Source organism: Pseudomonas protegens (assembly GCF_003363755.1).
Classification (GTDB): Bacteria; Pseudomonadota; Gammaproteobacteria; order Pseudomonadales; family Pseudomonadaceae; genus Aquipseudomonas; species Aquipseudomonas danubii.
Genome location: NZ_CP031396.1, coordinates 5,456,369 through 5,686,325, shown reverse-complemented (window position 1 = coordinate 5,686,325; position 229,957 = coordinate 5,456,369). Strand labels below are relative to the sequence as shown.

At 61.2% G+C, this 229,957-nt stretch carries 205 protein-coding genes, 7 tRNA genes, 1 other RNA gene and 5 pseudogenes (2 of these 218 cut by a window edge); 85 read left to right on the top strand and 133 right to left on the bottom strand.

Annotation, left to right across the window (positions count from 1 at the left end; genetic code table 11):
* A protein-coding gene (gene fadB / locus DWF74_RS25800; RefSeq protein ID WP_102863780.1) for a fatty acid oxidation complex subunit alpha FadB crosses the window boundary here: on the bottom strand, positions 1-1,062 show its 5' end (the start). The gene continues 1,086 nt to the left of window position 1, outside the view; only the first 1,062 of its 2,148 coding nucleotides appear in the window; the start codon lies at positions 1,060-1,062; its stop codon lies beyond the left edge, outside the window.
* Positions 1,063-1,617: 555 nt separating this feature from the next.
* Positions 1,618-2,055, bottom strand: a complete 438-nt coding sequence (locus DWF74_RS25790) for a hypothetical protein (RefSeq protein WP_110596934.1) — start codon at positions 2,053-2,055, stop codon at positions 1,618-1,620.
* A 101-nt stretch (positions 2,056-2,156) separates the two neighbouring features.
* Between DWF74_RS25790 and DWF74_RS25785 the strand changes: the two genes are divergently transcribed.
* Positions 2,157-2,594 (top strand): universal stress protein, encoded by a 438-nt coding sequence (locus tag DWF74_RS25785; protein WP_047302975.1) that lies wholly within the window; start codon positions 2,157-2,159, stop codon positions 2,592-2,594.
* 87 nt (positions 2,595-2,681) lie between these two features.
* Here the strand turns inward: DWF74_RS25785 and DWF74_RS25780 are convergent, their stop codons facing one another.
* Positions 2,682-4,601 carry an ATP-binding cassette domain-containing protein gene (locus DWF74_RS25780; protein ID WP_102863783.1) on the bottom strand — a complete coding sequence of 640 codons (1,920 nt, stop codon included), beginning with the start codon at positions 4,599-4,601 and terminating at the stop codon, positions 2,682-2,684.
* 213 nt (positions 4,602-4,814) lie between these two features.
* Between DWF74_RS25780 and DWF74_RS25775 the strand changes: the two genes are divergently transcribed.
* Positions 4,815-6,743 carry a transglycosylase SLT domain-containing protein gene (locus tag DWF74_RS25775; RefSeq protein ID WP_110596935.1) on the top strand — a complete coding sequence of 643 codons (1,929 nt, stop codon included), beginning with the start codon at positions 4,815-4,817 and terminating at the stop codon, positions 6,741-6,743.
* 135 nt (positions 6,744-6,878) lie between these two features.
* Here the strand turns inward: DWF74_RS25775 and DWF74_RS25770 are convergent, their stop codons facing one another.
* A complete protein-coding gene (locus DWF74_RS25770; protein WP_162884122.1) occupies positions 6,879-8,657 on the bottom strand; it encodes an ABC transporter transmembrane domain-containing protein in 1,779 nt (592 codons plus the stop codon).
* Between the two features lie 259 nt (positions 8,658-8,916).
* On the opposite strand from DWF74_RS25770, the gene DWF74_RS25765 reads away from it, so the two are divergent.
* Positions 8,917-9,096: a PA1571 family protein gene (locus DWF74_RS25765; RefSeq protein WP_102863786.1), complete on the top strand. Its 180-nt coding sequence runs from the start codon at positions 8,917-8,919 to the stop codon at positions 9,094-9,096.
* Positions 9,097-9,171: 75 nt separating this feature from the next.
* On the opposite strand, the gene pdxB is transcribed toward DWF74_RS25765, so the two are convergent.
* Positions 9,172-10,314, bottom strand: coding sequence for a 4-phosphoerythronate dehydrogenase PdxB (gene pdxB, locus DWF74_RS25760; protein WP_115582488.1), 1,143 nt, complete (start codon positions 10,312-10,314; stop codon positions 9,172-9,174).
* A gap of 188 nt (positions 10,315-10,502) precedes the next feature.
* On the opposite strand from pdxB, the gene DWF74_RS25755 reads away from it, so the two are divergent.
* A complete protein-coding gene (locus DWF74_RS25755) occupies positions 10,503-11,912 on the top strand; it encodes an MATE family efflux transporter (protein WP_115581955.1) in 1,410 nt (469 codons plus the stop codon).
* Here DWF74_RS25755 and tusA read toward each other — a convergent pair.
* Positions 11,909-12,160: a sulfurtransferase TusA gene (gene tusA, locus DWF74_RS25750; RefSeq protein ID WP_047302965.1), complete on the bottom strand. Its 252-nt coding sequence runs from the start codon at positions 12,158-12,160 to the stop codon at positions 11,909-11,911. The two genes, DWF74_RS25755 and tusA, sit on opposite strands and share 4 nt — an antisense overlap.
* Before the next feature lie 153 nt (positions 12,161-12,313).
* Positions 12,314-13,387, bottom strand: a complete 1,074-nt coding sequence (rlmM, locus tag DWF74_RS25745) for a 23S rRNA (cytidine(2498)-2'-O)-methyltransferase RlmM (protein WP_102863789.1) — start codon at positions 13,385-13,387, stop codon at positions 12,314-12,316.
* Positions 13,388-13,595: 208 nt separating this feature from the next.
* On the opposite strand from rlmM, the gene acnA reads away from it, so the two are divergent.
* Positions 13,596-16,337, top strand: a complete 2,742-nt coding sequence (acnA, locus tag DWF74_RS25740; protein WP_110596938.1) for an aconitate hydratase AcnA — start codon at positions 13,596-13,598, stop codon at positions 16,335-16,337.
* On the opposite strand, the gene DWF74_RS30500 is transcribed toward acnA, so the two are convergent.
* Positions 16,307-16,507 carry a hypothetical protein gene (locus DWF74_RS30500; protein WP_162884121.1) on the bottom strand — a complete coding sequence of 67 codons (201 nt, stop codon included), beginning with the start codon at positions 16,505-16,507 and terminating at the stop codon, positions 16,307-16,309. The genes acnA and DWF74_RS30500 overlap by 31 nt on opposite strands.
* Before the next feature lie 9 nt (positions 16,508-16,516).
* On the opposite strand from DWF74_RS30500, the gene DWF74_RS25735 reads away from it, so the two are divergent.
* Both DWF74_RS25735 and DWF74_RS25730 read left to right on the top strand, forming a co-directional pair.
* Positions 16,517-17,308, top strand: a complete 792-nt coding sequence (locus DWF74_RS25735) for a CPBP family intramembrane glutamic endopeptidase (protein WP_115581954.1) — start codon at positions 16,517-16,519, stop codon at positions 17,306-17,308.
* Between the two features lie 218 nt (positions 17,309-17,526).
* Complete coding sequence (locus DWF74_RS25730) at positions 17,527-19,092, top strand: methyl-accepting chemotaxis protein (RefSeq protein ID WP_102863792.1); 1,566 nt, start codon at positions 17,527-17,529, stop codon at positions 19,090-19,092.
* A 167-nt stretch (positions 19,093-19,259) separates the two neighbouring features.
* Here the strand turns inward: DWF74_RS25730 and DWF74_RS25725 are convergent, their stop codons facing one another.
* Complete coding sequence (locus DWF74_RS25725) at positions 19,260-19,955, bottom strand: alpha/beta family hydrolase (protein WP_115581953.1); 696 nt, start codon at positions 19,953-19,955, stop codon at positions 19,260-19,262.
* A gap of 99 nt (positions 19,956-20,054) precedes the next feature.
* Between DWF74_RS25725 and ccoN (DWF74_RS25720) the strand changes: the two genes are divergently transcribed.
* The 14 genes from ccoN (DWF74_RS25720) (at position 20,055) to hemN (ending at position 34,362) form a co-directional block, all read left to right on the top strand.
* Positions 20,055-21,479 (top strand): cytochrome-c oxidase, cbb3-type subunit I, encoded by a 1,425-nt coding sequence (gene ccoN, locus DWF74_RS25720; protein ID WP_110596940.1) that lies wholly within the window; start codon positions 20,055-20,057, stop codon positions 21,477-21,479.
* Positions 21,480-21,489: 10 nt separating this feature from the next.
* Positions 21,490-22,098 (top strand): cytochrome-c oxidase, cbb3-type subunit II, encoded by a 609-nt coding sequence (gene ccoO, locus DWF74_RS25715; protein WP_102863795.1) that lies wholly within the window; start codon positions 21,490-21,492, stop codon positions 22,096-22,098.
* A gap of 3 nt (positions 22,099-22,101) precedes the next feature.
* Positions 22,102-22,332 carry a cbb3-type cytochrome oxidase subunit 3 gene (locus DWF74_RS25710; RefSeq protein WP_016967269.1) on the top strand — a complete coding sequence of 77 codons (231 nt, stop codon included), beginning with the start codon at positions 22,102-22,104 and terminating at the stop codon, positions 22,330-22,332.
* Complete coding sequence (gene ccoP / locus DWF74_RS25705; RefSeq protein ID WP_102863796.1) at positions 22,329-23,276, top strand: cytochrome-c oxidase, cbb3-type subunit III; 948 nt, start codon at positions 22,329-22,331, stop codon at positions 23,274-23,276. Before DWF74_RS25710 ends, ccoP (DWF74_RS25705) begins: the two co-directional genes overlap by 4 nt.
* A gap of 496 nt (positions 23,277-23,772) precedes the next feature.
* Positions 23,773-25,215, top strand: a complete 1,443-nt coding sequence (gene ccoN / locus DWF74_RS25700; protein ID WP_102863797.1) for a cytochrome-c oxidase, cbb3-type subunit I — start codon at positions 23,773-23,775, stop codon at positions 25,213-25,215.
* Positions 25,215-25,823 (top strand): cytochrome-c oxidase, cbb3-type subunit II, encoded by a 609-nt coding sequence (ccoO, locus tag DWF74_RS25695; protein WP_102863798.1) that lies wholly within the window; start codon positions 25,215-25,217, stop codon positions 25,821-25,823. Before ccoN (DWF74_RS25700) ends, ccoO (DWF74_RS25695) begins: the two co-directional genes overlap by 1 nt.
* A 5-nt stretch (positions 25,824-25,828) precedes the next feature.
* Complete coding sequence (locus tag DWF74_RS25690) at positions 25,829-26,014, top strand: CcoQ/FixQ family Cbb3-type cytochrome c oxidase assembly chaperone (RefSeq protein ID WP_011060239.1); 186 nt, start codon at positions 25,829-25,831, stop codon at positions 26,012-26,014.
* Positions 26,011-26,988, top strand: a complete 978-nt coding sequence (gene ccoP, locus DWF74_RS25685; RefSeq protein ID WP_102863799.1) for a cytochrome-c oxidase, cbb3-type subunit III — start codon at positions 26,011-26,013, stop codon at positions 26,986-26,988. The genes DWF74_RS25690 and ccoP (DWF74_RS25685) overlap by 4 nt, the downstream gene beginning before the upstream one ends.
* Positions 26,989-27,381: 393 nt before the next feature.
* A complete protein-coding gene (ccoG, locus tag DWF74_RS25680) occupies positions 27,382-28,797 on the top strand; it encodes a cytochrome c oxidase accessory protein CcoG (RefSeq protein WP_102863800.1) in 1,416 nt (471 codons plus the stop codon).
* 18 nt (positions 28,798-28,815) lie between these two features.
* Positions 28,816-29,352 (top strand): FixH family protein, encoded by a 537-nt coding sequence (locus tag DWF74_RS25675; RefSeq protein WP_102863801.1) that lies wholly within the window; start codon positions 28,816-28,818, stop codon positions 29,350-29,352.
* Positions 29,353-29,452: 100 nt separating this feature from the next.
* Complete coding sequence (locus DWF74_RS25670; RefSeq protein WP_110596942.1) at positions 29,453-31,903, top strand: heavy metal translocating P-type ATPase; 2,451 nt, start codon at positions 29,453-29,455, stop codon at positions 31,901-31,903.
* 21 nt (positions 31,904-31,924) lie between these two features.
* Positions 31,925-32,155: a cbb3-type cytochrome oxidase assembly protein CcoS gene (gene ccoS, locus DWF74_RS25665; protein WP_102863803.1), complete on the top strand. Its 231-nt coding sequence runs from the start codon at positions 31,925-31,927 to the stop codon at positions 32,153-32,155.
* Complete coding sequence (locus DWF74_RS25660; protein ID WP_102863804.1) at positions 32,148-32,831, top strand: sulfite exporter TauE/SafE family protein; 684 nt, start codon at positions 32,148-32,150, stop codon at positions 32,829-32,831. The genes ccoS and DWF74_RS25660 overlap by 8 nt, the downstream gene beginning before the upstream one ends.
* 148 nt (positions 32,832-32,979) lie before the next feature.
* The gene (gene hemN, locus DWF74_RS25655; RefSeq protein WP_115581952.1) at positions 32,980-34,362 is read left to right on the top strand and encodes an oxygen-independent coproporphyrinogen III oxidase; all 1,383 of its coding nucleotides are present in this window, start codon (positions 32,980-32,982) and stop codon (positions 34,360-34,362) included.
* On the opposite strand, the gene DWF74_RS25650 is transcribed toward hemN, so the two are convergent.
* Positions 34,359-34,838 carry a hypothetical protein gene (locus DWF74_RS25650; RefSeq protein WP_102863806.1) on the bottom strand — a complete coding sequence of 160 codons (480 nt, stop codon included), beginning with the start codon at positions 34,836-34,838 and terminating at the stop codon, positions 34,359-34,361. The two genes, hemN and DWF74_RS25650, sit on opposite strands and share 4 nt — an antisense overlap.
* 153 nt (positions 34,839-34,991) lie before the next feature.
* Between DWF74_RS25650 and fnr the strand changes: the two genes are divergently transcribed.
* Both fnr and DWF74_RS25640 read left to right on the top strand, forming a co-directional pair.
* Positions 34,992-35,726, top strand: a complete 735-nt coding sequence (gene fnr, locus DWF74_RS25645) for a fumarate/nitrate reduction transcriptional regulator Fnr (RefSeq protein WP_102863807.1) — start codon at positions 34,992-34,994, stop codon at positions 35,724-35,726.
* 81 nt (positions 35,727-35,807) lie between these two features.
* Positions 35,808-36,356 (top strand): adenine phosphoribosyltransferase, encoded by a 549-nt coding sequence (locus DWF74_RS25640; RefSeq protein ID WP_102863808.1) that lies wholly within the window; start codon positions 35,808-35,810, stop codon positions 36,354-36,356.
* A gap of 33 nt (positions 36,357-36,389) precedes the next feature.
* Here the strand turns inward: DWF74_RS25640 and DWF74_RS25635 are convergent, their stop codons facing one another.
* From DWF74_RS25635 to dnaX, 5 genes are all read right to left on the bottom strand, one after another.
* Entirely contained in the window at positions 36,390-37,538 is a 1,149-nt protein-coding gene (locus DWF74_RS25635; protein WP_110652564.1) for an acyl-CoA dehydrogenase family protein, read from the bottom strand.
* Positions 37,539-37,640: 102 nt separating this feature from the next.
* Entirely contained in the window at positions 37,641-38,243 is a 603-nt protein-coding gene (gene recR / locus DWF74_RS25630) for a recombination mediator RecR (protein ID WP_102863810.1), read from the bottom strand.
* Positions 38,244-38,300: 57 nt separating this feature from the next.
* Entirely contained in the window at positions 38,301-39,344 is a 1,044-nt protein-coding gene (locus tag DWF74_RS25625) for an NADP-dependent oxidoreductase (RefSeq protein WP_115581951.1), read from the bottom strand.
* 208 nt (positions 39,345-39,552) lie between these two features.
* Complete coding sequence (locus DWF74_RS25620; protein WP_015634779.1) at positions 39,553-39,891, bottom strand: YbaB/EbfC family nucleoid-associated protein; 339 nt, start codon at positions 39,889-39,891, stop codon at positions 39,553-39,555.
* Between the two features lie 66 nt (positions 39,892-39,957).
* Positions 39,958-42,069 (bottom strand): DNA polymerase III subunit gamma/tau, encoded by a 2,112-nt coding sequence (dnaX, locus tag DWF74_RS25615; RefSeq protein WP_115581950.1) that lies wholly within the window; start codon positions 42,067-42,069, stop codon positions 39,958-39,960.
* Positions 42,070-42,208: 139 nt separating this feature from the next.
* Here dnaX and DWF74_RS25610 point away from each other — a divergent pair, with 139 nt between their 5' ends.
* Positions 42,209-42,979 (top strand): substrate-binding periplasmic protein, encoded by a 771-nt coding sequence (locus tag DWF74_RS25610; RefSeq protein ID WP_102863813.1) that lies wholly within the window; start codon positions 42,209-42,211, stop codon positions 42,977-42,979.
* On the opposite strand, the gene DWF74_RS25605 is transcribed toward DWF74_RS25610, so the two are convergent.
* Together DWF74_RS25605 and DWF74_RS25600 are read right to left on the bottom strand one after the other, a co-directional pair.
* Positions 42,952-44,670, bottom strand: a complete 1,719-nt coding sequence (locus tag DWF74_RS25605; protein ID WP_102863814.1) for a putative bifunctional diguanylate cyclase/phosphodiesterase — start codon at positions 44,668-44,670, stop codon at positions 42,952-42,954. The genes DWF74_RS25610 and DWF74_RS25605 overlap by 28 nt on opposite strands.
* Positions 44,671-44,688: 18 nt before the next feature.
* Positions 44,689-46,254 (bottom strand): methyl-accepting chemotaxis protein, encoded by a 1,566-nt coding sequence (locus DWF74_RS25600; protein WP_115581949.1) that lies wholly within the window; start codon positions 46,252-46,254, stop codon positions 44,689-44,691.
* Between the two features lie 445 nt (positions 46,255-46,699).
* On the opposite strand from DWF74_RS25600, the gene DWF74_RS25595 reads away from it, so the two are divergent.
* The 3 genes from DWF74_RS25595 (at position 46,700) to DWF74_RS25585 (ending at position 48,562) form a co-directional block, all read left to right on the top strand.
* On the top strand, positions 46,700-47,014 hold the full coding sequence (locus DWF74_RS25595) for a helix-turn-helix domain-containing protein (protein ID WP_011060220.1): 315 nt from the start codon (positions 46,700-46,702) through the stop codon (positions 47,012-47,014).
* A gap of 146 nt (positions 47,015-47,160) precedes the next feature.
* Complete coding sequence (locus tag DWF74_RS25590) at positions 47,161-47,532, top strand: VOC family protein (protein WP_115581948.1); 372 nt, start codon at positions 47,161-47,163, stop codon at positions 47,530-47,532.
* A gap of 136 nt (positions 47,533-47,668) precedes the next feature.
* The gene (locus DWF74_RS25585) at positions 47,669-48,562 is read left to right on the top strand and encodes a DUF2167 domain-containing protein (RefSeq protein WP_102863817.1); all 894 of its coding nucleotides are present in this window, start codon (positions 47,669-47,671) and stop codon (positions 48,560-48,562) included.
* Positions 48,563-48,606: 44 nt separating this feature from the next.
* On the opposite strand, the gene DWF74_RS25580 is transcribed toward DWF74_RS25585, so the two are convergent.
* Entirely contained in the window at positions 48,607-49,533 is a 927-nt protein-coding gene (locus DWF74_RS25580; protein WP_115581947.1) for a DMT family transporter, read from the bottom strand.
* Positions 49,534-49,633: 100 nt separating this feature from the next.
* Here DWF74_RS25580 and DWF74_RS25575 point away from each other — a divergent pair, with 100 nt between their 5' ends.
* The 3 genes from DWF74_RS25575 to DWF74_RS25565 all read left to right on the top strand — a co-directional run bounded on the left by DWF74_RS25575 (position 49,634) and on the right by DWF74_RS25565 (position 51,995).
* Positions 49,634-50,500, top strand: a complete 867-nt coding sequence (locus DWF74_RS25575) for a LysR family transcriptional regulator (protein WP_115581946.1) — start codon at positions 49,634-49,636, stop codon at positions 50,498-50,500.
* 119 nt (positions 50,501-50,619) lie between these two features.
* Positions 50,620-51,171 carry a kinase inhibitor gene (locus DWF74_RS25570; protein ID WP_102863820.1) on the top strand — a complete coding sequence of 184 codons (552 nt, stop codon included), beginning with the start codon at positions 50,620-50,622 and terminating at the stop codon, positions 51,169-51,171.
* A gap of 5 nt (positions 51,172-51,176) precedes the next feature.
* On the top strand, positions 51,177-51,995 hold the full coding sequence (locus DWF74_RS25565; RefSeq protein ID WP_102863821.1) for a helix-turn-helix transcriptional regulator: 819 nt from the start codon (positions 51,177-51,179) through the stop codon (positions 51,993-51,995).
* A gap of 10 nt (positions 51,996-52,005) precedes the next feature.
* Here DWF74_RS25565 and DWF74_RS25560 read toward each other — a convergent pair whose 3' ends face one another.
* The 7 genes from DWF74_RS25560 to DWF74_RS25530 form a co-directional block, all read right to left on the bottom strand.
* Entirely contained in the window at positions 52,006-52,509 is a 504-nt protein-coding gene (locus DWF74_RS25560; protein ID WP_102863822.1) for a GrpB family protein, read from the bottom strand.
* A gap of 201 nt (positions 52,510-52,710) precedes the next feature.
* Positions 52,711-52,807, bottom strand: an RNA gene (gene ffs, locus DWF74_RS25555) — signal recognition particle sRNA small type.
* A gap of 162 nt (positions 52,808-52,969) precedes the next feature.
* A complete protein-coding gene (locus tag DWF74_RS25550; RefSeq protein WP_115581945.1) occupies positions 52,970-54,136 on the bottom strand; it encodes a zinc-binding metallopeptidase family protein in 1,167 nt (388 codons plus the stop codon).
* 118 nt (positions 54,137-54,254) lie between these two features.
* The gene (gene ligA / locus DWF74_RS25545) at positions 54,255-56,627 is read right to left on the bottom strand and encodes an NAD-dependent DNA ligase LigA (protein WP_115581944.1); all 2,373 of its coding nucleotides are present in this window, start codon (positions 56,625-56,627) and stop codon (positions 54,255-54,257) included.
* A gap of 124 nt (positions 56,628-56,751) precedes the next feature.
* Positions 56,752-57,606 (bottom strand): cell division protein ZipA, encoded by an 855-nt coding sequence (zipA, locus tag DWF74_RS25540; protein WP_102863825.1) that lies wholly within the window; start codon positions 57,604-57,606, stop codon positions 56,752-56,754.
* 257 nt (positions 57,607-57,863) lie between these two features.
* A complete protein-coding gene (smc, locus tag DWF74_RS25535; RefSeq protein ID WP_115581943.1) occupies positions 57,864-61,352 on the bottom strand; it encodes a chromosome segregation protein SMC in 3,489 nt (1,162 codons plus the stop codon).
* Between the two features lie 2 nt (positions 61,353-61,354).
* Complete coding sequence (locus DWF74_RS25530; protein ID WP_115581942.1) at positions 61,355-62,014, bottom strand: GntR family transcriptional regulator; 660 nt, start codon at positions 62,012-62,014, stop codon at positions 61,355-61,357.
* A gap of 266 nt (positions 62,015-62,280) precedes the next feature.
* Here DWF74_RS25530 and xdhA point away from each other — a divergent pair, with 266 nt between their 5' ends.
* From xdhA to guaD, 4 genes are all read left to right on the top strand, one after another.
* Positions 62,281-63,735 carry a xanthine dehydrogenase small subunit gene (xdhA, locus tag DWF74_RS25525; RefSeq protein ID WP_102863828.1) on the top strand — a complete coding sequence of 485 codons (1,455 nt, stop codon included), beginning with the start codon at positions 62,281-62,283 and terminating at the stop codon, positions 63,733-63,735.
* Positions 63,728-66,127 carry a xanthine dehydrogenase molybdopterin binding subunit gene (gene xdhB, locus DWF74_RS25520; protein WP_115581941.1) on the top strand — a complete coding sequence of 800 codons (2,400 nt, stop codon included), beginning with the start codon at positions 63,728-63,730 and terminating at the stop codon, positions 66,125-66,127. The genes xdhA and xdhB overlap by 8 nt, the downstream gene beginning before the upstream one ends.
* A gap of 96 nt (positions 66,128-66,223) precedes the next feature.
* Positions 66,224-67,060, top strand: a complete 837-nt coding sequence (gene xdhC, locus DWF74_RS25515) for a xanthine dehydrogenase accessory protein XdhC (protein WP_115581940.1) — start codon at positions 66,224-66,226, stop codon at positions 67,058-67,060.
* 29 nt (positions 67,061-67,089) lie between these two features.
* Positions 67,090-68,394 (top strand): guanine deaminase, encoded by a 1,305-nt coding sequence (guaD, locus tag DWF74_RS25510; RefSeq protein WP_102863830.1) that lies wholly within the window; start codon positions 67,090-67,092, stop codon positions 68,392-68,394.
* An 83-nt stretch (positions 68,395-68,477) separates the two neighbouring features.
* On the opposite strand, the gene DWF74_RS25505 is transcribed toward guaD, so the two are convergent.
* The 3 genes from DWF74_RS25505 to DWF74_RS25495 all read right to left on the bottom strand — a co-directional run bounded on the left by DWF74_RS25505 (position 68,478) and on the right by DWF74_RS25495 (position 71,362).
* Positions 68,478-69,311: a nucleoside-binding protein gene (locus DWF74_RS25505; protein WP_102878982.1), complete on the bottom strand. Its 834-nt coding sequence runs from the start codon at positions 69,309-69,311 to the stop codon at positions 68,478-68,480.
* A 148-nt stretch (positions 69,312-69,459) separates the two neighbouring features.
* Positions 69,460-70,410, bottom strand: coding sequence for a LysR family transcriptional regulator (locus DWF74_RS25500; protein ID WP_102863832.1), 951 nt, complete (start codon positions 70,408-70,410; stop codon positions 69,460-69,462).
* A gap of 187 nt (positions 70,411-70,597) precedes the next feature.
* Complete coding sequence (locus DWF74_RS25495; RefSeq protein WP_025128787.1) at positions 70,598-71,362, bottom strand: GntR family transcriptional regulator; 765 nt, start codon at positions 71,360-71,362, stop codon at positions 70,598-70,600.
* Positions 71,363-71,680: 318 nt separating this feature from the next.
* On the opposite strand from DWF74_RS25495, the gene DWF74_RS25490 reads away from it, so the two are divergent.
* Positions 71,681-72,871: a benzoate/H(+) symporter BenE family transporter gene (locus DWF74_RS25490; RefSeq protein WP_102863833.1), complete on the top strand. Its 1,191-nt coding sequence runs from the start codon at positions 71,681-71,683 to the stop codon at positions 72,869-72,871.
* A gap of 193 nt (positions 72,872-73,064) precedes the next feature.
* Here the strand turns inward: DWF74_RS25490 and DWF74_RS25485 are convergent, their stop codons facing one another.
* Positions 73,065-73,409 carry a YggL family protein gene (locus DWF74_RS25485; RefSeq protein ID WP_102863834.1) on the bottom strand — a complete coding sequence of 115 codons (345 nt, stop codon included), beginning with the start codon at positions 73,407-73,409 and terminating at the stop codon, positions 73,065-73,067.
* 234 nt (positions 73,410-73,643) lie between these two features.
* Here DWF74_RS25485 and dacB point away from each other — a divergent pair, with 234 nt between their 5' ends.
* Complete coding sequence (gene dacB, locus DWF74_RS25480; protein ID WP_102863835.1) at positions 73,644-75,104, top strand: D-alanyl-D-alanine carboxypeptidase/D-alanyl-D-alanine endopeptidase; 1,461 nt, start codon at positions 73,644-73,646, stop codon at positions 75,102-75,104.
* A 45-nt stretch (positions 75,105-75,149) separates the two neighbouring features.
* Here the strand turns inward: dacB and DWF74_RS25475 are convergent, their stop codons facing one another.
* Both DWF74_RS25475 and rlmKL read right to left on the bottom strand, forming a co-directional pair.
* Entirely contained in the window at positions 75,150-77,549 is a 2,400-nt protein-coding gene (locus DWF74_RS25475; RefSeq protein WP_115581939.1) for a sensor domain-containing diguanylate cyclase, read from the bottom strand.
* Between the two features lie 136 nt (positions 77,550-77,685).
* Entirely contained in the window at positions 77,686-79,950 is a 2,265-nt protein-coding gene (rlmKL, locus tag DWF74_RS25470; RefSeq protein ID WP_102863837.1) for a bifunctional 23S rRNA (guanine(2069)-N(7))-methyltransferase RlmK/23S rRNA (guanine(2445)-N(2))-methyltransferase RlmL, read from the bottom strand.
* A gap of 546 nt (positions 79,951-80,496) precedes the next feature.
* Here rlmKL and rmf point away from each other — a divergent pair.
* Complete coding sequence (gene rmf, locus DWF74_RS25460) at positions 80,497-80,712, top strand: ribosome modulation factor (protein ID WP_016965693.1); 216 nt, start codon at positions 80,497-80,499, stop codon at positions 80,710-80,712.
* Positions 80,713-80,843: 131 nt separating this feature from the next.
* On the opposite strand, the gene DWF74_RS25455 is transcribed toward rmf, so the two are convergent.
* Complete coding sequence (locus DWF74_RS25455; protein WP_102863838.1) at positions 80,844-81,866, bottom strand: quinone-dependent dihydroorotate dehydrogenase; 1,023 nt, start codon at positions 81,864-81,866, stop codon at positions 80,844-80,846.
* 229 nt (positions 81,867-82,095) lie between these two features.
* On the opposite strand from DWF74_RS25455, the gene DWF74_RS25450 reads away from it, so the two are divergent.
* The 8 genes from DWF74_RS25450 to cobA all read left to right on the top strand — a co-directional run bounded on the left by DWF74_RS25450 (position 82,096) and on the right by cobA (position 93,889).
* Positions 82,096-83,307, top strand: coding sequence for a CmpA/NrtA family ABC transporter substrate-binding protein (locus DWF74_RS25450; protein WP_115581938.1), 1,212 nt, complete (start codon positions 82,096-82,098; stop codon positions 83,305-83,307).
* 15 nt (positions 83,308-83,322) lie between these two features.
* Positions 83,323-83,898, top strand: a complete 576-nt coding sequence (locus DWF74_RS25445) for an ANTAR domain-containing response regulator (RefSeq protein WP_102863840.1) — start codon at positions 83,323-83,325, stop codon at positions 83,896-83,898.
* Between the two features lie 342 nt (positions 83,899-84,240).
* On the top strand, positions 84,241-85,452 hold the full coding sequence (locus tag DWF74_RS25440; protein WP_102878976.1) for a nitrate/nitrite transporter: 1,212 nt from the start codon (positions 84,241-84,243) through the stop codon (positions 85,450-85,452).
* 7 nt (positions 85,453-85,459) lie between these two features.
* Positions 85,460-87,130: a bifunctional protein-serine/threonine kinase/phosphatase gene (locus DWF74_RS25435; protein WP_115581937.1), complete on the top strand. Its 1,671-nt coding sequence runs from the start codon at positions 85,460-85,462 to the stop codon at positions 87,128-87,130.
* A 521-nt stretch (positions 87,131-87,651) separates the two neighbouring features.
* Positions 87,652-90,105, top strand: a complete 2,454-nt coding sequence (gene nirB / locus DWF74_RS25430) for a nitrite reductase large subunit NirB (RefSeq protein WP_115581936.1) — start codon at positions 87,652-87,654, stop codon at positions 90,103-90,105.
* Complete coding sequence (nirD, locus tag DWF74_RS25425; protein ID WP_102863844.1) at positions 90,102-90,419, top strand: nitrite reductase small subunit NirD; 318 nt, start codon at positions 90,102-90,104, stop codon at positions 90,417-90,419. The genes nirB and nirD overlap by 4 nt, the downstream gene beginning before the upstream one ends.
* The gene (locus DWF74_RS25420) at positions 90,419-93,139 is read left to right on the top strand and encodes a nitrate reductase (RefSeq protein ID WP_115581935.1); all 2,721 of its coding nucleotides are present in this window, start codon (positions 90,419-90,421) and stop codon (positions 93,137-93,139) included. Before nirD ends, DWF74_RS25420 begins: the two co-directional genes overlap by 1 nt.
* Before the next feature lie 9 nt (positions 93,140-93,148).
* Positions 93,149-93,889, top strand: a complete 741-nt coding sequence (gene cobA, locus DWF74_RS25415) for a uroporphyrinogen-III C-methyltransferase (RefSeq protein ID WP_115581934.1) — start codon at positions 93,149-93,151, stop codon at positions 93,887-93,889.
* A 77-nt stretch (positions 93,890-93,966) separates the two neighbouring features.
* Here the strand turns inward: cobA and DWF74_RS25410 are convergent, their stop codons facing one another.
* From DWF74_RS25410 to ppsA, 8 genes are all read right to left on the bottom strand, one after another.
* A complete protein-coding gene (locus DWF74_RS25410) occupies positions 93,967-94,944 on the bottom strand; it encodes an OmpA family protein (protein WP_025128772.1) in 978 nt (325 codons plus the stop codon).
* Positions 94,945-95,051: 107 nt separating this feature from the next.
* On the bottom strand, positions 95,052-95,642 hold the full coding sequence (gene sigX / locus DWF74_RS25405; protein ID WP_011060195.1) for an RNA polymerase sigma factor SigX: 591 nt from the start codon (positions 95,640-95,642) through the stop codon (positions 95,052-95,054).
* Positions 95,643-95,729: 87 nt separating this feature from the next.
* Positions 95,730-96,554, bottom strand: a complete 825-nt coding sequence (locus DWF74_RS25400) for a mechanosensitive ion channel family protein (protein WP_016964357.1) — start codon at positions 96,552-96,554, stop codon at positions 95,730-95,732.
* 2 nt (positions 96,555-96,556) lie between these two features.
* Positions 96,557-96,802 (bottom strand): hypothetical protein, encoded by a 246-nt coding sequence (locus DWF74_RS25395; protein WP_011060193.1) that lies wholly within the window; start codon positions 96,800-96,802, stop codon positions 96,557-96,559.
* A gap of 63 nt (positions 96,803-96,865) precedes the next feature.
* The gene (locus DWF74_RS25390; RefSeq protein WP_102863847.1) at positions 96,866-97,861 is read right to left on the bottom strand and encodes a zinc transporter ZntB; all 996 of its coding nucleotides are present in this window, start codon (positions 97,859-97,861) and stop codon (positions 96,866-96,868) included.
* 25 nt (positions 97,862-97,886) lie between these two features.
* Entirely contained in the window at positions 97,887-98,378 is a 492-nt protein-coding gene (gene rraA, locus DWF74_RS25385) for a ribonuclease E activity regulator RraA (RefSeq protein ID WP_102863848.1), read from the bottom strand.
* Between the two features lie 254 nt (positions 98,379-98,632).
* On the bottom strand, positions 98,633-99,622 hold the full coding sequence (locus tag DWF74_RS25380; protein WP_102878971.1) for an alpha/beta fold hydrolase: 990 nt from the start codon (positions 99,620-99,622) through the stop codon (positions 98,633-98,635).
* 102 nt (positions 99,623-99,724) lie between these two features.
* Positions 99,725-102,100: a phosphoenolpyruvate synthase gene (gene ppsA, locus DWF74_RS25375; RefSeq protein WP_102863850.1), complete on the bottom strand. Its 2,376-nt coding sequence runs from the start codon at positions 102,098-102,100 to the stop codon at positions 99,725-99,727.
* Between the two features lie 174 nt (positions 102,101-102,274).
* Here ppsA and ppsR point away from each other — a divergent pair, with 174 nt between their 5' ends.
* On the top strand, positions 102,275-103,093 hold the full coding sequence (gene ppsR, locus DWF74_RS25370; RefSeq protein WP_102863851.1) for a posphoenolpyruvate synthetase regulatory kinase/phosphorylase PpsR: 819 nt from the start codon (positions 102,275-102,277) through the stop codon (positions 103,091-103,093).
* A gap of 73 nt (positions 103,094-103,166) precedes the next feature.
* Here ppsR and DWF74_RS25365 read toward each other — a convergent pair whose 3' ends face one another.
* A complete protein-coding gene (locus DWF74_RS25365) occupies positions 103,167-104,591 on the bottom strand; it encodes a PLP-dependent aminotransferase family protein (RefSeq protein WP_115582487.1) in 1,425 nt (474 codons plus the stop codon).
* Between the two features lie 93 nt (positions 104,592-104,684).
* Between DWF74_RS25365 and DWF74_RS25360 the strand changes: the two genes are divergently transcribed.
* Complete coding sequence (locus DWF74_RS25360) at positions 104,685-105,638, top strand: DMT family transporter (RefSeq protein WP_115581933.1); 954 nt, start codon at positions 104,685-104,687, stop codon at positions 105,636-105,638.
* Between the two features lie 124 nt (positions 105,639-105,762).
* Here DWF74_RS25360 and prpD read toward each other — a convergent pair whose 3' ends face one another.
* The 6 genes from prpD to DWF74_RS25330 all read right to left on the bottom strand — a co-directional run bounded on the left by prpD (position 105,763) and on the right by DWF74_RS25330 (position 114,269).
* Positions 105,763-107,247 carry a 2-methylcitrate dehydratase gene (gene prpD, locus DWF74_RS25355; RefSeq protein ID WP_115581932.1) on the bottom strand — a complete coding sequence of 495 codons (1,485 nt, stop codon included), beginning with the start codon at positions 107,245-107,247 and terminating at the stop codon, positions 105,763-105,765.
* Positions 107,248-107,410: 163 nt separating this feature from the next.
* Positions 107,411-108,601, bottom strand: a complete 1,191-nt coding sequence (gene prpF / locus DWF74_RS25350) for a 2-methylaconitate cis-trans isomerase PrpF (protein WP_115581931.1) — start codon at positions 108,599-108,601, stop codon at positions 107,411-107,413.
* A 61-nt stretch (positions 108,602-108,662) separates the two neighbouring features.
* Complete coding sequence (acnD, locus tag DWF74_RS25345) at positions 108,663-111,257, bottom strand: Fe/S-dependent 2-methylisocitrate dehydratase AcnD (RefSeq protein ID WP_102863855.1); 2,595 nt, start codon at positions 111,255-111,257, stop codon at positions 108,663-108,665.
* Between the two features lie 202 nt (positions 111,258-111,459).
* Complete coding sequence (gene prpC, locus DWF74_RS25340) at positions 111,460-112,587, bottom strand: bifunctional 2-methylcitrate synthase/citrate synthase (protein WP_115581930.1); 1,128 nt, start codon at positions 112,585-112,587, stop codon at positions 111,460-111,462.
* Positions 112,588-112,656: 69 nt separating this feature from the next.
* Complete coding sequence (prpB, locus tag DWF74_RS25335) at positions 112,657-113,550, bottom strand: methylisocitrate lyase (RefSeq protein WP_102863857.1); 894 nt, start codon at positions 113,548-113,550, stop codon at positions 112,657-112,659.
* Positions 113,547-114,269 carry a GntR family transcriptional regulator gene (locus DWF74_RS25330; protein ID WP_102863858.1) on the bottom strand — a complete coding sequence of 241 codons (723 nt, stop codon included), beginning with the start codon at positions 114,267-114,269 and terminating at the stop codon, positions 113,547-113,549. The genes prpB and DWF74_RS25330 overlap by 4 nt, the downstream gene beginning before the upstream one ends.
* Positions 114,270-114,536: 267 nt before the next feature.
* Here DWF74_RS25330 and DWF74_RS25325 point away from each other — a divergent pair, with 267 nt between their 5' ends.
* The 4 genes from DWF74_RS25325 (at position 114,537) to pabB (ending at position 119,104) form a co-directional block, all read left to right on the top strand.
* A complete protein-coding gene (locus DWF74_RS25325) occupies positions 114,537-115,073 on the top strand; it encodes an ATP-dependent zinc protease family protein (RefSeq protein WP_102863859.1) in 537 nt (178 codons plus the stop codon).
* Between the two features lie 5 nt (positions 115,074-115,078).
* Positions 115,079-116,611: an inactive transglutaminase family protein gene (locus DWF74_RS25320; RefSeq protein WP_102863860.1), complete on the top strand. Its 1,533-nt coding sequence runs from the start codon at positions 115,079-115,081 to the stop codon at positions 116,609-116,611.
* The gene (locus DWF74_RS25315; protein ID WP_102863861.1) at positions 116,611-117,597 is read left to right on the top strand and encodes an alpha-L-glutamate ligase-like protein; all 987 of its coding nucleotides are present in this window, start codon (positions 116,611-116,613) and stop codon (positions 117,595-117,597) included. The genes DWF74_RS25320 and DWF74_RS25315 overlap by 1 nt, the downstream gene beginning before the upstream one ends.
* Positions 117,598-117,760: 163 nt before the next feature.
* A complete protein-coding gene (gene pabB / locus DWF74_RS25310) occupies positions 117,761-119,104 on the top strand; it encodes an aminodeoxychorismate synthase component I (RefSeq protein WP_102864105.1) in 1,344 nt (447 codons plus the stop codon).
* A gap of 114 nt (positions 119,105-119,218) precedes the next feature.
* Here pabB and thrH read toward each other — a convergent pair whose 3' ends face one another.
* The gene (thrH, locus tag DWF74_RS25305) at positions 119,219-119,836 is read right to left on the bottom strand and encodes a bifunctional phosphoserine phosphatase/homoserine phosphotransferase ThrH (RefSeq protein ID WP_102863862.1); all 618 of its coding nucleotides are present in this window, start codon (positions 119,834-119,836) and stop codon (positions 119,219-119,221) included.
* Between the two features lie 175 nt (positions 119,837-120,011).
* On the opposite strand from thrH, the gene DWF74_RS25300 reads away from it, so the two are divergent.
* From DWF74_RS25300 to DWF74_RS25290, 3 genes are all read left to right on the top strand, one after another.
* Complete coding sequence (locus tag DWF74_RS25300; protein WP_115581929.1) at positions 120,012-120,746, top strand: phosphoadenylyl-sulfate reductase; 735 nt, start codon at positions 120,012-120,014, stop codon at positions 120,744-120,746.
* A gap of 526 nt (positions 120,747-121,272) precedes the next feature.
* Positions 121,273-122,820, top strand: coding sequence for an NCS1 family nucleobase:cation symporter-1 (locus tag DWF74_RS25295; RefSeq protein ID WP_115581928.1), 1,548 nt, complete (start codon positions 121,273-121,275; stop codon positions 122,818-122,820).
* Positions 122,821-122,875: 55 nt separating this feature from the next.
* A complete protein-coding gene (locus DWF74_RS25290; RefSeq protein WP_102863865.1) occupies positions 122,876-123,604 on the top strand; it encodes an aspartate/glutamate racemase family protein in 729 nt (242 codons plus the stop codon).
* A gap of 36 nt (positions 123,605-123,640) precedes the next feature.
* On the opposite strand, the gene DWF74_RS25285 is transcribed toward DWF74_RS25290, so the two are convergent.
* On the bottom strand, positions 123,641-124,564 hold the full coding sequence (locus DWF74_RS25285; RefSeq protein WP_102863866.1) for a LysR family transcriptional regulator: 924 nt from the start codon (positions 124,562-124,564) through the stop codon (positions 123,641-123,643).
* Positions 124,565-124,690: 126 nt separating this feature from the next.
* Here DWF74_RS25285 and DWF74_RS25280 point away from each other — a divergent pair, with 126 nt between their 5' ends.
* Positions 124,691-125,437, top strand: coding sequence for a 3-oxoacyl-ACP reductase family protein (locus tag DWF74_RS25280; protein WP_102863867.1), 747 nt, complete (start codon positions 124,691-124,693; stop codon positions 125,435-125,437).
* Between the two features lie 133 nt (positions 125,438-125,570).
* On the opposite strand, the gene DWF74_RS25275 is transcribed toward DWF74_RS25280, so the two are convergent.
* The 4 genes from DWF74_RS25275 to DWF74_RS25265 all read right to left on the bottom strand — a co-directional run bounded on the left by DWF74_RS25275 (position 125,571) and on the right by DWF74_RS25265 (position 127,925).
* Positions 125,571-126,266 (bottom strand): HAD-IA family hydrolase, encoded by a 696-nt coding sequence (locus DWF74_RS25275; RefSeq protein ID WP_115581927.1) that lies wholly within the window; start codon positions 126,264-126,266, stop codon positions 125,571-125,573.
* 159 nt (positions 126,267-126,425) lie between these two features.
* Complete coding sequence (locus DWF74_RS30495; RefSeq protein ID WP_162884120.1) at positions 126,426-126,587, bottom strand: hypothetical protein; 162 nt, start codon at positions 126,585-126,587, stop codon at positions 126,426-126,428.
* A gap of 110 nt (positions 126,588-126,697) precedes the next feature.
* Entirely contained in the window at positions 126,698-127,063 is a 366-nt protein-coding gene (locus DWF74_RS25270) for a glycine zipper domain-containing protein (RefSeq protein WP_115581926.1), read from the bottom strand.
* A gap of 397 nt (positions 127,064-127,460) precedes the next feature.
* On the bottom strand, positions 127,461-127,925 hold the full coding sequence (locus DWF74_RS25265; RefSeq protein ID WP_243433774.1) for a hypothetical protein: 465 nt from the start codon (positions 127,923-127,925) through the stop codon (positions 127,461-127,463).
* A 1,185-nt stretch (positions 127,926-129,110) separates the two neighbouring features.
* On the opposite strand from DWF74_RS25265, the gene DWF74_RS25255 reads away from it, so the two are divergent.
* Complete coding sequence (locus DWF74_RS25255; protein WP_102863872.1) at positions 129,111-129,380, top strand: hypothetical protein; 270 nt, start codon at positions 129,111-129,113, stop codon at positions 129,378-129,380.
* A gap of 438 nt (positions 129,381-129,818) precedes the next feature.
* On the opposite strand, the gene DWF74_RS25250 is transcribed toward DWF74_RS25255, so the two are convergent.
* Positions 129,819-129,908 (bottom strand) — tRNA-Ser (locus DWF74_RS25250).
* Positions 129,909-130,227: 319 nt separating this feature from the next.
* Between DWF74_RS25250 and DWF74_RS25245 the strand changes: the two genes are divergently transcribed.
* The 3 genes from DWF74_RS25245 to DWF74_RS25235 all read left to right on the top strand — a co-directional run bounded on the left by DWF74_RS25245 (position 130,228) and on the right by DWF74_RS25235 (position 132,982).
* A complete protein-coding gene (locus DWF74_RS25245; RefSeq protein WP_102878956.1) occupies positions 130,228-130,917 on the top strand; it encodes a crotonase/enoyl-CoA hydratase family protein in 690 nt (229 codons plus the stop codon).
* 212 nt (positions 130,918-131,129) lie between these two features.
* Positions 131,130-131,852 carry a lysophospholipid acyltransferase family protein gene (locus DWF74_RS25240; RefSeq protein ID WP_115581925.1) on the top strand — a complete coding sequence of 241 codons (723 nt, stop codon included), beginning with the start codon at positions 131,130-131,132 and terminating at the stop codon, positions 131,850-131,852.
* A gap of 158 nt (positions 131,853-132,010) precedes the next feature.
* Positions 132,011-132,982, top strand: coding sequence for a magnesium and cobalt transport protein CorA (locus DWF74_RS25235; protein ID WP_102863875.1), 972 nt, complete (start codon positions 132,011-132,013; stop codon positions 132,980-132,982).
* A 41-nt stretch (positions 132,983-133,023) separates the two neighbouring features.
* Here DWF74_RS25235 and DWF74_RS25230 read toward each other — a convergent pair whose 3' ends face one another.
* From DWF74_RS25230 to DWF74_RS25220, 3 genes are all read right to left on the bottom strand, one after another.
* A complete protein-coding gene (locus tag DWF74_RS25230; protein ID WP_102863876.1) occupies positions 133,024-133,746 on the bottom strand; it encodes an amidotransferase in 723 nt (240 codons plus the stop codon).
* Positions 133,747-133,851: 105 nt separating this feature from the next.
* Positions 133,852-135,996 carry a 3-hydroxyacyl-CoA dehydrogenase NAD-binding domain-containing protein gene (locus DWF74_RS25225; protein ID WP_115581924.1) on the bottom strand — a complete coding sequence of 715 codons (2,145 nt, stop codon included), beginning with the start codon at positions 135,994-135,996 and terminating at the stop codon, positions 133,852-133,854.
* A gap of 25 nt (positions 135,997-136,021) precedes the next feature.
* On the bottom strand, positions 136,022-137,227 hold the full coding sequence (locus tag DWF74_RS25220) for an acetyl-CoA C-acetyltransferase (protein WP_115581923.1): 1,206 nt from the start codon (positions 137,225-137,227) through the stop codon (positions 136,022-136,024).
* 855 nt (positions 137,228-138,082) lie between these two features.
* On the opposite strand from DWF74_RS25220, the gene DWF74_RS25210 reads away from it, so the two are divergent.
* Positions 138,083-138,889: a c-type cytochrome gene (locus DWF74_RS25210; RefSeq protein WP_115581922.1), complete on the top strand. Its 807-nt coding sequence runs from the start codon at positions 138,083-138,085 to the stop codon at positions 138,887-138,889.
* An 82-nt stretch (positions 138,890-138,971) separates the two neighbouring features.
* Here the strand turns inward: DWF74_RS25210 and DWF74_RS30715 are convergent.
* The 15 genes and pseudogenes from DWF74_RS30715 to DWF74_RS25135 all read right to left on the bottom strand — a co-directional run.
* Positions 138,972-139,248 (bottom strand): annotated as a pseudogene (locus tag DWF74_RS30715) (transglutaminase N-terminal domain-containing protein); the annotation flags it as partial.
* Positions 139,245-140,195: an alpha-E domain-containing protein gene (locus DWF74_RS25200; protein ID WP_115581921.1), complete on the bottom strand. Its 951-nt coding sequence runs from the start codon at positions 140,193-140,195 to the stop codon at positions 139,245-139,247. The gene DWF74_RS25200 and the pseudogene DWF74_RS30715, both read right to left, overlap by 4 nt.
* 11 nt (positions 140,196-140,206) lie before the next feature.
* Positions 140,207-140,356, bottom strand: a pseudogene (locus tag DWF74_RS25195) (circularly permuted type 2 ATP-grasp protein); the annotation flags it as partial.
* Between the two features lie 343 nt (positions 140,357-140,699).
* The gene (locus tag DWF74_RS25190) at positions 140,700-141,041 is read right to left on the bottom strand and encodes a ribonuclease E inhibitor RraB (protein ID WP_115581920.1); all 342 of its coding nucleotides are present in this window, start codon (positions 141,039-141,041) and stop codon (positions 140,700-140,702) included.
* Positions 141,042-141,255: 214 nt separating this feature from the next.
* A complete protein-coding gene (locus DWF74_RS25185) occupies positions 141,256-141,489 on the bottom strand; it encodes a hypothetical protein (protein WP_115581919.1) in 234 nt (77 codons plus the stop codon).
* Positions 141,490-141,634: 145 nt separating this feature from the next.
* Positions 141,635-142,243, bottom strand: a complete 609-nt coding sequence (locus DWF74_RS25180; RefSeq protein ID WP_102863884.1) for an START domain-containing protein — start codon at positions 142,241-142,243, stop codon at positions 141,635-141,637.
* Between the two features lie 38 nt (positions 142,244-142,281).
* Entirely contained in the window at positions 142,282-142,536 is a 255-nt protein-coding gene (locus DWF74_RS25175) for a YkgJ family cysteine cluster protein (protein WP_102863885.1), read from the bottom strand.
* Positions 142,537-142,705: 169 nt separating this feature from the next.
* Positions 142,706-143,209 carry a translation initiation factor 2 gene (locus DWF74_RS25170; protein WP_102863886.1) on the bottom strand — a complete coding sequence of 168 codons (504 nt, stop codon included), beginning with the start codon at positions 143,207-143,209 and terminating at the stop codon, positions 142,706-142,708.
* A 76-nt stretch (positions 143,210-143,285) separates the two neighbouring features.
* Positions 143,286-144,725: a PLP-dependent aminotransferase family protein gene (locus DWF74_RS25165; protein WP_102863887.1), complete on the bottom strand. Its 1,440-nt coding sequence runs from the start codon at positions 144,723-144,725 to the stop codon at positions 143,286-143,288.
* A 205-nt stretch (positions 144,726-144,930) separates the two neighbouring features.
* A complete protein-coding gene (locus DWF74_RS25160) occupies positions 144,931-145,743 on the bottom strand; it encodes an OmpA family protein (protein ID WP_102863888.1) in 813 nt (270 codons plus the stop codon).
* On the bottom strand, positions 145,740-146,096 hold the full coding sequence (locus DWF74_RS25155) for a DUF4398 domain-containing protein (RefSeq protein ID WP_102863889.1): 357 nt from the start codon (positions 146,094-146,096) through the stop codon (positions 145,740-145,742). Before DWF74_RS25155 ends, DWF74_RS25160 begins: the two co-directional genes overlap by 4 nt.
* 9 nt (positions 146,097-146,105) lie before the next feature.
* Positions 146,106-146,930, bottom strand: coding sequence for a substrate-binding periplasmic protein (locus tag DWF74_RS25150; RefSeq protein ID WP_115581918.1), 825 nt, complete (start codon positions 146,928-146,930; stop codon positions 146,106-146,108).
* 80 nt (positions 146,931-147,010) lie between these two features.
* Positions 147,011-147,940, bottom strand: coding sequence for an electron transfer flavoprotein subunit alpha/FixB family protein (locus tag DWF74_RS25145; protein ID WP_025128724.1), 930 nt, complete (start codon positions 147,938-147,940; stop codon positions 147,011-147,013).
* A gap of 2 nt (positions 147,941-147,942) precedes the next feature.
* On the bottom strand, positions 147,943-148,692 hold the full coding sequence (locus DWF74_RS25140; RefSeq protein WP_115581917.1) for an electron transfer flavoprotein subunit beta/FixA family protein: 750 nt from the start codon (positions 148,690-148,692) through the stop codon (positions 147,943-147,945).
* Between the two features lie 257 nt (positions 148,693-148,949).
* Positions 148,950-149,141, bottom strand: a complete 192-nt coding sequence (locus DWF74_RS25135) for a hypothetical protein (RefSeq protein ID WP_102863892.1) — start codon at positions 149,139-149,141, stop codon at positions 148,950-148,952.
* Between the two features lie 99 nt (positions 149,142-149,240).
* Between DWF74_RS25135 and DWF74_RS25130 the strand changes: the two genes are divergently transcribed.
* Entirely contained in the window at positions 149,241-150,905 is a 1,665-nt protein-coding gene (locus tag DWF74_RS25130; RefSeq protein ID WP_102863893.1) for an electron transfer flavoprotein-ubiquinone oxidoreductase, read from the top strand.
* Positions 150,906-151,068: 163 nt separating this feature from the next.
* Here the strand turns inward: DWF74_RS25130 and DWF74_RS25125 are convergent, their stop codons facing one another.
* The gene (locus tag DWF74_RS25125; RefSeq protein WP_115581916.1) at positions 151,069-151,965 is read right to left on the bottom strand and encodes an AraC family transcriptional regulator; all 897 of its coding nucleotides are present in this window, start codon (positions 151,963-151,965) and stop codon (positions 151,069-151,071) included.
* A 180-nt stretch (positions 151,966-152,145) separates the two neighbouring features.
* Here DWF74_RS25125 and DWF74_RS25120 point away from each other — a divergent pair, with 180 nt between their 5' ends.
* The gene (locus DWF74_RS25120) at positions 152,146-153,198 is read left to right on the top strand and encodes an NAD(P)-dependent alcohol dehydrogenase (RefSeq protein ID WP_115581915.1); all 1,053 of its coding nucleotides are present in this window, start codon (positions 152,146-152,148) and stop codon (positions 153,196-153,198) included.
* 114 nt (positions 153,199-153,312) lie between these two features.
* On the opposite strand, the gene DWF74_RS25115 is transcribed toward DWF74_RS25120, so the two are convergent.
* On the bottom strand, positions 153,313-153,792 hold the full coding sequence (locus DWF74_RS25115; RefSeq protein WP_102863896.1) for a GNAT family N-acetyltransferase: 480 nt from the start codon (positions 153,790-153,792) through the stop codon (positions 153,313-153,315).
* Positions 153,793-153,996: 204 nt separating this feature from the next.
* Between DWF74_RS25115 and DWF74_RS25110 the strand changes: the two genes are divergently transcribed.
* Together DWF74_RS25110 and DWF74_RS25105 are read left to right on the top strand one after the other, a co-directional pair.
* On the top strand, positions 153,997-155,214 hold the full coding sequence (locus tag DWF74_RS25110) for an MFS transporter (protein WP_240321962.1): 1,218 nt from the start codon (positions 153,997-153,999) through the stop codon (positions 155,212-155,214).
* Positions 155,215-155,297: 83 nt separating this feature from the next.
* Positions 155,298-155,624, top strand: coding sequence for a hypothetical protein (locus DWF74_RS25105; protein WP_102863898.1), 327 nt, complete (start codon positions 155,298-155,300; stop codon positions 155,622-155,624).
* A 53-nt stretch (positions 155,625-155,677) separates the two neighbouring features.
* Here DWF74_RS25105 and DWF74_RS25100 read toward each other — a convergent pair whose 3' ends face one another.
* From DWF74_RS25100 to DWF74_RS25050, 11 genes and pseudogenes are all read right to left on the bottom strand, one after another.
* Positions 155,678-156,595 carry a PfkB family carbohydrate kinase gene (locus DWF74_RS25100; RefSeq protein WP_102863899.1) on the bottom strand — a complete coding sequence of 306 codons (918 nt, stop codon included), beginning with the start codon at positions 156,593-156,595 and terminating at the stop codon, positions 155,678-155,680.
* Positions 156,588-158,054: a purine-cytosine permease family protein gene (locus tag DWF74_RS25095; protein WP_102863900.1), complete on the bottom strand. Its 1,467-nt coding sequence runs from the start codon at positions 158,052-158,054 to the stop codon at positions 156,588-156,590. Before DWF74_RS25095 ends, DWF74_RS25100 begins: the two co-directional genes overlap by 8 nt.
* Positions 158,055-158,177: 123 nt before the next feature.
* Positions 158,178-159,176 (bottom strand): ADP-ribosylglycohydrolase family protein, encoded by a 999-nt coding sequence (locus DWF74_RS25090; protein ID WP_115581914.1) that lies wholly within the window; start codon positions 159,174-159,176, stop codon positions 158,178-158,180.
* Positions 159,173-159,886: a GntR family transcriptional regulator gene (locus tag DWF74_RS25085; protein WP_102864106.1), complete on the bottom strand. Its 714-nt coding sequence runs from the start codon at positions 159,884-159,886 to the stop codon at positions 159,173-159,175. The genes DWF74_RS25090 and DWF74_RS25085 overlap by 4 nt, the downstream gene beginning before the upstream one ends.
* Before the next feature lie 70 nt (positions 159,887-159,956).
* Entirely contained in the window at positions 159,957-160,520 is a 564-nt protein-coding gene (locus DWF74_RS25080) for a DUF1285 domain-containing protein (RefSeq protein ID WP_102863902.1), read from the bottom strand.
* An 18-nt stretch (positions 160,521-160,538) separates the two neighbouring features.
* The gene (locus DWF74_RS25075; RefSeq protein WP_102863903.1) at positions 160,539-161,141 is read right to left on the bottom strand and encodes a DUF4823 domain-containing protein; all 603 of its coding nucleotides are present in this window, start codon (positions 161,139-161,141) and stop codon (positions 160,539-160,541) included.
* Between the two features lie 100 nt (positions 161,142-161,241).
* Positions 161,242-162,210 (bottom strand): GTP 3',8-cyclase MoaA, encoded by a 969-nt coding sequence (locus tag DWF74_RS25070; RefSeq protein ID WP_115581913.1) that lies wholly within the window; start codon positions 162,208-162,210, stop codon positions 161,242-161,244.
* 138 nt (positions 162,211-162,348) lie between these two features.
* Positions 162,349-162,987 (bottom strand): TetR/AcrR family transcriptional regulator, encoded by a 639-nt coding sequence (locus DWF74_RS25065; RefSeq protein ID WP_011060125.1) that lies wholly within the window; start codon positions 162,985-162,987, stop codon positions 162,349-162,351.
* An 802-nt stretch (positions 162,988-163,789) separates the two neighbouring features.
* A complete protein-coding gene (locus DWF74_RS25060) occupies positions 163,790-164,581 on the bottom strand; it encodes a TatD family hydrolase (protein ID WP_102863905.1) in 792 nt (263 codons plus the stop codon).
* Positions 164,582-164,665: 84 nt separating this feature from the next.
* Entirely contained in the window at positions 164,666-165,652 is a 987-nt protein-coding gene (locus tag DWF74_RS25055; RefSeq protein WP_115581912.1) for a DNA polymerase III subunit delta', read from the bottom strand.
* Positions 165,645-166,001, bottom strand: a pseudogene (locus DWF74_RS25050) (dTMP kinase); the annotation flags it as partial. The pseudogene DWF74_RS25050 and the gene DWF74_RS25055, both read right to left, overlap by 8 nt.
* Before the next feature lie 97 nt (positions 166,002-166,098).
* Between DWF74_RS25050 and DWF74_RS25045 the strand changes: the two are divergent.
* From DWF74_RS25045 to DWF74_RS25030, 4 genes are read left to right on the top strand one after another with little or no spacing between them, the layout of a single operon-like run.
* Complete coding sequence (locus DWF74_RS25045) at positions 166,099-166,965, top strand: deoxynucleotide monophosphate kinase (RefSeq protein ID WP_240321961.1); 867 nt, start codon at positions 166,099-166,101, stop codon at positions 166,963-166,965.
* Positions 166,965-168,812, top strand: coding sequence for a tyrosine-type recombinase/integrase (locus tag DWF74_RS25040; RefSeq protein ID WP_115581911.1), 1,848 nt, complete (start codon positions 166,965-166,967; stop codon positions 168,810-168,812). The genes DWF74_RS25045 and DWF74_RS25040 overlap by 1 nt, the downstream gene beginning before the upstream one ends.
* Entirely contained in the window at positions 168,805-169,878 is a 1,074-nt protein-coding gene (locus DWF74_RS25035) for a hypothetical protein (protein WP_115581910.1), read from the top strand. The genes DWF74_RS25040 and DWF74_RS25035 overlap by 8 nt, the downstream gene beginning before the upstream one ends.
* A gap of 2 nt (positions 169,879-169,880) precedes the next feature.
* Positions 169,881-171,254: a site-specific integrase gene (locus tag DWF74_RS25030; RefSeq protein WP_205413465.1), complete on the top strand. Its 1,374-nt coding sequence runs from the start codon at positions 169,881-169,883 to the stop codon at positions 171,252-171,254.
* Positions 171,255-171,580: 326 nt separating this feature from the next.
* Here the strand turns inward: DWF74_RS25030 and DWF74_RS30490 are convergent, their stop codons facing one another.
* Positions 171,581-172,084, bottom strand: a complete 504-nt coding sequence (locus DWF74_RS30490) for a hypothetical protein (RefSeq protein WP_162884119.1) — start codon at positions 172,082-172,084, stop codon at positions 171,581-171,583.
* Between the two features lie 693 nt (positions 172,085-172,777).
* On the opposite strand from DWF74_RS30490, the gene DWF74_RS25020 reads away from it, so the two are divergent.
* The 6 genes from DWF74_RS25020 (at position 172,778) to DWF74_RS24995 (ending at position 177,714) form a co-directional block, all read left to right on the top strand.
* The gene (locus DWF74_RS25020; protein ID WP_115581908.1) at positions 172,778-173,836 is read left to right on the top strand and encodes a hypothetical protein; all 1,059 of its coding nucleotides are present in this window, start codon (positions 172,778-172,780) and stop codon (positions 173,834-173,836) included.
* Positions 173,837-173,990: 154 nt separating this feature from the next.
* A complete protein-coding gene (locus DWF74_RS25015) occupies positions 173,991-174,170 on the top strand; it encodes a DUF3606 domain-containing protein (RefSeq protein ID WP_115581907.1) in 180 nt (59 codons plus the stop codon).
* A 45-nt stretch (positions 174,171-174,215) separates the two neighbouring features.
* A complete protein-coding gene (locus DWF74_RS25010) occupies positions 174,216-174,812 on the top strand; it encodes a hypothetical protein (RefSeq protein WP_115581906.1) in 597 nt (198 codons plus the stop codon).
* Complete coding sequence (locus DWF74_RS25005; RefSeq protein ID WP_115581905.1) at positions 174,776-175,393, top strand: pentapeptide repeat-containing protein; 618 nt, start codon at positions 174,776-174,778, stop codon at positions 175,391-175,393. Before DWF74_RS25010 ends, DWF74_RS25005 begins: the two co-directional genes overlap by 37 nt.
* Before the next feature lie 120 nt (positions 175,394-175,513).
* A complete protein-coding gene (locus DWF74_RS25000) occupies positions 175,514-175,708 on the top strand; it encodes a hypothetical protein (protein WP_115581904.1) in 195 nt (64 codons plus the stop codon).
* A gap of 557 nt (positions 175,709-176,265) precedes the next feature.
* Complete coding sequence (locus DWF74_RS24995; RefSeq protein WP_115582485.1) at positions 176,266-177,714, top strand: alpha/beta hydrolase; 1,449 nt, start codon at positions 176,266-176,268, stop codon at positions 177,712-177,714.
* Positions 177,715-178,562: 848 nt separating this feature from the next.
* Here DWF74_RS24995 and tmk read toward each other — a convergent pair.
* The 10 genes and pseudogenes from tmk to DWF74_RS24945 all read right to left on the bottom strand — a co-directional run.
* Positions 178,563-178,871: pseudogene (gene tmk, locus DWF74_RS24990) on the bottom strand (dTMP kinase); the annotation flags it as partial.
* 19 nt (positions 178,872-178,890) lie between these two features.
* Complete coding sequence (gene mltG, locus DWF74_RS24985; protein WP_115581903.1) at positions 178,891-180,066, bottom strand: endolytic transglycosylase MltG; 1,176 nt, start codon at positions 180,064-180,066, stop codon at positions 178,891-178,893.
* 3 nt (positions 180,067-180,069) lie between these two features.
* A complete protein-coding gene (gene pabC / locus DWF74_RS24980) occupies positions 180,070-180,885 on the bottom strand; it encodes an aminodeoxychorismate lyase (protein ID WP_115581902.1) in 816 nt (271 codons plus the stop codon).
* A complete protein-coding gene (gene fabF / locus DWF74_RS24975; RefSeq protein ID WP_102863910.1) occupies positions 180,885-182,129 on the bottom strand; it encodes a beta-ketoacyl-ACP synthase II in 1,245 nt (414 codons plus the stop codon). The genes pabC and fabF overlap by 1 nt, the downstream gene beginning before the upstream one ends.
* 110 nt (positions 182,130-182,239) lie before the next feature.
* The gene (acpP, locus tag DWF74_RS24970) at positions 182,240-182,476 is read right to left on the bottom strand and encodes an acyl carrier protein (protein ID WP_003175607.1); all 237 of its coding nucleotides are present in this window, start codon (positions 182,474-182,476) and stop codon (positions 182,240-182,242) included.
* Positions 182,477-182,672: 196 nt separating this feature from the next.
* A complete protein-coding gene (gene fabG, locus DWF74_RS24965) occupies positions 182,673-183,413 on the bottom strand; it encodes a 3-oxoacyl-ACP reductase FabG (RefSeq protein WP_011060118.1) in 741 nt (246 codons plus the stop codon).
* Between the two features lie 16 nt (positions 183,414-183,429).
* Positions 183,430-184,368 carry an ACP S-malonyltransferase gene (gene fabD / locus DWF74_RS24960; RefSeq protein ID WP_102863911.1) on the bottom strand — a complete coding sequence of 313 codons (939 nt, stop codon included), beginning with the start codon at positions 184,366-184,368 and terminating at the stop codon, positions 183,430-183,432.
* Between the two features lie 126 nt (positions 184,369-184,494).
* Positions 184,495-185,505, bottom strand: a complete 1,011-nt coding sequence (gene plsX, locus DWF74_RS24955; RefSeq protein WP_102863912.1) for a phosphate acyltransferase PlsX — start codon at positions 185,503-185,505, stop codon at positions 184,495-184,497.
* A 3-nt stretch (positions 185,506-185,508) separates the two neighbouring features.
* Positions 185,509-185,691 carry a 50S ribosomal protein L32 gene (gene rpmF / locus DWF74_RS24950; RefSeq protein ID WP_003179396.1) on the bottom strand — a complete coding sequence of 61 codons (183 nt, stop codon included), beginning with the start codon at positions 185,689-185,691 and terminating at the stop codon, positions 185,509-185,511.
* Between the two features lie 13 nt (positions 185,692-185,704).
* Complete coding sequence (locus DWF74_RS24945) at positions 185,705-186,232, bottom strand: YceD family protein (RefSeq protein ID WP_011060115.1); 528 nt, start codon at positions 186,230-186,232, stop codon at positions 185,705-185,707.
* Positions 186,233-186,337: 105 nt separating this feature from the next.
* On the opposite strand from DWF74_RS24945, the gene DWF74_RS24940 reads away from it, so the two are divergent.
* Positions 186,338-186,916: a Maf family protein gene (locus DWF74_RS24940; RefSeq protein WP_115581901.1), complete on the top strand. Its 579-nt coding sequence runs from the start codon at positions 186,338-186,340 to the stop codon at positions 186,914-186,916.
* 49 nt (positions 186,917-186,965) lie between these two features.
* Here the strand turns inward: DWF74_RS24940 and sppA are convergent, their stop codons facing one another.
* The 3 genes from sppA to rluC are packed head-to-tail and all read right to left on the bottom strand — an operon-like array spanning position 186,966 to position 189,585.
* A complete protein-coding gene (gene sppA / locus DWF74_RS24935; protein WP_115581900.1) occupies positions 186,966-187,955 on the bottom strand; it encodes a signal peptide peptidase SppA in 990 nt (329 codons plus the stop codon).
* Positions 187,956-187,976: 21 nt separating this feature from the next.
* Positions 187,977-188,639, bottom strand: coding sequence for an HAD-IA family hydrolase (locus DWF74_RS24930; RefSeq protein ID WP_102863915.1), 663 nt, complete (start codon positions 188,637-188,639; stop codon positions 187,977-187,979).
* A complete protein-coding gene (gene rluC, locus DWF74_RS24925; RefSeq protein ID WP_102863916.1) occupies positions 188,629-189,585 on the bottom strand; it encodes a 23S rRNA pseudouridine(955/2504/2580) synthase RluC in 957 nt (318 codons plus the stop codon). Before rluC ends, DWF74_RS24930 begins: the two co-directional genes overlap by 11 nt.
* Positions 189,586-190,300: 715 nt before the next feature.
* On the opposite strand from rluC, the gene rne reads away from it, so the two are divergent.
* Positions 190,301-193,540: a ribonuclease E gene (rne, locus tag DWF74_RS24920; protein ID WP_115581899.1), complete on the top strand. Its 3,240-nt coding sequence runs from the start codon at positions 190,301-190,303 to the stop codon at positions 193,538-193,540.
* A 62-nt stretch (positions 193,541-193,602) separates the two neighbouring features.
* On the opposite strand, the gene DWF74_RS24915 is transcribed toward rne, so the two are convergent.
* From DWF74_RS24915 to DWF74_RS24860, 12 genes are all read right to left on the bottom strand, one after another.
* Positions 193,603-194,199 (bottom strand): nucleotidyltransferase family protein, encoded by a 597-nt coding sequence (locus DWF74_RS24915; protein ID WP_115581898.1) that lies wholly within the window; start codon positions 194,197-194,199, stop codon positions 193,603-193,605.
* A complete protein-coding gene (locus tag DWF74_RS24910) occupies positions 194,196-195,191 on the bottom strand; it encodes an XdhC family protein (RefSeq protein WP_115581897.1) in 996 nt (331 codons plus the stop codon). Before DWF74_RS24910 ends, DWF74_RS24915 begins: the two co-directional genes overlap by 4 nt.
* A complete protein-coding gene (locus DWF74_RS24905; RefSeq protein WP_115581896.1) occupies positions 195,191-197,506 on the bottom strand; it encodes a xanthine dehydrogenase family protein molybdopterin-binding subunit in 2,316 nt (771 codons plus the stop codon). The genes DWF74_RS24910 and DWF74_RS24905 overlap by 1 nt, the downstream gene beginning before the upstream one ends.
* Positions 197,503-197,973 carry a (2Fe-2S)-binding protein gene (locus DWF74_RS24900; protein WP_102863921.1) on the bottom strand — a complete coding sequence of 157 codons (471 nt, stop codon included), beginning with the start codon at positions 197,971-197,973 and terminating at the stop codon, positions 197,503-197,505. Before DWF74_RS24900 ends, DWF74_RS24905 begins: the two co-directional genes overlap by 4 nt.
* 251 nt (positions 197,974-198,224) lie before the next feature.
* Positions 198,225-199,244, bottom strand: coding sequence for a UDP-N-acetylmuramate dehydrogenase (gene murB, locus DWF74_RS24895; RefSeq protein WP_115581895.1), 1,020 nt, complete (start codon positions 199,242-199,244; stop codon positions 198,225-198,227).
* Positions 199,241-199,705, bottom strand: coding sequence for a low molecular weight protein-tyrosine-phosphatase (locus DWF74_RS24890; protein WP_102863923.1), 465 nt, complete (start codon positions 199,703-199,705; stop codon positions 199,241-199,243). The genes murB and DWF74_RS24890 overlap by 4 nt, the downstream gene beginning before the upstream one ends.
* Positions 199,705-200,469, bottom strand: a complete 765-nt coding sequence (gene kdsB, locus DWF74_RS24885) for a 3-deoxy-manno-octulosonate cytidylyltransferase (RefSeq protein ID WP_102863924.1) — start codon at positions 200,467-200,469, stop codon at positions 199,705-199,707. Before kdsB ends, DWF74_RS24890 begins: the two co-directional genes overlap by 1 nt.
* Positions 200,466-200,651: a Trm112 family protein gene (locus DWF74_RS24880; RefSeq protein ID WP_011060103.1), complete on the bottom strand. Its 186-nt coding sequence runs from the start codon at positions 200,649-200,651 to the stop codon at positions 200,466-200,468. The genes kdsB and DWF74_RS24880 overlap by 4 nt, the downstream gene beginning before the upstream one ends.
* A 23-nt stretch (positions 200,652-200,674) precedes the next feature.
* Positions 200,675-201,685 (bottom strand): tetraacyldisaccharide 4'-kinase, encoded by a 1,011-nt coding sequence (gene lpxK, locus DWF74_RS24875; protein ID WP_115581894.1) that lies wholly within the window; start codon positions 201,683-201,685, stop codon positions 200,675-200,677.
* Positions 201,685-202,113, bottom strand: coding sequence for an ExbD/TolR family protein (locus DWF74_RS24870; protein WP_102863926.1), 429 nt, complete (start codon positions 202,111-202,113; stop codon positions 201,685-201,687). Before DWF74_RS24870 ends, lpxK begins: the two co-directional genes overlap by 1 nt.
* Positions 202,110-202,745 carry a MotA/TolQ/ExbB proton channel family protein gene (locus DWF74_RS24865; RefSeq protein WP_162884118.1) on the bottom strand — a complete coding sequence of 212 codons (636 nt, stop codon included), beginning with the start codon at positions 202,743-202,745 and terminating at the stop codon, positions 202,110-202,112. Before DWF74_RS24865 ends, DWF74_RS24870 begins: the two co-directional genes overlap by 4 nt.
* Positions 202,746-202,847: 102 nt before the next feature.
* Complete coding sequence (locus DWF74_RS24860) at positions 202,848-205,079, bottom strand: DNA internalization-related competence protein ComEC/Rec2 (RefSeq protein ID WP_115581893.1); 2,232 nt, start codon at positions 205,077-205,079, stop codon at positions 202,848-202,850.
* A 139-nt stretch (positions 205,080-205,218) separates the two neighbouring features.
* Between DWF74_RS24860 and DWF74_RS24855 the strand changes: the two genes are divergently transcribed.
* Positions 205,219-205,734 (top strand): DUF2062 domain-containing protein, encoded by a 516-nt coding sequence (locus DWF74_RS24855; protein ID WP_102863929.1) that lies wholly within the window; start codon positions 205,219-205,221, stop codon positions 205,732-205,734.
* A gap of 53 nt (positions 205,735-205,787) precedes the next feature.
* Here DWF74_RS24855 and DWF74_RS24850 read toward each other — a convergent pair whose 3' ends face one another.
* The 4 genes from DWF74_RS24850 to DWF74_RS24835 all read right to left on the bottom strand — a co-directional run bounded on the left by DWF74_RS24850 (position 205,788) and on the right by DWF74_RS24835 (position 208,954).
* A complete protein-coding gene (locus tag DWF74_RS24850; protein WP_102863930.1) occupies positions 205,788-206,567 on the bottom strand; it encodes an ABC transporter permease in 780 nt (259 codons plus the stop codon).
* Positions 206,564-207,496 (bottom strand): ABC transporter ATP-binding protein, encoded by a 933-nt coding sequence (locus DWF74_RS24845; RefSeq protein ID WP_102863931.1) that lies wholly within the window; start codon positions 207,494-207,496, stop codon positions 206,564-206,566. The genes DWF74_RS24850 and DWF74_RS24845 overlap by 4 nt, the downstream gene beginning before the upstream one ends.
* Before the next feature lie 132 nt (positions 207,497-207,628).
* Positions 207,629-208,252, bottom strand: coding sequence for a glutathione S-transferase (locus DWF74_RS24840; protein WP_102863932.1), 624 nt, complete (start codon positions 208,250-208,252; stop codon positions 207,629-207,631).
* 42 nt (positions 208,253-208,294) lie between these two features.
* Complete coding sequence (locus DWF74_RS24835) at positions 208,295-208,954, bottom strand: transglutaminase-like domain-containing protein (protein ID WP_115581892.1); 660 nt, start codon at positions 208,952-208,954, stop codon at positions 208,295-208,297.
* 228 nt (positions 208,955-209,182) lie between these two features.
* Between DWF74_RS24835 and DWF74_RS24830 the strand changes: the two genes are divergently transcribed.
* Complete coding sequence (locus DWF74_RS24830; RefSeq protein WP_115581891.1) at positions 209,183-211,630, top strand: acyl-CoA dehydrogenase; 2,448 nt, start codon at positions 209,183-209,185, stop codon at positions 211,628-211,630.
* A gap of 85 nt (positions 211,631-211,715) precedes the next feature.
* A complete protein-coding gene (locus tag DWF74_RS24825; RefSeq protein WP_016968255.1) occupies positions 211,716-212,123 on the top strand; it encodes a PA2817 family protein in 408 nt (135 codons plus the stop codon).
* Positions 212,124-212,284: 161 nt separating this feature from the next.
* Here the strand turns inward: DWF74_RS24825 and DWF74_RS24820 are convergent, their stop codons facing one another.
* Entirely contained in the window at positions 212,285-213,238 is a 954-nt protein-coding gene (locus DWF74_RS24820) for a LysR family transcriptional regulator (RefSeq protein WP_102863935.1), read from the bottom strand.
* An 89-nt stretch (positions 213,239-213,327) separates the two neighbouring features.
* Here DWF74_RS24820 and DWF74_RS24815 point away from each other — a divergent pair, with 89 nt between their 5' ends.
* Both DWF74_RS24815 and DWF74_RS24810 read left to right on the top strand, forming a co-directional pair.
* Complete coding sequence (locus DWF74_RS24815; protein WP_115581890.1) at positions 213,328-213,954, top strand: alanyl-tRNA editing protein; 627 nt, start codon at positions 213,328-213,330, stop codon at positions 213,952-213,954.
* 43 nt (positions 213,955-213,997) lie between these two features.
* Complete coding sequence (locus tag DWF74_RS24810; RefSeq protein WP_115581889.1) at positions 213,998-214,630, top strand: LysE family translocator; 633 nt, start codon at positions 213,998-214,000, stop codon at positions 214,628-214,630.
* A gap of 124 nt (positions 214,631-214,754) precedes the next feature.
* Here DWF74_RS24810 and DWF74_RS24805 read toward each other — a convergent pair.
* The 6 genes from DWF74_RS24805 to DWF74_RS24780 all read right to left on the bottom strand — a co-directional run bounded on the left by DWF74_RS24805 (position 214,755) and on the right by DWF74_RS24780 (position 215,426).
* Positions 214,755-214,830: transfer RNA gene (locus tag DWF74_RS24805), tRNA-Gly, on the bottom strand.
* Positions 214,831-214,833: 3 nt separating this feature from the next.
* A tRNA-Glu gene (locus DWF74_RS24800) sits at positions 214,834-214,909 on the bottom strand.
* Positions 214,910-215,013: 104 nt separating this feature from the next.
* Positions 215,014-215,089 (bottom strand) — tRNA-Gly (locus DWF74_RS24795).
* Positions 215,090-215,092: 3 nt separating this feature from the next.
* A tRNA-Glu gene (locus tag DWF74_RS24790) sits at positions 215,093-215,168 on the bottom strand.
* A 104-nt stretch (positions 215,169-215,272) separates the two neighbouring features.
* A tRNA-Gly gene (locus tag DWF74_RS24785) sits at positions 215,273-215,348 on the bottom strand.
* 2 nt (positions 215,349-215,350) lie between these two features.
* A tRNA-Glu gene (locus DWF74_RS24780) sits at positions 215,351-215,426 on the bottom strand.
* A gap of 379 nt (positions 215,427-215,805) precedes the next feature.
* On the opposite strand from DWF74_RS24780, the gene DWF74_RS24775 reads away from it, so the two are divergent.
* Positions 215,806-216,564, top strand: coding sequence for a hypothetical protein (locus DWF74_RS24775; RefSeq protein WP_180988587.1), 759 nt, complete (start codon positions 215,806-215,808; stop codon positions 216,562-216,564).
* A 69-nt stretch (positions 216,565-216,633) separates the two neighbouring features.
* On the opposite strand, the gene DWF74_RS31100 is transcribed toward DWF74_RS24775, so the two are convergent.
* From DWF74_RS31100 to DWF74_RS24765, 3 genes and pseudogenes are all read right to left on the bottom strand, one after another.
* Positions 216,634-217,338, bottom strand: a complete 705-nt coding sequence (locus tag DWF74_RS31100; protein ID WP_394304652.1) for a methyl-accepting chemotaxis protein — start codon at positions 217,336-217,338, stop codon at positions 216,634-216,636.
* A 204-nt stretch (positions 217,339-217,542) separates the two neighbouring features.
* Positions 217,543-217,596 (bottom strand): annotated as a pseudogene (locus DWF74_RS31095) (hypothetical protein); the annotation flags it as partial.
* Positions 217,597-218,801: 1,205 nt separating this feature from the next.
* Positions 218,802-219,563, bottom strand: a complete 762-nt coding sequence (locus DWF74_RS24765; protein ID WP_102863940.1) for an SDR family oxidoreductase — start codon at positions 219,561-219,563, stop codon at positions 218,802-218,804.
* Positions 219,564-219,800: 237 nt separating this feature from the next.
* Here DWF74_RS24765 and DWF74_RS24760 point away from each other — a divergent pair, with 237 nt between their 5' ends.
* Positions 219,801-220,805, top strand: a complete 1,005-nt coding sequence (locus tag DWF74_RS24760; RefSeq protein WP_110595188.1) for an NADP-dependent oxidoreductase — start codon at positions 219,801-219,803, stop codon at positions 220,803-220,805.
* A 42-nt stretch (positions 220,806-220,847) separates the two neighbouring features.
* On the opposite strand, the gene pyrF is transcribed toward DWF74_RS24760, so the two are convergent.
* On the bottom strand, positions 220,848-221,549 hold the full coding sequence (gene pyrF / locus DWF74_RS24755; protein ID WP_162884117.1) for an orotidine-5'-phosphate decarboxylase: 702 nt from the start codon (positions 221,547-221,549) through the stop codon (positions 220,848-220,850).
* 316 nt (positions 221,550-221,865) lie between these two features.
* Here pyrF and DWF74_RS24750 point away from each other — a divergent pair, with 316 nt between their 5' ends.
* Entirely contained in the window at positions 221,866-222,627 is a 762-nt protein-coding gene (locus DWF74_RS24750) for a response regulator (protein WP_102863942.1), read from the top strand.
* Positions 222,627-223,679, top strand: a complete 1,053-nt coding sequence (locus DWF74_RS24745) for a sensor histidine kinase (protein ID WP_102863943.1) — start codon at positions 222,627-222,629, stop codon at positions 223,677-223,679. The genes DWF74_RS24750 and DWF74_RS24745 overlap by 1 nt, the downstream gene beginning before the upstream one ends.
* Positions 223,680-223,875: 196 nt before the next feature.
* Here the strand turns inward: DWF74_RS24745 and DWF74_RS24740 are convergent, their stop codons facing one another.
* The 7 genes from DWF74_RS24740 to DWF74_RS24710 form a co-directional block, all read right to left on the bottom strand.
* Positions 223,876-224,928 (bottom strand): AI-2E family transporter, encoded by a 1,053-nt coding sequence (locus DWF74_RS24740; RefSeq protein ID WP_102863944.1) that lies wholly within the window; start codon positions 224,926-224,928, stop codon positions 223,876-223,878.
* Positions 224,929-224,997: 69 nt separating this feature from the next.
* Positions 224,998-225,801: a DUF4892 domain-containing protein gene (locus DWF74_RS24735; RefSeq protein ID WP_205413464.1), complete on the bottom strand. Its 804-nt coding sequence runs from the start codon at positions 225,799-225,801 to the stop codon at positions 224,998-225,000.
* 8 nt (positions 225,802-225,809) lie between these two features.
* The gene (locus tag DWF74_RS24730; RefSeq protein ID WP_102878906.1) at positions 225,810-226,469 is read right to left on the bottom strand and encodes a glutathione S-transferase family protein; all 660 of its coding nucleotides are present in this window, start codon (positions 226,467-226,469) and stop codon (positions 225,810-225,812) included.
* Between the two features lie 50 nt (positions 226,470-226,519).
* Positions 226,520-227,374 (bottom strand): alpha/beta hydrolase, encoded by an 855-nt coding sequence (locus tag DWF74_RS24725; protein ID WP_102863947.1) that lies wholly within the window; start codon positions 227,372-227,374, stop codon positions 226,520-226,522.
* Complete coding sequence (locus tag DWF74_RS24720; protein WP_102863948.1) at positions 227,371-228,177, bottom strand: alpha/beta fold hydrolase; 807 nt, start codon at positions 228,175-228,177, stop codon at positions 227,371-227,373. Before DWF74_RS24720 ends, DWF74_RS24725 begins: the two co-directional genes overlap by 4 nt.
* Positions 228,178-228,291: 114 nt before the next feature.
* Positions 228,292-228,735, bottom strand: coding sequence for a hotdog fold thioesterase (locus DWF74_RS24715; RefSeq protein WP_102863949.1), 444 nt, complete (start codon positions 228,733-228,735; stop codon positions 228,292-228,294).
* Between the two features lie 33 nt (positions 228,736-228,768).
* Positions 228,769-229,957, bottom strand: partial view of an AMP-binding protein gene (locus DWF74_RS24710; protein ID WP_115581886.1) — the 3' portion only. Its footprint extends 479 nt past the window's final position; the window shows 1,189 of its 1,668 coding nt (coding positions 480-1,668); its start codon lies off the right edge, out of view; it ends in the stop codon at positions 228,769-228,771.

The following is a 229,957-nucleotide window of genomic DNA, read 5'->3' as shown; positions in this document are numbered from 1 at the left end:
CAAACCCTGCTCGATACCGTGTTCGTTGATGTCCTTCATCAGGATCGGCGTGCCTTTAGAGGCCGACTGGTAGGCAATGCCACCGCCCATGATGCCGGCGCCGAGTACTGCGGCCTGCTTCACGTCCTTGGCGATCTCATCGTAGGCCTTGGCCTTTTTCTTCAGTTCCTGATCATTCAGGAACAGACCGATCAGGCTTTGTGCGGCAGAGGTCTTGGCCAGTTTGACGAAGCCGGCGGCTTCCACTTCCAGAGCCTTGTCGCGGCCGAAGTTGGCGGCCTTCTGGATGGTCTTGATCGCTTCAACAGGCGCCGGGTAGTTCGGGCCTGCCTGACCGGCAACGAAACCTTTGGCGGTTTCGAAAGCCATCATCTGCTCGATGGCGTTGAGCTTGAGTTTTTCCAGCTTCGGCTGACGCTTGGCCTTGTAGTCGAACTCGCCGGAAATAGCGCGCTTAACCAGGGCCAGAGCGGCGTCCTTGAGTTTATCGGGAGCAACCACAGCATCGACGGCACCGACTTTCAGCGCGTCTTCAGCACGGTTTTCCTTGCCGGCGGCAATCCACTCGATGGCGTTGTCGGCACCGATGATGCGCGGCAGACGCACGGTACCGCCGAAGCCCGGGTAGATGCCCAGCTTGACTTCCGGCAGGCCGATCTTGGCGCTGGCCGCCATGACGCGGTAGTCCGCCGCCAGGCACATTTCCAGGCCGCCGCCCAGGGCGATGCCATTGATCGCGGCAACGGTCGGCACGTTGAGGTCTTCGAAATCGCTGAAGATCTTGTTGGCTTCGAGGTTACCTGCCACCAGCTCGGCATCCGGCAGCTTGAAGTTATCGACAAACTCGGTGATGTCGGCGCCGACGATGAATACGTCCTTGCCACTGCTGACGATCACGCCCTTGATCGAAGCATCTGCCTTGATGGTGTCAACAGCCTGACGCAATTCATTCAGGGTTAGACGGTTGAACTTGTTGACGGACTCACCCTTGAGGTCGAAATTCAATTCGACGATGCCACTTTCAAGAGCCTTAACCGTGATGGCTTTACCTTCGTAAATCATCAACTGATCTCCACGATATGGAAGCTGAACAGTACACGTCGGACGCTGACTTCTAGCTTGGCACTAACGTCACCGTCGATGCTAACGCCAATCCGCCAGGCACACCCGCCAACGCGATAGTCGGGATTCTGTATAGAGCCGCCTGAGATACAAACGCTCATTTCATACGCCCGTTTGATTTGGGTACGCCACATTCAGGGAAAATCCGGCAATTGTCAATCGTACAAAACGCTGTTTGAAACGCGACTTTGCGGTCACTTCACTGCTCCCCAGATGATCAACACACCCCTGCATTCATCGCCATTCATAGGATCAATATTTAGAAAAATCGCCCTAAATCGTCAGCCCACAGGGAACGATAGCGACTAAGCTGGAGATATATCTGAAGAAAAGGTCAGAAAGTTTTATCAAATAGGGGCACAGCCCAGACAGCAAGAAGCCACCCCAGGGTGGCTCAAACGAGATTACCGGCCTGCCTGGCCATCCCGCCCGATGCTGAGTCGGGCTTTTTATTGCCAAACGCCCACGATTGCCGCGGGCGCCCTCCCCATGACTTCAGGCCAAGGCCTTGAGCACCGAGGCGATATCCTGCAAGACACTGGCCTCGCCGCGCTCGCTCCAGTACAGGGCGATCAGTTGCTTGTCCGCTTCAACCTTGAAGACCCCTGGCGGCAAGGTCTGCAGATGCTGGAGCAGCGACTCATCGACACAGGGTTCACGCCACTGGTTGACCCAGCTACCAGGGGCTATCTGCCAGTAACTCCAGCAAGCCGATTGTGCGCTGCGCCTCGGCCGGTGGTATTGCGGGCAAGGATTGGGCGGCTCCTGCCCCAACCAGTGCGGCCATTCCTGGGGCGCCAGTTGCATGGCCAACCCCATGCGCCGCGCCTCCAGGCGTAGGGCGATCAAGCCGCTCTGGCGGCGCGAGGGCCGCAGCCACGCCAACGGGCTCAGAACCACCGCAAGGATTGACACCACTATCCAGACCGTCATATCAGTACTCTCGATTTTTAGATGAGCGGGGCCTGGGTGGAACCAACCCGCTTGAAACCAGCCATACTTGAAGCTATTGCAATCCTCAGGAGGAGCGCCTCATGTCCTACCACCATATTCTGGTCGCCGTAGATTTAACCGAAGAGTGCGATCCTGTTATCCACCGTGCTCGCGAGCTGTCGGTGAGCAATGGAGCCAAGCTGTCCCTGGTGCACATCGTCGAACCCATGGCCATGGCCTTCGGCGGTGACGTGCCCATGGATCTTTCGCAGCTGCAGCAGCAACAGTTCGATCAGGCCAGGGAACGCCTGGACCGGCTGATCCACAAGTACCCGGAGCTGACCAAGGAATACAGTCACCTGACCTATGGACAACCGCGCCAGGAAATACATCACCTGGCCAAGGAACAGGAATGCGATCTGATTGTGGTGGGCAGCCACGGCCGTCATGGCCTGGCCCTGCTGCTGGGCTCCACCGCCAATGACGTCCTGCACGGCGCACCGTGTGACGTGTTGGCTGTGCACCTGGCCAAACGCTAAGCCCTCACCCGACAGTTACCAGACCGGTCACTGCTCCGAAAAAAAGCCCGACGCTAAAGTCGGGCTTTTTTATCAAACACCGGTCACTCAGGCATCCAGCTCGGCCCAGCGCTCGACCATCTGCTCCAGCTCGGCATTCAACTGCTCCAGCCGGGCAATGACCGCAGCGGTTTCAGCCGCCGGACGCTGATAGAAACCGGCATCAGCCATCTCCGCCTCGACCCCGGCAATCTGTTGCTCCATGGCATCGATCTGCCCCGGCAGCGCCTCAAGCTCACGCTGCAATTTGTAGCTGAGCTTCTTCTTCGCCGGAGCCTCTTGCACGGGGGCTGGCGCTGCGGCTTGCACCGGCGCAACCACGGCGGAATTCAGTTCGGCCTTGCCGGACTTGTTCTCGGTAACCCCCAGCAGCCGCGGCGAGCCACCCTGGCGCAACCAGTCCTGATAACCGCCAACGTACTCGCGAACCTTGCCTTCGCCTTCAAAGACCAGGGTGCTGGTCACCACGTTGTCGAGGAAGGCCCGGTCGTGGCTGACCATCAGCACGGTGCCCTGGAAGGTCAGCAACACTTCTTCCAGCAGCTCGAGGGTTTCCACATCGAGGTCGTTGGTCGGCTCGTCGAGCACCAGCAGGTTGGCCGGTTTGCTGAACAACTTGGCCAGCAACAGACGGGCACGCTCACCGCCGGACAGGGCCTTGACTGGCGTACGGGCACGTTGCGGACTGAACAGGAAATCACCGAGGTAGCTGAGCACGTGACGGCTCTGGCCATCGATCTCGATGAAGTCGCGACCCTCGGCAACGTTGTCGATCACGGTCTTTTCCAGGTCCAACTGGTGGCGCAACTGGTCGAAGTAGGCCACGTCGATCCGCGTGCCCTCTTCCACCTTGCCGCTGCTCGGCACCAGACCGCCGAGCATCAGCTTGAGCAAAGTGGTCTTGCCGGTGCCGTTGGCGCCCAGAAGGCCAATGCGATCGCCGCGCTGCAGGACCATGGAGAAGTCCTTGACCAGGAACGGGCCGTCCGGGTGAGCGAAGCTGACATTCTCCAGCACCATTACCTGCTTGCCAGACTTGTCGGCGGTTTCCAGCTGAATGTTGGCCTTGCCGGTACGCTCGCGACGCTCACTGCGCTCCACGCGCAGCGCCTTGAGCGCACGCACGCGGCCTTCGTTACGGGTACGCCGGGCCTTGATGCCCTGGCGAATCCACACTTCTTCCTGGGCCAGGCGCTTGTCGAACAGCGCGTTGGCGGTTTCTTCCGCCGCCAGCATGGCTTCCTTGTGCACCAGGAAACTGGCGTAGTCGCCGTTCCAATCGATCAGGCCGCCACGATCCAGTTCGAGGATGCGGGTGGCCAGGTTCTGCAGGAAGGAACGGTCGTGGGTAATAAAGAGGACCGCGCCCTGGAAATCCTTCAGCGCCTCTTCCAGCCAGGCAATGGCGCCGATGTCCAGGTGGTTGGTCGGCTCGTCGAGGAGCAGCAGATCCGGCTCGGATACCAGGGCCTGCGCCAACAGCACGCGACGCCGCCAGCCACCGGACAACTCGGCGAGGGTCTTGTCGGCCGGCAGTTGCAGGCGGCTCAGAGTGCTGTCCACCAGTTGCTGCAGGCGCCAGCCGTCACGGGCTTCGAGGTCGTGCTGGACGTGCATCAGTTTTTCCAGATCGGCGTCGGTGACAATGTTCTGGCTCAGGTGGTGGTACTGGGCCAGCAGCTCGCCGACACCGTCCAGGCCCTGGGCAACCACGTCGAACACGGTCCGCTCGTCGGCCACAGGCAGTTCCTGAGGCAATTCGCCGATCTTCAGACCGGGTGCGCGCCATACGGAGCCGTCGTCGGGCTTCTGATCGCCCTTGACCAGCTTCATCATGCTGGATTTGCCAGTACCGTTACGGCCGATGATGCACACCCGCTCACCACGGGCGATCTGCCAGGACACCTTGTCCAACAACGGCATGGCGCCGAAAGCAAGGGACACATCGCTGAATTTGAGCAGGGTCATGTTCTTCTCCAAAAACCGGGCGCGCATTCTACCTGACTTGCGCCCTCAGAAGGCCCGCTATTTCGCCACCGGCAACCCCGAAGGCACTTTTGTTGCCAACTGATGCCAAGGGCTCGGCAAAGCTTTCACCGGTTGCTGGCAAAAGGCTAAGCTAGTGAACAATCAGTGTTGGCCTTGTCGGCACTTGTCATGATTTCTCTGCCCGGATGTCTCATGCGCAGTCGCCTTTTCAGCCTTTTATCCTGTCTGCTTCTTTCCGCCACTGCCGTCCAATCCGCCCAGGCGGCGGACCTGACCCAGCAACGCCGGTATTACGACGAGGCCAAACGCGCTCTGGCCAAGGGCGATTCAGGCCCTTATTTCCGTTATGCCGATGCCCTGCGCGACTACCCACTGGAACCGTACCTGGCCTATGACGAACTTACGGCCCGCCTGAAGAGCGCCAGCAACGCCGAGATCGAGAAATTCCTCGCCGAACATGGCGACCTGCCTCAAGCCAACTGGATGAAACTGCGCTGGTTGCGCTGGCTGGCGGAACGCGGCGACTGGGCCACCTTCACCCGGTACTACGACCCGAAACTCAACTTCACCGAACTGGACTGCCTCAATGGCCAGTACCAACTGGGCCACAACCTCAAGGCGCAGGGCTACGCCGCTACCGAAAAGCTCTGGCTGACCGGCAAATCCCAACCGGCCGCCTGTGACGCGCTGTTCGCCCAATGGGCCGCTGAAGGCCAACTGACCGAGCAGAAGCGCTGGCAGCGGGCCAAGCTGGCGGCCGAAGCCCGCAACTACCCCCTGGCCAACAGCCTGGTCAAGAGCATGACCACCCTCGCGCCCCAGGGCCGTCTGCTGGTGGACGTGGCGCAAAAGCCGGAGCTGCTGAGCCAGCCCTCGCGCTTCCAGCCCGCCGATGAGGCGATGTCCGACGTGGTCGGCCTCGGCTTGCGCCGACTGGCTCGCCAGGACCCGGACAAGGCCATGGCCCTGCTGGACGGCTATGCCAGCAGCATGCACTTCTCACGTGACGAAAAAGTGGCCATTGCCCGCGAAATCGGCCTGACCCTGGCCCGGCGCTTCGACAGCCGCGCCCTGGACGTCATGACCAAGTACGACCCAGAGCTGCGGGACAACACCGTCTCCGAATGGCGCCTGCGCCTGCTGCTGCGTCTGGCGCGCTGGGAAGATGCCTACCAGTTGACCCGCAAGCTGCCTCAGGACCTGGCCAGCACCAACCGCTGGCGCTACTGGCAGGCGCGCAGCCTGGAACTGGCCCAGCCGAAGAATCCCCAGGCCCTGGCGCTGTTCAAAGGCCTGGCCCGGGAGCGTGACTTCTACGGATTCCTCGCCGCGGATCACGCCAAGGCCCCTTATCAGTTGAACAACCAGCCGCTGATGCTGAGCCAGGCAGTCATCAACAAAGTGCGCAACACTCCAGGCGTGCGTCGCGCCCTGGAATTCCATGCCCGGGGCCAGATCGTCGATGGACGCCGTGAGTGGTACCACGTCAGCCGGCACTTCAACCGTGACGAAATGGTGGCCCAGGCCAGGCTGGCCTACGACCTGAAATGGTACTTCCCGGCCATTCGCACCATCAGCCAGGCCCAGTACTGGGATGACCTGGACATCCGCTTCCCCATGGCTCACCGCGACACCCTGGTGCGCGAAGCCAAGGTCCGCGGCCTGCATTCCAGCTGGGTGTTCGCCATCACCCGCCAGGAAAGCGCCTTCATGGACGATGCCCGTTCCCACGTGGGCGCCAGCGGCCTGATGCAACTGATGCCTGGTACCGCCAAGGAAACCGCGCGCAAGTTCAGCATTCCCCTGGCCTCTCCCCAGCAAGTGCTGGACCCGGACAAGAACATCCAATTGGGCGCGGCGTACCTGAGCCAGGTCCACAGCCAGTTCAACGGCAACCGGGTATTGGCATCTGCTGCCTATAACGCGGGTCCTGGACGGGTGCGGCAATGGCTCAAGGGTGCCGACCACCTGAGTTTCGACGTGTGGGTGGAAAGCATTCCCTTCGACGAAACCCGCCAGTATGTGCAGAACGTGCTGTCCTACTCGGTGATCTACGGCCAGAAGCTCAACTCACCGCAGCCGCTGGTGGACTGGCATGAGCGCTACTTCGACGATCAGTGAGGCCAGCCTTCTACAAGCCCGCAGCGATGCGGGCTTTTTATTGGGCGGCCACCCATTGCGGGAGCTGGCATGCCGGCAAAGAGGCCTTCGGACTCAGCACCAGCTTGATGGCCGCTTTCGCCGGCAAGCCGGCTCCTACGCAGATGCCTGAGGGCCGTCGTTGAATTGCAGGGCCGCCAATCGCGCATAGAGCGGACTGTTGGCGATCAGTTGCTGATGAGTACCTACCGCCACCAGCCTGCCCTGATCCATGACCGCAATCCGGTCGGCATTCTTCACCGTGGCCAGGCGATGGGCGATCACCAGGGTGGTGCGGTTCTTCATCAGACTGGGCAAGGCTTGCTGAATCAGATGCTCACTCTGCGCATCCAGGGCGCTGGTGGCCTCATCCAGCAACAGGATCGGCGCATCCACTAACAGCGCTCGAGCAATTGCCAGGCGTTGCCGCTGTCCGCCAGAAAGTCCCAGTCCGCCATCCCCCAGGTGAGTCTGATAACCCTCTGGCATCTGCTCGATGAACTCGTGGGCATAGGCGATCTTCGCCGCCTCCTGGACCTGGGCCAGGGTGGCACCAGGATTGCCATAGCGGATGTTCTCTTCGATGCTGCCGTAGAACAGCGCCGGGCTTTGCGACACCAGGGCAAAACAGCGCCGCAGATCCAGCGGATCGAGCTGGGTCAGGGGCACCCCATCCAGCAATATCCGCCCCTGCTGCGGGTCGTAGAAACGCAGCAGCAGATCGTATAGGGTGGATTTGCCTGCCCCCGACGGCCCGACCAACGCCAGGGTTTCTCCGGCCTGAACCTTCAGGCTAAGGCCATCGACGGCGTAGCGGTCCGGCCTTGACGGATAGGAAAAGCTCAGGCCGTCCAACTCCAGATCGCCCTGCACACGTGCCGGCAAACTCACCAGACCGCTACTGGGCGCCTGGATAATGTTCTCCGCCCGCAGCAGTTCGGCGATCCGCTCCGCAGCTCCGGCAGCGCGCTGCAGTTCGCCAATGACCTCACTCAAGGTGCCAAAGGCGCTACCGACAATCAGGCTGTAGAACACGAAAGCCGCCAGCTCACCGCCGGAAATACGCCCGGCGATCACATCCATGCCTCCTACCCAGAGCATCACCCCCACCGCGCCCAAGACCAGGACGATCACCAGAGTGATCAGCCAGGCGCGCTGGACAATACGCTTGCGCGCGGTATCGAAAGCCTGCTCCACCGTCACGGCAAAGCGCTGCTCGTCCTGGGCCTGGTGGTTGTAGGCCTGGACCGTCTTGATCTGCCCCAGCGTCTCGGACACATAGCTGCCGACATCGGCGATCCGGTCCTGACTCAAGCGCGACAGGCTGCGCACCCGGCGGCCGAAAATCAGGATCGGCACCAGCACCAGCGGCAAGGCCACCACCACGATGCTGGTGAGCTTGGGGTTGGTGACGAACAGCAGGACGATCCCTCCCAACACCATCAGGGCATTCCGCAGGAACAACGACAGCGAAGAACCGATCACCGACTGCAGCAAGGTGGTGTCCGCCGTGAGCCGCGACTGGATCTCCGAACTGCGATTGTTCTCGTAGAAGCCGGGATGCAGGTAGATCAGGTGATTGAACACCTGACGCCGGATGTCCGCCACGCAGCGCTCGCCGATCCAGGACACCAGATAGAAACGCACGAACGTGCCTATCGCCAGGGCCAGGACCAACAGCAGGAACAGGCCAATGGACTGGTTCAGCAAATGCGGGGACTGGGTCATGAACCCCTGGTCCACCAACAGGCGAATCCCCTGCCCCATGGACAAGGTGATGCCCGCAGTAACAATCAATGCCAACAGGGCGCCGAGCGCCTGCCAACGGTAGGGAGCGATAAAACGGCTGGCCAGATGCAACGCCCGGCGGTGACGAGAAGAGAGCATGCAGTTCATCCATTGACGCACCGGCGACTGACCCGTTGCAGCGGCGGCAACGAGAGGAATTCGCAGGAACTTTGCTAAATCACAATGAGTCAGGTTGATTATGACCGCTGACACTAGCGCCTAGAGATTATCGGTCTAATCCGTGGCTGGCACTCCCCGGGCATTTCTGTTGGAGTGAAGTCGCCGGGCCAGCCCTTGCGGCGGTCTGTAACAGCTTGGTCACCCGGCCATTCTAGAGTAAGCACACAACCTGATGAGGAGACAGGCCATGTCCTTGCAACACAGCAGCAATGACAAGATTCAAGTAATCCGTACCCAGCCGAACCAGTCTCTGGGGTGTGCCATCATCGACGCCCAGGGTCGTGAAGTACCTATTACTGAAGAAATGATCCAGAACGCCTGCCGCGAACTGGAAAAGCGACTGGTCAAGCCTGCTCGGCAAGATTGACACTCAGCCTCATGTCCTCTTGACCCGGCCAGACAGCCGGGTTTTTTATGCCCGTGCAATACTGCTTGAACGGGTTCAGACTTCGCTGGCGCCCAGGGCCCGAACGATCTGGCTCAGGGCTGGCGAATCACCCTGAATCCGCACCTGCAGCCCGTCAATCTCGCGACGCTCCGGATAATGCTTGCGCAGGCCGTCGAAGGCGCTGCGTTGCTGGGCGACATCATCCGCCAGGCTACGGCGAAAATCCGCATCATCACGGCGCGGGTCATACACCGCCCGGCAGATCATCGCCAGGGCCCAGGCCGGATCGGCATTGGCATTCAGGCTGACTAGCGGCACCCAGGGCGCCGGCAGCAAGGTGGCCAGGCTGACCTGTTCGGCCTGACCAAGGAAGCGGCAGTAGGCCTGGTAGATCTGCGCCGTGCCACGCTGCTTGCCATCCAGGCTGTAGCCGGCGATATGGGGCGTGGCCAGCACGCACAGGTCCGCCAGCTCGCGATCCACTGTCGGCTCCTCTTCCCAGACATCCAGCACCGCCTGCAAATCCTCACGCTGCAGCAACACTTCACGCAGTGCCTGGTTATCCACCACCGGGCCACGGGCTGCATTGATCAGCCAGGTACCTTGCTTGAGCTGGTTCAAGCGCTGGCGATCCAGCAGGTGCCAGGTGGCATGCTCGCCATGCCGAGTCAGTGGCGTGTGCAGGCTGATGACGTCGCAACGCTCGATCAATTGCTCCAGGCTGACGTAGTCGCCGCCTTCCGCTGCCTGTCGCTGCGGGTCACAGACCAGGACTTGCCAACCCAGACCGCGCAGGACCTTGATCAGGCGTCCGCCGACTTCACCAGCCCCCACCACGCCGTAACAGCGTTGAGCCAGGTCCGCCCCTTCGATCTCGGCCAGGGTCAACAGGCTGCCCAGTACATAATCCACCACGCCACGGGCATTGCAGCCCGGCGCACTGGACCAACTGATACCCGCCTGCTGGAAGTAATCCAGGTCCAGATGATCGGTGCCGATGGTGCAGGTGCCGACAAACCGCACCGGACTGCCTTCCAGCAATTGGCGATCGACTTGAGTCACCGAGCGCACCAGCAACACATCCGCCTGCTCCACGGTCGCCCGATCAATGGCACGCCCGGGGAAACGCCGGATCTCGCCGAAGCCGGCAAAGAACTCTTCGATCAGGGGAATATTTTCGTCGGCAACAATCAACATGGCTGGCTCCTCGTGCGGAGCCGCAGTGTAGGCGTAGATGACAGGCCGAGCCAGCGCGGCTTGAGGTCGAGCGCTCATTTCCCCGCGGCCGGCCATTACAAATCCACAACACTGGATTTTTTCCTGACCAGAGTGTCAACGCGTAGACTGTCGCGTCCCGCGCAACACGCCTATGGACGCTACGCCCCGTGAATTCCGTAACCGACACCCCCATCACCCCAGCCACCAGCCGCCCTGCACGGGTTGGCCGCGAATTGCACGACCTGCTGCGACTGGCCCTGCCCATCATGATTGCCCAGGTGGCCACCACCGCCATGGGCTTTGTCGATGCCGTCATGGCCGGTCGGGTCAGTCCGCGGGATCTCGCGGCCGTAGCCCTGGGCAACTCAATCTGGATTCCAGTGTTCCTGCTGATGACCGGCACCCTGCTGGCCACCACACCCAAAGTGGCCCAGCGCTTTGGTGCCGGCAAGCTGCACGAGATCAGTCCAGTGGTGCGCCAGGCCCTGTGGCTGGCGGTAGTGACGGGCCTCTCGGCCACGCTGATATTGATCAGCGCCGAACCGATACTGCACCTGATGAAGGTTGATCCGGAACTGATCAAGCCCTGCATGGGTTATCTGCACGGCATCGCCAGCGGCCTGCCGGCTGTAGCGCTGTACTACGTGCTGCGCTGCTTGAGCGACGGCCTGGGCCGCACAGTGCCGAGCATGGTCATCGGGCTTTGTGGCCTGGCCCTCAACATCCCCATCAACTACATCTTCATTTATGGCCACTTCGGTGTGCCGGCCATGGGCGGCGTCGGCTGTGGCTGGGCCACGGCGATCGTGATGTGGGCCATGATGCTGGGCATGGCCGGCTGGGTTCACTGGGCACCGGCCTATCGCAAGATCCAGCTGTTCAGCCGGTTCGACTGGCCACAATGGGCGGTGATCAAGCGCCTGGTGAGTGTCGGCCTGCCCATCGGCATCGCGGTGTTCGCCGAGTCGAGCATCTTCGCGGTCATCGCCCTGTTGATCGGCAGCCTGGGTGCCACGGTAGTGGCCGGACACCAGATTGCCCTCAACGTCAGCGCCCTGATGTTCATGATCCCCTACTCCCTGGCCATGGCCGTAACGGTGCGGGTCGGCCAGTCTCTGGGCCGTCAGCAACCGCGCGACGCACGCTTCAGCGCCGGAGTCGGCATGGGCGCGGCACTGGCCTACGCCTGCCTGTCGGCAAGCCTGATGTACCTGCTGCGTGAACCCATCGCCTCGATCTACACCAACGACCCGATGGTGATCCAGGTAGCCTCGATGCTCATCGTGTACTCGGCATTGTTCCAGTTTTCCGATGGCATTCAGGTCACCGCCGCTGGCGCGCTGCGCGGCTATCAGGACACTCGGGTGACCATGATCCTGACCCTGTTCGCTTACTGGGGGATTGGTTTGCCGGTGGGCTACGCCCTGGGCCTGACCGATTGGTTCGGAGCGGCCCGGGGCCCGAGCGGTCTGTGGGAGGGGTTGATTGCCGGCTTGACCTGCGCCGCGCTGATGCTGTTGATCCGCCTGACACGCAGTGCGCGCAAGCAGATCCGCATCGGCCGTTCGGCGGGTTAATCGAGCTTCTTGCGAATCCAGTAGAGGTAGGTGCCGGCCTCTTCCTGCTGCGCCACCAGTTCGTGGTCGAGGAACACGCAGAACTTGGGAATGTCGCGGCGGGTGGAAGGGTCGGTGGCGATCACCTTCAGCAGCCCGCCTGCGGGCAGGTCGCGAATGTGCTGGTGCAGCATCATCACCGGCTCGGGGCAATTAAGGCCGGTGGCGTCGAGGGTGCCGTCAACCGGCGTATCGATGATTTGACTCATGGTTCACTCCTGAAACAGGCGGCCATTGTCGCGCAATGGTGCCATCGGGTCATCAGTTGCGGGCTCCTGCGGGCGTCGCCACAACACCCCACGCCCAGGAGCCTGCTTATGTAGAAGCGGGCTCCTGCGGGGCATCCGACGCTATGACGAGGGCTACGCCGATTTGGGCTTTTTCACATCCAGGCGCCGCAGATGGCAGGTCACTTCCTCGCGGTCGTGATACAGCTGCTTGCAGCCAATCGCCACCCGAATTCCCCGCGCCTTGAAGCCCTCTTCAATCCGCTCCAGCAAACGCTTCACTTCGGCATAACGCTGCTTCATCGGCAGCTTCAGGTTGACCACGGCCTCGCGGCAATGGCCCTCGCCGATCCAGGTTTCCAGAAGTGCGGCGTTGCGCGCCGGCTTCTCGACGATGTCGCAGACCATCCAGTCCACCGGCTGTCGCGGCTTGAAGGTAAAGCCGTCCGCCATCAGGTGTTGCACCAGGCCAGTGTCCATCAGGCTTTCAGCCATAGGGCCGTTATCGACGGCGGTCACCAGCATGCCGCGATTGACCAACTGCCAGGTCCAGCCTCCTGGCGCCGCACCCAGATCGACCCCGGTCATGTCGCTGTGCAAACGCTCATCCCACTGATCCCGGGGGATGAAGTGGTGCCAGGCCTCTTCCAGTTTCAGGGTCGAACGGCTTGGCGCTTCCCGGGGGAACTTCAAGCGTGGAATGCCCATCGGCCACATGGCCGAGTTGCCGGCATCCGCCAGGCCGACAAAGACTTCACGCCCACTCTTGAAGGTCAACAGCAAGCGCGGCTTGGCGGCATCCTCCACCAGCTTGCCGGCAGCGCTCAGGGCCTTGCGCAGCGGACCTTCGAACTTTTTGCAGAAGTTCGACAGTTCCTTGCCGTCATTGGTATCCACCACCTCCAGCCACAGGCTGCCGCACTGGGGAAAGCCGGCCAGGTAGGCCAGGATCACGCTGATGCGGTCGGTTTCCGGCAATTCGATGAAGCCGCCGCGGGCCCACTGCCGTGGGAAGATCAGTTCGGCAAAGCGCAGCCCCTGCATCAGGCGCTGGGCGCCATCGTCCTCGGTGCAGATGAACTCGGCGCAGGCAGTGCTGGGCTTGGCCTTGGCGTAGCCGGCGACATTCAGCCGAGCCGCGTGGTCGGCGATCTCGGAGCAGACTTCGCCCTCGAAACCGGGCCGGCAATGGATAAACAGGGTGTTCATTGAATCTCCTGGGCAAATGGCGACGAATCGATGCGCAAACCTGCCCTGTAGCAAAGCCTGTCACGAAAACCGGCGCATCATAACCGAGTTCGGAACCTTGGACTGACCCCAGGAGTCCAGTGATTAGCTATAAGCCCCAAACAGAGCTAGGTTAACCCTCTGTCCGTATCACAGGCCCGTAGCCGTGCGGGCCACAAGGAGTCATTCAATGCCATCCCTCGATAGCCTGAAAACCCTTAAAACCCTAAAAGTCGACGACAAGACTTATCACTATTTCAGCCTGCCGGACGCCGCCAAGAGCCTGGGCGATATCGACGCCCTGCCCATGTCGCTGAAAGTCCTGCTGGAAAACCTGCTGCGCTGGGAAGACGACAAGACCGTCACCGGCGCCGACCTCAAGGCCCTCGCCGCCTGGCTCAAGGAGCGTCGCTCCGACCGGGAGATCCAATACCGACCCGCTCGCGTCCTGATGCAGGACTTTACCGGTGTGCCCGCCGTGGTCGACCTGGCCGCCATGCGCGCTGCCATGGCCAAGGCCGGTGGCGATCCACAACGGATCAACCCGCTGTCCCCGGTGGATCTGGTGATCGACCACTCGGTGATGGTGGACAAGTTCGCCAGCAGTAGCGCCTTCGAACAGAACGTCGACATCGAGATGCAGCGCAACGGCGAACGCTATGCCTTCCTGCGCTGGGGCCAGAGCGCCTTCGACAACTTCAGCGTGGTGCCGCCGGGCACAGGCATCTGTCACCAGGTCAATCTGGAATACCTGGGGCGCACGGTCTGGACCAAGGACGAGGATGGCCGCACCTACGCCTTCCCCGACACCCTGGTGGGCACCGACTCCCACACCACCATGATCAACGGCCTCGGCGTGCTGGGCTGGGGCGTGGGCGGGATCGAGGCAGAAGCGGCGATGCTCGGCCAGCCGGTGTCGATGCTGATTCCGGAAGTCATCGGCTTCAAACTCACCGGCAAGCTCAAGGAAGGCATCACCGCCACCGATCTGGTGCTGACGGTGACCCAGATGCTGCGCAAGAAGGGCGTAGTGGGCAAGTTCGTCGAGTTCTATGGCGATGGCCTGGCCGACCTGCCCCTGGCAGACCGCGCCACCATTGCCAACATGGCCCCGGAATATGGCGCCACCTGCGGCTTCTTCCCAGTGGACGACATCACCCTGGATTACCTGCGCCTGTCCGGGCGCCCTGCCGAGTTGGTGAAACTGGTGGAGGCCTATAGCAAGGCCCAGGGCCTGTGGCGCCTGCCGGGCAAGGAGCCGGTGTTCACCGACAGCCTGGCCTTGGACATGGGCACCGTGGAGGCCAGTCTCGCCGGCCCCAAACGGCCACAAGACCGGGTTGCGCTGCCCAATGTGGCCCAAGCCTTTACTGACTTCCTCGACCTGCAGTTCAAGCCCACCAGCAAGGAAGAAGGTCGCCTGGAAAGCGAGGGCGGCGGCGGTGTCGCCGTGGGCAATGCCGACCTGGTGGGCGAAGCCGACTACCAGGACGCAGGCCAGACCTATCGCCTGAAAAACGGCGCGGTGGTGATCGCCGCCATCACCTCCTGCACCAACACCTCCAACCCTAGCGTGATGATGGCGGCAGGCCTGGTGGCCAAGAAAGCCGTGGAAAAGGGCCTGCAGCGCAAACCCTGGGTCAAGAGTTCGCTGGCTCCAGGCTCCAAGGTGGTGACTGACTACTATAAAGCCGCCGGACTTACGCCTTACCTGGACCAACTGGGCTTCGATCTGGTGGGCTATGGCTGCACCACCTGCATCGGCAACTCAGGTCCGCTACAGGAACCGATCGAGAAAGCCATCCAGCAAGCCGACCTTACCGTGGCTTCGGTGCTGTCGGGCAACCGCAACTTCGAAGGCCGGGTGCATCCCCTGGTCAAAACCAACTGGCTGGCTTCCCCGCCCCTGGTGGTGGCCTATGCCCTGGCCGGCACGGTACGTATCGACATCAGCAGCGAACCGCTGGGTCAAGGTAAGGATGGCCAGCCGGTGTACCTGCGGGACATCTGGCCCAGCAGCCAGGAAATCGCCGAGGCCGTGGCCCAGGTCAACACACGGATGTTCCACAAGGAATACGCCGAGGTGTTTGCCGGTGACGCCCAATGGCAAGCCATTGAAGTGCCACAGGCGGCCACTTATGTCTGGCAGGACGACTCGACCTATATCCAGCACCCTCCCTTCTTCGACGACATTGCCGGCCCCCTGCCGGAAATCAAGGACGTCAACGGTGCACGGGTGCTGGCGCTGCTGGGGGACTCGGTGACCACCGACCACATCTCTCCCGCCGGCAACATCAAGGCCGACAGCCCGGCCGGCCGCTACCTGCGGGACAAGGGCGTGGAACCGCGGGACTTCAACTCCTACGGCTCGCGTCGGGGCAATCACCAAGTGATGATGCGCGGCACCTTCGCCAACATCCGCATCCGCAACGAAATGCTCGGCGGCGAAGAAGGCGGCAATACGCTCTACATCCCCAGCGGCGAGAAAATGCCGATCTACGACGCGGCCATGAAATATCAGGCCTCGGGCACGCCGCTGGTGGTCATCGCCGGTCAGGAATACGGCACCGGCTCCAGCCGTGACTGGGCCGCCAAGGGCACCAACCTGCTGGGGGTCAAGGCGGTGATCGCCGAAAGCTTCGAGCGCATCCATCGCTCCAATCTGGTGGGCATGGGGGTCTTGCCCTTGCAGTTCAAGCTCGACCAGAACCGCAAGAGCCTGAAACTCACCGGCAAGGAGACCCTGGACATCCTCGGCCTGAGCGACGTGGAACTGACCCCGCGGATGAACCTGCCCCTGGTGATCACCCGTGAGGATGGCAGCCAGGAGAAAATCGAGGTGCTGTGCCGCATCGATACGCTGAACGAAGTCGAGTACTTCAAGTCCGGAGGGATCCTGCACTACGTGTTGCGCCAACTGATTGCATCCTGATCCACCACGAAATAAAACACCGCCTCAGGGCGGTGTTTTTCGTCGGTCTGTCGAACAAAACTCAGCTGGTTATACTTGCCGCCCGCCAAAGCTGACTCACCGGTCGCAATGGCGACTACAGATCCGCCGCTGAACAACGTTTCTGCAATACCTCTTTCTTTTTGCAACAAGGATTCCACATGACCGCTTTGCCATGGATGTATCTGGCACTCCTTTCTATCGGCTACGCACTGGCCCTGAGCTACGGGCAACTGGGGCTGCTGGCCGCCCTCTCGATCTTCCTGCTGCTCTGCGCCGGATTTGCCGTACGCCAGAAACGCAGCCGCATCGGCCAATACCTGGGCCACGGCCTGTTCGTGGTGCTCGCCCTGGCTCTGGCCATGCACTGGCTGCCAGGCTTCTACAACGGCCGGGCCATCGACCCGCAGCGCTTTACCGACGACGCCGTGCCCTTCTCCATGTACCTGAATCAGGACAAACCGCTGATCGGCTTCTGGCTGCTCTTGGTCTGCCCCTGGATCGTCGGTCGGCGCTCACTACGTCTGTCGCTCTACGCAACGGTTCTGGCCCTGACGTTGTGCGCAATCGCCGCATTGGGCGGAGCATTGCTGCTGGGAATCATCAGTTGGGCGCCGAAATGGCCGGATCAGGCCTGGTTGTGGGTGCTGAACAATCTGCTGCTGGTCACCCTGGTGGAGGAAGCGCTGTTCCGGGGTTACATCCAGGGCGGCCTGAGCCGTAAATTCAAGGCCCTTCCCTATGGTGAGAACCTGGCACTGCTGTGTGCGGCCCTGTTATTTGGCCTGGTACACCTGGGTGCTGGCTGGCAATGGACCCTACTGGCGACCATCGCCGGGGTCGGCTACGGTCTGGCCTATCGCTTTGGGGGCCTGGGTGCGGCGATTGCCACGCACTTCGGTCTCAATCTGCTGCATTTCGGCCTGTTCAGCTATCCGATGCTCGCCGGGTAACCCAGCGAAAAGTTGCCCAAACCAGTACTTCAGGACAATTGACTATCAAGGAAGAAGATCAATGATTAACGCCTCGCCAACGCCATCGGAACCTCGGTGGCGCATTTTGCAAGCGACAGCTTCTGCCTAATGAGACCCAGCGCCGATTATTGAAAAATAATTTCAATAATCGGCTGAAGCGGCCGACAACCCATCAAAGCCTTGCGGATTGAAAAACCATGCGTAATAACCAGCCTGTCACTCAGCGCGAACGTACCTTCCCGGCTCAACAACGGTTGATTTCCACCACCGACGCCAAAGGCGTGATCACCTACTGCAACGATGCCTTTGTCGAGATCAGTGGGTTCTCCCGTGAAGAACTGGTTCGCGCGCCGCACAACCTGGTCCGTCACCCTGATGTCCCAGCGGCAGTGTTCGCGCACATGTGGGGCACCTTGAAACAAGGCTTGCCATGGATGGGCATCGTCAAGAACCGCTGCAAGACCGGCGACCACTACTGGGTCAACGCCTATGTGACTCCGGTGTTCGAAGGCAACCAGGTGGTGGGTTACGAATCGGTACGGGTCAAGCCCACCGCCGAACAAGTCCGCCGCGCCGAAGCGCTTTACCAGCGTATCAACTCCGGCAAGTCGGCCATTCCCAAGCGTGACAAGTGGCTACCGGTGCTGCAGGACTGGCTGCCCTTCATTCTGGTCAGCCAACTGAGCTTCATGATCGGCGCCTGGCTCAACTCCCATTGGGGCTTTGCCCTGGCTGCGGCGCTCTCGGTGCCGCTGGGCCTGCTGGGCCTGAGCTGGCAGCAACGCGGCCTCAAGCGCCTGTTGCGCCTGGCCGAGCAGACCACCTCCGACCCGCTGATCGCCCAGATGTACACCGACAGCCGCGGCGCCCAGGCACGCCTGGAAATGTCGATCCTGAGCCAGGAAGCGCGCCTGAAGACCTGCCTGACCCGCCTGCAAGATACCGCCGAGCACCTCAACGAGCAGGCTCGCCAGTCCGACACCCTGGCCCACAACAGCTCCAGCGGCCTGGAACGTCAGCGGGTAGAGACCGAGCAGGTGGCCACCGCGGTCAACCAGATGGCCGCCACCACCCAGGAAGTGGCCAGCCACGTGCAACGCACCGCCGACGCCACCCAGGAAGCCAATCGCCTCACCGGTCGTGGCCGGGACATCGCCGGGGAAACCCGTGAAGCCATCCAGCGCCTGTCGGTGGTGGTGGGCGAAACCGGCCTGACCGTGACCCAGCTGGCCAAGGACAGCGACGAGATCGGCGGTGTAGTGGATGTGATCAAGGGCATCGCCGACCAGACCAACCTGCTGGCCTTGAACGCGGCCATCGAAGCGGCACGCGCCGGGGAAATGGGCCGCGGCTTTGCCGTGGTCGCCGATGAAGTGCGCCAGTTGGCCCAGCGCACCAGCGAGTCCACCGGGCAGATCCACACCCTGATCGCCAAGCTGCAACAAACCGCCGCCACCGCCGTGCAAACCATGGACGCCGGTCACCGTCAGGCCGAAGAAGGCGTGGCGCGAGTGCTGGAAGCCGACCAGGCGCTGGTGGGCATCAGTGAAGCGGTGGCCAACATCACCGACATGACCACCCAGATCGCTGCCGCCACCGAAGAGCAAAGCTCGGTGGCCGAAGAGATCAGCCGCAACATCAGCACCATCGCGCAACTGGCGGACCAGACTTCGGAGCAGGCCCAGCACTCGGCCGAACTCAGCGAAGCCCTGACCCGCACCGCCCACACCCAGTACTCGCTGGTGGAGCGTTTCAACCGCTAAGCCCCCGGGCCGGCGACAAAAAAACCGCAAGCACCGGCTTGCGGTTTTTTTATGCCTGCGAACTCGCCCAACAGCCGCAGGAGCGAGCTTGCTCGCGACAGATCTACGCCGCGATACCAATTCGAGGGCCGGGTGAGCGCTTCGCGAGCAAGCTCGCACCTACAGGATCAGGCCAGTGTTTGCAGGAACGCAGCGACCTTGGTCGCCGCAGACTCCAGGTGCTGCTCATGGGTGCAACCGGAGGCCTTCAGGGGCTTGAGATCGTGATCAGCGGCCGTCAGCCAATACAGCTCGATACTCGGTGCCAGTGAGTAGGCTTCGACCGCCTGGCGATTGCCCAGGGCGTCACGCTCGCCCTGCACGATCAGGCTCGGCGTCGCCAACTCGGCCAAGTGCGCCACCCGCGGCTTCTCAGGCTTGCCGGTGGCATAGAAGGGATAGCCCAGGCACACCAGGGCATCGGCAGCCAATTCATCGGCCAGCAAACTGGCCATGCGTCCGCCCATGGACTTGCCGCCCACCGCCAGAACCCCAGTGACATAAGGTCGCACCAAGGCATGCACCTCGCGCCAGCACTCCAGGAGTTTGGGTGCCGGGTTGGGCGGGCGCTTGCCGCCATCCAGGCGCCGCTGGGCCATGTAGGGAAACTCGAAGCGCAAGACGTTCACCCCATGCCCGGCAAGGCGTACAGCGATGTCGTTCATGAAGCCGCTGTCCATCGGCGCGCCGGCACCATGGGCCAGGATCAGGGTCGGAGCCTGCAACGGGCTGGCAACAGCGGCGACCTCCCATAACCAGCCCCGTTTCCGCACGCACTGCGCCCATTGATCCCCGTCAATACTGGCCTTGTGCTCATTGCTCATGCTTGCCTCGCTTTTAGTCTGCCTATAACTCCAGACGAAGTGAGCGCGCCTTGCCGTGCGCAGTCGCTTTCACTTCAGCTGAACCGTGGATGGGGAACCATGAACACTTCTATCAGTACCGCCTACAACTACAAGGTGGTCCGCCAATTCGCCATTATGACGGTGGTGTGGGGCATCGTCGGCATGGGGCTCGGGGTTTTTCTCGCTGCCCAGTTGGTCTGGCCTGAACTCAACTTCGACCTACCGTGGACCAGCTTCGGCCGTCTACGTCCGTTGCACACCAACGCGGTGATCTTCGCCTTTGGCGGCTGCGCACTGTTTGCCAGCTCGTTCTACTCGGTGCAACGCACCTGTCAGACTCAGTTGTTCGCGCCGAAAATCGCCGCGTTCTGCTTCTGGGGCTGGCAGCTGGTCATCCTCTTGGCGGCTATCAGCCTGCCACTGGGCTACACCAGCTCCAAGGAATACGCCGAACTGGAATGGCCGATCGATATCCTGATCACCATTGTCTGGGTGGCCTACGCCATTGTGTTCTTCGGCACCGTGATGCAGCGCAAGACCAAACACATCTATGTGGGTAACTGGTTCTTCGGCTCCTTCATCATCACCGTGGCCATCCTGCACATCGTCAACAACCTGGAACTGCCGGTCAGCTTCACCAAGTCCTACTCGGTGTATGCCGGTGCGACCGATGCAATGGTGCAGTGGTGGTACGGTCACAACGCCGTGGGCTTCTTCCTGACCGCAGGCTTCCTGGGGATGATGTACTACTTCGTACCCAAGCAGGCCGAGCGTCCGGTGTATTCCTATCGCTTGTCCATCGTGCACTTCTGGGCACTGATCACCCTGTACATCTGGGCCGGTCCGCACCACCTGCACTACACCGCACTGCCGGACTGGGCTCAGTCCCTGGGGATGGTGATGTCCCTGGTACTGCTGGCGCCAAGCTGGGGCGGCATGATCAACGGGATGATGACTCTCTCGGGTGCCTGGCATAAGTTGCGCAGCGACCCGATCCTGCGCTTCTTGGTGGTGTCCCTGGCGTTCTACGGCATGTCGACCTTCGAAGGTCCGATGATGGCGATCAAGACCGTCAACGCCCTGTCCCACTACACCGACTGGACCATCGGCCACGTTCACGCCGGCGCTCTGGGCTGGGTGGCGATGATCTCCATCGGCGCGCTGTACCACCTGATCCCGAAAGTCTTCGGTCGCGAGCAGATGTACAGCGTCGGCCTGATCAACACCCACTTCTGGCTGGCCACCATCGGTACCGTGCTCTACATCGCCTCGATGTGGGTCAACGGTATCGCCCAGGGCCTGATGTGGCGTGCAGTCAACGAAGACGGCACCCTCACCTACTCCTTCGTCGAAACCCTGGTGGCCAGCCACCCAGGCTTCATCGTGCGACTGGTCGGTGGTGCGATCTTCCTCAGCGGCATGTTCCTGATGGCCTACAACACCTGGCGCACCGTGCGTGCCGCCGTGCCAGCCGAAGTCAACGCCGCTGCGCAGATGGCCTGAGGAGTCCGCCATGAAACACGAAACGATTGAAAAAAACGTCGGCCTGCTGATGCTGCTGATGGTCTTCGCGGTGAGCATCGGCGGTCTGACCCAGATCGTCCCGCTGTTCTTCCAGGACGTCACCAACAAGCCGGTGGAAGGCATGAAGCCCTACACCGCCCTGCAACTGGAAGGCCGCGACATCTACATCCGCGAAGGCTGCGTACAGTGCCATTCGCAGATGATCCGTCCGTTCCGCGCTGAAACCGAACGTTACGGTCACTACTCGGTGGCTGGTGAAAGCGTCTGGGACCACCCGTTCCTGTGGGGCTCCAAGCGTACCGGTCCGGACCTGGCCCGTGTCGGCGGCCGCTACTCCGATGACTGGCACCGTGCGCACTTGTACAACCCGCGCAACGTTGTGCCCGAGTCGAAGATGCCGGCCTACCCGTGGCTGGTGACAGCAGCGGTGGACAGCAGCCATACCGAAACCAAGCTCAAGGTCATGCGCACCCTCGGCGTGCCCTATACCGACGACGACATCGCCGGGGCCACCGCCTCGCTCAAGGGCAAGACCGAGATGGACGCCCTGGTGTCCTACCTGCAAGTGCTTGGCACTGCGATCAAGAGCAAGAGGTGAGCCATGGGTTTTGAACTCGATAGCGGCATGATCCGCGGGCTCGGGACCCTGGTGGTGATGATCGCCTTCGTCGGTCTGTCGATCTGGGTGTTCAACTCAAAACGCAATCCCGAGTTTGCCCAGGCACGCCTGCTGCCCTTCGCCGACGACCCGATGCCGGGTGCGGCACCGGCCGGCAATACAACTGATGACGCTCAACCTCAAGAGCCTGCAACAAGGAGCATTCGGCCATGACCACCTTCTGGAGTACGTGGATCTGCGTACTGACCATCGGCAGCCTGATCGGCCTGACCTGGCTGCTGGTCGGCACCCGCAAGGGTGAAACCAAGGGCAGCGTGGACCAGACCATGGGCCACGCGTTCGATGGCATCGAGGAGTACGACAACCCCCTGCCGCAATGGTGGTTCCTGCTGTTCGCCGGGACCCTGGTGTTTTCCGTGGGCTACCTGATCCTCTACCCGGGCCTGGGCAACTGGAAAGGCATTCTGCCGGGCTATGAAGACGGCTGGACCCAGACCAAGGAATGGGAAAAGGAAATGGCCAAGGCGGATGTGAAATTTGGGCCGATCTTCGCCAAATTCGCAGCCATGCCCGTGGAAGAAGTGGCCAAGGACCCACAAGCACTGAAGATGGGCGGACGCCTGTTCGCGTCCAACTGCTCGGTGTGCCACGGCTCTGACGCCAAGGGTGCCTTCGGCTTCCCCAACCTGGCGGACGACAACTGGCGGTGGGGCGGCAGCGCCGACACCATCAAGGCCACCATCATGGGCGGCCGCATGGCGGCCATGCCGGCCTGGGGTGAAGTGCTCAAGGAAGCAGGCGTGAAGAACGTAGCGGCTTATGTCCGTCACGAACTGGCCGGCCTGCCCCTGCCAGCGGACAGCGACGCCGACCTGGTGGCCGGGCAGCAAGCGTTCAGCACCACCTGCGTGGCCTGTCACGGCGCCGACGGCAAGGGCACCCAGATCATGGGCGCGCCCGACCTGACCCAGCCTGCCGGCTTCATCTACGGCACCAGCCTGGCGCAACTGCAGCAGACCATCCGCCACGGTCGCCAGGGTCATATGCCGGCGCAGAGCGAACTGCTCGGCAATGACAAGGTGCAACTGCTGGCCGCCTACGTGTACAGCCTCTCCCACCACAACAGCAACAAGCCACAAGCAGAAAGCGATCAGTAAAAGATCAACGGCAAGCTGCGAGATTTCACTTGCAGCTTGCCGCTTGAAGCTTTCCCTCCTGCCTCTTTGCGACCAAGTGTCGCACCCCTCTCCCCCATCGCCTTTGCACTGATCCGAATCAGGTCTAAGCTTGCCCCGAAGTGGACTGGCAATGACCGGTCACAGGCCATCGGTATCCTTGACGTTCGAAGCTTTCGCTCGATGACAGGCCGCAAAGGCTGGTTTATACCGGCTGTCGACTGGCTTACCACCTGTCAGCTGATCCGCGGACTTCCACACACCCGGTTACAACTGACCTGACACCCCAAGTTTTTTGTCCACTGCGACATTTTGTCCGAGGGCAATTTTTGTCCCTACTCGGCATAGGGAAAGGCCGCAGAATCAGGCATGGAACGCATTGACCCAGGTCATGGCGCGTTGCAATGACCCCCTGCTTTCTCCATACTTGCGGCCGATTTTTATCCCTAATAAAACACCCAAACCGTGGAACCTTAGAATGAGCACAGCAATCAGTCCGACTGCTTATAACTATAAGGTAGTCCGCCAGTTCGCCATCATGACGGTGGTCTGGGGGATCCTTGGCATGGGGCTCGGTGTCTTCATCGCCTCGCAACTGGTCTGGCCGGAGTTGAACTTCGATCTGCCATGGACGACCTTTGGACGCCTGCGCCCGCTGCACACCAACCTGGTGATCTTCGCCTTCGGTGGATGTGCATTGTTTGCCACCTCTTACTATGTCGTGCAGCGAACCTGCCAGACGCGACTGATTTCCGACAGCCTTGCGGCCTTCACCTTCTGGGGTTGGCAAGCGGTGATCGTCGGCGCGATCGTGACCCTGCCACTGGGTTACACCACCACCAAGGAATACGCCGAACTGGAATGGCCCCTGGCCATCCTGCTGGCGATCGTCTGGGTCACCTACGGCCTGGTGTTCTTTGGCACCATCACCAAGCGCAAGACCAAGCACATCTACGTCGGTAACTGGTTCTACGGTGCCTTCATCGTGGTGACCGCGATGCTGCACATCGTCAACCACGCCTCCCTGCCGGTCAGCTTCTTCAAGTCCTATTCGGCCTATGCCGGTGCGACTGACGCCATGATCCAGTGGTGGTATGGCCACAACGCCGTGGGCTTCTTCCTGACCACCGGCTTCCTGGGGATGATGTACTACTTCGTACCCAAGCAGGCCGAGCGTCCGATCTACTCCTATCGCCTGTCCATCGTGCACTTCTGGGCGCTGATCACCCTGTACATCTGGGCCGGTCCGCACCACCTGCACTACACCGCACTGCCGGATTGGGCCCAGTCCCTGGGCATGGCCATGTCGATCATCCTGCTGGCACCCAGCTGGGGCGGCATGATCAACGGCATGATGACCCTGTCGGGTGCCTGGCATAAGCTGCGCACCGACCCGATCCTGCGCTTCTTGGTGGTGTCCCTGGCGTTCTACGGCATGTCGACCTTCGAAGGTCCGATGATGGCGATCAAGACCGTCAACTCGCTCTCGCACTACACCGACTGGACCATCGGCCACGTACACGCTGGCGCTCTGGGCTGGGTAGCAATGATCTCCATCGGCGCCCTGTACCACCTGATCCCGAAAGTCTTCGGTCGTCAGCAGATGCACAGCACCGGCCTGATCAACACCCACTTCTGGCTGGCCACCATCGGTACCGTGCTCTACATCGCCTCGATGTGGGTCAACGGCATTACCCAGGGCCTGATGTGGCGTGCAATCAACGATGACGGCACCCTCACCTACTCCTTCGTCGAAGCGCTGCAAGCCAGTCACCCGGGCTTTATCGTCCGCGCTCTGGGCGGTGCGTTCTTCGCCGCCGGCATGCTGATCATGGCGTACAACGTGTTCCGCACCGTTCGCGCCTCGAACCCGGCTGAAGCTGAAGCCGCCGCTCAGATCGCTGTAGTTGGAGCTCACTGATGAAGCACGAAGTAGTCGAGAAGAACATTGGCCTACTGGCCTTCTTCATGGTCATCGCCGTCAGCATCGGCGGCCTGACCCAGATCGTTCCGCTGTTCTTCCAGGACGTTACCAACAAGCCGGTGGAGGGTATGAAGCCGCGCACCGCGTTGGAACTGGAAGGCCGCGACGTGTACATCGCCAACGGCTGTGTCGGCTGCCACTCGCAGATGATCCGTCCGTTCCGCGCTGAAACCGAACGCTATGGCCACTACTCGGTGGCCGGTGAAAGCGTCTGGGACCACCCGTTCCTGTGGGGCTCCAAGCGTACCGGTCCGGACCTGGCCCGTGTCGGCGGCCGCTACTCCGATGACTGGCAGCGTGCGCACTTGTACAACCCGCGCAACGTGGTCCCCGAGTCGAAGATGCCGGCTTATCCGTTCCTCGTAGAAAACAAGCTCGACGGCAAAGACACCGCGAAGAAAATGGAAGTCTTGCGCACACTCGGCGTCCCTTACACCGACGAAGACATCGCCGGCGCCCAGGATGCTGTGAAGGGCAAAACCGAAATGGACGCGCTGGTGGCCTATCTGCAAGGCCTGGGCACCATCATCAAAAGCAAACGGTGATCTAGATGGATATCGGGATGATTCGTGGCCTGGGCACCCTTGTTGTGATGGTGGCCTTCATCGGCTTGGCGCTCTGGGTGTTCAGCCCCAAGCGCAAGTCCGAGTTTGAAGACGCGACCTTGCTGCCGTTCGCGGATGATCCCGACGCCATCAAGCACGTCGAGCAAGCTTCTAGGAGTAACAAAGAATGACTACGTTCTGGAGTCTGTACGTCACAGTCCTCAGTCTGGGTACCATCTTCGCCCTGACCTGGCTGCTGCTGTCGACCCGCAAGGGCCAGCGCACCGAGCAGACCGACGAGACGGTCGGCCACTCCTTCGACGGGATCGAGGAGTACGACAACCCGCTGCCACAGTGGTGGTTCATGCTGTTTGTCGGCACCATCGTCTTCGCCCTGGGTTACCTGGTGCTGTACCCGGGCCTGGGCAACTGGAAAGGCGTCCTGCCGGGCTACAACTACCTCGATAACGAGAAGCAGACCCCGTTTGCCAACGGCCAGCCCGGCTGGACCGGTGTGCATGAGTGGGAAAAGGAAATGGCCAAGTCGGACGCCAAGTTCGGTCCGATCTTCGCCAAGTACGCCGCCATGCCTATCGAAGAAGTGGCCAAGGACCCGCAAGCCCTGAAAATGGGCGGTCGCCTGTTCGCGTCCAACTGCTCGGTCTGCCACGGTTCCGACGCCAAGGGCGCCTATGGCTTCCCTAACCTGACTGACGCCGACTGGCGTTGGGGCGGCGAGCCGGAAACCATCAAGGCCTCCATCATGGGCGGTCGCCACGCGGTGATGCCGGCCTGGGTGGACGTGATCAAGGAACAGGGCGTCAGTGACGTTGCCGCTTATGTCCTGACCAACCTCGACGGCCGCAAGTTGCCGGAAGGCATCAAGGCCGACCCGGTCAATGGTCAGAAGTTGTTCGCCGCCAACTGCGCGGTCTGCCACGGTCCGGAAGGCAAAGGCACACCGGCCATGGGCGCCCCGAACCTGACTCACCCGGCAGCCTTCATCTACGGCTCGAGCTTCGCCCAACTGCAGCAGACCATTCGTCATGGCCGTCAGGGCGTGATGCCTGCCCAGGAACAACTGCAAGGCAATGACAAGGTTCACCTGCTGGCCGCCTATGTCTACAGCCTGTCCCACGGTAACAAGCAGGCCGACGCCGAGTAAGACCGACGCCTGAAAGCAATACCCAACGGCCCCGCCAATGAAAATTGACGGGGCCGTTTTGTTTGCGCCTTGCATCGGCTGGTGCTCGACGGTGGATCACCCTTCCCGGCAACCCGGTAGTAACATTTCTAGAACAAGAAGGACTTTGAGGCCTGCGGAGTCCGCCTGATCACTCCCTGGAAGAATTGAACGGCGCCGCCTGCAAATGGGTCCATAATTCGTAAGTCAATTGATTCAAGTCATTACACCATCAGTTGATTTCCCCCAACGCGACCAAAGGTCGCACCCTTGCGCTAGAGCTACAGGCGTATCATTGCGCCACTGCAACACCCCTTTTGACCCCGGCCGGCATGTACTGGCCGAGGCATTTTTCCACTGCCGTGGGATGCAATGATGAGCAACCAGATTCCCGTACAAGACGTTACCCCGCCTGCCAAAAACGCGACCAACAGCGTCGACCTCTACGCCTCCAGGGAAAAAATCTACACCCGCGCCTTCACTGGCCTGTTCCGCAATCTGCGCATGCTGGGCGGCGCCGGATTATTCCTGCTGTACTTCGGCACCGTGTGGCTCAACTGGGGTGGTCACCAGGCCGTCTGGTGGAACCTGCCGGAACGTAAGTTCTTCATCTTTGGCGCCACGTTCTGGCCCCAGGACTTCATCCTGCTCTCGGGACTGTTGATCATTGCCGCTTTCGGCCTGTTCTTCATCACCGTCTATGCCGGACGTATCTGGTGCGGCTACACCTGCCCGCAGAGCGTCTGGACCTGGATTTTCATGTGGTGCGAGAAAGTCACCGAAGGCGACCGCAATCAGCGCATCAAGCTGGACAAGGCGCCCATGAGCGCCAACAAGTTCCTGCGCAAACTCAGCAAGCACAGCCTCTGGCTGTTGATTGGCTTCGTCACCGGCATGACCTTCGTCGGCTACTTCTCGCCCATCCGCGAACTGGTCATCGAGTTCTTCACGGGCCAGGCCGATGGCTGGTCGTACTTCTGGGTCGGTTTCTTCACCCTGGCCACTTACGGCAACGCCGGTTGGCTGCGCGAGCAAGTGTGCATCTACATGTGCCCCTATGCGCGCTTCCAGAGCGTGATGTTCGACAAGGACACCCTGATCGTGTCCTACGATCCGCGCCGTGGTGAAAGCCGTGGCCCACGCAAGAAAGGCGCCGACTACAAGGCCCAGGGTCTGGGCGACTGCATCGATTGCACCATGTGCGTCCAGGTCTGCCCCACCGGCATCGATATCCGAGATGGCCTGCAGATCGAATGCATCGGCTGCGCCGCCTGTATCGACGCCTGCGACAGCATCATGGACAAGATGGAGTACCCACGCGGACTCATCAGCTACACCACCGAACACAACCTCTCCGGACAGAAAACCCATAAACTGCGTCCGCGCCTGATCGGTTACGCCCTGGTGTTACTGGCCATGATCAGCCTGCTGGTCACCGCGTTCTTCATGCGCTCGCTGGTGGGCTTCGATGTCAGCAAGGACCGGGTGCTCTACCGCGAAAACTCAGAAGGCCGGATCGAAAACGTCTATAGCCTGAAGATCATGAACAAGGACCAGCGCGACCACACCTACGTGCTCGATGCCGCTGGCCTGCCGGACCTGAAGCTGCAAGGCAAGCGCGAGATCCACGTGGAGGCCGGCGATATCGTCAGCATGCCAGTGGAACTGTCCATCGCTCCAGAGCAACTGCCATCGACCACCAACGAGGTGAAGTTCATCCTCAAGGATGCCGACGATGACAGCGTCCACGTTGAAGCCAAGAGCCGGTTCATCGGCCCACAAATTCGTTAAGAGCCAAGAGAAGTGATCATGCCCGCAGCTACCACCACCAGCCCCTGGTACAAACACCTCTGGCCCTGGATCATCATTGGCATCCTCGCCTGCTCGGTGACCCTGACCCTGTCCATGGTGACCATTGCCGTGAACAACCCGGACAACCTGGTCAACGACAACTACTACGAGGCTGGCAAGGGCATCAACCGCTCCCTGGACCGTGAACTGCTGGCCCAGACCCTGAAGATGCGCGCCAACGTGCACCTCGACGAACTGACCGGCGAAGTGGAACTGCGCCTGAGCGGTAACAGCCAGCCCAAGACCCTGGAGCTGAACCTGATCTCGCCGACCCAGCCCGAGAAAGACCGCAAGATCGCCCTCACCCGCAGCGAAACCGAACAAGGTCGCTACATTGGCCAGTTGAGCGATCAGGTCGAAGGCCGGCGCTTCGTCGAGCTGCTGGGAGTCGAAGGCGACAAGACCTGGCGCATGTTCGAAGAGGAACAAGTCAGCCACGACAAAGACCTGCTGCTGGGCGATGAGCCGCTACAAGGGGCGGAAGACCTGAACTGAACAACACCTGTCGTCCATCGCCGGCCCGCCGCCCTCCCCGTCACCCGGGTTGCAGGCGACTGGCCGGCGATGAGTTTTTTCCCGACCACAAAGACCGCCGATGACCACGCCACTGCCCTGCTACCACTGCGCCCTGCCGGTTCCCACTGGCAGCCGGTTCACCGCCGTCGTGCTCGGCGAGCCTCGGGAGTTCTGCTGCCCGGGCTGCCAGGCGGTGGCCGAAGCCATTGTTGCTGGCGGCCTGGAGCATTACTACAGCCACCGCAGTGAAGCCTCGGCCAACCCCGAAGCCTTGCCTGTGCAGTTGCTGGACGAATTGGCACTGTACGACCGTGCCGACGTGCAACAGCCCTTTGTCCGCCACGAAGGCGAGCTGGCGGAAACCACACTGCTCATGGAAGGCATCAGTTGCGCCGCCTGTGGCTGGCTGATCGAAAAACACCTGCGCAGCCTGCCAGCAGTGGTCGAGGCCCGCCTCAACCTTTCCAACCATCGCCTGCATGTGCGCTGGGCCGATAGCCAACTGCCCCTGAGCCAGGTTCTCAGCGAACTGCGGCACATCGGCTACGCCGCCCACCCCTACCAGCCGGACCGCGCCTCCGAGCAACTGGCCAGCGAAAACCGCCTGGCCCTGCGCCAGCTGGGGGTCGCCGGACTGCTGTGGTTCCAGGCCATGATGGCGACCATGGCCACCTGGCCGGAATTCAATATCGACCTGAGCCCGGAGTTGCACACCATCCTGCGCTGGGTCGCACTGTTCCTCACCACTCCCATCGTGTTCTACAGTTGCGCACCTTTCTTCAAGGGCGCCATGCGCGACTTGCGCACCCGTCACCTGACCATGGATGTCTCGGTGTCCCTGGCCATTGGCGGGGCCTACCTGGCGGGAATCTGGACCGCTATCAGCGGTGTCGGCGAACTGTACTTCGACGCTGTGGGCATGTTCGCGCTGTTCCTTCTCGCCGGCCGCTACCTGGAACGTCGGGCCCGGGAACGCACCGCGGCGGCCACAGCGCAGTTGGTCAACCTGTTGCCTGCCTCCTGCCTGCGCCTGGGCCAGGACGGCCAGAGTGAACGCATCCTGCTCACCGAACTGCGCCTGGGCGACCGGGTACTGGTGCATCCCGGCGCGGTGCTGCCGGCCGATGGCAAGATCCTCGACGGCCAGTCGAGCATCGACGAATCCCTGCTCACCGGCGAGTACCTGCCGCAACCACGCAGCCTGGGAGATAGCGTCACTGCCGGCACCCTGAACGTCGAAGGCGCGCTGACGGTGGAGGTTCAGGCCCTGGGCCAGGACACCCGGCTGTCCGCCATCGTCCGCCTGCTGGATCGGGCTCAGGCAGAGAAACCGCGGCTCGCGGAGGTAGCCGACCGCGCGGCCCAGTGGTTCCTGCTGTTTTCATTGATCGCTGCAGCAGCCATCGGCCTGCTGTGGTGGCAACTGGATGCCTCGCGCGCCTTCTGGATCGTCCTGGCCATGCTGGTTGCCACCTGTCCTTGCGCGCTGTCCCTGGCCACCCCAACGGCCCTGACCGCCGCCACCGGCACTCTGCACAAGCTCGGTCTGCTGTTGACCCGCGGCCATGTGCTCGAAGGCCTGAACCAGATCGACACGGTGATTTTCGACAAGACCGGCACCCTCACCGAAGGACGCCTGGCACTGCGCGCCATTCGCCCCTTGGGGCCGCTGTCCAGCGATGACTGCCTGAGCCTCGCGGCCGCCCTGGAGAACCGCTCCGAGCACCCTATTGCCCGGGCTTTCGGCCGTGCTCCAGTAGCGGCCGAAGAGGTCACCAGCAGCCCGGGGCTGGGCCTGGAAGGCCTGGTGGGCACACAGCGCTTGCGCATCGGCCAGCCGGCATTCGTCTGCGAACTCAGCGGTTGCCCGGTGCCCTCGATGCCCGATGAAGCCGGCCAGTGGCTATTGTTGGGTGACAGCCAGGGTGCCCTCGCCTGGCTGGTGCTCGATGACCGGCTGCGCAGCGACGCCCCAGCCCTCCTGGCCGCCTGCAAGGCTCGCGGCTGGCATACCCTGCTACTGTCCGGGGACAGCTCACCGATGGTGGCCAGCGTCGCAGCCGAACTACAGATCGACGAGGCCCGTGGTGGCCTGCGCCCGGATGACAAGCTGCAGGTACTGCAACAGCTGCATCAACAGGGCCGCAAAGTGCTGATGCTCGGCGACGGGGTCAACGATGTGCCGGTGCTGGCCGCCGCCGACATCAGCGTGGCCATGGGTTCGGCCACCGACCTGGCCAAAACCAGCGCCGATGCAGTGCTCCTGTCCAACCGCCTGGACGCACTGGTGCAGGCCTTCAGCCTGGCCCGCCGGACCCGCCGGGTAATCATCGAGAACCTGCTTTGGGCCGGGCTGTACAATGGCCTGATGCTGCCGTTCGCCGCCCTGGGCTGGATCACTCCGGTCTGGGCTGCAATCGGCATGTCCATCAGTTCCCTGACCGTGGTGCTCAATGCCCTGCGCCTGACCCGCATGCCGCGGTCAGCCGACAGCGCCGGCGCCCCCGAAACCCGCCTGTTGCCGGCCTGAGCCGCCGGGCCTGGAGTCCAGATGCCAGCTCTATATGTGATGATTCCGGCTGCCCTGCTGATCGTGGCCATCGCCATCTATATCTTCTTCTGGGCCGTCGACAGCGGTCAGTACGACGACCTCGACGGCCCGGCCCACAGCATCCTGTTCGACGATCAAGACCCTAGCCACACCGCAGCGGTGGACGAAGCCAAGGGCCAGCCAGGCAACGACGCCGAGCCGGTCAAGAAAGCGGAACCACCTCATGCTTGAGCTGGCTCCCCTATTGGTTTCGGCGGTGATCCTTGGCTTGCTGGGTGGAGGGCATTGCCTGGGTATGTGTGGCGGCCTGATGGGCGCTCTGACCCTGGCCATTCCCCAGGAGCAACGCAGCCGGCGTTTCCGCCTGCTACTGGCCTACAACCTGGGGCGCATCCTCAGTTATGCCCTGGCCGGCCTGCTGCTGGGCCTGGCTGGCTGGGCCGTGGCCAGCAGCCCGGTGGCGCTGTTCATGCGGGTACTGGCTGGCTTGCTGTTGATCGCCATGGGCCTGTACCTGGCCGGCTGGTGGAGCGGCCTGACCCGCATCGAAGGCCTTGGACGGGGCCTGTGGCGGCATATCCAGCCTGTCGCCAACCGCCTGCTGCCAGTTTCCAGCCTGCCTCGTGCACTGCTCCTGGGTGCGCTCTGGGGCTGGCTGCCTTGCGGCTTGGTGTACAGCACCCTGCTGTGGTCGGCGAGCCAGGGCAACGCTCTGGACAGCGCTCTGCTAATGCTGGCGTTCGGCCTCGGCACCTGGCCTGTGCTATTGGCCACGGGCCTCGCGGCAGAACGGGTCACCGCCCTGCTGCGCCGTCGCAGCGTGCGCATGGCCGGAGGGCTGCTGGTCATGCTGTTCGGCATCTGGACCCTGCCTGGTCCTCACCAGCACTGGCTGATGGGCCACTGATCCCAGGAAAGTGCCCGACTACAGGGCTTGCACGCCCCGTCGGCGCTACCTCAGCGGCTCCCGAACACCCTTGATACAAATCAAGATGGCCGCAGCCCTAACCCCCTAGACTCGCGAACACTGCCAGCCTATCCGGGGGAATTCCCGCATGCTCGACGCCATTCGTTGGGACACAGATCTGATCCGCCGCTATGACCTGGCGGGACCACGCTACACCTCATACCCGACCGCGGTGCAATTCAACAGCCAGGTCGGCGCCTTCGATCTGCTGCACGCCCTGCGCGACAGCCGCAAGGCCCAGCGCCCGTTGTCGTTGTACGTACACATCCCGTTCTGCGCCAACATCTGCTACTACTGCGCCTGCAACAAGGTCATCACCAAGGATCGCAGCCGCGCCCTGCCCTACCTGCAACGCCTGGAACAGGAGATGCAACTGATAGCCTGCCACCTGGCGCCCAACCAGCGGGTCGAGCAGTTGCACTTCGGCGGCGGCACCCCGACCTTTCTCAATCACGATGAGCTGCGCCAACTGATGGCGCTGCTGCGCAAGCACTTCAACCTGCTGGACGATGATTCCGGGGATTACGGTATCGAGATCGACCCCCGGGAAGCCGACTGGTCCACCATGGGCCTGCTCCGGGAGCTGGGCTTCAATCGGGTCAGCATTGGCCTGCAGGATCTGGACCCGGCGGTACAACGGGCGGTCAATCGCCTGCAGAGCCTGGAGGAAACCCGGGCCGTGATCGAAGCGGCCCGCACCCTGCAATTTCGCTCCATCAACATCGACCTGATCTACGGCCTGCCCAAGCAGACACCAGAGCACTTCGCCCGCACCGTGGAAGAAGTGATCAGCCTGCAACCGGATCGCCTCTCAGTCTTCAACTATGCCCATCTGCCCGAGCGCTTCATGCCGCAACGGCGGATCAATGGCAATGAGCTGCCGGCTCCGGCAGAGAAACTGGAAATGCTGCAACGCACCATCGAGCAATTGACTGCAGCTGGTTATCGCTACATCGGCATGGACCATTTCGCCCTGCCCGATGACGAGTTGGCAATCGCCCAGGAGGAGTCGACCCTGCAACGCAACTTCCAGGGTTACACCACACATGGTCATTGCGACTTGATTGGGCTGGGAGTATCGGCCATCAGTCAGATCGGGGATCTCTACTGCCAGAACAGCAGTGACTTGACCCAGTATCAAAATGCTTTGGCGGGTGCACAACTGGCCACTAGTCGTGGCTTGGTATGCAACACCGACGACCGTCTGCGCCGTGAAGTTATTCAACAACTGATCTGCAACTTTAGTCTTAAGTTCGAAGATATAGAAAAAGCATTCAATATCGACTTTCGTGGCTACTTCAACGAACTATGGCCGGATCTGCAGGAGATGGCCGACGATGGCCTGATTCAACTCAGCGCCGAGGCGATTATCGTACTTCCAGCAGGACGCCTGTTGGTGCGCTCGGTGTGCATGATCTTCGATGCATACCTGGGCCAACAGAATCGCCAGCGTTTTTCCCGGGTGATCTAGGACTTCATGATCAGGGAAGCGGCCTTCATCACCTGCTCGGGGCTCAGACCTGCCTCTTTCATCGCCTTGGCCAGGGAGGCATTGGCGGTCAGCAAACCGCTGTTCAGGCTCGCCAGGGCAGACTGCAAGCTGGCAACCTTCGCCTTGGCCTCTTCAGGGCTCAGGTGTTTGTCGGCCATGACTGCCTGAAGCCGGGCAAGCTTTTCGGCAATCTGTTGTTGCAATTTTCTGATCATTTTGAGGAGTTGTTGAATATTTTCGGGCAGGCCGCTTTCCTCGATGTCACGGTCATCGCCCGCAGCACTGGAGGATTTCTGCAATCCAACGCCCGACAGCGACACTTTGACGCCCTCTCCGATCACCGATTCAGCAACTAATGGAGAGTTCCTTAGTTCATCGTCATCACTGCCTTTCGAGGTCTCTGAAAGTAGCTGCAAGTTGTTGCTGCCATTAGTAATACCGCCAACAGAGGACATAGTTTCAGCTCTCCAAGTTAACTTTGTTAACTGGTTATCGACTCATAAAAGGAATGCTTTACGACTAACAATCAATACGGCACGGACTGGCCGGAACCTCCTCCCGTGAGTTACCCTTACGGCTTATGTGTGTTTTCCCACAAGGATTCTAGAATGTCCGAGCCAGTTAAACTGCGCGCTCATAACCAGGCCCATTGCAAGGATTGCAGCCTGGCCCCTCTGTGCCTGCCACTTTCCTTGAATTTGGAAGACATGGACGCGCTGGACGAAATCGTCAAACGTGGCCGCCCATTGAAAAAAGGCGAATTCCTGTTCCGTCAGGGTGACGGCTTCGACTCGGTGTATGCCGTGCGTTCAGGTGCCCTGAAAACCTTCAGCCTCAGTGACGGCGGCGAAGAACAGATCACCGGTTTCCACCTCCCCAGCGAGCTGGTGGGGCTGTCCGGCATGGATACCGAAAGCCATCCGGTTTCGGCACAAGCCCTGGAAACCACCTCGGTGTGCGAGATTCCCTTCGAACGCCTCGACGAACTGGCTCTGCAACTGCCGCAACTGCGCCGTCAGTTGATGCGGGTCATGAGCCGTGAAATCCGTGACGATCAGCAGATGATGCTGCTGCTGTCGAAAAAGACCGCAGACGAGCGCATCGCTACCTTCCTGGTCAACCTCTCCGCACGTTTCCGCGCACGAGGCTTCTCGGCCAACCAGTTCCGCTTGAGCATGTCGCGCAACGAAATTGGCAACTACCTGGGCCTGGCGGTGGAAACCGTATCCCGGGTGTTCACCCGTTTCCAACAGAACGAACTGATTGCCGCCGAAGGCAAGGAAGTGCACATCCTCGATCCGATCCAGCTCTGCGCACTGGCCGGCGGCTCGGTAGACGGCTGAACCACAGCACTTGCGACTGAGCCAAGCCGCTCGGTCGCGGGTATACTGGCGCGGCCTATTTGCCCGCCAGGACACCTGAAGATGGCCTTCGATTCCTTCGACATCAAATCCCTGATCCGCCCTGTCATCGACTTCCCGAAACCGGGCGTGATCTTCCGCGACATTACCCCTCTGTTCCAGTCTCCCCGGGCCTTGCGCCTGGTGGCCGACAGTTTCGCCCAGCGTTATGTCGAAGAAGACTTCAGCCACATCGGTGCCATGGATGCCCGGGGCTTCCTGATCGGCTCGATCATTGCCTACCAACTGAATAAGCCGCTGATCCTGTTTCGCAAACAGGGCAAGCTGCCTGCGGACGTGCTCGCCGAGGGCTATCAGACCGAATACGGCGAAGCCTTTCTCGAAGTCCACGCCGACAGTCTGTGCGAAGGCGATTCGGTACTGATGTTCGATGACCTGATCGCCACCGGCGGCACCCTGATCGCCGCGGCCAATCTGGTACGGCGCATGGGGGCGAAGATCTACGAGGCCGCCGCCATCATCGACCTGCCGGAGCTGGGCGGCTCGCAGAAACTGGAAGACATGGGCATCCCAACCTTCTGCCTGACGCAGTTCTCGCTGACTGAGCGCTAGGATCTACCCGCGTATTCACCAGCAAGCAGGTTTCTACAGGCCCATCTGCTTGCTGATGATTTCGTTCATCACCTCGCGAGTGCCGCCGCCGATCGAGAGAATACGGTTGTCGCGATACAGGCGCTCCACCAGGCTCTCGCGCATGTAGCCCATGCCACCGAGTATCTGCACCGCATCATGGGTAATACGGTCGGCGGTATCGGTGGCAACGTTCTTGGCCATGGAGATTTCCTTGATCACACTCTTGCCGGCGGCCATCTTCGCCGCCTGGCGATAGGTGAACTCCCGCGAGACTTCCAGAGCCGTAGCCATCTCCGCCAGACGATGCTTGAGCACCTGGAACTTGCCGATGGGCTTGCCGAACGCCTCGCGCTCGCGGGCCCACTTCAGGCTTTCCTCCAGAGCCATCTGCGCCGTCATGTTGGCCATCAGCGCCAGGGCCAGGCGTTCGCTCTGGAAATTGCCCATGATGCAGGCAAAGCCCATGTTCTCGGCACCGATCAGGTTGCCCACCGGTATCCGGCAATCGTCAAAGAACAGTTCGGCAGTGTCCGAGGCCCACCAGCCCATCTTTTTCAGCTGTCGCCCCACGGTGAAGCCCGGCGTGCCCTTTTCGATCAGCAGCAAGCTGATGCCGCCGTAACCGGGCTCACCGGTACGCACCGCAACGGTGTAGAAATCGGCGCGTACGCCGCTGGTGATAAAGGTCTTGCTGCCACTGACCCGATAATGATCGCCATCACGCACGGCGCGAGTTTGCAGGTTGGCCACGTCAGAGCCGCCGCTGGGCTCCGTCACCGCCAGAGCGCAAATTTTCTCGCCGCACAGCACTTGGGGTGCCACTCGGTCCCGCACTTCGGGTCGAGCCCATTTGACGATGGGCGGCAGGCCGATATCCAGGGAACCCAGCCCTGCCACCAGGCCGCCGGAACCGCTGCGCATCAGCTCTTCACTGGCGGCGATCTTGGCGAACAGGTCACCTTCGTGACTGCCCCCCAGGGCTTCGGGATAGCCGATCCCCAGAATCCCTGCCGCACCGGCCTTGAGATACAGCTCGCGGGGGAAGCTTTCAGCCTCCTCCCACTGATCGATCTCGGGGAGAATTTCCCGTTCGACGAAACGTCGCACGCTGTCACGGACCAACTGGTGGCTGGGGTCGAAGTATTCCTGGCAGGCAGACATCGGCAAGCTCCTCTGAAGGGTCGAGGGAACTTACCAAGCGCTTGCTTGGTTTTCAAGAAAATGTGTGGCGGGTCTTTCGCCGGCAAGCCGGCTCCTACCGCGTTAAAGCGCTATGGGTTTGCGACCGGCGAAGGAATGGGCCAGGGTGCCGCCGTCCACCAGCTCCAGCTCGCCCCCCAGAGGCACGCCGTGGGCGATACGCGAAGTGATCAGGCCTTTGTTGGTCAGCAGTTGGGCGATGTAGTGCGCAGTAGCCTCGCCTTCCACGGTCGGGTTGGTGGCCAGGATCACTTCGCTGAAGCTCCCTTGCTCCTCGATCCGTGCCAGCAACTGCGGAATACCGATCGCTTCGGGCCCTAGACCGTCCAGCGGTGACAAGTGCCCCTTGAGCACGAAATATCGACCGCGATAGCCGGTCTGTTCCACCGCGTACACATCCATCGGTCCTTCCACCACGCAGAGCAAGCTGTCGTCGCGACGCGGGTCGGCACACTGCGGGCACAGCTCGTCTTCAGTCAGTGTCCGGCATTGACGGCAATGCCCCACCCCTTCCATGGCCTGGCTCAAGGCCTGGGCCAGGCGCAAACCACCACTGCGATCACGTTCAAGCAGCTGCAAGGCCATGCGCTGGGCGGTTTTCTGACCCACGCCCGGCAAGGTGCGCAGGGCATCGATCAGTTGGCGAATCAGGGGGCTGAAGCTCATGGGCAAAGGTCCGACAAAACGACGAGACGCGGTTTATACCCGCGCCTCAGGGTAGCGTCAAATACTCGCGTGTGCGGCAACCTTGACCACCAGCTTGCCGAAGTTGCGCCCCTCCAGCAGGCCGATGAAGGCTTCAGGCGCCTGCTCCAGGCCTTCGACCACATCTTCCTTGAACTTGACCTTGCCTTCGCGCACCCAGGGCGCCATGGCCTTGATGAATTCTGGATGCCGGTCACCATAGTCGTCGAAGACGATAAAGCCCTGGATCCGCACCCGCTTGGTCAACAAGGCGCGCTGCAACAGCGGCAGACGGTCCGGGCCTGGCGGCAGTTCCTGAGCATTGTACTGGGCGATCAACCCGCACAGGGGAATGCGCGCCTTGGGATTGAGCAAGGGCAGCACGGCATCGAACACCTTGCCACCGACGTTCTCGAAATAGATGTCCACGCCCTTGCAGCAGGCCTGGGCCAGCTCAGCGGCAAAATCGACGCTCTTGTGATCGATGCAGGCGTCGAAACCCAGTTCCTCGACCACGTAGCGGCACTTGTCCGCGCCACCGGCCACACCCACCACCCGCAGCCCCTTGAGTTTGGCCACCTGCCCTACCACCGAGCCCACAGCGCCGGACGCCGCAGCCACCACCAGGGTTTCCCCGGCCTTGGGCTGACCGATGTCCATCAGCCCCATGTAGGCAGTCATACCTGGCATACCCAGCACGCCCAAGGCCATGGAGGGGCTGGGCAGGCCGGAAGGCACCGGAATCAGGTTACGACCATCACTGATGCAGTGGCTCTGCCAGCCAGTGGCCCCCACGACCAGATCGCCTTCCTGGAACCTCGGATTCAGCGAACGCTCGACCCGACTCACCGCGCCACCGGTCATGACTTCATTGATTTCCACCGGTGCGGCGTAGGACGGCGCGTCACTCATGCGGCCGCGCATGTAGGGGTCCAGGGACAGGTAGAGGGTCTGCAGCAGGACTTGGCCGTCCGCCAGCTCCGGCAAGGCGACCCGCTCCAGACGGAAGTTCTCAGGGACCGGTGCACCCTGGGGACGAGAGACCAGCACCACACGCTGGTTGAGGGTCAATGTTTGCGACATCACAGACACTCCTGTATCGAGGGTTGGAAAGAACTGTATAGGGTGCAGACCCCGCGAGGGCCGTGGCGTTCGATGTTTCTACAGACGGATCGGCGGCGGCCTTCACCCGCAATCCAGCTCCCACGAACAGTGCAGTGCTTATCGACAGGATAAAAAAAGCCAGGCTCAAGGCCTGGCTTTTTGCGTCCATCCGAAGCGTCTGGGCGACTCAGAACGGCAGCTTCATGCCTGGAGGCAGTTGCATGCCGGCAGTCATGCCGGACATTTTTTCCTGGCTGTTGGACTCGATCTTGCGCACGGCATCATTGACCGCAGCGGCAAACAGGTCTTCCAGCACTTCACGGTCATCTTCGCTGACGCCTTCCAGCAGGCTCGGGTCGATGCTCACACGCTTGATGTCGTGACGACCGGTCATGACCACAGTGACCATGTCGCCGCCAGCCTTGCCGGTGACTTCAGCGTTGGCCAGTTCTTCCTGCATCTTGGCCATTTTTTCTTGCATTTGCTGTGCCTGCTTCATCAGGCCGGCCATGCCACCTTTCATCATGGGAATTACCTCAAAGTACGGGGATTGAAACAGCGCCCGACCCAGGGTCCGGCGCCCTTTAAGTGATCAACCCTGAGCGGCCAGGGCCTCGACAGGTTCAATAGTATCCTGGCGCACCACGGCGCCGAACTCCTGGACCATCTGCTGGATGAACGGATCGCCGTGGATCGAGTCCTCCGCCTCGCGCTGACGGTCGGCCCGACGCCTCGAAGCCGCCTGGGCCGGGGTTTCCTGCTCGGGCTTGATCAGCTCGATAGTCAGGGTCAGGGTACGTCCGTGGTACTGGTTCAGCGCGTCATTGAGCCGGCGCTGCTGAGTGGCGTTGAACAGTGCGCTGTGGGCCGGGTCCAGGTGCAACAGCCAGTTGTCGCCCTCTACGGCCATCAGGGTGCAGTTGGCGGCGATGCTGCCGGTCATGCCGGAAATCGGCAGTTTCGGGAACAGTTGCAGCCACTCCAAGGCCAGGCCGGTGGCCGGCTTGGCAGCAGGTTCGGGCTCGGGCTCCGGGGCCGGATCGGCGGCGTGCTCGCTGGCCAGCTCGTCCAGGTAGCTGTAGGCCGAGTCCATGTCCGGCTCGATGTAGTCCTCGTCCAGGGGCGGCTCATCGTCCAGATCAATGCCCGGGGTGGCAGCGTCGACCTCGGCCACGCTCGGCTCGGGCACCGGCGCACTGACCCACTCCGGCGCATCCGGCACCACGCTGTCGGGCGTTGGAGTTGGCATTGGCGTCAGCTCGGGCTGTTCGGCCACCACTTCCAGCACCGGTTCAACAGCTGGTTGCTGCTCGATCTGCGGCGCTACCGGATCGTTCCAAGGCAGGTCGACCACCTCCTCGGCGGCCACCGGCCCAGGCTCGACGTCAACCGCTTCGACGGCAACCGCTTCGGCAACCGGCGGCGCGACAGGTACAGGCGCGACCGGCGGAGCTGGAATCGGAGCCGGAGCGGCAGCCGATGCGACCGGCGCGCTGGCAATAGGAGTAACGGGAGCCACAGGCACAGCAGGTGCTGGTACCGCCACGGCTTGGGCGGAATCAACTGTGGCCTGGCTGATCCCCACTGGCTTTAGCGGCTGTCTCGGTGCATCGGCGGTGTCCGCCGGGCGGAAGGCCAGCATCCGCAGCAAGACCATTTCGAACCCCCCTCGCGGGTCCGGCGCCAACGGCAGGTCGCGACGGCCGATCAGACCCATCTGGTAATAGAACTGTACGTCTTCGGCCGGCAGCGCCTGGGCCAGAGCCAGTACCCGGTCACGATCGCCATGACCGTTGTCGACCCCTTCGGGCAACGCCTGGGCAATCGCTACCCGGTGCAGCACGTTGAGAATTTCCGAGAGCACGCCGTTCCAGTCCGGGCCCTGCTCCGCCAGATGGCGCACAGCCTCCAGCAACGCCTTGGCGTCACCATTGATCAGGGCATGGAGAACGTCATAGACCTGGCCGTGATCGAGGGTGCCGAGCATCGCTCGCACGTCGGCGGCCATGACCTTGCCTTCACCGAAGGCGATGGCCTGATCGGTCAGGCTCATGGCGTCACGCATCGAGCCGTCGGCGGCGCGGCCCAGCAGCCACAATGCGTCGTCTTCGAACGGCACGTTCTCTACACCCAGCACGTGGCTCAGGTGCTCGACCACCCGTTCGGGGGTCATGTTCTTCAGGGAGAACTGCAGGCAACGGGACAAAATGGTCGCCGGCAGCTTCTGCGGGTCGGTGGTTGCGAGGATGAACTTGACGTAGGGTGGCGGCTCTTCGAGGGTCTTGAGCAAGGCGTTGAACGAGTGACTGGAAAGCATGTGCACTTCGTCGATCAGGTAGACCTTGAAGCGTCCGCGGCTCGGCGCGTATTGCACGTTATCCAGCAGTTCACGAGTGTCCTCGACCTTGGTCCGGCTCGCGGCGTCGATCTCGATCAGGTCGACGAAGCGTCCTTCGTCGATCTCGCAGCACACCGAACAGGTGCCGCACGGCGTGGAAGTGACGCCTGTTTCACAATTCAGACATTTGGCAATGATCCGCGCGATGGTGGTCTTGCCCACCCCGCGGGTGCCGGTAAACAGATAGGCGTGGTGCAGCCGCTGGCTGTCCAAGGCATTGATCAGAGCCTTGAGCACATGGGTCTGGCCGACCATTTCGCGGAACGAGCGCGGACGCCATTTACGTGCAAGAACCTGATAACTCATCGAAAACCGTCGCAACTGGAAAGCGGAAGCCGGTAATGCTAGCGGAGCAAGGGCGAAATTGCATCCGGCGCGCTCGTCTAATCTGTCTAAGCTGCATTTCGCAAAGGATTGCTCGGTCGTTGGAACCGTGGGAGACCGTATGCATTTGACCTGGGGCGCCCTGCTACTCTTGAGCACCAGCCTGGAAGCCGCCGAAGCGCCTTTACGCTTTGTCATCGCCGACAGCTGGGCCATGCCGACCATCGAGGTCGATGGCGAGCAACCCACCGCCGGCATCCTTTACGACACCATGAACAGCCTCGCCCGGCATATGGGCACCCGTGCCGAGTTCCACGTCCTGGCTCGCGCCCGGGTGCAGAACGCCATGGCCCAGGGCGAAGTCGACGTGCGCTGCTTCGCCGCACAAGCCTGGCTGCCGAACCTGTCCGGGGATTACCTGTGGAGCGTGCCGCTGTTCGTGCAACGCAACCTGCTGGTCAGTAACCGCTACCATCATGAGCCGATCAACCCGCAGCAGTTGCCCACTCAGCACATCGGCACCGTACTGAGCTACACCTACACCTCGCTGCAACCCCTGTTCGAGAGCGCCCAGCTGATTCGTGACGATGCCCGCAACGAGGAGCAAGTCCTGCAAAAGCTCCAGGTAGGACGCTACCAGTACGCTATCGCCAGCCAGTGGACCCTGGACTGGTTCAACAAGACCCAGTCCTCCGGCAACCCCTTGCACCGCGTCGCGCTGCTGCAGGAGCAAGCCGTGGGCTGCTACGTGCGCAATGACCCGGCAGTGCCGGCCCAGCGAATTCTGCGGACCCTGCTGAAGATGAAGATGTCCGGCGAGATCGAGGCCATCGTCCAGCGCTACGTCGACCCGCAGACCGGCGCTCAGGCCTCCGACACCGTGTCGCCCTGAAGCGTGCCGCACCGCCACGACAGCGGCGGCTCGAAGTTGCTTACCCACTCCAGCACGGCGTCAGCGGGCATGGGCGCAGCAATGAACTCACCCTGGGCCACCTCACATCCGAGGGCCATCAATCGCTCACCATGGGCCAGGCTTTCCAGGCCCTCGGCCACAACTTGGCGGCCAAACGCCCGGGCCAGTCCGACCAGAGCCTGAATCAGGGCCTGGTCATCCTGGTCGTGAAGCATGTCGCGGACAAACAATCGATCGATCTTGATGGTCTGGGTACGCAGACGTTTGAGGTAGCTCAGGGACGAATGCCCAGTACCGAAGTCCCCCAGGGAAAACTGCACACCAAAGCCCTGGCAGGCATCGAGGCAATCGCTGACTCGCTGGATATTGTCGATAGCCACCGACTCGACGATCTCCAGATCCAGCAAGACGGGTGACACATCCGGGTAGCGATCGAGCATCCCCTTGAGCCGCTCGACAAAATCCGTGCGCTGGAAATGCCGGGCCGCGACGTTCAGGCTCACCGGCCAGACATGGCCCGCCGCCTGCCAGCGTTGCAACTGACTCATCACCTGATCCATGACCCACTCGCCGATATCGACGATGAGGTCGGTCTCTTCCACCTGAGGCAGGAAATCCTGGGAACCCAGCATCCCGCGCTGCGGGTGCTGCCAGCGCAACATGGCTTCAAACCCCACCACCGCGCCGCTGCGCATGTTGACCTTGGGCTGGAAATACAACTGCAGCTCGCCGCTGTTCAGCGCCTGGCGCACGTGCTCCACCGTCTGGTAGGTGACCATCACTTCACGATCACGCAGGACATCGAACAGGTGGAAGCGATTGCGTCCGCTTTGCTTGGCCACGTACATCGCCTGGTCGGCGTGGCGCAGCAAGGTATCGGCATCATGGTTGTCGGTGGGAAACAGGGTCACCCCAATGCTGGCAAACACATTGATGTCCTTGCCCTGGATCGAATACGGCTGGGAAATGGTCGCCAACACCCGCTGCAGTGCCGCCCGCAGCTCCAGCATGTCCCTGACGTAACGCAGGATCAGCACGAACTCGTCTCCGGCCAGGCGTGCCACCACATCTTCACCCCTGATGATCGAACGCAGGCGCGCAGCCACTTCCACCAGCAGCAGGTCACCACAGGCGTGACCGTAGCCATCATTGACCGCCTTGAAACCGTCCAGATCGAGCATGCATACCGCCAGGGGAATATTCTCCTGGCGGGAGAAGTCCAGCGCCTGGTGCAACAGGTCGGAAAGGAAGGCCCGATTGGGCAGACCAGTGAGCACGTCATGCCCAACCCGCCATTGCAGCGAATGCAGCAACTGACGCTTCTCGCTGACATCGAAGCGGATCGATACATAGCGCATCACCTTGCCGGAGCGCTGATCCACCAGGGGCACCATGGTGCTGTCGACCCAGTACAGGCTGCCGTCCTTGGCACGGTTGCAGATCTCACCTTTCCACACCCGCCCCTGGATGATGGTCTGCCACAGCTCGGTAAAGAACTCCGGTGGATGCAGACCCGAACTGAGCATCCGGTGATTGGCTCCGATCAGCTCTTCACGGCTGTAGCCCGATATCTGGCAGAACAGGTCGTTGACATAGGTGATGCAACCGCCGAGATCTGTCTCGGAGAAGATGGCGGCGGCATCGACGGCCCTGCGGTATTTCTCATCCATGAGTCGAACTCACTGTCGCTAGCGGTTGAACCGCTCGACCAAGGCACGCAGCCCGGAAGAGATGTTTTCCAGCTCCGCGCCGCGAACGACTCCGGCGCTGGCATTCTCGGCAGTGCGCTGCACCGTGGCGGCGACACTGTTGATCTGTTCGGAAACCGATTCCGCTACATGGGACTGCTCCTGGGACGCCGCAGCCATCTGCTGACTCATGTCGGTGATACGCTCCACCGCCGCGCCTATGCCCTGCAAGGCTTGCTGCGCCTGCAAGACCTGCTGCACCCCTTGCTCGGCTTCCTCGATGCCCAGGCTGGCGATCTGCACCGCCTCATCGGCACCGGCCCGCAGGCTCTGGATGATGCCCTGGATCTGCTGGGTGGACTCACGAGTCTTACCGGCCAGGGCGCGCACCTCATCGGCCACCACGGCAAACCCGCGCCCCTGCTCTCCGGCCCGAGCGGCTTCGATGGCTGCGTTCAAGGCCAGCAGGTTGGTCTGGTCGGCAATCGCCTGGATCATGCTCGCCGCCACCATGATGTCCTGGGTCTGCCCGGCCAGGTCACCCACCGCCTGATTGATCTGGGTAACAGTGCGGGCCAGCAACTGGATGGCGTCACGGGAAGTGCCCGCCACCTGGCTGCCTTGCTGGGCCAGCAGGTTGGCAGTGTGAGCCTCACTGGCAGTGTGCTGTACGTGTTCGGCAACCTCGGTGATCGAAGCGGCCATCTGGGTCATGGCAGCGGCCGTCATGTCGGTCTCCGCTCGCTGCTCCAGCAGCGCCGACTCAGTGCGGCTGGACAACTGACTGGAGTCGGCCGCCGCCGTAGCCATCTGTCGAGCCAGGTCGCTGAGTCGGGTCAAGGCGGTTTTCAGCCGCGCCTCTTCACTGGCCAGGATCAGTTGCAACTGCGCCGCCGGTCCCAGCGCGTCGCTGTAAGCCAGGGCACAGATCGGATCGGCAAAGGTGTTTGGAGTGCTACGGACAATCTGCTTGAGCTGCTGCCCCAAACGGCGCTGGGCCATCAGCCCGACCCCCACGAATCCCGTGACCGTCAGCCCCTGGGCCAGCAGCGTCGGCAACCAGGTGAACGCCGCCAGGCAACCCACCGCCACCGCAACCGGCAACAGCAATGGCCTGGCTGCTGCCTCCAGGTGCCGCCAGGCCGAGACCGGTGTCTTGTCAGCACGCAATCGCGCATAGAGAATTTCAGCGCGGTTCACTTGCTCCCGGGTCGGCTTGACCCGCACCGACTCATAACCCACCAGTCGACCCTCTTCGAGGATGGGCGTGACATAGGCGCTGACCCAGTAGAAATTGCCGTTTTTGCAGCGGTTCTTCACCACGCCCATCCAGCTCTGCCCTGCCTTGAGATACCCCCACATCGACTCGAACACCGCCGCCGGCATATCCGGGTGACGCACCAGGTTATGGGTGCTGCCAATCAGCTCGGCCTGGCTGAAACCACTCATCGCGGCGAATTCGGCATTGCAGTAGGTGATGTGGCTGTTGGTATCGGTGGCGGATATGAGCCGCTGCTGGTCGGGAAAGGTCTGCTCAACAGAGGTGACCGGCAAATTGAGACGCACTTTAGAACTCCATAGACAGCCTGCGATCAACAGCACCGGGAAGCCGGCAACAGGTTGATTCGAAATGTACTTTCCTGGCGGTACGACTCAATCGAAAGGATCGCCCTGATTGCGGCCGTACAGCGGTTTGCGCGGCAGTTGACCGTCGATTCGACGAAGATCAACTAGGATCAGATAAGGCGTCAGGTGGGGGACGGCGGACGGTGCGTTGGCGGGATTTACGAGACGGTCGAGCCTCTGCCAAGTCCTCGGTTTAGGTGAACAAGGGAAATGCAATGATTTCTTGTTTCATAAACCTGCCCTCTGAAACTAGATCACCAAATACCTGTCCGAAGCGCCGATTCTACGAAATGCATCACATTTTGCAAAGCAAGGTGATGAATCATGGTGTTGTCTAATGCCAATATTTATCGTTAAGTTCTTGATTCTAAATGGGAATTGAGCGATGCAAATTTCAAGTTTGGGTGCAGCCATCAAGCGTTATCGAAAGGTAGCGGGGCTTACTCAGGCTGAACTAGGTGAAAAAACCGGTTTTGACCCAAAAACCATCAGCCGCTTCGAAACCGGCACCTACACCCCCAGCGTTGAAGCTCTATTTCTGCTAGCCGAAGTACTGGGAGTGAAGCTGAAAGCCTTCTTCGCCGATCTGGGCGACGAAGAGGAACAGCGGGCTTATTTGTTCGGTGTCATTCACAAAGCCACCCCGAAGGATCTGGGAAAGCTGATAGCAGCGGTAGACCAGGCCTTGTCCAAGCCTTGAGCCCCGCAACAAATCAACGAGAAGAGGCACGCTTATCACCCCTGATAAGTTGGCCTCTTTTTTAATCCACGACTCCTGACAGGAACTGACAGACCCAGCCCATAAGCTTGTGCCCACAGCACAGCCCAAAGGCCCCTGGAGTCGTCATGATCAATAACACCTACTTCCTGCTTTATGTGGACAGCCCGCCCCTCAGTGCAGAGTTCTACAGCCGCCTGCTGGACAAACAGCCGGTGGAATCATCCCCATCCTTCGCCCTGTTCATCCTCGACTCGGGGATCAAGCTCGGCCTCTGGTCCCGGCACACGGTTGAACCGAGCGCCCAATCAACCGGTGGTGGCGGCGAACTGGGCTGGGCCGTGGACAGTCGAGAAGCCGTGGACGAATTGCATCGCCGCTGGCAGGCACTGGACATGACCATCGCCCAGCCCCCCACCCAGATGGACTTCGGCTACACCCTGCTCGCCCTTGATCCGGACGGACATCGCTTGCGCGTGCTCTATCTCACTGCCGACTGAATCCATGCCCCAACAGAGGCGCTATACCAGCGCCTTCCCCGCCAACGCTGAGAGATTACTAGAAACACCTCATTGAGCCCTCCAACACTCATCGCTATCCTCCCCTCCGACTTGTCACAATTTGTAAGGGAATACGATGAAGTACCTGCGCCTCCTCATGGCGATGGCCGTCCTCTGCGCCACGCCCCTCCTTGCCTTTGCCGCCGCGCCGAACGAGAACAAGGACGCCGAACCCCAGACCGCCGAACAGTTTCTCGCCTCGCTCTCCCCACGCCACGGCAACGTCAAGCTGCCCGGTGATATCGCCAGCCTCGACCTGAGCCAGGAGTTCTACTACCTCAACCCCAAGGACACCGAGAAGCTGCTGACCGAGGGCTGGGGCAACCCGCCCGGCTTCACCACCCTGGGCATGATCGTGCCCAGCGCAGTCAGCCCACTGTCCGCCGAAGGCTGGGGCGTGATCATCAGCTACAAGAATGACGGCCACATTTCCGATGACGACGCGGCGAAAATCGATTATCAGGACCTGCTCAAGCAAATGCAGGAAGCGGACGAGGAAGACAATAAGCAACGCAAGGAACAGGGCTATGGCGCCATCCACTTGCTGGGCTGGGCCGAACAGCCAAGCTATGACGCGCAATCCCACAAGATGTACTGGGCCCGCGAACTCAAGGCTGAAGGCGCCCAGAGCCACACCCTGAACTACAGCATCCGGGTGCTGGGACGCGAAGGCGTGCTGGAACTCAACGCGGTCGCCTCCATGGACGACCTGGCAACTATCAAGCGCGAAATTCCCAAGGTACTGGCCTTCACCAACTTCACCGACGGCAACCGCTACGCCGACTACAACCCAAGCACCGACAAACTGGCGTCCTACGGCCTGGCCGCCCTGGTGGCCGGAGGCCTGGCCAGCAAGGCTGGCTTGTTCGCCAAGCTGGGGGTACTGCTCCTGGCCGGCAAGAAGTTCATTGTCATCGGCGTGCTCGCACTTGCCGCGTTCGCCGGCCGGCTGTTCAAGAAAAAAGGCTGACAAGGTGCAACGCCTCCCGCATGATGAGGGGGCGTTGCAACTCATCAACCACCCTGTTTTACCTGCACATCTCGCTCCTTCGCCGGCAAGGCCCGCAGCCGCCAACGCCCTTCCAATTGCATGGCCATCACACTGCCCAGCACCACGGCCGCCCCCAGCACCACAGAAGATTGCACCCGCTCTCCCAGGACCATCGCAGCCAGCAGCATCGCCACCGGCGGAATCAGATACATGGCGATCGATGCCCGACTGACCTCCACCCGCTCCAATACGTAAGCCCAGGCCAGATAGGCCAAAGCACTGGGAAACAACCCCAGCAACAGCACCGCCAGATTTACCCGCCACGACGCCTGTGCCACCGCCTCGGGCAACCCAGGCGCATACACCGACAACAGCAACGTACCGCCCCAAACCATGTAGCACACCGTGGTCAACACGCCATAGTGCCCGGAAAAGCGCCGCTGCAAAACGAAGTACAACCCCCAGGAAAAAGCCGCCAACAACACCAGCAATCCGCGCGGTTCGACCGAGCCCAGCCCCTTGTCGGCCGCCACCACCAGCACCGCTCCAAGCAAACCCACCCCCACGCAGCCCCAGCGCCAACCACTGACCGGCTCCTTGAGCCAGAAGAAGGCGATCAGCGTGCTGAAGATCGGTGCCGACTGCGCCAGCACGCTCGACGCGCCGGCACTCAAGCCCTGCTGACCATAATTGAGGCTGACGTGATGCAGGGTGATAGCAAAAAAACCCAGCACCAGCAGCCAAGGCAGATCACGCCAGCGCGGCAGGGATATTTTCAACGCCACTGCCATTGCCGCCATGAACAGCGAAGCGATCAGGAAGCGCAGCAGCGCCAGATGCCCCGGACTGTAGCCCTCAAGGCCAATATGGATACCCACCGGTGAATAGGCCCAGCACAGAATGACCGCAACGGTAGCCAGCAATGACTTGAACCCAGGTAAGCGCTTCACGGCACAGGCATCCAGACAATAAGAAGAAACGCAGTCTCTCGCCCCCCATAACTCACCACAACTAACCGATACTAACGCCACCCATCACTGGAAATGAGCAATGGAACTGACCCAATTGAAGATGGTGAAAGCCGTGGCCCGCTCCGGCAGCATTGCCCGCGCAGCCGAGCAATTGCATTGCGTGCCCTCCAATATCACCAACCGCCTCAAGCAGCTGGAGAACGAGCTCGGGACCCCGCTGTTCACCCGGGTCGGGCGCGGCCTGAAGATCAGCCCGGCTGGGGAAATATTCCTCGGCTACAGCGAGCGAATCCTGGCTCTGGTCGACGAAGCCAAACGCGCCGTGGACAGCCAGGCGGAGCCCAGCGGATTGCTGCGCCTGGGCTCGATCGAGTCCTGCGCTGGCGGCCGCCTGCCACCGCTGCTGGCGCAATACCACCGACGCTACCCCAAAGTGAACGTGGAACTGGTAACCGGCACCTGGTCGCAACTCTTTGAAGAACTGCAACACCAGCGTATCGACGGCGCCCTGGTGGCCATCGACACCTTGCCGCCCAAGCTTCAGCAAACCGTGCTCTACCACGAGCCACTGGTGCTGATCTCCAGCGCAGGCACCGCCACCATCCGCAGCGCCAGCGATTTGCAGGGGCAGAATCTGTTCATGTGGCCACCGGGCTGCCCCTATCGCCGCGCCCTGGAAACCTGGCTGGCCAGGCACGGCCTGAACCTGCCCATTACTGGGTATGCCAGCTGGGGCACCATTATCGGCTGCGTCAGTGTCGGTGCCGGCGTCTCGCTGATACCGGAAGGCGTGCTGGAGCGCTATTCGCAATCGGCGACCCTGAACGTGCAGCGTTTCAGCGACCTGCTGCCGGTGGACAACCGCTTTGTCTGGTACCAGGACGTGCAGCGCCACAGCGCGCGAGATGCGTTTGCCCAGTTGTTGCGGGAACAGCTGGGAGCATGACGCCCTTTCCCGGCAAGCCGGCGAGCGTTTCGGCACAATGCACGAGCGCCCCGGCACAACAACGGACTCAGCCGGCCAATAGACTCGTCTTTCATCACCAACACCCAGACGAGCCCCTCATGAAAAACCGACTTTTACTCAGCGTGCTTTCCTTGGGTCTGAGCCTTGGCGCCCACGCCGCCGAGTTCAGCATCAGCAGCCACGACATCAGCGACGGCCACCCCTTGAGCCCTCGTGAAGTGTTCCAGGGCTTTGGCTGCGAAGGCGGCAACACCTCTCCCGAACTGTCCTGGAAGAATGCCCCACCGGGTACTAAAAGCTTTGCCATCACTGTTTATGATCCGGACGCCCCCACCGGCAGCGGCTGGTGGCACTGGACCCTGGTCAACCTCCCGACGTCCACCCAGCAATTGCCCAGGGGCGCCGGTAGCGCCAACGGCGAGCAACTGCCGCCCGGCGCCATTCAGGGGCGTACCGATTACGGCCAACCCGGCTTTGGCGGCGCCTGCCCGCCAGTGGGCGATAAACCGCATCGCTATCAATTCACCGTCTGGGCATTGAAGGTGGATAAACTGCCCCTCGATGCCCAGGCCAGCGGTGCATTGGTGGGCTACATGCTCAACGCCAACGCCTTGGCCAAGACCACACTGACCGCTACTTACGGACGCTAGTAACGATGAATGCTCCTGCCGGCCTGCAGCATCATGAAAGCCGTATCGACACCTGCGTCATCCGCGCCCGGCAAGCCCATGTCCTGCAACGGGTACCGATTTTCGTCAGTGCTCTGTGCCGGGTGCGCCAGGGCGAGAAACGCATGGAGTGGGACGACCGCCAGATGCGCGTGGGCGGCCAGCACCTGATCCTGCTGCCGGCGGGACGCGAAGTGGGCATCAGCAACTATCCGGGCGCGCAGGGTCACTACATCGCCGATGTCGTGACCTTTCCTGCCCAGGCCTTGCGGGCGTTCAGCCTGCGCTACCGCCAGCAGATCATTACCCGTCCCGGGCGCAGCGGCGCGGACCTCTGCGTCCCCCTGGAGCGGCACACCGCCCTGGCCTGGGACAACCTGCTGGAGTGCATTGCCAGCGATGCACCGGACGCCCTGCGCAGCCACTACGGCGAAGCGGTGCTGCTGGCCCTGGCCCTTGGCGGCTGGGCCGGCCCATTGCTACTGGATCGTCACGACCCACTGTGCGAACGGGTGCAACAGATCCTCATGAGCAACCCGGCGCGGGACTGGACAGTAGCCTGCGTCGCCGAGCGCCTGAACCTTGGGGCTTCCACATTGCGTCGCCAGCTGGCGAACGAGAACGACAGTTTCAGCAACATCCTCGAGAACGTCAGGCTGGGCCTGGCCCTGCAGTGGCTGCAAACCACGCCACGCCCCATCGGTGAAATCGCCGCAGCCAGCGGCTACGCCTCGGCATCACGCTTTGCGGTGCGCTTTCGCAAACATTACGGGCTTTCGCCCCGAGAACTGCGGGCAGCGATCTAGCCAGCGCGCATCACTGCGACAGGCCATCCATCACCGCGTCGATGAAGGGCGCCTTTTGCGCGAGATACTCGCCAATGCCCTCGCGATTGCCGGCTTCAAGCCGAAGCTTAAGATCCTGATACTGCTGACGGATGCCGCTGTCCTGACGCAACAGATCACGAAAACGCAGCATGCGCCCGATCTGCTCATGACCACAGATGCAGACATGCACTTTGTGGGTGCGCACGCCCTCGACATCGCGGCGGTAAAAGTGATGCCCCGGGGACAGATCACTGCCCCGGACATAGCCCAGGGTCGCCATGAAGGCATTGCGCGCAACCTCATCCCGATGCTCCACGACCACTGCCAAAAGATCGATTTCCGGCTTGGCCGCCAGCCCAGGCACAGCCGTGCTACCCACGTGATGTACCGCTATCAGTTCGCAACCGAAACCTTTGGCTAGGCGCCCCTTCTCAGCGCTGAATGCACCAGGCCACTGATCGTCATAGAGGGAAATCTTACTGGTAAGCGCCATGACCACTCCTTGATGCAAAGGCGTTGGATATTCCAGAAACGAACCGCACGGGCTTGCTGGACAAGGGATTAGCGAACCAGAAACCGGGCGCACGACAAAAAACACGCCAACAGGGATGCTGCGCGGCTTCGAAGACTTTCAGGTGCTTTAAGAATTTTGATCAATCTCGCTGAGGACCAACGAGAAGCGTTATGGAGGCAACCCCACCAGCCACACCCCGGCACACAATGTTCCCGCTGTGGCTGCTGCCTTCCGGCTCTGACCAGGTTCACGGGTAATCGTTGCGGGGGGACCGATGGGGTCACCATAACGACGTTCGCCTGACGGCGAGCCGCGCCATTGTACCTATCTGAGTTGAACTTACAACCGCTCGTTGCAGATTAAAAAATCCGATGAGCTTCAAGCACTTGGATACACCTCTGGGTAAAAGCCTTCCCCCACCGCCTGAAGGACGGTGGAGTCAGTCCAGGGACAGCACTTCGTCGGCGCGGCCGCCTTCTTGCTGGATCACCAAATGAATGAAATGCAGCTTGGCAATCACCGCCGGCGACAGGATGAAGGGGTAGAAATCCGGCTGGCCCATGCTGCGGGACAGTTCGTTGAGCATGCCAGCCAATTCGATCCAAGCGTTGACGAAGGCCAGGAACGCCGGTCCGCCAGGATGCTGCGGGTCGTACAGGCTGCTCAGGGGAAACGGCTGGTAGTCGAGATCGACGTCGCGGGCACTCATGCCAAAGCCCAGGGCGGTGTCCACCGCGTCCATCATGTGCAGGTAGTGAGCCCAGGTTTCCGCCCAGTCCTCCCAGGGGTGCATGGTGGCGTAGGCGCTGACGTGACTTTGCTGCCAGCCGTTTGGCGCGCCCTGCTGATAGTGCTGCTCCAGAGCCTCGGCGTAGCTGTAGCGCTCGTCGCCGAACAAGCTGCGAAACGACTCCAGCCAGGGGCTGTTGGCAATCAGCCGATCCCAGTAGTAGTGCCCCACTTCATGGCGAAAGTGCCCAAGCAGGGTGCGGTAAGGTTCGTGCATCTGCGCCCGCACCCGCTCGCGATGGGCATCATCGGCTTCCTTGATATCCAGGGTGACCAGGCCATTGGCATGCCCGGTAATCGGCGTCCTTCCCTCAAGATCAACACCAAGGAAGTCGAAAGCCAGGCCCCGCTCCTCGTCGTCGCTCTTGGGGATCACTTGCAGCCCGAGGGCGATCAGTTGGGCGACCAGGCGGCGCTTGGCGATTTCCACTTTGCGCCAGCGCTCAGGATTCTCCGGGACGGACAAGTCGGGGATCGTGCGGTTGAGGCTGCAGGCTACGCACAGATTGCCGGTCAGGTGGGCCGGCAGCAGCCAGTTACAAGCGGCGGGCGTATCGAGGTTGGCGCAGCGCTTGAAGGCACCCGCCTCAGGCTCGGCATCCAGCACCCAGGTCCCGGCGGCGGGCCCTGGCTGCAGGGACGACAGACTGCCTGATTGCGGCGCATAACCGAGCAAGGCAGAGCACGCCAGGCACTGGCTGTTGCGAAAGAACAGCGACTGCCCACAGCGGCATGACCAGAGTTTGCTGTTGCGTGAGCGGTCGCCGACGAAGGGCGCGGCGATCCGGGAACTGAGCTGCTCGAAGAAACGGTACATGACGCATCCTCCCTGGGGCTTGCCAAGACTAGATCATCCTGGCTGCCTCATCGTTCCCTCGGCCTGTCAGGAGCCGGCTTGCCGGCGAAACCATCGCTGCCCAACCGGCTCCCAAGGATCACGCGGGGATGGGGATGCCGTGGTCGACGAGAAAGGCGACAAAGGCCGCTTCATCCAGGACCTTGAGCCCCAGCTCATTGGCCTTGGCCAGTTTGGAGCCGGCTCCGGGGCCGGCGACGACGCAGTGGGTTTTCGCCGAAACGGACCCCGCCACCTTGGCCCCCAGGCTTTCCAGCTTTTCCTTGGCCACATCGCGACTCATCAACTCCAGGGAGCCGGTGAGCACCCAGGTCTTGCCAGCCAACGGCAGGCCTTCGACCACCTTCTTCTCGCTCTGCCAATGCATGCCAAAGGCCTTGAGCTGCTCTTCGATGGCCTGGGCCAACCGGGCATTGGCCGGGTTGTCGAAGAACTCCCGCACCGACTTGGCCTGCTTCTCCGGCAGGGCCTGGCGCATATCCAGCCAGTCAGCCGCAATCACGCCCTGCAGGGAGCCGAACTTGTCTGCCAGTTTCTGCGCCGCACCCGGCCCCACCGAGGGGATATTGAGCTTGTCGAGCATGCCGCCCAGCGTGGTGCTGGCGGCAAACTCTGCCCCCAGCTCACCCTGATCCTGCAACACCAGGCCGCATTGATCCTCGGCCAGCAAGGCACCAATCACGCTCTGGTTATGACTGTCTTCGAAAAAGCTGTGAATCTCGTGGGCCACTTCCAGCCCCACATCCGGCAGGTAGGTCAGCACCTGGGGCAAAGCCTGCTGGACCCGTTCCAGGGTTCCCAGGGAACGGGCCAGGACCTTGGCGGTTTCCTCACCCACATCAGGAATACCCAAGGCATAGATGAAGCGAGCCAGGGCCGGACGCTTGCTGTCCTCGATGGCCTTGAGCAGCTTGTTGCTGGAAACCTCGGCAAAACCTTCCAGATCGATGATCTGTTCGTACTTGAGCTGATAAAGATCCGCAGGCGAAGCAATGAGCTTTTCGTCCACCAGTTGCTCGATGGTCTTGTCCCCCAGGCCTTCGATGTCCATGGCTCGACGGGAAACGAAGTGGATGATCGCCTGCTTGAGCTGGGCACCGCAGGCCAGACGACCAACACAGCGATACACCGCGCCTTCGCTGACGGTTTCCCGGCCCTTGCTGCGCTTGACCAGTTGCGTGCGTTCGACATGAGAGCCACAGACCGGGCAGCTTTGCGGAATCTGTACCGGCCGGGCGTTTTCAGGGCGACGCTCAACGACCACCTGCACCACTTGCGGGATCACGTCACCGGCGCGGCGGATGATCACCGTGTCGCCGATCATCAGCCCCAGGCGCGCCACCTCATCCATATTGTGCAAAGTAGCGTTGGACACAGTGACTCCCGCCACCTTGACGGGCTTCAGGCGTGCCACCGGCGTCACGGCACCGGTGCGGCCGACCTGGAATTCCACATCCAGCAACTCGGTGAGCTCTTCCATGGCCGGGAATTTATGGGCAATGGCCCAACGCGGCTCCCGGGCACGGAAGCCCAGTTCACGCTGAGAGGCGATGCTGTTGACCTTGAACACCACACCGTCGATCTCATAGGGCAGCGCATTGCGCCGCTCGCCGATCTCACGGTAATAGTCCAGGCATTCATCAACCCCTTTGGCCAGGCGCAGCTCACGACTGATGGGCATGCCCCACTGCTTGAGTTGCTCCAGGTTGCCGATATGCGTGTCGGCAATGTCGGCACTGACTTGGCCCAGGCCGTAGCAGCAGAACTCCAGCGGCCGGCTGGCAGTGATCTTCGAGTCCAGCTGGCGCAGGCTACCCGCCGCCGCATTGCGCGGGTTGGCGAAGGTCTTGCCGCCCGACTCCAGTTGCGCCGCATTCAGGCGCTCGAAACCGGCCTTGGACATGAAGACTTCGCCGCGCACTTCCAGGGTCGCCGGCCAGCCGCTGCCTTGCAGCTTGAGCGGAATGTTGCGCACGGTACGCACGTTGACGCTGATGTCTTCACCGGTGGTGCCGTCGCCACGGGTGGCGCCACGGACCAGCACACCATCCTGATACAGCAGGCTGACTGCCAGGCCGTCGAGCTTGGGCTCGCAGCTGTACTCCACCGCCGCACCGCCACCAAACAGATCGCCCGCCGGCAGGTCCAGGCCCTCGTTGACTCGGCGATCAAACTCGCGCATGTCGACTTCTTCAAAGGCGTTCCCCAGGCTGAGCATGGGGATTTCATGGCGCACCTGGGTGAAGGCCGAGAGCGCCGCGCTGCCCACACGCTGGGTTGGAGAGTCACTGGTGACCAGCTCCGGGTGCTCGGCCTCCAGGGCCTTGAGCTCGTGGTACAGGCGGTCGTACTCGACGTCCGGAATGCTCGGTTCGTCCAGTACGTGATAACGGTAGTTGTGTTGGTCCAGCTCGGCGCGCAGCTCAAGAATGCGGGTTTCAGCGGCGGTCATGGGGGTTCTCTCATAAAGCAAAAGAGCAGCCTAGGCTGCTCGATCTGAAGATGGGGGCGTGGGCTTCGCTGGCAAGCCAGTTCCTGCACAGTCAGCTCCTGCGAGAGGAACTGACTGTGGAAGCTTAGCGCTTCTGGGTCAGAGCGCGGCGTTCGAATTCGACGATACGCTGGCGGTAGTGCTCGATGGTCTGGGCAGTCAGCACGCTGCGCTGGTCGTCCTTGAGTTCGCCATTGAGCTCCTGGGACAGCTTGCGCGCCGCCGCCACCATCACGTCGAAGGCTTGCTTCGGGTGACGCGGGCCAGGCAAGCCGAGGAAGAAGCTCACCGCCGGAGTGCTGAAGTGATCGATATCATCCAGATCGAACACGCCGGGCTTGACCGCATTGGCCATGGAGAAAAGCACTTCGCCATTGCCCGCCATGCTTTCGTGGCGGTGGAAGATATCCATCTCGCCAAAACGCAGGCCACTTTCAAGGATGTTCTGCAACAGCGCCGGGCCTTTGAAACCGGCGCTGTCGCGGCAGATCACACTGATCACCAGCACTTCTTCGGCCTGCGGCTGTTCCTTGTCGCTGTGACTGGCAGCCTTGCCTTCATCCGCCGGGAAGTCATCGTCGCGGCTACTGAAGCTTGGGCCGCTATCCAGATCCAGGTCCAGATTGAGGTCACCCTGATGAGGCTCGCCCCCACGCTTGCCGCGCTTGGACGAAGAACTATCCCGAGGCTCGCGGGCAGGCATGCTCACCGACGGCAGATCGTGCTCGTCCAGTTGCGGTTCTTTATGAGTATCCAGCACCCGAGGCGGACCCAGGAGTTCGGCACTGCCTTCATCGTCCGGCAGATTGGAAAGACTTCGATCAAGACGGAACTTCAACTTCCCCTTGCCGCCGCGCATACGCCGCCAGCCATCAAAAAGAATACCGGCGATAACAATAATGCCGATGACGATCAGCCACTCGCGCAGACCGATTTCCATGTAATCCCGTGCCTCTATAAAAAATGCTGAAAAATAAGGGGTTTACAATCTGCAAACCGCTTTAAAACGTGGCGCCAACTCTATGTTCTGAATGGCGTTTTGCCCACGCATAGGAAAAATTGACATTAAACTAGCACGACCAAAGGCAACTTTACACCGTCTGTCGCAACGGTTACGGCCAATATGTCGATTGGCCAGCTTGGTAATGGGAAAAATCCCCCGGCTTGCCGTCCAATAGTCGCCTTAGTCGCACGGACTCAAGCGTCCACCATCGCCATCGCCTCCTCGACATCCACGGCTACCAGGCGCGAACAACCGGGTTCGTGCATCGTCACCCCCATCAACTGATCGGCCATTTCCATGGCGATCTTGTTGTGGGTGATATAGATGAACTGCACAGTCTGCGACATCTCTTTAACCAATCTTGCATAGCGTCCAACGTTAGCGTCATCCAGCGGCGCGTCAACTTCATCGAGCATGCAGAATGGCGCCGGATTCAACTTGAAGATAGCGAATACCAGGGCCAAGGCAGTCAATGCCTTTTCGCCCCCCGAGAGCAAATGAATGGTGCTGTTCTTCTTCCCGGGAGGACGCGCCATGATCGTTACCCCTGTATCGAGTAGATCTTCGCCCGTCAGTTCCAAATAAGCGCTGCCGCCACCGAAAACTTTTGGAAAGAGTGCCTGCAAACCGCCGTTGATCTGATCAAAGGTATCTTTGAATCGATTGCGGGTTTCCTTGTCGATCTTGCGAATCACGTTTTCCAGGGTTTCCAGGGCCTCCACCAGATCGGCGTCCTGGGCATCCAGATAGCGCTTGCGCTCGGACTGCTGCTGATACTCGTCGATGGCCGCAAGGTTGATTGCGCCCAAGCGTTGAATTCTTGCCGCAATGCGCTCCAGCTCTTCTTCGGCGGCCTGCTCGCTGGCCTCCCCGGTCAGGGTCGCCAGCACGCCGTCCAGGTCGTAGCCATCGGCCAGCAACTGCTCCTGCAAGGTCTTGCGGCGCACGGTCAGGGCTTGCCATTCCATGCGTTGCTGTTCGAGCTGGCCGCGGATCAGTTGGGATTGCTGCTCGGCCTGGTTACGGCGCTTCTCGGCATCGCGCAGTTCGCGATCGGCATCTTCCAGGGCGATCTGCGCGGTCTTGAGCTCGACATCTACGGTCATGCGCTTTTCCAGCAGCTCTTCGAGCTTGAGGCGCAGTTCTTCCAGCGGTGCCTCGCCCTCCTCCAGGTTGAGGCTGAGCTGTTCGCGCTTCTCGGTCAGGCGCTCGGACTGCAGCTCCAGGCGCTCCAGGGCCTGACGCGTGGAATCGTGCTGGGCCTTGAGGGAGCCCATGCGCACCGCCAATTGATGAGCGTGATCCTTGTGCTGGCGTGCTTCCTGGCGCACCCGATCAAGGCGCTCGCGCAAGCTGTCGCGCTGGGCCAACAGCAGCTCACGCTGCTCGGTGTCCAGGGCCATGCTGTCGAGGGCCTCCTGCAATTGCAGGCGCGCCTCGCCCACTTGTTCATGCTCCAGCTCACGCTGCTCGCCGAGCTCTACCAGCTCTTCATCGAGGCGGGTACGACGCAGATTCAACTGCTCGGCCTTGGCCTTGCCGGCGGACAGCTTGGCTTTCAATTCACCCTGCTGGCGAGCCTCATCCTGCAACAGGCGACGCAAGTGTTCGCGACCGTTCTCCTGCTGACGTTGCTGGGCCCGCAGGTTGAGCAATTGACTCTCCAGGGCTTCGACACTGGCTTCGCGCTCATCGCGCGCCAGGGTCAGTTGCTGGATTTCCTGGCCTCGCGCCAGTACGCCACTTTCCGCTTCGCTGGCCCGCCGCACCCGCAGGAAATGCCGGCCGACCCAGTAGCCGTCGCGACTGATCAGGCTCTGCCCGGCTGCCAGTTGCCCACGCAAGGCCAGGGCCTGTTCGAGGTTTTCCACCGGTTTGACCTGCCCCAGCCAGGGCGACAGATCGACCGTGGATTCCACCTTGTCCAGCAAGCTGCCGGGCATGCGCAGCGCATCGTCTTGCAGGCTCAGCAGACGCAGGTCGCCTTGCTGGAAACCGGCCAGATCGATACCGGTGAAATCATCCACCAGCACCGCTTGCAGATCGGCGCCAAGCACGGTTTCCACCGCCAGCTCCCAGCCCGCCTCCACCTGCATGCCATCGGCCAGGCGCGGACGCTCGGCCAACTGCTGTTCACGCAGCCACTGTGCAGTACCGGTGCCCGGGTCCAACGCGGCTTGCTGCAGGGCCTCCAGAGACGCCAAGCGGCCATTGAGCCGCTGCAATTCACCCTGGGCCTGCTGCTGGGCCTGGGTCGCCTGCTGCAATTGCTGACGCAGTTGCTCCAGGCGCTCGACCTGGGATTCCTCACTGGCTTGCAGGTCTTCCAGAGTTGCTTCGCTGGCGGCTAGTTGTTCGTTGAGTTCGAGGATCGCCGCGTCTTCCGGGTCGGCCGAGAGCAATTCGCGCTCCTCCCCCAGGCGTCGCTGACGCTCGGCCAGCCGCTCCATGCTGCTTTCGAGCTGCTGGATGCGCGACTGCTGCACTTCCGCCTGGCGCCGCGGCTCGGCGGAACTCAGGTTGAAGGCGTCCCACTGCTCCTGCCAGCCGTGCATGGTGGTTTCGGCTTCTTCCAGGGTCGCGGCGGCTTCCTCGGCGGCGGCTGCAGTGACCTCCTGCTCGGGCTCGAGCATGGCCAGCTCTTCCCCCAGGGTTGCCAGCAAGGTGCGGTCGTGGCCCAGGTGTGACTCGGTCTCCAGGCGCGCACGCTCGGCTTCCTTGAGATCATCCTGCAATTGCCGCAGGCGCTGCTGGCCGTGCTGGATGCTTTGCTCGACCCGGGCAATGTCGCCGCCCACCGAATAGAAGCGCCCCTGCACCAGATTGAAGCGCTCGGACAATTCATGGTGACCGTCACGCAAGCGTTCGATAGCAGCATCGGCATTGCGCTGCTCAGCCACCAGGGCCTCGAAGCTGACTTCCTGGCTACCGATCACCGACTCGCGCTGGCCGACCTGCTCATTCAATGCCTGCCAGCGCAGAGCCGACAGTTGCGCCTTGAGCTGGCGCTCCTCGGCCTTGTATTCCTGATACTTCTCGGCGGCCTGGGCCTGGCGATGCAGGCGTTCCAGCTGACGCTCCAGCTCTTCGCGCAGATCGGTCAGGCGGGCGAGGTTCTCATGGGTGCGGCGGATGCGGTTTTCCGTCTCGCGCCGGCGCTCCTTGTACTTGGAGATGCCCGCGGCTTCTTCAATGAAGTTGCGCAGGTCCTCGGGCTTGGCCTCGATCAGCTTGGAGATCATGCCCTGCTCGATGATCGAGTAGCTGCGTGGCCCCAGGCCGGTCCCAAGGAAGATGTCGGTGATGTCCCGACGGCGGCACTTGGCGCCGTTGAGGAAATAGCTGTTCTGGCTGTCGCGTGTGACCTTGCGGCGAATGGAGATCTCGGCGTAGGCCGCGTATTCGCCCACCAGGGTGCCGTCGGAGTTGTCGAACACCAGTTCGATACTGGCCTGGCTCACCGGCTTGCGACTGGTGGAGCCATTGAAGATGACATCGGTCATCGACTCGCCACGCAGGTTTTTCGCCGAGCTTTCGCCCATCACCCAGCGCACGGCGTCGATGATATTCGACTTGCCGCAGCCATTGGGCCCCACCACCGCCGCCATGTTACTGGGGAAGTTCACCGTGGTCGGATCGACGAAGGACTTGAACCCCGCCAGCTTGATGCACTTGAGTCGCACGCTTAAGCATCCGCCAACGCAGACACCACCAGATCGCTGCTGCGCTGGGCGTAGGCCGTCAACACCTGGCGGATCTGCTCCAGATCACGGGCCAGCACTGCGGCCAGCAACTGCTCGAACAACTCCAGGTACTCGCTCATCGACGCCTTGCGCTGCTCCAGTGCCAGGTAATAGGCACGGCTCATGGCCGGCTGCAGATTCTCGACGGTTTCCTGCAGGTAAGGGTTGTTGGCAAAAGGATAGGCCGCGCGCATCACGCTGAAGCTGTCCTCGACGAAGGCGCGGATGTCCTGGCGCTCGTAGGCACCCTCCAGACGCTGCTGGATCTGCAGGAACGGCGTCATGTCGCTCTGCTGCATCCAGCCACTGGCCACGCAGTTGCCCAGCAGGATGTACAACTCGCTCATCAGGGTGCAAAGACTGCGGACCTTGTGCTCGGTGAGCTCGGTCACGTGGGCACCACGGCGCGGCAGGATGGCAATCAGATGGCGGCGCTCAAGAATCAGCAAGGCCTCGCGGACCGAACCACGACTGACATTGAGGGCCAAGGTGACCTTCTGTTCCTGAATGCGCTCTCCAGGCTTGAGATCCCCGCGAATGATACGTTCGGCGAGGTGGTGAGCAATCTGCTCGGCGAGGCTGTCCGGCGCCTTGAACGTCATGGTTTTCCTTCAAAATCTTTAATCGGCACAAGCGGCGCAGTGTAGCGCAATTGCTACCTCATCGCGGAGTGCTCCGACAGGGGAATTTGGCATGAAACAAGCAGATTGATGTTGATTCAAGGGTTTCTCAAATGCCGTTCATACTTGAAATGTTGAGCACAGAAATTTCCTGACCCAAAGGTCAGAAAATCATTGACCGAAAAGTCAGACATGACTAAATTCGGCTCAGTTCGCTTAACAACAATAAAGAGTCTGCGAGGCCTTCCGTGATCCAGTTTTTACTCAACCAGGAACTCCGTAGCGAGCACGCCCTGGACCCAAACCTGACCGTGCTCAACTATCTGCGCGAGCACCTGGGCAAACCCGGCACCAAGGAAGGCTGCGCCAGCGGCGACTGCGGCGCCTGCACCGTGGTGGTGGGCGAGTTGCAGGTGGATGCCCAGGGCGGCGAATCCATTCGCTATCGCAGCCTCAACTCGTGCCTGACCTTCGTCTCCTCCTTGCACGGCAAACAGCTGATCAGCGTCGAAGGCCTCAAGCACCAGGGCCAACTGCACAGCGTGCAGCAGGCCATGGTCGAATGCCACGGTTCACAATGCGGCTTTTGCACCCCGGGCTTCGTCATGTCGCTGTTCGCCCTGCAAAAGAACAGTAGTGAACCCGACGCCCACAAGGCCCATGAGGCCCTGGCCGGCAACCTGTGCCGTTGCACCGGCTACCGGCCGATCCTCGCTGCTGCCGAACAGGCCTGCTGCGGCCAGCAGAGCGATCAGTTCGACGCCCGCCAGACCGAGACCATCAGTCGCCTCAAGGCCATCGCTCCCAAGGACACCGGTGAACTCAACAGTGGCGACAAGCGCTGCCTGGTGCCGCTGACCGTGGCCGACCTGGCCGACCTCTACGACGCCTACCCCCAGGCACGGCTGCTGGCCGGTGGCACCGACCTGGCCCTGGAAGTCACCCAGTTCCACCGCACCCTGCCCGTGATGATCTACGTCGGTAACATTGCCGAGATGAAGCGCGTCGAACGCTTCGACGATCGCCTGGAGATCGGCGCGGCCACGGCCCTCACCGACTGCTACGACGCACTGCGCGCCGAGTACCCGGACTTCGGCGAATTGCTGCAGCGCTTCGCCTCGTTGCAGATCCGCAACCAGGGCACCCTGGGGGGCAACATCGGCAACGCCTCGCCCATCGGCGACTCACCGCCCCTGCTGATCGCCCTGGGTGCGCAGATCGTACTGTGCAAGGGTGAAGTACGCCGCACCCTGGCCCTGGAAGACTATTTCATCGATTACCGGGTCACGGCCCGTCAGGACAGCGAGTTCATCGAAAAGATCATCGTGCCCCGGGCCAGCGCCGAACGGCTGTTCCGTGCGTACAAGGTCTCCAAGCGCCTGGACGACGATATCTCTGCGGTCTGCGCGGCATTCAACCTGCAGATTGAAAACGGCGTGGTCAGCGATGCTCGCATTGCCTTCGGCGGTATGGCGGCGATCCCGAAACGAGCCAAGAGCTGTGAAACCGCACTGATTGGCGCGCCCTGGAACCTGTCCACGGTGGAGCGCGCCTGCGCGGCCCTGGCGGAGGATTTCACCCCGCTTTCGGATTTCCGTGCGAGCAAGGAATACCGCCTGCTGAGTGCGCAGAACCTGCTGCGCAAGTACTTCATCGAACTGCAAACACCGCACATCGAGACCCGGGTGACCGCTTATGTCTAATCATCACAAAGTCGAGAAGACTCAAGCCGAACTGACGGCCCTGTTTCACCAGGACCTGACCACGGGCGTTGGCCGCAGCGTCAAGCACGACAGCGCCGACAAACACGTGTCCGGCGAGGCGCTGTACATCGACGACCGCCTGGAATTCCCCAACCAGTTGCACGTCTACGCGCGACTGTCGGACCGAGCCCATGCCAAAGTCATCAGCATTGACACCGGCCCCTGCTACGCCTTCGAAGGCGTGCGCATCGCCATTACTCATGAAGACATTCCCGGCCTCAAGGACATCGGCCCGCTGCTGCCCGGCGACCCGCTGCTGGCCATCGATACCGTGCAGTTCGTCGGCCAGCCGGTGCTGGCGGTGGCCGCCAAGGATCTGGAAACCGCGCGCAAGGCGGCCATGGCCGCGATCATCGAGTACGAGGACCTGGAGCCGGTGCTGGACGTGGTGGAAGCCCTGCGCAAACGCCACTTCGTACTGGACAGCCACACTCACCAGCGCGGCGATTCCGCCGGCGCCCTGGCCAACGCCGAACACCGCATCCAGGGCACGCTGCATATCGGCGGCCAGGAGCATTTCTACCTGGAAACCCAGATCTCCTCGGTGATGCCCACCGAAGACGGCGGCATGATCGTCTACTGCTCGACCCAGAACCCCACCGAAGTGCAGAAACTGGTGGCGGAAGTGCTCGACGTGTCGATGAACAAGATAGTGGTGGACATGCGGCGCATGGGCGGCGGCTTCGGCGGCAAGGAAACCCAGGCCGCCAGCCCCGCCTGCCTGTGCGCGGTGATCGCCCGCCTCACCGGCCAGCCCACCAAGATGCGTCTGCCCCGGGTCGAAGACATGCTCATGACCGGCAAGCGTCACCCGTTCTACATCGAATACGACGTGGGCTTCGACAGCAACGGCCGCCTGCACGGCATCCAGCTGGAACTGGCGGGCAACTGCGGCTGCTCACCGGACCTCTCGGCGTCCATCGTCGACCGGGCGATGTTCCACTCCGACAACGCCTACTACCTGGGCGATGCCACCATCAACGGCCACCGCTGCAAGACCAACACCGCCTCCAACACCGCCTACCGCGGTTTCGGCGGCCCGCAAGGCATGGTCGCCATTGAAGAGGTGATGGACGCCATCGCCCGCCACCTGCACCTGGACCCGCTGGCGGTGCGCAAGGCCAACTACTACGGCAAGACCGAACGCAACGTCACCCACTACTACCAGACCGTCGAGCACAACATGCTCGAAGAGATGACGGCCGAACTGGAAGCCAGCAGCCAGTACGCCGAGCGTCGCGAAGCCATCCGGCTGTACAACGCCAACAGCCCGATCCTGAAAAAGGGCCTGGCACTGACCCCGGTGAAGTTCGGCATCTCCTTCACCGCCAGCTTCCTCAACCAGGCCGGCGCGCTGATCCACATCTACACCGACGGCAGCATCCACCTGAACCACGGCGGCACCGAAATGGGCCAGGGCCTGAACGTCAAGGTGGCCCAGGTAGTGGCCGAGGTGTTCCAGGTGGACATCGAGCGGGTACAGATCACTGCCACCAACACCGACAAGGTGCCCAACACCTCACCGACCGCGGCATCCAGTGGCGCCGACCTCAACGGCAAGGCCGCGCAGAACGCGGCGCAGACCATCAAGTCGCGCCTGGTGGAGTTTGCCGCGCGCAAGTACCAGGTCAGCGAAGAGGATGTGGAATTCCACAACGGCCACGTACGGGTCCGCGACCATATCCTGACCTTCGAGGAACTGATCCAGCAGGCGTATTTCGCCCAGGTGTCGCTGTCCAGCACCGGTTTCTACAAGACCCCGAAGATCTACTACGACCGCAGCCAGGCTCGGGGTCGGCCGTTCTACTACTTCGCCTTTGGCGCAGCCTGCGCCGAGGTGATAGTCGATACCCTGACCGGCGAGTACAAGATGCTGCGTACCGACATCCTGCACGACGTCGGTGCCTCGCTGAACCCGGCCATCGACATCGGCCAGGTGGAAGGCGGTTACATCCAGGGCATGGGCTGGCTGACCACCGAAGAACTGGTGTGGAACGCCAAAGGCAAGCTGATGACCAATGGTCCCGCCAGCTACAAGATCCCGGCGGTGGCTGACATGCCCCTGGACCTGCGGGTCAAGCTGGTGGAGAACCGCAAGAACCCGGAAGACACGGTGTTCCACTCCAAGGCCGTGGGCGAGCCGCCGTTCATGCTTGGCATCGCTGCCTGGTGCGCCATCAAGGACGCAGTGGCCAGCCTTGGAGACTACCGCCATCAACCGCAGATCGATGCCCCGGCGACACCGGAGCGAGTGTTGTGGGGCTGCGAGCAGATGCGTCGCTTGCAGGTGACCAGGGCCGCGGATCAGCAAGTCGAGCTGGCGCCGCTGTAACGGCCTTCACGGGCAAGCCCGCTCCTGCACCGCGCCCGTAGGAGCTGGCTTGCCGGCGAAGCAGCCCGAACAGACCACCAAGATGTCGAGGTGAACATGTACAACTGGATCAGCGCCCTCGCCGACCTGCAGACCCAGGGTGAACCCTGCGTGTTGGTGACCATTATCGAGGAGCTTGGCTCAACGCCGCGTAATGCCGGTTCGAAAATGGTTGTCAGCGCCACCCAGGCCTTCGACACCATCGGTGGCGGGCACCTGGAATACAAGGCCATGCAGATCGCCCGTGACCTGCTCGCCAGCGGCCAGCAGGCCACCCACCTGGAGCGCTTCAGCCTCGGTGCCAGCCTCGGCCAGTGCTGCGGCGGCGCCACGGTGCTACTGTTCGAACCCATGGGCCAGGTGCAAGCGCAAATCGCCGTATTCGGTGCCGGCCACGTCGGCCGCGCCCTGGTGCCACTCCTGGCCAGCCTGCCGTGCCGGGTACGCTGGATCGATTCCCGGGAACAGGAATTCCCCGAACAGATTCCCCAGGGCGTGAGCAAGATCGTCAGCGAAGAACCGGTGGAGGAAATCGATAACCTGCCACCTGGCAGCTATTGCATCGTCATGACCCATAATCACCAGCTGGACCTGGAGTTGACCGCCGCCCTGCTCAAGCGCAACGACTTTGCCTATTTCGGCCTGATCGGCTCGAAGACCAAGCGGGTGAAGTTCGAGCACCGCTTGCGCGATCGCGGTTTCGACGCAACCACCTTGCAGCGCATGCGTTGCCCGATGGGGCTCGCTGAAGTCAAAGGCAAGTTGCCCGTGGAAATCGCCATCTCCATTGCCGGTGAGATCATCGCTACCTACAACGCCCATTTCGGCCAGTCCAGCGCCAGCGCCGAACCCATTGCCAAGCTGCTGCCGGCCTCGCGCCGCAGCCAGACTTAGAACTGACACGCCACACACTGAGAACGACCATGCCTTTGACTCGCAAAGCCTACCGTGCCGCCATCCTGCACAGCATCGCCGACCCGGCCGAAGTCGGAATCGAAGCCTCCTACGAGTATTTCGAAGACGGCCTGCTGGTGGTCGAGGACGGCCGGATCAGCGCCCTCGGCCACGCCAGTGAACTGCTTGCCGGCCTGCCCGCCGATGTAGAGATCAATCATTACCCCGATGCCCTGATCACCCCGGGCTTCATCGACACCCACATCCACCTGCCCCAGACCGGCATGGTCGGTGCCTATGGCGAACAGTTGCTGGACTGGCTGAACACCTACACCTTCCCCTGTGAACGCCAGTTCGCCGATCAGGCCCACGCCGATGAAGTGGCGGACATCTTCATCAAGGAATTGCTGCGCAACGGCACCACCACCGCGCTGGTGTTCGGCAGCGTGCATCCACAGTCGGTCAACGCCTTCTTCGCCGCCGCCGAGAAACTCGACCTGCGGATGATCGCCGGCAAGGTGATGATGGACCGCAACGCCCCGGACTACCTGACCGACACCGCAGAGTCCGGCTACCTGGAAAGCAAGGAACTGATCGAACGCTGGCACGGCAAAGGGCGCCTGCACTACGCAGTGACCCCGCGTTTCGCCCCGACCAGCACCCCGGAACAACTGACCCTGGCCGGCAAACTGCTGACCGAGTACCCCGATCTCTACATGCAGACTCACATCAGTGAAAACCTGCAGGAGATCGAATGGGTCAAGGAACTGTTCCCGGAGCGCAAGGGTTACCTGGACGTTTATGACCACTATCAACTGCTGGGGGAACGCTCGGTGTTCGCCCACGGCGTGCACCTGTGCGATGACGAATGTGCGCGCCTGGCGGAAACCGGTTCGGCGGTGGCCTTCTGCCCAACCTCGAACTTCTTCCTCGGCAGTGGCCTGTTCAACCTGCCCATGGCGGAAAAACACAAACTCAATGTCGGCCTGGGCACCGACGTCGGTGGCGGCACCAGTTTCTCGCTGCTACAGACCCTGAACGAAGCCTACAAAGTCATGCAGCTACAGGGCGCACGCCTGAACCCGTTCAAGTCCCTGTACCTGGCGACCCTGGGCGGCGCCCGCGCCCTGCGCCTGGAGGAGCGAATCGGCACTCTGCACCCTGGCACCGACGCCGACTTCGTGGTCCTCGACTACCACGCCACTCCCTTGCTCAGCTATCGCCTGAAGCAGGCCAACAGCATCGCTGAAACCCTGTTTGTACTGATGACCCTGGGGGACGATCGCACCGTGCTGCAGACCTACGCCGCCGGCCAGCCAGTCCACCAGCGCTAACCCCGCAAACGAAAAATCCCCCGCTCGCGGAACATCGAACGGGGGATTGTTCATGCCTGATTCCCAGGCGATCAGGTGCAGATCTAGAACGTCACTTCCATGTTCAAGGTCGGCGCCGTGGTCCGCGTACCCCGTCCACCGTCCACCCCGAACTTGTTGTGCCAGTACTCGTAGCCAACACCCAGGTACAGGTTGGGCTTGACGTTCTTGCCGGGCAACACGGCCACCATCAGCGACGTCCGCACTAGGGTTTCCGCTGCGGTGTCACGATAGTTGTAGTCGTGGCCCTTTTCCCCGGTGTAGTTGACGAAGCCCTGGAACTTGGCGGCGTGACTGCCAACTTCGAAGGGACGCATCCAGGCCAGGTTGAGCATGTATGTATCGTCGAAGGTGTGATCCGGGTCCTTGGCCCCGGGGATGCCGGAATGGTTGTTTTCCTTGTAGTACAGCAAGCTCAGGTCCAGCACGCCGACGGTGTTGAATTTCAGGGTTGGACCGAAGACCAGGGCGCGTTTCTTGGCCGAACCCAGGTTGTTGTTGCGACTGGCATCGAAGCCCAGGGTCAGCGCGTAGTCCTTGACGAGGCCGGTGCCCAAGGGGGTATCGAACACCCGGGACGCGAAGAGCTGGTGACGATAGACGCCATAGACTTCGCTGCTGCCCTTGTGGGTGCCCTTGCGCGGATCGTCGCTGTCGGAGAGCAGCAGGTCCAGGTGCAGGTAGTTGCTGCCGTACTGGTAGCCACTGGCGTGGGTGAAACTGTAGATGCGCTTGCTGATGTAGTGCGGATTGTTCGGGTTGGTGAACTCCTTGCCGTACCGAAAGCCGACGCTGTTGTTCATCCACTCCAGGGCGGCTGCTTCCCCTGCTCCGATCAGTGTCATCAGCAGGGTTGCGCCTTGTAATGCCTTTTTCATTTTTATTATGTCCTGTGGCGGTGTGGCGTAAGGCAGCTTCGCTGGCTGCCATCCACACGCAGTATCGGCACAAGCGCCACAGGCCCCAAAGCACAGAATATCGATCAGCGCGCTGCCAAAACGGCAACAGCCGCCCACAACCATGGACTCAGAGCGTTAGCTGGCCGAAAGCGCGCTCGGCCCGCTCGCGAATGGCGATCTCCTCGCCAAGCAGATGCGCCAGCGCCTCCACCGCGCTGGGCAGATCGCGACCGCTGCGGGCATAGAGCCCCAGGTCGCTGTAGATACCTCCCTGATCGCTCAGCGGGATATGCACCAGTTCCCCCTTGCTCAGATCGCCCTCGACCCCGACCCGGGTCTGGAAGGCCACCCCCATGTTGTGCCGGGCCATCTGCCGCGCCAGCTCCATGGAGTTGCTCTGCAAGGGCGGTTTGTCCAACAGCCCCAGGCGCTTGTGCAACGGCGCCAGCAAGTGATGGATCGACAGCTCGCTCTTGGCCAGGATCAGCCCGTGCTCGGCGCAGGTGGCGAAATTGACGCTGCCCCGCTCGGCCAAGGGATGATCGGGACTGACCAGAGCCCCCAGGCGAAAATGACCGACGCTCAACGGGCGGATCTCCGGCGCCCTGGGCAAGGCGAACGCCAGGCCCAGGTCCGCACGACTGTTGATCAAGGCCTGGGGAATGGATTGCGAGCCCTGCACCGTGACGCCGATGGTCACCTGTGGATACAGATCGCGCATGCGCTTGAGCACCGAGGGCAGCAAATCCACCGTCGCGCCTTCCACAGCGGCAATCTCCACATGCCCGCTCTTGAGGCCACGCAGAGCATCGAACTCCAGGCGCACCCGCTCCAGGTCCTGCAGCACCAGATTGACATGACGGCTCATGACCTCTCCCGCCAGGGTCAGGCGCAGGCCGCCCGGCAGGCGTTCGAACAAGGGCGCGCCGATTTCATCCTCGATCTTCAGGATCTGCCGGTTCACCGCCGAAGACGCGACATTCAGGCGCCGAGCAGCCTCGCGGATCGAATGACAGCGACGAACCATGTCGAAGTAATGGATGGCGGAAGAATGAATGCGTAGCGTTCTGCCGATCATGCCGCGGGCTCCTTTCGCAGGACCAGAGGCGCACAGATTGCCGGCCGTGAGCCTCGAAGCAGGCACTGTATACAATCTTAATTAAAATTTAAAACAATCTTCCTGATCAGCAGGCAGACCCGCCGCCAAACAAAAATCCCCCGCTGCATAGGGCTACGCAGCGAGGGATTTTCAGTCTGATCGAAGCTTACAGCTTGGCCGTCGGCCGCCCCGGCTTCTTGGTCTGCAGCAGGTGCGAGAACACCGCATGCAGGTCATCCGAGGCGCTTTCCTCGTCGAGGTTGAGCTTGCTGTCGATGTGATCCATGTGATGCATCATCAGGTTCACCGCCAGCTCGCCGTCCCGGGCCTCGATGGCGTCGATCAGTTGGGTGTGCTCATCGTAGGAGCAGTGGGAGCGGTTGCCGCTTTCATACTGGGCAATGATCAGCGACGTCTGGGACACCAGGCTGCGCTGGAAGCTGATCAGCGGTGCATTCTTCGCAGCTTCCGCCAGCTTCAGGTGAAACTCCCCGGACAGGCGGATACCGGCACCACGATCGCCTCGGGAAAAGCTGTCGCGCTCCTCGTTGACCATCTGCCGCAACTCCAGCAGCTGTTCGGCGGTGGCATGCTGGACCGCCAGCTCGGTAATGGCTCGCTCCACCAGACGCCGGGCGAGAAAGACCTGACGGGCTTCCTCGACGCTCGGACTGGCAACCACCGCCCCCCGATTGGGCCGCAACAGGACTACGCCTTCATGGGCCAGCCGCGACAATGCACGACGGATGATGGTCCGACTGACTCCGAATATTTCCCCAAGCGCCTCTTCACTCAACTTGGTGCCGGGCGCCAGGCGCTGCTCGAGGATGGCCTCAAAGATGTGCGCGTAGACAATATCGTCCTGGGTTCCGCTGCGACCGGCTTTGCCTGCTCGCGGTTGTTTCTTGAGAGGTTGCAACTGTTCGTTCATGGGCACTCGGGTCGGGAGGACTGCGGCGATTTCGGCGTGACTTTAATACGCCACGGTGGGTCGCTGGCAAGTATCGCGTTAAAACAGGGGCACATTGTACACAACCGCTGGGGATCACTAGCAAAAAGTGTTATCGGCCCCACCACTTATTCAACGACTGTACGGCTATTTGTAGTCACGGCTGTATTGCAATGCAAAGTTGCTTTTAAGTTTAGGCTTGAACCTTGAACCCTATTACCGGCTCGTTGCTTGCGCAGGCTGCAAGCAGCGTTCGCCGGGTATGGGTTTTGCGTCTTTCAAGAACAAGGAACAGCAGTAATGTCCGATGCCACCCCCGCGCAATTACGCCCCCTCGCGGACACTTCGCCCTCCGCCATCGTTGCCGGCTTCATCGCCATGATGACCGGCTACACCAGTTCACTGGTGCTGATGTTCCAGGCTGGACAAGCCGCCGGCCTGACCAGCGGTCAGATCTCCTCTTGGATCTGGGCCATCTCCATTGGCATGGCGGTGTGCAGCATCGGCCTGTCTCTGCGCTATCGCACCCCCATCACCATCGCCTGGTCCACACCCGGCGCTGCCCTGCTGATCACCAGCCTGTCGGGGGTGACCTATGGCGAAGCCATTGGCGCCTACATCACTTGCGCAGTCCTGGTGACCATTTGCGGACTCACCGGCAGCTTCGAGCGCCTGGTGAAAAAGATCCCGGCATCCCTGGCAGCCGCCTTGCTGGCGGGAATCCTGTTCAAGATCGGCAGTGAAATCTTTGTGGCGGCCCAACACCGCACCGGTCTGGTACTGGGGATGTTCCTTACCTACCTGGTGGTCAAGCGCCTGTCGCCACGTTATGCCGTTCTCGCGGCCCTGCTGATCGGCACTGCACTGTCCGGGCTGATGGGCTTGCTGGACTTCAGTGGCTTCCACCTGGAAGTGGCGACGCCGGTCTGGACCACGCCGCACTTTTCCCTGGCGGCCACCATCAGCATCGGTATTCCACTGTTCGTGGTCGCCATGACCTCGCAGAACATGCCCGGGATCGCGGTGCTGCGCGCCGACGGCTACAACGTCCCGGCCTCGCCACTGATCACCGCCACCGGGCTGGCTTCGTTGCTGCTGGCGCCGTTTGGTTCCCACGGCATCAACCTGGCGGCGATCAGCGCTGCGATCTGCACCGGCCCCCACGCCCACGAAGATCGCAGCAAGCGTTACACCGCCGCAGTGTGGTGCGGGGTTTTCTATGGCATCGCCGGGGTCTTCGGCGCCACCCTAGCTGCGCTGTTCGCGGCCTTGCCCAAGGAACTGGTGCTGTCCATCGCCGCCCTGGCACTGTTCGGCTCGATCATCAACGGCTTGAGCATCGCCATGAGTGAAGTGAAAGAGCGAGAAGCGGCGCTGATCACCTTTATGGTGACGGCCTCGGGGCTGACGCTGTTTTCCATTGGCTCGGCGTTCTGGGGAATTGTCGCTGGGGTCGTGACCTTGATGATTCTGAATGGGCGCAATGCCTGAAGAACTTCGCCGGCCTACCTGTTCCTACCCAAGGCAGCACCCACTGTAGGGGCCGACTTGCCGGCAAACGGCGCCCACGAGCATCTCCCGGGCAAGCCCGCACAGAGACAAGGAACACAAGGGGAAATTCGAAAGGCCACCCAGGGAGGGCAGCAACGCATGAGCGGCCCGGACGGGCCGCTCACACATGACATCACGCGACTGGGTTGATCGCGTTGTCCGGGTACCAGACGTCCAGCAGCGGGCTGACTTCAACGCTGGTCAGCTCGGTACGGCCTTTGAGCCAGGCTTCAACAGCTGCACGCTGTGCTTCGCTGACGGAACCGCGCTTGCTCAGGCAAACCAGACCGAAGTCATCGCCGCCAACATAGCCCAGACCGTTGGCTTCCATCGCTTCTTTGAGGAACGCGTCGAGGAAAGCGTCAATAGCTTCTTCAGCCAGATCTTCTTTGAAATCCAGGTTCAGCTCAAAACCCAGCTCCTGAAATTCATCTACGCAGAGTTTTTTGCGCAGACGGCGGGAACGGTTAGTGGCCATGGAACAATCCTCATAAGTAATAACGGGCGGCACTTTACCAGTTTAGGCGGGCGATTGCCTGACTCTATGAGGATGCGGGACCGCCATTGGTAAAAAAAATACCGCCACGGCGGCCCGTGGCACGGCACAAGCCGCTATACCTTGGGGCATAATGCCGACACTTTCATGATCACTGAGGGATTTTATCTGCATGCCCTCGCCTTTTTTCCCCTCGACTGCAGGGTTCCACTTCATATGATCAAATCGTTGCGTCCTCTGTTGCTTGCCAGTGTTTTTCTTCCCCTGGCATTTCCTGTCTCTGCGGCTCCGGTCAACACCACCCTGACCCCCAAGGTTCAACAAGCCCTCAAAGCCAGCAAGCTCCCGAACAACGCCCTGTCGCTGGTGATGATTCCCCTGAACGGCCCTGGCACGCCGACGGTTTTCAACGCCGATGTCTCGGTCAACCCGGCCTCCACCATGAAGCTGGTGACCACCTACGCGGCCCTGGAAATGCTTGGCCCGACCCACCAGTGGAAGACCGAGTTCTACACCGATGGCACCCTCAGCGGTGGCATTCTCAACGGCAATCTCTATCTCAAGGGCGGCGGCGATCCCAAGCTGAACATGGAGAAGCTCTGGCTGCTGATGCGTGACCTGCGGGCCAATGGCGTGCAGCAAGTCACCGGCGACCTGGTACTGGACCGCAACTACTTCGTGCAACCGCAGTTGCCTGAGTTCAATGACGACGGCAACGACGAGAACAAGCCGTTCCTGGTCAAGCCCGACGCGCTGATGGTCAACCTCAAGGCCCTGCGCTTCGTCGCCCGCAATGACTCCGGCCGGGTGCTGGTGTCGGTAGAGCCGCCGATTGCCAAGATCCGCATCGACAATCAGGTCAAGGCAGTCAACACCAAGCAGTGCACCGGCGACGTTCGCTACAACCCCGTGCCCCAGGCCGATGGCAGCGTGATCGTCACCGTTGGCGGCCAGTTGGGTGATGGCTGCAGTTCCCAGACCTACCTGTCGCTGCTGGACCACGCCACCTACACCGCCGGTGCGGTGCGGGCGATCTGGAGCGAACTGGGCGGCAGCATCCAGGGCAAGGACCGCCTCGCGGTAGTACCCAAGGATGCCAAGGTCCTGGCCCGTGCCTTCTCTCCGGACCTCGCGGAGGTCATCCGCGACATCAACAAATACAGCAACAACACCATGGCCCAGCAGCTGTTCCTGAGCCTGGGCGCCAAGTACCGCAATGAAGCCGACGGCGATGACGCCAAGGCGGCCCAGCGTGTGGTGCGCCAGTGGCTGGCGAAAAAAGGCATCACCGCGCCGCATCTGGTAATGGAAAACGGCTCCGGCCTGTCCCGTGCCGAACGGGTCAGCGCCCGGGAACTGGCCGGCCTGCTGCAAGCGGCCTGGAAGAGCCCCTACGCCGCCGAGTTCATCAGCTCCATGCCGATTGCCGGCATGGACGGCACCATGCGCAAGCGCCTGAAACGCACCGCCATGTCCGGTGAGGCCCACATCAAGACCGGCACCCTGAACACCGTGCGCGCCATCGCCGGCTATAGCCGCGATGACAACGGCAACACCTGGGCGGTGGTGGCGATCCTCAACGATCCGCGCCCCTTCGGCGCCTCTTCGGTGCTGGATCAGGTGCTGCTGGATCTGTATCGCCAGCCAAAACTGGCCACCAGCGCATCCGTTCTCTAACTCGCTGTTGCGACAGTGGCGGACCCGCTCCGCCGCTGTCAGCGATCAGGGCAGCTCTGGCTGGACTCGATCGCGTCCGGCCTGCTTGGCGGCATAGACCCCGGAGTCGGCCCGCAACAACAAACCGTCCGCCCCCTCGCCTTCGCGCCAGCTGGCAATGCCGAAACTGGCGGTGACACTGCCCACCGGCTCGATCGGCGAACTGCGCAGTCCCTGCCACAGTTCCTGAGCCAGGATCAGCGCCTGCTGGGCGTTGGTGCCCGGACACAGCACCATGAACTCCTCGCCGCCGAGACGGCAGAACACATCGGTACGCCGCAGACGCCCACCAATGCGGACACAGAGCCCCCGCAATACCTGATCCCCGACGCCGTGTCCGTACTGGTCGTTGATCCGCTTGAAATGATCGATATCCAGCATGATCACCGCCATCTCGCCTCCAACACGCTCAAGACGCTGCATTTCGCTCTGCAACTGCTCCTGGAAATAGCGCCGGTTGTGAATGCCGGTCAGGGAGTCAGTCACTGACAACGCACGCAACTCTTCCTCGACCCGCTTGAGGTCGGAAATGTCCGAGATATAGCCGTGCCAGAGCACGCCGCCGCCCTGCAGGCTTTCCGGGGTCGCCGCGCCACGCATCCAGCGCAGCCCCCGTTGCGGCAGGCAGACCCGATACTCCTCGCGCCACGGACTGAGCTGCTTGGCGGAAACCTGGATCGACTTGCGCACCCGCTGCACATCCTCAGGATGGATACGCTCGAACACTGCCTCGGCATCCTCCTGCAACACTTGCGGCTCGATCTCGTAGATTTCGCGTATGCCATCGCTGGCATAGGTGAAGCTCGCGTGTCCCTCGGCATCCAGCTTGAACTGGTAGATCCCTCCGGGAACATGGGCACTGAGCCTTTTCAACAGGCGGTCCCGGGCCGCCAGGGCCTCGTGCACCCGCTTGCGCTCGGTGATGTCGATACAGATGGCCAGGTGGCCGATCCACAGCCCCTGATCATCCAGCACCGGGGTCGCCAGCATGTTCACTTGCAGGTGGCTGCCGTCACGCCTGACCAGCGTCCACTCTCGCGCCTCATGGCCACCGGCCAGGCCTTCTTCCACCAGCATGGCCCGGGACACTGGAATGGCCTTGCCATAGCGCTGGGTAAGGCTCTGAGCCCAGCTTTCCAGCTCCCGGGGCAGGTGCAGGCTTTCCAGGGTCAGGTGGCCTACCGCTTCACTGCTGCTGTAGCCGAGCATCTGCTCGGCCCCGGCATTGAAGGTACTGATGACACCACGCAGGTCCGTGGCGATGATCGCCACCTGGGTCGCGGCATTGAGCACGCAGCGCAACTGACTGTGAGTGCCGCGCAATTCCTGCTCGCGACTGCGCAGCTCCCCCGTGCGTTGCTCCACCAGGGCCAAGGCCCGTTGCCGCTGACTCACCAGCACATAGAGCAAGGCGCTGAGCAGCAGACTGAGCAAGCCACCGAGAATCACCAGGCTGCTCAGGGAAGATTGGTTGGCATGCAGGAACGCCGCGCTGGGGCGGATATCAACCTGATAATCCCGGTCCGCCAGGCGCAACAGACGGCTGGCCGTCAGGTGACTGGCGATCGGCGGGTTGTTCGATTCATAGAGCACCTCGTGCTGGCCCTCGGTGGACAGATCGAGAATGCGCACCGACAAATTGTCGCTGGCCGGCACTGGCAAGCCGTCCGCCACCAGTTGCCGCAGGCTGATCACCGCCAGCACATAACCGTAAGGCCTGGCCTCGGGCAAGGGGCTGTCCTGGGGGCGCCTGACCGGCGCCGCCAGCAGCACGCCCCGGGCATAGGCCGGGTCCACGGCAACCAGGTGCAAAGGCGGCGAAACCGCCAGGCCGTTGAGCTCCCTGGCCCGCTCCAGAGTAGCCCGGCGCTGAGGCTGGGCCAGCAAGTCGTGCCCCAGGGGCGACCCCAGAGGGCTTTGCGTCTGGCTGTACAGAATCGGCGCAAAGTCTTCTTGCTCACCGGCGGGCTCCATCTGGCCGCTGGCGTTCAATTGCAGGATGGTGAACCCCGCCACCCCCTGATCCCGCACCGCCTGTTCGAACGCCGGCCGCTGGGCACGACTCACCAGAGGCGCCCAGGCATAGGCCTGAGTGTGGCGCAGCAGAGGCTTGGCGTAACCATCGAAGTCCTGGCGGGTCACCAGGTCGGAATTGACAAAGAAACGCCGCAGACCGTCCAGGCGTTGCTCCTGGTCTTGAAAGCGCTCTTCGATACGGCTGTAGCGTTCACTGGCGAGCAATTGGAAGCGCTGGCGCAGTTGCTGTTTGTTCGAGTTGTAAGTGGACCAGGCCAGCAGCCCGGTGAGAATGCCGCCCGCAAGCAACACCAGCACAGCCACTAGCCAGGCAGAGACTTCTTCACTAATGAAACCCAGGATCTTCGGGCGTACCACATGCAACGGCATAAGTAGAACTCATCACGCCAGCGAGTTTGGGTGTCATCCGGACTTGGTGTGAGTTATAGCTATTAGCCACTAATTTGACCAGCGCTAAACAGCCCCCAAAGCCCGAAAAAACGGGCGTCGGGGACTTATCCGGCCATCAGCGGGCGCTGATTTTCCAAGCACGGTGAATTTTGCTGTTACGGGCAAAATCCGGGTCGATGGTTTTCGCCGTGATCTCCTCGACCTGATAGCGCGCGGCGAGGTTCTCGTCCAACTGGAACTTGCGGAAGTTGTTGGAGAAGTAGAGCACGCCACCCGGCGCCAGACGGGCCATGGCCAGGTCCAGCAACTGCACCTGGTCACGCTGCACGTCGAACACCCCTTCCATGCGCTTGGAGTTGGAGAAGGTCGGCGGGTCGATGAAGATCAGGTCGAACTCGTCACGGCAACTGTCCAGCCAGGCCATCACATCACCCTGCTCCAGACGGTTCTTGTCGGAGAAACCGTTGAGGGAGAAGTTGCGTCGCGCCCAGTCCAGGTAGGTTTTCGACAAGTCGACGCTGGTCGTGCTGCGGGCTCCACCCTTGGCCGCGTGCACACTGGCGGTGGCGGTGTAGCAGAACAGGTTGAGGAAACGCTTGCCAGCAGCCTCTTTCTGGATGCGCATGCGCATCGGCCGATGGTCGAGGAACAGCCCGGTGTCCAGGTAGTCGGTCAGGTTCACCAGCAGCTTGACCCCGCCTTCGCGAACTTCGGTGAACTGGCCCTGGGCGCTCTGGCGCTCGTATTGCTTGGTGCCGCTCTGGCGCTCGCGACGCTTGATCACCACCCGGCTCTTATCCACGTTCAGTGCCTGGGGAATCGCTGCCAGGGCATCGAACAGACGCGCCTGGGCCTTCTCCGGGTCCACCGACTTGGGCGCCGCGTATTCCTGGACGTGCACCCAATCTTGGTACAGGTCGATGGCCAGGGAGTATTCCGGCATGTCCGCGTCATAGACCCGATAGCACTCGACACCTTCGCGCTTGGCCCATTTGCCCAGCAGCTTGAGGTTCTTTTGCAGGCGGTTGGCAAACATCTGCCCGCCCTCGCTCAGACGGGCCTGCTCGACCACCGGCGCCGGCGCAGGAGCCGGCTTGATCGGGTTGCCATTCTTGTTGTACTGGCGCACCGGCGGCTCGTCTGCAGCGGCCTGGGCCTGCTCGCGTTCCACCTGGCGCTGCTCGGCGGTGCGTCGCTCACCGGTGACGAACTGGTCCGGCAGCACCTTGATCAGCAGCAGCTTGCACGGCAAGGCGCCGTTCCAGAACGAGTACTGCTTGTGGCTGCGAATGCCCATGCGCTTGCCCAGGTCCGGGGCGCCGGTGAACACCGCCGCTTCCCAGTTCAGGCAGGCCTGACGCAGGCGCTCGCCGAGGTTCTGGTAGAGGTACAGCAGGCTGGCTTCGTCACCCAGACGCTCGCCGTAGGGCGGGTTGCAGATCACCAGGCCCTTCTGGTTCTGGTCCGGACGCGGTTCAAAAGTCCCCACTTCGCCCTGGTAGATCTTGATCCAGTCGCTCAAGCCCGCGCGCTCGACGTTGTTGCGACCCGGCTGGATCAATCGTGGATCGGCCTCGTAGCCGCGAATCCACAGCGGTGGCTTGGCCAGTCCGGCCTGGGCCCGAGCCTGTGCTTCATCGTGCAGCTTGCGCCACAACGCCGGCACATGGCCGAGCCAGGCGGTAAAGCCCCACTGCTCACGCTTGAGGTTGGGAGCGATGTCCGCGGCAATCATCGCCGCTTCCACCAGGAAGGTGCCGACACCGCACATCGGGTCGGCCAGGGCCCCGCCGTCTGCGGCGATGCGCGGCCAGCCGGAACGGATCAGGATCGCGGCCGCCAGGTTTTCCTTGAGCGGCGCGGCGCCTTGCTGCAGGCGATAGCCGCGCTGGTGCAGGCTGTGGCCGGACAGGTCCAGGGACAGGATGGCTTCGCCGCGATCCAGGCGCAGGTGGATGCGCAGGTCCGGATTGAGCTTGTCCACCGAAGGACGCTCGCCGGTGGGTGTGCGCAGTTTGTCGACAATGGCGTCCTTGACCTTCAGGGCACCAAAGTGGGTGTTGTCGATGCCCGAACCGTGGCCGCTGAACTCCACCGCCAGGGTGCCATCGGCCAGCATGTGGTCCTGCCAGTCGACGTCGAGCACGCCGTGGTAGAGGTCCTCGGCGTCCTTCATTGGAAAGCGCTTGAGGACAAGCAGCACCCGGTTGGCCAGGCGCGACCACAGACACAGCCGATAGGCCGTCTCCATGTCGGCCATGCCGCGCACGGCAGAGGTGTGCTCACGTGCTTGCTCAAGGCCAAGCCCGACGGCTTCCTCGATCAGCAGGCCTTCAAGGCCTTTGGGGCAGGTGAGGAAGAGTTCGTAACGATCCGACATGGGAGTACCAGGGCCTTTAGCAATAAGTGAACGGACAACGCATCGCCCGTTCGGTTTTCAATCAAGCGCTTTTCTTCAAGAGCGCTCGTGTGGCACGAAACTGTGCCGTCCCACCCCGGCAGACAGGCTTTCTTGCAGGGCAAAAAAGCTTAGAGGCCGGGACAGATAAAAAAGTCAGGGCAACAAAATGACATAAGTCGACCCTTCGTCGAATAGTAGTTGAGTGCAACCGTTCGACATTCTCACTAAAGCATTAACCTCATCATCTAGTGAGAGGCTGATCACAGCGGGCTTTGCCTGGCAAACAAGCTAAAAAACCCGTCCCGGCTTATGGCCTGGACAGCATTATCGTTACGTCCTTATGACAAAACGATCATTCACTTGCTGTGACCTATTGGTTAGAACTCAACACAGGTTGACGCCGCAATGGCGTCAACATCAAGGCTCGCCACGCCGGCAGCGAGCACCAACGGCAGAGACAATCTGCCCGACCTCAGAAGAAGGTCGACGGGACATAAGACAGTCAACAAGTGAGGGAAACACCCTATGAGAAGACTAAAGCGTGATCCGTTGGAAAGAGCATTTTTACGCGGATATCAGTATGGCGTTAATGGCAAGTCCCGTGAGCTTTGCCCATTTACTCTACCGTCGGTACGCCAAGCCTGGATTAACGGCTGGCGAGAAGGACGCGGCGACAACTGGGACGGTATGACTGGCACTGCGGGCATCCACAGACTCAACGAACTTCGCGCTGTCGGCTGATCAGGGCACATTCCGACACCTACAACTTGAATAGATGACGACTTAACCACGCACGCCCCATCCGGGCGGCGGGCTTCGGCCCAGGGGCTCCTTCGAGGAGCCCTTTTTTATGGCCGCGCTGGCGCCCGTTCTTATCGGCCCATGGCCGCGATGGCATCCACCGACTCGCGAATCAACGCCGGCCCCTTATAGATGAAGCCCGAATACAGCTGCACCAGGCTGGCGCCCGCGGCGATCTTCTCAGCCGCGTGCTTGCCTTCCGTGATGCCGCCCACGGCAATGATCGGCAAGCGACCGGCCAGTTCAGCGGCCAGGACCTTGACAGTGTGGGTGCTCTTGTCGCGCACCGGCGCGCCGGACAAGCCGCCTGCCTCATCGCCGTGCTCCATACCTTCGACGCCTTCGCGACTCAAGGTGGTGTTGGTGGCGATCACCGCGTCCATGCCGGTTTCCAGCAAGGCCCGAGCCACTTCAACGGTTTCCTCATCGCTCATGTCCGGCGCGATCTTGATCGCCAGGGGCACGCGTTTGCCATGAATGCTCGCCAGCTCCTGCTGACGCTGGCTCAGAGCCGACAGCAGCTGCTTGAGGGACTCGCCAAACTGCAGGCTGCGCAAGCCCGGGGTATTGGGCGAGCTGACATTGACCGTGACATAACTGGCATGGGCATAGACCTTGTCCAGGCAGATCAGGTAGTCGTCCACCGCCCGCTCCACCGGGGTGTCGAAGTTCTTGCCGATATTGATCCCCAGCACGCCCTTGTATTGGGAGGCGGCCACACGCGCCAGCAGATTATCGACCCCCAGGTTGTTGAAGCCCATGCGGTTGATGATGGCTTCGGCCTGAGGCAGGCGGAAGATCCGCGGCTTGGGGTTGCCCGGCTGCGGACGCGGAGTTACGGTGCCGATCTCGACAAAGCCGAAGCCCAGTTGAGCGAAGCCATCGATGGCGGCGCCGTTCTTGTCCAGACCGGCAGCCAGGCCCACCGGGTTCGGAAACTCCAGGCCCATGACCTGCACCGGCAACTGCGCCGGCGCCTTGCACAACAGACCGTTAAGGCCCAAACGCCCGCCCGCACCGATCAGGTCCAGGGACAGATCGTGGGAGGTTTCCGGGGAGAGTTTGAACAACAGCTGGCGGGCCAGGGTATACATGGGCGGGATGAACTCGGTTGGCGGCGAAATAAGGCGCCGATTATAGCCGCGCCCAGGGCTTGCAGGCGAGGCGCAGAATGAAATCCCCGACAATGGCATATGCCTTGCACCCACTTGCTCATCAGACCTGGGCCAATGGCGGCCCAGGTTCAAGGACAACGGCGTCGTCACCCACACAGGCTTTGCCTGGCCAGTGGGTACGACGCTTTTTTATGCAAGGTGCCAAGCCATGACTGAACACCCCAACTGCGCACTGGCCTGGGTCAACGGCAGCGATGCCCCGGAAAAGTCCGCCATCAACCTGGGCTTCATGGCCCTGACCGATTGCGCCTCGGTGGTGGTCGCCGCCACCCAGGGCTTTGCCCAGCCCTACGGCCTGACCCTGAACCTCAAGCGCCAGAGTTCCTGGGCCGGGCTGCGGGACAAGCTGGTGACTGGTGAACTGGACGCTGCCCACAGCCTGTACGGCCTGATCTACGCCGTGCACCTGGGCATCGGCGGGACCCATCCCTGCGACATGGCGGTGCTCATGGGCCTGAACCAGAATGGCCAAAGCATCAACCTGTCCCGGGAACTGCAAGCCCTCAAAGTGACCAGCCCTGAAGCATTGGACCACCATGTGCACCAAAGCCGGGCACGACTGACCTTCGCCCAGACCTTCCCCACCGGGACTCACGCCATGTGGTTGTACTACTGGCTGGCCAGCCAGGGCATCCACCCGCTGCGGGACGTCGACAGCGTGGTGGTGCCGCCGCCGCAGATGGTGGCTCACCTGCAGGCCGGGCGCATCGACGGGTTCTGCGTCGGCGAACCCTGGAGCGCCAGTGCAGTGCAGCAGGATCAGGGCTTCACCCTGGCCACCAGCCAGGCAATCTGGCCGGACCACCCGGAAAAAGTCCTCGGCTGCACCCGCGCCTTCGTCGAGCAATACCCCAACACCGCCCGGGTCCTGGTCATGACGATCCTCGAGGCCAGCCGCTTTATCGAACAAAGTCCGGAAAACCGCCGCAGCACCGCCCAGTTGCTGAGCGCCGCCGATTACCTGAATGCACCGCTGGACTGCATCAAGCCGCGGTTGCTGGGGGCTTACGCCGACGGCCTGGGCAATCGCTGGCAGGACCCCCACGCGCTGCGCTTTCACCACCATGGCGCCGTCAACCTGCCCTACCTATCCGACGGCATGTGGTTCATGACCCAGTTCCGGCGCTGGGGCCTGCTGCGGGAAGACCCGGACTACCTGGGCGTCGCTCGCCACGTGCAGCAGCTTGAACTCTATCGCGAAGCCGCCAGCGCGCTGGGCATCACCACCTCGGGCCCGGACATGCGCAGCAGCCAGTTGATCGATGGCAAGGTGTGGGACGGCTCTGAGCCTGCCGCCTATGCCCGCAGCTTCCGCCTGCATGCCCTCAACGACAGCCCTGCCCTTGCCGCCCAGCGCTGACCGGAGTCCGCGAACATGCTGCGTATCCTGCTGATCAACGACACCGCAAAAAAAGTCGGAAGGCTCAAGGCCGCCCTCAGCGAAGCCGGCTTCGAGGTGATTGACGAATCCGGCCTGACCATCGACCTGCCGGGCCGCGTCGAAACGGTGCGCCCGGACGTGATCCTGATCGATACCGAGTCACCCAGCCGTGATGTGATGGAGCAAGTGGTGCTGGTCAGCCGCGATCAACCCCGGCCCATCGTGATGTTCACCGATGAACACGATCCGGGGGTGATGCGCCAGGCGATCAAGTCCGGGGTCAGCGCCTACATCGTCGAGGGCATCCAGGTCCAGCGCCTGCAACCGATCCTCGACGTGGCCATGGCGCGCTTTGAAAGCGACCAGGCCCTGCGCGCGCAACTCCAGGCCCGGGACCAGCAACTGGCCGAGCGCAAGCGCATCGAGCTGGCCAAGGGCCTGTTGATGAAGATGAAGGACTGCGACGAAGAACAGGCCTACACCCTGATGCGCCGTCAGGCCATGGGCAAGCAGCAGAAGCTGATCCAGGTCGCGGAACAGATCATCGCCATGCAGGAACTGCTGGGCTGACCTGCGCCCCGGAGGAGCCGGCTTGCCGGCGAATAGGCCTCTGAACCTTGTGCCAGTCTTGAGGGCGCCTTCGCTGGCAAGCCAGCTCCTACAGCGAGCCTGCCCATGCCAGCCAACATGGCCGCCGGTTGGCTCGGCTCTTGCTATCAAATCCGCAACGGTAACCAACGGCGGTTGCCCCACCTACGACAAAGACGTCGCGCACCCTGCTCGCCACAACGAGCCGGGTGCCGACGTTTTTTCGTTTTGGCCCCACTGACCGGGGTCGGTGGCGCGGCCGTGGCGGCGCTCCACCTGCAAGCTCATGACGACTCCAACGACTCTTATCAGCTGAGGTGCGCGATGAATTCAAGCTTCTGGAAATCCGGCCACACCCCGACCCTGTTCGCAGCCTTTCTGTATTTCGACCTGAGCTTCATGGTCTGGTACCTGCTGGGCCCCCTGGCGGTGCAGATTGCTGCCGACCTGCACCTGAGCCCCCAGCAACGCGGGCTGATGGTGGCCACACCGATCCTCGCCGGCGCAGTGCTGCGCTTCATCATGGGCCTGCTGGCCGATCGCCTGTCGCCCAAGACCGCCGGCCTGATCGGCCAGGTGATTGTCATCGGCGCGCTGTTCGGCGCCTGGAAGCTGGGCATCCACAGCTATGAGCAAGCCTTGCTACTGGGGGTATTCCTCGGCATGGCCGGCGCCTCCTTCGCTGTGGCCCTGCCCCTGGCCTCCCAATGGTATCCGCCGCAACACCAGGGCAAGGCCATGGGCATCGCCGGTGCCGGCAACTCCGGCACGGTGTTCGCCGCGCTGCTTGCTCCGGTGCTGGCAGCGGCTTTCGGCTGGAGCAATGTCTTCGGCTTCGCCCTGATCCCGCTGCTCCTGACACTGGTGCTGTTCGCCTGGCTGGCGAAGAACGCCCCCGAGCGGCCACGGGCCAAATCCATGGGCGACTACTTCAAGGCCCTGGGGGACCGCGACAGCTGGTGGTTCATGTTCTTCTACAGCGTGACCTTTGGCGGTTTCATCGGCCTGGCCAGCGCCCTGCCCGGCTATTTCAACGACCAGTACGGCCTGAGCCCGGTGACTGCCGGCTACTACACCGCCGCCTGTGTCTTCGGCGGCAGCCTGATGCGCCCTCTGGGCGGCGCCCTGGCGGACCGTTTCGGCGGTATCCGCACTTTGCTGGCGATGTACAGCGTGGCGGTGGTCTGCATCGCCGCCGTGGGATTCAACCTGCCCAGTTCCTACGCTGCCCTGGCCCTGTTCGTCTGCACCATGCTGGGCCTCGGCGCCGGCAATGGCGCGGTGTTCCAGCTGGTACCGCAACGCTTTCGTCGGGAAATCGGGGTCATGACCGGGCTGATCGGCATGGCCGGCGGCATCGGCGGTTTCGCCCTGGCGGCAGGCATGGGCGCGATCAAGCAGAGCACCGGCAGCTATCAACTGGCACTGTGGCTGTTCGCCAGTCTCGGGGTCCTGGCCTGGTTCGGCCTGCACGGGGTCAAGCGCCGCTGGAGAACCACCTGGGGCTCCGCCGCCGTGACTGCGGCACGGGTCTGAGCGCGCCATGGGCCTGCAACTGAGCCATGCCGAGGCCAGCGCCACCGGACCGCGGGCGGAAAATCAGGACGCCTTGCGCCGGGTCACCCCGGCGCCGGATCTGGCGGCGAGCAAGGGCCTGCTGTTCGCCATCGCCGATGGCGTCAGTCAGTGTGCCGACGGCGGCCTGGCAGCGCGTTCGAGCCTGCAGGCCCTGGCCCTGGATTACTACGCCACCCCGGAAACCTGGGCCGTGGCCCAGGCCCTGGAACGCCTGCTGAGCGCCCAGAACCGCTGGCTCCAGGCCAACGGCGGCGGCCAGCCCCTGCTCACCACCCTCAGCGCCCTGGTACTGCGGGGCCGGCGCTTTACCCTGGCCCATGTCGGCGACTGCCGGGTCTACCGTTGGCACCAACAGCAGTTGCAACGCATCAGCGAGGACCATGTCTGGGACCAGCCGGGCATGCAGCATGTGCTCAAGCGCGCCCTGGGCCTGGACCAGCATCTGGTACTGGACTTCCTCGATGGCGAACTGCGCCAGGGCGAAAGCTTCCTGATGCTCAGCGACGGGGTCTGGGCCACCCTGGGCGACAGCGCCATCGCCGCCATTCTGCGGGACCAGCCCGACCTGGACAGCGCGACACAGACCCTGGTCAAAGCAGCGCACCTGGCCGGTAGTCAGGACAATGCCAGCGCGCTGCTGGTGCGGGTCGACGCGCTTGGCGAAAGCAGCCTCGGCGATGCCCTGCTGCACTTGCAACAATGGCCCCTGCCGCCGTTGCTGAAACCCGGGCAACGCTTCGAAGGCTGGCAGGTGGAGAACCTGGTCAGCCAGAGCCAGCAATCGCTGCTATACCGCGTGCGTGATGAACAGCACCAGGCCTGGCTGCTGAAAACCCTGCCGGCAGCCCTGCACAACGACCTGGCGGCCTGCCAGGGGCTGCTGTCCGAGGAATGGCTGCTGCGCCGCGTTGCCGGGCGGTATTTCCCCCAGGTGCACGGTGGCACTGCGCGCCAGCACCTGTATTACCTGATGCGCGAATACCCCGGTCGCACCCTGCAACAGCTGTTTCGCTACAACGGCCCCCTGCCCCTGGACCAGTGGCAGTCCCTGGCCGAGCGCCTGCTGCGGGCCATTGGCCTGCTGCACCGCCGGCAGATTCTGCACCGCGACATCAAGCCGGACAACCTGCTGCTGGGAGACGATGGCGAACTGCGGATTCTGGATTTCGGCCTGGCCTACTGCCCGGGCTTGTCGGCGGACCTGGCGCACCTGCTGCCCGGCACCCCGAGCTATATCGCCCCGGAAGCCTTCGCCGGCGAACCTCCCAGCCCGCAACAGGATCTCTATGCGGTGGGTGTCAGCCTGTATTACCTGCTGACCGGGCACTACCCCCATGGCGAGATCGAAGCCTTCCAGCGCCCGCGCTTCACCGCTGCTGTTCCCCCCAGCCGCTACCGCCCGGATCTGCCGCAATGGCTGGAGCAAAGCCTGGAACGCGGGGTCTGTGCCGACCCGGCCCAGCGCTATGAAACCGCCGAAGAATGGCTGTTGGTGCTGGAACAGGGTGAACGCCGCAGCCTGAGCCTGCGGCCGCGCCCCCTGCTGGAACGGGAGCCGCTGAAGGTCTGGCGCGGCCTGGCCCTGCTCGCCCTGCTAGTCAACCTGATATTGCTGCTGGCACTGCTGCATCGCTGAAGCCAACAGGTGGCGAGCACAGCCGTTCAATCTCCCGATAACCTCCAGCCACTTCAGCGCCACCTACGCCTCCTGCGGAGCCGTTCGCAGCCTGCGGCAGCGGCTACAACCCCCTTCGGCATTGGCAACAGGTGTAGCCGCTGTCGAGCCATAGCGAGGCTGCGAAACGCTCCGCAGGACCTTGCTTGGCGATCCCCCCAGGCCATTCATCGCCCCCAGCAGCCGCCGCAAAGAGCCGAAAGAGGGCGTGACGCCTCGATTCGGTGCAACAGCCGAACTCGGCCAGGGCAGAATTTTCACCGGAGCCCCATAAAACCGCGCCCTCGGCAACTTGGCACAAGCGCTGCATGAGAGCGGACAACAGACATAAAGCCCGGCCTTCAACGACGAAGGCAGGCTTCCCGAGAGAACGGGATCGGACAAAGGCGTCCTCGTCAGGCCACTGACGGGACGCCTTTTTTGTTTGCGCGCAGTTTTTCGAGCCAGGCCGCACTGAACCTGCCTGAGCTCCGGAGAAGCCCATGAAAAGACTCAAACTGGTAATGATCGGCAACGGCATGGCCGGGGTCCGCACCCTGGAAGAGTTGCTCAAACTGAGCGACGAGCTGTACGACATCACCGTGTTCGGTGCCGAACCCCACACCAACTACAACCGCATCCTGCTCTCGCCGGTGCTGGCCGGTGAACAGACGTTCGAGGACATCGTCCTCAACGACCTGGACTGGTACCTGAACCACAACATCAAGCTGCTGCTCAATCGCAAAGTGGTGGAAATCGACCGGATCAAGCGCCGGGTGATCGCCGAGGACGGCAGCGAAGCCGAGTACGACCGCCTGCTGATCGCCACCGGCTCCACCCCCTTTATCCTGCCGATTCCCGGCAAGGACCTGCAGGGGGTGATCGGCTATCGCGACATTGCCGACACCCAGGCGATGATCGACACGGCCAAGACCCACACGCATGCGGTGGTGATCGGCGGCGGCCTGCTGGGCCTGGAAGCCGCCAACGGCCTCAAGCTGCGGGGCATGGACGTGACCGTGGTGCATATCGGCGAATGGCTGCTGGAACGGCAGCTGGACCAGACCAGCGGCCAGTTGCTGCAAGGCGCCCTGGAAAGCCGTGGCCTGAAGTTTCGCCTGTGCGAACAGACCCAGGCCCTGATCGATGCCGGCAATGGCCGGGTCGGCTCGGTGCAGTTCAAGAATGGCGAGATCATCCCCGCCGACCTGGTGGTGATGGCCGCCGGCATCCGCCCCAACACCGAGCTGGCGGAACGGGCCGGCCTGCACTGCAACCGTGGGATTCTGGTCAACGACACCCTGCAAACCTTCGACCCGCGTATCTACGCCATTGGTGAGTGCGCCAGTCACCGCGGTATCGCCTACGGCCTGGTGGCGCCGCTGTTCGAACAGGCCAAGGTCTGCGCCAATCACCTGGCCCAACTGGGCTTTGCCCGCTACCAAGGCTCAGTGACCTCGACCAAGTTGAAGGTCACGGGCATCGATCTGTTTTCCGCCGGGGATTTCATGGGCGGCGACGGCACCGAGACCATCACCCTCTCCGACCCCATTGGCGGGGTGTACAAGAAGCTGGTGATCAAGGACGACATACTGGTGGGCGCCTGCCTGTACGGCGATACGGCGGACGGCGGCTGGTACTTCCGGCAGATCCGCGAACAGCACGGCATTGGCGAAATCCGCGATCACTTGATGTTCGGCGAGCAGGCCCTCGGGGATGTCGGCCACCAGGGCCAGGACAAGGCCATGAGCATGGCCGACAGCGCCGAAGTCTGCGGCTGCAACGGCGTGTGCAAGGGCACCATCGTCAAGGCCATCCAGGAACAGGGGCTGTTCAGCGTCGACGAGGTCAAGAAGCACACCAAGGCCGCCAGTTCCTGCGGCTCCTGTGCCGGACTGGTGGAGCAGATCCTGATCAACACCGTGGGCGGCGCGGCGGACGTCAAACCAAAAAGCGAAAAAGCCATCTGCGCCTGCAGCGACCTGAACCACGGGCAGATCCGCCAGGCCATTCGCGACCAGCATCTGCTGACCGTCGCCGGCACCATGAGCTACCTCAACTGGCGTACCCCCAACGGTTGCGCCACTTGCCGCCCGGCGCTGAACTACTACCTGATCTCCACCTGGCCGGGAGAAGCCAAGGACGATCCGCAATCGCGGCTGATCAACGAGCGGGCCCACGCCAATATCCAGAAGGATGGGACCTACTCGGTGGTGCCGCGGATGTGGGGGGGCGTGACCAATCCGTCCGAGCTGCGACGCATCGCCGATGTCGCCGACAAGTACCAGGTGCCCATGGTCAAGGTCACCGGCGGCCAGCGCATCGACCTGCTGGGCATCCGCAAGGAAGACTTGCCCGGAGTCTGGAAAGACCTGGACATGCCGTCCGGCCACGCCTATGGCAAATCCATCCGCACCGTGAAGACCTGTGTCGGCAGCGAGTTCTGCCGTTTCGGCACGCAGAACTCCACCCAGCTGGGAATCGAACTGGAACACGACCTGTTCAACATGTGGTCGCCGCACAAGGTCAAGCTGGCGGTCTCCGGTTGCCCGCGCAACTGCTCGGAAGCGGGGATCAAGGACGTAGGCATCATCGGCGTCGATTCGGGCTGGGAGATGTACATCGGCGGCAACGGCGGGATCAAGACCGAGGTGGCAGAGTTTTTCGTCAAGCTCAAGACTGCCGAAGAAGTCCGCGAATACAACGGCGCCTTCCTCCAGCTGTACCGCGAAGAGGCCTTCTACCTCGAACGCACGGTGCACTACCTGCAACGGGTCGGCCTGGAGCACGTGAAAAAGGCCCTGCTGGAAGACCCGCAACGGCGCAAGGCGCTGAACGAGCGCCTGCAGTTCTCCCTGTCCTTCGAGCAAGACCCGTGGCAGCAGCGCCTGGCCGAGCCGCAGCTGAAAAAAGAGTACGAGTCGATCCCCGTGAAACAACTGGAGGTGCCGGCATGAACTGGCTGGATATCTGCGCCCTGGAAGAGATCAATGCCCTGGGCTCGCGCATCATCAAGGGCCCCAAGGGCGATATCGCGATTTTTCGTACCAGCGACGATCAGGTCTTTGCCCTCGACGATCGTTGTCCGCACAAGGGCGGCCCCCTGTCCCAGGGATTGATCTACGGCAAGCGCGTGGCCTGCCCGCTGCACAACTGGCAGATCGACCTGGAATCCGGCGAAGCCCAGGCCCCGGACACCGGCTGCGCCCATCACCATCCGGCGCGGGTGGCAAGTGGCCGGGTGCAGTTGGCCCTGCGGGATGCCGGCTGATGACGCCGCAGAGCACGGCCTCGACCTGTTGCTACTGCGGGGTCGGCTGCGGTGTGCTGATCGAGCATGACGGCCGGCAGATCCTCGGGGTCAGCGGCGATCCGGCGCACCCGGCCAACTTCGGCAAGCTGTGCAGCAAGGGCGCCAGCCTGCATTTGACCGGCGACCGCAACGCCCGCGCCCTGTACCCGGAACTGCGCCTGGGCAAGGACCTGGCTCGCAGCCGCTGCGACTGGGACAGCGCCCTGGAGCATGCCGCCGGGGTGTTCGCCCAGACCATCGCCGAGCATGGCCCGGACAGCGTGGCGTTCTATGTCTCCGGGCAACTGCTGACCGAGGACTACTACGCCTTCAACAAGCTGGCCCGGGCCCTGGTGGGCACCAACAATATCGACAGCAATTCCCGGCTGTGCATGTCCTCGGCGGTGGTGGGCTACAAGCGCAGCCTGGGGGCCGATGCGCCGCCTTGCAGTTATGAGGACCTGGAGCACAGCGATTGCGTGGTGATCGTCGGCAGTAACATGGCCTACGCCCATCCCGTGCTGTTTCGGCGCCTGGAACACGCGAAAAGCCAGCGTCCGGACATGAAAGTCATCGTCATCGACCCGCGTCGTACTGACACCTGCGATCTGGCCGACCTGCATCTGGCGATCCTCCCCGGCACCGATGTCGCACTGTTCCACGGGATTCTCCACCTGTTGCTGTGGGAGGACTGGGTCAATCGTGACTTCATCCGCGAACACACCGAGGGCCTGGCCGAGCTGAAGGTGCTGGTCCGCGACTACCCCCCGGCGATGGTGGCGCAACTCTGTGGTATCAGCCTTGAGCAACTGCAGCTGTGCGCCCAATGGATAGGGACGGCGCCCAGTTTCCTGTCGTTGTGGTGCATGGGCTTGAATCAGTCCAGCGCCGGCAGCGCAAAAAACAGTGCGCTGATCAATCTGCACCTGGCCACCGGGCAAATCGGCCGAAAGGGTGCGGGGCCCTTCTCCCTCACCGGTCAGCCCAATGCCATGGGCGGGCGCGAAACCGGCAGTCTGAGCAACCTGCTCCCCGGGCACCGGGAAGCTGCCGATCCCCAACATCGCGCTGAGGTCGCCGCTTATTGGGGGGTGGAACAGGTGCCAGCCAGCCCCGGACTGACCGCTATCGAGTTGTTTGAACAGCTGCAAAGCGGTCGCATCAAGGCCTTGTGGATCGCCTGTACCAACCCGGCGCAGTCGCTGCCGGACCAGAACGCGGTGCGTGCGGCCCTGCAGCACTGCCCGTTCGTGGTCCTGCAAGAAGCCTTCGCCACCACGGAAACCGCGGCCTTTGCCGACCTGCTGCTACCTGCCGCCAGTTGGGGCGAGAAGGAAGGCACGGTGACCAACTCGGAACGGCGGGTTTCTCATGTGCGTCAGGCGGTAATCGCACCCGGTGAGGCACGGCCTGATTGGGCCATTACCGTGGATTTCGCCCAACGTCTGGAGCGACGCCTGCGGCCCGGGCTGCCGAGCCTGTTCGACTTCGACTCCCCAGCCCAGCTGTTCGATGAGTACAAAGGCCTGACCCAGGACCGCGATCTGGACCTGTCCGGCCTCAGTCACCAGTTGATCGACCGTCTCGGCCCACAGCAGTGGCCCTTCCCCAGCGGCGCGACACAGGGCACGCCGCGCTTGTATGGGGATGGGCGTTTTCCCACCGCCACTGGCCGTGCGCACTTTGTCTGCGACCCTTACCTGCCCGCCAAGGAACAGCGCGATGCCCGCTTTCCCCTGACCCTGATCACCGGTCGGCTGCGGGACCAATGGCACGGCATGAGCCGCACCGGCACCGCGGCGCAGCTGTTCGGCCATGTCAGCGAAGCACTGCTGAGCCTGCATCCGGATGAACTGCGGCGCCAGCGGCTACGGGAGGGAGATCTGGTCAACCTGAAAAGCCGCCGTGGCAGTGTGATCGTCGCCGTCAGCAGCGATGACAGCGTGCGTCCCGGCCAGGCCTTTGTGCCGATGCACTGGGGGGATCGCTTCCTCAAGGGCGGGATCAACGTCGTCACTCAGCCGGCCTTTGACCCTCTGTCCAAACAGCCGGAACTCAAACACAGCGGCGTGCGCCTGGAGCCGGTGCAACTGCCATGGCAATTGTTTGCCCTGATCGAAGGCGACGTGCAGGCGCACTTCAGGGCTCTGCGCCCCCTGTGCGAAGCCTTTGCCTATGTCAGCCTGAGCCTGACCGGTCGCGAACGTCCGGCCCTGGTGATTCGGGCCGCTCACCAGGAAGCACCGCCGCCGGCATTGCTCAAGCTCATCGATCAGCACTTGGGGCTCGAAACTGGGCCGGTGCTGGCCTATGACGATCCGCGTCGGGCCATCGGCAAGCGGGTGCGCATCGAACAAGGGCGGATCACCGCGATTCGCCTGGCCGGCGAAACCCTGGCCCAGCACTGGCTGCAGGAACTGTGGCTCGAGGGGCGCGCCGATGAGCAACTACGACGCTGGTTGCTGGCACCGATGAGCAGTCCGCCGGGGGCCAGCGGCCTGGGCGGGGAACGGGAGCGGACCCTGTGTAACTGCAAGAACGTCAGCTACCGGGCGGTCTGTGCCGGTATCGCTGAAGGCCTGAATCTCGACCAACTGAAACAACAACTGGGTTGCGGTAGCCAATGTGGCTCCTGCGTGCCGGAGATCAAGCGCCTGCTGGCGGCTCCGGTGCAACCTGTCGCCGCCATCCCTGTGTGAGGAAAACGTATGAGCGCAAAAGTCTGGCTGGTAGGTGCAGGGCCTGGAGACCCCGAGCTGTTGACCCTCAGGGCCGTACGCGCCCTTGGCGAAGCCGATGTGGTGTTGATCGATGATCTGGTGAACAGCGCGGTGCTGGACCATTGCCCCACAGCGCGGGTCATCCCGGTGGGCAAGCGCGGTGGCTGTCGCTCCACGCCCCAGGCCTTCATTCATCGCCTGATGCTGCGCTATGCCCGGCAAGGGCGCTGCGTGGTGCGCCTCAAGGGTGGCGATCCATGCATTTTCGGGCGAGGTGGCGAGGAAGCTCAGTGGCTGAAGGAGCGTGGGATCGAGGTGGAGTTGGTCAATGGCATCACCGCGGGGCTGGCGGGTGCAACGCGTTGTGATATTCCCCTGACCCTGCGAGGCGTGGCTCGGGGCGTGACCCTGGTGACCGCCCACACTCAAGATGACAGCAGCCTGAACTGGCAGGCTCTGGCTCAAAGCGGTACGACCCTGGTGATCTACATGGGGGTGGCGAAGCTGGCGGAGATTGCCGGGCACTTGCGTGACGGCGGTCTGGCAGCCGATACGCCGGTGGCGATGATTGAAAATGCCTCGCTGCCTGAACAGCGGGAATGCCGCAGCGATCTGGCGGGGATGGAGCGCGATGCCCTGCGCTTCGAGTTGAAGAGCCCGGCGATCCTGGTGATCGGTGCAGTGGCGGCCACTGAGTCCGCTGTCCAAGCCTCTGCGTGCCAAGCCTGAGCGCGCCTCTGGGCCAGGTAAATCGCAGACAAAGAAAAACCCGGCCTAGGCCGGGTTTTTCCAAGCTACAAGGCTAATTACTTAGCTTGAGCTTCAACCGATGCTTCTACGCGACGGTTAACTGCGCGACCAGCTTCAGTTGCGTTGTCGGCAACTGGGCGGGACTCACCGTAACCAACGGATTGAACGCGGTTAGCGCCAACGCCGTACTGGTTGACCAGAACTTGTTTAACGGCGTTTGCACGACGCTCAGACAGCTTCTGGTTGTAAGCGTCAGGACCGACGGAGTCAGTGTGACCTTCAACAACGGTGGTGGTCTGTGGGTACTGATTCATGAAATCAGCCAGGTTCTTGATGTCAGCGTAGCTGTTAGGCTTAACGACCGACTTGTCGAAGTCGAACTTAACGTCCAGCTCAACACGAACAACTTCAGCAACTGGAGCTTCTGGAGCTGGCTCAGGAGCTGGAGCTGGAGCAACTGGAGCTGGAGCGACTTTGCCGCCGCTGCCACCGAAGTTCACACCCAGGCCGATAGTAGGAGCGTAGTCCCACTTGCCGTTGTCCAGCTTGTAGTCAGCTTCAACGCCGGCACGGGCGAACAGGTTGTCGGTGAAGTAGTACTTAACACCAGCGCCTGCAGTCAGGAAAGTCGACTGGTCGCGGCCGCTGTGACCGTCAGCGATCACGTTGGTCATGCTCTTGTGAGCAACACCGCCGGAAACGTATGGACGCAGAGCGTCACCCACGGTACCAAAGTGGTACTGAGCGTTCAGGCCGAAGTTGTCGCCTTTGATTTTCTGGTTACCAGTACCGTCGTTAGAACGGGTGTGGTTGGTCTTGTCGTAGGTGGCGTTCAACGACAGATCGTCGGTCAGGAAGTAACCGATCGATGCGCCTGGGTTGAAGCCGTCTTCAACGTGATTAACGCTGTCGTTGTACTGTTTTTTGTAAAACAGTTCACCCTCGACCGCGCCTTGGCCTTGCGCCAGAACGCCGAACGAAGTCACGGCAACAATAGAACCAATGGCAATGCCCAAGGTGTTTTTCAGTTTCATCCGTTAAATCCCCATCTGGTGATTGTAAAGCAGTCCCACATACCGGGGGACAACTCGGCGGTAAGTCTATCAGAACTCACCTAGACGTAAGAGATATTTGCGCCGAACTAAGTTTCAGCAATGCCTGCAAATTTCTCACGCAATTTATCAAGAGCACGTTTGTAACGCATTTTTGTAGCACTCAAACCCATATGCATGATGTCTGCGATCTCCTGAAACTCCAGTTCTGCGACAAATCGTAGCACCAGAATCTCTCGATCAATCGGGTTCACATGCACTAGCCATCGGTCAAGTCCGCCCTTCTCCTCAGGTTTCGGCGCCTTCTCTTCAGAGGCCTCCTCGAGGGGGTCAAGACTTAAAGCGTCCATCAACCGACGCTTGCGCCGCTCCTTGCGATACTGCGTGATGCATTCGTTGTACGTGATGCTATATAGCCATGTCTTGAACTTCGATTTGCCCTCAAAGTTCTTAAGGCCATACAGCACCTTCAACATCACCTCCTGACAGACATCATCCGCATCACGATCGTTCCCTAGATAACGCGCACAAACATTAAATAGGGTCCGCTGATAGCGTCGCATCAACTCTTCATAGGCGCGTGTTACGTGAAACAGCTCCGTATGTGAGCGCGCAACCAACTCCTCATCAGAGAGCTCACGGGGGTCATAGCGCGTGGATAGCGATTGGGTTTTATTCAAAACGAGTCGTGCCGACAGTCAGGTCAATGTCCGCCGCAGCCCGATGAGGGCATTTTGCGGCGGCATACATTAGCAGGGTTTGCCGGGTTAGCGGCTACTTACATGCTGCTCCAGCAAGATCCGATTGGACAGAGAGACTAGCTCACCCTCCTCGGTCAGCAATGTAGTTTTAACCGTGCCGATCTCTTCGATCTGGCCTTCGACCTCACCAACACGTACTTGTTGCCCAACCTGGTACAACTCACGCACATAGATTCCCGCAAGAATCTGTCCGGCAATTTCCCGGCTTCCCAAACCCATCGCCAGCGCAACGGCCAGACCAACGGTAATCAATACGATCACGATCACATGGTTGAGCAGGTCGGTTTTGACCTCCAACTGACTGATCGCAACGGAAATACTGATGATGATCACCAGCCCCTGGGCAATCCGTCCCAGGCCACTGGCGTAATCGAGGCCTACACCTTCCGCCGCTCCGCGCACCAGACCGTTGGCCAATTGCGCCAGCAGAACCCCCACCAACAGCACCAGCGCAGCACCGAAAACCTTCGGCAAATACAGCGCAAGCATGTCGAGCGTAGCCGAAACTCGCTCAAGGCCAAGGGATTCAGCAGCAGAAACCAGAAAAATAAGCAGAACGAACCAATAGACGATCTTGCCGATCAAGGTCGAGATCGGTACTTGCAAGCCCGCGCGGGACAGCAATTTGGTCAAGCCGGTACCGCCCATCAGGCGGTCCAGGCCCAGCTTGGCCAGCAATTTCGACAACAGGGTATCCAGCAGCTTGGCCACCACGAAGCCCAGCAACAGCACCACCAGCGCGCCGAACAGGTTCGGAATGAAGTTCGCTACCTTGGTCCACAAGGCAGTCATCGCCGTGACGAGGCTCTGCGTCCAGAGATCAAGTTCCATATTCAATCAGCCTTATCAGCAGTGCGAGCAGAAGATTTACGACGGGAAACCGGCGCGATATGGGCCGATCCGTTATTCAAGGCGATCATCAGCGCCGGCAGCCAGCGGCCCAGCAGGCTGAACAGATCCCCCGCCCCAACCTGGCGGTTGGCGGTTTTCAGTACGCGGCCCAGGCAGGCATCGTCATCGCGGCTCGATGGCGAAGCTTTGAGCATGTCACGCAAAGACTGTTCAAACGGATCGTGCATACGCACCTCGGGTGATGTCTGGAAAAGACGCGATCAGATTTATTCGGGTCACATGACGCATCATCACACCCAGCGCAAACGGCGAAACAACCACCATTGTCCCAGGGCCACAGACACCAGCAGCAGGCAGGCAATGATGAATCCGTAAGGGCTGGCGGAGAACGGAATGCCGCCGACGTTGATCCCCAGAAGACCGGTGAGAAAACTCATGGGCAGGAAGATCCCGGTGATGATCCCGAAGCGATACATGGTTCGATTCATGCGTACGCTCAAGCGCCGGTCTTCGGCCTCCAGCACAAGCCCCACGCGCTCTCGAGTCAACTCCAGCTCTTCCAGGTAACGGGTAAGGCTGTTGTGCAGTTCATTCCAATAATCACCATCATCGACGGCGAACCAGGGCAGTTTTATCCGACTCAGTTGGGAGAAAATATCCCGCTGCGGCGCCAGGAAACGCTTCAGTCCGGCAGCCCGGCGACGGATCTGCAAAATACTCCCATGCTCCGGGGTATACCGTTCGTCGGCATCTAGCTTTTCTTCCTCAGCATCGACCACTTCAGAGAGATCGCTGACCAGATCCTGCACTTTATGGGTCAGGTATTCGGCCATATAGAGGAGGAGCTCGGCGGCGGTTTTCGGCCCCTTGCCCTCGGCCAGTTGCACCAACAGCTCATCGGTGGCCCGCAAAGGCCGCAAGCGCAGAGAAATCACCCGCTGCGCGGACGCAAAGATGCGCACCGAGACCATGTCTTCAGGCTCGGCTCCCGGATTGAGATTGATGCCCCGCAGAAACAGCAGCAGTTCCGACTCCGGCAAGGCCAGCAAGCGCGGCCGGGTATTTTCCTCCAGCAGCAGATCACAGCTGAATTCGCTCAAGCCGCTGGAGCGGCGCAACCAGGTCTGGGTTTGTGGATGACTGCGATCCCAATGCAGCCACAGGCTTTCATGGGCCTGTAGCTGCAGATCGTCAAGCTCAGTCCGGGCTATCGAACGCGCACCACCTTCACCATCCAGCACCAGGGCATGCACCAGCCCCCATTGCGCGTTTTCTTCCTCGAACATCCTCATCCCTTGTCAGGCCAACTACTTATTCAGGCATTTTCAGCGGGCTCGGCGACACGATCACGCCGTTGTTATCGGCGTAGACATACTGGCCCGGACGGAAAGTCACACCGGCAAAGGTCACTGCCACATTGAGATCACCAATGCCACGCTTGTCGGTCTTCATCGGGTGGCTGGCCAGGGCCTGGACACCGAGGTCAGTCTGCGCGATGACATCCACATCGCGGATGCAACCGTAGATCACCAGACCTTCCCAGCCATTTTTCGCCGCCTTCTCGGCCAGCAGGTCGCCCAGCAGCGCGCGACGCAGGGAACCACCGCCATCAACCACCAGTACCTTGCCGTGCCCCTTGAGTTCGACTTGCTCCTTGACCAGCGAATTGTCTTCGAAGCACTTGATGGTGACGATTTCCCCACCAAAGGAATCGCGACCACCAAAGTTGCTGAACATGGGCTCAACCACCTGTACCAGGTCCGGGTAGGCGTCGCACAGGTCGGGAGTGAGGTAATGGTTCATCGAGAAACTCCTGTAGCAGAAAGAACACGATCGAAGGTATCGGCAAATTCCAGGGCTGCCTTGGAAATACGAGCTCAAGCGGCAGATGTTTAACCCACAGTGCCTGAGAAGCTGATCGGCCTGTAGCGTATTTTGCAGCCGTCTCACTGGAACGGAAAGTCGACTCAAAAACTGAATGTGACCAAAACAGCACAATGCGTCATATCTTAGCCGCAAGCGTTATCGAGCGAAATGCCCTTCTCAGAGCCTTCGCATCAGACCGCAGCCACCTGCTCGGGCGCTGAAACCAGCAACGGCGTGTGCTGATCCTTGAGCCAGCGCTCCACTAACGGCCAGACCTCAGTCTGCGCCGGCTTGCTCACCAACATCTCGACATGACCGAAATTGCTACTGAACCCTAGCTCACGACCCAGGCAGACAAATTGTTTCTGCTCGCTGGCCAACTGATCGAACAACTTGCGACAGGCCCAGGTCGGGTCCTGGTGATCCCCGGTTGCGCTGACCGCCAGCACCGGCACTGAAACCTCCGCTAGCCCTGCCCACCAATCCTTATCAGCATCGCCAAAACGACCGAACAGGCCATGCCAGCGCATGCTTTCCAAGGCCAGGCCAATGGGCTCGTCTTCCGGACCGCGCTTGAGCCGGGAACCGGAGAGTTGGGCAAAACGCTTGATGACCAGGCGCCCGCCCCACTCCACCATAGGAATTTTCAGCGGCCAGTAGGTGCGACTGACCTGGGTGCCAAAAAACGCCGCCGAAGCCACCCCCGCATCCCCCAGATACTGCCCGCCCAAAGCCGCCGCCAGGGTGGTACCCCCCAGGGAATGGCCAATCCAGTGGGGTATTTGCGCACTTTGCTCACGAACGAAGGCAGCAATCGCCGGCAGATCGTAACGCGCGTAGTCAGCCACCCGATTCTTGCGGTAATCGGCATTGCGTCGCGACAGACCGTGACCGCGCATCTCGGGAATCCACACATCAAAGCCCGCTCGGGCCAGATAGGCCCCGAGGCCAATGCCCTTGGGCGAGTACCAGAAACGCCGGTTGGAAAAACTGCCGTGAAGCAAGACCACAGGCACACCCCGGGCCTCGGGCTCATCGGCCAGCCCCAGGCGGGTCACCGCCAGCTCTACGGAGCTGTCCGGACTGTTGCCGGGTTTCAAGCGATAGACATCTTCGCTGAGGTCGCCTCGACGCTCGGCACTGATCAAGGCGACGGGAAATAGATTGCTGCTGCTTTGCATATTCTTCTTGCACAAAAAAGGGCGGCATCCAGAAGAAGCACGCCCTGCTTGAATCTTCAAGAGCCGGCCAGCCTCACGAGCGACCGGCTCTTCGTTCACCGATTACGCCGCGCCCTGGCCTTCAGCCAGGAAGAACCAGGTTTCCAGCACCGAGTCCGGGTTCAACGAAACGCTTTCAATGCCCTGCTCCATCAGCCACTTGGCCAGATCCGGATGGTCCGAAGGCCCCTGGCCGCAAATGCCGATGTACTTGCCAGCCTTGTTACAGGCGGCAATGGCATTGGCCAGCAGTTTCTTGACCGCAGGATTACGCTCGTCGAACAGGTGGGCGATGATCCCGGAGTCGCGGTCCAGGCCCAGGGTCAGCTGGGTCAGGTCGTTGGAACCGATGGAGAAACCATCGAAGTACTCGAGGAACTCGTCAGCCAGGATGGCGTTGGATGGCAGTTCGCACATCATGATCACGCGCAGGCCGTTTTCGCCACGCTTGAGGCCGTTTTCAGCCAGCAGATCAACCACTTGGCTGGCTTCGCCCAAGGTACGCACGAACGGCACCATGATTTCGACGTTGGTCAGGCCCATCTCGTTGCGCACGCGTTTCAGCGCGCGGCACTCGAGCTCGAAGCAGTCACGGAAGGATTCGCTGATGTAACGCGAAGCACCGCGGAAGCCCAGCATCGGGTTTTCTTCTTCCGGCTCGTAGAGCTTGCCGCCGATCAGGTTCGCGTACTCGTTGGACTTGAAGTCCGACAGACGCACGATGACCTTCTTCGGCGTGAACGCTGCCGCCAGGGTGCTGATACCCTCGACCAGCTTGTCGACATAGAAGTCCACCGGATCGTGGTAACCGGCGATGCGCTTGTCGACGCTGTCCTTGATCTCCTGCGGCAGCCCGGCGTAATTCAACAGCGCCTTGGGGTGCACGCCGATCATGCGGTTGATGATGAATTCCAGGCGAGCCAGGCCCACGCCGGCATTGGGCAGTTGGGCGAAGTCGAAGGCGCGATCCGGGTTACCGACGTTCATCATGATCTTGAACGGCAGCTCCGGCATGGCATCCACAGAGTTCTTCTTGATGTCGAAGCCCAGTTCGCCTTCGAAGATGAAACCGGTGTCGCCCTCGGCGCAGGAAACGGTCACGCCCTGGCCGTCTTTCAGCAGCTCGGTGGCGTTGCCGCAACCGACCACCGCAGGAATACCCAGCTCGCGAGCGATGATCGCCGCGTGGCAGGTACGGCCGCCACGGTTGGTGACAATGGCGCTGGCGCGCTTCATCACCGGCTCCCAGTCCGGGTCGGTCATGTCGGAGACCAGCACGTCGCCCGGCTGGACCTTGTCCATCTCGGAAACGTCCTTGATGATCCGCACCTTGCCAGCGCCGATGCGCTGGCCGATGGCACGACCTTCCACCAGCACGGTGCCGGTTTCCTTGAGCAGGTAGCGCTCCATGACATTGGCCTGGGTGCGGCTCTTCACGGTTTCCGGACGGGCCTGGACGATGTACAGCTTGCCGTCGTCGCCGTCCTTGGCCCATTCGATGTCCATCGGGCACTGGTAGTGCTTCTCGATGATCATCGCCTGCTTGGCCAGCTCGCTGACTTCCGCATCGGTCAGGCAGAAACGCGCGCGATCGGCCGCGTCCACGTCGACGGTCTTCACCGAACGCCCGGCCTTGGCTTCATCGCCGTAAATCATCTTGATCGCCTTGCTGCCCAGGTTGCGGCGCAGAATGGCCGGACGACCGGCTGCAAGGGTGTTCTTGTGGACGTAGAACTCGTCCGGATTGACCGCACCCTGAACCACGGTTTCACCCAGGCCGTAGGCGCCGGTAATGAATACCACGTCACGGAAGCCCGACTCGGTGTCGAGGGTGAACATCACGCCGGCGGTGCCGGTTTCCGAACGGACCATGCGCTGCACACCCGCAGACAAGGCCACCAGCTTGTGGTCGAAACCCTGATGCACGCGATAGGAAATGGCGCGATCGTTGAACAGAGAAGCAAACACTTCCTTGGCCGCGCGAATCACGTTATCCACGCCACGGATGTTGAGGAAGGTTTCCTGCTGGCCGGCGAAGGAGGCGTCCGGCAAGTCTTCAGCGGTAGCCGAGGAACGTACGGCTACGGCGATGTCCGGGTTGCCCGCCGACAAAGCGGCGAAAGCGGTGCGGATTTCGGTGTTCAGGCGCTCGGGAAACTCGGCTTCCATGATCCATTGACGGATCTGCGCGCCGGTCTTGGCCAGGGCATTCACGTCATCGACATCCAGCGCATCGAGGGCGGCATGGATCTGGTCGTTCAGACCGCTCAACTCAAGAAAATCACGATAAGCCTGAGCTGTCGTGGCGAAGCCACCAGGGACCGATACGCCCGCACCTGCGAGGTTGCTGATCATCTCGCCCAGGGATGCGTTCTTGCCCCCCACATGCTCAACATCGTGTTTGCCGAGCTTATCGAGGGAAACTACGTACTCTACCAAGGTGATCTCTCCACTAACTGTGTTGGAAAAGCTCAGAAGCCGGCTGCTCTTTGGAGCGTTTGCCCGCTATATGGCCTGGACCTGGAAAATAAGTGAGAATGCGGGCCATTCCCGGCCGACAAATCGCGCCTATCATATCCAAGAATCGTCACTAGCTTAAGGCCCAAGCCGCAAATGAAACGATCTGCTTTCTTTATCTCCGACGGTACCGGCATCACAGCGGAAACCCTCGGCCAGAGCCTGTTGGCGCAGTTCGAAAACGTTACCTTCAGCAAATTCACGCGGCCGTATATCGACAGCATGGAAAAAGCGCGGGCCATGGTACAACAAATCAATATAGCCGCCGAAAAAGACGGCTATCGGCCGATTATCTTCGACACCATCGTCAATCAGGACATTCGTGAGATCCTCGCCACCTCCAATGGTTTCATGATCGACATCTTCTCGACCTTCCTCGCTCCCCTGGAACAGGAACTCAGCGAGCACTCCTCCTACTCCGTCGGCAAGTCCCATTCCATTGGCCACAACTCCAACTACATGGAACGGATCGAGGCGGTGAACTTCGCCCTGGACAACGACGACGGTGCCCGCACTCACTATTACGACAAGGCCGACCTGATCCTGGTGGGCGTGTCGCGCTGCGGCAAGACCCCGACCTGCCTGTACATGGCCATGCAATTCGGCATCCGTGCGGCCAACTACCCGCTGACCGAAGAAGACATGGAGCGCCTGCAACTGCCCAACGCCTTGCGCGCCCACAAGCACAAGCTGTTCGGCCTGACCATCGACCCGGACCGGCTCACCGCGATCCGCAACGAGCGTAAGCCCAACAGTCGCTATTCCAGCTACGCCCAGTGCGAGTTCGAAGTGCGTGAAGTGGAAAATCTGTTCCGCCGCGAAAACATTCCCCACATCAACTCCACGCATTTCTCGGTGGAGGAGATCTCGGCCAAGATCCTCGTGGAAAAAGGCGTGGAACGGCGCTTCAAGTAAGCATCGACGCCACTTCAGCCGATCCGATGTGGCAAGGACGCACCCTTGCCACATCCACACCGCCTTCAGCGTCTCACCACCCCGGCAATCCAGGCTCCTGGCTTAACGCCGCAGCCAGCGCAGCAAAGCCCTCAGTCAGTTTCCGATCATCGGCCGTGGTATTGCAGACACTGGCACGAATGAACTGCGGCACCCCTGCCTGGCCTACGGCAAAGGCCTCGGCCGTGGCCACCAGATAGTGCTGCTGCTTCAGATGCGCTTCGATCTCCGAGGCCCGCCAGGGCTCGGGAACCTGAATCCAGAAATGCGGGCATGCCTGCGGACTGCGCCACTCCAACCCTTGCAGCAAACCCGCCACCAGCCCCTTGCGGCGAGTGATCTCGGCCATTTGCTGCTGACGCAGGCGTTCGGCAATACCGTCGTCGATCCACCCGGCAGCCAGCTCCAGGACCAACGGCGTGGCCATCCAGCAGGTTGCCCGCAGCGCTGCGGCCAATCGTCCCACCAGTGGCGGCGGCCCGCACAGGAAACCGACCCGCAACCCAGCCGCCACAGCCTTGCTCAGGCTGCTGATCAAGACCGTGCGCTCCGGGGCAAAATGCGCCAACGGCGCCGGGCGCCGATCCATCAGCACGGCATGGGTTTCGTCTTCAAGAATCAACAGATTGTGTCGCCGACAGACCTCGGCAATGGCCTCCCGCCGCGTCGGGGACTGCACCGCCGTGCTGGGATTCTGCAAGGTCGGCGTGCAATACAGGGCCGCCAGCCGGTGATGCCGGCACGCCTCCTCCAGCGCCTCGGGCAACAGCCCCTGCTCATCCATGGACAGCCCCAGCAGCTTGATCCCCAGCATCCGTGCAGTGCTGATCAGACCCGGATAGGTCAGGTGTTCGGTAGCCAGGGTATCCCCGGCCTTGAGCAGCGCCAGCAAGGCGACATGCAAGCCGTGCTGAGCCCCGTTGACGCAAATGACCTGCTGGGGATCAACCTGCAATCCCTCTTGGCTCAGCCAGCGGGCGCCGGCCTCGCGATAGCGCGCCAGCCCGGCTTCCGGACTGTAGCGAGCCACCTCCAGCAACCCCTGAGGATCGTCAGCCAAAGCCCGCAGACTCTGGGCGATGAAACGGCTCTCCGGCCCGGGGATATGGGTGTTGCGGCTCATGTCGAACAGCTCGGGCGACTCCGCACCCACATGACGAAAGCCGGTGTCGCGCTGACGCTGCAGACCGTCCTGACGCACGTACGTACCATCACCGACCCGCGCCACCACCTGCCCCAGGCGCTCCAGTTCGGCATAGGCACGGCTGATGGTGCCGATGGTCACGCCCAGTTGATCGGCCAGCAGCCGGTGGGGAGAGAGTTTGCTACCGGGCGCCAGCAGGCCTTGCTCGATGCCCTGGTCCAGGGCCTCTGCCAGCCGCTTGTACTTGGGCCCCGAGCCTTCCTGCAACGCGGAACGCAACATTGACACCATGTCAATACTTACTTTGACAGCCATCATTTACCCCAATAACGTGCTTTACAGGTTCAATCACCGGAAATGACTCGCCAAATATAGGGGTCAATTGCCAATCACGAAAGGAATGTCAGTGTGAACACCCTCACGGCAGCACCTAACACGCCTGTGTCATCGCGCCAGTGGCTCGCCACGCTGGTGACCTGCACCCTGTTCCTGATTGTCTGCCTGAGCTGGGGCACCACCTGGCTGGGCATCAAGATTGCCGTGGAGAGCGTGCCGCCGCTGACCGCCGCCGGGCTGCGCTTTCTGATCGCCTTCCCGCTGTTCGCCTGCTTTGCCTGGCTGCGCCGCGAACCACTGATGTTTCCCAAAGGCAGCCGCGGTTTCTTGCTGTTCGTCACCCTGTGCTACTTCAGCCTGCCCTACACCTTGCTCAACTACGGCGAGGTCCACGTCTCCTCGGGCCTGACCGCGCTGCTGTTCAGCTGCATGCCGGTGTTCATCCTGATTTTTTCCGCCTTGCTGTTGCGCGAGAAGATTCATCTGGCACAACTGCTGGGCATCGCTGTCGGCTTCGCCAGCCTGTTCCAGATCATCCACGGCCAGGGCCTGCTCAGCGATCACAACGAACTGTCGGGGGTACTGGCGATTCTCGGCGCGGCGCTGCTGCATGCACTGTGCTACGTGGTCACCAAGAAACACGGCAGCGCCATCAGTGTCATCACCTACAACACCTTGCCAATCGGCATCGCCGGTTTACTGCTGTGCCTGACGGGGCTGGGGATTGAGCAACCGGACTTTGCCGCCATCAGCCCGCGTTCCTGGGGCGCCTTGCTGTATCTGGGGCTGGCCGCTTCGGTGGGCGGGTTCATTGTCTACTTCTTCCTGCTCAAGCGACTGAACCCGGTGATCCTGTCCTTCGTGTTCATCATTTTCCCGGTGTTCGCGGTGATCATCGGCGCCTGGTACGAAGGACAGAGCCTGTCCCGGGACTTGCTGCTGTACTCCGCCACCCTGCTCGGCGGCTTTGCCATCACCAAATTGCCATTGGATAAATGGCTGTCCAGAACACCTGCCCAAGACTAAAGGAACTCAGTAGCGGCGAGTTTGCTCACCAACCCCATCGGAACGCCGGGTCCGCCCGGCGAACCGGTGTCATCACTGACATTCATCGCGAGCAAGCTCGTCCCTACAAAGGGAGAAGGTTGCCTCAGATCACCAGCAGATCGACGAACCTATGCACCGGTGTTGCCTCCAGGCGTGCCGGGTCCTTGCACAGTTGGAAAATCTGCGTCGAACGCTGGGCGGTGAAGCGCGTGGCCAGATTGGCCTTGAACTTGTCCTCCAGCAATGGAATGCCTTCGGCGCGGCGACGACGGTGACCGATGGGATATTCCACCGCCACCTGCTCGGTACTGGAGCCGTCCTTGAAGAACACCTGCACGGCATTGGCGATGGAGCGCTTGTCGGCCTCCAGGTATTCCCGGGTGTAACGCGGGTCTTCGACGATCTCCATCTTGCCCCGCAACTGATCAATGATCGGATGCGCAGCGTGGAAATCATCTTCGTAGTGCTCGGCCACCAAGGTGCCGAACGCCAGGGGCACGGCGGTCATGTATTGCAGGCAATGATCACGATCGGCGGCATTGGCCAAGGGGCCGACCTTGGAAATGATGCGGATCGCCGATTCATGGGTGGTGATGACGATCCGGTCGATCTCGGGCAAGCGATTGCGCACCAGGGGATGCAGAGTCACCGCCGCTTCACAGGCAGTCTGCGCGTGGAACTCCGCTGGGAAGCTGATCTTGAACAGTACGTTTTCCATCACGTAACTGGCGTACTTCTGCGGCAGGCTGAAACAGCGCTGCGCCTCGGGCTTCAACGCCAGGTCCTTGTTGGTATGACTGAACAGCACGTCATAGAAGCCCCATTGCGGCGCCGTCAGGACACCGGGAATCCCCATCTCGCCACGCAGGGCGATGTCCGCCAGACGCACCCCACGGCTTGAAGCATCGCCCGCCGCCCAGGATTTGCGCGAACCGGCATTGGGGGCATGACGATAGGTCCGCAGCGCCTGGCCGTCGACAAAGGCATGGGACAGCGCCGCCAGCAACTGCTCGCGGTTGGCACCCATCAGCTTGGCGCAGACCGCTGTGGAGGCGACCTTTACCAACAGCACATGATCGAGACCGACCCGGTTGAAGGAGTTTTCCAGGGCCATCACCCCCTGGATCTCATGGGCCATGACCATCGCTCGCAACACATCGCCCATGGTCAACGGCGCTTCACCATTGGCCACACGCTTTTGCGAGAGATGGTCGGCCACCGCGAGAATGCCGCCTAGGTTGTCCGAGGGATGCCCCCATTCGGCCGCCAGCCAGGTGTCGTTGTAATCCAGCCAACGCACGATGCAGCCGATGTCCCAGGCCGCCTTCACCGGGTCCAGGCGATAGCTGGTGCCGGGAACCCGGGCACCGAAGGGCACCACCGTGCCTTCGACGATCGGTCCCAGGTGCTTGGTGCATTCAGGGAAACGCAGGGCCAGCAAGCCGCAGCCCAAGGTATCCATCAGGCAATTGCGGGCGGTATCGAGGGCTTCCCGGGAGTCGATGACGTAGTTCAGGACATAGTCGGCAATGTCCTGCAAAACCGGGTCGTAATCGGGACGGTTGTTCAGGTCAACGTTGGCGCTCATGAGTGCTTCACTCCTGTTGCAAGGTTGTGGGTAGCGGTGATTCCTCAGGTACAGGTCAATAACGGCATCGCAGGTCTGCGCCTGCTCAGCGATTCAATAACAACGTCACGACTGGCGGTGGTGGCGAGGGAGCAAGCCCACCGCCACGCCAGCGTGGCTCTGCTTAGAAACTGTCGCCAGGCACTCGCACCCAGCCTTCCATCAGTACTCGGGCGCTGCGGCTCATGATGGCCTTGACCACCGTCCAGTCACCGCCGCTTTGAGTGGCTTCGGCGCCGACGCGCAAGGTGCCCGAAGGGTGACCAAAACGCACCGCGCTGCGCGCACCGCCACCGGCCGCCAGATTGACCAGGGTCCCGGGAATCGCCGCCGCGGTGCCGATGGCCACCGCGGCGGTGCCCATCATCGCGTGATGCAGCTTGCCCATGGACATGGCCCGCACCAGCAGCTCGACGTCACCGGCCTTGATCGCCTTGCCGCTGGAAGCCTGGTAATCCGCCGGCGGCGCCACAAAGGCCACTTTCGGCGTGTGCTGGCGCTGGGCGGCTTGGTCCAGGTGCTGAATCAGGCCCATGCGCAGGGCGCCGTGGGCGCGGATGGTCTCGAACATCGCCAGGGCCTTGGGGTCGCCATTGATGTCGCCCTGCAGCTCGGTGCCGCGATAACCGATGTCCGCCGCGTTGACGAAGATCGTCGGAATCCCGGCATTGATCAAAGTCGCCTTGAAGGTGCCGACACCGGGGACTTCCAAGTCGTCCACCAGGTTGCCGGTGGGGAACATCGAACCACCGGCGCCCTCTTCCTCGGCCGCCGGATCGAGGAATTCCAACTGCACTTCGGCCGCCGGGAAGGTCACGCCGTCGAGCTCGAAATCACCGGTTTCCTGAACCTCGCCGTTGGTGATCGGCACGTGGGCGATGATGCTCTTGCCGATATTGGCCTGCCAGATGCGCACCACCGCCACGCCGTTCTGCGGAATGCGCGCCGGGTCCACCAGGCCGCTGCTGATGGCGAAGGAGCCCACCGCCGCCGAGAGGTTGCCGCAGTTGCCGCTCCAGTCGACGAAGGCCTTGTCGATGGCCACCTGGCCGAACAGGTAGTCGACGTCGTGATCGGCCTTGATGCTCTTGGACAGGATCACCGTCTTGCTGGTGCTGGAGGTGGCACCGCCCATGCCGTCGATCTGCTTGTCATAGGGATCGGGGCTGCCGATCACCCGCAGCAGCAGGGCATCGCGGGCCGCGCCCGGCAACTGCGCGGCCTCGGGCAGGTCCTGCAGGTTGAAGAACACACCCTTGCTGGTGCCGCCACGCATGTAGGTGGCGGGAATCTTGATCTGCGCTACAAATGCCATGAATTTCAGGTCCCGATAATGACCGGGGGCGGTGCCTTGCGACCCGCCCCCGGTACGTTGCTTAGCTGGCTACGGCCGATTCCAGGAAGTCCTGGGCGAAGCGTTGCAGCACCCCACCCGCCTCGTAGATCGACACCTCTTCGGCGGTGTCGAGGCGGCAGGTGACCGGCACCTCCAACCGCTCGCCGTTGCGGCGGTTGATCACCAGGGTCAACTGCGCCCGTGGCGTGCGTTCGCCGATCACGTCGTAGGTTTCGGTGCCGTCGATGCCCAGGGTCTTGCGGTCGGTGCCCGCCAGGAACTCCAGGGGCAGCACCCCCATGCCCACCAGGTTGGTGCGGTGGATGCGCTCGAAGCCTTCGGCGACGATCGCCTCCACACCCGCCAGGCGCACGCCCTTGGCCGCCCAGTCGCGGGACGAGCCCTGGCCATAGTCAGCGCCGGCAATGATGATCAGCGGCTGCTTGCGCTGCATGTAGGTTTCGATGGCTTCCCACATCCGCGTCACTTTGCCTTCCGGCTCGATGCGCGCCAGGGAACCCTGCTTGACCTTGCCGTTTTCCTCGACCATTTCGTTGAACAGTTTCGGGTTGGCAAAGGTCGCGCGCTGAGCGGTCAGGTGGTCACCACGGTGGGTCGCGTAGGAGTTGAAGTCCTCTTCCGGCAGGCCCATTTTCGCCAGGTACTCACCCGCCGCGCTGTCGAGCATGATGGCGTTGGACGGCGACAGGTGGTCGGTGGTGATGTTGTCCGGCAGCACTGCCAGCGGGCGCATGCCCTTGAGGCTGCGCTCGCCGGCCAGGGCCCCTTCCCAATACGGCGGACGGCGAATGTAGGTGCTCTGCGGGCGCCAGTCGTACAGCGGCTCGACTTTCGGACCGGTGTCTTCGTGGATGGCGAACATCGGAATGTAGACCTTGCGGAACTGCTCCGGCTTCACCGCGGCCTTGACCACGGCGTCGATTTCTTCGTCGCTCGGCCAGATGTCCTTGAGGCGGATTTCCCGGCCGTTGGCGTCCAGGCCCAGCACGTCCTTCTCGATATCGAAGCGGATGGTGCCGGCAATCGCGTAGGCCACCACCAGCGGCGGCGAAGCCAGGAACGCCTGCTTGGCATAGGGGTGGATACGCCCGTCGAAGTTGCGGTTGCCCGACAGCACGGCGGTGGCGTACAGGTCGCGATCGATGATCTCTTTCTGGATCACCGGGTCCAGGGCGCCGGACATGCCGTTGCAAGTGGTGCAGGCAAAAGCCACCACGCCAAAGCCCAGCTGTTCCAGTTCATGGCCCAGGCCGGCTTCTTCCAGGTACATGGCCACGGTTTTCGAACCTGGAGCCAGGGACGACTTGACCCACGGCTTGCGGGTCAACCCCAGCTTGTTGGCGTTGCGCGCCAGCAGGCCGGCGGCGATCACGTTGCGCGGGTTGCTGGTGTTGGTGCAGCTGGTGATGGCGGCGATGATCACCGCGCCGTCGGGCATCTGCCCCGGCACTTCGGACCACTGCCCGGCAATGCCCTTGGCCGCCAGGTCGCGGGTGGCGACCCGGGCGTGGGGGTTGCTCGGCCCGGCCATGTTGCGCACCACCGACGACAGGTCGAACTGCAGGCCGCGCTCGTAACGCGCGCTCTTCAGGCTGTCGGCCCACAGGCCGGTGTGCTTGGCGTAGCTCTCCACCAGGCGCACTTGTTCGTCTTCACGACCGGTGAGCTTGAGGTAGTCGATGGTCTGCTGGTCGATGTAGAACATCGCTGCAGTGGCACCGTATTCCGGGGCCATGTTGGAGATGGTGGCGCGGTCGCCCAGGGTCAGGGCCGCGGCGCCTGCGCCGAAGAACTCCAGCCAGGCCCCGACCACTTTCTGCTTGCGCAGGAACTCGGTCAGCGCCAGCACCATGTCGGTGGCGGTGATCCCCGGTTGCAGCTTGCCGGTGAGCTCGACACCGATGATTTCCGGCAAGCGCATCCACGAAGCGCGACCGAGCATGACGTTCTCGGCTTCCAGGCCGCCGACGCCGATGGCGATCACACCCAGGGCGTCCACGTGGGGGGTGTGGCTGTCGGTGCCGACGCAGGTATCCGGGAAGGCCACGCCATCGCGCACCTGGATCACCGGGGACATTTTCTCCAGGTTGATCTGGTGCATGATGCCGTTGCCCGGCGGGATCACGTCGACGTTCTTGAAGGCTTTCTTGGTCCAGTTGATGAAGTGGAAACGGTCTTCGTTGCGCCGGTCTTCGATGGCGCGGTTCTTGTCGAAGGCGTCCGGGTCGAAACCGCCGCATTCCACGGCCAGGGAGTGGTCGACGATCAACTGGGTCGGCACCACCGGGTTGACCAGCGCTGGATCACCGCCCTGGTCGGCGATGGCGTCGCGCAGGCCGGCCAGGTCCACCAACGCAGTCTGGCCAAGGATGTCATGGCACACCACGCGGGCTGGGAACCAGGGAAAGTCCAGGTCGTCACGACGTTCGATCAACTGGCCCAGGGACGCCTTGAGGGTCGCCGGATCACAGCGACGCACCAGGTTCTCCGCCAGCACGCGGGAGGTATAGGGCAGGCTGTCGTAAGCGCCTGGCTGAAGCGCATCGACCGCCGCACGGGCGTCGAAGTAGTCCAGCTGGCTGCCGGGCAGCGTCTTGCGAAATTCAGTGTTCATGGTCAGGGGACTCGATCACGGTAGTTTCAAAGGGAGCGCCTGGCACCGTGTTGAATGGACATCTATCCCTTGTCGGAGCGAGCTTGCTCGCGATGACTGAATCAGATCCGACATTGCTGTCGGCTGATCCATCGCTATCGCGAGCAAGGTCGCTCCTACAGGTTTGTGGTTCATTCAAGCCACAGTGCCGGCGCCCTCCCGGTCAGCGGCGTTCGATTGGCACGAACTTGCGCTGTTCAACGCCGATGTACTCGGCGCTTGGACGGATGATGCGGTTGTTGCCACGCTGTTCGAACACATGAGCAGCCCAGCCGGTCAGGCGCGAACACACGAAGATCGGCGTGAACAACTTGGTGGGAATGCCCATGAAGTGGTACGCCGAGGCGTGGTAGAAGTCGGCGTTGGGGAAGAGTTTCTTCTGCTCCCACATGGTCTTGTCGATGGCTTCGGATACCGGGAACAGCACCTTGTCGCCCACTTCGTCGGCGAGCTTCTTCGACCAGCCCTTGATCACCTCGTTGCGCGGGTCGTTGTCTTTGTAGATCGCGTGACCAAAGCCCATGATCTTGTCCTTGCGCTCCAGCATCCGCAGCAACTCGGCAGTCGCCTCCTCGGGGCTCTGGAAGCGCTCGATCAGTTCCATGGCTGCCTCGTTGGCACCACCGTGCAGCGGGCCGCGCAGCGAACCGATGGCTGCAGTAATGCACGAGTACAAGTCCGACAGGGTCGAGGCGCAGACCCGGGCGGTGAAGGTGGAAGCGTTGAATTCGTGCTCGGCGTAAAGGATCAGCGAGACGTTCATCACCTTGACGTGCAAGTCGCTGGGCTTCTTGCCGTGCAACAAGTGCAGGAAGTGGCCACCGATGGTCTGCTCGTCGCTGACACAGCTGATGCGTACGCCTTCGTGGCTGAAGCGGTACCAGTAGCACATGATCGCCGGGAAGGCCGCCAGCAGGCGGTCGGTGACGTCATGCTGTTGGGAGAAGTCCTTCTCCGGCTCGATGTTGCCGAGGAACGAGCAACCGGTGCGCATCACGTCCATCGGATGGGCCTGGGCCGGAATCCGCTCCAGCACTTCCTTGAGCGCCTGAGGCAGGTCCCGCAGCTTGCTCAGCTTGGCGCTGTAGGCGGCCAACTGTTCCTGGGTCGGCAGATCGCCGTACAACAGCAGGTAGGCCACTTCCTCGAACTGCGCATCGGCCGCCAGTTCGCGCACGTCATAGCCGCGATAGGTCAACCCGGCACCGGCCTGGCCCACGGTGGACAGCGCGGTTTGCCCGGCCACCTGGCCGCGCAGACCTGCGCCACTCAATACTTTTGCTTCGGCCATTGCTCTCTCCAATCTTGAATTTGTTAGGGACTTGGCAACTTCATCAACGGTTTGTTCGTGGTTCGCGAATCAACCTTTCTTCTGCGCGAACAGCGCGTCGAGCTTCTGCTCGAAGCTGTGGTAGTCGATGCGCTCGTAGAGCTCCATGCGGGTCTGCATGGTGTCGATCACGTTCTGCTGGGTGCCGTCGCGACGGATCGCGGTGTAGACGTTTTCCGCCGCCTTGTTCATGGCGCGGAACGCCGACAGCGGGTACAGCACCAGGGAAACATCCACGGATTTCAGTTGTTCGGTGGTGTACAGCGGGGTCGCGCCGAATTCGGTGATGTTGGCCAGGATCGGCGCCTTCACCCGATCGGCGAAGATCTTGTACATCTCAAGCTCGGTGATGGCTTCCGGGAACACCATGTCGGCACCGGCCTCGATGCACGCCGCGGCGCGCTCAAGGGCCGACTCCAGGCCTTCCACCGCCAAAGCATCGGTACGCGCCATGATCACGAAACTGTCGTCGGTGCGAGCATCCACCGCAGCCTTGATGCGGTCGACCATTTCCTGCTGGGACACGATCTCTTTATTAGGACGGTGACCGCAGCGCTTGGCGCCGACCTGGTCCTCGATGTGGATCGCCGCCGCGCCGAACTTGATCATCGACTTGACAGTGCGGGCCACGTTGAAGGCCGAGGAGCCGAAGCCGGTGTCCACGTCCACCAGCAGCGGCAGGTCGCAGACGTCGGTGATGCGGCGCACGTCGGTGAGGACGTCGTCGAGGCCGGTGATGCCCAGGTCAGGCACGCCGAGGGAACCGGCGGCGACCCCGCCGCCAGACAGGTAGATCGCCTTGAAGCCGGCGCGCTTGGCCAGCAGGGCGTGGTTGGCGTTGATCGTGCCCACCACTTGCAATGGCTGTTCGCTGGCGACCGCATCGCGGAAACGCTGGCCTGGAGTGCTCTTGTTGGAACTCATGACTCACCTCGTGGAGTGGCTGTCTGATGGGCGCTGTCCTGGTAGTGACGCGCGATGTTGCGTTTCGAGGCGCCGATGTGGCGGCGCATCAGTAGCTCGGCCAGTTCGCCGTCGCGATCGGCAATGGCGTCGAGAATCCGGTGGTGTTCGGCAAAGGCCTGGTGCGGGCGGTTGGGGGTCGCGGAGAACTGGATGCGATACATGCGCACCAACTGATACAGCTCGCCACAGAGCATTTGCGTGAGGGTGCGGTTGCCCGCGCCCTGGATGATCCGGTAGTGGAAGTCGAAATCCCCTTCCTGCTGGTAGTAGCCGACCCCGGCCTGGAACGCCGCATCGCGCTCATGGGTATCGAGCACCCGGCGCAATTCGTCGATTTCCTCGCTGGTCATGCGCTCCGCCGCCAGGCGACAGGCCATGCCCTCCAGGGATTCGCGGATTTCGTAGAGTTCGATCAGCTCGGCGTGGCTCAGGGATACCACCCGGGCCCCGACATGAGGCACACGCACCAACAGGCGCTGGCCTTCCAGGCGGTGGATGGCTTCGCGCAGCGGGCCGCGACTGATGCCGTAGGTTCGGGCCAGCTCAGGCTCGGAGATCTTGCTGCCCGGGGCGATCTCGCCCTTGACGATGGCGGCCTGGATGCGCCGGAAGACGTTTTCGGACAGGGTCTCAGAATCGTCCTGTGTCGGCAGCGGATGTTCCAGTTGATCCAACATATTGTCGACACCTTTAAAATCAATGAGGCAAAAACTAGCCAATACCCCCAAAACAGTCAAAGGAAAAATTGAGATTGTCGACAATCGTCTAATAACCCTTTGCACCCAAACGAGACAAAAGGCCCGCCCCCGACGCTGGCGCCATAAAACCAGCATGCTAGAATGCTGCCCGCATTGGCCTGTCATCTTTTTATGACACGCATACGAGGGAGCTTGCGCAGCAATGCCGGTCGCCTTGAACTGAAGAACCCAAGCCCATCAGGATCTATGAGACTCAAGGCCCTTCCCCTACTCCTCTGTCTGCCTGCCCTGCCCGGTCTCAGTGCCGCCGCCGGCAAGACGGTCTACGGTTTGAACGAGTACGCGCATCTATCAGGTATCGACCTGGAAGTTGCTGCCAAGCTCGACACCGGCGCCAAGACTGCGTCCTTAAGTGCCCGCGACATCAAGCGCTTCAAGCGCAATGGCGAGTCCTGGGTGCGTTTCTACCTGGCCATCGACACCGCCCATTCCCACCCCATCGAACGGCCCCTGGCCCGGGTCAGCAAGATCAAGCGCCGCGCCGGCGACTATGATCCCGATGAGGACAAGAACTACACCGCGCGCCCGGTGATCGCTCTGGATGTCTGCATGGGCAGTGCCTTGCGCAGCATCGAAGTGAACCTGACCGACCGCAGCACTTTCCAATACCCGCTGCTGATTGGCTCCGAAGCGCTGAAACGCTTCGATGCGCTGGTCGACCCCAGTCTTAAATACGCTGCTGGCAAACCCGCCTGCGCCACCGACGCTCATACCGCAGAGTAATTCCAATGCGCTCTCTTACCCTTCATCTGAAAGTCCTGATCGCCATCCTGGTGGTGCTGGGCATTTCGATCACGGCCTATCAGATCTTCGTGCTCGGCATTCCGGTGACCGAAGACGCCACCGACGATCTGTGGAACATCGACGCCAAGGTCGAGTTCGTCGCCAACGGCAAGGACCCGATCAAGATCCAGATGTTCGTGCCGCCCCTGAGCCGCGACTACGTGAGCCTCAACGAGAGCTTCATTTCCAACAACTACGGGGTGGCGGTCAACCGCGTCGACGGCAACCGCAAGGTCACCTGGTCGGCACGCCGGGCCAAGGGCAACCAGACCCTGTACTACCGCCTGGTGCTGACCAAGCGCTACAGCGCCGAGAAGTCCAAGGTCAAGGGCCCGACCTTCCGCGACAGCATGGCCGTGGAAGGCGCGGAAAAGATCGCCGCCGAAGCCCTGCTGGCGCCAATCCGCCAGCACTCGGCGGACGTCGAGACCTTCATCAGCGAAGCCATCAAGCGCGTCAACAACGCCAATGACGACAACGCCAAGTTGCTGCTGGCCGGCGACCCCTCCAGCGCCAACAAGGCCAGGATCGTCGAGCTGCTGCTGTCCATCGCCCACGTGCCGATGGAGAAGGTCCACACCATCCGCCTGGTGGCCGATCAGCCGCAGACCCCGGAACTCTGGCTGCGCAGCTTCAACGGCACCGACTGGCTGTACTTCAACCCGGAAACCGGCGAACAGGGCATGCCCAGCGACCGCCTGCTGTGGTGGACCGGCGATGACAACCTGATCACCGTCGATGGCGGCAAGAAGGCCAACGTCACCTTCAGCCTCAACAACAGCGAAATGAACGCCATTCGCCTGGCCAAGCTGACCGACGAGAACACCGACGCCAACTTCCTCGAATACTCGCTGTACGGCCTGCCGCTGCAGACCCAGCAGACCTTCATGATCATGGTGATGATCCCCATCGGCGTGCTGGTGATCCTGGTGTTGCGCAACCTGATCGGCCTGCAGACCCTGGGCACCTTCACCCCGGTGCTGATCGCCCTGGCATTCCGCGAGACCCAGTTGGGCTTCGGTATCGTACTGTTCACGGTGATTACCGCCCTGGGCCTGTCCTTGCGCTCGTACCTGGAACACTTGAAGTTGCAGATGCTGCCGCGGCTGTCGGTGGTGCTGACCTTCGTCGTGGTGCTGATCGCCGCCATCAGCCTGTTCAGCCACAAGCTGGGCCTGGAGCGCGGGCTGTCGGTGGCGCTGTTCCCGATGGTGATCCTGACCATGACCATCGAACGCCTGTCCATCACCTGGGAAGAACGTGGCGGCGGCCACGCGATGAAAGTCGCCATTGGCACCCTGTTCGCCGCCTCCCTGGCGCACCTGATCATGAGCGTGCCGGAGCTGACGTACTTCGTCTTCACCTTCCCGGCAATGCTGCTGATCCTGGTGGGCTTCATGCTGGCGATGGGTCGCTACCGCGGCTACCGCCTGACGGAGCTCGTGCGTTTCAAAGCCTTCGTCAAGGCTGACTCCTGATGTTCGGCCTGTGGAAGACCTGGAAAGCCCTGGAAGCGCGGGGAATCATGGGCATCAACCGGCGTAATGCCGACTACGTGCTCAAGTACAACAAGCGCAGCCTGTACCCCATCGTCGATGACAAGATCATCACCAAGGAGCGGGCGATCAAGGCCGGCATCCATGTGCCGGAACTGTACGGGGTGATCTCCACCGAGAAGGAAATCGACAAGCTCGACGAGATCATCGGTGGGCGCAACGACTTCGTGATCAAGCCGGCGCAAGGCGCCGGTGGTGACGGCATCCTGGTGATCGCCGACCGCTTCGAAGGCCGCTATCGCACGGTGTCCGGGAAGATCATCAGCCATGAGGAGATTGAGCATCAGATCTCCAGCATCCTCACCGGCCTGTATTCCCTGGGCGGCCACCGCGACCGGGCACTGATCGAATACCGGGTGACCCCCGACCAGATCTTCAAGAGCATCAGCTACGAAGGCGTGCCGGACATCCGCATCATCGTGCTCATGGGCTACCCGGTGATGGCCATGCTGCGCCTGCCAACCCGCCAGTCCGGGGGCAAGGCCAACCTGCACCAGGGCGCCATTGGCGTCGGTGTCGATCTGGCCACCGGCCTGACTCTGCGCGGCACCTGGCTGAACAACATCATCACCAAGCACCCGGACACCACCAACGCCGTGGACGGCGTGCAACTGCCCTACTGGGACGGTTTCATGAAGCTGGCAGCCGGCTGCTACGAGCTCTGTGGCCTGGGTTACATCGGCGTGGACATGGTGCTGGACCAGGACAAGGGCCCGCTGATTCTCGAGCTCAACGCCCGGCCAGGGCTGAATATCCAGATCGCCAACGACTGCGGCCTGACCCAGCGTACCCACGCGATTGAAGCCCACCTTGAGCAACTCAAGGCCCGGGGCATCAAGGAAACCGTCGAAGAGCGAGTACGCTTCGCCCAGGAGCTGTTCGGCCACATTCCGCCGGTGGAAGGCTGATAACGGCTGCCGCGGGGTGCGAAGGCAATTTTCGCAGCCTGCGGCAGCGGCTACAGGTCGGTGAATGCGCCCTGAATCAGGCAATCGCCGACATACCCTCTAGGAGCAATTCCTGCACAGGCATACAATCGCCAACCGCGCTCCGATGGCTGATTTGCCCCGCATGTTGACCTGTTCCGTACACCCGCTTCCTTATCGCGCCAACCCCGCCGAGTATTTCGCGGCAATCGAACACGCCCCCGGTGCCGTGCTGCTGGACAGCGGCCGGCCCAGTGCCGAGCGCGGTCGCTATGACCTGCTCAGTGCCTGGCCACTGGCCGAGCTGACGGTGGCCGACGACGAACGTGGCGGCGACTTCCTCCAGCGTCTGCGGCACAACCTGCAGCAGCTGGGCCCGGCCGAGGTCCCGGCGCCCTATGAACTGCCCTTCGCCGGCGGCCTGATCGGCTACCTCAGCTACGACTTCGGTCGGCATCTGGAGCGCCTGCCGAGCCAGGCCCGGGATGACCTGCACCTGCCGGACGCGCGCTTTGGCCTGTATGGCTGGGCGCTGATCAATGACCACCAGACGGGTACCAGCCAACTGCTGTTCCACCCCAGCCTGGACGCCGCCGAACGCCAGCGCCTGATCCAGCTGTTCAACCAGCCACTGCCCGCGTCGCAGTCGGCATTCAAGCTGACCAGCGCCATGCAGCCTGATCTGAGCGCCGAGGATTACCGCCAGGCCTTCCAGCGCATCCAGCACTACATCCAGGCCGGCGACTGCTATCAGGTGAACTTCGCCCAGCGCTTTCGCGGCCAGTACCAGGGCGATCCCTGGGTCGCCTACTGCGCGTTGCGCGCGGCCTGTCCGACGCCCTTCTCCGGTTTTCAGCGCCTGCCGGACGGTGGCGCGGTGCTCAGCCTGTCGCCGGAGCGCTTCGTCCACGTCAGCCAGGGCCGGGTGGAAACCCGGCCGATCAAGGGCACTCGTCCCCGGGGTCGGGACGCTGCAGAAGACGCCGCCAACGCCGCCGAGCTGCTGGCCAGCCCCAAGGACCGCGCGGAAAACCTGATGATCGTCGACCTGCTGCGCAACGACCTGGGGCGCACTTGCCGCACCGGCTCGGTGCGCGTGCCGGAGCTGTTCAGCCTGGAAAGCTACCCCAACGTGCACCATCTGGTGAGCAGCGTGACCGGCGAGCTGGCGCACGACAAGGACGCCCTGGACCTGATCGCCGGCAGCTTCCCCGGTGGCTCGATCACCGGCGCGCCGAAGATCCGCTCGATGCAGATCATCGACGAACTGGAGCCCACGCGACGGGCGCTGTACTGCGGCTCGCTGCTGTACCTGGACGTGCGCGGGGAAATGGACAGCTCGATCGCCATCCGCAGCCTATTGGCCAAGGACGGGCAGATCTGTTGCTGGGGCGGTGGCGGAATCGTCGCGGATTCGGACTGGCAGGCGGAGTACCAGGAATCCATCACCAAGGTGCGGGTGCTGCTGGAAACGCTGCAGGGGCTCTGAACCCCTGTAGCCGCTGCCGCAGGCTGCGATCGACTGCGAAGCAGGCGCCGCTCTTGAGGCCTTGAAGCCCCTGCGGGGCTTGTCGCAGCCTGCGGCAGCGGCTACAGGTGCGGTTTACAGGCTCAAGGTGCGGTTGGAAGCCTTGATGAACTCCTGCTTCAGCTCGGCAAAACTGTGTACCGCGGGGAACTGCGGGAACTCGCGGATCACGTTGTCCGGGGCATGGAACAGGATGCCGGCATCGGCCTCGCCGAGCATGGTCGTGTCGTTGTAGGAATCCCCCGCCGCGATCACCCGGTAGTACAGGCTCTTGAAGGCCAGCACCGATTGACGCTTGGGGTCCTTCTGGCGCAGCTGATAACCGGTCACCCGACCAGCGTCATCGGTGATCAGGCGGTGACACAGCAAGGTCGGGAAACCCAGCTGGCGCATCAAGGGCTGGGAAAACTCATAGAAGGTGTCGGAGAGGATCACCACCTGGAAACGCTCGCGCAGCCAGTTGACGAACTCCACCGCGCCGTCCAGGGGCTTGAGGGTGGCGATCACTTCCTGGATGTCGGACAGCTTCAGGCCGTGCTCGTCGAGAATCCGCAGGCGCTGCTTCATCAATACGTCGTAGTCGGGAATATCCCGGGTGGTTGCCTTGAGGGATTCAATCCCGGTTTTTTCGGCAAAGGCGATCCAGATTTCCGGGACCAAGACACCTTCCAGATCGAGACAGGCAATTTCCACAAGACACTCCCATTGGTTCTGATTATTGAAGTTGAGCGAGCAAAAGGACTGCCGAACTCTAGCGATTCGCCTGCGCAGGCGCAACGCAGAGGAGCGCGCCAGGGCCGGGTGGATTTTGTTAAGATCGCCCCCCTATAGAGCGCACAGCGCCACCGACCTGTAGGAAACCGCCCTGATGACCCCATCGTTCGACGTCGCTGAACTCGCCGCGACCTATGCCAACAAATCCGCCCAGGACATTCTCAAGCTGGCCTTTGCCCAGTTCGGTGACGACCTGTGGATCTCCTTCAGCGGCGCCGAGGATGTGGTGCTGGTGGACATGGCCTGGAAGCTGAACAAGAACGTCAAGGTGTTCAGCCTGGACACCGGGCGCCTGCACCCGGAAACCTACCGCTTCATCGATCAGGTGCGCGAACACTACAAGATCGACATCGAACTGATCTCGCCGGACCACAGCAAGCTCGAACCCTTCGTCAAGGAAAAGGGCCTGTTCAGCTTCTACAAGGACGGCCACGGCGAATGCTGCGGCATCCGCAAGATCGAGCCACTGCGACGCAAACTGTCCACCGTCAGCGCCTGGGCCACCGGCCAGCGCCGCGACCAGAGCCCGGGCACCCGCAGCCAGGTGACGGTGCTGGAGATCGACAGCGCCTTCTCCACCCCCGAACGCCCGCTGTACAAGTTCAACCCGCTGGCGCAGATGAGCAGCGAAGAGATCTGGGGCTACATCCGCATGCTCGAACTGCCGTACAACAGCCTGCATGAGCGCGGCTTCATCAGCATCGGCTGCGAGCCCTGCACCCGCCCGGTACTGCCCAACCAGCACGAGCGCGAAGGCCGCTGGTGGTGGGAAGAAGCCACCCAGAAGGAATGCGGCCTGCACGCCGGCAACCTCATCAGCAAAGCCTGACCCTCCCCCTTCTCCCCCGGAACCGGCTTGCCGGCGAAAGCCCCTCACCCTGAGGACGCGTTCGCCGGCAAACGGAACGCCAACCGACGCATCCGCAAAACCTGTACACATAAATGTCACCAAGGGTTCCATTTATGTGTGCACTTTCAGCACCCTCCGCCCCAAAAAGTGACAGTCCTTTCTGCCGTCAACATTCATACGACAGCCAATCGCATCCGCCGAAAAATAAATACCTGTTCAAACGGTCAATTTTTAATCCATGTGTTTCATACAGTTAGGAGCAGACCATAACAAAACGAAATCAGCAGCCGATTTCATAGTTTCAAAACTGGCACAGAAGTGGCTTTAGTCGACCTATGTTTTGTATACAAAAATAGCAAAACATACATACACTAACCGTCCGCACGCCTGATCCACGACTCAAGCTGCAGATGCCCAGAACCCAGTGATTCCGCCCCTGCGACGAAGATTGTCGAGCCTTGCGCTCAAGCACAGTCATCCGGGGCCGGAATCAGGAGCCGCCGGAATGCACACCAGCCCTTCCAACAACATCGCACTGGATCTGCCCTCCTCGCCGCACTCGCACCACCTGCAACAGCCCATCGCCACAACCGACCCGGACAGCGTCATCCTCAGCCCGCGCCTGCACAACCGCGACCTGGCGCCAACCAAGGTCGAAGGCCGGCGCTGGGGTGGCTACAGCATCTTTGCCCTGTGGACCAACGATGTGCACAACATCGCCAACTACTCCTTTGCCATCGGCCTCTACGCCCTGGGCCTGGGTGGCTGGCAGATCCTCCTGTCGCTGGGAATAGGCGCGGCGCTGGTGTACTTCTTCATGAACCTGTCCGGCTACATGGGACAGAAGACCGGGGTGCCGTTCCCGGTGATCAGCCGCATCAGCTTCGGCATCCATGGCGCGCAGATACCGGCACTGATCCGCGCGGTGATCGCCATCGCCTGGTTCGGCATCCAGACCTACCTGGCCTCGGTGGTATTTCGCGTGTTGCTTACGGCCATTCATCCGGGGTTCGCCGACTACGACCACAACTCGATCCTCGGCCTCTCGACCCTGGGCTGGGCCTGTTTCGTGGTGATCTGGCTGGTGCAACTGGTGATCCTCGCCTACGGCATGGAGATGATCCGCCGCTACGAAGCCTTCGCCGGGCCGATCATTCTGCTGACCGTGGCCTGCCTCGCCGGGTGGATGTACACCCAGGCCGACGGGCAGATTGCCTGGTCGATCCGCGAACCTTTGACCGGCGGAGAAATGTGGCGGCAGATCTTCGCCGGCGGCGCATTGTGGCTGGCGATCTACGGCACGCTGATCCTCAATTTCTGCGACTTCGCGCGCTCCTCGCCGTGCCGCAAGACCATCAAGGTCGGCAACTTCTGGGGCCTGCCGGTGAACATCCTGGTGTTTGCCACCATCACCGTGCTGCTGTGCGGCGCGCAGTTCCAGATCAACGGCCAGGTCATCGAAAGCCCGACCCAGATCATCGCCTCGATCCCCAATACGCTGTTTCTGGTGCTGGGCTGCCTGGCCTTCCTGATCGTCACCGTGGCGGTGAACATCATGGCCAACTTCGTCGCCCCGGCCTTCGTCCTCAGCAACCTGGCCCCCAAGTACCTGACCTTCCGCCGCGCCGGGCTGATCAGTGCGGCGCTGGCGGTGCTGATCCTGCCGTGGAACCTGTACAACAGCCCGCTGGTGATCGTGTACTTCCTCTCCGGCCTGGGCGCACTGCTCGGCCCGTTGTACGGGGTGATCATGGTGGACTACTGGATCCTGCGCAAAGCCCGGATCCACGTGCCGCAGCTGTACAGCGAAGACCCGCAAGGCGCGTACTTCTACAGCCGCGGGGTCAATCTGCGGGCGGTGGCGGCCTTCGTGCCCGCGGCGCTGATTGCCATTGTGCTGGCCCTGGTGCCGGGCTTCGCCAGCGTCTCGCCGTTTTCCTGGCTGATCGGTGCCGGTATCGCCGGCCTGCTGTACCTGATCATCGCCAAGCGCCAACCCGGGTACGCCGATGTCAGCGGCGAATCCATCGCCGTGGACAACATCAGTCATTGAACCTGAACGGCCCGGTGCGCCGGGCCTTGAACTGCCCAACCAGCAAGGAACCCCCATGCGCATTCTCGTGGTCAACGTCAACACCACCGACTCCATCACCCAGGCCATCGCCCGCCAGGCGCAAAGCGTGGCGGCACCGGGAACGGAAATCGTCGGTTTGACCCCCTACTTCGGCGCCGAATCGGTGGAAGGCAACTTCGAAAGCTACCTGGCGGCCATCGCCGTGATGGATCGGGTGCTGGCCTACGACCAGCCCTATGACGCAGTGATCCAGGCCGGTTACGGCGAGCACGGCCGCGAGGGCCTGCAGGAGTTGCTGAATGTGCCGGTGGTGGACATCACCGACGCCGCCGCCAGCACCGCGATGTTCCTCGGCCATGCCTACTCGGTGGTGACCACCCTGGATCGCACCGTGCCGCTGATCGAGGACCGGCTCAAGCTGTCCGGCCTCTATGAGCGCTGCGCTTCGGTACGAGCCAGCGGCCTCGCGGTGCTGGAGTTGGAGGAAGACCCGCTGCGGGCGGTGGAGTCCATCGTGCACCAGGCCGAACTGGCGGTAACCCAGGACAAGGCCGAGGTCATCTGCCTGGGCTGTGGCGGCATGGCCGGGCTGGATGAACAGATTCGCCAGCGCACCGGAGTGCCGGTGGTGGATGGGGTCACGGCGGCGGTGACCATCGCCGAGTCCCTGGTACGCCTGGGGCTGTCCACCTCGAAGGTGCGGACCTATGCGACGCCGCGACCGAAAAAGGTGGTTGGCTGGCCGCTGCGTTTGGGGCGCTGAGTTAGCCAGCGCCCGGGGTTGCCAGCCAGACGGCGCCTACAGGGCGCTGAAGGTTTGCGCCAGGCCCTGTTCGGCGAACTGCTCGATGACGAAGTCGACAAAAGCCCGGGTCTTGCCCGGGAGCATCTTGTGCTCGGCGTAGTAGATCGAGGTGTAGCCATCATCGACGTACCAATCCGGCAAGACCCGTTGCAGCGCGCCGGAACGCAGGTAGTTGACGGCAAACGGCATGCTCACCAGAGCCAACCCCAGGTCCTGGGCGGCCGCCACGCAGGCGGCTTCGGAATCACTCATGGTCATGCTGGCCTTGAGCTCCAAAGGGCGCACGCCACCGCCGCGCCCGCTGAGTTGCCAGGGACGGATGCGGCCGGTCTGCGGAGAACGGATCAGGATCCCCCGGCAATGCTGCAGGTCCTCCGGATCACGGATCGGCGCTCGCCCCGCGAGATAGGCCGGGCTGGCCACCAGCACCCGATGGGCCGGTGCCAGGCGCCGGGCGACCACCCCTTGTGGCAACTCGAAACCGCCACCGATGGCGGCATCGAAGCCCTGGCCGATCAGGTCCACCTGGCGATTGTCGAAATGCCAGTCCGGCTGGATGTCCGGGTAACGCTGCAGGAAGCTGGCGAGCATCGGCACGATGTAAAAACAGCCAAATACCGTTCCCATGCTGACCTTGAGCGTGCCTGCCGGGCGCCCCTGGACGGTGGACAGGCTGCTCACGGCATTCTGGATGGTCTGCAGGCTGTCGCTGACTTCTGCCAGGAACAAGCGTCCGGCCTCGGTCAGGGTCAAACGCCGGGTACTGCGCTGGAATAGACGCACACCCACCCGCGCCTCCAGCTTGGCTACGCTCTTCCCCACCGCGGCCGGGGTCAATCCCAGGCGTCGCGCCGCCTCGGCAAAGCTGCCGACTTCAGCGCTGCGGACAAAACATTCGATACTGCCGAAAGCTTCCATCACCGACCATTCCATACTTTTGGTTTACACAGAGTATAGGAATTACCCGCTACACAGCGGCCAATCAGCAGTCGATACTCGACGCCAAGTACAAGGCAACCCGACCTTGAATCTCTGGAGAAACACATGAGCAAGCACAACCTCAGCGGCAAAGTGGCCTTGATCCAAGGCGGTTCCCGCGGTATCGGCGCCGCCATCGTCGAGCGCCTGGCCGCCGAAGGCGCCAGCGTCGCCTTCACCTATGTCAGCTCCGCGAGCAAGGCCCAGACCCTGCAGGACAGCATCATCGCCAAGGGCGGCAAGGCCCTGGCCATTCAGGCCGACAGCGCCGACGCCGACGCCATTCGGGAGGCCGTGCAACGTACCGCCCAGGCCTTCGGCGGCCTCGACATCCTGGTCAACAATGCCGGGGTCCTGGCAATGGCCCCGCTGGACGAGTTCAAGCTGGAAGACTTTGACCAGACCCTGGCCATCAATATCCGCAGCGTATTCATCGCCACCCAGGAGGCTGCGCGGCACATGGGCGAAGGCGGACGCATCATCAATATCGGCAGCACCAATGCCGAGCGCATGCCCTTCGCCGGTGGCGGTCCCTACGCCATGAGCAAGGCCGCGCTGGTGGGCCTGACCAAAGGCCTGGCGCGGGACCTGGGACCACGGGGCATCACCATCAACAACGTCCAGCCCGGCCCGGTGGACACCGACATGAACCCGGCCGACGGCGCCTTTGCCGAAAGCCTGCTGGATCTCATGGCCGTGCGTCGCTATGGCCGCGCCGAAGAAATCGCTGGCTTCGTGGCCTATCTCGCCGGGCCCGAAGCGGCCTACATCACTGGCGCCAGCTTGAGCATCGATGGCGGTTTCAGCGCCTGATCCGTCAACGCAAAAAAACCGGACCACCTGTAGCGGGTGGCCCGGTTGCTTGCGCGGCATCCGCCAACGGCTGCCGCAGAGGGCGAACCGGCTGGCAACGCCTTCCTTTCTCCCTACCCGTTTCCTTGCGACCTCAGGCCCACACCAGATGCGGCAAACCACAGGCGGCGGGCTGAAACCCCGTGAGCGAGCGCAGAATCCCGTCAGCGTGGGCGAACTTGCTATCCGCCATGGCCGGATCGGGCACCGCAAGCACCCGCATCCCTGCGGCCTTGGCAGCCGTCACGCCAAAGGGCGAGTCCTCGAACACCAGGCACTCCCCTGGGGCTACCCCCAGGCGCCGGGCCGCGGTGAGGAAGATATCCGGCGCCGGCTTGGCCGCCGTCACTTCCGGGTCATCGGCGGTGACAATGGTGTCGAACAGCGCAAACCAATCGCCATGGCGGGTGATTTTCTCGCCGAAGGACTTCTGCGACGAACTGGTGCCCACTGCGATTGGCACCTGGTGCTGCTTCAAATGGCGTACCAGTTGCTGAGCCCCCGGCATGGCCTCGGCGCGAGGAAAGCGCTCACGCATCAAGGGCTCGCGCATGACCAGGAACTCTTCGGCGCTGATGGGCAGGTCCAGGGCCTCGACCACGTAACGCGCCAGATCGGCGGCACCACGTCCGATAATGTTTTGCTTGATGGTCCAATCGTAGGTGCGGCCATAACGCTCGGCGATCAACTGCGTGATCTCGGTGTAGATACCTTCGGTATCCAGGAGCAGACCGTCCATATCGAAAATGACCGCCTTGATCGGTCCCAAATCATTCAACTGTGCATTCATCGCATCTGATCCGTTAGCAAAAGTACATTCCAGGGAGCGGCTCAGGTACGGCCCGTTATGTTCGGCAACGCGTCAATTAAAGGATTCAGCAGCATAGCGGCGGGGCTGGGTCAGGAGCAACCGAGGGGCAAGGCACAGAGTGCGAGAGGCGGGATAGTTTCAGTCGCCAGGATCGAGCTCGCTCTCTCCTTCTTCAGGCCCTTCCTGCAGTGGCACCAGCGCATCATCCATCAAGGAGCCGGGATCTTCATTCCCCGGGTCGTTGATCACCAACGGTGACGCTGGGCCGGGCTCGACATTAGCGGGCATTTCACGGGGCATGATCCTCTCCTTAAACAGCGGGACGGGCTGCATCAAGTATGGCGAAGCCCTGGGCAACGCGCACAAAAAACCCGGCGCGGGGCCGGGCTATTTTTGAACGAGAGCCTAAATCAATGACGCTTCTTGTGCCCCATGCTGCTCCCCAGGGCACCACCCGCTGCACCACCAATGCCGGCACCCACGGTGGACCCAGTGCTGCCGCCCAGGTGATTGCCGATCAGCGAGCCACCGGCCGAGCCCAGGCCACCGCCAATCGCAGCCTTGGTCCGACTGCCCTTGCGCGCACCCGCCGCACTACCGGCCGCCCCGGCCACACCCGCACCAATAGCCGCCCCGGTGCTGCCGCCGAGCTGTTGCCCGACCACATTACCCAGCGCACCGCCAAGACCACCACCAATGGCGGCAGTGCCATCGCCAGCCATCGCACCTTGAGCCAGCAGAAGTCCTACAACCAGGGCAGGTAAAGTTGAACGCATGACTTGAACCTCAAAAAAAGACTGTCGAACTGACACAAAAGCCCAGCGCGCGCCACCCGCTGCGGAGCGTAACGGCAACACCCGGTTGCTCTCCGGTGGGTTGGACCGCGGATTCTAAAAGAGTTTTATCGTCGCGCAAAAAAAAGCCCGCTGGGGAACGGGCTAGGGGTACTGCTTTTAACGGATGGTTTGAGCGTACGCAGGCAGATGTGAAGATTCTGTGAAAAGTACCCGCGACTGGGAGCAACAGACGCGGATCACAGAATTTCCCATCCTGCCAACATCTTCAGTTCACCTTCTGAAGATGCTCGAAGCCGATCAATACAGGCCAGCCCCTTGGTTGGCTACCCCGCCACTGCTTCGATAACGGCCTGATCGCTCACTGGCAACAGTGATCTCAGCGAATGCTGCGAATGCTGCCCTTGTTGCCTTTGACAGTGACCGAGACTTTCTTGAAGACGAAGTAGTTTTCTTCGCTGACTTCATAGCGTGGAGCCACGATCAGGTCGGCACCGGAAGACTTGACTGCCTTGAAGGCAGCAGCCGACTTGACCGCACTCACTGGATCCAGGCCCAGACCACCCAGGCCGCCGCCAGTATCGCCACCGTAGGTCACGCCATCAGCAAACTGGCTATCGCCACCAAACTGCAGGAAACCAAAGAGGATATTCACCGACGACTGGCCCGAGATTGCCTCACCCACTGCTACATCTGCTTTCAGGTCAGCCTTGACCTGGCTATCGATGGGCGACGATGGCTGGCTGATGTTGTAGCTGGTGCAACCAGTGGCTGCGGCTACGAGAGTGGACAGTGCGAGGAGTTTGAAAATAGCTTTCACGTTTATTTCCTTATCGCTTTTCATATAAAGGCATCATCGCTGGATGCGCAGCCCCGTTTGAATCGGGATAAGGAACATATCGCCAGTTATAGCCAATTGAGATAAGAGATTTCCCAAAAACACAAAGGATCTCTCTTTACTTAAGCCATCTCACTGGCGACAAACAATTAATACGACTACCCAAAATCTAAAAAAAGATTAATACACAAACAACGACAAGAAAGTTATGACCTCAACCAACCACCGCAAATGGACCGGGCTGCTTGGCGACCAGCCCTCAGCTCTAGCAGCGCGACAGAAAACCCATCACAGAGTATCGCGCGGTGCAAACGGGAAACTTTATCGCCAACAGGACTATTGGCAATATCTGGACCTCCCTCAAATCACCCATCTTTTCGGATTACAACTATCAATCCTGATAGACATCCAGATTTAACATTTTGCGGGCAATAAAAAGCCCCGCATCTAACGGGGCACTCAAAACTTAAAATCACTTTCTCTTTGGCGTTGCCTTGGGAAAGAACATGGTATTACTGGCTACCGGCAGCGGCGCAGTTTTCTTTCTGCTACTGACTCGGGATTGTTCTTCGACTTCAAATGCGGCCTGACCGCAACGCACCAAGTTGTTGATTGGGAACTCATCCCCGTTGTCTTCGATATAGGCAAGACTCCTCATATCCCAGCTCCCTCCAACAACCGATCAGTACCGGCAAGCTCCTGATTGCCTGGAAAATACTGACCGTCACGGCAATTCAGACTAGCCAGTCATTTGTCGACCTGCCCTCCAAACCAGACAAGTGCCGACGAGTGGCAAGGCATCAGAGGAAAAAATGATCCAGAGCACATTTCCGGGCTCATGAACCCGACGACCGCTTGATATGGCAGCACGTCCATTCAGAAATCAGCGGGGGCTTGGCATCCAATTGCCTTATGAAGTGGTGGCGTACAAGTCTAGAAATGGAGACATTTTCAGGGAGAGCATCAACACCAGGCTCGTCAAATTCGAACCCTTGGGCAGCTCTTTCCATGAGAAAAATCCAGACCATTACCAGCTTGTCAATAGTGCTGTTGAGCGACTGAACAGGAGGTCGCGCGGTGGTAGGCTTTCATGGCGTCACATTACGCGCGTGCCCGATCTGTTCGGATTACTGATAAAGGCAGGTCAGGCTATGCATAAGCCGCATATCAGCCAACTGAAAGGATTCGAACATGAAAAATTCCATAACTGTTCTGGCCGTTTCCGCGACGCTCGCTTTCACCGCAACTGTCGCGAACGCCTCCGTGCATCAGGCCCCGATCAAGGCTCCCCAGACCGTCAATCAGATGACAGCCTCAGTTGACACTCCTTTCGGACCCCATCAGACAACTGGCGAAATCCAGATGGCCAGCCTGGCCAGTAGTTGCTCTGATGATCGATATTCCTGGTGGGAATACAGCGGCTGGGAAATCGTCGGCTGTCTAATAAGCGGCCAGTGGTAAGTATTCTGACAGGCCTAGTGCGCGACTTACGCGGTCAACACGCACCAGAGCCTGTCAGCCCAGCCACACACGACTTCGAAGATACAGACGCCCTCATACTTTTTACCCGGCAATAGCCCTCGCCAGCAGACAATTGCTTCTGGTTTAGAGGAAACCCTTGTTGCGTCTTCGAAATGGGACTTGAGCTACAAAATACCTTTCCATGTGTATGCTGCCGCGGACAACGCTCGGTGAATTCGACCTCGGCCATTTCGCCGAGATACATACAGCTCATACACTGCGCAAAGGGGGCAACGCTTAACCAGTAGTTATCCACCCAACGCCACTGGAAAACACCCACCGGCCCCATGCGGGTCCCAGAGGGAGATTTTTCAGACGCCAAAAACCACAAACCCCCGACTTTCTCTAGGAAAATCAGGGGTTTGTGTTTTCAGAATGTGGCGGTGAAGGAGAGATTCGAACTCTCGATACAGTTTCCTGTATACACACTTTCCAGGCGTGCTCCTTAAGCCACTCGGACACTTCACCGTATCTCTTCAAACCGATTCAGTCTGTCGAGGCGCGCTAATGTAGTCGATAGCTTTTCAGATGGCAAACTTTTTTTTCAGAATTTTCATGCGCTTAAGGCCGATCCCTGCTTGAAGGGGATTCGCCCTCCATCGACGACAAGGCAAACCGGCCATTCTCCAGCCTTGCCTACAGCTATATAGAAGAAACCACCCGTTACCCGCAGCGCCATACAGGCCGATGTCAGGTCCCAAGCCTGACTCACCAGTCAGTCACGGCGCTTTACCAGATCTATCGTGGTGGGTAACTTCTGCTGCACTTCAATACAAGGAATTGCGTCATGAGTGAGTTGATTTCCTACCATCTCGAAGACGGTATCGCGACCCTGACCTTGAGCAATGGCAAGGTCAATGCCATCTCCCCGGACGTGATTGCCGCTTTCAATGCCGCGCTGGATCAAGCAACGGCCGATCGCGCAGTGGTGATCATTACCGGTCAGCCAGGGATTCTTTCCGGTGGCTACGATCTCAAAGTGATGACTGCCGGCCCTAAAGAAGCCGTGGCGCTGGTGACCCTGGGTTCGACTCTGGCTCGCCGCCTGCTGTCCCACCCCTTCCCGGTGATCGTCGCCTGCCCCGGCCACGCTGTGGCCAAGGGCGCGTTCCTGCTGCTGTCGGCGGACTACCGTATCGGCGTCGACGGGCCATTCAGCATCGGCCTCAATGAAGTACAGATCGGCATGACCATGCACCACGCGGGGATCGAGCTGGCCCGTGACCGTCTGCGGCGCTCGGCCTTTCATCGCTCGGTGATCAATGGCGAGATGTTCGATCCCCAGAGTGCTGTGGATGCCGGCTTCCTCGACAAGGTGGTGAGCGCCGAGGAACTGCAAGGCGCCGCCCTGGCTGCCGCGCGTCAACTGAAGAAAATCAACATGCTGGCCCACAAGAACACCAAGCTTAAAGTGCGCAAGGCGCTGCTGGAGACTTTGGACAACGCCATCATCCAGGATCAGGAACACCTGGGCTAAAACACCTGCCTTCCCCGATCCAGCCCGACCTGCGTGTCGGGCTTTTTGCATTAGCCTGAACACCCAGCGCCCACCGCTCTAGACTGCTGCCAGCCATCGCAGTCGGAAACATGCCCTTAAACATCGCCCATCTCCCGGCTGAGAACGGTAATTGCCGAAAACAGTGCACATCCGTACACTGCGCCACCTTTTGTCCCCGGTGGGCCGTTTAGATGCTGTATCTGTTTCGTATGTCGTTGATGGGCCTGCACTTTATCCTGGCCGGCAGCCTGGGCCTGCTGCTGGGGCTGTGCCGCCCGTTCAACCCCGACAACAGCCGCCTGTGCGCCCGCCTCTACGCCTGGCCGGCGATGTGCATTCTGCGCCTGCGGGTCAAAGCCGAAGTCGGGCCACTGATGGACAAACCCGAGAGCTGCGTGATCATCGCCAACCACCAGTCCAACTACGACCTGTTCGTGTTCGGCAACGTGGTACCACGGCGCACCGTGTGCATCGGCAAGAAGAGCCTGAAATGGGTGCCTTTGTTCGGCCAACTGTTCTGGTTGGCGGGCAATGTTCTGATCGATCGCGGCAACCCGCACAAGGCCCGACGCTCGATGCTCACCACCACCCACACCCTGCAGCACAAGAACACCTCGATCTGGGTCTTCCCGGAGGGCACGCGCAACTTCGGCGAAGAACTGCTGCCCTTCAAGAAAGGCGCCTTCCAGATGGCCATCGCCGCCGGCGTGCCGATCGTGCCGGTGTGCGTCAGCAGCTACATCAAGCACATGCACCTGAACCGCTGGAACAGTGGCAAGATCCTTATCCGTTCGCTGCCGGCTATCCCCACGGCCGGGCTGACCATGGACGACATGCCCTTGCTGATTGCCCAGTGCCGCGAGCAGATGCGCGAGTGCATTGCCAACATGGATCGCCAACTGCAAGCGGCCTGAAGCTGCCGGCCCATCTGTGACGCCACCAAGCCCGCCTCGTGCGGGCTTTTATTTGTCGCCGAACTCAAGCTGCGCCAGTGACTCTGATGCTGCATTGCAGGCTAAGCTGCTGCTGATCTGTCATCGCCACCATTGATAAGAAGAAGTGAACCGCAACCATGGGTAGAGTTGTTGCTGCCGCCGTTTATAGCGGCGGGAAGAAAGTCGCTGATATCAGCCTCGACGAAGGGGCTGCCTGGGCCGCAAAACCCGGCCACTTCGTCTGGATCGGCCTGGAAGAACCCAATGCCCACGAGCTGGCCAATCTGCAGCGCCAGTTCAACCTGCACGAACTGGCCATTGAGGACGCCCTGGAGAAACACAGTCGGCCCAAGCTGGAAACCTTCGGCGACGCACTGTTCATCGTCACCTACTCCCCCGTGCGGACCGACGGCAAGCTGGAGTTCATCGAAACCCACATCTTTGCCGGCAACGGTTACATCATCACCGCCCGCAACGGCCAATCGGCTTCCTACGGCTATGTCCGCCAGCGCTGCGAGGCGCGCCCACTGTTGCTCGAGCACGGCGAAGACTTCGTCCTCTATGCCTTGCTGGACTTCGTCACCGAGAACTACCAGCCGGTCAGCGAGGCCATCCACGGGGAAATCGACGAGCTGGAACGCAATGTGCTGAGCAACTCACTGAACGAGCGCGATATCCAGAACCTTCACGGCCTGCGCCGCGACGTGCTGCGCCTGCGCCGTTATGTGGCGCCCATGGTGGAGATCAGCGAGGAGTTGCAGAAGCTCAGCTTTCCGTTCATCGACAAGAACATGCGCCCGTACTTCCGTGATGTGCAGATTCATGTCACTCGGCAGATGGAAGACCTGTCGACCCTGCGCGACATCGCCAGCCAGACCATCGAGATCGGCGTGCTGCTGGAGGCTTCCCGGCAAAGCATCGTGCAACGCAAGTTCGCCGCCTGGGCGGCGATCCTGGCGTTTCCAACAGCGGTAGCCGGGATCTACGGGATGAACTTCCAGAACATGCCGGAACTGAGCTGGCACTACGGCTACTTTGGGGTATTAGGCTTCATCAGTGTCGGCTGTGTCGGTCTCTGGGCCAGCTTCAAGCGCTCAGGCTGGCTCTGAGGGACGATGGCCCTGCCCTTGCGGCAGGGCCACAGGCGCACTCAGGCGGCTTCAGGCTTGTGAGCGACGAAGCGCATCATCCACTCCGCAACGGTGGTGCCGTGATGATCGTGCTCAAGGCTGGCCACGCCTTTCTGGTAGATCTGCTCGCCGAGAAACTCCTGGCGCAGATCCAGCAGGGCCCGGGAGTAATCGTGGATGAACTCGGGATGCCCCTGGAAGCACAGCACCTGGTCGTTGATGTGGTAGGCCGCGAAGGGGCAGAAATCGCTGGAGGCGATCACCGTGGCATTTTCCGGCAACGCGGTGACCTGGTCCTGGTGGCTGATCAACAGGGTCAGTTCCTCCACCACCGGGCTCATCCACGGGGCCTTGGCCGCCAACTTGTAGCTGTGGGTTCCCACGCCCCAGCCCTGAACCGCCCGCTCGCTCTTGCCCCCCAGGAGCAACGCCAGCAACTGATGACCAAAGCAGATGCCCAACAGCTTGTCGCCGCGCTCGTAGCGACCCAAAAGGTAGGTCCTGAGGGTTTCGATCCAGGGATCGGTACCGAAGGAATCGGCCTTGCTGCCCGTCACCAGATAGGCATCGAACTCCAGCTCATCGCCGGGATACTCGCCCTGGACCACGTTGTAGACACTGAACTGGGCGGCGATGGGCTGCTGGGAAAACAGACGCTGGAACATCTGCCCGTAACCCTGATATTGATCGACCAGTTCGGGACGCAGGATATCGGTTTCAAGAATGCAGATGCGTAGCGACATAAAAAATTCCTGACAAGGCGATGGCAATAATGAACACCCCAGAGCCTGCCTTGAAATACCACGGCAAGGCAAGCCCCGGGGCGGGTCATTTACTGCATGTCTGCGTCAGAACAACTGGCCCTGGCGGGCCTTTTCCAGAAGCAGCGTCGGCGGAGTGAAACGCTCGCCGTACTGCTCCGCCAGGTACTGCGCACGAGCGACGAAATCCTGCACCCCGTACTGATTGATGAACTGCAGGGCACCACCGCTCCAGGCCGCAAAACCGATACCAAAGATCGAGCCGATATTGGCGTCAGCGGTGGACTGCAACACGCCCTCCTCCACACAGCGCACGGTTTCGATGGCCTGGATGAACAGCAGGCGGTCGCGCACATCCTGGGGCGAGATCTGCCCGTCGGCCTTGTAGAAGCGCGTGTGCAATTGTGGCCACAGGTGCTTCTGGCCGCCGGCCGGGTAGTCGTAGAAGCCGCCTCCGGCAGCCTTGCCCGCTCGCTTGTATTCGTTGAGCAACAAATCGATCACGGCAAATGCCGGATGCTCGATGGCAGGCCGGCCTTCGGCCTGCAAGTCCTTGGTGGTCTGCAGGCGAATATGGCTCATCAGGCTCAGGGAAACCTCATCGGAGATTGCCAGCGGTCCGACGGGCATCCCGGCCTTGCGCGCCTCGGCTTCGATCATCGGGGCCGCGATGCCTTCGCCCAGCATGGCGATGCCTTCGTTGGTAAACGTACCGAACACCCGGGAGGTGAAGAAACCGCGGCTGTCATTGACCACAATCGGGGTCTTCTTGATCTGCAGGACGAAGTCGAAACCTCGAGCCAGGGTTTCATCGCTGGTCTTCGCCCCTTTGATGATTTCCACCAGAGGCATTTTCTCCACCGGGCTGAAGAAATGCAGACCGATGAACTTGTCCGGATTGGGTACTGCGGTGGCCAGCCCGGTAATGGGCAAGGTGGAGGTGTTGGAGGCAATCACGGCGTCCGCGCCGACCACCTGCTGGGCAGCCCTGGACACCTTGGCCTTGAGTTCTCGATCCTCGAACACAGCTTCGATGATCAGGTCGCAGCCGGCCAGGTCGGTCTCTTCAGCCGTGGTGAGAATCCGCGCCAAGATTGCCTCGCGCTGCTCGTTGCTCATGTGTCCGCGCGCGACTTTTTTCTCCAGCAGCGCTGCCGCGTGGGCCTTGCCCTTCTGCGCCGCTTCGCGGCTTATATCCTTGAGCACCACCTCGATGCCTGCGACGGCACTGACGTAGGCAATCCCCGCGCCCATCATCCCGGCACCGAGTACCCCGAGTTTTTTCGTGGTCTGCGGCGCTATGCCTTGAGGACGTGAACCGCCGGCATTGATCTCGTTGAGCTGGAACCAGAAGGTGCCGATCATGTTCTTCGCCACCTGGCCGGTGGTCAGCTCGGTGAAGTAGCGGGTCTCGATCAGTTGCGCGGTGTCGAAGTCCACCTGGGCGCCTTCAACGGCAGCGCAGAGGATCTTCTCCGGTGCCGGGAAGCAGCCCTGGGTCTTGTTCCGCAGGATCGACGGGGCGATGGCCAGCATTTGCGCCACTTTCGGGTTCGCCGGCGAGCCTCCGGGAATCTGATGACCGCGCACATCCCAAGGTTGCCTGGCGGCCGGGTTGGCCTGAATCCAGGCCCGGGCCTTGGCCAGCAGGTCGTCGCGGTCTGTCGCCAGTTCATCGATCAGGCCAGCCTGCAGCGCCTGCTGCGCACGCACTTTCTTGCCCTCCAGCAAATAAGGCAAGGCCTTCTCCAGGCCCAGCATGCGCACCATGCGCACCACGCCACCGCCACCGGGCAGCAGGCCCAGGGTCACTTCCGGCAGACCGATCTGTAGCGACTTGTCGTCCAGTGCGATTCGGCGATGGCAGGCCAGACAGATCTCCCAGCCACCGCCCAGGGCGGCGCCGTTGATCGCGGCGACCACGGGCTTGCCCAGGGTCTCCAGGGCACGCAACTGGCCCTTGAGGGTCAGCACCATGTCGTAAAAGGCCTTGGCCTGCGGCTTGCCGACCTTGATCAGCTCATTGAGGTCACCACCGGCAAAGAAAGTCTTTTTCGCCGAGGTAATGATCACCCCGGCAATGGAATCCTGTTCGGCCTGCAGCCGGGCCACGGCAGTGGCCATGGCATCGCGGTACACCGCGTTCATGGTATTGGCGCTCTGGCCCGGCATATCGATGGTCAGGACAACGATCTGGTCCTGGCCCTTTTCGTAACGGATGGCATCGGTCATGAAGGAAATTCCTTGAAGTCGGGGCTCAGAGGCGTTCGATGATGGTGGCGATACCCATACCGCCGCCGACACACAGGGTGGCCAGGCCATAGCGCTGGCGCCGGACTTCCAGCTCGTCGAGCAAGGTGCCGAGAATTGCGCAACCGGTGGCGCCCAGTGGATGGCCCATGGCGATGGAGCCGCCGTTGACGTTGACCTTGGCCGGATCGATGGCCATGTCCTTGATGAACTTGAGCACCACCGAGGCAAAGGCTTCGTTGACCTCGAACAGGTCGATGTCCTCGACTCGCAGCCCGGCCTTGGCCAGGGCCTTGCGAGTGGCCGGTGCCGGGCCGGTAAGCATGATGGTGGGATCGGTGCTGGTCACCGCAGTGGCAACGATCCGCGCCCGGGGCTTGAGTCCCAGCTCCCGGCCCTTGGCTTGCGAGCCGATGAGCATCAGCGCCGCACCGTCGACGATTCCTGAGCTGTTGCCCGGGGTGTGCACATGGTTGATGCGTTCCACATGGCTGTAGACCCGCAGCGCAGTGGCGTCGAAGCCCATCTGCCCCATCATCTCGAAACTCGGCTTGAGGTTGCCCAGGCCTTCCAGGGTCGAATCGGCGCGAATGAATTCGTCATGGTCCAGCAGCACGATGCCGTTCTGGTCCTGAACCGGCACCAGAGACTTGCCGAAGGCACCGCTGGAGCGCGCACGGGCAGCCTTCTGCTGGGATTGCAGGGCAAAGCGGTCGACGTCCTCGCGGGAGAAACCTTCCAGGGTCGCAATCAGGTCGGCACCTATCCCCTGGGGCGTGAAATGACTGTGCATGTTGGTCTCTGGGTCCAGTACCCAGGCGCCGCCATCACTGCCCATGGGGACCCGCGACATGGACTCGACGCCACCGACCACCACCAGTTCCTCGAAGCCCGAGAGCACCTTCATCGCGCCCAGGTTGACCGCCTCCAGCCCCGAGGCGCAGAAGCGATTGATCTGCACCCCCGCCACGCTCACATCCCAGTCCGCTGCCTGGACGGCGGTCTTGGCGATATCGGCCCCTTGATCGCCGATGGGGGTCACGCAGCCCAGGACCACGTCGTCCACCTGGCTGGTGTCCAGCTCGCAACGTTGTTGCAGGGCCCGCAACAGGCCGGCTACCAGATTCACCGGTTTCACACTGTGCAAGGCGCCACCAGCCTTGCCTTTGCCACGGGGCGTGCGTAACGCATCGAATATCAAAGCTTGGGTCATGACGTCCTCGAACCGCTATCCAGGGGGGAAATGTCGAGCTCCCACATTAGGCGCGGCAGCGACGGATTCAATGACCGATGCGCTCAGCCGCCTTGACGGTGACGCTCAGACGAACGGTAGGCAGCTAAGCGATGCACCGATGAAGGGTCGCGAGCTGTCTAGCCAAAGGGCGGCCACCCGGTATGCAGGCGGATTTATAGCTTTTTCAGGAAGTGCAGCTATAACTTCATACGAATTGGATCTAAGCCAGAGGATTCAAGGCCCCTAAGGTAGAAACTGTAGGAAGTCCCAGACGGATTCTGCGCCGGGACAGATCAGAAAAAGGACACATAGCCGGCTCATCGTAAAAAGAACAGCGACCGGCGTGCATAGATGCTCAGGAATAACAACAAAAGGCATTCAGCCATGTTCAAACATTCGAAAGTACGCCAGGCGGGGCTCATTCTCTTTGCAACCACACTGCTGCTGATCTTGCCGAACCTCACCAAAGTGATCGGCTGATCTGTGGCTGCTCGACCAACGAGATAGAAAATCGCCCCCCGGTTCCTACCGGGGGACAGTTTTGCGTGCCAGTCTTCCCGAGGAACTGGAGGACGTTAACAGCATCGGTGCCGAGGGCTTGGCCCAGCAGTTGCGCAACGTGGTGCTGGCCCCCAACGCCACGGTGGTGAGCTAAAGCGACACTGGCCAGCATGCCCTGGAAGCCGAAGATACCCTGGTCAAACGCGACCATTTCGGTATCGTCAACGGCGGTAACCATGAAAAACTCCGGGCTGCCCTGTTCGACCATGTGTCGCAACCAGAGGATGTACTCCCCGGCGACGAACCCACTGACGACGATCCGATGGACATCAATTGAAAGCTCTCATCCTTTGCGCTGCTCTGTTGTCGAGCAGTCCGCTACACGCTGCGCAACTGCTGATCGACCTGGGCTCAGACAGCCGCACCTGGCAAACCGAAGAACTGCTCAAGCACCCCGAAGCCCGGGACATCCGCATCAAGGACGATGTGTCCTACAAGCGCGAGATGCAGTACCGAGCCGTGCCCATGGCGGCCCTGCTCAAGGGCCTCAAGGCCGAGGACCATCTGCAAGCCGTGGCTCTGGACGGCTTTGCCGCAGAGTTGAACGCCGCGCCCCTGCTCAATCGCAAGGGCGCCCAGGCCTGGCTGGCCATTGAGGCCCCTGACAAACCCTGGCCGTCACTGGCAGCGGACAAGCCCAGCGCCGGACCTTTCTACCTGGTATGGAGCAATCCTGCGGCCGGGCACATCAGCCCCGAGCAATGGCCGTTCCAGGTTGCACGCATTCAGCGCCTGGCGCCGGTGGCGGAGCGTTTCCCGGCCCTGGGCCCGGACCCGAAGCTGGCGGTCGATGATCCAGTCAACCAGGGGTTCGCCCTGTTTCAGAAAAACTGCCTGGCCTGCCACCGACTCAATGGCGCTGGCGACTCTCAGTTCGGACCGGACTTGAACATTCCCTATAACCCCACCGAGTATTTCGGCAGTGATTTTCTCAAGCGCTATATCCGCGATCCGCAAAGCCTGAGGCGCTGGCCCCAGGCGAAAATGCCTGGGTTCAGCAACAGCGTCCTGTCGGATGGGGAGCTGGAATTGTTGCTGGAGTACCTCCGGCATATGGCGGGGCGCAAGCAGATTCCTTGAGTCCCTTTCGCCAGCGAGCCGGCGCTTGCAGAAGTGACTGCTGCTTGCACCATCCTGGTATGCATGTGTTCGCCGGCACCGCCCCGGCGAAAGCCTCGGCCGCGCAGGTAGCCACATCCATTGCCCTCAATGTGTAGGCCATGAGCTGGTTAAGCCCTGCATCAGCTCGACCAGAGCGGCACGATCACAGCGCCTTGCGCATTGCTGACTGGCAAATTCACGCAACGCTTCATCAGCCTCGCTCAGGCGAGCACCTGCTGGCGCTCACTGTCGTGGGGCGTCAGGCTCAAGTAGTGGATGCTGGTTCGTACCGGATGCTGGTAGCGATAGGCGGTTGCGTGGCTGATGGAGAGTCTCACGCCGCCTCCAGGTAGGCACGGTGAATGGCATCGCCCAACTGGCGCACCCGGGGAATGAAGTCGGTGAGCCAGGCATGCAGGCCCTCGTCGAGAATTTCATCAATGCCGATGCAGCGCAGACGCGCATTCATCTGCGCCGCAAGACGCTGGGCCGGAAGCCCGTTGTCCCCTGGCAGGCTGGCGAGGATCTGGTCGATCTCTTCGGTGCAGGCGCGCAATGAGCGCGGCACGTCGGCATGCAACAGCAGCAACTGGGCGACATGCCGGGCTCCGGGAGCTTCGCGGTAGATCTCGGTATAGGCCTCGAAGGACGACAGGGCGCGAAGCAAGGCGCTCCATTGGTAATACGCACAGGCGGTACCGTCACCGACCGCATCAACCTGGTCGCCAGTCATCTCGTAGCGTGCATCCAGCAGGCGCAGGGTGTTGTCGGCCCGTTCGATAAAGGTGCCCAGGCGGATAAACCGGAAGGCATCGTTGCGCATGATGGTGCCGTAGGAGGCTCCGCGAAACAGGTGGTAGCGCTCCTTGATCCATTCGCAAAAGCGGTTTATGCCGTAGGTACTGAGACCTTGGCGGGCAATCTGTTGAATATCCAGCCAGGTGGCGTTGACGTTTTCCCACATATCGGCGGTGATCCGCCCGCGTACCGCGTGGGCACAGGCCCGGGCCGAACCCAGGCAACTATAGATACTGGCCGGATTGGCAGCATCCAGGGCAAAGAACTGCAACAGCCGCTCGGCAAGCAGCGTCTCATGGCGAGCCTGGTAGTCTTCAAGGGTGCCGGTGATCAACAGCGGCATGGCCAGTTCGTGCAGGCCGTCACCGTGCCCATCCTGGGGCATCAGCGACAGCGAATAGCTGACGTCGAGCATCCGCGCGAGGTTTTCCGCGCGCTCCAGATAACGGGACATCCAGTACAGGTCTGAAGCGGTTCGACTCAACATGGCAGGCGTCCTTAATCCTCCACTACCCAGGTGTCCTTGGTGCCGCCAACCTGGGAGGAGTTCACCACCAGGGAGCCTTCACGCAGGGCCACACGAGTAAGACCACCGGACACCACACGGGTTTCGCGATCGGCGAGGACAGGCCGCAACCTGGCGTGTCTACCCTCGCTGCGCGAAGCCGCTGCCCCTCCTTTGTACGTAATGGCCAGGCGCAGGTTTTGGCTATCACCAGCATAGTCAGAGTTGATTTCACCGCCGGGGGACACACGGGGATAATCGCCCCATCGAGCAAACACTTCACCAAGCCTGATGAAGTAGCTGCTGCAACCTTGATGACGCCGATGACAACCGGGTCCGGGCTCTCCCGACCGGTTCCCTCTCCTGACCGGTCTTCCCTTTTAGCCACCCTATCGGGTGGCTTTTTTTTGCCTTTGCGGCCCCTGAAAACACAATTGGCCGACCCGCAGGTCAGCCAATTGTCAGTCTCGATGCACACAACCTTAGCTATAACAGACGCCCACGGATCTCATGTTTCACCCCCCAGCCTTCAATGATACCGCCCAGGGGTTCGACCACTGCCTCGAAGTCCTGTTCAAAATCCCCGATGCCGCCATGGGTGGCGTACATCACCTTGCTCAACTCCAGATACCAGGCGCCGTCGTCACGCACGCTGACCTGGGCATTCAAGGATTCACCGCGAAACTGTCCTGCCGCCCTGCGTGCCCGCTCCTCATCCGGGAAAATGGCGTAGAACTCGATGGGATGGAATCGTGAAAAGTCAAAACCGCCTTCTTTCATGCGGCGCAACACACTGCTGCTGAGGTCTTCTTGAAAGGCTGTGCTCATGAAACGTCCTCCTCAAACCGATGGATAGACTTTCCGTGCTTCCCGACCCGCCGGCCAAAAGTGACCGACATCACGACCCGGGGCGGGTCGTCAGGAAACAAGCATGGAGCTGACAAGATCAGAGCTTAGCGAAGAATTCGCTGATCTCGTTTGCAGATTAGCGCCAACACCTGGACGACGCCAGAAATTGCTGTCGGAGCCCTCTCTGCTCTCATTACATCGGCGTAATGCTGAGAATCTGAATGCTGTTCTGCTCTTTCAAGCTCTTGAGGGTGGGGGCATCGGTGCGCCCATCCAGATCATTGAGATCCAGTTCGGCACTCACTGGCAGCAACCTGGCCCGGACCAATTGTGCGGCGCGTTCCAACGTCGGTTGCTGCTCGCAATCGAACTGCTCGACGGACTGGACGCCATGATCATCCACGAAAGTGACTTGCCACTTTTGCATCAACGCCTCCTTGATAGCCCCATGAGTGGACCTACAGCATCTCGACCTTGAGTGCGAAGCAAACGTTCCACAGTGCTGGCGGGGACAAACCAATAAAAAGACCGCCCGGAGGCGGCCTTGATGAATCCCGTGGACAATCAGCCGATTACGGCTTTTCGGCACGGGCCTTGAGCGCCTTCAAAGTATTGAAGGGCGCGTCCACCACGAACTTGTTGGCCAGCCAGGACGGCACGCTGCCACCCGGCTCGGTATGCACCTGGTAGGTCACTTCCACCTGATCGGCCCCTTTGGGCACAAACTTCCAGTAACCCTCAACCTGGGACACACGCACGAAGCCTTTCTCTTCGGGAATGTAGGTGGGCACGCCTTCCAGCTTACGGGTCAGACTGCCATCGGCGGCCTCGCTGGAGGTAATGTGCAGCACCGAGTCACGGGCAGTCACTGGCCAGGGGGTATTGAACTGAGTGTAGGTCCAGCTTTGATCGCCCTCATGCTTGAGCAGCTTCTGGCTCTTGCACTCATGAATCCAGGAGCAGGCACCGGCCACGTCTTCCTGCAGCGCGCGAAGCTTGGCGATGGAGGTCTTCATGGTGGTGACGCCGCGATAGGCCTTGTATTTGGAACCGGCCACTTCACTCAAGGAAATCTTGATGCCGTCTTCATCCTTGGCCGTTTGCCAATCTTCGGCGTGGGCCGTTGCCGACAGCAGCACGGTTAAACCACAGAGCACAGCAATTCGATGCAGCGAACCCATTGTCTTATTCCTTATTGTTGAAGTTCCGTTCATTAAAACTAAGCAGCCGTCACTTGTTCCCACCAACCGAGCAAACGGATGGCGTCTTCTCGACTTTCGCCACACACCTCAGGGTCCGCCTGAAATGCCCCACAAACCGCTGGCCGCTCCGGCCTGCCGAAAAGACCGCACAGGTGTTCGACAGAAAGGTGCAGGCAACGTTCTCCCGCCGGCTTGCCATTGGGCATTCCGGGAATCGGCGTACTGATAGAAGGGGCAATGCAGCAAGCGCCACAACCTTCACGGCAGTTCATGACGAAAAGCTCCTCGCGACAAGCATAGTGTTGAATGAGGCCGGACAAGAGTAACCGCTAAAACAGCCGTTTAAAATTACTCAAAGAACGGATTTGACGCACAACCGTGCGTGACTGATCAGTCTCCGACAAAGTGCCGGTCAACTCGGTCACAGAGTGGTTGATGAATTTACTGCTTGAACTCGAAATCCAGGGCAGCACCCTCGATATCCCGACGCTCCTCGTTGCGTAACTGCAGCTGCATTTCGTTGCTGAGCAATCGACCGTTGAGTTGGAACGGACTGCTGTCCTTGGGCTTCTCGCCAAACATCTGCGGCAGCAGAGGCTCGCGCTTGGGCAGCGGCAGCGCTCCCACAGGCTGCAAGTGCTTGACCATTTCCGGTGGCAGGCTCAAGTCGAGCTTGGGGCTGGCCAGAGGTGTGTTGATATCTTGATAGGCCCACTTGGACTTGGCCTTCTTGGGCGCAGGCTTGGTCTTTTTCTTGGGCTGGGCTTTGCTGGCATTGGCGGACGGCTTGGTCTTGCTCGCTGGCGCCTGCTTGGTGCTGGAGGCCTTGCTTGAATGAGTAACGCTGGCAGCCGGTTTATCCGGGGTCGAGGCCGCCTGGACAGGCGCCGCAACGACTCCCAAGAGGCAGGCACTCAACCAGATGGCAGGAAAAAAGGCTTTCATAAAGGCAGGTAGATCGACAAAAGGTGCCCTATGCTCGCTTGTTGCAAGCCCCATGACAAGCATGGGACCGCACTGTCTAGAATCCGCCGGACGCTTCTTGGCATAACTGACTGGCGAGCATGCCCAGGGTCATCAAGGCTCGCTCGGCCTCGCGGTTCCAAGGTGTCCCGCAATTCAGGCGCACGCAGTGGTTGAACTGTTCGGTGTTACTGAAGATCAACCCCGGAGCGATGCTGATGCCCTGCTGCAAAGCCCGCACGTGCAGTTCCTGGGTGTTGACCCGTCCCGGCAGGCTGACCCAGAGAATGAACCCGCCGTTGGGCCGGGTAATCTGCGTACCTTCCGGAAAATGCTGCTGCACCGCCAGTTGAAAGGCGCTGAGGTTCTTGCGGTATTCCTGGCGGATGTAGCGCAAATGACGGTCATAACCACCGTTCTCCAGATACGCCGCAACCCCCATCTGCGTCACGCTACACGCAGAATGGGTACTGAAGGTCTGCAGGCGCTGGATCTCCTGCTGATACTTGCCAGCAATCATCCAGCCGATACGCACTCCCGGCGATAGGGTCTTGGAGAAGCTTGAGCAGTAGATCACCCGGTCCAGGCGGTCATAGGCCTTGAGGGCCTTGGTGCGCCCCACTTCGAACATCAACTCGCCGTAGATATCGTCCTCGACCACCTGGATATCGAAGTCCGAAGCCAGGCGCAGCAGTTGCTTCTGCCGCTCCTCCGGCATGGTTCCACCCAGGGGGTTGCTCAGGCGCGTAGTCAGTACCAGGGCCTTGATCGACCATTGGTTGGCCGCCAGCTGCAGGGCCTCAAGGCTCATGCCCGTAGAGGGGTCGCTGGGAATCTCGATGACCTTGAGCCCCAGCAGGTCCGCCAGTTGCAGCAGCCCGTAATAGGTCGGCGATTCCGCGGCGATCAGATCACCCGGCCGGGTCAGGACCCTTAGGGACATCTGCAAGGCATCGACGCATCCGTGGGTAATCACCACTTCCGAAGGGTCGACCACGACCCCGGCATCGCGCATGCGAATCGCCACCTGACGCCGCAAGGGCTCGAATCCCGGGCTGAACATATAGCTGAACGCCCGCGGACTGTGAAAACGCGTGACCTTGGCCAATTGCTGGTGCAGCGCCCGCACCGGCAAATAGTCAACGCTGGGCACTGCCGCCCCCAGGGGAAACACTCCCTCGCGACGGGACTCCACCAGCACCTGCTGAATAATGCTGCTGCGCGTGACCAGTCCTGGACGTTCGACCCGGGCAATATCCGGGGTCGGCGCGGTCAGAGCCGGGGTCTGGTGCACGTAGTAACCCGATTGGGGACGCGCGCGGATAAGCCCCTGATCTTCCAGATTGGCGTAGGCCTGGAGCACCGTGGCGTGGCTGACATTGAGCTGCGAGCTCATCTTGCGCACCGACGGTACGCGCTCCCCCGGCTGGTAGACACCACGGCGAATATCCTCAGCCAGTTGCTGAGCGATACGTTGATAGAGCAAGAGATTGGTCATGGCGCAGCACTCGATTTCACGGCGTTTTATTCTTGTGTGAAACAATACCGGCACAGTTTAGAAGTGTACTGGGACAGTTTCTACAATAGTCGAGGACACAGGGCAGTGAAAAGTAGAACTGTCGAGTTTTTGCGACACCCTCAGACATAAAAAAACCCAACGCTTGCGAGGCGTCGGGCTTTTCAGGGGCAAAAGGATCAGTGTTTCAGCGAGCAGCGCCGAGTTGGCCCTTGTCGTCGGAGAAGACGATTTCCACCCGACGGTTCTGCGCCCGGCCCCGCTCGGAGGCATTGGCTTCCACTGGGTACTCGTCACCATAGCCCTGGACATGGACACGCTTTTCGTCGATTCCCAGGTCCACCAGCACATCGGCCACCGCCTGGGCACGATCGCGAGACAGCTGCAGGTTGCTCTGACGCTCCCCGGTGTTATCGGTGTAGCCCTCGATGCGCACCACGCGCTTAGGGTTCAGCTGGAGGAACTGCACCACCTTGAGCACCGTGCGGTTCGCCGAACTCTTCAACTCGGCTTCACCGGTGTCGAACAGCACGTCTCCCAGAGTCATCACCAGACCACGATCGGTCTGGGTGGTGGCCAGGCTGATGATCTGCTCTTCGAGCCATTTGCCCTGCTGCTGCACACTCAGCAACTTGGCCTCACGCAGGGCCAGTTGCAGACGTTGACGCTCCAGCTCGAGCTTGGCCGCACGCTCCTGATTCAGCGCCTGTTCGGTGTGCTCACGGGCGATTTCGCTGTAACGACGGCTCAGGTAGGCATAGTGCTCCACGTCGCCACCGCTGCCCCAGTAGGTCGACAGACGATCAGCACGAGCCAGGGACTCACCCGCACGTATCACGTCCTTGGGCGCGATACGCAGCACATTGGAGTCTTCCTTGACCTTCTGGAAGTCGTTGCCGGCTTGCTGCAAGGCTTCCTCACTGTGCTGGCCGGCGCATCCATAGAGACCGGCGCAGGCCAACAGCACAGCGCCGCCGAAGATACGGATAGAGAGGCTCATTGGGCGTCTCCCAACTGCTTGCGCAGGCGCGTAATGCGGGTATTGAGCACATTCACCTGCTCCTGGCTTTTCTGAGTCAGGACCTTGGCTTCTGCCAGACGCGCATCCAGTTCGGCCTGCTCGGCGCGCATCCGCGCCTTCTTGTACGACTCATCCTGCATATTGCCCTGGGCACGGGCGAACTTGTCTTCGGCCAGTTTCAACTCAGGCATGTCCTCGGCCGAAGCCCCCACGGCCTTGGCTTGTTCCAGGGCCTGGGCAGTAAGGCGCATCTGCTCGTTGGGCGCCGGATCGGTTGCACAACCCGCCAAGGCCAACAGGGCCAGGGCAGCGAAAAGAGGTCGAATAGTCACACGTGATTCCTACGGTTTTGGGCTGCTGACGGGTTGCTGCAACTGGGCCTTCCAGCGCTCCAGATTGCGCTGCAGCAAGGCCTCCGTCAGACCGGACGCGGGCAATTCTGTCATCTTTTTTGCCAACTGTCCGCGCAACCATGGATCATTGCAGGCGGAGTTGTGGGACAAGGCCAGGAACAGCCCCGGTTTGTCGACAGGCTGGGGAAAGGACACCAGATCCGCCGCCATCCCCAAGGACTGGGCCATGGCCATGCCCGCGTAACGCGGCGCCAGAACATAGTCCACTTCCCCCAGGAGCAAGGTCTGGAAAACCTGGGTCAGATTCGGTAAAGGCTTGAGTTGCAGATGCTCCTTGGCCATAGCCTGAAAGGGCTGGGTCAGCCTGGCCTTTTCCGATACCGCGCCGGGATGGCCGACAAGATCCAACGGCTGGTTGTAGCTCAGGGTGGAGTCCTTGCGGGTCCACACCAGGTAGTCGTTCTGCACCAGGGCCGGATGGATGTAGTCCAGGGACTCCAGTTCGTTCAAGGTCAGGGGCGCGTCGGCTAGCAGATCCATGCGCCCACTGCGCACTTCATCCAAGGCCTCGGAACGTTTGCCGGCGTACAGCAACTCGATCTTGAGCCCCAACTCTCCCGCCACCTGCTGCAATAGATCGGCACTGGCCCCTATCAGGTGCTTGGGATTCTGCGGATCGCGCCACAGGTAGGGTGGTGCATCCGGGCTGCCGGTGACCACCAGGCGTTCGCACTTGCCCGCAGCCATCGACAGCGATGGCAACAACGCCAGACCCAACAGCGCTGACCAGCCCCTCATGCGGCGCAGATCCATGGCGAAATTCTCCCCAACAAAAAACAGACAAAAAAAAGCCCGGCCAAAGGGCCGGGCTCTTTATAAGTGAAGCCGCCGGATTAGACCAGCTTCTCCAACTCAGGTACGGCTTCGAACAAGTCCGCCACCAGACCGTAGTCGGCCACCTGGAAGATCGGAGCTTCTTCGTCCTTGTTGATCGCAACGATCACCTTGGAATCCTTCATGCCTGCCAGGTGCTGGATCGCGCCGGAGATACCGACGGCGATGTACAGCTGTGGCGCGACGATCTTGCCGGTCTGGCCGACCTGCATGTCGTTGGGCACGAAGCCTGCGTCCACGGCTGCGCGGGAGGCGCCGACCGCTGCGCCAAGCTTGTCGGCCAGGGCGTACAGGTGCTTGAAGTTGTCACCGTTCTGCATGCCACGGCCGCCGGAAACGACGATCTTGGCAGCGGTGAGTTCAGGACGATCGGACTTGGCCAGTTCTTCGCCAACGAAGCTCGACTTGCCGGCATCGTGAGCAGCGCCAACGGCTTCAACCGCAGCCGAACCACCTTCAGCAGCAACGGCGTCGAAGCCGGTAGCCCGCACGGTGATGACTTTCACGGCAGCCGAGGACTGCACGGTAGCGATGGCGTTACCGGCATAGATCGGACGCTTGAAGGTGTCAGCGCTTTCTACCGAGATGATCTCGGATATCTGGTCAACGTCCAGCTGAGCGGCAACCCGCGGCAGGATGTTCTTACCGTTGGAGGTAGCGGCAGCCAGGATGTGGCTGTAGCCAGCACCCAGCTCGGCCACCAGCGGCGCAACGTTTTCCGGCAGTTGGTGAGCGTAGGCGGCATTGTCCGCCACCAGCACTTTGGCCACGCCAGCGATTTTTGCAGCGGCTTCGGCCACAGCGCCAACGCCCTGGCCGGCTACCAGTACATGAACGTCACCACCGATTTTGGCGGCGGCGGCAACGGTGTTCAGGGTGGCCGGAGCCAGCGCCTTGTTATCGTGTTCGGCGATTACCAAGATAGTCATGATCAGATTACCTTCGCTTCGTTTTTCAGTTTCTCGACCAGTTCAGCCACCGACTTGACCTTGATACCTGCGCTGCGTGCAGCCGGCGCTTCGACTTTCAGGGTCTTGTTAGTGGAGGCGGTGGAAACACCCAAAGCATCAGGAGTCAGCGTTTCAAGCGGCTTCTTCTTGGCTTTCATGATGTTTGGCAGAGACGCATAGCGCGGCTCGTTCAGACGCAGGTCGGTGGTGACGATGGCTGGCAGGTTCAGCGCAACGGTCTGCAGGCCGCCGTCGATTTCGCGAGTGACGTTGACCTTGTCGCCGGACACTTCGACCTTGGAGGCGAAGGTGCCTTGAGCGTAACCGCTCAGGGCCGCCAGCATCTGGCCGGTCTGGTTGTTGTCGCTATCGATGGCCTGTTTGCCGAGGATAACCAGATGTGGCTGCTCCTTGTCGACCACAGCCTTGAGCAGCTTGGCCACAGCCAGGGAGTTCAACTCTTCAGCGGACTCGACGAGGATTGCGCGATCGGCACCCAGTGCCAGGGCGGTACGCAGTTGCTCTTGAGCAGTAGCAGGACCGATGGAGACGACGACGATTTCAGTCGCTACACCTTTCTCTTTCAGGCGTACGGCTTCTTCCACTGCGATTTCGCAGAAAGGGTTCATCGACATCTTGACGTTGGCGAGGTCGACGCCGGAGTTGTCCGCTTTGACGCGAACCTTGACGTTATAGTCGACCACTCGTTTGACAGCTACAAGAACCTTCATGGATTCCTCGTTACTCTCCGGTGAAAAGAAAGTCGCCTAGGCGAGAACCTGGCGGTTGATGCTCATCGGCACAAGGGCACCTCCAAAAACGCTGGCGTACATCAGGTTGACCTTGCTCACGGGGTGATGACCGTTCGTCAGTGGTGACCGACGAGTCATTCATTATCGCGGCGTGTAGACTGCGCACTTTCAAGTTGCGCGGTGCGTCACCTTTATTGCCTTTGCCCTGTCTTTAGAGGTGCTCTTGAAACCAACAGTCAGCCTACGGCGAGCGCAAAACCGACCGTATCTTGACCGGAACGCCTTTTCCGGTCAATACGGCAAAATAGCCGTTTATAAGCCGCGCTTCTTTGATTTATCTGGGCTGCGGCAAATTCAAACAAACGTTTGTATTGGACGCTGAGAGTGGTGTAGATATAATGCGCCGCCCAGAGAGAAAGGTCGGCCATCCTCCCCTTCTCCCCCCATTTGTAATGGGAGAAAGCGCGGATGCAACGCCAAACCTCCAATTAGAAAAAACCGTTGAGCCTTGAGTAGGAGATAGCCTAGTGGAACGCGAATACATGGAATTCGACGTGGTCATCGTCGGTGCCGGCCCCGCAGGCTTGTCCGCCGCTTGCCGCCTTAAGCAGAAGGCCGCTGAAGCCGGTAAGGAAATCAGCGTCTGCGTGGTTGAAAAAGGCTCCGAAGTCGGTGCTCACATCCTTTCCGGTGCCGTGTTCGAGCCTCGGGCCCTGAATGAACTGTTCCCGGACTGGAAGGAACTGGGCGCCCCGCTCAACACTCCGGTGACCCGCGACGACATTTATGTCCTGCGTAGCGGCGACACTTCCACCAAGGTTCCAGACTTCTTTGTGCCCAAGACCATGCACAACGAAGGCAACTACATCATTTCCCTGGGCAACCTGTGCCGCTGGCTGGCCCAGCAGGCCGAGAACCTGGGCGTGGAAATCTACCCGGGCTTCGCCGCTCAGGAAGCCCTGATCGACGAAAACGGCGTGGTCCGCGGGATCATCACCGGTGACCTGGGTGTCGACCGTGAAGGACAGCCGAAAGATGGCCTCTACACCCCAGGCATGGAACTGCGCGGCAAGTACACCCTGTTCGCCGAAGGCTGCCGCGGCCATATCGGCAAGCAACTGATCAAGCGCTTCAACCTGGACAGCGACGCCGACGCCCAGCACTACGGCATCGGCCTCAAGGAAATCTGGGAAATCGATCCGGCCAAGCACCAACCGGGCCTGGTGGTCCACACCGCCGGCTGGCCGCTGGACATCATGAGCAACGAGAACACCGGCGGTTCCTTCCTCTACCACCTGGAAAACAACCAGGTCGTGGTGGGCCTGATCGTCGACCTGTCCTATGCCAACACCTACCTGTCGCCGTTCGACGAATTCCAGCGCCTCAAGCATCACCCGGTGCTCAAGCAGTACCTGGAAGGCGGCAAACGCATCAGCTACGGCGCCCGTGCACTGGCCAAGGGCGGTATCAATTCGCTGCCGAAGATGGTCTTCAAGGGCGGCGCTTTGATCGGCTGCGACCTGGGCACCATGAACGTGGCCAAGATCAAGGGCAGCCACACCGCCATGAAGTCCGGCATGCTCGCCGCCGATGCCGTGGCCGACTCGCTGTTCGCCGGCTCCGAAGGTGCCGATGAGCTGAAGAGCTACGTCGACTCCTTCAAATCCAGCTGGCTGTATGAAGAGCTGTTCGCCAGCCGCAACTTCGGTCCGGCCATGCACAAGTTCGGTCCGATCATCGGCGCCGGCTTCAACTGGATGGATCAGAACATCTTCGGTGGCAAGCTGCCCTTCACCCTGCACGACACCAAGCCGGACTACGCCTGCCTGAAGCTGGCCAAGGACTGCGCGAAGATCGACTACCCCAAACCCGACGGCAAACTCAGCTTCGACAAACTGAGCTCGGTGTTCATCTCCGGTACCAACCATGAAGAAGAACAGCCTTGCCACCTCAAGCTGACCGACCCGAGCATCCCTCTGGGCCGCAACCTGCCGCTGTACGACGAGCCTGCTCAGCGTTACTGCCCAGCCGGCGTGTATGAAGTGATCACCCAGGAAGACGGCGAGAAGCGCTTCCAGATCAACGCCCAGAACTGCGTGCACTGCAAGACCTGCGATATCAAGGACCCGGCCCAGAACATCACCTGGGTCACTCCGGAAGGTGCCGGCGGCCCGACTTACCCGAACATGTAAGTCGCCGCGGTACACAAGAGGCCCCCTTTATGGGGGCCTTTTTCATGCCCGGGATTTGCCGGCACAGCCTCCGGCAGGAGCCGACTTGTCGGCGAAGAGCCCCTCAAGCCTTGCACCGACCCAAAGGCGTCGTCGCTGGCAAGCCAGCGCCTACGAACAGCATCTACAGAGCTACGGCCCGCTCATCCCCGGGATTACGCTCAAAGTAGCGTTTGTACTCGCGACTGAACTGCGAGGTGCTCTGGTAACCCACCCGATGCGCTACCTGGGCCACACCCAGCCCTTCTCCCACCAGCAACTGCTGGGCCTTGAGCAACCGCAGGCGCTTGAGGTACTGCACTGGCGACAGCAGGGTGCTGCGCTTGAAATGCTCGTGGAAGGTCGAAGTGCTCATGTTGGCGCAACGGGCCAGGGTCTCGACGCTCAACGGCTCGGTGTAATGCTCGTGCAGATGATTGAGCGAAGCCGCGACCCGCGCGAACTGCCCCTGCTGCTCCACCAGTGCCCGCAACGCATCGGCCTGAGGCCCGCGCAGGGCAGCAAAGAGCAGCTCGCGCACCCTGGACGCCCCCATGACCTTGCACTCCAGAGGATCGAGCAGGCAATGCAGCAGGCGCTCCACGCAACCACGCATGACGTCGTCAAGCACCGCCGAGGTCATCGATTCCAGGGTTTGCGCCGAAGCCGCCCGGCCTTCGGCGATCCCCATGGCCAGCACCAGCTCGCTCAGGACTGCCCGGTCGATGGCAATGGAAATCCCCAGCAGCGGTGCATCGGGCAAGGCGAAGGTTTCGCACTCGAAGGGCACCGACAAGGCCTGAATCAGGTAGTGCCCGGCGCCGTATTCCAGGGTCCGCGTGCCCAGGTAGGCCAGTTTGCTGCCCTGGACAATGATCATCAGGCTCGGTTCATAGATCTGTGGACCTCGCGCCACATCACAGCTGGCCCGCAGCACCTGCACCCCAGGCAAGGCGGTGGCAACGAAACCATCTCGGCTGGCAAGGGGCTGGATCAGCGAAACCAGGGTGGCATTGGCGTCAAGGTGACGGGTCAGCAGCATGCAGAAAACTTCACGAAAAAAGGGATGAAAACATCATCGCAGGTCTGCTGGCCAATGCCGCGCAAAAACCGCCAATACCGGAGGAATAGGCATGACATGCCGAGGAATCGCCATGGCCGCCCTCAGGCTCGACGCCGAGAATGCACCGCCTCACTTGTCAGCGCTTTTGCGAGGTTCTTCATGTACACCGCCATCGGTTATGCCGCCCAATCGGCCACCACTCCCCTCGCCCCCATGAGCTTCCAGCGCCGCAGCCCACGCGCGGACGACGTCGCCATCGAGATCCTCTACTGCGGCGTCTGCCACTCCGACATCCACCAGGCCCGCAACGAATGGGGCATCGCCGTGTACCCGCTGATGCCGGGCCACGAGATCGTCGGCAAGGTCACCGCCGTCGGCGCCAACGTCAGCAAGCACAAGGTCGGCGACCTGGTGGGCGTCGGCTGCATGGTGGACTCCTGCCGCCATTGCGAAGCCTGTGCTGCGAACCTGGAACAGTACTGCCTGGAAGGTCCGACCATGACCTACGCCACCCCGGATCGGGTCGATGGCAGCAACACCATGGGCGGCTACTCCGACAGCATCGTGGTCAGCGAGCACTTTGTCGTGCGCATCCCGGAGAAACTCGACCTGGCCAGCGCAGCACCGATTCTCTGTGCCGGCATCACCACCTACTCGCCCCTCAAGCACTATGGCGTCAAGGCCGGCGACAAAGTGGGGATTCTCGGCATGGGCGGCCTGGGCCACATGGGCATCAAGTTCGCCAAGGCCCTGGGGGCCGAAGTGACCCTGTTCACCCGCTCGGCGAGCAAGGCCGAAGAAGCCCGCCGCCAAGGCGCGGAACGTGTGATCGTATCCACCGATGCGGCGCAGATGCAGTCGGTAGCCGGGCATTTCGACTTCCTCCTGGACACCATCCCGGTGCCCCACGACCTCAATCCCTACCTCGACACCCTGCGCTTTGACGGCGTGCACATCCTGGTGGGCCTGATCGAGCCGGTGGACCCGGCACTGCACGCCGGCAAGCTGGTGATGAGCCGTCGCGTACTGGCCGGATCGCTGATCGGCGGCATTGCCGAGACCCAGGAGGTGCTGGATTTCTGCGCCGAGCACGGCATCACCTGCGACATCGAGATGCTGGATATTCGTCAGATCAACCAGGCCTATGAGCGCATGATCAAAGGGGATGTGAAGTATCGCTTCGTGATCGACATGGCGACCTTGAAGCTCTGAATCTCGATGCCATGACGGCCCGGCTTGTCACGAGGAGGCGCTCCACGCAATACGCCTTCTCCGACAAGCCGGCTCCGGCACGGGCCAGCTGGCGCCAGCCCATGGGGGCTGTCGTCAGCCCCGGGCGAACGCCCGCAGCACTTCGCCGTCCATGCGGTACTTGACCCACTCCTCCTGAGGCTGGGCGCCCAGGGACTTGTAGAACTGGATCGCCGGTTCATTCCACTCCAGCACACTCCATTCGAAGCGTCCGCAATCGTTGTCACAGGCGATCTGCGCCAGATGCCGCAACAGTTGCTTGCCCGCCCCGCCACCGCGTTGTTCCGGGGTGATGTAGAGATCCTCCAGGTACAGACAGTTGCTGCCCAGCCAGGTGGAATAACTGAAGAAAAACACCGCAAAGCCAATCGGCACGCCGTCACGCAGGCAGATCAGGCCGTGGGCCGTAGCCCCCTCACTGAACAAGCTGCGCTCAATATCGGCGACGCCGGCAATCACTTCGTGACGAGCCCGCTCGTAGTCGGCGAGCTCAGTGATGAAAGCAAGAATCTGTGGGGCATCGCTGGGCAGTGCAGGACGGATTACGACGGTCATCGACGGTTCTCTAGGCAGAATCAGGTGGCCATATTAGAACGACAGCCGAAATACATGCACGGCCATTTACGCGCAAAGCTGATTCCCCGGCTCGCGGCTTACTCCGCTGTCGGCTAACCCTGAGGCCTGCAGGATCAGAACAAACAGCGCAGAAGGCCATGCTAGAAAGCCCTCCACGACTACAAGCATAAGAGAGGAGTTTTCATGTCCGTGCGGGCTATGCAGAAATCCAGGGGGCCAGGGCCATTGTTCGGGTTGTTCTGTCTGGGCAGCTATCTGTTGTCACTGTCTTACGGATCGACCTTTCTCCTGTCCTTGCTGATCAGCAGCCGCGGCGGCAATGAGCACGACGCCGGCAGCGTGATTTCGGCAGCGATGCTCAGCACCTTCGTCGCGGTGATCGGTTCCGGGCACCTATCGGACTGGCTTGGCGCCGCACGTTCGGTGGCGCTGTTCGGCTGCCTGCTGGCCCTGGCCAGCCTGGGCTTTGCCCTGACCCCCGGGTTCGGCCACGCCCTGCTGCTCTTCGGCCTGACCCTGGGCCTGGGCTGGGGAGTGTTCTACACCCTGGGGCCAATCATCGTGGCGATGCTGGTGGAGCCCGCGCAACGAGCCCGTTACTTCGCCCTGCTGTCGGGCAGCATGATGACCGGCATCGGTTCCGGGCCGCTGCTGGGTCGCCTGGCCAGCGCGCTGGGCTATCCCGTGACCAGTGCTTTTTTCATTGCTGCGGCAGCCAGTCTGGTGGGGGTGCTGATCTTTTGGCGACTGGGCGCCCGCCTGAGTCGCCAGCCCAATCATCTGGGGACTTCAGCGGCCCGGATCACCAGGAGCGGTGCGGCACGCGTACTGTCTTCCAGGGCCCTGTGGCCAATCCTGATGGTGGGCCTGGGTGGCTGTGTGTTCGGCGGGCTGTCGAGTTTCCAGACCAGCTACGGTGTATCCCGAGGCGTGGACTACTCGCTGTTCTTCCTCGGGTTCATGAGCGCCGCCATCGCCAGCCGGATGCTGATCGCCGGCATCGTGGTCAAGCGTGACCCCTATCGCGCATCCTGCCTGCTATCGGGGCTGATGGTGGTGTCGATCCTGCTGTTTCTGTTTGTCGTCGACAGCAGCGCCAGCTACCTGTTGGCCGCAGTGATACTGGGGATTGGCTATGGCCTGACGTATTCAGTGATCAACGGCCTGGCCGCCAACGAAGCACCTGCCGGCAGCACCTCGCAAGCACTGCTGTTGTTCAGCCTGTCCTATTTTGTCGGGGTATTCGGCTTTCCCTGGCTGGCCGGGCGGATCATCGTCGAGGCCGGCATGCAGGCGCTGCTGTTCACCGTACTGGCTATTGCTCTGCTGAACTGGCTGATCAGCCTCGGCCGCCTGGGCTGGCGCCGAGCGCTCCAACTGCGTATCGCCCACAACCCGTAGCGCCGTTCGTCGATCATCCGGCACCAACCCCACGCCAGGGCAGACCAATATCAGGTAACGACTCTAACAATGGAGGCGACACCATGATCAAGGTCCAACTCTCAGCCCTGGCCCTGGCCGGACTGTTGTCCAGCGCCGCCCTGGCGGGCACCACAGGCCCCACCAATCCGGTAGAAGGCCCGCAATCCCCTGCCCCCCAGAGCACACCGAAGATCAACATCAACCCGCCGGCCATGGACGAAGGCTCGCTGCCGCCGGCCACCGGCACCGACCCGCGAATCCAGGGCAACGACAACGGCCGCCAGGGCGGCGCCGGCACCCTGGATGCCACGACTCCGGACAATGGCAAGACCGGTAGCGGATCGAAAACCACCACCGGCGGCTCAGGCTCAGAGGGCAGCAGTCAGTAACACCCGGCGCCGGCTCAATCCAGCTGGCGCTGCGCAAGGCTGGTGACGGTCCATCAGGCCCGCAACATTGCGTCCACTTCCGCGCTGCACGGTGCGGTGGCCGGGCCACGGCGGGTCACCGCGATGGCCGCCGCCGCATTGGCCCGACGGGCCGCTGCCTGCGGCTCATGACCCGCAGCAAGCGCGGCGACAAAGACACCGGCATGGGCATCGCCGGCACCATTGCTGTCCACTGCCTCGACCTTGAATCCCGGCACCAGCACAGCACGCCCCTCTTGATTGATCCAGCAACCCCGGGGACCGTCACGCAGTACCAGCATGGCCTTGGACGACAACATTGAGCCCAGCCGCTGCACGGCTTCGACCATTTCCGAGCTGGCACTCAAGCGCAGGGCCTCGACCCGGTTACTGCTCCAGATGTCGATACGTGGCAACAAAGCCGCCATCAAGGGAGAATCCAGCGAGCCCACCAGCGGCCCCGGGTCGAACATCAGGGGCACCGAGACTGGCAACGCCAGCACCCAGTCGACCAGGGCCTTGGCCTTGCTCGCCTGAAGCAGGCTGTAGCCACTGACGTAAAGGTAATCCCCCGCTCTCACCTGGACCTGCGCCAAGTCTTCGACCGTCAGTTCGCCCTCGGCACCTATATGGGAAATGAAAGTGCGTTCGGCAGAGGCTTCGGTCAAGGCCACGCATAGACCCGTGTCGGCCCCGAGACTGGGCTCCAGGCTCATCTGGATGCCTTCGGCCTGCATCGCCTGCCGTGCCAGATCACCAAAGCGCCCCTGGCCGTGACGACCGAGATAGACCACCGGCAGGCCATTGCGCGCGGCCGCCGCCATGACATTGAAACCGCCACCCGCCTCGAAACTGGCTGACTGCGCCAGCACATCACCGCCAGACTCCGGCAGTCGATCAACGGCCATCACCAGATCGACGATCACCTGGCCACTGTGGAGCAATCTAGGCATTGGCATTCTCGACAAAAGCCCGACGCCGGTCACGGGCGCCGCCCAGCACGCCATAGACGCCGCCGGCCACCAGGAAGGTGATGATCCAGCCCAGGCCGTTATGCCCGAGCCAGGAATCGGCCAATGGTCCCGTGAACCAGACGTCCTCGACCGTGGTGCCAATGCTGGTGAAACAGAAGCCCAGGACGATGGCCAGCACCCAGGCACCAAAGGCCCGCCATTCGATGCCGCCCTGATACCAGTAGGCGCTGCTCGGGCCCACATTCAATAAATCATCGGCGCTGTAGTAGTGGCGATGGATCAAGTCCACCACGAAGATTCCCACCCAGGCCGTGATCGGCACCGCCAGCAGGGAAATGAAGCTGATGAAGGGGCCGTAGAAACTGTCAGCGATCAACATGAAGTAGATCGACCCCATGAAGATCGCCACGATGTCCACCAGTACTGCGTAGACCCGCTTGACCTTGAGGCCCAGGGTCAGCGCGGTGAGACCGGCGGAATACACCGACAGGTTGTTGGACAACAGCAGACCGCCGAAGGCAGCGATCAGGTAAGGCACGGCCATCCAGGTTGGCAGCATGTCGCGGATCGCAATGATCGGGTCCACCGCTGAGGCCAGATGATCGTTACCGACCGACAGCAAGCCTCCCAGAGTGATCAGCAGCACCAGCGGAATACCAGCACCGAAGGCCGCCGAGGCCACCAGGCGCCCGGCAGTGACCGAACGTTGCTGATAACGGGACATGTCCGCCCCAGAGCTGGCCCAGCCGATCCCGGTGCCTGCGGCCATGGTGCCGACGCCGATGATCATCGCGCTCATGGGCGCAGGGGAGGCATTGAACACTGCGGTCCAGTCGATGGTGGCACAGAGAAAGCCGCCCACCAGGACGTTCAGCGCGCCGAATCCGTAGGTGGCCCACTTCTGGATCACCAGCAACGTGGCGTGGCCCAGACCGGACACACTCAGCGTCATGAGCACAAAGATAGCGATGAACAGCAGGGTCAACAGTGGCGCGTCCTTGGCCGAGGCCGGGGTGTGGAACAGGATCGAACTCAAGGACAGGAGAACAAAGGCTGCGGTGGTGGTATTGACCGTTTCCCAACCGACTCGCGACAGCATGGACACCAGGGTCGGGCCGATATTGCCGCGCACACCGAAAATGGCCCGAGACAGGGTCAGGCTCGGCGCCCGGCCACGACGGCCGGCCACGGATATCAGCCCGACCACGGCGAACGATCCCACCGAGCCCAGGACCGCCACCAGCACCACCTGCCAGATCGACAGGCCGCGAAACGCCACCAGGGTCGCCCCCAGGGGCAACCCGAGGATGCTGATATTGGCCGCAAACCAGACCCAGAACAGCTGCAAAGGATGACCGTTGCACTCCGCCTCCGGGACCGGCTCGATGCCACGGGTTTCCAGTTGTCCGACACCTGACCCGGCGGTCGATGAACTCATGAATAAGGCTCCTGTTGCCATCGTTGTGGTTATTGGCAATTTCGGAAGTCGCTGAACATCCCGGCATTCCTGGCCGTGTTTTTTAGCTTTCCATAGCCATGGGTGTTCTCAGAGCAAGCTGGCTCAGCGCAGAGCCAGCAGCTCTTGTACCAGCGGCTGCAAATCCAGTTCATTGACTTGCTGCACCCGGTCGATCAAATCCCTGGGCCACGCCTCCAGCCCAAGGCAGGCGCCGAGCATGGCCCCGAGAATCGCGGCGATTGTGTCGGTATCGCCCCCCAGGCTGGCAGCCATGCACAAGGCCTCGAAGGCTTCCAGATGACCAAGCGCCACTTGCCAGGCCAGGGCAAAGCTCGTTACCACCGACTCTTGGGATGCCACCGAGGTCCCCACCAGTTCATAGAGCATCCGGGCAAACCCCTGCTTGTCGCCATCCACGCTCAGAGTGGCAGCCCACTCCAGGCGCGCAGCAATACTGGCACCGGCGACCCAGTAACCTTGCGCCTGTGCCTGCCAGGCAACCTGCCTCCCAAGGGGCAAAGCGTCCGCCAGGCAAGCGCCATTGACACCGGCGGACACGACTGCCGCCACCGCTGCCGCACTGGCAATGCCCAGGCTGGTGTTGTGGGTGACCTGGCAGGCCTGGACCACCGCCTGGATGAAACGATCGGGGTGGGCAACATCGCTGGCGATGCCCACTGGCGTGATACGCATCGCGGCGCCATTGGTGGTGCCATAGCGGCCAGCCTCTTCCACCGAGTGACCGGCGAGGATCAGTTCAATCGCGTGCTTGGTGGAAGGTCCGAGCAGGTCCTGGGAGCCTTTGGCCTGCATCGCGGCCTCCCATTCAATCAGGCTGCTGGCCAGCGCGGTCGGAGCGATACGGCCTTGGCCCTGGACCAGCAGGCGGCCCACCAGGATCGCCTGTTCAGTGTCGTCGGTAATGGAGCCGGCAGGCATGTTCGCCGCGATCGGCTGGTCCGGGCCGGCATCTTCCAGGGTACCGATAGCGCCGAAGCGTTGCTGGATCTGTTCACGACTCAGGGACTGGGTCGGCATGCCCAAGGCGTCGCCCAAGGCCAATCCATAAAAAGCGCCAAGCGCCCGCCGGATCTGGCTCACCCTGACTCTCCAAATTGCAGGTGCAGGCGAAAATGCTGCGGGTCCAACAGGCTCTCCACCTGTTCCATGAAGCGTCCCTGGCGGTCATAGGTAGTGCGCAGGGCCTTGAGGAACACTTCTCCGGGAGCACGGCCCAGCAGCTCGGCGTCTTCGGCATTCAAGGGTTCGGCGCCGATCCACTGATCGCCACGCTCGCCGATATAGCCGTAGGCGGCCAGGGTAATGGTCAGGGAATCATCGATCAGGCCAACCCGCGGCAGGCCTTCAAGCTCGCCGGATGCAGGGATCAGGGAGCGTTCAAGAGACAGCACCCGCCCCTCGGTGCTGCGGCGACGGCGGTCCAGGGCAATGAATTGGTCAGTGCCCAGGCGGTGCTTGAGCTCGGGACGGCAGATCGCCTCCAGGCGCAACACCTCGGTATTGACCAGCGCTCCACTGTCGGCCAGCGCCTGGGCCCAACCGTGATGTTGGTCCAGGGCCACGCCATCGAAGGTGACAATGGAGCCGACGCCGCTCTGTGTGGCGATGTAGTTGCGACGCTTGAGCTCAGCCAGGGCCTCACGCAAGGTGCCGCGACTGACACCGAACTCTTCGGCCAACTGATGCTCCCCCGGAAGCTGGAAGCCGTCTTCCATGAGACCGCTTTCAATGCGCCGGATCAGCTCGTCGACCACTCTTGTTTTCTTATCGAATCGGACATGTTTGATCATGTCCGGTTGATACATGAAAGATCGGATCAAGAGCAAGAAATATCTTTTTACACCGGCTTGAAACGTCCGTCTAAGGCTCAAGACCTATGGGGAAAAACGTTCCGCCGCTCCACACTCCCAGCCAGTTCTGGCCTTCAAGGGTGCGCGTCTGAGCCAGTTCCACCAGTTGGTAGAAGACGTTGCGATGGATCAGCGCCTCAAGATTGTGTCGAACCAGGATATAGGGCGCAGGCTCCTGGGTCTGAGGATCGATCACCACGCGCAGGGGATGTTCAGCGCCGGCAACCACCTGTTCATCGACCTGGGTAGTGAAGCGCAACACCTGGTTTTCGCCCTGCCCTTCGACCTCCAGGGTCACGGCAACGAAAGGTGCGTCATCAACCTTGATCCCCACTTTCTCAACCGGAGTGATGAGAAAGTACTGGTCGCCATCACGGCGGATGATCGTGGAGAACAGCTTGACCATGGGCTTGCGGCCGATGGGTGTGCCCAGGTAATACCAGGTACCGTCACGAGCGATGCGCATGTCGATATCGCCGCAGAAATCGGGGTTCCACAAGTGGACCGGCGGCAGGCCCTTCTCAGCCTTGGGAATCTGCGCCAACAGGTCGTTGGCCTTGCCTGGACCACTCATACCGCTCTCCTCAATCAATCAGTCACTCAAGCCCAGCAAACCGCGCGCGTATTGCTGCAAGGGTGGGCCGAGCAGATCCTGGGGCTTGTTGTCGTGGAACGTCAGTAAACCGCCACGACTGCGAATACGTGCCGAATCGATCAGATACTGGGTACTGGTTTCGATCAGCATGATCTGGATGGTACTGGTATCGACCCCCAGGCGGTCCACGGCTTCCTGATCCAGCCACTCATCGGAGTTGCCGATGCGGTCATCCGCCTTGGCAAAACGGGCGTAAAGCAGATAGTGCGCTCCTAGCTCCCGGGCTTCGGCCATGGCTTCGTTGAGGCCTTCGGCTGCTCGGGCGCGACGCACCATGGGGAAATATTCGATAAAGCCGTTGAAGGCTTCCTCCGCCACCACGTTGGGCCGCGGGTACGCGCTGCCTGGAGGAGCGAAAGGCCCCTGGGCGATGAAAATGAACGAATCCGGCTGAATGCGGAATGAGCTGGTACGGCGGGTATCACTGTGGTCGAGCACCCCGGCGTCACTCAGGTGATAACGCACCCCTTCGCCCATATCACTGACATTCATGCAGCCGCCAAGTGCCAAAAAGGCCAGCAGCAAAACCAGGCTACGCATCCTACCCTCCAAAATCCGGTGACGGAAAACCGGCGAATGGCCACGGGATGCAGCTTCCGCGCCAGCTACGCGATTGAAGGAAACTCACGGAAAATCAGCATCAGCCACCGATGATCTTCATCACCGTGGCTCCGCCGGAGAAGGCCACATCCTGCTTGTCTCCCAAGGCCTTGACCAACAGGCGCTGCAGGGCCGGCAAAGCTTGATGGCGCGGCTTGTCCAGCAGATCGCCAACATAGTGACGATTGCTCGAAGACAGGCAGCCGTGCAACCAGCCAGTGGAAGACAGTCGCAGGCGCGAGCAAGTCCGGCAGAACGGCACACTCTCATTGGCAATCACTCCGAAATGGCCAAGCCCGGGAATCTCGTAGCGTACGGCCGTGGCATCCAGTGGCGCGTCGGCCTGCAGGTAGTCGTAGCGCTGGCCGATCAGGTCCAGCAACTGCTGCAGGCTGACAAACTGCTGCAGGAAAGCATTGCCGTCACTGGCCAGGTGGCCCATGCGCATCAACTCGATGAAACGCAATTCATAGCCCTGCTGCAGACAGTAATCGAGCAACGGCATGACCTGGTCCAGGTTCTGTCCGCGCAACGGCACCATGTTGACCTTGATCTTCAACCCCGCCGCACGGGCTTGCTGCATGCCATCGAGCACAGTGGCCAGATCCCCGCCGCGGGCGATGCTGCGAAAGGCCTTGGCATCCAGAGTGTCGAGAGAAACGTTGATTCGACGGATCCCTGCTTCCAGCAACAATGGCAGCTTGCGCGCCAGCAACTGACCGTTGGTGGTCAGACTGATGTCTTCCAGATCCATCCGCCCCACCGCCGTGATGAAAGCTTCCAGCTTGGGGCTGACCAGGGGCTCACCGCCGGTGATGCGCAAACGCTCGATGCCGGCTGCTTCGATCAGATACGCCACGCCCCGGGCCATCGCCTGGGCCGACAACTCATCCTGGGCAGCCACCAGCCGCTTGCCGTTGGGCACGCAGTAGGTACAGGCGTAGTTGCAGGCAGACGTCAGGCTGATCCGCAAGTTGCGAAAGCGCCTGCCTTGACGATCAACGATCATGGATGACTCCGGCGTAAGAAGGGAGAACCGGCAAAACCTGACTAAAAAATCAGGTTTTAGCAAGTCCCATGCCTGAGTATATTCCTCGGACACCGCGCCATACAGTTACCCGATGGCGCAATACAACGGGCGAATGCCTCAGCTGTTGGAAGTGTCGGGGTCGCGCTTGCGCTTGTTGCCCATGCGCACGCCGATGTCCATCAGGAACTGGAAGAAACCTTCCTGATCCTCGAGCACATTGCTCCAGAATGGCGAGTGATAGAGCGCCACGGCACCGTGCACCAGCGCCCAGGAAGCGCAGTAGTGGAAGTAAGGCGGCACGTCTTCCAGCTTGCCTTCGCTGATTCGCCCCTTGATCAGCAGGGTCAGGCGCTCGAAGTTGGAAGCACGGATCTTGTGCAGTTCCTCGACCATCTCCGGCACCTGATTGCCCTTGACCACCTTCTCTTCCAGGCGGTCGAACAACCGGTAGCGCTGCGGATCGCGCATACGGAACTCGAAGTAGGCCCGAGACAGAGCCTCCTTGTCCTTGTCGACATCGGCAGAGTGCAGCAACTCGTTCAGATCCCGCTCATAGTCGAGCATCAGGCGCAGGTAGATCTCCGCCTTGGACTTGAAATGCTTGTAGATGGTCCCTTTGCCGATACCCACGGCATCCGCAATCATCTCGACGGTGACACTGTCTTCACCTTGTTCGAGGAACAGCTTGAGCGCGGTATCGAGAATTTCTTGCTCACGGCGACGAAACTCACGGACCTTACGAGGTTCTTTTTGCATAAGAAAAGGTCTGTTCGGGGTCAAAATCGAAGCCGCGTATTATGCCTAACTTGCGCCAAAATGCACGGATCATCCGTCGTTGCCACTGTTTCTGACGTAAAAGCCCTCGAGGCGAAAAGACACGGATGAGTCGCAAGCGTCCGGAAAATCCAGTGAATACGGGGCCGGCAAGCGGTTCAAATAGAAAACATCGACAGCTGTAAAGCCTCGTATCAGACCGTAAAGTCTCGATTTTTCTGTAATCGGGTCTCGATACCGACCTCAGCCCCACACTCGACGAAAATACCGCAATGAGTCGTAATTGCTTCACTGCTTCGCAGAAGTGTTGCCTTTATCATCATCAGGAAATGTTACCGATAAGCCTCGAAAGCTCCATCCAGGACAGGTGAAAGGTCTGAATGTATCGATACCATTGATGGGGATCAGGCTTCTCGGGAAACAAAACTGCAACAGCTTGTGTGTTTACCGAAGGGTGAAAACCGTCAAATTCGTGCAAATTTTGCGCAAACAGACTGATTTTTTTGGATTTTCAACGAAATAAGCCCCAAAACACCGCAAATGAGAACTCAACCGAAGCGCTCGTATTCCAAATTTGTTTAAAAAACGAACAGGAGCAACTGGACTGAATGCAATAGTGATCAATACTTGAACTGTCGGCGGGACATCTCCCCCAAGTGAAACGCCGATCAAGGTACCGAAGGACCGCGTGCCTTAGTTTTACTCCTAATGGTCTTAACCCGGATTCACCCCCCAGAACCCGGGTTTTTTTTGCCTGAAATTTGCTCTTCCACATACCGGCGACTCAGGCCTCGCCCTTGACTCGCGCCAGGGGAAACAGACGTTTGAAGTTGGCTGTGGTCTGTTCGGCAAAGGCGTCATAGGCTTCGCCCCGCAACATTGCCAGGAACTCCGCCACTTCACGTACGTACTGCGGCAGGTTGGGCTTGCCGCGATAGGGGATAGGCGCCAGATAAGGTGAATCGGTTTCCACCAGCAAGCGATCGGCAGGCACCTGCCGCGCCACATCGCGCAAAGCGTCGGCATTGCGGAAGGTGACAATGCCCGACAGAGAAATATAGAACCCCAGGTCCAGAGCCGCCTTGGCCATGTCCCAGTCCTCGGTGAAGCAATGCAACACGCCGGCATTGGGCAATGCAGCTTCACGCAACAGCTCCAGCGTATCGGCCCGGGCACCGCGGGTATGCACGACCACCGGCTTGCCAGTCTGCTGCGCGGCCTGCAGGTGCAAACGGAAGGACTCCTGCTGCAACTCGGCCGCTTCCGGCTCGTAGTGATAGTCCAGGCCGGTTTCGCCGATAGCCACCACTCGCGGATGGTTCAATTCATCCAGCAACCAGTCCAGCGCCGGAGCCGCCCCCGGCTGCACATCCAGCGGATGCACCCCCACCGAACAATCGACGTCGTCATAACGCTCGGCCAGCGCTTTGACGTCCGCCGCGTTGTCGGCACTGACGCCAATGCACAGAAAATGCCCGACACCGCGCTGACGGGCGGCATCGAGCGCGGCATCCAGTGAGCCGTCGTGGGCGGCAAGGTCGAGACGATCAAGGTGGCAATGGGAATCTACGAGCATAAGAGACTGCAACTACATCCGATAAATGAAAGGGCCGGACTGCACAGTCCGGCCGGATACAGGCTTGATTCTAGGCGCTGCCTGTCAGCGCTGGGTAGGCAACGCCGACCATTGCACCAACAGCGCTTCCAGCAGCAACACGCGATTGAGGTTGGCCTTGCTCAGAACCTTTTGCCGCTGGGCCAGGATCCAGTCCTGGATCACCAGCACCTTGTCCTGGCCGGACTTTTGCGCCAGGTACTGCAGCACCTTGCGCATGTCCTGCAACCCCAGTCCGTCTTCGTCCTGGGTCAGTTGGTAGCGCAGGATCAGGTTCGACCAGTCACAGAACCAATCGAACAGCAGCAACAAGGGGATGGCATTCCAGGCCTCGGCCAACTGGGTTGGCGACTGTTGCTGCTTGAGCAACTTCTTCACCCCCTCTACCACCAACGCCCGCTGCTCACGCACCCCTTGGGCCTGCAAGCCGACGGCAGCCAGCGGCGATCCCGCCGCGAGGGTCAGCAGCTCCAACCGCTCCTCCTCGGTGCATTCAGGCAAGGCCTGGGACAGCCACTGCTGACTCATTGCCGCGCTGGGCAATGGGCACGCCTGCTGCACACAACGGCTCTTGATGGTGGGCAACAGCCGGCTGGGCTGATGGCTCACCAGCAACAGCACGGTGTCGCCTGAAGGCTCCTCAAGGCTTTTCAACAGGGCGTTGGAGGCGTTGATGTTCATCGACTCCACAGGCTCGATCAGCACCACCTTGCGTCCGCCCAGCTGCGCAGTCTGGACCACGAAACTCACCAGCTCGCGAACCTGGTCGACCTTGATCGCCTTGTCCGTCTCTTCGGGTTCCAGCACGTAATTGTCTGGATGACTACCCGCCTGCAACAACAGACAAGACTTGCACTGACCGCAGGCATCCAGCCCGTCGGGGCGCTGGCACAACAGGCGCGCCATCAGGCGTTCAGCCAGGGCCCGCTTGCCAATTCCTGCCGGGCCGTGGAGCAGGTAGGCGTGAGCATGCTGCGCGCGCCCCGCCAACTGTTGCCAGAGGCCGTCCTGCCAGGGAAAGACCTCAGCCACGGGCGCGCTCCAGCAATTGTGGCAGCAAGGCATCCAGGGACTGCTGGACCTGCGCCAGTGGCTGCGCCGCATCCACCAGGAAATAACGCTGCGGAGCAGCTTCAGCACGCTTCAGGTAAGCCTCACGCACCTTCTGGAAAAACGCCTGGCCTTCCTGCTCGAAGCGATCCAGCCGGCCACGGGCACTGGCCCGGGCCAGGCCAACGTCCACTGGCAGGTCAAACACCAGGGTCAGGTCCGGGCTCAGCTGGCCCTGGACGAAATCCTCAAGGGCAGCGATGCGCGCAAGGCTCAGGCCACGACCGGCCCCCTGATAGGCGTAGGTCGAGTCTTGTTTTCGGTTTTTCAAAAACGTCAACATCAGAAAATTATAACCCTTTTAACAAAAAGGTAAACGTGCTCAAATCCCCGAATCACAAGGCTTGAGCCGAAAACAGGAGTCCACCGTGAGAACCATCATCGGCCTAGCCGCCTTAGCCAGATCTGGCAAAGACACCGTAGCTTCGATGCTTCTGAGCATTCCGGGGGTAGCCGCCTTTGCTCTGGCTGACCCACTCAAGGTGGGGTGCCAAGCGTTGTTCGGCCTGACAGACGCAGAGGCGTGGCAGGACGACATAAAGGAAGAAACCATCGAGCTCTGGGGCCGTTCGCCTCGCGAGTTCTTTCAAACGGTGGGTACTGAATGGATGCGCCATCATAACGCAGACCATTGGCTAATGAGAGCTGCAAGGGAGATCAATCCCCCAGAGCGCCCACAACCCCCTGCAACACCCGCAAATCTCAGCGCCCCGGACGCTCCGTTCCTGCTGGCAGCTCAGGCGATTTTCGATTTCAGCGACGACCAGATCTGGAACTCAGGTTCCTACACGACTCTCGACAGCTACTGGGGCCTCTCCCCTGCCGATGCCGTAGCGCTGCTTAAACGTCACGCTTACGACCTGTACCCGGACTTTGATGCCCTGCGCAGCCACCGCCCTGTCAGCAAGCCGACCCCGCGCGGACAGATCCCGGCTAACGCGAGAACAATCATCTTCAAGGACATCCGCTTTGAGAACGAAGCTGCGTTTCTCCGGGCGCATAACGGAGAGATCTGGCACATCACCAGACCGAATCTGCAGAAGATCAATGCCCACTCCTCAGAGCTCGGGGTCGCCCAGGCACCTGGTGATGTGCATCTAATCAACGATGGCACCCTGGAAGACCTCAAGGCCCGTGTAGCGGAGGCCTGGCAATCCCACGTCCAGCGCCAGTCGCCCACAAAAAACAACACAGAGGCCAACTCAGAAACCGGCACCACCGGAGGCCGCAACTGATGTCTGCCTTCGACCACAGCATTACCGAAGTAGTGACCTCCACTGGCCGGAAGGTGGCGTGCTCATACCTGAGCAACCCGAACTACGATCCGACCAGCAACGTCTGCGCATGCCTCCATTGGTTGTTCCTTCTTTATTGCCCTGCCAGAAACCACGCACGGGCTTATATCCGCTCGAACACCACAACCAAGGCCTTCGGCAACGAGTACGCGATCGTCGAGCAGTACATCTTCAAAGATAACGGCCTCACTGCCGAGCCTCAGCATATCGCCCTGATCTCAATGCCGATGATCAACCAGGCTTTTGAGCGCGCCAAAGCCAGCACGGCGAAGCATCACTATTTCGCGCTCTTCAAGCACATGCGCTTCTGGGCTAGGTTATCCGAACAGAAACTGCTTCCAGAAGCGCTTCGGCTGGATGTCTCGTCAGAGCACATCGACATCCCAGAGCGCCGAAAGGAAGTGGTACAGAATCGCTTCAACGGCGCAATCGAAAGCTGGATCGCGTATTCGGAAGAGGATCTGGAGATTCTCATGGAATACGCCTTCTTCTGGCTTGAACGCGTCATGCCCAAGGCGGAGGCGCTCAAGGATTATTTAGTAGAAAGCAAGTTTGCGTTCCTCAAAGACCTAGTGGTTACTCGACGGGAGCGTCTGCCGGAGCTGGAATCGCTGTGCAACATTGAAGTCGATGGAAAAACAGTGATGTCGCCCAAGGTGCTCGAACATTACAAGGACGACCTGCCGCACCTCACCTATAGCTGGGTGACTGGCTACGGCAAGGTTCTGGATGGCATTCGCAACTCGATCTTCATCCTCGTCGCTCTGGTGACCGGTGCGCGCAAGGGTGAATTGGCAGCGATGCATTTCTCTCATGTTACGACAGATCATAACGGCGACTACTGGCTGAAGATCACTCGCTGGAAGACCGCTGCCAGTCCGAAGCACGGTGAAGAGGACATCCTTCCCCTACCCCGTTTTGTCGGAGACATGATCCGCAAGTATGAGCAGTTGCGATCGATTCCTCCATTCGTGAAGGAAGGCTGGTTGTTTCAGCCTATGCGCTCAACCAAGGTCGTTAACAGGGCCACCCCCTCTCAGATCACTTCGGTGATTGAGCAGCTCAAAAATGCGTTACCCATCGAGCGTCTGCATTGCCACAGGTTCAGAAAGACAATTGCTGAGATCCTAATCAACCGGGATGAACGCAACATCGACATCATCCGTGCGTTGTTCGGGCACAAAAGCTATGCGATGACGCTTCGGTACATTGCCCGAAATCCGCTCATGGTGCGCAGCGTCGCCCTGGCGATTGAGCAGAACTACGCCCGGGAATTTCACGACATCGTTGCTGGCCTACGGCTTGGTCATTCAGGGGCCGCTGCGCAGCGTATCTACAAGCAAATCCTCAAGCGTCCAGATGAGTTTGCAGGCCAGCAGTTCAAAGTGACTATCGTCTCGTATGTCAGCCACCTGCTGAAGGCTGGCGAACCTCTCTTCATCCGCCGTACCGCCTTGGGCACGTATTGCCTCTCCGGAGAGCGCTTCACCCCGTCGAACCTGCCCCCTTGCCTAGAAGGCAGACAGTTCGACGAGGGCTTGATCATGCCAGACCCTGGCAACTGCAAGCTGGAATGCAAAAAGATCGTCATGCTGGGCTCAGCGAAGCAAGCCCTGACTGACAACATCCAGTTCTACGAGGCGGTACTTGATAACGCTCGTGGGAAGCTCGCACCGAAAGTGGAGTCCGAGCTGCTGCGTCGTATTGCGACGAGCGAAGGTCATCTGAATAACCTCATCAGCACCGGACATTCAGCGTCGACGCACATCGAGGTGCGCCATGTCTAAGGTCAAGCAGGTTCATAACGACGCCGATATTCCAGTACAAGCAGCACCAGAGGACTGTAGCGCAGACGCTCTGTTGGCACAGGCTGCTGCTCAAGCCGACCGTCGCCAGGTCATCAAGGACATCATCGTCTCGCATTACACGTCCGGAGCTATCCACAAACTCAAGTTGGTGGATGTAGCTAAGCGCGCTGGTATCACGCGTCAGGCCTTGGATCGCTACTACTCCGAGTTCAAGCCTTATATCGCTGGCAAGAAAGATGTGACTGACCTTGTGGATGGCACGGCGGCCAAGGCAAAGGTGGAAACCCAAGCCACCATCAATGCCACTGACGCCAAATGGAAGGCTCGTCTTGATCAGGTTCTTGTGGAGCGAGACAAGGAGATTGCCAAGGCCATCAACAGCCATGTCAGTACGCTGATGAACGACGACATCGCCATGTTCGAAAGCAATCAGTTGCGTAAGTCCTTGGAGAAACAAACCCTGCACGCGGTCGAGCTCACGAAGAAAAACGCCCTACTGGAGCTCAAGCTTGCTACATCCTTCCAGCGGGAAGCACCGCTGGAGAGCGCATCAAGCCGGGACAAGATCATTTACGATGTCGACATCGAGCAGCTGTGCATCCATTACCAACGTACGAAGAGCCTGGATGATTTCGAGGATGCGAAGGAGGCGGAGCTCATGGCCATCAGGGAAAAATTTGCTCGGTTCACATCCATGCCCGATGTCCATGTGGTGATGTTTGCAGACAGGTACATTTCCAGGTTCAACAAGTTCGCCGAGCGGTATACAACCTTGCCTGACGAGACCTGCCTGATCATCCGCCTGCCCTTATTCTCCCGAGCGGAGATCAACAACTTCATCAAGCACATACCTTCCACCTTCAAGAAATCGCTGCATGTCCCCTACATGCCGCTGGACACTGAGCGTAAAGCGCAAAGAGTGTTCATTTATCAGCGCAACGCTTTGCCCGAGCAGGAGATCCGGGCTGCCGATAGTGCTGACACACCCAGCATGACCTGGGGCTTAGACGAAATCGTCTCTTTCAAAGTACAGGTAGGAGACTGATCGTGAGTGATAAAACGAATCCGACTAAAGCTTCTGCTGGCCTGCGTATCACGACACAGCAGGTCACCTACAACAGCCTGGAGCTGGGAATGCAGGTCACCCATTGTGTCCTCATCGCCCAGCAGAAGAATAAACAGGTTCTTTTGAGCCACCCTAACCTGTTCCTGTACAAGCACACTCGTTCGTCGACGGCGTCATCAACACGCCATGCCACCCTTATTTCCATGTTCTACCGGTTTTTGTCGACACAGCCGAAAATGAAGAACGTGGATCTGGGTTATTACCATGCTTTGGCGGACAACAAAGACATCTGCCGATGGCAGGTACGACGGCAGCTTGAGCGGCTCGAAAGGAATTCCCCGAAGCCGTCGTCAGAGACCATCTTCGAAGACGCGAAAGTACTGCTGATTTTCTTCAGGTGGCTGAACGAACATGGTTATGTGACTAACGTCAATGTGCAGACCAGAACCTGGCGGGCGAATTTCCGCAGTGGGCGCATGCTCAACTATATCAATCGGATTGCTCCGTCGAGGATCAGCTCGGCGAACATCCGGGTTTTGGACAAGCAAAGTCGGCAGAAACAGTACGACTTTCTGATTACTGACGATGAGATCAAGTTGCTATTGCAGTCATACTCAGACCCAGTGTACGCGTCTATTTTTCTTCTCGCGCTGGGTACCGCGATGCGCCCGATGGACTTGGTCAGGTTTCCATACTTAGGCAATGCCGAGAACAAGCACATCATGCCGTACTCGAACATGACCAAGGGAGCTGTGACCACACAGTACACGGTTTACAACAGCAAGGGGGGCAAGGATCGTGAAATCACCATACACATGGATGATCTCAAAGCTCTCGAAGAGAACTACATCATTCCCCACTATGCCGCTCGTAAACAGCTCTATAAGAAGCGGTTCAAACAAAACTGTCCGCCCGATGTATTATTTCTGACCTCCCGGGGGATACCGGTCGATGTCGACAAGATTGCGTCTCGAACTTACGATGCGAAGAACAACGCCGCGAAGATCGACAGCAATTTCAGGTCTCACATCAATTTCTACCAGACCAGGCACTGGTGGCCAACTCAGTACCTCATAGCTTTCTTTGGCGACCGATTGCTGACGGAAAACCTGGAGGTGCTCTACCTGGCTGCCGCCCAAGCGCTAACCAGGCAGATGGGTCATGAAGATGTCGCCACCACGTACAAATTCTACGTGAGCATGGCCCGCGTCCTCATGTTCGCTCACAAAGGCCACGCGCTGGATTTGATCAGTGCGCCTGAACATTCTGTATCCAGCTTCATAAAAAATCTGCGCCCGATTGACCGGAACAAGTTGGTTGAGGATGGAGCCGAGCAAGGAGGCAGGGCTGCGTAAACAGGGTCTTGTGAACCAACACCTGGCCATTCGCGACGGCCCCCTGCTTCCAGCTAAACCACGCTGATGGTTGCTTGAACATTGAGGTCAAGGATGTGTGCGGCCAGGTGGAATGCATCTAAGTCCAAATGCTTCAGCCGTCGGTATCGTCGCGATGAGCTCGACCAGTTCGAGCTCATTGATATTTCGCGCCCCTCCACATCCTAGGGACGTTCTGATCCACGGCGAAAGGGCTCGTGTGTGGCGCAAGCCGTACCCTCTCCGCGCCTCGTGGGTGCCGACCAATCGTTACTCCTTGCATTAATACGCTGCTCAGCTGAGGTTTTTCAATAACCTCGCTGGGGCATGCCATAGTGCTGGAGGTCAGTCAGATGGTGCTCAAAACGATCAACCAGCGTTTTCAGCTCATACAACCCCTTTGCCGTAGGATAGCTAAATATAGGTTCAGCCTCTTCACCCTCCACATATTTCCAGCTAAAAAGACAATCAACCACATTGCTAAACCCCGTTGTATAACTGAACTCCGGGGACTCCTTCACAATCATTGAAGCCCGAATTATTTCTGCCATCCAGCTCCGAAACGGAGTATGTTGAAAGAAAAATACAGGCACATTATTTCTCATCTGATACTGGGCACTCGACCCGCCGCGAATGCATTGAACCACTTCAGTATCCACATTGACCCTTGAGCCGTTCTGACTACCTACCCCGTGATAGTAAAACACGTCACACATGAAACTTCTTAACGGGTCAAACAGTTTTACAAACTGATGTGCGATAGGAAATTCCGCCCTAATGTCATAGCTTGAAGGCATAAAATTCTGTTGCACTTGCCCACCCAGACTGAATGCAAACTCAGCGGATCTCTTCCATTCAAATATTAATTCCGGAGGATATAGACCAGGGCACCGGTCAATCATCTTGTGACATACGCGACAGAGCAATATAGCGTTGTCATAGCAATGGGGGTCATACCCCTCTGGCATAAGCTCAGACCGAGCCGAGCCTTGACCATGCCCGTAAATATGTGCCAGTTCTCCAGTCAATACACCTTCACCGAAAGTCACTTGGCGCCGACAAAAAGGGGCCGAGCAATCCGGGCCAGTGTTCGCGTGTACGCGCCTTACCACGTCGGGCGAGAAGTAGGTTGGCATCATGTCCACCATAGCAAGTACAAGAAATTCCTTGGATGGCTCACTCATCCAGGACTGAGATGATGGCAATCCAACACTGCTCAATGGCTGAACGTCAACAGAAGATTCTGCGCAGGGAAGTCGTAGACGAGGGAAAGGGCTGGACTCGCAGCAGCTCGGTTTCCTCAAGCATACCCAAGTGGAGATCATGGGAGCCCGTGGGCGTTGGACAAGTAGGAGATGCGGGTATAGGTTTTGATGGCCTCTAGCCACCTGGGCAGCTGTGTGGCCTGACGATTTGGAGCAATCCCAACGCAGACAACACACCTAACCAGTAGCCAAATCCAAAGCCAAAAACACGCGCCAACACGTTCACAAGGAAGAAGAACCATGCGAGCGATTCACACGGCAACTGCATTTTCCCTGGCCATTCTGGCCGGCTGCTCCGCCCAGCCTAAAGCCTTCTACGAGACGCCGCCAATTCACGGCGCTCAGATTGAGAAAGACAAGCCCTATGAGGGTGATTGGGAGGGGCTGCCCAAATTCACGCTAGCCAAGAGCCAGCTAGTTGTCGATTTCAAGGACAAGGACAAAGAAAGGCCGGTTCTACCACAGATGATTTCTGTCCCTGCTGAAGCGCTGCCGGAGCCGGCGCCTGAGGGTACTGCTGTGGATATTCAGACACGCTTCATGCTGCGCCAGGATGACGCCTTTGGTGTTGATACCCACCTGAGTGTCACGAAGATAGATAACACTGACTTGCTTTCCAGCATTGGCACTGAGGTCGAGGACAAGCGAGTCAAGTACGTTGAGGCACTGGGCTCTTTGGCGACAGGTGTTATCGGGACAATGGCGCTGATGGAAGGCTCTGAACTTCCAATCTCAATTGATAGCTACAAGATCCTCAAAAACAGCGAGGTCGCGCGGAATGACGGCACCGTCTATGCAATTGTGAAGTCACCCGATGGCACTCAGACAATACATCTCCAAGCAAAGTTTGGGCCGATCAAAGATGACGCCATCGACAACCTTGTCTTCGCCAATAAAGCGCACGAGCACGCCCAAGAGACGATCTTTCACTCCGCGTGCCGGAGCGTGACAGTGCTGTTTGATGACGGCCCGCTGGCGGGTCAGCAATTCAGCGCCACAGTGGCCGACCCTCGCTATGTCGAGACGGTGAAGCTCCCTAAAAAGGGCTCTGTTGTATTCCACACAGCCTGCGGCGCGAATACAGCCAGCTCGCCGTCTGGTACCAGCAGCACCCTGGATGTGGTGAACGCTGTGATCGCTCAGTCCAAAACGGTACGTGAGGCGTGGAAAACCTCGAAATCCACTAAAACAGCCTCCAAAGATGCGGCGGAAAAAGCAGCCTTCGACAAGAAGCTGGCCGCCCAAAATGAAGCTGATGCGAAAGCCAAAGCCGCCGGTAACGCGGCGACTGGTCAATAGCCATCGAGGCCTAAGCGTAACCGCTCTACTGAGCACCATCCACAGCCACCCTGCGAGCGGCGGAGTTGAGTTCAGGGGCCTTGAAAAGCCAGATCCCGGCCCCTATGAATGCTCACGGCATATCGCCATCACGCAGCACCACATTGAGGTTCTCATGTCCGACAACAAACACCTTACCCACCCACAAGATGCCGAACGCATCGACGTCCACGACGCCTTCGAAGTCCAGAACTGGACTGCCTCGCTCGGCTGCACTGAGGCGGAACTCAAGCAAGCTGTGGCCGCAGTCGGTACGTACGCTGACAAGGTGCGTCAGTACCTCGGCAAATCCTGATGAGAAGTGGCCCTCTCACCAGGGCCGCTTTTCTAGGAGTATGAGATGCCACATGAAAACCAGCGTGGAGACGACTGCGGGATGCTGATGGTGAATCATGGGATGCGAATGTGCAGTGATGAAGCTTGCTACTGCGAGCGCTCCGAGCCAATGATGGAATTGAAAGCAAGAATGCCCAACGGGGAGTTCGAACCTGCCGCCCTGTTAGGCGACCAGCAGTACTACGGCACCTCTGATCTGCACCCCACGGTGGCTTTCACCAAAGGGCTGCCCCTGAAAGGTATCTGCGTTGATCTCTACAGGCATGCCGGGAAAGGTCGAGATAGCCGTTTTCGTGGCACCACGCCTTTTTTGATGGTGAATGCAGACCTTGGCCAGGGGGCTATTTGTTGGGCTGGGCTTGGGGGCTGGGTTTACGAGCTGGACAACATTCCAGGGTGGAATGTTGAGAAACTGCTGGACGGCAAGGTACCCACGGTCAACGGATTTACCGGCGCACCTTTTCCTGGCGAGATGGAGGGTGCAATCGATTCCCGGATCCCTCCCGAGATGATCCGCAGGGCCGGACAAGTTATAAAACTGCGACGCTTCTTGACGGTGAGTGAATGGACGACAAACAAAAAGTGCCCGAGCCTGGCGTAAGAGAATTGCAAGATCGCTGGAAGACTGCCGAAGGGCAGCGTGTCCGGCGTGAGCTGATTTCAGCCTGGGGTGCGGGGAACGACTATTGGCCGGAACTTCTGTATGACCTGCCTTCGGTGAGCCATCCTCTATCCCCTGATGACCTTGACGACCTGAGAGGGATCAACTTATCAAAGCAGATACTCGAACGCTTCTCGCTGGCGTGCTGCGACCTGAGCTATAGCGACCTGCAGCACTGCAATCTGAAGAAGACGATCCTGCAGCGATCCAGGCTCAATTGGGCCAATCTGACACGCAGCGTGCTGGTGGCCACTGACTTGCTCAACATCGAGGCCCTCTACGCTAATTTTTCAGACTGTAGGATTCGAAAGGCGATGGCTATGTCGAGCGACTTTCGCCACAGCACCTTCCTTCGGACTGAGATCAACGCTTGCGTGCTGAACGGCTCAGATTTTACAGGCAGCGATCTCAAGCTCTCTGCGTTTGAAGGCAACGAACTTCACAACGTGATCTTTCCTGATGGATTCAAGCTGTCACATCACCTAGCTCATCACCGTCTTGATCATGACCTCGGTATGTAAGACCACGTTCATCACCACCTTGGCGAGGGATCACATTGGCAACCACTATTTGATCAAAACACCGATGCAGCATTATGGTTGCTGTGTCCCTTTGTACCTATCCAAGGCTTTAGCTCACGCATGACCCTCTCCGATGCCATCCTTATACTGATGCTTGCTGACCGTAGTCATGGCACGGAGCAGGCTATCAGTCGCGCCGGAAAGAACGTCATTAAGAAGCTACCGCGAAGCAAGCGCCAAATCATCTATGACTTGATCGATAGCCCCCAACCACGTGAATTGATCAAGCACATCGCCCTTAACCTCGACGACTGATAGGCCGCCCCCGAGCCATTGGTCAACGACCAAAAACAGCCTTGGATGCCGTGATCGCTGGAAAGCAGTCAGAGCATCCAGGCTCCATGGTCGAGCCGCCCTCTTTCAGATTCGCTGCCAAAAATTTTGAATCCCTTCCAGCCGGGGAAGCATGCGCGCGCCTGTCTGATACCACCAAGGAGTACAAATGTTCTCCTCCCCCGCATGGCGGGACAAACTGGATGTCTCGCTAGTAATGGTACGTCGAACCAGGAGGCTCTCTAAGGGCACTGGCGCAGCCTCACCTGTCCGCTTCGGCGGGCTTTTTTTGACTGCAATACCCAGCCTACGCGGGCAGTCGTCCCCGGCCCTCTCAGCCTGGGAGAGAGGGAAATCGGGAACCCGTCAGCCAGATGTTGCGGACGCGGGTATAGGGAAGGCTGGAGTGCTGCAGAACGCCTTGGCGCTGCGCCAGAGAGGCCCAGTTCGCCTGATCTATCTAGGTCTGCCTGGAGCTGGGTTGCCAACCGCAAGAACTGCACTTTACAGTGCTCGTTTCGCTCACTAGGGCTTGGATCATGGAACAGCCAAAACGGACTTTGCACGAGCTCAAGATTGCACTCGCGATCCTTCGTATGAACGCCATAGCGGGGTCTTCACGCCATCGGGTGATCAGCTCAAGTGCGCTGTTTTTCTGCTGGAGAAACAGTCCACCTGATACCTTGATTGAGGTGCTTCAGGCCCGTATCACGGGACGATTCGCAATGGACACCTTTGAAGACCTTCTGAAACGGGTTGATGACATCAGCCTTGGACAAAGGGCTGTTGATGTGGAGGCATTTCTGAGCGCCCGGGTGCCCAGCGGAGCTAATATTTCGTCGGCAGTCAGAAATACTGAGTATAAGAAGGCTCTGGAGGATGCTGTTGATATTCCACAGGAGCTTCACCCGCCTCAAGAGTGCGGGATGATCTCCAGGAACGCCCCTGACGGCTTGTTGTATGACTACAGCTCCGAAATTTCCTACAGCCGGGCACCTGTACAACAGATTTACACGACCTATCCAATTTTTTACGGGACGGATCGTCTGCAGGAGCCTGGCCGCACGGTGAAATTTGGAGGGTTCAGAAGCGAAGGCACGATCGCCTACGGAGTCGCTGAGGTCTCTATCCCTCATATTCATCGGGAGGGTAAGCTTGAACGACCCTGGCTGTGGCCTACCCAGACAAAGGGCAATCCCAACAAGCACATCGTCGTCCACAGTAATGCGCTGCTGGCCTTGGATGCATGGTTCACAAGCGCCAAGGAGTATCTGAGCCATCAAGGAATAGGTCAGGATCCCTCGAAGAAAGAGGGCCTGCTCTTCATCCACGGCTATAACGTCGGCTTCGATGCTGCGCTGTGGCGTGCAGCACAGCTCTGCCACGACCTGAAATTCCCAGGCCTGATGCTGTGCTTCTCCTGGGCGTCACTGGGTACGCCAGGGGGCTACCCCGCCGATGAAGCGACTGTAGATTGGTCAGCAGCCAACCTCAGGCAGTATTTGACTCATGTGACAGAGCAGCTGGGGTTGTCAGCCCTGCACATCGTGGCACATAGCATGGGTAATAGAGCGCTCCTGTCGGTTCTGGAAAACTGGAAGCGCAAGCCTGGCACGACCCCTATCCATCAAATCATCTTGGCGGCGCCAGACGTGGACACCAGCCGGTTCAAACAAATTGGACAGGTCTTCGATACCTTTGAACAAGTAACGCTCTACGCCTCGCGGCATGATAGAGCGATTGCAGCGTCCAGATTCGTTCACAGTTATCCCCGGGCAGGGGACGCCAATCCGCCACTGGTCATGAGCTCTCTGTCCACCGTGGATGTATCTGTAGCGGGTAAAGACATGTTCGGCTTAGGCCACAGCTACATCGCCGATGTGTCGAAGGTATTCCGTGACTTGTTCTACGTCGTCAGGCACCGGCACAAACCTGACCAGCGTGCAGGCATCACTAAGCGAGACGAAGGTTACTGGGAGCTCACGTAGCCCGAGCGACGGGCCGATGAAGATGCCCCGGGCAGGCGTCAACCAACCTTGGGTCACGAGAGCCCTGAGCTCTCGGCTACCTGAGGCAAGCTTCCGCAGGCTCAATCGGTAGGCTTTACTTTGAGTTGTCTTGAGATACCTCTCAAAAGGTCGTGCCTTGGTCAGCGGTTGATACGACTTCGAGGGTATCCCGTGGCTGGCTGTGATTTTTAGCCAGGGTGCCGCATAGGCCAGGCGTAATTTTTCTATGCTTAAGCTTCTGCTTTAAGGTGTTCCAAGATGAATCTCAGTCTCCGCAAGCGGAGCGCGCAAACGCGCGGATGGTCGACCTAATGGCCAACAGCATGCGCTAAATCGCTCTCCTGTTCGGCGGCTGACATCCACCAACAATCACCAGGGAGTGCCATATGATGGCAGTGTGAAATCAAGAAACGAAAGATGAGATCGGGGAGTTGAAGGCTGATGACCATACCCGCCTGCTCAGGAGTGGTTGAGCTTGGGGTTTTAGTATTTGGGCGGTGTTGAGCGTCGGGTCTAGAGAATTGCCAGAGGGCAAGGAGAAGAAACGTAAACCCTAAAAAGCTTGGTTTTATTGGGTTTCAGGAAGGCATGGGGCTGGAGTAAGACGCGGTAAGCGGGAGAAATGGGGCTTTTGGGTTTACCTTTGATTTTTTTGCACTATCAGAGAAATATGAGGTTTACTTTTTCAAAATAATCATTGCTATAATGGAATCAAGCAACAACCTTCCGAATCCAGAAGCCTTGGTGTAGCGGGGCTTCTAGGCAAGAAATGTATTTTCGAGGAGGTCGAAATCGCAGACCTTTTTTGGTTGACGTTCTCTTCCAGCAGAAAATAACGTCTCGGTGAAGCGGTCGCACAACACTACTGCGCCCCGGGCCAGTGCCGGGCGAATTACCGAGGCCAAGTGCTGGGCGCGGGCCGCGAACACCAACAGCAGCTCGGTATCGGCGCTCATGACCTCCTCCCCCGGAGTCAGCAACACTTCGCGAATCCGTTCAGCCAGGGGCGTACCACCAGGCTCGCGGGTCAACAACACTTCGATGCCTGCAGCGCGCAAACGCTCGGCGAGGTACTCGCGGTTGGTGCTTTTGCCGGCACCTTCCGGGCCTTCCAGGGTAATAAACAAGCCAGTCACAGGCAGTCCTTAATCAAAGTCATTGCGGGCGTTTCGGCGCGGGTTCGGGCTCCACCGGAGCCACAGCCGGCGCAGGTGACGCTGGCGGCGAGCTGTCCGGCGCCGCCTGAGGCGCAACTGCCGGCGCCGAACTCTCGGCTTCGGGAGCGGCCGGAGCAGTTACTGGCGCCGGGCTGGAACGATAGTCGGCGCGACGCTTGAGCTGGAACTCGCGCACGGCGCTGTTATGGGCATCCAGATCATCGGAGAACACATGGCTGCCGTCACCTCGGGCAACAAAATACAGGCTCTTGCCCGGCACCGGATTGAGAGCGGCATGAATCGCCTCGCGCCCGACCATGGCAATCGGCGTGGGTGGCAACCCGGCAATCACATAGGTGTTATAGGGCGTGGCTTCCTTGAGATGTGCCCGGGTCAGCTTGCCGTTGTAGCGCTCACCTAGACCATAGATCACGGTAGGATCGGTCTGCAGCAGCATGCCGATCTGCATGCGCCGTACAAAGACCCCGGCGATCTGTCCACGCTCATGGGGCACGCCGGTTTCCTTTTCCACCAGCGACGCCATGATCAGCGCCTGATAGGGATCACTGTAAGGCGCATCATCAGCCCGCCTGCTCCACTCCTTGGCCAGTACATCGTCCAGGCGGTCATAGGCTTTTTCCAGAAGCTCGGCATCGGTCATGCCGCGCACAAAACGATAGGTATCGGGGAAGAAACGCCCCTCGGGGAACACGCCGCCGTGTCCGAGCTTCTCCATCACCTGGCTGTCGCTGAGACCGGTCAGGGTCTGTTGCAATTTGTCGCTCTTGGCCAGGGCACTGCGCACCTGACGGAAGGTCCAGCCCTCCACCAGGGTCAGGCTGTACTGCACCACCTCGCCTCGCTGCCAGAGACCGATCAGGCCTTCGGCAGTCATGCCCGGTGTCATGCGGTACTCGCCGCTGTGCAAAGGCTGCCCCGGCAAGTTGAAGCGCCAGTAAAGGCGCAGCCAGAACGCGTCCTGGATCACGCCATCAGCCTGCAGACGATTGAAGGTTCCGGTGGGCGTGGAACCGGCGGGAACATCGAGCAGTTGCTCCTGACTCAGGTTCAGCGGTTGTTCCAGGGCCGAGTGCAGTTTCCAGGCACTCGCGCCCAGCAGCAGACCTGCCAGGACCAGTCCGGTTTCCAGCAGGAGCAGTAATTTACGTCTCACGAATCAAGCATCCAGTAGTGCGCGGGTAATGCCCTGCAGTTTACGGGTGAGCGCACCCGCCGACCAGCTCATCCCGGCGCAGCCAAGCACTGGCCAAATGCCGTAGACACTGTTGCAGACGAAGACCTCGTCCGCCTGTTGCAGTTGATCAAGGCTGATATCCGTCACTTCAAAGGGGATGCCTTGTGACTCGGCCTGAAACAAAATTTCAGCGCGCATCACTCCAGCCACACCGCAGCGACTCAGATCAGCCGTCAGCAGACGCCCCTGACTGACCAGAAACAGATTGCTGAATACACCTTCGATCACCCGTCCGGCAGCGTCGAGCATCAAGCCTTCGGCGTGCTCGGGATCGCGCCATTCAGCGCGAGCCAGAACCTGTTCAAGGCGATTGAGATGCTTGAGGCCGGCCAACAGCGGCTGCTCGGATAAACGCGTGACGCAAGGGAACAGCACAACCCCCTGATCGGCATGAGCCGCCGGATAAGCCGGCAAGGCCCCGCCCTGGAGAATCCGCCGCGCAGCACCTGCAGGATCGGCGGCATATCCTCGCAGGCTGTCGCCCCGGGTCAGGATCAGCTTGAGCACGCCCTCCCCCAGGGCCGCCGCATAGGCCAGCACTTCGTCGCGAATCAGCGCCTGATCCGCGCTCAGCGCCAGACGTCGGCAGCCTTCGGCCAGACGCTGCAAGTGCCGCTCCAGCAGTTGCGGTTGCCCGGCTCGGACAGCGATGGTCTCGAACAGACCATCGCCATAGGCCAGGCCGCGGTCCCTGAGCGACAGCGCGTCAGCTGGCCGACCGTCGACCCAGCTATGCATTACTCGGAGAACCGGCGGAACACCAGGGAGCCGTTGGTGCCACCAAAGCCGAAGGAGTTGGACAGCACCACATCGATGTCCATGCTGCGCGCAGTGTGCGGCACGAAATCGAGGTCGCAACCCTCATCCGGTTCATCCAGGTTGATGGTGGGCGGCGCAGCCTGACTGTTGATTGCCAGTACGCTGAAGATCGCCTCGATCGCCCCGGCAGCACCCAGCAGGTGACCGGTCATGGACTTGGTGGAACTGACCGCGAGCTTGTAGGCATGGTCGCCGAACACACTCTTGATCGCTTCGGCTTCCGCCAGGTCACCGGCCGGAGTCGAAGTACCATGGGCGTTGATGTACTGCACTTGATCGACATTGAGCTTGGCGTCACGCAAGGCGTTGGCGATGCAGCGAGCGGCACCGGCGCCATCGGCGGGTGGCGACGTCATGTGATAGGCATCACCGCTCATGCCGAAGCCGATCAGCTCAGCGTAGATGGTGGCGCCACGAGCCTTGGCGTGCTCCAGCTCCTCAAGAACCAGGGCACCCGCACCGTCGGCCAGCACGAAGCCATCACGCCCCTTGTCCCACGGACGGCTGGCACGGGTCGGCTCGTCATTGCGAGTCGACAGCGCACGGGACGCACCGAAGCCCCCCATACCCAGGCCACAGGCGGCCATTTCGGCGCCACCGGCAATCATCACGTCGGCTTCGCCGTAGGCAATGTTGCGCGCGGCCATGCCGATGCAGTGGGTACCAGTGGTACAGGCAGTAGAAATGGCATAGTTCGGCCCCTGGGCACCCAGATGGATGGACAGGAAGCCGGAAATCATATTGATGATCGAACCGGGCACGAAGAACGGAGAAATCCGCCGTGGGCCGGAATCGTGCAGGATGCGGCTGGTTTCTTCGATATTGGTCAAACCGCCAATACCCGACCCCATGGCCACACCGATGCGCTCGCGGTTGGCATCGGTGACTTCCAGGCCGGCGTTACGCACCGCCTGAAACCCGGCCGCCAGACCGTATTGAATGAACAGGTCGAGTTTGCGGGCCTCTTTGGCCGACAGGTACTCCTCGACATTGAAGCCCTTTACCGAGCCGCCAAAACGGGTGGAATAGGCAGAAAGGTCGGTGTGTTCGATCAGACCAATGCCACTTTGGCCAGCCAGAATGCCCTGCCAGCTACTCGGTACATCCGTACCCAGTGGCGACAACATACCCATACCGGTGACTACGACGCGTCTACGCGACACAGCACTCTCCTTTTTCTAATGACGACACTTTGTATCAGGCCTAAAGAAAAAACCGCACGCCGTAACGGCAGTGCGGTTTTTCCATGACAGCAAAAGACGACTACAAACGATTAAGCCTGGTGGCTGGTAACGTAGTCGATAGCTGCTTGAACGGTAGTGATCTTTTCAGCTTCTTCGTCAGGGATTTCGGTCTCGAATTCCTCTTCCAGAGCCATCACCAGCTCAACGGTGTCAAGGGAGTCGGCACCCAGGTCTTCAACGAAGGAAGCGGTGTTCACAACTTCTTCTTCTTTAACGCCCAGTTGCTCAGCAACGATTTTCTTGACGCGCTCTTCGATGGTGCTCATACCTTGTTTTCACTCCTAATGGACAAATTCAGGCAGCTGGCCAGTGGGTAAGTGTATAGAAAGGCTTTTCAGCTTTTCAACTGAAAGCTTCATCCCTCAAACCCTTTGGCCATCTGCCTATAAATTGATTGCAGCTTTATAACGGATTTTAGACAGCTCGTATGACATTTTTTTGAAGCAATCCGTCACATTTGACTCACATATACATCCCGCCGTTGACCGGGATTGTAGCCCCAGTAACGTATGCCGCACCGTCGGATGCCAGAAAAGCGACCACTTGCGCGATCTCTTGAGCCTGACCCAGACGACCCAGCGGAATTTGCGTCAGCAGGGCTTCACGTTGTGCTTCCGGCAACTCGCGGGTCATATCGGTATCGATAAAACCGGGAGCAACCGAGTTCACAGTGATCGACCGCGAACCCACTTCACGCGCCAGGGCACGGCTGAAACCTTCCAGACCGGCTTTGGCGGCGGCGTAGTTTACTTGGCCTGCGTTGCCCATGGCACCCACAACAGAGCCAATACTGATAATTCGACCCCAACGAGCCTTGGTCATGCCACGCAAAACACCCTTGGACAGGCGATACAGACTATTCAAGTTGGTATCGACCACGTCGTACCACTCGTCATCTTTCATGCGCATCATCAGGTTGTCGCGAGTGATACCGGCGTTGTTCACCAGGATCGCCGGCGCACCGAACTGCTCGGTGATGCTGGCCAGAACCGCAGCCACGGACTCGTCGCTGGTGACATTGAGCTCAAGGCCGGTGCCTTGAATGCCGTTTTCCTTGAGGGTAGCGGCGATGCGCTCGGCTCCCGATGCGGAAGTGGCAGTACCCACCACGGTGGCGCCCATACGCCCCAGCTCAAGCGCGATGGCCTGGCCGATCCCACGGCTGGCGCCGGTCACCAGTGCAACTTTACCTTGCAGACTCATGCAAGCTTCTCCTAGTTCAGGCCAACGCTGCACGAGCGGCAGCGAAAGCATCTGGGGTATTCAGGTTAGAGGTCGACACGCCTTCGGCGCAGCGCTTGTTGAGACCGGCCAGGACCTTGCCCGGACCGCATTCCACCAGCTGGGTGGCGCCCTGGTTCGCCAGGGTCTGCACCGACTCGACCCAGCGCACAGGCTTGTACAGCTGTTCCAGCAAGTCGCGCTTGAGAGTATCTAGGTCGGCCGCCACGGCGGCGCTGACATTCTGTACCAGCGGAATCTGCGGTGCCTGCCAGTTGATCGCAGCAATCGATTCAGCGAAACGCTCAGCCGCAGGGCGCATCAGCTCGCAATGGGACGGCACGCTGACCGGCAATGGCATGGCGCGCTTGGCTCCGCGCGCCTTGCAACCCTCGATAGCACGGTCCACCGCCGCCTTGGCACCAGCGATCACCACCTGGCCCGGGGAGTTGTAGTTCACCGCACTAACCACTTCACCTTGCGCAGCTTCTGCACAGGCCGCCACGACATCGGCGTCGTCCAGACCAAGAATGGCCGCCATGCCGCCTTGGCCTGCCGGCACGGCTTCCTGCATCAGCTGACCACGACGCTCGACCAGCTTGACCGCTTCGGCCAGAGTCAGACTGCCAGCGGCCACCAGAGCGCTGTATTCACCCAGACTGTGACCCGCGACGAAGGCCGGACGCGCACCACCCTCAGCCAACCAGACACGCCATAGGGCGATGGAGGCGGTGAGGATGGCCGGTTGAGTCTTGTCGGTTTGATTGAGCAGCTCTTCGGGACCTTGCTGGGTCAGAGCCCAGAGGTCGTAGCCCAGAGCATCGGAGGCTTCCTTGAAGGTATCGAGGATCAGTGGGTACTGCGCGCCCAACTCGGCCAACATGCCGAGGGACTGCGAGCCCTGTCCTGGAAAGACGAATGCGAGGGATGCAGACATGTAACAAGCCCCTAATGATCTTGTCGTCGGAGAATTGACGTCACACCGCGGTGGACGCAAGAAACTGACAGTTGGATGGCCAATTGAACTGAGCGGTCACATTTAAGCACTCCACAGGATAAACGCCTAAAGCAACAGATCTTCAAGGCGCCCATGCAGGCGTCGCGGCAGGTCTTCCTGGATTTCGATCAATGCACGCTGAATCGCACTCTGAAACCCCTGAACGCCCGCAGAACCGTGGCTTTTCACCACTATTCCCTGCAACCCGAGAAAGCTCGCACCATTGTGCCGAGCCGGCGCCAGGTCCGCCTGTAATCGCCGCATCAGCGGCAAGGCCAGCACACCTACGGCGCGGGATAGCAGATTGCGCCTGAACAATGCCTCGATACGAGCAGCAATCATGGTGGCCAGCCCCTCGCTGGACTTGAGCAGGATGTTGCCGACAAAACCGTCGCACACCACCACATCCGCCTCGCCGCGATACAACCCGTCACCTTCAACGAAGCCTATGTAGTTCAGCCCTCGCGCCTGCTGAAGCAGACTCGCCGCCAGCTTGACCTGCTGATTACCCTTGATGTCTTCGGTACCGATATTCAGCAAGGCCACTCTTGGCCGCACGATGCCCAGGCTTTGTGCCGCAACCGACCCCATGATTGCGAACTGCAACAGGTGCTCGGCACTGCAATCGACGTTGGCCCCCAGGTCCAGCAACTGGCAATAGCCGCGCTGAGTGGGAATGGCAGCCACCATCGCCGGACGATCGATGCCGGGCAGGGTCTTGAGCACGTAACGCGACAGAGCCATCAGCGCCCCGGTATTACCTGCACTGACACAAGCCTGGACCTTTTCATCCCGCAACAACTCGAGCGCCACCCGCATCGACGAATCAGGCTTGCCACGCAATGCCTGGGCAGGCTTCTCGTCCATGGCAATCACTTCGCTTGCCGGAGTAATCGTCAGGCGTGCGCGATCCACGGCCGAATGACCGGAGAGCAGCTCTTCAAGTAGGGAGGGTTGACCGACCAGGGTCAGGTGCAGCGAGGGGGTAGCAGACAGGCAAGCAATACTGGCCTGAACAATGCTGCGGGGACCGAAGTCCCCGCCCATTGCGTCAATCGCGATGACTTGAGCGGACAAGGATTACTCGTCAGCGCCCTTGTCGATCACTTTACGACCACGGTATACGCCTTCTGGCGATACGTGGTGACGCAGGTGAACTTCACCGGTGGTCTTTTCTACGGACAGGGTGCTAGCCTCGAGAGCATCGTGGGAGCGACGCATGTCACGGGCAGAGCGGGATTTTTTGTTCTGCTGAACAGCCATAATTGATTAACTCCTAAACGTTTGGGTCACGCTTTAACTGCGCCAATACACTGAACGGGTTGGACCGCGTTACCTCGTCCTCGCTCGGTTCGGGCTCATCGAGCCCCGCCGGCTGCTGGCATTCTTCCGGATGATGAGCAGGCACGATAGGCAAGGCAAGCAAAAGCTCTTCCTCGACCAACGCCTGCAGATCCAAAGGATCTTCGCCCAGTTCCAGCACGTCATAACCTTTCGGCAACGACTGGGTATTCGCACCCTCCTTCACCACGGCGTAACTGCACTCGCTGTGGATCGGCAGGGTGACCAGCTCAAGACAACGCTGGCAAACCATTTTGACTTCGACGTCGATGGAGCTGTGGATAACTACAGCTTTACGCTCGTCACGCTCGAAAACGAATTTAGCCTGCACCGTACCGACATTGTCGGAAAGCGGGTCGCAGAGTCTCTCCAAATCGGCCAGCAGCAGTTCACCTTGAAGGGTGGTGCCACGGTCAGCCAATTTGCGCGGGTCAACGTGAGGTGGAATCGGGTCATTCAACATAGGCGCAGCATTATAGGGATGCCCCCGGCCATGTCAAAGGAAATTCAGCCCTGTCCGTCACTTGCGAGCCCCGCTAGAATTCCCGCCCCACCCCAGGAGATGCGCATGCTGCCTTTATTACTAGCTTCGAGCTCGGTGTACCGCCGAGAATTGCTCTCTCGCCTGCAACTCCCCTTCACTTGCAGCTCTCCTGACATTGACGAAAGCCACCGCCCAGGCGAGCACGCCATAGAGCTGGTGAAGCGCCTGGCCGAGGAAAAAGCCCGCGCCCTGGCAACCACCCACCCGGCACACCTGATCATCGGCTCGGATCAGGTAGCGGTACTAGGGGGGCGCATCATCGGCAAGCCTCACACCTTCGACAAGGCCCGCCAGCAGTTGCTGGACGCCAGCGGCGCGAGCGTGACCTTCCTCACCGGCCTAGCCCTGCTCAACAGCAAGAGCGGCCAATGCCAGGTGGATTGCATCCCCTTTACGGTCAACATGCGCCACCTCGACAGCGCCCGCATCGAACGCTACCTGCACGCAGAGCAGCCCTTCGACTGCGCTGGCAGCTTCAAGGCCGAAGGCCTGGGTGTCAGCCTGTTCCAGAGCACCGTCGGCAGCGATGCCACCAGCCTCATAGGACTGCCACTGATCCGCCTGGTGGACATGCTACTGGCCGAAGGCGTGGAAGTGCCCTGAGCAGACACTAAAAAGCCGGCACTGCGGCCGGCTTTTTACCCCCCCGAAGTCAACGCAAGGTTGGCCCCTGAAAGCCCATCCACATGGCGATCTGCTCAGCCACGCTGGCGCCCAGCTTCTTCGAGAAACGATCGAAAGGCGACTCCTGAACAGTAAAATCCACCACTTCCTTCTCGCCGATCACATCCCGCGCCACCGAACTGGTGCTGCCCAGGCCGTCAATCAAGCCCAACTGCAGTGCCTGCTCACCAGACCAGACCAGCCCGGAAAACAGCTCAGGATGCTCCTTGTCCTTGAGACGCTCGCCACGCCCCTGCTTGACGCTGGCGATGAACTGACGATGAGTTGTATCCAGCACACCTTGCCAGAACTGGGTCTCTTCAGGCTTTTGCGGCTGAAACGGATCAAGGAACGACTTGTGCTCGCCAGAGGTGTAGGTACGGCGCTCGACCCCCAGCTTCTCCATCGCACCGACAAAACCGTAACCGGCAGCCGTAACCCCAATGGAGCCCACCAGACTCGCCTTGTCGGCATAGATCTGATCAGCAGCACTGGCAATGTAATAAGCGCCAGAAGCACCGAGATCAGAAATCACCGCATACACCTTGGTGTCCTTGTGCAGAGCCCGTAAACGGCGAATCTCGTCATAAACATAGCCAGACTGCACCGGACTGCCGCCAGGACTGTTGATACGCAAAACAATGCCCTTGACCTTGGGATCATCAAAGGCCGTGCGCAAGCTACCGACGATATTGTCCGCGCTTGCAGACTCCTTGTCGGCAATCACCCCCGTGACATCGATCACTGCGGTGTAGCTACCACCACGAGCGGCGCTCTTCTCCATGGTCATCAACGGAGTAAACAACGCCAGCGCGACAAACAGGTACACAAAGGTCAGCAGCTTGAAGAAAATCCCCCAACGCCGCGAACGACGCTGCTCCTGAACACTGGCCAGGAGGGTCTTTTCCAACAACCGCCAGCTTTTATCGTCACCACCTTCAGCGCCGGCCTTGCTTGGCGCCTTCCATTCATCAGACATGCTTGCTACCCCAACGAAAACTTAATCGACACCCTGACTGAGCCAGGCGTGCAACTCAGGAAAACGATCGATGGACAGGCGCGGCTCAAACACCTGCAAGGCCTCAATGGACTGAGCACCGTAGCTAACCGCCACCGAATCCATGCCAGCATTACGCGCCATCAACAGATCAAAGGACGAATCCCCGACCATCAATGCCTGCCGAGGCCCAACACCGCAATGAGCAAGAATCTCCTCCAGCATCAAGGGATGGGGCTTGCTGGCAGTCTCATCGGCAGCCCGGGTGATATCGAAATACTCTTCCCAGCCATGAGACTTCAGCACCCGATCCAAGCCCCGGCGCGCCTTGCCCGTAGCGACCGCCAACCGATAACCCTCAGCCCGAAAAGCCTCAAGAGACGACACCACTCCAGCAAACAACGGTGAAGGCTCAGCCTCAAGCGCGATGTAGTGTTCCGCGTAATGCTGACGAAAGGCGACCAACTGGCCGTCGTCGATTTCCGGATACAAGGTACGAATCGCCTCTGGCAACCCAAGCCCAATGATGCCCTTGACGGCAAAATCATCACGCCGAGGAAAACCGGATCGATCGGCAGATACGTGCATCGACTCAACAATCCGACCAATGGAGTCAGCCAGAGTGCCGTCCCAATCGAAGATCAGCAGTTGGTAATCAGGGTGCACTCAAGCGCTCCACGGTTTTGGCCCACATGTCGTCCACTGGGGCCTGCAACTTCAGCTCACCACCATCCGGCAGCGGCACCGTCAACATATAGGCATGGAGAAAGAGGCGCTTGCCGCCCAACTCGCGAATCTCACGAGTGAAATCATCGTCGCCGTATTTGCTGTCGCCAGCGATGCAGTGCCCGGCGTGCAGGGTGTGCACACGAATCTGATGCGTACGCCCGGTGACCGGCTTGGCCTCGACCATAGTGGCGAACTCACCGAAGCGGCGCAGCACCTTGAACACCGTCAAGGCCTCCTTGCCCTCCTCGTTCACCTCCACCATGCGCTCGCCTGAGCGCAGATTGCTCTTGAGCAACGGCGCCCGCACCTGCTTCAGCGCAGTAGCCCAGTGACCACGAACCAGCGCCATATAGCGCTTATCCACACCATCACCGCGCAAAGCGGCATGCAGGTGGCGCAACATGCTGCGCTTCTTCGCGATCATCAACAGGCCAGAAGTATCGCGATCGAGGCGATGCACCAGCTCCAGCTCCTTGGCATCCGGGCGCAACTGACGAAAGGCTTCGATTACCCCGAAATTCAGGCCGCTTCCGCCATGCACAGCAATGCCTGCAGGCTTGTTGATCACAATCAGGGCCTTGTCTTCGAAGACGATCGACGCCTCAAGACGCTGCAGCAAACCTTGCGCCAGCGGCACCGGCTCGTCGCGCTCAGGCACGCGCACCGGCGGCACGCGCACCACATCACCCGCCTGCAGCTTGTATTCGGGCTTGATCCGCCCCTTGTTCACCCGCACTTCGCCTTTGCGCAAAATGCGATAAATCAAGGTCTTGGGCACGCCTTTGAGCCGAGCGAGAAGGAAGTTATCAATTCGTTGGCCGGCATATTCCGGCGAGACCTCAAGCATTTGAACGCCTGGGGTCGAGGGGGCAGTAGTCGTCATGGCGCGAATGATAACAATTTTTTATGGATTTGAAGCACTTAATGATTGCTGCTATAGTCGCGAACGCCGCCAAAAGCGGCTGGACAGCGGAACAGCGGCAACTAGCCGGCCCTGACCAACGCAATTCATAAGGACGCAAGGCCGTCCTACGCAGCTCTCGCTACATACCGGAAGAGTCTGACGTTGTAACAAGCGCAGGTGACATGAGGCCTGAAACCCGTAGAAAGCAGAGTTATCACTCGCCTTTTACGCAGCGATTAACGGCCAGTTCACAAAGTGCAGTCGGCGACAGACAACCCCGAGCGAAGGTTACGGAAACAACGCCTTTAGCCATGATGCGTGAACTCCCCTTTCGGAGTTCACGGTAAATGCCAACCCGCTGCGGATTCTGCGCGCGGCAGCACCCGAATTATCAGGGATACGTGTAGGGTGGAGATGCACAACCGTCGGACTGTGTAGCATTAGGCTTTATTCAAGACGCTTCATCTCGTCCACAGTCGCCGGTTGATTCCTCCTCCTGACAGACTTTTGCTTAAGCGGTGCCTTAGTCACCACAGCAAGCAGGACGCGTGAGTCGCGACTTCGTTCTTAGTTATTCGGACGAACCTCGCTAGACACTCGAGTGGTCAACCACTCCTGACGCACCTGACACCGACCGTGAGAAGTCGTGTGTGCCGAACGCCGTTTCCGGCAGCCCGGAAACCGACGGTACTACATGAAAAGAATGCTGATTAACGCAACTCAACCCGAAGAGTTGCGTGTTGCCCTGGTAGACGGCCAGCGCCTCTACGATCTGGACATCGAGTCCGGTGCACGCGAGCAGAAAAAGGCCAACATCTATAAAGGCCGCATCACTCGTATCGAACCAAGCCTTGAGGCTGCCTTTGTCGATTTCGGCTCTGAGCGCCACGGCTTCCTGCCCCTCAAAGAAATCTCCCGCGAATACTTCAAGAAAGCCCCCGAAGGCCGCGTCAACATCAAGGACGTCCTGAGCGAAGGCCAGGAAGTCATCGTCCAGGTCGAAAAAGAAGAGCGTGGCAACAAGGGCGCCGCCCTGACCACCTTCATCAGCCTGGCGGGCCGTTACCTGGTACTGATGCCGAACAACCCACGTGCCGGCGGCATCTCCCGCCGCATCGAAGGCGAAGAGCGCAACGAACTGCGTGAAGCGCTGAACGGCCTGGTAGCTCCTGCCGACATGGGCCTGATCGTGCGCACTGCCGGCCTGGGCCGCAGCAGCGAAGAGATGCAGTGGGACCTCGACTACCTGCTGCAACTCTGGACCGCCATCAAAGAAGCATCGCTGGATCGCTCCGCGCCATTCCTGATCTACCAGGAAAGCAACGTGATCATCCGCGCGATCCGCGACTACCTGCGCCAGGACATCGGCGAAGTGCTGATCGACAGCGTTGAAGCCCAGGACGAAGCCCTGACCTTCATCCGCCAGGTGATGCCGCAGTACGCCAGCAAGATCAAGCTGTACGAAGACAGCGTGCCGCTGTTCAACCGTTTCCAGATCGAAAGCCAGATCGAGACCGCCTTCCAGCGCGTGGTTGAACTGCCTTCCGGCGGCTCCATCGTCATCGACCCGACCGAAGCCCTGGTGTCCATCGACATCAACTCGGCCCGCGCCACCAAAGGCAGCGACATCGAAGAAACCGCCCTGCAGACCAACCTGGAAGCAGCGGAAGAAATCGCTCGCCAACTGCGCCTGCGTGATATCGGCGGCCTGATCGTCATCGACTTCATCGACATGACCCCAGCCAAGAACCAGCGCGCCGTGGAAGAAAAAGTCCGCGAATGCCTGGAAGCCGACCGCGCCCGCGTGCAGATCGGCCGCATCTCGCGCTTTGGCCTGCTGGAAATGTCCCGTCAGCGCCTGCGCCCATCCCTGGGTGAAAGCAGCGGCATCGTCTGCCCACGCTGCAACGGCACCGGCATCATCCGTGACGTCGAGTCGCTGTCCCTGGCGATCCTGCGCCTGATCGAAGAAGAAGCCCTGAAAGACCGCACCGCCGAAGTTCGCGCCCAAGTGCCGATTCCGGTCGCCGCCTTCCTGCTCAACGAAAAACGCAACTCGATCACCAAGATCGAACTGCGCACCCGTGCCCGCATCGTCATCCTGCCGAACGATCACCTCGAAACGCCGCACTTCGAAGTTCAGCGCCTGCGCGATGACAGCCCGGAAGCCAACACCAATCAGTCCAGCTACGAAATCGCCGCTGCCGCTGCCGAAGCCGAAGAAGTTCAGCCAACCGCCGCCACCCGTACCCTGGTTCGCCAGGAAGCCGCAGTGAAGACCGCTCCGGCCCGCGCCAACGCACCAGTGCCAACCGAAGCCCCTGCACCGGTTGCCGCTCCAGCTCCGGTTGTTGCCGAGCCGAGCCTGTTCAAAGGCCTGGTGAAGTCCCTGGTCAGCCTGTTCGCCACCAAGGAAGAGCCAGCGGCTCCAGTTGTGGTCGAGAAGCCAGTGACCGAACGTCCTGCGCGCAGCAACGAAGAACAACGTCGCAACGGCCGCCAACAGAGCCGCAACCGTAACGGTCGCCGCGATGAAGAACGCAAGCCGCGCGAAGAACGTGCTCCGCGTGAAGAACGCGCACCACGGGAAGAGCGTCAGCCACGGGAAGTTCGTGAAGCCCGTGAAGAAGTACAAGGCGTAGCCCGCGAAGAACGCGCTCCACGCGCACCTCGTGAAGAACGTCAACCACGCGCCCCTCGCGAGGACCGCAAGCCACGTGGCGAGCGTGAAGAACGTGTTCGCGAACTGCGTGAACCTCTGGATGCCGCTCCGGCTGCAGCCGCCGCTACCGCCGCTGCTATGACTGAAGAGCGTCCAGCTCGCCAGCCACGTGAAGAGCGCCAGCCGCGTCAACCACGTGAAGAGCGCCAACCACGCGCCGAGCAGGCTCAAGCCGCTGCCGCCAGCGAAGAAGAAGTGCTGCCGAACGAAGAGCAACTGCAGGAAGAAGGCCAGGACAACGCCGAAGGCGAACGTCCACGTCGTCGCTCCCGCGGCCAGCGTCGTCGCAGCAATCGTCGTGAACGTCAGCGCGATGCCAACGGCAATGTGATCGAAGGCTCGGAAGAGAACGGCGAAGAGCCGAGCAGCGCCGACCTGGCTGCCGGCCTCGCGGTTACCGCTGCCGTTGCCAGCACCGCCATCAGCGCCAACGCTGAAGCCGAAGCGCATCAGCAAGCCGAACGTGCTACGGCCGCGGTTGAAGAAAAGGCTCCGCAAGCGCCTGTTGTTGAAGCCACCACTGCAGTGGAAGCTCCAGCAGCTCCAGCGGTTGAAGTTGCTCCAGTAGCCGAAGCAGCTCCGGTTGTTGCAGAACCCGCCCAGGTTGAAGTCGCTGCCGAACCCGCCGTGGTTGTGGAAGCACAGCCAGTGGTTGCCCAGCAGCCTGTGGCAGAACCTGTAGCCCCAGCGCCAGTGACTGAAGAAAAGGCCATCGAGCCGGCTCAGGAAACTCCAGTGCCTGCAACTGAGCCTGTAGCTGTCGAACAGCCAGTGGTCGCCCAGCAACCAGCCCAGGCCGAAGAGCCTGCTCCGGTTGCTGCCCCTGTGGTTGCCGAAGCACCCGCTCCAGTGATCGAGGCCGCTCCTGCCAGCGCCCTGACCAGCAACGGTCGCGCACCAAACGATCCGCGCGAAGTGCGTCGTCGCAAGCGTGAAGCCGAGCGTCTGCAGAAGGAAGCCGAACTGGCTGCCGCAGCTGCCCCGGTTGAAGCCGTGGTCGCTGCCGAACCCGCTCCGGTAGAAGCGCCAGTGGTCGTCGAGGCCGCTCCAGCGCCTGTCGAAGCAGCCGAAGCAGCACCTGCGCCTGTCGCCGAACCTGCGGTCGAGCAAGCTGCCCCAGCCGTGGAAGAGGCTCCGCACAACGTCGAGCACGCCGTTGAGCACGTAGCCCACACCGAGGAGAAACAACACGAGCCTAAACCTCTCGTCTGACTCCATCGGCAATGAAAAAGCCCCGCCCGGTTAACCGAGCGGGGCTTTTTCATGCCTGCCATTCAGCGCTCCCGATAGACCAGCGCCTCGGGTCGATCCACATCCCATACCACTCCCGGGTCGGTCACTGACACCTCGACCACCTTGCCCGAGGTAAACAGGCACTTGGCACCGCGATCACCGGACAAGCCTTGCAATGCGGCGCCATAAGCCCGACCAAACCCCACCGGATGCCCCAGATCGTCACCCAGCCGAGGCACGCTGATGGCCTCCTCGGTCAACGCCTCGATTACCCGCGTTATGGTGCCTGGCAAGATAAAGGGCATATCCCCGAGCAAAATCACCCAACCACCGGCATCGGCACTAGCAGCCACTGCCGCCGCCAGACTCTGGCCCATGCCAAGGGAATCCAGCAACAGCACCTGGCAGCCATAAGCCTGCGCCAGTTCCGCCACCTGCGGCCGTCCCGGCGTCGTGACCAGCACTCGCCGATGCATTTCCACCGGCAGGTTGACCAGCACCTGTTCCAGCACCGGTCGCAATACACCATCGCGACCTCTGCAAGGTGCCAGCAACTTATCCTGATCGCTCCCTGCCACCTCTCGATAACGACTGCCCTGCCCCGCCGCCAGGATGACGGCGCAAGGCGGGGCAATCATGTGGTCGCCTCGGCCACTCGGGCCAACGGCTTCTTCTGCAAGGGCTCAATGCCGTTCTTGATCGCCACGATCTCCGCCATCAGCGACAAGGCAATCTCCGCCGGCGTATGACTGCCGATGTGCAACCCCACCGGGCCATGCAAACGCTCGATGGCCGGCGCTGACAATCCCAAGAACGCCAGGTTGTCCCGACGTTTCTGGCTGTTGACCCGAGACCCCAGGGCTCCGACATAAAACGCCGGGGAATCGAGCGCCGTCAGCAGGGCCATGTCATCCAGACGCGGATCATGAGTCAGCGCCACCACCGCCGTGCGCTCATCGGGCTTAATACTCAGCACTGCATCGTCGGGCATGCCGGCGACAAAGCGCCCATCCTGATCCTCCCACCCTTGCACGAACTCCTGGCGCGGATCACAGACCAGCACCTCGAAGTCCAGCAGACGGGCCATTTGCGCCACATAACGGGAAAGCTGCCCGGCGCCGATCAGCAACAGACGCCAGCGCGGCCCATAGATCGCTCGCAGAGTGAGCCCGTCGAACGCCAGCTCATCCGTCTTGCTCGCCGCCTTGAGCAGCACCTGGCCGCTACTCAGGTTCAATTCCCGAGCCACGATCTGGTGCGCTTCGCAGCGTTCCAGCAACTCGGCGACCCAGGAAGGATCGCCAACCCGCTCCTCGGTCAGGCGCAAGGTGCCACCACAAGGCAGGCCAAAACGTGCCGCCTCCTCCAGGGTCACACCATAGGTCAGCAACTGCACCGGCGGCCCGGACAGGGACAAGCGCCCATCCGCCAGGCGCGTGATCAAGTCGTCCTCGATACAACCACCGGATACCGAGCCAATCACCACCCCATCGTCGCGCAAGGCCAACATGGCACCCGGCAACCGGGGCGCACTGCCCCAGGTCTGCACCACGCTATAGAGCACCACCGTGCGCCCGGCGCGGCGCCACTCCAGAACACTGCGCAGGACATTCAGGTCGACGCTGTCCATCAGGCACCCGCCTGCTGCCAACCCTGCAGCTGGTAGCGCACGGGCAGATTGCGGATGCGCTTGCCGGTGGCGGCGAAGATGGCGTTGCACAGGGCCGGCGCAATGGGCGGTACACCTGGTTCACCAACGCCTCCCAGCGGCACCTCGCCCGGCGGAGTCAGCAAATGCACCTGCACCTCTTTCGGTGCCAGGGACATGCGTGCCACCTCATACATATGGAAATTGTCCTGCTGCACCTTACCGTCCTTGAAGCTGATCTCTCCCAGCACCGCATTGCCCAGGCCCATGACACAAGCCCCCTCGAACTGCGAACGAATACGCTCAGGGTTGATCTGCGGACCGCAATCCACGGCGATATCAGCCTTGTGCACAATCAGCGTGCCGTCCTCCTTCACCTCCACATCGATCACCGCTGCCACATAGGTCACGAAACTGTAGTGCACCGCCAACCCCAGGCCACGCCCCTTGGGCAGCGAGCGCCCCCACCCGGCGGCCTTGGCCGCGGTTTCCAGCACCGCGCGCATGCGCCCGGTATCGATCGGGTAACGCTCAGGGGACTCGCCGTAATTCCATTCTTCGCTCAGGGTTCGCGGATCGATCTGACGGTCCGGTCCCAACAGCTTGAGCTGGTACTTCAGTGGGTCCTGGCCCGCCTTGTGGGCCAGTTCGTCGACAAAACTCTGAATGGCAAAACCGTGGGGAATGTTCGACACCGAGCGATACCAACCTACCCGGGTATGGGCCGCAGCTTCGGGGTTTTCCAGGCGCACATTGGGGATCGCATAGGCCATGTTGGTGAAGCCCATGCCCAGCTCGAAGGCGCCTTCATGGTTCATCCCCGGGGCAAACAACGCGGTAATGCTAGGCGCCACGGTGCGATGCAGCCAGGCGGCAGGCATGCCGTCCTCGCTTAACCCGGCCTTGAGGTACTCCGCCGACACCGTATGGAAGTAGGAGTGGTGGATATCATCCTCCCGGGTCCACTGCACCCGCACCGCCTTGCCGGGAAATGCCTTGGCCAGGATGGCCGCTTCAAGAATGAAGTCCGGCTTGGATTTGCGTCCGAAGCCGCCGCCCAGCAGGGTGACATTGACCGTGACCTGGTCAAAGCCGATGCCCAGGCGCTCGGCAATCCGCTCGCGGGTGACCTGAGGCGCCTGACTCGGCGCCCAGGCCTCGCAACGGCCATCCATGAAGCGCGCCACGGCCACCATCGGCTCCATGGGTGCCTGGGCCAGGTGCGGCAGGTAATAGGTGGCTTCCAGGCTGCTCTGCGCACCACTCAGGGCTTCATCCAGGTTGCCGGTGCTGCGCACCACCTTGCCCGGCTTTTGCGCAGCCGCCTCCAACTCCTTGCGATATTCGATGGAGTTGTACCCGGCATTGACTCCATCGTCCCACTCGATCTTCAAGGCATCGCGGCCCTTGATCGCCGCCCAGGTATTGCTCGCCACCACCGCCACACCGCCCAGGGGCTGGAACTCGGAAGGCAACGGGCGGCCATCGATGGGCATGACCTTGATCACCCCAGGCACCTTCAGCGCTGCACTGTCATCCACGGACTTGACCTTGCCGCCATAGACTCGGGGCCGCGCCACTGCCGCAAACAGCATGCCTTCAAAGTGCACATCGGCGCCGTACACCGCACGACCATTGACGATGTCCTCGCCGTCGATGGCCCGGGTCGCCTCTTTACCGATATAGCGAAACTCCGACGCCTGCTTCAGCCGCAGGCTGTCCCGGGCCGGCACTGCCAGAGCCCCCGCCGCTGCGGCCAGAGCGCCATAGCCCAGTTCGCGCCCGCTGGGTTGGTGAACCACTTTGTGCAACTGCGCCCGGCACTCGCTCAGCGGTACTTGCCATTGCTCGGCGGCGGCCTGTTCCAGCATGGTTCGCGCAGCGGCGCCGCAACGACGCATGGGCTCGTACCAATGGCGCATGCTGCGCGAACCGTCGGTGTCCTGGTTGCCAAAGCGCGCTTCGTCCCCGGGCGCCTGCTTGACCTTGACCTGAGCCCAATCGGCCTCCAGCTCATCAGCCACCACCATGCTCAGGCTGGTCCGCACCCCCTGGCCCATCTCCGAACGGTTGCAGGTCACCATCACGCTGCCGTCACTGGCGATGCTCACATAGACCTTGGGATCGTCGACCCAGCCATGGGGCATGCCGTCGGCACCGAACTTCTGGTCTTCGGCAAACGCCTGCTGCCAGCCCCAACTGGCCGCCAGCACCAGGGCTCCGGTTGCACCCACGCCCTTGAGAAAACTCCGGCGACTGAGGTTGCTCAGGGCAAAATCACTGGGTAGGTGGTTCATGCCTTGGCCTCCTGCAGATGGTTGGCTGCCTGGCGAATCGCAGTCTTGATCCGGTTGTAGGTGCCGCAACGACAGATATTGCCGAGCATCGCCTCCTCGATCTGCTCGTCGCTGGGATTGGGATGGATCTTGAGCAATGCAGTGGCGGACATGATCTGTCCGCCCTGGCAATAACCGCACTGGGCCACCGCTGTATCCAGCCAGGCCTGCTGCACCACCTGCCCGACCGGATCGTTGTGCAGGTTATCGATGGTGCTGATGTTCTTGCCCAGCACCGAGCCGGCCGGGGTGATGCAACTGCGCGCCGGATCACCGTCGATATGAACGGTGCAGGCGCCGCACAGGCCCATGCCGCAGCCGAATTTGGTGCCGCTGTAACCCGCCACATCGCGGATGGCCCACAACAGTGGCATGTCCTCGGTGACGTCCAGTGGATGATCTTGACCGTTGAGCTTCAGGGTAATCATGGGCACGCCCGCATTCTATGAGGTGATGGGGTCGAGCCATCTGCCACGCAGCAGCGCGGCTGCGGTGCGCGCAGATCGGCTCAGGCTAATCGGGCTCTCTTGTGAAGACGGGGCTTCACCGGGCCTTTGGCGACGACAAATACTCACATTGTTAGCAAGCTAAGTTAAGTCGTCATGCATAAAAAAGCCTTGCAGGGTGTAAACCGTGCAAGGCTTTGGACTCAAGCGCTGAGCTTAGTTCAAGAGCTGCCTCAATACAGATTCGGCTCCATCTCCAGCTCGACACCAAAGCGCTCGGCGATATCGCGCTGGATGCGCCGGGCCAACTCCAACAGTTGCAAGCCTGTGGCCGTACCGTAGTTCACCAGCACCAGGGATTGCAGGCGATGCACACCGGCATCGGCATCGCGAAAGCCTTTCCAGCCCGCCTGTTCGATCAGCCAGCCAGCCGCCAGCTTGACCTGCCCGTCGGCCTGGGGATAGCCCACCAGCCCCGGATGCGACTGCTTGATCTGCGCCGCCAGCACCGCCGATACCACCGGGTTCTTGAAAAAGCTGCCGGCATTGCCAAGCACCGCCGGGTCCGGAAGTTTCTCGCTGCGGATGCTGCAAATCGCCCGGCTGACATCCCTGGCGGTCGGTTGTTCGATGCCCTGCTCACTCAGGCGCTGACGCACCGGACCGTATTCCAGATGCAGGTGATCGACACGATTGAGGGCAAAACGCACCCGCAGAATCAGCCAGCGGCCGGCCTGATGCTTGAACAGGCTGTCGCGGTAGGCGAACTGGCACTGGGCCAGGTCGAAGTCCCGCAGTTCGCCGGTCTGCCGATCCAGGGCGGTGAGACCGACGAACACGTCCTTGATCTCGACACCATAGGCACCGATGTTCTGCATCGGCGCGGCGCCGACGGTGCCGGGGATCAGGCTGAGGTTCTCCAGCCCGGACAAGCCCTGGTCCAGGGTCCATTGCACGAAGGGATGCCAGGTTTCGCCAGCCTCGGCTTCCACCACTACCCGCAGCCCGTCATCGCTAAGCAAGCGAATCCCACGGGTGGCCATGCGCAACACCAGTGCCTGGATATCCGTCGTCAGCAGCAGGTTGCTGCCGCCGCCGATCACCAGCAGTGGCAACTGCTGATCGGCGCAATAGGCCAGGGCCTCGCGTACGTCGTCATCGCTGTGGGCCTGGGCGAACCGCTGCGCCTTGACCTCGACCCCGAAACTGTTGAACGGCTTGAGGGACACATCGGATTGAATGTCCAGGCTCATAACCGCCCCTTCAGTTCGATCACCAACCGATCACAGGCATCCTCGATCAGGTCCAGCACCTGCTCGAAGCCCTGCTCACCGTCGTAATACGGGTCAGGCACTTCATCCAGCGGCGCCTCGTAGCGGCGCAGGAACAGATCCAGCTCGGCCTTGCCCAAAGCCGGCTGCAGAGCCTTGAGGTTGCGCAGGTTGCTCTGGTCCATGGCGAAAATCAGGTCATACACGGCGAAATCGGCACTGCCAACCTGCTGCGCCCGTTGCGCAGAAAGGTCGTAGCCGCGCCGCAAGGCCGCCTGCTGGCTGCGCTTGTCCGGCGCCTTGCCAACGTGCCAGTCGCTGGTGCCGGCAGACGCGACCTGAACCTGATGACCCAGGCCGGCTTCTTGCAACTTATGGCGCAACACGCCTTCGGCGGTGGGCGAGCGGCAGATATTGCCCAGGCAGACGAACAGAACCCGCATCACGCCTCCAGCAGGCGCCGAACGCGCTCAAGGTCTTCAGCGGTATCGACGCCAGTGGGAGGTGCTTCCAGGGCATCGGCAACGTGGATGCGCACGCCGTGCCACAGGGCACGCAACTGCTCCAGGGACTCGGCGTTTTCCAGCCAGCACGGCCCCCAACTGACGAAGTCATGGAGAAAACCTGCACGGTAGGCGTAGATACCGATGTGTCGGCGATAAGGCACGCCTTCCGGCAACTGATCATGACTCTTGGCAAAGGCATCCCGGGCCCACGGCAAGGGGGCGCGACTGAAGGTCAGGGCCAGGCCGTTGAGGTCAGTAACCACCTTGACCACGTTCGGATTGAACAGAGTCTGTGCGTCCTCGATCGGCTCGGCCAGGGTGGCCATGCGCGCTTCGGTATGGGCCGCCAGGTTGGCCGCCACCTGATCGATCACCGAAGGTGGAATCAGCGGCTCATCACCCTGGACGTTGACCACGATGGCATCCGCCGCCAGGCCGAGCTTGCCCGCGACTTCCGCCAAACGATCGGTACCCGAATTGTGGTCTTCCCGCGTCAGCAGCGCTTGCGCGCCAAAGCCCTGGCAGGCCTCGACGATACGCTGATCATCGGTGGCCACCACCACTCGCTCGGCGCTGCTCTTGCAGGCCTGCTCCCAGACCCACTGGATCATCGGCTTGCCGGCGATCAGTTGCAGGGGTTTGCCTGGCAGACGGGTGGAGGCGAAACGCGCCGGGATGACCACGGTGAAAGCGCTGCTCATTTGTCCAGGCGCTCTTCGGTGGTCAGGGTACGGGCCTCGCTTTCCAGCATCACCGGGATGCCATCGCGAATCGGGTAGGCCAGGCCGGCGCCCTTGCTGATCAGCTCGGTCTTGTCGGCGCTGAGTTTGAGAGGGCCTTTGCAGATCGGGCAGGCCAGGATGTCGAGCAGTTTGGTGTCCATGAGGTTTCCCTGGATAAAAGCGATTAAGGCAACAGACGATCAGGCAGCAGGCGCATCAGCTGGGTATCGAACCAGGCGATGAAGGCTGCGGACGGCACGGCGTCCACCGCCAGGTACCACCAGTCGGCTGCCGCGAAGTCACGGCACTTGACCGCATCTTTTTCGGTCATGACCAGCGGCAATGACGGGGTGAAGGCCAAGGCCTGCGCACTGTATTGGGCGTGATCGGCAAATGCATGGGGGACAGGCCGCCAGTGTAGCGTTTCAAGGGTATTGAAGAAACGCTGGGGGTTGCCGATACCGGCCACCGCGTGCACCGCTTGCCCTGGCGCGAAGTGTTCCACCGGGCGACGTTCGCCGCTCTGCAGATTGACCAGCGCCGAAGGCTTGAGATGGAAGGCAAAACCGTCGGCGCGATCATCAAAGGCGCCGTTGTAGAGCAGGGCATCGACACTGTGCAGACGCTCCACCGGCTCACGCAGCGGGCCGGCCGGCAAACAGCGACGATTGCCCAGGCCGCGGGCCGCGTCGATCAGCACCAGCTCCAGATCACGGGCCAGACGGTAATGCTGCAGGCCGTCGTCGGAAAGAATCAGATCCAGCGGTTCGGCATCCAGCAAGGCCTGCACCGCGCGGCTGCGATCCGGGTCGATCATCAGCGGCACGCCACAGCGCTGAACGATCAGCAGCGGTTCATCACCAGCCACGGTGGCGCTGTCGTCGGCCGTCACTCGCCAGGGCAGTTGCGGCGGCTTGGCGCCATAGCCACGGCTGACCACCCCGACCCGCAGGCCAAGGCGCTGGCAGTGCTCCACCAACCACAGGATCAACGGCGTCTTGCCAGTGCCTCCGACGGTGATATTGCCCACCACGATCAAAGGCACCGGCGGTTGATAGATCGCCCCCTCGCCTGCCAGGAAACGCTGGCGCTTGCCCACCACCACACGGCGGTACAGCCATTCCAGGGGCTGCAGCAGTTTCAGCGCAGGATGGCCGTTGTACCAGGCGGCAAGCAGACGATCAGAAAGTGCCATCAGGGTGCCGGCGCCGCCTCGACGGTGGTCATGCGCAAATGACTGAAGCCGAGCTTGCCGGCCGCGTCCATGGCAGTGATCACCGCTTGATGTTGAGTCTTACCGTCGGCACTGATGGACAGCGGCAGGTTGGTGTCTCCCGCCGACTCTTTCTGCAAGGCGTCCATCAGGGTCGCCAGGTCATTCTTCGGCAGCACCTGATTGTTGACCGAGAACACGCCATCAGCGCTGATGGCGATATCCAGCTGCTTGACCTGCTGGTCTTCGGCGGGCGAGCCGCTGACCGCTTCCGGCAGATCGACCCGCAGTTGGGTCTCCCGGGTAAAGGTGGTGGTAACGACGAAAAACAGCAGCAGGATGAACACCACGTCAATCAACGAAGCAAGGTTGATGTCCACGGTTTCCCGGGGTTTGCGACGGAATTTCACGCTTTGCCCTCAGCCAGGTCGACATCGCGGTCGCCCTGGATCACTTCCACCAGCTTGATCGCTTCCTGTTCCATGCCCACCACCAGCTCATCGACCCGGCGTTGCAGGAAACGGTGGAAGAACACCGAAGGAATACCCACCATCAAACCGGCGGCAGTGGTGATCAGTGCCTTGGAAATACCACCGGCAAGCACTGCAGCGTTGCTGGTCATGCCCGACCCCATGAACGAACTGAAGATATCGATCATGCCCAGCACCGTACCCAGCAGGCCCAGCAAGGGCGCCATGGCGGCGATGGTGCCGAGGGCGTTGAGGTAGCGCTCGAGTTCGTGAATGACCCGGGCCGCCGCCTCCTCGATGCATTCCTTCATGATCTCGCGACCATGCTTGGAGTTGGCCAGGCCCGCTGCCAGGATCTCTCCCAGAGGCGAATCGGCACGCAGTTCCTTGAGTTTCTCCTTATTGAGTTGCTTGTCCTTGATCCAGCGCCAGACCTGGCCCAGCAAATGGGGCGGGGTGACTCGGCTGGCCCGCAGGGTCCACAAACGCTCGGCGATGATGCCCACAGCCGCGATGGAACTCAGAATGATCGGCAACATCATCCAGCCGCCGGATTTGACCAATTCCCACACAGTGACAGTCCCCTCGAAAAAGTGCGCCACTCTAACATAGGGGCTGGACGCACCGAAGACCGTGATGTCGCATGCTCAGGGGCTTTAATAACCCACGGTTATTTAAGGCATTGCTGGCCATTCGCGCCAGAAGCGCCGCTGTTGGCGCAGGCTTTCAGGCTGGCCGAAAGTCCCCAGCCGCAGCTTCAGTGCACCTTGCTCGGCACTGTCATGAATCACCATGCCCAAGTGCCGGTAGCGCGCCACCACCTGGGGATGAGGATGGCCAAAGGCATTGCCCCGCCCCCGGGAAATCAGCACCGCCTTCGGCGCCAGCCGCCGGAGCAAGGCCATGGAGGATGAGGTACGGCTGCCATGATGGGGCGCCTGCAACCAGTGAATGCGAACCGCCAGCGGACTGTCGAGCAAGGCACGCTCAGCATGGACATCGATATCGCCGGTGAGCAGCAGGCGTTCGCCGCCGGCCTCGACCAGCAGCACACAGGAAGCCTGGTTGCCGTCTGCCGCCTCCGCCCACTGCCACAGCGTGAAGCGAGCGCCATTCCAGTGCCAGCTCAGCCCGCTATCACAGGGAGCCGACTGCAGGGCAGCCGGCAAGGCCTCAGGCTCGCCGCTGCGCACCTGGCTCACCGGTATCCCGCGCTGGACTGCCAGGGCGCCTCCGGCATGATCGTTATCGGCGTGGCTGAGCAGCATCAAGTCCAACCGTCGAATGCCAAGTTTATGCAGCGTCGGCAGCACCACTCGCTCCCCCAGGTCGAAATCCGCGACTCGCGCACCGGTGTCATACAACATCGCGTGATCACGGGTACGCAGGATGAACGACAACCCCTGCCCCACATCCAGCTGCCAGATCTCCACCTCGCCCTCGGGTACAGGGTCCTGGGGAGGCCAGACTGCCAACAGCAACAACGGCCAACCCAGCACCCGCAGTGGCACGCCCTTGGGCAACAGCAACAACAGCGCGCCCAAGCTGCTCAGGCCCCAAACCCAAAGGGGGATCAACGGCGCCACCCAGGCTGGCCAAAATCCGGCCATCGCCCCCAGTAAGCGGAACAGCCCATCCAGCAGGCCACCCGCCAGCCATAACAGGCCTTCGCCCACATATGGCACAGGCAACAACAGACAGCCCAGCAAGGCCGGGGGCAGGACCAGCAGACTGATCCAGGGCACCGCCAGCAGGTTGGCCAGCGGACCACTGAGACTGATGGGCAAGCCAAGGGCCAGCAAGGGGGGCAACAGGCCAATACCCATCAACCACTGGGCGCGGGTCCAACTCTGCCACCAACGCCAGGAACCCAGGCGCCCGGCAAAGGTGAAGATGAGCACCGCCACCGCGGCATAGGACAGCCAGAACCCTGGCTGCAAGCTGGCCAGGGGCTCGAACAACAGCACTGCATTCAACGCCAGCAACAAGGGCCACCAAGCCCGCAGATGACGAAAGCGCCAGCGCCAGAGCAGCACCAGCGCAACCATCACGCAGGCCCTCTGCACCGGCACATCGAACCCTGCCAGCAGGCCGTAGCCCAGCGCCCCAACAAAGGCCAGGGCGCAGGCCCAGGGCAGCCAGGGCCAGCGCGCGGGCCAAAGCCCGTAACGAGCCAGCCCTGCCACTGCAAGGTAGATCACTGCGGCCAGCAGGCTGATGTGCTGTCCGGATATCACCATCAGGTGCACCGTGCCGGTGTCCTGCAACAGTTGCCAATCTTCCCGCGTCAGCCCCGAACCGTCGCCCATCACCAATGCCGCCAGGCCTGCGGCGCGGCCGTGGGCCTCGACCGCGAGTACACGCTGGCGCAGCCCATCACGCCAGGCGTGGCGTGCCGGCGCCAGCAGTTGCCCATCCTTGACTGTGCCGACGGCCCCAATGCGCCGGGCCAGCAGCCAGGCTTCGTAATCGAAACCGTGAAGATTGAGCAGACCGGCAGGACGCCGCAGCTTGACCGCCAGGCGCCAGCGTTCGCCGCTATTGACAGGTGGCCCACCGTGCCAGGCCAGGCGAATTCGCCGCGGCAGGCGCTCTCGTCGGGACTGGGCATCCCTGAGCTCAAAGCGCACCACGCCCGCCCCCGGTTCCGGCAAGCCGACCACCCGCCCTTCCAGCCAGCGGGTTTGCCCATCCAGGAACTGGGGCAGGCGATCATCCAGCGCCCATTGCCCGGATGCACAGGCCCAGGCCAAACCGAACAAAAAAAATGCCACCGGATGTGTACGAAAAGGCAGCAACATCAGCCCCCCTACCGCCATCAGCAGCAACAACCAGCCGGGCGGCAGCACCGGCATGAAACCCAGCGCCAGCAGTCCTGCGGCCAGGGCCAGCGTCCCTGTAACCATCCATCAGCCCATCCTTGGCAGTTCCTAGTCTTGGCTTAGCCGAGGATCGCAGGCGCGGCTTTATCATTTGTCACAATGTCTGAATTTGCGCTGGCTAGAATCCAGTCATAATCCTCGTCTGACCTGACCGAGAAGCCTTATGCCCCGGCACTTATTCAAACGTTACATGCCAGATCCGGTCAGCATCCGGGAACACAAGTCCTTACGCTTTCTTGGCACCCTGTTGCATGACGCCAACCTCTGGCACCTCAATCGGCACTCGGTGGCCCGAGCCATGGCTGTCGGCCTGTTCGCCGCCTTTATCCCGATCCCGATGCAGATGCTGCTGGCCGCGGTACTGGCCATCTGGCTGCGGAGCAACATGCCCATCAGCGTCAGCCTGGTCTGGCTGACCAACCCCATTACCATGCCGCCGGTGTTCTTCTGCACCTATCAACTGGGCGCCTGGCTGATGAATGTGCCGACGCGCACCTTGCCCGACGAACTGACCTGGGAATGGATCAGCAGCCAGCTCAGTACCCTGTGGCAACCCTTCCTTCTCGGCTCGGTGGTGGCCGGATTGGTGCTGGGAGCCCTGGCCTATTGCCTGACCATGCTCTACTGGCGCTGGTGGGTCGGCCGCCAATGGCACAGACGCAAGCAACAGCGGCGATGACAAACGAAAACGGCCTCCCAAAGGAGGCCGTTTTCAGTACACCATCACGGCGTTTACTGACGCATGCCGCGGCCACTGACCAGCAGTCGGGCACAACCGATATAAAGCACCACGGTGGCCACCAGCATGAAGGTGATGGCCACACTGATCTTGATGTCCGAAACCCCGAGAATGCCGAAACGGAAGGCGTTGACCATGTGCAGCACCGGGTTGGCCAGGGACACGGTCTGCCAGAACGGCGGCAGCAGATTGATCGAGTAGAACACTCCGCCCAGGTAGGTCAGGGGCGTCAGCACGAAGGTCGGGATAATCGAGATATCGTCGAAGTTGCGCGCAAACACCGCGTTGATAAAGCCCAACAGCGAGAAGATGGTTGCCGTCAGCACCACCACCAGCACGGTCACACCCAAGTGATGCACCTGCAGCTTGGTGAAGAACAACGACAACAGGGTCACGATGATTCCCACCATCAAGCCCCGCAGGACCCCACCCAGGGTGTAGCCGATGAGAATGGTGTGGGGCGATACCGGCGACACCATCAATTCCTCGATGGAGCGCTGGAACTTGCTGCCGAAGAAGCTCGACACCACGTTGCCATAGGAGTTGGTGATCACCGACATCATGATCAGCCCCGGCACGATGTACTCCATGTAGGTGAAACCACCCATATCACCGATCTGCCGACCAATCAGATTACCGAAGATGACGAAGTACAGAACCATGGTAATGGCCGGCGGCAGCAGGGTCTGTGGCCAGATCCGGGTAAAGCGTCGGACCTCGCGATAGACAATGGTGTTGAGCGCCACCAGATTGGGTTTCAACTCAGAACTCATACCGCCACCTTCGACAGATTCTTCTCCACCAAGGACACGAACAACTCCTCAAGTCGGTTGGTTTTGTTACGCAGGCTCAAGACCTCGATGTTCTGCAGGGCCAGTTGACCGAACAGCGCCGTAATCCCCACAGCCTTGTCCACCTGGACTTCCAGGGTGTGGCTGTCCACCAGCCGGGTCGGGTAGCCCGCCAGCTGCGGCGCCACACTGAGATCGTGCTTGAGATCGAGAAGGAAGGTTTCCACATGCAACTGGCCCAGCAACTGCCGCATGCTGGTGTTCTCGACGATGGTGCCGTGGTCGATGATGCCGATGTTGCGGCACAGTTGCTCAGCCTCTTCCAGGTAATGGGTGGTGAGGATGATGGTGATGCCTTTCTGATTGAGCTCGGTGAGGAAGCTCCACATCGAACGGCGCAGCTCGATATCGACCCCGGCAGTGGGTTCGTCGAGGATCAGCAGGCGCGGCTCATGCACCAGCGCACGAGCGATCATCAGGCGGCGCTTCATGCCACCGGACAGGGAACGCGAAGGCACATCGCGCTTGTCCCAGAGGCCGAGCTGGGTCAGGTACTGCTCGGCCCGCTCCTTGGCGATCTTCGCCGGAATGCCGTAATAGCCGGCCTGAGTGACGACGATGTCGAAGGTCTTCTCGAACTGGTTGAAATTGAACTCCTGCGGCACCACGCCGATGCAGCGCTTGAGCGCCGCAGGCTCACGATCCAAATCGTGACCGAAGACATTCACGGTACCGCTGGTCTTGTTCACCAGGGTCGAAAGAATGCCGATGGTGGTGGATTTACCGGCCCCGTTAGGACCAAGCAGGGCGAAAAAGTCACCTTCGGCGACATCCAGATCGATACCACTCAGGGCCTGGAAACCGTTGCCGTAGGTTTTGGTTAGCTGCCGGATGGACAGAGCGGAACTCATATCGGATTCATGCACCAAGAAGAGGGAATTGTATAAGTGAGGGCAGCCTGGCTGGATTGCAACGACGCCAGGCGCTCGCCATGTTGCGGGTCGAGGCCACGCAAGTACAGTCACGCGTATCGATAGTGGGTATTAAGTCAACGCGGTCATCACCGCCTGACGATAAGCCGGACGCTGCTTCAAGCGCTGGTACCAGGCCTCAAGATGAGGCATCGAAGGCCGCTCGATGGGCATCTCGAACCAGGCATAGATGAAGCTGCCCAGCGGGATATCGCCCACGCCGATTTCTTCTCCCGACAGATAGGGCTGCCCAGCCAACACCTGATCGACCCGGGCCAGCAACTCGGCGCAAGTGGCCTTGGCGGCATTGATCTGTTGCCAGTCCTGCTGCGCCGCGGGGGTACGCAACACGCCCCAGAACAACTGCCGGAACGGTTCGGCGAAGGTCGAGGTGGTCCAGTCCATCCACTTCTCGGCACTGGCCCGGACCTGCACATCGGCCGGATACCAGTGGCTATTGGCGGCATGCCGGGCCGCCAGGTAACGCACGATGCTGTTGGACTCCCAGAGCACGAAGCCATCGTCTTCAATCATTGGGATGCGCCCATTGGGGTTCAGCGCCCGATACTCCGGGGTGTCCACTACGCCGAAGGCACCGCCGGCATCCAGGGACTCATAGGCCAGCGCCAATTCTTCAGCACACCACAACGCCTTCCTGACATTCGAAGAGTTCTTGCGACCCCAGATCTTCAGCATGACCATCCCTCAGTAATGAATGCCGGGGCAGTCTACGCCTGATCAGCCGCGACTCAAATCGCCGTGCATGCCCCCCAGCAACCCTGGGCTCTGCTCACTGAACAGATGGGGGTAGCACTTTTCCAGGTGGCTAAAGAACAGGCTTTGCGGCACATCGGCGAAGCGCCCATGGTCCACCAGGTACTCCATGGATTGGTCACCCTGGCGGTTGAAGGGGTGGAAAACACTGTCCTGCACACCGTCAAAATCCAGCGGCGCCACGTCGAACAACTCGCACAGACTCTGATTGAACGCCGGCGTCGCCTTGACCCAGCGTCCGTGCAGGTACAACTCGGTGTAGCCGTGCATGGCAAATATATCGCTGCGCAGCAACTCCAGCAGACGGGGCGTCGACAGATGATTGCGCACATCCGCCAGACCGATACGCGCCGCAATCCCGCAATGCCTTGCGCAGCCGGCGAGCAAAGTGGCCTTGGGCACGCAATAGCTTTCGCCGCTGGCCAGGGCATGGCTGCCTCGCAAGGTCTCGGGATCGCGACTGAAGGAATAGAAGTTGTAGCGCACGGCCTCACGCACGGCGTAGTACAGGCTCACCGCCTGCTGTCGCGGATCACCACTGGCACCGCGATGAGATTCGGCGAACTCCACCACTGCCGGGTGGTCACTATCGATGAAGCGGCTGGGACGCAGGTACTCGTGCATGGGCAAAACCTCCGAGCGAAGCCTGGAGTCTATCGAGGCGTGCGCCCCAGCGATAACGACGTTTCGGCCAAAGGTCAGGGTCGGCTCGATCCAATCGGACCGGGTTTGCCAGCCTTGGCTCGACGGCAAAGCCTAGCGCTGTACTCGCACCGCACCGATCACCCGCTTTGTCGGAGGCCGACTAAGCTCTGAAGGTGATTTGGCCCCTGGTTTCATGGAGGATTGAATATGCTGTTGTTGTGGATACTGGTTCTGCTGGTTGGAGTGGCCTACCTGGCGCACCGCCGCACTGCCCCTCTGCCCGCCCTGGGTGCAGTGGCCGTTTTCCTGCTGGCCATGGGCGCCTTCAGCCGAGCACCCGGCTGGTTGTTGCTGGTTTTCTGGGTAGTGCTGGCGGCCGTCGCCGCGCCTTTGCTGCTACCGGACCTGCGACGCAAGTACTTCAGCGCACCGCTGTTCGCCTGGTTCCAGAAGGTCCTGCCGCCGATGTCGCAGACCGAGCGCGACGCCATCGACGCCGGCACCGTGTGGTGGGACGGCGAGCTGTTCAGCGGCCGCCCGGACTGGAACACCTTGCTGGCCTACCCCAAGGCCCAGTTGACCGATGAAGAACAAGCCTTTATCGACGGCCCCACCGAAGAACTCTGCGCCATGGTCAGTGACTGGCAGATTGGCCAGCACATGGACCTGCCGCCCGCGGCCTGGACCCATATCAAGGAACATGGCTTCTTTGCCCTGATCATTCCCAAGGAGTACGGCGGCAAGGGTTTTTCCGCCTACGCCCACTCTCAGGTAGCGATGAAGCTGGCGACCCGCAGCGGCGACCTGGCCTCCACGGTCATGGTCCCCAACTCCCTGGGCCCGGCGGAACTGCTGCTGCATTACGGCACCGAAGAACAACGCAACCACTACCTGCCGCGCCTGGCTCGTGGTGACGACATCCCCTGCTTTGCCCTCACCGGCCCATTGGCAGGCTCCGACGCAGGAGCCATGCCCGACACCGGCATCATCTGCAAGGGCCAATGGCAAGGCGAGGAAACCCTCGGCCTGCGCCTGAACTGGGAAAAGCGCTACATCACCCTGGGCCCGGTGGCCACCCTGCTGGGGCTGGCCTTCAAGGCCCACGACCCGGATCACCTGCTGGGGGACGAGGAAGACCTGGGCATCAGCCTGGCGCTGATCCCCACCGATACCCCGGGGGTCGAGATCGGCCGCCGCCACCTGCCCCTGGGCGCGGCCTTCATGAACGGCCCCAATTCCGGCAAGGACGTGTTCATTCCCCTGGACTACTTGATCGGCGGCCGGGAAATGCTCGGCAAAGGCTGGATGATGCTGATGAACTGCCTGTCGGTGGGACGCTCGATCTCCCTGCCGGCGGTGGGCACCGGCGCCGCCAAGTTCACCAGCCTGGTGACGGGCCAGTACGCCCAGGTACGGGAGCAGTTCAATGTGCCCCTCAGCGCCTTCGAGGGGATTCAGGAGGCCCTGGCCCGCCTCGGCGGCAATGCCTGGCTGATGGACAGCGCGCGCATGCTGACCGCCAACGCCGTGGACCTGGGAGAGAAACCCTCGGTGCTGTCGGCCATTCTCAAGTACCACCTCACTGAGCGCGGACGCGAGTGCATCAGCCACGCCATGGACGTGCACGGTGGCAAGGGCATCATCATGGGGCCCAACAACTACCTGGGCCGCAGTTGGCAGGGCGCGCCGATCTTCATCACCGTGGAAGGCGCCAATATCCTCTCGCGCAACCTGATGATCTTTGGCCAGGGGGCCATCCGCTGCCATCCGTTCGTGCTCAAGGAAATGGCCCTGGCCGGACGCGAGGACCATGACCAGGCCCTGCAGGAATTCGACGCCCTGCTGCTGCAGCACATTGGTTTTGCCGTGAGCAACGCCGCCAGCACCCTGGTGCTGAACCTGGGCCTGGGCCACTTCGAACAAAACCCGGGAGACAAGCTCAGCCAAGGCTACTTCCGCGCCCTGAACCGCCAGGCTGCGGCCTTCGCCCTGCTGGCCGACGTGTCCATGATGCTCCTGGGGGGCGAGCTCAAGCGCCGCGAGCGCCTGTCGGCGCGCCTGGGCGACGTGCTCAGCCACCTGTACCTGGCCTCAGCGGCTCTCAAGCGCTATCACGATCTGGATTCACCGGAGTACCTGCGGCCCCTGCTGGCCTGGGCCCTGGAAGAAAGCCTTGGCCACTCCGAACGCGCCCTGGACGAGTTGCTCAGCAACTTCCCCAGCCGAGTGTTCGGCTGCCTGCTACGGGTATTGGTGTTCCCCTTCGGCCGTCGCCATACCGGGCCGTCGGACCGCCTGGATGCCGAAGTGGCGGCGATCATTGGCCGCGCCCAAGGCGACCCGGCCCTGGAAGCGGTGCTCGCCGGCTGCTATCGCCCGCAATCGACGGACGATCCGGTAGGCGCCCTGCAGCACGCCTGCGACCTGCTGAGCGCGACCCGTCCGCTGCAGAAAAAACTCCACGAAGCGCTGAAAAGCGGCCAGGTCAAACCGGCGGCGGGCGAGTCGCCCATCGATGCGGCCCTGGACGCCGGCGTGCTGCAAGCGGCCGAAGCCCAGAGCCTGCGAGACGCCGAAGCGGCGCGACGCAAAGTCATCGACGTGGATGATTTCGCCAAGGAGGAACTGACCTTGAGCGAGGGCAAGACCCGCTAAACGGGCCCCTGGGGACAGGTCGATTATGAAACCGGGCGCGAGGGCTATATACTCCCGCGCCCGTTTTGCTCTTGAGGACCCTGTCATGTCCAACGTCGTCGCCGATCATCTCGTCCTCCTGGACCACCTGCGCAGCATCCTGGTGGCGGTGGGAGAAGCCGAACAGGTTCCCGAAGAAAGCCATGCGCTGTTCCTGGAGCGCTTCGATGAACTGCGCGCCTCGCTGCCGATCGACCCGATCGAAAGCCAGTACCTGGGCCAGGACCTGCTGTGCCAGATCATGCAGCGCTATCCGCAGATCGCTCATCTGGTGCCGCGCGACCTGCTGTGGTTCTTCGCCGGTGACTGCCTGCACTACATGCCCGATGAAGAAATCGACCTGTACCAGGCCCTGGAAGAACGCCGTTTCGAAGCCGAGCAGAACGACGAGCCCTTCGACTGGAACCAGGAAAAACAGCTGCTGGCGCTCTCCGCCCAGGACAGCAAGCACTGATTGCCGCGCCTCGCGCAACCAAGGCCCGCCCGGCTTTTCCGGCGGGCCTTTTTTTATCCCCGCCTTATCGCGTCGTCCTCGTAGGAGCCGGCTTGCCGGCGAAGAGGCCCTTGGGTCTTGCATCGCCCTCAAAGGCATCTTCGCTGGCAAGCCGACAGTTTCTACAAGATGCGTTCAGCTTTGCCGGGGCGGTTCAAGGTCGGCTCCCGAGCCAGGCACTCCACCAGATAGTCGATGAAGACCCGCAGCTTGGGCGGCAGGTAGCGGGTTGGCGAATGCAGGAGCCAGGCACCGCCGTGATAGGACGCAAGAAAGGTCCACTCCGGCAACACCTGGACAATCAGTCCCTGCTCCAGAGCATGACGCGCGGTGAAATACGGCAGGCTGCCAATGCCCAGATGCTGCAGCACCGCATCCAGGCGCACACCCGTGTGGTTGGCGGCATAACGCCCGCGCACACCAACAGTCACCGCCTTGCCGCCTTGGGTGAACTTCCAGCGCGCATCGCTGGGGGTTTCCCCGAGATAGATGCAACTGTGCTGGCGCAGGTCCTGAGGATGCTGCGGCGTACCCTGCTGCGCCAGATACTGCGGGGTGGCACACAGCAGGTGATCAATGCGCAACAACTGACGACCAATCAAACCTGGCGGCGGGCGATCGGTGATGCGAATCGCCAGGTCGACATTGTCTTCAATCAGGTCGATATCCCTGTCTTCATGCAGCAGTTCGACATCCACCTTCGGGTAGCGCCGAAGAAACTCCGGCATATGGGGATGCACCACGAAGCGCCCCACTGCCTTGGGCACACTGACCCGCACCACGCCCTCGGCCTCGTGGGTGAACTGTCCGCTGATCTCCATGACCGAACGGGCCGCACTGACCATCTCGCTGCAGCGCTTGAAAACCTCTTCACCGCCGTCGCTCAAGCGCAACTTGCGGGTGGTGCGTTGCAGCAGGCGCGTGGCCAGGGCCTTCTCCAGCCGCGAGATGCTGCGGCTCACCGCCGACGGCGAGGAACCCAGCTGACGCGCCGCTTCGGAAAAGCTGCCGGTTTCAACGACCCTGACGAAGATGGCCATTTCTGCCAGCAAAGGCAGGGGGAGATTTATGCTCATGACGCAATAGTCCATTGAGTTTTGAACGGATTATCACGCAATTACCCAAGCCTCATAATAAAAAAACACTTGGTTCCAGGGTTTGAGAAATGACGCTTCGCCTGTACTACGAACACGACCTGCTGACTGCCCCAGTAGAACTGCTGACCTGCGTGCCCCGGGACGATCTGTTCGCCGCGACCTTGCACGCCACACCCTTTCATCCCCAGGGTGGCGGCCAACCCAGCGACACCGGTTGGATTGGCGAGGCCCGCGTGCTGCGAGTCACCCAGGAAGGCGAGCAGATCGTGCATTACCTGACCCAGCCGCTGACGCCGGGAAGCCATGAAGCTCGCGTCGATGAAGAGCAGCGCCTGTTCAACAGCCGCATGCACTCCGCCGGACACTTGATTGGCCACTTCGTACAGAGCCTGGGCTGGATACCGATCAAGGCTCATCACTGGCCGAACGAGGGACGGGTGTCGTTCAAGCCCGGCGAACAGCCTCAGGCAATCGACTGCGCCCGGGTGCAGAACGCCCTCGCACGATGGATCAGCGAGGATTTTCCACGGCATATTTCCCTGGCCGCCGGATCGCGCCAGATCAGCTTCGGCCAGTTGCCCGCCTACGGTTGCGGCGGCACTCACGTCCGGCACCTGCAACAGCTGGGACGGGTGATCATCGACTCGGTCGCAGAGAAGAAAGGCACCCTTTCAGTCAGCTACAGCCTCGGCTGAGCCACCCACGCTTTTACCCACCTTCCTGCCTTGCGGAGTCCGCATGCTGTCCAATTATCTTGGGGAATTTCTTGCCCTGGCCGTCGTTCACTTTCTTGCCGTGGTCGCCCCGGGCCCGGACTTTGCCGTCACCATTCGCCAGAGCGTGCGCTTTGGCCGAATGACCGGTGTCTGTACCGCCCTGGGAATCGGCGCCGGCATTTCGGTGCATGTGCTCTACACCCTGCTGGGGGTCGGCGCACTGATGCACGCTACGCCCTGGCTGCTGAGCGCCGCCAAGCTGCTGGGCGCGGCCTACATTCTGTACCTGGGCGTCAGCCTGTTGCGCAGCAAGGCCAAGACCAGCATCCCAGGCGACACCGCGCCGGATGAGCCGCAGCAGACGTTGCTGCGAGCCTTTATCACCGGTTTCCTGACCAACGCCACCAACCCCAAGGCGACCCTGTTTTTCCTGGCGATCTTCACCACCCTGGTCAGCGCCACCACGCCGTTGAGCATTCAGGCGCTGTATGGCGCCTGGATGTGCCTGGTGAACGCCCTGTGGTTCATCATCGTCGCGCTGTTCTTTTCCAGCACCCGGGTCCGCCTGCTGTTCATGCGCCTGGGGCACTGGTTCGAGCGCTGTATGGGGCTGATCCTGCTGCTGTTCGCCGGACGCCTGCTGCTGTCGCTGTAAGCGACCCACGACAAAGGCCCGCACAGTCGTCTGACTGGCGGGCCTTTTTTTGTCCACGGCTGGACGAAGCGTTGAATCGCAGACAAACAAAAACGCCGCTCAGTGAGCGGCGTTTTTGTGAAATTGGAGCGGGAAACGAGACTCGAACTCGCGACCCCGACCTTGGCAAGGTCGTGCTCTACCAACTGAGCTATTCCCGCAAATGGCGTCCCCTAGGGGACTCGAACCCCTGTTACCGCCGTGAAAGGGCGGTGTCCTAGGCCACTAGACGAAGGGGACACGCTACCCGGAACACATGGTGTGTGTTTCGGGGTCCAGATCCTCATCCAAAGACTTGGTTCTGGTTTCACTCGACCCCGCCCGAAAGCAGTGCCGTTTAAAATTGGAGCGGGAAACGAGACTCGAACTCGCGACCCCGACCTTGGCAAGGTCGTGCTCTACCAACTGAGCTATTCCCGCAAATGGCGTCCCCTAGGGGACTCGAACCCCTGTTACCGCCGTGAAAGGGCGGTGTCCTAGGCCACTAGACGAAGGGGACACGCTACCCGGAACACATGGTGTGTGTTTCGGTGTCCAGATCCGCATCCAAAGACTTGGTTCTGGTTTCACTCGACCCTGCCCGAAAGCAGTGCCGTTTAAAATTGGAGCGGGAAACGAGACTCGAACTCGCGACCCCGACCTTGGCAAGGTCGTGCTCTACCAACTGAGCTATTCCCGCATTGGCGTCCCCTAGGGGACTCGAACCCCTGTTACCGCCGTGAAAGGGCGGTGTCCTAGGCCACTAGACGAAGGGGACACGCTACAACATTCACTACCTTCAACGTTTCGCGCTTTGCTTTCCGTTGAAAGTGGCGCGCATTCTATGGATGCTTTGGGAGGCCGTCAACCCCCAGATATAATTTTATTTAAATCAATGACTTCGGAGTGGTTTTAGGCTCACTTCGAGCTTTTCTGCCGTCCGCGCTTTGACGCCTATATTCTGGCACTCGACAAGACGCTATAGTCCCCCGCAGCCGGTGATGGCAATTTGAACCTGGGGCTCACCCTGGTGGTTCTATACCTATATAAGCAGCACAACTCATGCCCGGCTCGTCGAGCGGCGCTATGCGTCTAAATGCCAAGCCACTACACTCGCACGCGAATCCTATAACGAGGTTTTAACGGTGACACCACTCATGATCACCCTGCTGGTAATAGCCGGGATCGCACTATTGATCGCCATTGGCTACATGAACCATGTGGTGGAAAACAACAAACTGGAAAAGGCCCGCACCAAAGTCGAACTCAATGATCGCCTGCGTCGCTGCGGCGAGATCACCGAAACCTTCCCCGGCCAGTTCATGACACCGGCCCTCAAGCTGCTGCTGACACGACTGGAGCTCAACGTTGTGCAGCGCATGCTCAACCTCGACAAGACAGACACCGCCCTCAAGGCACGTCAGGCCGAGCTCAATACCTTGATCGGTCAGGGCGAATCGATTCCGGTGAACAATCCACCGTCGCCGATCCAGACCGAAGCCAAGGCCAAGGATGTTCGCTTCCTGCTGGAGGCCATGCACGGCCAGGTCACCCGTGCCGCCCACGATGGCTTCCTGCAACCCAATGAAGCCAAGCGCTGGATCAAGGAGATCCGCCATATCCTGGTGCTGCTGCATATCGAGTTCTTCAACAACCTGGGGCAATACGCCCTGCAACAGAACCAGCCGGGCCAGGCCCGCCTGGCCTTCGAGCGCGGCGTGCAATACCTGCGCAAGCAACCGGACCCGGCGGTCTACAAGGAACAGCTGGAATACCTGGACAAACTCCTGGCCCGTGCCAACGCCATGGTGCTATCGACCCTGGAGCCCGCGCCAGACGAGGACAACGAGCTGACCCAAGGCCTGAAGACCGTGGAAGCCGACGCCGACTGGAAGAAGAAAGCCATCTACGACTGATATGAAAAACCCCTGCCTGGCGCATCCAGCGCCAGGCAGGGGTTCGATGCAACAGCGCCCTCTTCGCCGCTACAAGCGGAAATGCCCCACCATCCCCTTCAACTCCACACCCAACTGCGCCAGCTCGATGCTCGACGCAGCATTGCCTTGCATGGCCAGGGAAGACTGATCGGCACTGGCACGAATGCTGGTGACACTGCGATTGATCTCTTCAGCCACCGAACTCTGCTGTTCGGCGGCAGCGGCAATCTGCTGGTTCATCTGCTGAATCAACGACACCGCCGCGGCAATACTGCCCAGGGCACTTTCAGTCTGCAGGGCATCGCTGACCGCCAGCTTCACCAGCTCGCCGCTGCTCTGGATCTGCTGCACGGAAGAATCGGCAGCCGCATGCAATGCCGTCACCAGACGCGCGATCTCCTCGGTGGACTGCTGGGTACGTTTGGCCAAGGCCCGCACTTCATCGGCCACCACCGCAAAGCCCCTGCCCTGCTCCCCCGCCCTTGCCGCCTCGATGGCGGCATTGAGGGCCAGCAGGTTGGTCTGCTCGGCAACGCTCTTGATGACATCCAGCACGCTGCCGATGTTGTCGATCTCTGCGCTCAGGCTCTCGATGCCGCTGCTGGCCCGGGTCGCGGAATCCGCCAACTGCTCGATGCGCTGCATGCTCTGGCGCACGACCTGCTGGCCACTCTCCACCTTGTCATCCGCCGCCTGGGCGGCCTGGGCCGCTTGCTCGGCATTGCGCGCCACATCGTGCACCGTGGCGGTCATCTGATTCATGGCGGTGGCCACCTGCTCGGTTTCTTCCTTCTGGGTACTGACTTCAAGGTTGGTCTGCTCGGTCACCGAGGACAGTGACTGCGCCGAACTGGCCAGTTGTTCGATCCCGGCCTGCAGGCCACTGACGATACCGCTCAGGCCACTGCCCATCTGCTGCATCGCCTGCATCAACTGGCCGATCTCGTCACGCCGGGTGACCACCACCGTGGCACTCAGGTCCCCCGCCGCGATCTGCTGGGCCACATGCATCACACTGCGTAGCGGACGAACGATCAGGCGAGTGATGCTCAAGGCCGCCAGCAGCCCCACCAGCAATGCCAAGGCCGAGGAGCCGATGATCAGCAGGGTGTTTTTCTCCAGCTCCCCCTGCATCGACAGATCTTCAGCGGCATAAGCCTGGTCGACCCGTGCCATCACCTGGGCGGCGCGCTCATGCAACGTCTGATAGACCTGTTGCTCCCGAGCCAACAGGCCGGTGTATTCGTTGAGTTTTTCGCTGAAGTTGCCGATGTGCCCAGCGACCTCGTTGAGCACCGTCTGGTAGCCCGCATCCTTGACTGCGCTCTTCAACTGCTCGGCTTGAGCCAGGGCCTGCTCGGCCTGCTCGATATTGCCCTGCTCGGCACTGCCTTGCTCATCCCCCTTGCGATTCTGGTCCAGGCGCACCCGAGCTTCGTTCATGGCTTGCAGCATCAGGCGCGAAACCTGGCTGATCTGATTGGCCTGTTCGATGAACTCCGCGCCCTCCTTGCCCAGGGAATCCTTGAGCGTATAGGCGCCGTCATCCGCCAGACCGGCCTGCAGCACATCAAGGTTGTTGGCCACACTGGACACCGACCAACTGGCCATTTCCAGGGCCAGGTCCTTGGCCTGGGTCAGCTCGACGAATTCATCGAAGGCCTTGCGGTAGTCCGCCAGCGCCAGTTCGACCTCCCCCATCACTGACTGGTTGGCGGTCGACTGCCCCTTGAGCTGCTGGGCCAGGAGCAACAATGCATCCAGGCTTTCATGCAGGCTGTCCACCGTCTTGCTGTCGCCGTGCAAGGCATAGTCCTGCTCCAGCAGTCGCACTTTGAGCACGCCACTGTTGAGCTGGGACATCTGCTTGAGGCCATCGAAACGCTGGCTGACGGTTTGCAGGGACCAAACACCGATGCCGGCCACCAGGGCCGTCAAGAGCAACACCAGGGCAAAACCGATACCCAGTTTCTTTGCCATGCCCAGGTTGGCAAAACGTCCACTCGCGGCCGAAGTCATGGTGCGCAGTCCCCTTACTATCCCCAATGGCAATAAGGCCATTTTGTCTTTGCGAAGGGTCGCAACGGCGTGCACCGGCGCACAAGTCTCTGACGTCGGAATAATGGCAAAAAGCTACGCCGAGGTCGTTTTCAGGACACTGGAGGTCGATTCCATCGGGCCCCGGCGGGCTGTCGCGCCAAGGCCCGAGCCTGCATTCAGATGGCCGTGGCGCCGCCGTCGACAGTCAAGGCGTGTCCAGTGGTGAAAGCGGCACCATCACTGCACAGATAGAGCACCGCACTGGCAATCTCCTCGACTTTGCCGATACGCCCCACCGGGTGCATCGCCGCGGCAAATTCGGCCTTCTTCGGGTCAGCCTCATAGGCCCGGCGGAACATGTCGGTGTCGATCACTGCCGGGCAGACGGCATTCACCCGAATCTTCTTTTTGGCGTACTCGATGGCCGCAGACTTGGTCAGGCCGATCACGGCATGCTTGGACGCCGCATAGATGCTCATCTTCGGAGCGGCGCCCAGGCCAGCCACCGAAGCGGTGTTGACGATCGCGCCGCCGCCCTGGGCAAGCAGCAGCGGCAGCTGGTATTTCATGCACAACCAGACCCCTTTGACGTTGACCCCCATGATGGCGTCGAACTCATCCAGGGAGCCTTCCGCCAAGCGCCCCTTCTCGATCTCGATCCCGGCATTGTTGAAGGCATAGTCCAGACGGCCATAAGCCTCGATTGTCCGGGCCATGAGGTTCTGCACATCCGCCTCCCGGGTGACGTTGCAAGACACGAACAGCGCCTCGCCTCCAGCCGCCTGGATAAGCGCCACCGTCTCTTCGCCTCCGAGCACATCCAGATCCGCCACCACCACTTTCAAACCTTCTGCGGCGAATGCCTGGGCAGTCGCCCGGCCGATACCGTTGGCCGCGCCGGTCACCAGGGCCACCTGGCCGGAAAACGTCATGCTCATTGCAAAGATCCTCGATCAAGTACGGGTCAGCTACCCAATCCAATCTAGCCACAGCCGACCATGGTCGCGTCAGCACTATCAAAAGGCCGGTTGAGGTCTTATGCCTGCTGGTGATGAACGCCCCCCTCTCTACATCACCACACTGGATTGGCTCCCATTCGCTGGACTGGCAAACCTTGCGACAACGTCCTTGAGGGTCTATCAACTAGAGCTTCATTCACCCCTTGAGTGCCTGTCATGACCACCCTGACCAATCGCCAGTTCCTGCTCGCCAAACGTCCCGTCGGGGCAGCCACCCGCGAGACCTTTACCTACCAGCAGGTCGCCGTCGGCGAACCGGCAGCGGGGCAGATTCTGGTGAAGAACCAATACCTGTCCCTGGACCCGGCGATGCGCGGCTGGATGAATGAAGGCAAGTCCTATATCCCGCCGGTGGCGATTGGCGAGGTCATGCGCGCCCTTGGGGTGGGCCAGGTGATTGCCTCGAACAACCCGGGATTCGCAGTCGGCGATTACGTCAATGGTGCCCTGGGTGTGCAGGACTATTTCCTGGGCGAGCCCCGGGGCTTCTACAAGGTCGACCCCAAGCTGGCCCCTCTGCCGCGCTACCTTTCAGCCCTGGGCATGACCGGTATGACGGCCTATTTCGCCCTGCTGGATGTCGGCGCGCCCAAGGCCGGTGACACCGTGGTGCTGTCCGGTGCGGCAGGCGCGGTGGGCAGCATCGCCGGGCAGATCGCCAAGATCAAAGGCTGCCGGGTGGTGGGCATCGCCGGCGGCCAGGACAAGTGCAAGTTCCTCATCGACGAACTGGGTTTTGACGGCGCCATCGACTACAAGAGCGAAGACGTGCACGCCGGGCTCAAGCGTGAGTGCCCCAAAGGCGTCGATGTGTATTTCGACAACGTCGGCGGCGACATTCTCGATGCCGTGCTCAGCCGCTTGAACCTCAAGGCCCGGGTGGTGATCTGTGGCGCCATCAGCCAGTACAACAACAAGGAAGCGGTCAAGGGACCGGCCAACTACCTGTCGCTGCTGGTCAACCGTGCGCGCATGGAGGGGTTCGTGGTGATGGACTACGCCTCGCAGTTCGCCGCCGCCGGACAGGAAATGGCCGGCTGGATGGCCAAGGGGCAACTCAAGAGCAAGGAGGATATTGTCGAAGGCCTGGAGACCTTTCCGGAAACGCTGACCAAGCTGTTCAGCGGTGAGAACTTCGGCAAGCTGGTACTGAAGGTCTGACCTGCAGGAGCCGGCAAGCCGGCTCCTGCAAGAGGAGGCGTGTTACAGGGCCAGTTCGGCCACTACGTCGGCCAGGGCCTTGGCCGGATCGGCCGCCTGGCTGATGGGACGACCAATCACCAGGTAATCGGAGCCTGCGTCCAGAGCCTGACGCGGGGTGAGAATCCGCCGCTGGTCGTCCTGGGCGCTACCCGCCGGACGAATCCCCGGGGTCACCAGTTGCAGGGTCGGATGGGCGCTCTTCAGTGCCTGGGCTTCCAGGGCCGAGCACACCAGGCCGTCCATGCCGGCCTTCTGCGCCAGGGCGGCCAGGCGCAGGACCTGTTCCTGGGGCTCGATGTCCAGGCCGATACCGGCCAGGTCTTCACGCTCCATGCTGGTGAGCACGGTGACGCCGATCAACAGCGGTTTGGGACCTGTGCGCTGATCCAGCACCTCGCGGCAGGCAGCCATCATGCGCAGGCCGCCGGAGCAATGCACGTTGACCATCCACACGCCCATTTCCGCAGCAGCCTTGACCGCCATGGCGGTGGTGTTGGGAATGTCGTGGAACTTCAGGTCCAGGAACACTTCGAAACCCTTGTCACGCAAGGTCCCGACAATCTCGGCGGCACAGCTGGTGAACAGTTCCTTGCCGACTTTGACCCGGCACAGTTTCGGGTCCAGTTGATCGGCCAGTTTCAGTGCGGCGTCACGGGTGGGGAAATCCAGGGCGACGATGATAGGAGTCTGGCAGGCGGACATGAAGGGGCTCTCAGGCAAGTCGAAATCGGCGCGGATTGTAGCGCAAGCCGCGGCGGTCCGGGACCCGATGAAAGGTAAAACATCCTCAACGGTGGTCGCGAATGCCGATCCGGCCGACAAATCCCCCGGGAGGCGCGGACTTTGTATCAAGCCGGATACACTGACGACACGTCAGCAACAACCCCCGACGCTACCCTCCCCAGCCGCAATACCCTCGAACAGCACTTCCAGCCCTCGGGCCGGACGCCTATGCTGAAGCCACAACCCCGCCGTCACCTTCTAGTGGCGGCAAGCCTACCTGGCAGATGAACGCCCCATGCACAACACTCCAGCCCCTCTCAACGACTCCAAAGCTGCAGTCAATGCCGATGACAAGCGCTGGAACACCCGGGCCCTGATCGTCGACGACGACGTACCGATCCGCGAACTGCTGATCGACTACCTGGCGCGCTTCAACATCCATGCCAGTGGCGTCACCGACGGAACAGCAATGCGCCAGGCCCTGCTGGCCGAACACTTTGACGTGGTGGTACTGGATCTGATGCTGCCCGGGGAGGACGGCCTGTCCCTGTGCCGCTGGCTGCGCACCGAATCGGATATTCCGATCCTCATGCTCACCGCCCGCTGCGAACCCACCGACCGCATCATCGGCCTGGAACTGGGGGCCGACGACTACATGGCCAAGCCCTTCGAACCCCGAGAGCTGGTGGCGCGAATCCAGACCATCCTGCGTCGGGTCCGTGATGATCGCAGCGAACAGCGAGCCAATATCCGCTTCGACAGCTGGCGCCTGAACAGCGTCCTGCGCCAGCTGATCTCGGCCGATGGGCTGGTGGTGCCGCTGTCCAATGCCGAGTTCCGCCTGCTGTGGGTATTCATCGAGCGCCCGCGCCGGGTGTTGAGCCGCGAACAACTGCTGGACGCCGCCCGCGGACGCTCCATCGAAGCCTTTGATCGCAGCATCGACCTGCTGGTCTCGCGTCTGCGGCAGAAGCTCGGGGATGATCCGAAATCGCCGCAGTTGATCAAGACCGTGCGCGGAGAGGGCTACCTGTTCGACGCCCGAGATATCGGCTGATGCGTGGGCGTTTCGATACGCTGTTCGGCCGCCTGTTCGGCGTCCTGCTGATCGCGATCGTACTCGCCCACCTGCTGGCGTTCTTCTGGTTTCACCATTACGGGCCGCCGCCCCCACCGCCGCCGCCCCCTGAGTCGGCGACGCTCGGCAATGGCCAGCCTCCAGCTCAGCCGCAGCATTTCCCGAGACGCCCGCCACGGCCCTGGTTCGGTGGCCCGCTGGTGCCCCTGACTTTCCAGTTCATTTCCTTGATCATCGCCGCCTGGTACGGCGCCAAGCTGCTATCGCGCCCCATCCAGCGCCTCAGCGATGCCGCGGAACGCCTGAGTGAAAACCTCGACAGCCCGCCCCTGGAAGAAGTCGGCCCCCGGGAAGCGCGACAAGCGGCCAGCGCCTTCAACCAGATGCAAAAACGCATACAGGAACAGGTTCAGCAACGGGGGCGCATGCTCGGCGCCGTGTCCCATGACCTGCGCACGCCACTGTCACGCCTCAAGCTGCGCCTGGAACAGATCGAGGACAGCAAGCTGCAAGGGCAAATGCGCCAGGACCTGGACGACATGATCAAGATGCTCGATGCCACCCTCAGCTATCTGCATGAACAGCGCACCAGCGAGGCGGCGCAATGGATGGATGTGCAGGCACTGGTGGAGTCGCTGTGCGAGAACGCCCAGGACCAGGGCGCAGACGTCCAGGCCCAAGGCCATTGCGCGCCCCTGCTGGTACAGCCGATGGCCCTGCAGTCCTGCCTCAACAACCTGCTGGACAACGCCTTGCGCTATGCCGGGCAGGCCACCCTGACCCTGGAAGACAACCGTGAGCAGCTGCTGATCCGGGTCATCGATCACGGGCCGGGGATTGCCGCCGACAAGCGTGAGGCCGTGTTCGAGCCCTTCTTCCGCCTCGAAGGCTCGCGCAACCGCAACTCCGGCGGCGTTGGCCTGGGCATGACCATTGCCCGCGAGGCGGCGGAGCGCATGGGGGGACAATTGCTGCTGGACGAAACCCCGGGCGGCGGCCTGACTGCAGTATTGCACCTGCCCCGCCCCTGAGCGCCTTGTGTAGCGACGGGTACAAAACTCAAGTACCCAGGACAGCGACGCCCAAACCCAGCAGGCCAACATCGCCAAAGCCCTGGGCAAGATGATCGCCAACCTCAGCAAGTAGTATCAGTTGACCCCCGACAGCAGCGTCAACGTCGCCGTCTGTTGGCCCCTTGCGCTCCCTCGGGGAGCGGCAATCCGCACGTCAGCGCGGTTCCTGGGCCCGGGCCTGGCTGGCACTCCAGTCCAGCAGCAGGCTGTAGGCCACCGCCAGCAGGGTCGGCCCGATAAACAGGCCGATAAAGCCAAAGGCAATCAGGCCGCCGAACACGCCCAGCAGCACGATCACCAGGGGCAGATTGCCACCGCGACTGATCAGATACGGCTTGAGCACGTTGTCGACGCCGCTGATGATGAAGGTGCCCCAGATTCCCAGGAACACCGCCATGCCGTATTCGCCCTTCCAGGCCAGCCAGGCCGTAGCCGGAATCCATACCAGGGGCGGCCCCATGGGAATCAGGCTGAGCAGGAAGGTGACGATACCCAGCACCAGCGCCCCGGGAACGCCGGCAATCAGGAAGCCGATCAGCGCCAGCACGCCTTGGGCCGCGGCGGTGCCTATGACTCCGTTGACCACCCGCTGCACAGTGCCGGCCACCAGTTCGATGTAATACCCGGCCCGGTCGCCGATCAGGCGCTCCAGCAGCTTGTGCACGAACAGCGCCAGGCGCGGACCGTCGCGGTAGAAGAAAAACACGAAGACAATACTCAGGGTCAGTTCAAGAATGCCCCCGCCAATCTGCGCACTGCGGGCCAGCAACCAGTTGCCCACCTGCCCCAGGTACGGCTTGACCGCCAGCATCAGGGCCGCGCCCTGCTGGTCGATGCTGTCCCACAATGCCACCAAGCGCTCTCCGACCAATGGCAAGCCACCGAGCCAGGCGGGAGCCTCGGGCAGCCCGTCCACCTGCACGTCCTTGATAAAGGCCGTGGCATCGCGCACATGATCCGCCAGGTTGAGGCCCAGCCAGACCAGGGGCGCCGCCACCAGGACCATCCAGCCCAGGGTCAGCAACGCTGCGGCCAGGGATTCGCGGCCATTGAGCCAACGGGTCAGCAATCGCATCAGAGGCCAGCTGGCAAAGGCCAGCACCGCGCCCCAGAACAGCGCCGACCAGAAAGGCGCCATCACCCAGAAGCTGGCACCGAACAACACCAGGAGCAGGATCTGCACCAGCAGGCGATCGTTATTGGGCATGAAATGTCTCGCGCAAGAAGAATCAGAGAAGAGTAGGCGAACCCGCGAATGCGGGCCGCCTGAAACAGCTTAACGCAGCCGCTCGACGTGCAAGCCGCTCACTTCGGTGTTGCCGGTCTCCATGCGCGTGGCCAACACGCCCTGGCTGATCAGGGCCTGGCGCCAGGCTTCAGCCTGCTTGCCGGACAGGCTGATCCGCATCGTGGTGTCCAGATTCAAGCCCCGAGAGAGCAGATTGAGCCAGACGGGCTGGGGGTCCGTCAGTTTTGGCAGATCCAGTTTTCCCGTGTCCTTCAGTTGCCGTAGCAAGGTCGCCGAGGTGGGCAGCAGGTCGCCCAGAGGCGCTGCAGCATCAAACTGTTCCACATGGAGGTAGGCCCGGCGATTACCCCGGGTGATGCTATACAAGGCCACCAGGGTGTTCTCCTGGGGCTCCGCCAGGCGCAACAGCAGATAGGCCTGCTGCTCATCGGCGCCGTACAGCTTGGCGTTGCCGAACACTTGATTGGCCCACAGGCTGCTCTCGCCGCAATCCCTGGCCTGGCACCAGAACAACAGCTCGGCCCCCTGCTTCTGCAGGGCCTCCCGGGCCAGGGTGAAGGCCTCGTTGGAGGTGCGCTCGGCGGGTAATTGGTAGGTAATGGCGGTGAGTTTGCCCCTGGCATTGACCTGTCCGTCAAAACGCAGCTGGCCGCTGATCCTGCGGACCGACCCCAAGGGGTAGACGCGCTCCTGCTCCACTTCGGGGCGGTAGTCGACGATTTGTGCGTCGGTCAGACGGGGAACCAAAGGCAGGTCATGACTGCCCGGCAGATCGGCGGCAAGCGCCAGCGAGCTTAACAAGGCCAAGCTCAAAGCACTGACTGAACGCATGAACACTCTCATCGGATAAGCATGGCCTGGGCGCCTTTGACGACGCTGGCGTCATCATTGCGCTGCGGAACCTGCAAGCCGCGCTGGACCGCAGGCCGGGCCTCCAGGGCCGCCATCCAGCGCTGCAGGGCCGGCAATCCCTGTACCGAGACACCGGACCATTCATGACCGCGCACCCAGGGGAAGGTGGCGATGTCGGCAATGCTGTAGTCCCCGGCCAGGTATTCGACCTGCTGCAGACGAGTATCGAGCACCTCGTACAGGCGCCGGGTTTCATGCTGGTAGCGGTCGATGGCGCCCTGGAGCTTTTCCGGGAAATAACGGAAGAATACGTTGGCCTGGCCCTGCATGGGCCCCACCCCGCCCATCTGGAACATCAGCCATTGCATGACGATGGAGCGGCCCTTGGGGTCGGCGGGCAGCAACTGGCCACTGCGCTCGGCCAGGTACACCAGGATCGCGCCGGATTCGAACACGGGGAAATCACCATTGTCGCGGTCGACGATGGCCGGAATACGTCCATTGGGATTGATCTTCAGAAACGCTGGCGCCTTTTGCTCCCGCTTGTCGAAACTCAGGGCGTGCACGGTATAGGGCAGGCCGAGCTCTTCGAGCAGGATGGAAACCTTGTGGCCATTGGGGGTCGCAGCGGTGTACAGATCTATCATGGTTGTCTCCCATTTCAACCCGCCCAGCCTCGACAGTTGACCCCGTCAAGTCAAGGAACGGCGAAAAACCGATTGAAACAGTCTGCGACAAAGCTGGCACCGGTCTCATCGTTGAGATGCAGATGGTGGCCGCCTGGCAGCTGCTCACGGCTAAAGGGTAGACGCTGCAACAGCGCTTCATGCCTGGCCAACATGCCATCGGCCGCTACCACCAATTGAGTTGGACAACTGACACGCTGGACGAAGGACATGGCCTGTTCCTCGGTCAGCCGCAGCGGCGAGGCTAGGGTCAGGCGACTGTCACTGCGCCAGGTGTAGCCACCGGCAACCGGCATCAGGCCACGCTGGGCCAACAGTTCGGCAGCCTCGCGACTGACCGCGACCAATCCCTTCATCCGTGCTTCGATGGCCCGCTCCAGGGTGCTGTAGACCGGTTTGCTCTTGTCCTGCAGGTTGATTTGCGCCTGCAGGGCCATGCCCAGGCGTTCGGCGGCGTCCTCGCCCTTGGCGGTCGGTGGAATGACCCCGTCGATCAAGGCCAGATGGCTGACCCGCTCCGGCAGCGCGGCCGCCAGCACCAGGGATACGATCGCCCCCAGGGAATGGCCCATCAGGGCGAAACGCTTCCAGCCCAGCTGTTCAGCGACTTGCAGCACATCGTACACGTAGTCCCACAAGGCATAGCCGGCCCCCAGGGGGCGATGCCCGGAATGACCATGGCCGGCCAGGTCCAGGGCAACGATACGCAGACCTTTGAGCTTGGGCGCCAGCCGGGCAAAGCTGTTGGCGTTGTCCAGCCAGCCGTGCAGGGCGATGACCGGTAAACCGTCCTCGGGCCCGAACAGATGAGCCGCCAGTTCGATGTGGGGCAGACTCAGGCGCACTTCCTCGACGGTATGGCTCATGCACAACTCCGTTGCTGGCGATCGTCCCAGCGGCTGAACAGCTCCTTGAGCAAGGCCGCCGTGGCAGTGGGCCGCTCAAGAGGAAACATGTGGCCGCCGGGCATGGTCAGCGACTCCCCATGGGGCATGCGCCCCACTGCACTGGTGTGATGACGCATCACCACCCGGCTCTGCTGCCCCCGCACCACCGCCAGGGGCACCTTTAGCTGGCGGGCGCTGCCAGGGCTGGTGTGGGGCACGCCGCGATAGATGCTGATCTCGGTAGCCGGATCGAAGCGCAACCGCAGGCGGTCGCCCACTTGCTGCAGGCCATGCTGCAAATAAGCGTCCAGACAGTCCGGATCGAACGCGCGAAACAGGGTCTTGCGCGAAAAGTAGCTGCGGGCCGCTTCGATATCGGCAAATTCCTCACGACGTCCCAGGGTGCGCCCGGCGGGAGTCAAGCGGTCGATGAAACCAAACCGCTTGGCGGCGCGGATCACCCATTGATCGGCCCGGGTCAGCACCGGGGAATCGAGCATGACCACGCCCCGATACAGTTCCGGACAACGCAAGGCCGCATGCAAGTGCAACACCCCGCCCAATGAATGGCCGACGCCCCATACCGGCTGGGCCTGCTGTTGCAGGTGGTGAATCAATTCGTCCACCAGGCTGCGCCAGTTATCGTCCACCGGAAAACGCGGGTCATGGGCGTGCTGCTGCAAATGGCTGACCTGGAACTCAGGCGCCAGGGCAGCGAACAACTTGCCGTAAGTCCCGGAGGGAAACCCATTGGCGTGAGCGAAAAACACCTGTTGCGACATACCGACTCATCCATCCACCAAACCAACAACGATTGTCCGCAAGGCCCCGTACCAGGGCAATGACCGTAACGGACAGGAATGCTGACACCCGGGCTCAGCCTATGACCCGTTGCCTCAAGCCACCGGCGGTTTCTGTCCCAGCGGCACCACGGCCATGGTCAGGCGCGAGACGCAACTGGCCTTGCCTTCATCACTGCTCAAGCGGATGTCCCAGACATGGGTAGTGCGCCCGATATGAATGGCCCTGGCTACCGCTGTCACCCGACCGCTGCGCAAGCCCCGCAGGTGGTTGGCGTTGATCTCCAGGCCCACGCAATAGAACTGGCTGGCATCGATGCACAGATAGCTGGCCATGGAGCCGACACTTTCCGCCAGCACCACCGACGCGCCGCCATGCAACAGGCCATAGGGCTGGTGGGTGCGATGGTCGATGACCATGCTCGCCGTCAACGACTCCTCATCGTAGGACTCGAAGCGAATATCCAGCACTTCGCCGATGGTGTTCTTCTGGATTGCGTTCAGTTGTTCGATGTTCGGAGTGGTACGCCACAGACTCATCGCCGCTTCCTTCTCTCGGGTTGTTCTTGTCGATCAATCCTGCCACAGCACGGCTTCGCCACGCTCGCTCCAGGTTTGAAAACTGGCGCCATAGGTGGCTTCGATCACATTGCGCTTGATCTTCAGGGTCGGGGTCAGAAAGCCGTTCTCCACGGCCCAGTTGTCCTTGACCACCACTAGCCGATGCAAACGCTCGTGTTTGTCCAGACTGCCGTTGACCTGAACCAGGAGACTTTCCAGGCTGCTGTGCAGCCCTTCCCGGGAGCTGCCGCCAGCAGCCTGCAAGCCGGCCGCCGAAAGCACACACAACCCCAGGGGCGCGCTCAAGCCATCGCCCACCACACACACCTGCTCGATATGGGCATGCACCGCCAGGCGATTCTCGATGGGGGCCGGGGCCACATACTTGCCCTTGCTGGTCTTGAAGATTTCCTTGAGCCGGCCAGTCAGGCGCAAATTGCCGGCAGCATCCTGCTCCCCCTTGTCCCCCGTGCGCAAAAAACCATCCTCGGTGATGGTTTCCGCCGTTTTCTGCGGGTCCTTGTAGTACCCCAGCATGGTGGCCCCGCTGCGCACCTGGACCTCCCCCGCCTCATCGATACGCACTTCGACCTCCGGACAGGGCCGGCCGATCCAGCCCGGAACATGCTCCCCGGACCGCCCGATATGGGAATAACCGCAGCTTTCGGTCATGCCGTAGACCTCCAGCACGTCCAGCCCCAGGCGGCGATACCAATGCAACAGGGTCTGAGGTACCGGCGCCGCGCCCGACAAGGCCACGCGCAATGCGTCGAGCCCCAATCCGGCCAGCACCTTGTGACCGACGCGCCTGCCGATAAAAGGCAGGCCCAAAAGAAAATCCAGGCGCTTGGCCGGCACCTTGCTGTACACCCCCATCTGGAACTTGGTCCAGATCCGCGGCACGCCAAACAGTGCAGTGGGCCGGGCACGCTGCAGGTCAACCAGGAAAGTGTCGAGGCTTTCGGCAAAGAACACGGTCTGCCCGGTGTAGATCGCCGCCATCTCGACGAACATGCGTTCGGCCACATGACACAACGGCAGGTAGGACAGCAACCGATCCTCGGGGCCCAGGCCGAAAAGCCCGACGCCGTGGCTGGCGGCAAAGCCCAGGTTGCCGAAACTGTGCATCACGCCCTTGGGCAGGCCGGTGGTGCCAGAGGTGTAGATGATGGTGGCCAGTTGATCCGCAGGCGGGCAAGGG

Coding starts and splice junctions, on each gene's coding strand:
- DWF74_RS25790 (WP_110596934.1), bottom strand. CDS start 2,055: ATGACGGTCTGGATAGTGGTGTCAATCCTTGCGGTGGTTCTGAGCCCG.
- DWF74_RS25785 (WP_047302975.1), top strand. CDS start 2,157: ATGTCCTACCACCATATTCTGGTCGCCGTAGATTTAACCGAAGAGTGC.
- DWF74_RS25780 (WP_102863783.1), bottom strand. CDS start 4,601: ATGACCCTGCTCAAATTCAGCGATGTGTCCCTTGCTTTCGGCGCCATG.
- DWF74_RS25775 (WP_110596935.1), top strand. CDS start 4,815: ATGCGCAGTCGCCTTTTCAGCCTTTTATCCTGTCTGCTTCTTTCCGCC.
- DWF74_RS25770 (WP_162884122.1), bottom strand. CDS start 8,657: ATGAACTGCATGCTCTCTTCTCGTCACCGCCGGGCGTTGCATCTGGCC.
- DWF74_RS25765 (WP_102863786.1), top strand. CDS start 8,917: ATGTCCTTGCAACACAGCAGCAATGACAAGATTCAAGTAATCCGTACC.
- pdxB (WP_115582488.1), bottom strand. CDS start 10,314: ATGTTGATTGTTGCCGACGAAAATATTCCCCTGATCGAAGAGTTCTTT.
- tusA (WP_047302965.1), bottom strand. CDS start 12,160: ATGAGTCAAATCATCGATACGCCGGTTGACGGCACCCTCGACGCCACC.
- rlmM (WP_102863789.1), bottom strand. CDS start 13,387: ATGAACACCCTGTTTATCCATTGCCGGCCCGGTTTCGAGGGCGAAGTC.
- acnA (WP_110596938.1), top strand. CDS start 13,596: ATGCCATCCCTCGATAGCCTGAAAACCCTTAAAACCCTAAAAGTCGAC.
- DWF74_RS25735 (WP_115581954.1), top strand. CDS start 16,517: ATGACCGCTTTGCCATGGATGTATCTGGCACTCCTTTCTATCGGCTAC.
- DWF74_RS25730 (WP_102863792.1), top strand. CDS start 17,527: ATGCGTAATAACCAGCCTGTCACTCAGCGCGAACGTACCTTCCCGGCT.
- DWF74_RS25725 (WP_115581953.1), bottom strand. CDS start 19,955: ATGAGCAATGAGCACAAGGCCAGTATTGACGGGGATCAATGGGCGCAG.
- ccoN (WP_110596940.1), top strand. CDS start 20,055: ATGAACACTTCTATCAGTACCGCCTACAACTACAAGGTGGTCCGCCAA.
- ccoO (WP_102863795.1), top strand. CDS start 21,490: ATGAAACACGAAACGATTGAAAAAAACGTCGGCCTGCTGATGCTGCTG.
- DWF74_RS25710 (WP_016967269.1), top strand. CDS start 22,102: ATGGGTTTTGAACTCGATAGCGGCATGATCCGCGGGCTCGGGACCCTG.
- ccoP (WP_102863796.1), top strand. CDS start 22,329: ATGACCACCTTCTGGAGTACGTGGATCTGCGTACTGACCATCGGCAGC.
- ccoN (WP_102863797.1), top strand. CDS start 23,773: ATGAGCACAGCAATCAGTCCGACTGCTTATAACTATAAGGTAGTCCGC.
- ccoO (WP_102863798.1), top strand. CDS start 25,215: ATGAAGCACGAAGTAGTCGAGAAGAACATTGGCCTACTGGCCTTCTTC.
- DWF74_RS25690 (WP_011060239.1), top strand. CDS start 25,829: ATGGATATCGGGATGATTCGTGGCCTGGGCACCCTTGTTGTGATGGTG.
- ccoP (WP_102863799.1), top strand. CDS start 26,011: ATGACTACGTTCTGGAGTCTGTACGTCACAGTCCTCAGTCTGGGTACC.
- ccoG (WP_102863800.1), top strand. CDS start 27,382: ATGAGCAACCAGATTCCCGTACAAGACGTTACCCCGCCTGCCAAAAAC.
- DWF74_RS25675 (WP_102863801.1), top strand. CDS start 28,816: ATGCCCGCAGCTACCACCACCAGCCCCTGGTACAAACACCTCTGGCCC.
- DWF74_RS25670 (WP_110596942.1), top strand. CDS start 29,453: ATGACCACGCCACTGCCCTGCTACCACTGCGCCCTGCCGGTTCCCACT.
- ccoS (WP_102863803.1), top strand. CDS start 31,925: ATGCCAGCTCTATATGTGATGATTCCGGCTGCCCTGCTGATCGTGGCC.
- DWF74_RS25660 (WP_102863804.1), top strand. CDS start 32,148: ATGCTTGAGCTGGCTCCCCTATTGGTTTCGGCGGTGATCCTTGGCTTG.
- hemN (WP_115581952.1), top strand. CDS start 32,980: ATGCTCGACGCCATTCGTTGGGACACAGATCTGATCCGCCGCTATGAC.
- DWF74_RS25650 (WP_102863806.1), bottom strand. CDS start 34,838: ATGTCCTCTGTTGGCGGTATTACTAATGGCAGCAACAACTTGCAGCTA.
- fnr (WP_102863807.1), top strand. CDS start 34,992: ATGTCCGAGCCAGTTAAACTGCGCGCTCATAACCAGGCCCATTGCAAG.
- DWF74_RS25640 (WP_102863808.1), top strand. CDS start 35,808: ATGGCCTTCGATTCCTTCGACATCAAATCCCTGATCCGCCCTGTCATC.
- DWF74_RS25635 (WP_110652564.1), bottom strand. CDS start 37,538: ATGTCTGCCTGCCAGGAATACTTCGACCCCAGCCACCAGTTGGTCCGT.
- recR (WP_102863810.1), bottom strand. CDS start 38,243: ATGAGCTTCAGCCCCCTGATTCGCCAACTGATCGATGCCCTGCGCACC.
- DWF74_RS25625 (WP_115581951.1), bottom strand. CDS start 39,344: ATGTCGCAAACATTGACCCTCAACCAGCGTGTGGTGCTGGTCTCTCGT.
- DWF74_RS25620 (WP_015634779.1), bottom strand. CDS start 39,891: ATGATGAAAGGTGGCATGGCCGGCCTGATGAAGCAGGCACAGCAAATG.
- dnaX (WP_115581950.1), bottom strand. CDS start 42,069: ATGAGTTATCAGGTTCTTGCACGTAAATGGCGTCCGCGCTCGTTCCGC.
- DWF74_RS25610 (WP_102863813.1), top strand. CDS start 42,209: ATGCATTTGACCTGGGGCGCCCTGCTACTCTTGAGCACCAGCCTGGAA.
- DWF74_RS25605 (WP_102863814.1), bottom strand. CDS start 44,670: ATGGATGAGAAATACCGCAGGGCCGTCGATGCCGCCGCCATCTTCTCC.
- DWF74_RS25595 (WP_011060220.1), top strand. CDS start 46,700: ATGCAAATTTCAAGTTTGGGTGCAGCCATCAAGCGTTATCGAAAGGTA.
- DWF74_RS25590 (WP_115581948.1), top strand. CDS start 47,161: ATGATCAATAACACCTACTTCCTGCTTTATGTGGACAGCCCGCCCCTC.
- DWF74_RS25585 (WP_102863817.1), top strand. CDS start 47,669: ATGAAGTACCTGCGCCTCCTCATGGCGATGGCCGTCCTCTGCGCCACG.
- DWF74_RS25575 (WP_115581946.1), top strand. CDS start 49,634: ATGGAACTGACCCAATTGAAGATGGTGAAAGCCGTGGCCCGCTCCGGC.
- DWF74_RS25570 (WP_102863820.1), top strand. CDS start 50,620: ATGAAAAACCGACTTTTACTCAGCGTGCTTTCCTTGGGTCTGAGCCTT.
- DWF74_RS25565 (WP_102863821.1), top strand. CDS start 51,177: ATGAATGCTCCTGCCGGCCTGCAGCATCATGAAAGCCGTATCGACACC.
- DWF74_RS25560 (WP_102863822.1), bottom strand. CDS start 52,509: ATGGCGCTTACCAGTAAGATTTCCCTCTATGACGATCAGTGGCCTGGT.
- DWF74_RS25550 (WP_115581945.1), bottom strand. CDS start 54,136: ATGTACCGTTTCTTCGAGCAGCTCAGTTCCCGGATCGCCGCGCCCTTC.
- ligA (WP_115581944.1), bottom strand. CDS start 56,627: ATGACCGCCGCTGAAACCCGCATTCTTGAGCTGCGCGCCGAGCTGGAC.
- zipA (WP_102863825.1), bottom strand. CDS start 57,606: ATGGAAATCGGTCTGCGCGAGTGGCTGATCGTCATCGGCATTATTGTT.
- DWF74_RS25530 (WP_115581942.1), bottom strand. CDS start 62,014: ATGACGTTCAAGGCGCCGGACAGCCTCGCCGAGCAGATTGCTCACCAC.
- xdhB (WP_115581941.1), top strand. CDS start 63,728: ATGTCTAATCATCACAAAGTCGAGAAGACTCAAGCCGAACTGACGGCC.
- xdhC (WP_115581940.1), top strand. CDS start 66,224: ATGTACAACTGGATCAGCGCCCTCGCCGACCTGCAGACCCAGGGTGAA.
- guaD (WP_102863830.1), top strand. CDS start 67,090: ATGCCTTTGACTCGCAAAGCCTACCGTGCCGCCATCCTGCACAGCATC.
- DWF74_RS25505 (WP_102878982.1), bottom strand. CDS start 69,311: ATGAAAAAGGCATTACAAGGCGCAACCCTGCTGATGACACTGATCGGA.
- DWF74_RS25500 (WP_102863832.1), bottom strand. CDS start 70,410: ATGATCGGCAGAACGCTACGCATTCATTCTTCCGCCATCCATTACTTC.
- DWF74_RS25495 (WP_025128787.1), bottom strand. CDS start 71,362: ATGAACGAACAGTTGCAACCTCTCAAGAAACAACCGCGAGCAGGCAAA.
- DWF74_RS25490 (WP_102863833.1), top strand. CDS start 71,681: ATGTCCGATGCCACCCCCGCGCAATTACGCCCCCTCGCGGACACTTCG.
- DWF74_RS25485 (WP_102863834.1), bottom strand. CDS start 73,409: ATGGCCACTAACCGTTCCCGCCGTCTGCGCAAAAAACTCTGCGTAGAT.
- dacB (WP_102863835.1), top strand. CDS start 73,644: ATGATCAAATCGTTGCGTCCTCTGTTGCTTGCCAGTGTTTTTCTTCCC.
- DWF74_RS25475 (WP_115581939.1), bottom strand. CDS start 77,549: ATGCCGTTGCATGTGGTACGCCCGAAGATCCTGGGTTTCATTAGTGAA.
- rlmKL (WP_102863837.1), bottom strand. CDS start 79,950: ATGTCGGATCGTTACGAACTCTTCCTCACCTGCCCCAAAGGCCTTGAA.
- rmf (WP_016965693.1), top strand. CDS start 80,497: ATGAGAAGACTAAAGCGTGATCCGTTGGAAAGAGCATTTTTACGCGGA.
- DWF74_RS25455 (WP_102863838.1), bottom strand. CDS start 81,866: ATGTATACCCTGGCCCGCCAGCTGTTGTTCAAACTCTCCCCGGAAACC.
- DWF74_RS25450 (WP_115581938.1), top strand. CDS start 82,096: ATGACTGAACACCCCAACTGCGCACTGGCCTGGGTCAACGGCAGCGAT.
- DWF74_RS25445 (WP_102863840.1), top strand. CDS start 83,323: ATGCTGCGTATCCTGCTGATCAACGACACCGCAAAAAAAGTCGGAAGG.
- DWF74_RS25440 (WP_102878976.1), top strand. CDS start 84,241: ATGAATTCAAGCTTCTGGAAATCCGGCCACACCCCGACCCTGTTCGCA.
- DWF74_RS25435 (WP_115581937.1), top strand. CDS start 85,460: ATGGGCCTGCAACTGAGCCATGCCGAGGCCAGCGCCACCGGACCGCGG.
- nirB (WP_115581936.1), top strand. CDS start 87,652: ATGAAAAGACTCAAACTGGTAATGATCGGCAACGGCATGGCCGGGGTC.
- nirD (WP_102863844.1), top strand. CDS start 90,102: ATGAACTGGCTGGATATCTGCGCCCTGGAAGAGATCAATGCCCTGGGC.
- DWF74_RS25420 (WP_115581935.1), top strand. CDS start 90,419: ATGACGCCGCAGAGCACGGCCTCGACCTGTTGCTACTGCGGGGTCGGC.
- cobA (WP_115581934.1), top strand. CDS start 93,149: ATGAGCGCAAAAGTCTGGCTGGTAGGTGCAGGGCCTGGAGACCCCGAG.
- DWF74_RS25410 (WP_025128772.1), bottom strand. CDS start 94,944: ATGAAACTGAAAAACACCTTGGGCATTGCCATTGGTTCTATTGTTGCC.
- DWF74_RS25400 (WP_016964357.1), bottom strand. CDS start 96,554: ATGGAACTTGATCTCTGGACGCAGAGCCTCGTCACGGCGATGACTGCC.
- DWF74_RS25395 (WP_011060193.1), bottom strand. CDS start 96,802: ATGCACGATCCGTTTGAACAGTCTTTGCGTGACATGCTCAAAGCTTCG.
- DWF74_RS25390 (WP_102863847.1), bottom strand. CDS start 97,861: ATGTTCGAGGAAGAAAACGCGCAATGGGGGCTGGTGCATGCCCTGGTG.
- rraA (WP_102863848.1), bottom strand. CDS start 98,378: ATGAACCATTACCTCACTCCCGACCTGTGCGACGCCTACCCGGACCTG.
- DWF74_RS25380 (WP_102878971.1), bottom strand. CDS start 99,622: ATGCAAAGCAGCAGCAATCTATTTCCCGTCGCCTTGATCAGTGCCGAG.
- ppsR (WP_102863851.1), top strand. CDS start 102,275: ATGAAACGATCTGCTTTCTTTATCTCCGACGGTACCGGCATCACAGCG.
- DWF74_RS25365 (WP_115582487.1), bottom strand. CDS start 104,591: ATGGCTGTCAAAGTAAGTATTGACATGGTGTCAATGTTGCGTTCCGCG.
- prpD (WP_115581932.1), bottom strand. CDS start 107,247: ATGAGCGCCAACGTTGACCTGAACAACCGTCCCGATTACGACCCGGTT.
- prpF (WP_115581931.1), bottom strand. CDS start 108,601: ATGGCATTTGTAGCGCAGATCAAGATTCCCGCCACCTACATGCGTGGC.
- acnD (WP_102863855.1), bottom strand. CDS start 111,257: ATGAACACTGAATTTCGCAAGACGCTGCCCGGCAGCCAGCTGGACTAC.
- prpC (WP_115581930.1), bottom strand. CDS start 112,587: ATGGCCGAAGCAAAAGTATTGAGTGGCGCAGGTCTGCGCGGCCAGGTG.
- prpB (WP_102863857.1), bottom strand. CDS start 113,550: ATGAGTTCCAACAAGAGCACTCCAGGCCAGCGTTTCCGCGATGCGGTC.
- DWF74_RS25330 (WP_102863858.1), bottom strand. CDS start 114,269: ATGTTGGATCAACTGGAACATCCGCTGCCGACACAGGACGATTCTGAG.
- DWF74_RS25325 (WP_102863859.1), top strand. CDS start 114,537: ATGAGACTCAAGGCCCTTCCCCTACTCCTCTGTCTGCCTGCCCTGCCC.
- DWF74_RS25320 (WP_102863860.1), top strand. CDS start 115,079: ATGCGCTCTCTTACCCTTCATCTGAAAGTCCTGATCGCCATCCTGGTG.
- DWF74_RS25315 (WP_102863861.1), top strand. CDS start 116,611: ATGTTCGGCCTGTGGAAGACCTGGAAAGCCCTGGAAGCGCGGGGAATC.
- pabB (WP_102864105.1), top strand. CDS start 117,761: ATGTTGACCTGTTCCGTACACCCGCTTCCTTATCGCGCCAACCCCGCC.
- DWF74_RS25300 (WP_115581929.1), top strand. CDS start 120,012: ATGACCCCATCGTTCGACGTCGCTGAACTCGCCGCGACCTATGCCAAC.
- DWF74_RS25295 (WP_115581928.1), top strand. CDS start 121,273: ATGCACACCAGCCCTTCCAACAACATCGCACTGGATCTGCCCTCCTCG.
- DWF74_RS25290 (WP_102863865.1), top strand. CDS start 122,876: ATGCGCATTCTCGTGGTCAACGTCAACACCACCGACTCCATCACCCAG.
- DWF74_RS25285 (WP_102863866.1), bottom strand. CDS start 124,564: ATGGAAGCTTTCGGCAGTATCGAATGTTTTGTCCGCAGCGCTGAAGTC.
- DWF74_RS25280 (WP_102863867.1), top strand. CDS start 124,691: ATGAGCAAGCACAACCTCAGCGGCAAAGTGGCCTTGATCCAAGGCGGT.
- DWF74_RS25275 (WP_115581927.1), bottom strand. CDS start 126,266: ATGAATGCACAGTTGAATGATTTGGGACCGATCAAGGCGGTCATTTTC.
- DWF74_RS30495 (WP_162884120.1), bottom strand. CDS start 126,587: ATGCCCCGTGAAATGCCCGCTAATGTCGAGCCCGGCCCAGCGTCACCG.
- DWF74_RS25270 (WP_115581926.1), bottom strand. CDS start 127,063: ATGCGTTCAACTTTACCTGCCCTGGTTGTAGGACTTCTGCTGGCTCAA.
- DWF74_RS25265 (WP_243433774.1), bottom strand. CDS start 127,925: ATGAAAAGCGATAAGGAAATAAACGTGAAAGCTATTTTCAAACTCCTC.
- DWF74_RS25255 (WP_102863872.1), top strand. CDS start 129,111: ATGAAAAATTCCATAACTGTTCTGGCCGTTTCCGCGACGCTCGCTTTC.
- DWF74_RS25245 (WP_102878956.1), top strand. CDS start 130,228: ATGAGTGAGTTGATTTCCTACCATCTCGAAGACGGTATCGCGACCCTG.
- DWF74_RS25240 (WP_115581925.1), top strand. CDS start 131,130: ATGCTGTATCTGTTTCGTATGTCGTTGATGGGCCTGCACTTTATCCTG.
- DWF74_RS25235 (WP_102863875.1), top strand. CDS start 132,011: ATGGGTAGAGTTGTTGCTGCCGCCGTTTATAGCGGCGGGAAGAAAGTC.
- DWF74_RS25230 (WP_102863876.1), bottom strand. CDS start 133,746: ATGTCGCTACGCATCTGCATTCTTGAAACCGATATCCTGCGTCCCGAA.
- DWF74_RS25225 (WP_115581924.1), bottom strand. CDS start 135,996: ATGACCGATGCCATCCGTTACGAAAAGGGCCAGGACCAGATCGTTGTC.
- DWF74_RS25220 (WP_115581923.1), bottom strand. CDS start 137,227: ATGACCCAAGCTTTGATATTCGATGCGTTACGCACGCCCCGTGGCAAA.
- DWF74_RS25200 (WP_115581921.1), bottom strand. CDS start 140,195: ATGTTGAGTCGAACCGCTTCAGACCTGTACTGGATGTCCCGTTATCTG.
- DWF74_RS25190 (WP_115581920.1), bottom strand. CDS start 141,041: ATGAGCACAGCCTTTCAAGAAGACCTCAGCAGCAGTGTGTTGCGCCGC.
- DWF74_RS25185 (WP_115581919.1), bottom strand. CDS start 141,489: ATGCAAAAGTGGCAAGTCACTTTCGTGGATGATCATGGCGTCCAGTCC.
- DWF74_RS25180 (WP_102863884.1), bottom strand. CDS start 142,243: ATGGGTTCGCTGCATCGAATTGCTGTGCTCTGTGGTTTAACCGTGCTG.
- DWF74_RS25175 (WP_102863885.1), bottom strand. CDS start 142,536: ATGAACTGCCGTGAAGGTTGTGGCGCTTGCTGCATTGCCCCTTCTATC.
- DWF74_RS25170 (WP_102863886.1), bottom strand. CDS start 143,209: ATGAAAGCCTTTTTTCCTGCCATCTGGTTGAGTGCCTGCCTCTTGGGA.
- DWF74_RS25165 (WP_102863887.1), bottom strand. CDS start 144,725: ATGACCAATCTCTTGCTCTATCAACGTATCGCTCAGCAACTGGCTGAG.
- DWF74_RS25160 (WP_102863888.1), bottom strand. CDS start 145,743: ATGAGCCTCTCTATCCGTATCTTCGGCGGCGCTGTGCTGTTGGCCTGC.
- DWF74_RS25150 (WP_115581918.1), bottom strand. CDS start 146,930: ATGGATCTGCGCCGCATGAGGGGCTGGTCAGCGCTGTTGGGTCTGGCG.
- DWF74_RS25145 (WP_025128724.1), bottom strand. CDS start 147,940: ATGACTATCTTGGTAATCGCCGAACACGATAACAAGGCGCTGGCTCCG.
- DWF74_RS25140 (WP_115581917.1), bottom strand. CDS start 148,692: ATGAAGGTTCTTGTAGCTGTCAAACGAGTGGTCGACTATAACGTCAAG.
- DWF74_RS25135 (WP_102863892.1), bottom strand. CDS start 149,141: ATGGCCGACCTTTCTCTCTGGGCGGCGCATTATATCTACACCACTCTC.
- DWF74_RS25125 (WP_115581916.1), bottom strand. CDS start 151,965: ATGCTGCTGACCCGTCACCTTGACGCCAATGCCACCCTGGTTTCGCTG.
- DWF74_RS25120 (WP_115581915.1), top strand. CDS start 152,146: ATGTACACCGCCATCGGTTATGCCGCCCAATCGGCCACCACTCCCCTC.
- DWF74_RS25115 (WP_102863896.1), bottom strand. CDS start 153,792: ATGACCGTCGTAATCCGTCCTGCACTGCCCAGCGATGCCCCACAGATT.
- DWF74_RS25110 (WP_240321962.1), top strand. CDS start 153,997: ATGTCCGTGCGGGCTATGCAGAAATCCAGGGGGCCAGGGCCATTGTTC.
- DWF74_RS25105 (WP_102863898.1), top strand. CDS start 155,298: ATGATCAAGGTCCAACTCTCAGCCCTGGCCCTGGCCGGACTGTTGTCC.
- DWF74_RS25100 (WP_102863899.1), bottom strand. CDS start 156,595: ATGCCTAGATTGCTCCACAGTGGCCAGGTGATCGTCGATCTGGTGATG.
- DWF74_RS25095 (WP_102863900.1), bottom strand. CDS start 158,054: ATGAGTTCATCGACCGCCGGGTCAGGTGTCGGACAACTGGAAACCCGT.
- DWF74_RS25085 (WP_102864106.1), bottom strand. CDS start 159,886: ATGATCAAACATGTCCGATTCGATAAGAAAACAAGAGTGGTCGACGAG.
- DWF74_RS25080 (WP_102863902.1), bottom strand. CDS start 160,520: ATGAGTGGTCCAGGCAAGGCCAACGACCTGTTGGCGCAGATTCCCAAG.
- DWF74_RS25075 (WP_102863903.1), bottom strand. CDS start 161,141: ATGCGTAGCCTGGTTTTGCTGCTGGCCTTTTTGGCACTTGGCGGCTGC.
- DWF74_RS25070 (WP_115581913.1), bottom strand. CDS start 162,210: ATGATCGTTGATCGTCAAGGCAGGCGCTTTCGCAACTTGCGGATCAGC.
- DWF74_RS25065 (WP_011060125.1), bottom strand. CDS start 162,987: ATGCAAAAAGAACCTCGTAAGGTCCGTGAGTTTCGTCGCCGTGAGCAA.
- DWF74_RS25060 (WP_102863905.1), bottom strand. CDS start 164,581: ATGCTCGTAGATTCCCATTGCCACCTTGATCGTCTCGACCTTGCCGCC.
- DWF74_RS25040 (WP_115581911.1), top strand. CDS start 166,965: ATGTCTGCCTTCGACCACAGCATTACCGAAGTAGTGACCTCCACTGGC.
- DWF74_RS25035 (WP_115581910.1), top strand. CDS start 168,805: ATGTCTAAGGTCAAGCAGGTTCATAACGACGCCGATATTCCAGTACAA.
- DWF74_RS25020 (WP_115581908.1), top strand. CDS start 172,778: ATGCGAGCGATTCACACGGCAACTGCATTTTCCCTGGCCATTCTGGCC.
- DWF74_RS25015 (WP_115581907.1), top strand. CDS start 173,991: ATGTCCGACAACAAACACCTTACCCACCCACAAGATGCCGAACGCATC.
- DWF74_RS25010 (WP_115581906.1), top strand. CDS start 174,216: ATGCCACATGAAAACCAGCGTGGAGACGACTGCGGGATGCTGATGGTG.
- DWF74_RS25005 (WP_115581905.1), top strand. CDS start 174,776: ATGGACGACAAACAAAAAGTGCCCGAGCCTGGCGTAAGAGAATTGCAA.
- DWF74_RS25000 (WP_115581904.1), top strand. CDS start 175,514: ATGACCCTCTCCGATGCCATCCTTATACTGATGCTTGCTGACCGTAGT.
- DWF74_RS24995 (WP_115582485.1), top strand. CDS start 176,266: ATGGAACAGCCAAAACGGACTTTGCACGAGCTCAAGATTGCACTCGCG.
- pabC (WP_115581902.1), bottom strand. CDS start 180,885: ATGCATAGCTGGGTCGACGGTCGGCCAGCTGACGCGCTGTCGCTCAGG.
- acpP (WP_003175607.1), bottom strand. CDS start 182,476: ATGAGCACCATCGAAGAGCGCGTCAAGAAAATCGTTGCTGAGCAACTG.
- fabG (WP_011060118.1), bottom strand. CDS start 183,413: ATGAGTCTGCAAGGTAAAGTTGCACTGGTGACCGGCGCCAGCCGTGGG.
- fabD (WP_102863911.1), bottom strand. CDS start 184,368: ATGTCTGCATCCCTCGCATTCGTCTTTCCAGGACAGGGCTCGCAGTCC.
- rpmF (WP_003179396.1), bottom strand. CDS start 185,691: ATGGCTGTTCAGCAGAACAAAAAATCCCGCTCTGCCCGTGACATGCGT.
- DWF74_RS24945 (WP_011060115.1), bottom strand. CDS start 186,232: ATGTTGAATGACCCGATTCCACCTCACGTTGACCCGCGCAAATTGGCT.
- DWF74_RS24940 (WP_115581901.1), top strand. CDS start 186,338: ATGCTGCCTTTATTACTAGCTTCGAGCTCGGTGTACCGCCGAGAATTG.
- sppA (WP_115581900.1), bottom strand. CDS start 187,955: ATGTCTGATGAATGGAAGGCGCCAAGCAAGGCCGGCGCTGAAGGTGGT.
- rluC (WP_102863916.1), bottom strand. CDS start 189,585: ATGACGACTACTGCCCCCTCGACCCCAGGCGTTCAAATGCTTGAGGTC.
- rne (WP_115581899.1), top strand. CDS start 190,301: ATGAAAAGAATGCTGATTAACGCAACTCAACCCGAAGAGTTGCGTGTT.
- DWF74_RS24915 (WP_115581898.1), bottom strand. CDS start 194,199: ATGATTGCCCCGCCTTGCGCCGTCATCCTGGCGGCGGGGCAGGGCAGT.
- DWF74_RS24910 (WP_115581897.1), bottom strand. CDS start 195,191: ATGGACAGCGTCGACCTGAATGTCCTGCGCAGTGTTCTGGAGTGGCGC.
- DWF74_RS24905 (WP_115581896.1), bottom strand. CDS start 197,506: ATGAACCACCTACCCAGTGATTTTGCCCTGAGCAACCTCAGTCGCCGG.
- DWF74_RS24900 (WP_102863921.1), bottom strand. CDS start 197,973: ATGATTACCCTGAAGCTCAACGGTCAAGATCATCCACTGGACGTCACC.
- murB (WP_115581895.1), bottom strand. CDS start 199,244: ATGAGCCTGGACATTCAATCCGATGTGTCCCTCAAGCCGTTCAACAGT.
- DWF74_RS24890 (WP_102863923.1), bottom strand. CDS start 199,705: ATGCGGGTTCTGTTCGTCTGCCTGGGCAATATCTGCCGCTCGCCCACC.
- kdsB (WP_102863924.1), bottom strand. CDS start 200,469: ATGAGCAGCGCTTTCACCGTGGTCATCCCGGCGCGTTTCGCCTCCACC.
- DWF74_RS24880 (WP_011060103.1), bottom strand. CDS start 200,651: ATGGACACCAAACTGCTCGACATCCTGGCCTGCCCGATCTGCAAAGGC.
- lpxK (WP_115581894.1), bottom strand. CDS start 201,685: ATGGCACTTTCTGATCGTCTGCTTGCCGCCTGGTACAACGGCCATCCT.
- DWF74_RS24860 (WP_115581893.1), bottom strand. CDS start 205,079: ATGGTTACAGGGACGCTGGCCCTGGCCGCAGGACTGCTGGCGCTGGGT.
- DWF74_RS24855 (WP_102863929.1), top strand. CDS start 205,219: ATGCCCCGGCACTTATTCAAACGTTACATGCCAGATCCGGTCAGCATC.
- DWF74_RS24850 (WP_102863930.1), bottom strand. CDS start 206,567: ATGAGTTCTGAGTTGAAACCCAATCTGGTGGCGCTCAACACCATTGTC.
- DWF74_RS24845 (WP_102863931.1), bottom strand. CDS start 207,496: ATGAGTTCCGCTCTGTCCATCCGGCAGCTAACCAAAACCTACGGCAAC.
- DWF74_RS24840 (WP_102863932.1), bottom strand. CDS start 208,252: ATGCTGAAGATCTGGGGTCGCAAGAACTCTTCGAATGTCAGGAAGGCG.
- DWF74_RS24835 (WP_115581892.1), bottom strand. CDS start 208,954: ATGCACGAGTACCTGCGTCCCAGCCGCTTCATCGATAGTGACCACCCG.
- DWF74_RS24830 (WP_115581891.1), top strand. CDS start 209,183: ATGCTGTTGTTGTGGATACTGGTTCTGCTGGTTGGAGTGGCCTACCTG.
- DWF74_RS24825 (WP_016968255.1), top strand. CDS start 211,716: ATGTCCAACGTCGTCGCCGATCATCTCGTCCTCCTGGACCACCTGCGC.
- DWF74_RS24820 (WP_102863935.1), bottom strand. CDS start 213,238: ATGAGCATAAATCTCCCCCTGCCTTTGCTGGCAGAAATGGCCATCTTC.
- DWF74_RS24815 (WP_115581890.1), top strand. CDS start 213,328: ATGACGCTTCGCCTGTACTACGAACACGACCTGCTGACTGCCCCAGTA.
- DWF74_RS24810 (WP_115581889.1), top strand. CDS start 213,998: ATGCTGTCCAATTATCTTGGGGAATTTCTTGCCCTGGCCGTCGTTCAC.
- DWF74_RS24775 (WP_180988587.1), top strand. CDS start 215,806: ATGATCACCCTGCTGGTAATAGCCGGGATCGCACTATTGATCGCCATT.
- DWF74_RS31100 (WP_394304652.1), bottom strand. CDS start 217,338: ATGACCGCCACGGTGCACGATGTGGCGCGCAATGCCGAGCAAGCGGCC.
- DWF74_RS24765 (WP_102863940.1), bottom strand. CDS start 219,563: ATGAGCATGACGTTTTCCGGCCAGGTGGCCCTGGTGACCGGCGCGGCC.
- DWF74_RS24760 (WP_110595188.1), top strand. CDS start 219,801: ATGACCACCCTGACCAATCGCCAGTTCCTGCTCGCCAAACGTCCCGTC.
- pyrF (WP_162884117.1), bottom strand. CDS start 221,549: ATGTCCGCCTGCCAGACTCCTATCATCGTCGCCCTGGATTTCCCCACC.
- DWF74_RS24750 (WP_102863942.1), top strand. CDS start 221,866: ATGCACAACACTCCAGCCCCTCTCAACGACTCCAAAGCTGCAGTCAAT.
- DWF74_RS24745 (WP_102863943.1), top strand. CDS start 222,627: ATGCGTGGGCGTTTCGATACGCTGTTCGGCCGCCTGTTCGGCGTCCTG.
- DWF74_RS24740 (WP_102863944.1), bottom strand. CDS start 224,928: ATGCCCAATAACGATCGCCTGCTGGTGCAGATCCTGCTCCTGGTGTTG.
- DWF74_RS24735 (WP_205413464.1), bottom strand. CDS start 225,801: ATGCGTTCAGTCAGTGCTTTGAGCTTGGCCTTGTTAAGCTCGCTGGCG.
- DWF74_RS24730 (WP_102878906.1), bottom strand. CDS start 226,469: ATGATAGATCTGTACACCGCTGCGACCCCCAATGGCCACAAGGTTTCC.
- DWF74_RS24725 (WP_102863947.1), bottom strand. CDS start 227,374: ATGAGCCATACCGTCGAGGAAGTGCGCCTGAGTCTGCCCCACATCGAA.
- DWF74_RS24720 (WP_102863948.1), bottom strand. CDS start 228,177: ATGTCGCAACAGGTGTTTTTCGCTCACGCCAATGGGTTTCCCTCCGGG.
- DWF74_RS24715 (WP_102863949.1), bottom strand. CDS start 228,735: ATGAGTCTGTGGCGTACCACTCCGAACATCGAACAACTGAACGCAATC.